The sequence below is a fragment of the Glutamicibacter sp. NPDC087583 genome, assembly GCF_044743685.1.
Taxonomy (GTDB): Bacteria; Actinomycetota; Actinomycetes; order Actinomycetales; family Micrococcaceae; genus Glutamicibacter.
Window position 1 is genome coordinate 220692 of sequence record NZ_JBIUWY010000001.1, and the last position, 225013, is coordinate 445704.

The 225013-nt window shown below is 60.0% G+C and carries 226 protein-coding genes, 5 tRNA genes, 1 pseudogene and 1 riboswitch (2 of these 233 only partly in view); of the genes and pseudogenes, 150 read left to right on the plus strand and 82 right to left on the minus strand.

The window, feature by feature from the left end; genetic code table 11:
• From ACIOU9_RS01040 to ACIOU9_RS01055, 4 genes are all read right to left on the minus strand, one after another.
• Nucleotides 1-69, minus strand: the start of a protein-coding gene (locus tag ACIOU9_RS01040) for a phenylacetate--CoA ligase family protein (RefSeq protein ID WP_105656932.1). It extends 1251 nt beyond the left edge of the window; only the first 69 of its 1320 coding nucleotides appear in the window; the start codon lies at nucleotides 67-69; its stop codon lies off the left edge, out of view.
• Between the two features lie 32 nt (nucleotides 70-101).
• A complete protein-coding gene (locus ACIOU9_RS01045) occupies nucleotides 102-548 on the minus strand; it encodes a hotdog fold thioesterase (protein ID WP_105656931.1) in 447 nt (148 codons plus the stop codon).
• A gap of 116 nt (nucleotides 549-664) precedes the next feature.
• Complete coding sequence (locus ACIOU9_RS01050; RefSeq protein ID WP_402695870.1) at nucleotides 665-1678, minus strand: GNAT family N-acetyltransferase; 1014 nt, start codon at nucleotides 1676-1678, stop codon at nucleotides 665-667.
• A gap of 20 nt (nucleotides 1679-1698) precedes the next feature.
• Nucleotides 1699-3852, minus strand: coding sequence for a S9 family peptidase (locus ACIOU9_RS01055; RefSeq protein ID WP_402695871.1), 2154 nt, complete (start codon nucleotides 3850-3852; stop codon nucleotides 1699-1701).
• A gap of 202 nt (nucleotides 3853-4054) precedes the next feature.
• On the opposite strand from ACIOU9_RS01055, the gene ACIOU9_RS01060 reads away from it, so the two are divergent.
• The 9 genes from ACIOU9_RS01060 (at nucleotide 4055) to ACIOU9_RS01100 (ending at nucleotide 11691) form a co-directional block, all read left to right on the plus strand.
• A complete protein-coding gene (locus tag ACIOU9_RS01060; protein WP_105656928.1) occupies nucleotides 4055-5521 on the plus strand; it encodes an amino acid ABC transporter substrate-binding protein/permease in 1467 nt (488 codons plus the stop codon).
• The gene (locus ACIOU9_RS01065) at nucleotides 5518-6273 is read left to right on the plus strand and encodes an amino acid ABC transporter ATP-binding protein (protein WP_105656927.1); all 756 of its coding nucleotides are present in this window, start codon (nucleotides 5518-5520) and stop codon (nucleotides 6271-6273) included. The genes ACIOU9_RS01060 and ACIOU9_RS01065 overlap by 4 nt, the downstream gene beginning before the upstream one ends.
• Nucleotides 6274-6468: 195 nt before the next feature.
• A complete protein-coding gene (locus ACIOU9_RS01070) occupies nucleotides 6469-6918 on the plus strand; it encodes a DoxX family protein (RefSeq protein ID WP_332489071.1) in 450 nt (149 codons plus the stop codon).
• 141 nt (nucleotides 6919-7059) lie between these two features.
• Nucleotides 7060-8046, plus strand: coding sequence for a 1,2-phenylacetyl-CoA epoxidase subunit PaaA (paaA, locus tag ACIOU9_RS01075; RefSeq protein ID WP_105656925.1), 987 nt, complete (start codon nucleotides 7060-7062; stop codon nucleotides 8044-8046).
• A gap of 1 nt (nucleotide 8047) precedes the next feature.
• On the plus strand, nucleotides 8048-8338 hold the full coding sequence (paaB, locus tag ACIOU9_RS01080; protein WP_105656924.1) for a 1,2-phenylacetyl-CoA epoxidase subunit PaaB: 291 nt from the start codon (nucleotides 8048-8050) through the stop codon (nucleotides 8336-8338).
• The gene (gene paaC / locus ACIOU9_RS01085) at nucleotides 8335-9195 is read left to right on the plus strand and encodes a 1,2-phenylacetyl-CoA epoxidase subunit PaaC (protein ID WP_332489070.1); all 861 of its coding nucleotides are present in this window, start codon (nucleotides 8335-8337) and stop codon (nucleotides 9193-9195) included. Before paaB ends, paaC begins: the two co-directional genes overlap by 4 nt.
• A 37-nt stretch (nucleotides 9196-9232) precedes the next feature.
• Nucleotides 9233-9730 (plus strand): 1,2-phenylacetyl-CoA epoxidase subunit PaaD, encoded by a 498-nt coding sequence (gene paaD, locus ACIOU9_RS01090; protein WP_402470429.1) that lies wholly within the window; start codon nucleotides 9233-9235, stop codon nucleotides 9728-9730.
• Nucleotides 9727-10887, plus strand: a complete 1161-nt coding sequence (gene paaE / locus ACIOU9_RS01095) for a 1,2-phenylacetyl-CoA epoxidase subunit PaaE (protein WP_332498867.1) — start codon at nucleotides 9727-9729, stop codon at nucleotides 10885-10887. The genes paaD and paaE overlap by 4 nt, the downstream gene beginning before the upstream one ends.
• An 18-nt stretch (nucleotides 10888-10905) precedes the next feature.
• Nucleotides 10906-11691, plus strand: a complete 786-nt coding sequence (locus tag ACIOU9_RS01100) for an enoyl-CoA hydratase/isomerase family protein (protein ID WP_332489067.1) — start codon at nucleotides 10906-10908, stop codon at nucleotides 11689-11691.
• Between the two features lie 76 nt (nucleotides 11692-11767).
• Here ACIOU9_RS01100 and ACIOU9_RS01105 read toward each other — a convergent pair whose 3' ends face one another.
• The gene (locus ACIOU9_RS01105) at nucleotides 11768-12220 is read right to left on the minus strand and encodes an Lrp/AsnC family transcriptional regulator (protein WP_402695873.1); all 453 of its coding nucleotides are present in this window, start codon (nucleotides 12218-12220) and stop codon (nucleotides 11768-11770) included.
• 226 nt (nucleotides 12221-12446) lie between these two features.
• On the opposite strand from ACIOU9_RS01105, the gene pdhA reads away from it, so the two are divergent.
• From pdhA to ACIOU9_RS01125, 4 genes are all read left to right on the plus strand, one after another.
• Nucleotides 12447-13610, plus strand: coding sequence for a pyruvate dehydrogenase (acetyl-transferring) E1 component subunit alpha (pdhA, locus tag ACIOU9_RS01110; RefSeq protein WP_105656919.1), 1164 nt, complete (start codon nucleotides 12447-12449; stop codon nucleotides 13608-13610).
• Nucleotide 13611: 1 nt separating this feature from the next.
• Entirely contained in the window at nucleotides 13612-14694 is a 1083-nt protein-coding gene (locus ACIOU9_RS01115) for an alpha-ketoacid dehydrogenase subunit beta (RefSeq protein WP_105656918.1), read from the plus strand.
• Nucleotides 14695-16104: a dihydrolipoamide acetyltransferase family protein gene (locus tag ACIOU9_RS01120; RefSeq protein WP_400342014.1), complete on the plus strand. Its 1410-nt coding sequence runs from the start codon at nucleotides 14695-14697 to the stop codon at nucleotides 16102-16104.
• A 234-nt stretch (nucleotides 16105-16338) separates the two neighbouring features.
• Nucleotides 16339-17364 carry a hypothetical protein gene (locus ACIOU9_RS01125; RefSeq protein ID WP_402695874.1) on the plus strand — a complete coding sequence of 342 codons (1026 nt, stop codon included), beginning with the start codon at nucleotides 16339-16341 and terminating at the stop codon, nucleotides 17362-17364.
• A gap of 25 nt (nucleotides 17365-17389) precedes the next feature.
• Here ACIOU9_RS01125 and ACIOU9_RS01130 read toward each other — a convergent pair whose 3' ends face one another.
• Nucleotides 17390-18253, minus strand: a complete 864-nt coding sequence (locus ACIOU9_RS01130) for a phosphatase PAP2 family protein (protein WP_105656915.1) — start codon at nucleotides 18251-18253, stop codon at nucleotides 17390-17392.
• A gap of 80 nt (nucleotides 18254-18333) precedes the next feature.
• Here ACIOU9_RS01130 and ACIOU9_RS01135 point away from each other — a divergent pair, with 80 nt between their 5' ends.
• The 3 genes from ACIOU9_RS01135 to menD all read left to right on the plus strand — a co-directional run bounded on the left by ACIOU9_RS01135 (nucleotide 18334) and on the right by menD (nucleotide 23425).
• Complete coding sequence (locus tag ACIOU9_RS01135) at nucleotides 18334-19329, plus strand: o-succinylbenzoate synthase (RefSeq protein ID WP_400342018.1); 996 nt, start codon at nucleotides 18334-18336, stop codon at nucleotides 19327-19329.
• Nucleotides 19330-19454: 125 nt separating this feature from the next.
• On the plus strand, nucleotides 19455-21578 hold the full coding sequence (locus tag ACIOU9_RS01140) for a PhoX family protein (protein ID WP_402695876.1): 2124 nt from the start codon (nucleotides 19455-19457) through the stop codon (nucleotides 21576-21578).
• 155 nt (nucleotides 21579-21733) lie between these two features.
• Nucleotides 21734-23425 carry a 2-succinyl-5-enolpyruvyl-6-hydroxy-3-cyclohexene-1-carboxylic-acid synthase gene (menD, locus tag ACIOU9_RS01145; RefSeq protein ID WP_402696313.1) on the plus strand — a complete coding sequence of 564 codons (1692 nt, stop codon included), beginning with the start codon at nucleotides 21734-21736 and terminating at the stop codon, nucleotides 23423-23425.
• Nucleotides 23426-23495: 70 nt separating this feature from the next.
• On the opposite strand, the gene ACIOU9_RS01150 is transcribed toward menD, so the two are convergent.
• From ACIOU9_RS01150 to ACIOU9_RS01165, 4 genes are all read right to left on the minus strand, one after another.
• Nucleotides 23496-24278 carry an amino acid ABC transporter ATP-binding protein gene (locus tag ACIOU9_RS01150; protein ID WP_133833593.1) on the minus strand — a complete coding sequence of 261 codons (783 nt, stop codon included), beginning with the start codon at nucleotides 24276-24278 and terminating at the stop codon, nucleotides 23496-23498.
• A gap of 13 nt (nucleotides 24279-24291) precedes the next feature.
• A complete protein-coding gene (locus ACIOU9_RS01155) occupies nucleotides 24292-25083 on the minus strand; it encodes an amino acid ABC transporter permease (protein WP_105656910.1) in 792 nt (263 codons plus the stop codon).
• 98 nt (nucleotides 25084-25181) lie between these two features.
• Nucleotides 25182-25970 carry an ABC transporter substrate-binding protein gene (locus ACIOU9_RS01160; RefSeq protein ID WP_133833594.1) on the minus strand — a complete coding sequence of 263 codons (789 nt, stop codon included), beginning with the start codon at nucleotides 25968-25970 and terminating at the stop codon, nucleotides 25182-25184.
• 166 nt (nucleotides 25971-26136) lie between these two features.
• The gene (locus ACIOU9_RS01165) at nucleotides 26137-27474 is read right to left on the minus strand and encodes an isochorismate synthase MenF (protein WP_402695878.1); all 1338 of its coding nucleotides are present in this window, start codon (nucleotides 27472-27474) and stop codon (nucleotides 26137-26139) included.
• A gap of 290 nt (nucleotides 27475-27764) precedes the next feature.
• On the opposite strand from ACIOU9_RS01165, the gene ACIOU9_RS01170 reads away from it, so the two are divergent.
• Entirely contained in the window at nucleotides 27765-28862 is a 1098-nt protein-coding gene (locus ACIOU9_RS01170; RefSeq protein ID WP_402695880.1) for a polyprenyl synthetase family protein, read from the plus strand.
• Between the two features lie 83 nt (nucleotides 28863-28945).
• Here ACIOU9_RS01170 and ACIOU9_RS01175 read toward each other — a convergent pair whose 3' ends face one another.
• The 4 genes from ACIOU9_RS01175 to ACIOU9_RS01190 all read right to left on the minus strand — a co-directional run bounded on the left by ACIOU9_RS01175 (nucleotide 28946) and on the right by ACIOU9_RS01190 (nucleotide 31668).
• Complete coding sequence (locus ACIOU9_RS01175) at nucleotides 28946-29116, minus strand: hypothetical protein (RefSeq protein WP_166650716.1); 171 nt, start codon at nucleotides 29114-29116, stop codon at nucleotides 28946-28948.
• A gap of 183 nt (nucleotides 29117-29299) precedes the next feature.
• Nucleotides 29300-29812, minus strand: coding sequence for an HIT family protein (locus ACIOU9_RS01180; RefSeq protein ID WP_133833596.1), 513 nt, complete (start codon nucleotides 29810-29812; stop codon nucleotides 29300-29302).
• Nucleotides 29812-30246 carry a hypothetical protein gene (locus tag ACIOU9_RS01185; RefSeq protein ID WP_133833597.1) on the minus strand — a complete coding sequence of 145 codons (435 nt, stop codon included), beginning with the start codon at nucleotides 30244-30246 and terminating at the stop codon, nucleotides 29812-29814. The genes ACIOU9_RS01180 and ACIOU9_RS01185 overlap by 1 nt, the downstream gene beginning before the upstream one ends.
• A gap of 18 nt (nucleotides 30247-30264) precedes the next feature.
• Complete coding sequence (locus ACIOU9_RS01190; protein ID WP_133833598.1) at nucleotides 30265-31668, minus strand: PucR family transcriptional regulator; 1404 nt, start codon at nucleotides 31666-31668, stop codon at nucleotides 30265-30267.
• A gap of 114 nt (nucleotides 31669-31782) precedes the next feature.
• Between ACIOU9_RS01190 and ACIOU9_RS01195 the strand changes: the two genes are divergently transcribed.
• The 3 genes from ACIOU9_RS01195 (at nucleotide 31783) to gabT (ending at nucleotide 35086) form a co-directional block, all read left to right on the plus strand.
• Nucleotides 31783-33390 carry a sodium-dependent transporter gene (locus ACIOU9_RS01195; RefSeq protein ID WP_105656903.1) on the plus strand — a complete coding sequence of 536 codons (1608 nt, stop codon included), beginning with the start codon at nucleotides 31783-31785 and terminating at the stop codon, nucleotides 33388-33390.
• Nucleotides 33391-33392: 2 nt separating this feature from the next.
• A complete protein-coding gene (locus tag ACIOU9_RS01200; RefSeq protein ID WP_105656902.1) occupies nucleotides 33393-33536 on the plus strand; it encodes a methionine/alanine import family NSS transporter small subunit in 144 nt (47 codons plus the stop codon).
• A 206-nt stretch (nucleotides 33537-33742) separates the two neighbouring features.
• Nucleotides 33743-35086, plus strand: a complete 1344-nt coding sequence (gene gabT / locus ACIOU9_RS01205) for a 4-aminobutyrate--2-oxoglutarate transaminase (RefSeq protein WP_133833599.1) — start codon at nucleotides 33743-33745, stop codon at nucleotides 35084-35086.
• Between the two features lie 94 nt (nucleotides 35087-35180).
• Here the strand turns inward: gabT and rarD are convergent, their stop codons facing one another.
• Nucleotides 35181-36119 carry an EamA family transporter RarD gene (gene rarD, locus ACIOU9_RS01210; RefSeq protein WP_105656900.1) on the minus strand — a complete coding sequence of 313 codons (939 nt, stop codon included), beginning with the start codon at nucleotides 36117-36119 and terminating at the stop codon, nucleotides 35181-35183.
• 238 nt (nucleotides 36120-36357) lie between these two features.
• On the opposite strand from rarD, the gene htpX reads away from it, so the two are divergent.
• The gene (htpX, locus tag ACIOU9_RS01215) at nucleotides 36358-37236 is read left to right on the plus strand and encodes a zinc metalloprotease HtpX (protein ID WP_105656899.1); all 879 of its coding nucleotides are present in this window, start codon (nucleotides 36358-36360) and stop codon (nucleotides 37234-37236) included.
• 250 nt (nucleotides 37237-37486) lie between these two features.
• Entirely contained in the window at nucleotides 37487-38083 is a 597-nt protein-coding gene (locus ACIOU9_RS01220; protein WP_133833600.1) for a hypothetical protein, read from the plus strand.
• Between the two features lie 165 nt (nucleotides 38084-38248).
• Here the strand turns inward: ACIOU9_RS01220 and ACIOU9_RS01225 are convergent, their stop codons facing one another.
• A complete protein-coding gene (locus ACIOU9_RS01225; RefSeq protein ID WP_105656897.1) occupies nucleotides 38249-38737 on the minus strand; it encodes a YajQ family cyclic di-GMP-binding protein in 489 nt (162 codons plus the stop codon).
• A 182-nt stretch (nucleotides 38738-38919) separates the two neighbouring features.
• Here ACIOU9_RS01225 and ACIOU9_RS01230 point away from each other — a divergent pair.
• Nucleotides 38920-39001 (plus strand) — tRNA-Tyr (locus ACIOU9_RS01230).
• Between the two features lie 141 nt (nucleotides 39002-39142).
• Nucleotides 39143-39517, plus strand: coding sequence for a thioredoxin (gene trxA / locus ACIOU9_RS01235; protein WP_105656896.1), 375 nt, complete (start codon nucleotides 39143-39145; stop codon nucleotides 39515-39517).
• Between the two features lie 24 nt (nucleotides 39518-39541).
• On the opposite strand, the gene ACIOU9_RS01240 is transcribed toward trxA, so the two are convergent.
• Nucleotides 39542-40504, minus strand: coding sequence for a DNA-3-methyladenine glycosylase (locus ACIOU9_RS01240; RefSeq protein WP_133833601.1), 963 nt, complete (start codon nucleotides 40502-40504; stop codon nucleotides 39542-39544).
• 139 nt (nucleotides 40505-40643) lie between these two features.
• Here ACIOU9_RS01240 and ACIOU9_RS01245 point away from each other — a divergent pair, with 139 nt between their 5' ends.
• Both ACIOU9_RS01245 and ACIOU9_RS01250 read left to right on the plus strand, forming a co-directional pair.
• Nucleotides 40644-42008, plus strand: coding sequence for a pyridoxal-phosphate dependent enzyme (locus tag ACIOU9_RS01245; RefSeq protein ID WP_402695884.1), 1365 nt, complete (start codon nucleotides 40644-40646; stop codon nucleotides 42006-42008).
• A 27-nt stretch (nucleotides 42009-42035) separates the two neighbouring features.
• Nucleotides 42036-43193, plus strand: a complete 1158-nt coding sequence (locus ACIOU9_RS01250) for a cystathionine gamma-synthase (protein ID WP_402695886.1) — start codon at nucleotides 42036-42038, stop codon at nucleotides 43191-43193.
• 88 nt (nucleotides 43194-43281) lie between these two features.
• Here ACIOU9_RS01250 and ACIOU9_RS01255 read toward each other — a convergent pair whose 3' ends face one another.
• Nucleotides 43282-43698: a hypothetical protein gene (locus tag ACIOU9_RS01255; protein ID WP_133833604.1), complete on the minus strand. Its 417-nt coding sequence runs from the start codon at nucleotides 43696-43698 to the stop codon at nucleotides 43282-43284.
• Between the two features lie 308 nt (nucleotides 43699-44006).
• Here ACIOU9_RS01255 and ACIOU9_RS01260 point away from each other — a divergent pair, with 308 nt between their 5' ends.
• Nucleotides 44007-45926, plus strand: a complete 1920-nt coding sequence (locus ACIOU9_RS01260) for a DEAD/DEAH box helicase (protein WP_388022972.1) — start codon at nucleotides 44007-44009, stop codon at nucleotides 45924-45926.
• Nucleotides 45927-46018: 92 nt separating this feature from the next.
• Here the strand turns inward: ACIOU9_RS01260 and thiC are convergent, their stop codons facing one another.
• Together thiC and ACIOU9_RS01270 are read right to left on the minus strand one after the other, a co-directional pair.
• Nucleotides 46019-47761: a phosphomethylpyrimidine synthase ThiC gene (gene thiC, locus ACIOU9_RS01265; protein ID WP_332594905.1), complete on the minus strand. Its 1743-nt coding sequence runs from the start codon at nucleotides 47759-47761 to the stop codon at nucleotides 46019-46021.
• Nucleotides 47758-47865: riboswitch (TPP riboswitch) on the minus strand. It overlaps the preceding gene by 4 nt.
• Nucleotides 47866-48138: 273 nt before the next feature.
• Nucleotides 48139-48210, minus strand: a tRNA-Thr gene (locus tag ACIOU9_RS01270).
• A gap of 533 nt (nucleotides 48211-48743) precedes the next feature.
• Here ACIOU9_RS01270 and ACIOU9_RS01275 point away from each other — a divergent pair.
• Both ACIOU9_RS01275 and ACIOU9_RS01280 read left to right on the plus strand, forming a co-directional pair.
• Nucleotides 48744-48815 (plus strand) — tRNA-Thr (locus ACIOU9_RS01275).
• A gap of 47 nt (nucleotides 48816-48862) precedes the next feature.
• A tRNA-Met gene (locus ACIOU9_RS01280) sits at nucleotides 48863-48939 on the plus strand.
• Between the two features lie 82 nt (nucleotides 48940-49021).
• On the opposite strand, the gene ACIOU9_RS01285 is transcribed toward ACIOU9_RS01280, so the two are convergent.
• Nucleotides 49022-49798: a GTP pyrophosphokinase family protein gene (locus ACIOU9_RS01285; RefSeq protein ID WP_286134123.1), complete on the minus strand. Its 777-nt coding sequence runs from the start codon at nucleotides 49796-49798 to the stop codon at nucleotides 49022-49024.
• 241 nt (nucleotides 49799-50039) lie between these two features.
• On the opposite strand from ACIOU9_RS01285, the gene ACIOU9_RS01290 reads away from it, so the two are divergent.
• The 7 genes from ACIOU9_RS01290 to ACIOU9_RS01320 all read left to right on the plus strand — a co-directional run bounded on the left by ACIOU9_RS01290 (nucleotide 50040) and on the right by ACIOU9_RS01320 (nucleotide 55195).
• The gene (locus ACIOU9_RS01290; protein WP_332727213.1) at nucleotides 50040-50981 is read left to right on the plus strand and encodes a DUF2797 domain-containing protein; all 942 of its coding nucleotides are present in this window, start codon (nucleotides 50040-50042) and stop codon (nucleotides 50979-50981) included.
• Between the two features lie 87 nt (nucleotides 50982-51068).
• Complete coding sequence (locus ACIOU9_RS01295; RefSeq protein WP_105656889.1) at nucleotides 51069-51344, plus strand: hypothetical protein; 276 nt, start codon at nucleotides 51069-51071, stop codon at nucleotides 51342-51344.
• Between the two features lie 101 nt (nucleotides 51345-51445).
• Nucleotides 51446-51892 carry a MaoC family dehydratase N-terminal domain-containing protein gene (locus ACIOU9_RS01300; protein WP_105656888.1) on the plus strand — a complete coding sequence of 149 codons (447 nt, stop codon included), beginning with the start codon at nucleotides 51446-51448 and terminating at the stop codon, nucleotides 51890-51892.
• 2 nt (nucleotides 51893-51894) lie between these two features.
• On the plus strand, nucleotides 51895-52311 hold the full coding sequence (locus ACIOU9_RS01305; protein ID WP_105656887.1) for a MaoC family dehydratase: 417 nt from the start codon (nucleotides 51895-51897) through the stop codon (nucleotides 52309-52311).
• Between the two features lie 2 nt (nucleotides 52312-52313).
• Nucleotides 52314-53513 carry an MFS transporter gene (locus ACIOU9_RS01310; protein WP_105656886.1) on the plus strand — a complete coding sequence of 400 codons (1200 nt, stop codon included), beginning with the start codon at nucleotides 52314-52316 and terminating at the stop codon, nucleotides 53511-53513.
• A 52-nt stretch (nucleotides 53514-53565) separates the two neighbouring features.
• Nucleotides 53566-54627 carry a UDP-N-acetylmuramate dehydrogenase gene (locus ACIOU9_RS01315; protein WP_133833608.1) on the plus strand — a complete coding sequence of 354 codons (1062 nt, stop codon included), beginning with the start codon at nucleotides 53566-53568 and terminating at the stop codon, nucleotides 54625-54627.
• A 46-nt stretch (nucleotides 54628-54673) separates the two neighbouring features.
• Complete coding sequence (locus tag ACIOU9_RS01320; protein WP_133833609.1) at nucleotides 54674-55195, plus strand: GNAT family N-acetyltransferase; 522 nt, start codon at nucleotides 54674-54676, stop codon at nucleotides 55193-55195.
• Nucleotides 55196-55276: 81 nt separating this feature from the next.
• On the opposite strand, the gene asd is transcribed toward ACIOU9_RS01320, so the two are convergent.
• The 9 genes from asd to ACIOU9_RS01365 all read right to left on the minus strand — a co-directional run bounded on the left by asd (nucleotide 55277) and on the right by ACIOU9_RS01365 (nucleotide 63688).
• On the minus strand, nucleotides 55277-56395 hold the full coding sequence (asd, locus tag ACIOU9_RS01325) for an aspartate-semialdehyde dehydrogenase (protein ID WP_402695888.1): 1119 nt from the start codon (nucleotides 56393-56395) through the stop codon (nucleotides 55277-55279).
• 112 nt (nucleotides 56396-56507) lie between these two features.
• Nucleotides 56508-56735, minus strand: coding sequence for an NF038396 family protein (locus tag ACIOU9_RS01330; RefSeq protein ID WP_105656882.1), 228 nt, complete (start codon nucleotides 56733-56735; stop codon nucleotides 56508-56510).
• Nucleotides 56736-56742: 7 nt separating this feature from the next.
• Nucleotides 56743-57318, minus strand: a complete 576-nt coding sequence (locus ACIOU9_RS01335) for a dihydrofolate reductase (protein ID WP_105656881.1) — start codon at nucleotides 57316-57318, stop codon at nucleotides 56743-56745.
• Entirely contained in the window at nucleotides 57315-58124 is an 810-nt protein-coding gene (locus ACIOU9_RS01340; protein ID WP_105657074.1) for a thymidylate synthase, read from the minus strand. Before ACIOU9_RS01340 ends, ACIOU9_RS01335 begins: the two co-directional genes overlap by 4 nt.
• 109 nt (nucleotides 58125-58233) lie before the next feature.
• The gene (locus tag ACIOU9_RS01345) at nucleotides 58234-58563 is read right to left on the minus strand and encodes a GNAT family N-acetyltransferase (RefSeq protein WP_105656880.1); all 330 of its coding nucleotides are present in this window, start codon (nucleotides 58561-58563) and stop codon (nucleotides 58234-58236) included.
• Between the two features lie 139 nt (nucleotides 58564-58702).
• Nucleotides 58703-59710, minus strand: coding sequence for an NUDIX hydrolase (locus tag ACIOU9_RS01350; RefSeq protein ID WP_133833611.1), 1008 nt, complete (start codon nucleotides 59708-59710; stop codon nucleotides 58703-58705).
• Nucleotides 59710-61926, minus strand: coding sequence for an RNA degradosome polyphosphate kinase (locus tag ACIOU9_RS01355; protein ID WP_105656878.1), 2217 nt, complete (start codon nucleotides 61924-61926; stop codon nucleotides 59710-59712). The genes ACIOU9_RS01350 and ACIOU9_RS01355 overlap by 1 nt, the downstream gene beginning before the upstream one ends.
• Before the next feature lie 84 nt (nucleotides 61927-62010).
• A complete protein-coding gene (gene mshD, locus ACIOU9_RS01360) occupies nucleotides 62011-62967 on the minus strand; it encodes a mycothiol synthase (protein ID WP_133833613.1) in 957 nt (318 codons plus the stop codon).
• Nucleotides 62968-63019: 52 nt separating this feature from the next.
• Nucleotides 63020-63688, minus strand: a complete 669-nt coding sequence (locus ACIOU9_RS01365; protein ID WP_105656876.1) for a response regulator transcription factor — start codon at nucleotides 63686-63688, stop codon at nucleotides 63020-63022.
• A gap of 198 nt (nucleotides 63689-63886) precedes the next feature.
• On the opposite strand from ACIOU9_RS01365, the gene ACIOU9_RS01370 reads away from it, so the two are divergent.
• The 3 genes from ACIOU9_RS01370 (at nucleotide 63887) to ACIOU9_RS01380 (ending at nucleotide 66521) form a co-directional block, all read left to right on the plus strand.
• On the plus strand, nucleotides 63887-64555 hold the full coding sequence (locus ACIOU9_RS01370; protein WP_105661542.1) for a hypothetical protein: 669 nt from the start codon (nucleotides 63887-63889) through the stop codon (nucleotides 64553-64555).
• A gap of 266 nt (nucleotides 64556-64821) precedes the next feature.
• Nucleotides 64822-65436, plus strand: coding sequence for an FABP family protein (locus ACIOU9_RS01375; protein ID WP_133833614.1), 615 nt, complete (start codon nucleotides 64822-64824; stop codon nucleotides 65434-65436).
• A gap of 2 nt (nucleotides 65437-65438) precedes the next feature.
• Nucleotides 65439-66521 carry a folate-binding protein YgfZ gene (locus ACIOU9_RS01380; RefSeq protein ID WP_133833615.1) on the plus strand — a complete coding sequence of 361 codons (1083 nt, stop codon included), beginning with the start codon at nucleotides 65439-65441 and terminating at the stop codon, nucleotides 66519-66521.
• A gap of 74 nt (nucleotides 66522-66595) precedes the next feature.
• On the opposite strand, the gene ACIOU9_RS01385 is transcribed toward ACIOU9_RS01380, so the two are convergent.
• The 4 genes from ACIOU9_RS01385 to ACIOU9_RS01400 form a co-directional block, all read right to left on the minus strand.
• Nucleotides 66596-67624: a 6-phosphofructokinase gene (locus ACIOU9_RS01385; RefSeq protein ID WP_402695890.1), complete on the minus strand. Its 1029-nt coding sequence runs from the start codon at nucleotides 67622-67624 to the stop codon at nucleotides 66596-66598.
• 254 nt (nucleotides 67625-67878) lie between these two features.
• Nucleotides 67879-68121, minus strand: a complete 243-nt coding sequence (locus ACIOU9_RS01390; protein WP_105656871.1) for a PspC domain-containing protein — start codon at nucleotides 68119-68121, stop codon at nucleotides 67879-67881.
• 35 nt (nucleotides 68122-68156) lie between these two features.
• Nucleotides 68157-68405, minus strand: a complete 249-nt coding sequence (locus ACIOU9_RS01395) for a hypothetical protein (RefSeq protein WP_133833616.1) — start codon at nucleotides 68403-68405, stop codon at nucleotides 68157-68159.
• A gap of 12 nt (nucleotides 68406-68417) precedes the next feature.
• Nucleotides 68418-69740 carry a PspC domain-containing protein gene (locus ACIOU9_RS01400; protein ID WP_133833617.1) on the minus strand — a complete coding sequence of 441 codons (1323 nt, stop codon included), beginning with the start codon at nucleotides 69738-69740 and terminating at the stop codon, nucleotides 68418-68420.
• A gap of 126 nt (nucleotides 69741-69866) precedes the next feature.
• On the opposite strand from ACIOU9_RS01400, the gene ACIOU9_RS01405 reads away from it, so the two are divergent.
• Entirely contained in the window at nucleotides 69867-71120 is a 1254-nt protein-coding gene (locus ACIOU9_RS01405; RefSeq protein WP_133833618.1) for an ATP-binding protein, read from the plus strand.
• 4 nt (nucleotides 71121-71124) lie between these two features.
• Nucleotides 71125-71793, plus strand: a complete 669-nt coding sequence (locus tag ACIOU9_RS01410; RefSeq protein WP_133833619.1) for a response regulator transcription factor — start codon at nucleotides 71125-71127, stop codon at nucleotides 71791-71793.
• A gap of 74 nt (nucleotides 71794-71867) precedes the next feature.
• On the opposite strand, the gene ACIOU9_RS01415 is transcribed toward ACIOU9_RS01410, so the two are convergent.
• On the minus strand, nucleotides 71868-73067 hold the full coding sequence (locus ACIOU9_RS01415; protein ID WP_105661541.1) for a pyridoxal phosphate-dependent aminotransferase: 1200 nt from the start codon (nucleotides 73065-73067) through the stop codon (nucleotides 71868-71870).
• A 268-nt stretch (nucleotides 73068-73335) separates the two neighbouring features.
• Here ACIOU9_RS01415 and ACIOU9_RS01420 point away from each other — a divergent pair.
• The 8 genes from ACIOU9_RS01420 (at nucleotide 73336) to ACIOU9_RS01455 (ending at nucleotide 78959) form a co-directional block, all read left to right on the plus strand.
• Nucleotides 73336-73408, plus strand: a tRNA-Trp gene (locus ACIOU9_RS01420).
• Nucleotides 73409-73522: 114 nt separating this feature from the next.
• Nucleotides 73523-73771, plus strand: a complete 249-nt coding sequence (secE, locus tag ACIOU9_RS01425; RefSeq protein WP_038992215.1) for a preprotein translocase subunit SecE — start codon at nucleotides 73523-73525, stop codon at nucleotides 73769-73771.
• Nucleotides 73772-73843: 72 nt separating this feature from the next.
• Nucleotides 73844-74713 (plus strand): transcription termination/antitermination protein NusG, encoded by an 870-nt coding sequence (nusG, locus tag ACIOU9_RS01430; RefSeq protein WP_402695892.1) that lies wholly within the window; start codon nucleotides 73844-73846, stop codon nucleotides 74711-74713.
• Nucleotides 74714-74843: 130 nt separating this feature from the next.
• Nucleotides 74844-75275 (plus strand): 50S ribosomal protein L11, encoded by a 432-nt coding sequence (gene rplK / locus ACIOU9_RS01435; RefSeq protein ID WP_105657674.1) that lies wholly within the window; start codon nucleotides 74844-74846, stop codon nucleotides 75273-75275.
• A 135-nt stretch (nucleotides 75276-75410) separates the two neighbouring features.
• Nucleotides 75411-76115 (plus strand): 50S ribosomal protein L1, encoded by a 705-nt coding sequence (rplA, locus tag ACIOU9_RS01440; RefSeq protein WP_105661540.1) that lies wholly within the window; start codon nucleotides 75411-75413, stop codon nucleotides 76113-76115.
• A gap of 557 nt (nucleotides 76116-76672) precedes the next feature.
• The gene (gene rplJ / locus ACIOU9_RS01445; protein WP_105657672.1) at nucleotides 76673-77194 is read left to right on the plus strand and encodes a 50S ribosomal protein L10; all 522 of its coding nucleotides are present in this window, start codon (nucleotides 76673-76675) and stop codon (nucleotides 77192-77194) included.
• Between the two features lie 73 nt (nucleotides 77195-77267).
• Nucleotides 77268-77642 (plus strand): 50S ribosomal protein L7/L12, encoded by a 375-nt coding sequence (rplL, locus tag ACIOU9_RS01450; protein ID WP_133833621.1) that lies wholly within the window; start codon nucleotides 77268-77270, stop codon nucleotides 77640-77642.
• 147 nt (nucleotides 77643-77789) lie between these two features.
• Nucleotides 77790-78959 carry an acyltransferase gene (locus tag ACIOU9_RS01455; protein WP_133833622.1) on the plus strand — a complete coding sequence of 390 codons (1170 nt, stop codon included), beginning with the start codon at nucleotides 77790-77792 and terminating at the stop codon, nucleotides 78957-78959.
• Here ACIOU9_RS01455 and ACIOU9_RS01460 read toward each other — a convergent pair.
• On the minus strand, nucleotides 78913-79410 hold the full coding sequence (locus ACIOU9_RS01460) for an aminoacyl-tRNA deacylase (RefSeq protein ID WP_133833623.1): 498 nt from the start codon (nucleotides 79408-79410) through the stop codon (nucleotides 78913-78915). The genes ACIOU9_RS01455 and ACIOU9_RS01460 overlap by 47 nt on opposite strands.
• A 614-nt stretch (nucleotides 79411-80024) precedes the next feature.
• Between ACIOU9_RS01460 and ACIOU9_RS01465 the strand changes: the two genes are divergently transcribed.
• The 19 genes from ACIOU9_RS01465 to ACIOU9_RS01555 all read left to right on the plus strand — a co-directional run bounded on the left by ACIOU9_RS01465 (nucleotide 80025) and on the right by ACIOU9_RS01555 (nucleotide 102619).
• Nucleotides 80025-83531, plus strand: coding sequence for a DNA-directed RNA polymerase subunit beta (locus ACIOU9_RS01465; protein WP_105657689.1), 3507 nt, complete (start codon nucleotides 80025-80027; stop codon nucleotides 83529-83531).
• Between the two features lie 97 nt (nucleotides 83532-83628).
• Nucleotides 83629-87519, plus strand: a complete 3891-nt coding sequence (locus ACIOU9_RS01470) for a DNA-directed RNA polymerase subunit beta' (protein ID WP_105657668.1) — start codon at nucleotides 83629-83631, stop codon at nucleotides 87517-87519.
• A 592-nt stretch (nucleotides 87520-88111) separates the two neighbouring features.
• Nucleotides 88112-88486 (plus strand): 30S ribosomal protein S12, encoded by a 375-nt coding sequence (rpsL, locus tag ACIOU9_RS01475; RefSeq protein WP_013349694.1) that lies wholly within the window; start codon nucleotides 88112-88114, stop codon nucleotides 88484-88486.
• Complete coding sequence (gene rpsG / locus ACIOU9_RS01480) at nucleotides 88486-88956, plus strand: 30S ribosomal protein S7 (protein ID WP_096256908.1); 471 nt, start codon at nucleotides 88486-88488, stop codon at nucleotides 88954-88956. The genes rpsL and rpsG overlap by 1 nt, the downstream gene beginning before the upstream one ends.
• A 69-nt stretch (nucleotides 88957-89025) precedes the next feature.
• Nucleotides 89026-91140 (plus strand): elongation factor G, encoded by a 2115-nt coding sequence (gene fusA, locus ACIOU9_RS01485; protein ID WP_133833624.1) that lies wholly within the window; start codon nucleotides 89026-89028, stop codon nucleotides 91138-91140.
• 242 nt (nucleotides 91141-91382) lie between these two features.
• Nucleotides 91383-92573 carry an elongation factor Tu gene (tuf, locus tag ACIOU9_RS01490; RefSeq protein ID WP_105657666.1) on the plus strand — a complete coding sequence of 397 codons (1191 nt, stop codon included), beginning with the start codon at nucleotides 91383-91385 and terminating at the stop codon, nucleotides 92571-92573.
• A 153-nt stretch (nucleotides 92574-92726) separates the two neighbouring features.
• Nucleotides 92727-96473 carry a hypothetical protein gene (locus ACIOU9_RS01495; RefSeq protein WP_133833625.1) on the plus strand — a complete coding sequence of 1249 codons (3747 nt, stop codon included), beginning with the start codon at nucleotides 92727-92729 and terminating at the stop codon, nucleotides 96471-96473.
• A 398-nt stretch (nucleotides 96474-96871) separates the two neighbouring features.
• Entirely contained in the window at nucleotides 96872-97180 is a 309-nt protein-coding gene (gene rpsJ / locus ACIOU9_RS01500) for a 30S ribosomal protein S10 (protein WP_013349689.1), read from the plus strand.
• 20 nt (nucleotides 97181-97200) lie between these two features.
• Complete coding sequence (gene rplC, locus ACIOU9_RS01505; RefSeq protein ID WP_013349688.1) at nucleotides 97201-97851, plus strand: 50S ribosomal protein L3; 651 nt, start codon at nucleotides 97201-97203, stop codon at nucleotides 97849-97851.
• A gap of 4 nt (nucleotides 97852-97855) precedes the next feature.
• Nucleotides 97856-98458: a 50S ribosomal protein L4 gene (rplD, locus tag ACIOU9_RS01510; RefSeq protein WP_105657664.1), complete on the plus strand. Its 603-nt coding sequence runs from the start codon at nucleotides 97856-97858 to the stop codon at nucleotides 98456-98458.
• Nucleotides 98455-98757: a 50S ribosomal protein L23 gene (rplW, locus tag ACIOU9_RS01515; protein WP_013349686.1), complete on the plus strand. Its 303-nt coding sequence runs from the start codon at nucleotides 98455-98457 to the stop codon at nucleotides 98755-98757. The genes rplD and rplW overlap by 4 nt, the downstream gene beginning before the upstream one ends.
• A 31-nt stretch (nucleotides 98758-98788) precedes the next feature.
• Complete coding sequence (gene rplB, locus ACIOU9_RS01520; protein WP_105657663.1) at nucleotides 98789-99628, plus strand: 50S ribosomal protein L2; 840 nt, start codon at nucleotides 98789-98791, stop codon at nucleotides 99626-99628.
• A 12-nt stretch (nucleotides 99629-99640) separates the two neighbouring features.
• Nucleotides 99641-99922 carry a 30S ribosomal protein S19 gene (gene rpsS, locus ACIOU9_RS01525; protein ID WP_013349684.1) on the plus strand — a complete coding sequence of 94 codons (282 nt, stop codon included), beginning with the start codon at nucleotides 99641-99643 and terminating at the stop codon, nucleotides 99920-99922.
• Nucleotides 99923-99981: 59 nt separating this feature from the next.
• Nucleotides 99982-100347 carry a 50S ribosomal protein L22 gene (gene rplV, locus ACIOU9_RS01530; RefSeq protein ID WP_013349683.1) on the plus strand — a complete coding sequence of 122 codons (366 nt, stop codon included), beginning with the start codon at nucleotides 99982-99984 and terminating at the stop codon, nucleotides 100345-100347.
• The gene (gene rpsC, locus ACIOU9_RS01535) at nucleotides 100348-101130 is read left to right on the plus strand and encodes a 30S ribosomal protein S3 (protein ID WP_013349682.1); all 783 of its coding nucleotides are present in this window, start codon (nucleotides 100348-100350) and stop codon (nucleotides 101128-101130) included.
• Nucleotides 101131-101547: a 50S ribosomal protein L16 gene (gene rplP, locus ACIOU9_RS01540; protein WP_105657662.1), complete on the plus strand. Its 417-nt coding sequence runs from the start codon at nucleotides 101131-101133 to the stop codon at nucleotides 101545-101547.
• Between the two features lie 2 nt (nucleotides 101548-101549).
• Nucleotides 101550-101813, plus strand: coding sequence for a 50S ribosomal protein L29 (gene rpmC, locus ACIOU9_RS01545; protein WP_105657661.1), 264 nt, complete (start codon nucleotides 101550-101552; stop codon nucleotides 101811-101813).
• Nucleotides 101813-102100 carry a 30S ribosomal protein S17 gene (gene rpsQ, locus ACIOU9_RS01550; protein ID WP_105657660.1) on the plus strand — a complete coding sequence of 96 codons (288 nt, stop codon included), beginning with the start codon at nucleotides 101813-101815 and terminating at the stop codon, nucleotides 102098-102100. The genes rpmC and rpsQ overlap by 1 nt, the downstream gene beginning before the upstream one ends.
• A gap of 99 nt (nucleotides 102101-102199) precedes the next feature.
• A complete protein-coding gene (locus ACIOU9_RS01555) occupies nucleotides 102200-102619 on the plus strand; it encodes a RidA family protein (protein WP_402695896.1) in 420 nt (139 codons plus the stop codon).
• Here the strand turns inward: ACIOU9_RS01555 and ACIOU9_RS01560 are convergent.
• The gene (locus ACIOU9_RS01560) at nucleotides 102616-103404 is read right to left on the minus strand and encodes a helix-turn-helix domain-containing protein (protein ID WP_133833626.1); all 789 of its coding nucleotides are present in this window, start codon (nucleotides 103402-103404) and stop codon (nucleotides 102616-102618) included. The genes ACIOU9_RS01555 and ACIOU9_RS01560 overlap by 4 nt on opposite strands.
• 72 nt (nucleotides 103405-103476) lie before the next feature.
• On the opposite strand from ACIOU9_RS01560, the gene ACIOU9_RS01565 reads away from it, so the two are divergent.
• The 20 genes and pseudogenes from ACIOU9_RS01565 to rplQ all read left to right on the plus strand — a co-directional run.
• Nucleotides 103477-103980 carry a glyoxalase/bleomycin resistance/extradiol dioxygenase family protein gene (locus ACIOU9_RS01565; RefSeq protein WP_133833627.1) on the plus strand — a complete coding sequence of 168 codons (504 nt, stop codon included), beginning with the start codon at nucleotides 103477-103479 and terminating at the stop codon, nucleotides 103978-103980.
• Nucleotides 103981-104125: 145 nt separating this feature from the next.
• Nucleotides 104126-105043, plus strand: coding sequence for an endonuclease/exonuclease/phosphatase family protein (locus ACIOU9_RS01570; protein ID WP_166650717.1), 918 nt, complete (start codon nucleotides 104126-104128; stop codon nucleotides 105041-105043).
• Between the two features lie 512 nt (nucleotides 105044-105555).
• A complete protein-coding gene (gene rplN, locus ACIOU9_RS01575) occupies nucleotides 105556-105927 on the plus strand; it encodes a 50S ribosomal protein L14 (protein ID WP_013349674.1) in 372 nt (123 codons plus the stop codon).
• A gap of 2 nt (nucleotides 105928-105929) precedes the next feature.
• Complete coding sequence (gene rplX / locus ACIOU9_RS01580) at nucleotides 105930-106274, plus strand: 50S ribosomal protein L24 (protein WP_013349673.1); 345 nt, start codon at nucleotides 105930-105932, stop codon at nucleotides 106272-106274.
• On the plus strand, nucleotides 106274-106843 hold the full coding sequence (gene rplE / locus ACIOU9_RS01585) for a 50S ribosomal protein L5 (protein WP_038992189.1): 570 nt from the start codon (nucleotides 106274-106276) through the stop codon (nucleotides 106841-106843). The genes rplX and rplE overlap by 1 nt, the downstream gene beginning before the upstream one ends.
• A gap of 57 nt (nucleotides 106844-106900) precedes the next feature.
• A complete protein-coding gene (gene rpsH / locus ACIOU9_RS01590) occupies nucleotides 106901-107299 on the plus strand; it encodes a 30S ribosomal protein S8 (RefSeq protein WP_013349671.1) in 399 nt (132 codons plus the stop codon).
• Between the two features lie 20 nt (nucleotides 107300-107319).
• Complete coding sequence (gene rplF / locus ACIOU9_RS01595) at nucleotides 107320-107856, plus strand: 50S ribosomal protein L6 (protein WP_105657655.1); 537 nt, start codon at nucleotides 107320-107322, stop codon at nucleotides 107854-107856.
• Nucleotides 107857-107858: 2 nt separating this feature from the next.
• Nucleotides 107859-108230 carry a 50S ribosomal protein L18 gene (rplR, locus tag ACIOU9_RS01600; RefSeq protein WP_105657654.1) on the plus strand — a complete coding sequence of 124 codons (372 nt, stop codon included), beginning with the start codon at nucleotides 107859-107861 and terminating at the stop codon, nucleotides 108228-108230.
• A 29-nt stretch (nucleotides 108231-108259) separates the two neighbouring features.
• Nucleotides 108260-108937: a 30S ribosomal protein S5 gene (gene rpsE / locus ACIOU9_RS01605; RefSeq protein ID WP_181148849.1), complete on the plus strand. Its 678-nt coding sequence runs from the start codon at nucleotides 108260-108262 to the stop codon at nucleotides 108935-108937.
• Nucleotides 108938-108940: 3 nt separating this feature from the next.
• Nucleotides 108941-109147 (plus strand): 50S ribosomal protein L30, encoded by a 207-nt coding sequence (gene rpmD / locus ACIOU9_RS01610; protein WP_073705901.1) that lies wholly within the window; start codon nucleotides 108941-108943, stop codon nucleotides 109145-109147.
• 2 nt (nucleotides 109148-109149) lie between these two features.
• Nucleotides 109150-109602: a 50S ribosomal protein L15 gene (gene rplO / locus ACIOU9_RS01615; RefSeq protein ID WP_105657652.1), complete on the plus strand. Its 453-nt coding sequence runs from the start codon at nucleotides 109150-109152 to the stop codon at nucleotides 109600-109602.
• Between the two features lie 256 nt (nucleotides 109603-109858).
• Nucleotides 109859-111163, plus strand: coding sequence for a preprotein translocase subunit SecY (secY, locus tag ACIOU9_RS01620; RefSeq protein WP_105657651.1), 1305 nt, complete (start codon nucleotides 109859-109861; stop codon nucleotides 111161-111163).
• Nucleotides 111160-111732 (plus strand): adenylate kinase, encoded by a 573-nt coding sequence (locus ACIOU9_RS01625; protein ID WP_105657650.1) that lies wholly within the window; start codon nucleotides 111160-111162, stop codon nucleotides 111730-111732. The genes secY and ACIOU9_RS01625 overlap by 4 nt, the downstream gene beginning before the upstream one ends.
• Nucleotides 111733-111877: 145 nt before the next feature.
• On the plus strand, nucleotides 111878-112711 hold the full coding sequence (gene map / locus ACIOU9_RS01630) for a type I methionyl aminopeptidase (RefSeq protein WP_133833629.1): 834 nt from the start codon (nucleotides 111878-111880) through the stop codon (nucleotides 112709-112711).
• Nucleotides 112712-112941: 230 nt separating this feature from the next.
• Nucleotides 112942-113163 (plus strand): translation initiation factor IF-1, encoded by a 222-nt coding sequence (gene infA / locus ACIOU9_RS01635; RefSeq protein ID WP_013349662.1) that lies wholly within the window; start codon nucleotides 112942-112944, stop codon nucleotides 113161-113163.
• A 125-nt stretch (nucleotides 113164-113288) separates the two neighbouring features.
• Nucleotides 113289-113402: a 50S ribosomal protein L36 gene (rpmJ, locus tag ACIOU9_RS01640; RefSeq protein WP_013349661.1), complete on the plus strand. Its 114-nt coding sequence runs from the start codon at nucleotides 113289-113291 to the stop codon at nucleotides 113400-113402.
• Between the two features lie 148 nt (nucleotides 113403-113550).
• Complete coding sequence (gene rpsM / locus ACIOU9_RS01645; RefSeq protein WP_105657648.1) at nucleotides 113551-113925, plus strand: 30S ribosomal protein S13; 375 nt, start codon at nucleotides 113551-113553, stop codon at nucleotides 113923-113925.
• Between the two features lie 43 nt (nucleotides 113926-113968).
• Nucleotides 113969-114370: a 30S ribosomal protein S11 gene (rpsK, locus tag ACIOU9_RS01650; RefSeq protein WP_038992179.1), complete on the plus strand. Its 402-nt coding sequence runs from the start codon at nucleotides 113969-113971 to the stop codon at nucleotides 114368-114370.
• A 170-nt stretch (nucleotides 114371-114540) separates the two neighbouring features.
• The gene (locus ACIOU9_RS01655; protein ID WP_105657647.1) at nucleotides 114541-115542 is read left to right on the plus strand and encodes a DNA-directed RNA polymerase subunit alpha; all 1002 of its coding nucleotides are present in this window, start codon (nucleotides 114541-114543) and stop codon (nucleotides 115540-115542) included.
• Nucleotides 115543-115624: 82 nt separating this feature from the next.
• Nucleotides 115625-116065: pseudogene (gene rplQ / locus ACIOU9_RS01660) on the plus strand (50S ribosomal protein L17); the annotation flags it as partial.
• Between the two features lie 166 nt (nucleotides 116066-116231).
• On the opposite strand, the gene ACIOU9_RS01665 reads toward rplQ, so the two are convergent.
• The gene (locus ACIOU9_RS01665) at nucleotides 116232-116672 is read right to left on the minus strand and encodes a hypothetical protein (protein ID WP_133833631.1); all 441 of its coding nucleotides are present in this window, start codon (nucleotides 116670-116672) and stop codon (nucleotides 116232-116234) included.
• Between the two features lie 127 nt (nucleotides 116673-116799).
• Nucleotides 116800-117252, minus strand: coding sequence for a hypothetical protein (locus ACIOU9_RS01670; protein ID WP_388022714.1), 453 nt, complete (start codon nucleotides 117250-117252; stop codon nucleotides 116800-116802).
• A gap of 168 nt (nucleotides 117253-117420) precedes the next feature.
• Between ACIOU9_RS01670 and truA the strand changes: the two genes are divergently transcribed.
• From truA to ACIOU9_RS01700, 6 genes are all read left to right on the plus strand, one after another.
• Entirely contained in the window at nucleotides 117421-118356 is a 936-nt protein-coding gene (truA, locus tag ACIOU9_RS01675) for a tRNA pseudouridine(38-40) synthase TruA (protein WP_286172137.1), read from the plus strand.
• Between the two features lie 325 nt (nucleotides 118357-118681).
• Entirely contained in the window at nucleotides 118682-119125 is a 444-nt protein-coding gene (gene rplM / locus ACIOU9_RS01680) for a 50S ribosomal protein L13 (protein ID WP_105657642.1), read from the plus strand.
• A 38-nt stretch (nucleotides 119126-119163) separates the two neighbouring features.
• Nucleotides 119164-119664, plus strand: coding sequence for a 30S ribosomal protein S9 (rpsI, locus tag ACIOU9_RS01685; RefSeq protein WP_060702200.1), 501 nt, complete (start codon nucleotides 119164-119166; stop codon nucleotides 119662-119664).
• A gap of 169 nt (nucleotides 119665-119833) precedes the next feature.
• Nucleotides 119834-121180: a phosphoglucosamine mutase gene (gene glmM / locus ACIOU9_RS01690; RefSeq protein WP_105657641.1), complete on the plus strand. Its 1347-nt coding sequence runs from the start codon at nucleotides 119834-119836 to the stop codon at nucleotides 121178-121180.
• Between the two features lie 148 nt (nucleotides 121181-121328).
• Nucleotides 121329-122702, plus strand: coding sequence for a UDP-glucose dehydrogenase family protein (locus ACIOU9_RS01695; protein WP_400342068.1), 1374 nt, complete (start codon nucleotides 121329-121331; stop codon nucleotides 122700-122702).
• 46 nt (nucleotides 122703-122748) lie between these two features.
• The gene (locus ACIOU9_RS01700) at nucleotides 122749-123468 is read left to right on the plus strand and encodes an SDR family NAD(P)-dependent oxidoreductase (RefSeq protein ID WP_133833634.1); all 720 of its coding nucleotides are present in this window, start codon (nucleotides 122749-122751) and stop codon (nucleotides 123466-123468) included.
• Nucleotides 123469-123481: 13 nt separating this feature from the next.
• On the opposite strand, the gene ACIOU9_RS01705 is transcribed toward ACIOU9_RS01700, so the two are convergent.
• The 3 genes from ACIOU9_RS01705 to glmS all read right to left on the minus strand — a co-directional run bounded on the left by ACIOU9_RS01705 (nucleotide 123482) and on the right by glmS (nucleotide 127401).
• Nucleotides 123482-124930 carry an NAD(P)H-hydrate dehydratase gene (locus ACIOU9_RS01705; RefSeq protein WP_166650718.1) on the minus strand — a complete coding sequence of 483 codons (1449 nt, stop codon included), beginning with the start codon at nucleotides 124928-124930 and terminating at the stop codon, nucleotides 123482-123484.
• Between the two features lie 161 nt (nucleotides 124931-125091).
• On the minus strand, nucleotides 125092-125442 hold the full coding sequence (locus ACIOU9_RS01710) for a holo-ACP synthase (protein WP_105657637.1): 351 nt from the start codon (nucleotides 125440-125442) through the stop codon (nucleotides 125092-125094).
• 87 nt (nucleotides 125443-125529) lie between these two features.
• Nucleotides 125530-127401: a glutamine--fructose-6-phosphate transaminase (isomerizing) gene (glmS, locus tag ACIOU9_RS01715; protein ID WP_133833635.1), complete on the minus strand. Its 1872-nt coding sequence runs from the start codon at nucleotides 127399-127401 to the stop codon at nucleotides 125530-125532.
• A 167-nt stretch (nucleotides 127402-127568) separates the two neighbouring features.
• Here glmS and coaA point away from each other — a divergent pair, with 167 nt between their 5' ends.
• The 7 genes from coaA to tsaD all read left to right on the plus strand — a co-directional run bounded on the left by coaA (nucleotide 127569) and on the right by tsaD (nucleotide 133187).
• The gene (coaA, locus tag ACIOU9_RS01720) at nucleotides 127569-128528 is read left to right on the plus strand and encodes a type I pantothenate kinase (protein ID WP_105657688.1); all 960 of its coding nucleotides are present in this window, start codon (nucleotides 127569-127571) and stop codon (nucleotides 128526-128528) included.
• Nucleotides 128529-128638: 110 nt separating this feature from the next.
• Nucleotides 128639-129037 carry a large conductance mechanosensitive channel protein MscL gene (gene mscL, locus ACIOU9_RS01725; protein ID WP_105657635.1) on the plus strand — a complete coding sequence of 133 codons (399 nt, stop codon included), beginning with the start codon at nucleotides 128639-128641 and terminating at the stop codon, nucleotides 129035-129037.
• A gap of 145 nt (nucleotides 129038-129182) precedes the next feature.
• Nucleotides 129183-130382 carry an alanine racemase gene (gene alr, locus ACIOU9_RS01730; RefSeq protein ID WP_133833636.1) on the plus strand — a complete coding sequence of 400 codons (1200 nt, stop codon included), beginning with the start codon at nucleotides 129183-129185 and terminating at the stop codon, nucleotides 130380-130382.
• On the plus strand, nucleotides 130375-130953 hold the full coding sequence (gene tsaE / locus ACIOU9_RS01735; protein WP_133833637.1) for a tRNA (adenosine(37)-N6)-threonylcarbamoyltransferase complex ATPase subunit type 1 TsaE: 579 nt from the start codon (nucleotides 130375-130377) through the stop codon (nucleotides 130951-130953). The genes alr and tsaE overlap by 8 nt, the downstream gene beginning before the upstream one ends.
• Complete coding sequence (tsaB, locus tag ACIOU9_RS01740) at nucleotides 130946-131623, plus strand: tRNA (adenosine(37)-N6)-threonylcarbamoyltransferase complex dimerization subunit type 1 TsaB (protein WP_133833638.1); 678 nt, start codon at nucleotides 130946-130948, stop codon at nucleotides 131621-131623. Before tsaE ends, tsaB begins: the two co-directional genes overlap by 8 nt.
• Complete coding sequence (rimI, locus tag ACIOU9_RS01745) at nucleotides 131620-132111, plus strand: ribosomal protein S18-alanine N-acetyltransferase (RefSeq protein WP_133833639.1); 492 nt, start codon at nucleotides 131620-131622, stop codon at nucleotides 132109-132111. Before tsaB ends, rimI begins: the two co-directional genes overlap by 4 nt.
• Nucleotides 132108-133187, plus strand: a complete 1080-nt coding sequence (tsaD, locus tag ACIOU9_RS01750) for a tRNA (adenosine(37)-N6)-threonylcarbamoyltransferase complex transferase subunit TsaD (RefSeq protein ID WP_133833640.1) — start codon at nucleotides 132108-132110, stop codon at nucleotides 133185-133187. Before rimI ends, tsaD begins: the two co-directional genes overlap by 4 nt.
• 397 nt (nucleotides 133188-133584) lie before the next feature.
• Here tsaD and ACIOU9_RS01755 read toward each other — a convergent pair whose 3' ends face one another.
• From ACIOU9_RS01755 to ACIOU9_RS01780, 6 genes are all read right to left on the minus strand, one after another.
• Complete coding sequence (locus tag ACIOU9_RS01755) at nucleotides 133585-133779, minus strand: hypothetical protein (protein ID WP_133833641.1); 195 nt, start codon at nucleotides 133777-133779, stop codon at nucleotides 133585-133587.
• A 28-nt stretch (nucleotides 133780-133807) separates the two neighbouring features.
• Entirely contained in the window at nucleotides 133808-134212 is a 405-nt protein-coding gene (locus ACIOU9_RS01760; RefSeq protein ID WP_133833642.1) for a hypothetical protein, read from the minus strand.
• 200 nt (nucleotides 134213-134412) lie between these two features.
• Entirely contained in the window at nucleotides 134413-135585 is a 1173-nt protein-coding gene (locus ACIOU9_RS01765; protein WP_133833643.1) for a metallophosphoesterase family protein, read from the minus strand.
• A gap of 234 nt (nucleotides 135586-135819) precedes the next feature.
• The gene (locus ACIOU9_RS01770; protein WP_332487194.1) at nucleotides 135820-137118 is read right to left on the minus strand and encodes an MFS transporter; all 1299 of its coding nucleotides are present in this window, start codon (nucleotides 137116-137118) and stop codon (nucleotides 135820-135822) included.
• A gap of 39 nt (nucleotides 137119-137157) precedes the next feature.
• Nucleotides 137158-138063 (minus strand): carbohydrate kinase, encoded by a 906-nt coding sequence (locus ACIOU9_RS01775; protein WP_388022690.1) that lies wholly within the window; start codon nucleotides 138061-138063, stop codon nucleotides 137158-137160.
• Nucleotides 138060-139532 (minus strand): GH32 C-terminal domain-containing protein, encoded by a 1473-nt coding sequence (locus tag ACIOU9_RS01780; protein ID WP_388022687.1) that lies wholly within the window; start codon nucleotides 139530-139532, stop codon nucleotides 138060-138062. The genes ACIOU9_RS01775 and ACIOU9_RS01780 overlap by 4 nt, the downstream gene beginning before the upstream one ends.
• A gap of 122 nt (nucleotides 139533-139654) precedes the next feature.
• Between ACIOU9_RS01780 and ACIOU9_RS01785 the strand changes: the two genes are divergently transcribed.
• From ACIOU9_RS01785 to ACIOU9_RS01830, 10 genes are all read left to right on the plus strand, one after another.
• Nucleotides 139655-140683 (plus strand): LacI family DNA-binding transcriptional regulator, encoded by a 1029-nt coding sequence (locus ACIOU9_RS01785; protein ID WP_286134199.1) that lies wholly within the window; start codon nucleotides 139655-139657, stop codon nucleotides 140681-140683.
• 370 nt (nucleotides 140684-141053) lie between these two features.
• The gene (locus ACIOU9_RS01790) at nucleotides 141054-142079 is read left to right on the plus strand and encodes a LacI family DNA-binding transcriptional regulator (protein ID WP_402695904.1); all 1026 of its coding nucleotides are present in this window, start codon (nucleotides 141054-141056) and stop codon (nucleotides 142077-142079) included.
• A gap of 44 nt (nucleotides 142080-142123) precedes the next feature.
• Nucleotides 142124-143800: an ABC transporter substrate-binding protein gene (locus ACIOU9_RS01795; RefSeq protein WP_332487202.1), complete on the plus strand. Its 1677-nt coding sequence runs from the start codon at nucleotides 142124-142126 to the stop codon at nucleotides 143798-143800.
• Nucleotides 143801-143873: 73 nt separating this feature from the next.
• On the plus strand, nucleotides 143874-144851 hold the full coding sequence (locus tag ACIOU9_RS01800; protein WP_134779750.1) for an ABC transporter permease: 978 nt from the start codon (nucleotides 143874-143876) through the stop codon (nucleotides 144849-144851).
• A 5-nt stretch (nucleotides 144852-144856) separates the two neighbouring features.
• A complete protein-coding gene (locus ACIOU9_RS01805; protein ID WP_388022682.1) occupies nucleotides 144857-145831 on the plus strand; it encodes an ABC transporter permease in 975 nt (324 codons plus the stop codon).
• Nucleotides 145828-146745, plus strand: coding sequence for an ABC transporter ATP-binding protein (locus ACIOU9_RS01810; RefSeq protein ID WP_105657620.1), 918 nt, complete (start codon nucleotides 145828-145830; stop codon nucleotides 146743-146745). Before ACIOU9_RS01805 ends, ACIOU9_RS01810 begins: the two co-directional genes overlap by 4 nt.
• Complete coding sequence (locus ACIOU9_RS01815; protein ID WP_332487209.1) at nucleotides 146742-147689, plus strand: ATP-binding cassette domain-containing protein; 948 nt, start codon at nucleotides 146742-146744, stop codon at nucleotides 147687-147689. The genes ACIOU9_RS01810 and ACIOU9_RS01815 overlap by 4 nt, the downstream gene beginning before the upstream one ends.
• A gap of 8 nt (nucleotides 147690-147697) precedes the next feature.
• Nucleotides 147698-149278, plus strand: coding sequence for a glycoside hydrolase family 32 protein (locus tag ACIOU9_RS01820; RefSeq protein WP_332487211.1), 1581 nt, complete (start codon nucleotides 147698-147700; stop codon nucleotides 149276-149278).
• 214 nt (nucleotides 149279-149492) lie between these two features.
• Complete coding sequence (locus ACIOU9_RS01825) at nucleotides 149493-150764, plus strand: CynX/NimT family MFS transporter (protein WP_105657618.1); 1272 nt, start codon at nucleotides 149493-149495, stop codon at nucleotides 150762-150764.
• Entirely contained in the window at nucleotides 150761-151435 is a 675-nt protein-coding gene (locus ACIOU9_RS01830; protein ID WP_133833645.1) for a FadR/GntR family transcriptional regulator, read from the plus strand. Before ACIOU9_RS01825 ends, ACIOU9_RS01830 begins: the two co-directional genes overlap by 4 nt.
• 27 nt (nucleotides 151436-151462) lie before the next feature.
• Here the strand turns inward: ACIOU9_RS01830 and ACIOU9_RS01835 are convergent, their stop codons facing one another.
• Together ACIOU9_RS01835 and ACIOU9_RS01840 are read right to left on the minus strand one after the other, a co-directional pair.
• Nucleotides 151463-152605, minus strand: a complete 1143-nt coding sequence (locus ACIOU9_RS01835; RefSeq protein WP_105657616.1) for a glutamate--cysteine ligase — start codon at nucleotides 152603-152605, stop codon at nucleotides 151463-151465.
• Nucleotides 152606-152760: 155 nt separating this feature from the next.
• Nucleotides 152761-154002: a THUMP-like domain-containing protein gene (locus ACIOU9_RS01840; RefSeq protein ID WP_133833646.1), complete on the minus strand. Its 1242-nt coding sequence runs from the start codon at nucleotides 154000-154002 to the stop codon at nucleotides 152761-152763.
• A gap of 455 nt (nucleotides 154003-154457) precedes the next feature.
• Here ACIOU9_RS01840 and ACIOU9_RS01845 point away from each other — a divergent pair, with 455 nt between their 5' ends.
• From ACIOU9_RS01845 to ACIOU9_RS01860, 4 genes are all read left to right on the plus strand, one after another.
• A complete protein-coding gene (locus ACIOU9_RS01845; protein ID WP_388022673.1) occupies nucleotides 154458-155999 on the plus strand; it encodes an amino acid permease in 1542 nt (513 codons plus the stop codon).
• 204 nt (nucleotides 156000-156203) lie between these two features.
• Entirely contained in the window at nucleotides 156204-156500 is a 297-nt protein-coding gene (gene groES / locus ACIOU9_RS01850; protein ID WP_133833647.1) for a co-chaperone GroES, read from the plus strand.
• A gap of 33 nt (nucleotides 156501-156533) precedes the next feature.
• Complete coding sequence (gene groL / locus ACIOU9_RS01855) at nucleotides 156534-158135, plus strand: chaperonin GroEL (protein ID WP_402695909.1); 1602 nt, start codon at nucleotides 156534-156536, stop codon at nucleotides 158133-158135.
• A 207-nt stretch (nucleotides 158136-158342) separates the two neighbouring features.
• On the plus strand, nucleotides 158343-159344 hold the full coding sequence (locus ACIOU9_RS01860; protein WP_133833648.1) for an NADP-dependent oxidoreductase: 1002 nt from the start codon (nucleotides 158343-158345) through the stop codon (nucleotides 159342-159344).
• A 40-nt stretch (nucleotides 159345-159384) separates the two neighbouring features.
• Here ACIOU9_RS01860 and ACIOU9_RS01865 read toward each other — a convergent pair whose 3' ends face one another.
• A complete protein-coding gene (locus ACIOU9_RS01865) occupies nucleotides 159385-159987 on the minus strand; it encodes a TetR/AcrR family transcriptional regulator (protein WP_286134197.1) in 603 nt (200 codons plus the stop codon).
• A gap of 298 nt (nucleotides 159988-160285) precedes the next feature.
• On the opposite strand from ACIOU9_RS01865, the gene ACIOU9_RS01870 reads away from it, so the two are divergent.
• Complete coding sequence (locus ACIOU9_RS01870) at nucleotides 160286-162439, plus strand: acyltransferase family protein (RefSeq protein ID WP_402695912.1); 2154 nt, start codon at nucleotides 160286-160288, stop codon at nucleotides 162437-162439.
• Between the two features lie 121 nt (nucleotides 162440-162560).
• Nucleotides 162561-164066, plus strand: a complete 1506-nt coding sequence (gene guaB / locus ACIOU9_RS01875) for an IMP dehydrogenase (protein WP_105657608.1) — start codon at nucleotides 162561-162563, stop codon at nucleotides 164064-164066.
• Between the two features lie 81 nt (nucleotides 164067-164147).
• Here guaB and ACIOU9_RS01880 read toward each other — a convergent pair whose 3' ends face one another.
• Both ACIOU9_RS01880 and ACIOU9_RS01885 read right to left on the minus strand, forming a co-directional pair.
• Nucleotides 164148-164915, minus strand: a complete 768-nt coding sequence (locus ACIOU9_RS01880) for an SDR family NAD(P)-dependent oxidoreductase (protein WP_402695914.1) — start codon at nucleotides 164913-164915, stop codon at nucleotides 164148-164150.
• A gap of 24 nt (nucleotides 164916-164939) precedes the next feature.
• Nucleotides 164940-166289 carry a TIGR00366 family protein gene (locus ACIOU9_RS01885; RefSeq protein WP_332727098.1) on the minus strand — a complete coding sequence of 450 codons (1350 nt, stop codon included), beginning with the start codon at nucleotides 166287-166289 and terminating at the stop codon, nucleotides 164940-164942.
• A 277-nt stretch (nucleotides 166290-166566) separates the two neighbouring features.
• Between ACIOU9_RS01885 and ACIOU9_RS01890 the strand changes: the two genes are divergently transcribed.
• From ACIOU9_RS01890 to ACIOU9_RS01940, 11 genes are all read left to right on the plus strand, one after another.
• On the plus strand, nucleotides 166567-167628 hold the full coding sequence (locus tag ACIOU9_RS01890; protein ID WP_402695916.1) for a LacI family DNA-binding transcriptional regulator: 1062 nt from the start codon (nucleotides 166567-166569) through the stop codon (nucleotides 167626-167628).
• A gap of 76 nt (nucleotides 167629-167704) precedes the next feature.
• The gene (locus ACIOU9_RS01895; protein ID WP_402695918.1) at nucleotides 167705-169027 is read left to right on the plus strand and encodes an MFS transporter; all 1323 of its coding nucleotides are present in this window, start codon (nucleotides 167705-167707) and stop codon (nucleotides 169025-169027) included.
• A gap of 28 nt (nucleotides 169028-169055) precedes the next feature.
• On the plus strand, nucleotides 169056-169841 hold the full coding sequence (locus tag ACIOU9_RS01900; RefSeq protein WP_286134194.1) for an SDR family oxidoreductase: 786 nt from the start codon (nucleotides 169056-169058) through the stop codon (nucleotides 169839-169841).
• Nucleotides 169842-169852: 11 nt separating this feature from the next.
• Nucleotides 169853-170785, plus strand: coding sequence for a 3-keto-5-aminohexanoate cleavage protein (locus ACIOU9_RS01905; RefSeq protein ID WP_402695920.1), 933 nt, complete (start codon nucleotides 169853-169855; stop codon nucleotides 170783-170785).
• Nucleotides 170786-171056: 271 nt separating this feature from the next.
• Complete coding sequence (locus ACIOU9_RS01910; RefSeq protein ID WP_332731596.1) at nucleotides 171057-172373, plus strand: BtrH N-terminal domain-containing protein; 1317 nt, start codon at nucleotides 171057-171059, stop codon at nucleotides 172371-172373.
• A gap of 174 nt (nucleotides 172374-172547) precedes the next feature.
• Nucleotides 172548-173699: a GuaB3 family IMP dehydrogenase-related protein gene (locus tag ACIOU9_RS01915; RefSeq protein ID WP_133833652.1), complete on the plus strand. Its 1152-nt coding sequence runs from the start codon at nucleotides 172548-172550 to the stop codon at nucleotides 173697-173699.
• A gap of 174 nt (nucleotides 173700-173873) precedes the next feature.
• Nucleotides 173874-174683: an SURF1 family cytochrome oxidase biogenesis protein gene (locus tag ACIOU9_RS01920; RefSeq protein WP_332594892.1), complete on the plus strand. Its 810-nt coding sequence runs from the start codon at nucleotides 173874-173876 to the stop codon at nucleotides 174681-174683.
• 50 nt (nucleotides 174684-174733) lie between these two features.
• Entirely contained in the window at nucleotides 174734-175198 is a 465-nt protein-coding gene (locus tag ACIOU9_RS01925) for a DUF3817 domain-containing protein (protein WP_105657600.1), read from the plus strand.
• A gap of 146 nt (nucleotides 175199-175344) precedes the next feature.
• Nucleotides 175345-176931, plus strand: coding sequence for a glutamine-hydrolyzing GMP synthase (guaA, locus tag ACIOU9_RS01930; RefSeq protein WP_105657599.1), 1587 nt, complete (start codon nucleotides 175345-175347; stop codon nucleotides 176929-176931).
• 185 nt (nucleotides 176932-177116) lie between these two features.
• Nucleotides 177117-181340 (plus strand): DUF4011 domain-containing protein, encoded by a 4224-nt coding sequence (locus ACIOU9_RS01935; RefSeq protein WP_402695923.1) that lies wholly within the window; start codon nucleotides 177117-177119, stop codon nucleotides 181338-181340.
• Nucleotides 181340-181657, plus strand: coding sequence for a hypothetical protein (locus tag ACIOU9_RS01940; RefSeq protein WP_332489169.1), 318 nt, complete (start codon nucleotides 181340-181342; stop codon nucleotides 181655-181657). The genes ACIOU9_RS01935 and ACIOU9_RS01940 overlap by 1 nt, the downstream gene beginning before the upstream one ends.
• Before the next feature lie 4 nt (nucleotides 181658-181661).
• Here the strand turns inward: ACIOU9_RS01940 and ACIOU9_RS01945 are convergent, their stop codons facing one another.
• Entirely contained in the window at nucleotides 181662-182372 is a 711-nt protein-coding gene (locus ACIOU9_RS01945) for an RcpC/CpaB family pilus assembly protein (RefSeq protein ID WP_105657596.1), read from the minus strand.
• Nucleotides 182373-182433: 61 nt separating this feature from the next.
• Nucleotides 182434-183048 (minus strand): 5-formyltetrahydrofolate cyclo-ligase, encoded by a 615-nt coding sequence (locus tag ACIOU9_RS01950; RefSeq protein ID WP_133833655.1) that lies wholly within the window; start codon nucleotides 183046-183048, stop codon nucleotides 182434-182436.
• Between the two features lie 85 nt (nucleotides 183049-183133).
• On the opposite strand from ACIOU9_RS01950, the gene ACIOU9_RS01955 reads away from it, so the two are divergent.
• Together ACIOU9_RS01955 and ACIOU9_RS01960 are read left to right on the plus strand one after the other, a co-directional pair.
• Nucleotides 183134-183754 carry a GNAT family N-acetyltransferase gene (locus ACIOU9_RS01955; protein ID WP_105657594.1) on the plus strand — a complete coding sequence of 207 codons (621 nt, stop codon included), beginning with the start codon at nucleotides 183134-183136 and terminating at the stop codon, nucleotides 183752-183754.
• 180 nt (nucleotides 183755-183934) lie between these two features.
• Nucleotides 183935-184768 (plus strand): hypothetical protein, encoded by an 834-nt coding sequence (locus tag ACIOU9_RS01960; RefSeq protein WP_133833656.1) that lies wholly within the window; start codon nucleotides 183935-183937, stop codon nucleotides 184766-184768.
• 68 nt (nucleotides 184769-184836) lie between these two features.
• Here the strand turns inward: ACIOU9_RS01960 and ACIOU9_RS01965 are convergent, their stop codons facing one another.
• A complete protein-coding gene (locus ACIOU9_RS01965) occupies nucleotides 184837-185343 on the minus strand; it encodes an Lrp/AsnC family transcriptional regulator (protein ID WP_105657592.1) in 507 nt (168 codons plus the stop codon).
• A gap of 112 nt (nucleotides 185344-185455) precedes the next feature.
• Between ACIOU9_RS01965 and ACIOU9_RS01970 the strand changes: the two genes are divergently transcribed.
• The 4 genes from ACIOU9_RS01970 (at nucleotide 185456) to ACIOU9_RS01985 (ending at nucleotide 189366) form a co-directional block, all read left to right on the plus strand.
• The gene (locus ACIOU9_RS01970) at nucleotides 185456-185926 is read left to right on the plus strand and encodes an NUDIX hydrolase (RefSeq protein WP_105657591.1); all 471 of its coding nucleotides are present in this window, start codon (nucleotides 185456-185458) and stop codon (nucleotides 185924-185926) included.
• A gap of 40 nt (nucleotides 185927-185966) precedes the next feature.
• A complete protein-coding gene (locus tag ACIOU9_RS01975) occupies nucleotides 185967-186872 on the plus strand; it encodes a glycine betaine ABC transporter substrate-binding protein (protein WP_105657590.1) in 906 nt (301 codons plus the stop codon).
• Nucleotides 186873-186964: 92 nt separating this feature from the next.
• Entirely contained in the window at nucleotides 186965-188185 is a 1221-nt protein-coding gene (locus ACIOU9_RS01980) for a pyridoxal phosphate-dependent aminotransferase (RefSeq protein WP_105657589.1), read from the plus strand.
• A 317-nt stretch (nucleotides 188186-188502) separates the two neighbouring features.
• Complete coding sequence (locus ACIOU9_RS01985) at nucleotides 188503-189366, plus strand: PPK2 family polyphosphate kinase (protein WP_105657588.1); 864 nt, start codon at nucleotides 188503-188505, stop codon at nucleotides 189364-189366.
• A 17-nt stretch (nucleotides 189367-189383) separates the two neighbouring features.
• Here ACIOU9_RS01985 and ACIOU9_RS01990 read toward each other — a convergent pair whose 3' ends face one another.
• Together ACIOU9_RS01990 and xseA are read right to left on the minus strand one after the other, a co-directional pair.
• On the minus strand, nucleotides 189384-189614 hold the full coding sequence (locus tag ACIOU9_RS01990) for an exodeoxyribonuclease VII small subunit (protein WP_402695926.1): 231 nt from the start codon (nucleotides 189612-189614) through the stop codon (nucleotides 189384-189386).
• 28 nt (nucleotides 189615-189642) lie between these two features.
• Complete coding sequence (xseA, locus tag ACIOU9_RS01995; RefSeq protein WP_105657586.1) at nucleotides 189643-190905, minus strand: exodeoxyribonuclease VII large subunit; 1263 nt, start codon at nucleotides 190903-190905, stop codon at nucleotides 189643-189645.
• A 276-nt stretch (nucleotides 190906-191181) separates the two neighbouring features.
• Here xseA and ACIOU9_RS02000 point away from each other — a divergent pair, with 276 nt between their 5' ends.
• From ACIOU9_RS02000 to ychF, 3 genes are all read left to right on the plus strand, one after another.
• The gene (locus ACIOU9_RS02000) at nucleotides 191182-192375 is read left to right on the plus strand and encodes an SH3 domain-containing protein (protein WP_166650720.1); all 1194 of its coding nucleotides are present in this window, start codon (nucleotides 191182-191184) and stop codon (nucleotides 192373-192375) included.
• A 100-nt stretch (nucleotides 192376-192475) separates the two neighbouring features.
• Nucleotides 192476-193567 (plus strand): 4-hydroxy-3-methylbut-2-enyl diphosphate reductase, encoded by a 1092-nt coding sequence (locus tag ACIOU9_RS02005; protein ID WP_105657584.1) that lies wholly within the window; start codon nucleotides 192476-192478, stop codon nucleotides 193565-193567.
• A 72-nt stretch (nucleotides 193568-193639) separates the two neighbouring features.
• Nucleotides 193640-194725 (plus strand): redox-regulated ATPase YchF, encoded by a 1086-nt coding sequence (gene ychF, locus ACIOU9_RS02010; protein WP_402695927.1) that lies wholly within the window; start codon nucleotides 193640-193642, stop codon nucleotides 194723-194725.
• A gap of 102 nt (nucleotides 194726-194827) precedes the next feature.
• On the opposite strand, the gene ACIOU9_RS02015 is transcribed toward ychF, so the two are convergent.
• The 6 genes from ACIOU9_RS02015 to ACIOU9_RS02040 form a co-directional block, all read right to left on the minus strand.
• Nucleotides 194828-195817: a Clp protease N-terminal domain-containing protein gene (locus ACIOU9_RS02015; protein ID WP_402695929.1), complete on the minus strand. Its 990-nt coding sequence runs from the start codon at nucleotides 195815-195817 to the stop codon at nucleotides 194828-194830.
• Nucleotides 195814-196059 (minus strand): hypothetical protein, encoded by a 246-nt coding sequence (locus ACIOU9_RS02020; protein ID WP_332594887.1) that lies wholly within the window; start codon nucleotides 196057-196059, stop codon nucleotides 195814-195816. The genes ACIOU9_RS02015 and ACIOU9_RS02020 overlap by 4 nt, the downstream gene beginning before the upstream one ends.
• Nucleotides 196060-196286: 227 nt before the next feature.
• Nucleotides 196287-196889: a GNAT family N-acetyltransferase gene (locus ACIOU9_RS02025; RefSeq protein WP_332594886.1), complete on the minus strand. Its 603-nt coding sequence runs from the start codon at nucleotides 196887-196889 to the stop codon at nucleotides 196287-196289.
• Complete coding sequence (locus ACIOU9_RS02030) at nucleotides 196886-197461, minus strand: helix-turn-helix domain-containing protein (RefSeq protein WP_332594885.1); 576 nt, start codon at nucleotides 197459-197461, stop codon at nucleotides 196886-196888. The genes ACIOU9_RS02025 and ACIOU9_RS02030 overlap by 4 nt, the downstream gene beginning before the upstream one ends.
• Before the next feature lie 594 nt (nucleotides 197462-198055).
• On the minus strand, nucleotides 198056-198292 hold the full coding sequence (locus ACIOU9_RS02035) for a hypothetical protein (protein WP_402695931.1): 237 nt from the start codon (nucleotides 198290-198292) through the stop codon (nucleotides 198056-198058).
• Complete coding sequence (locus ACIOU9_RS02040) at nucleotides 198286-198426, minus strand: MerR family DNA-binding transcriptional regulator (RefSeq protein WP_286172149.1); 141 nt, start codon at nucleotides 198424-198426, stop codon at nucleotides 198286-198288. Before ACIOU9_RS02040 ends, ACIOU9_RS02035 begins: the two co-directional genes overlap by 7 nt.
• 177 nt (nucleotides 198427-198603) lie before the next feature.
• Between ACIOU9_RS02040 and ACIOU9_RS02045 the strand changes: the two genes are divergently transcribed.
• Nucleotides 198604-199935 carry an NtaA/DmoA family FMN-dependent monooxygenase gene (locus ACIOU9_RS02045; RefSeq protein WP_105657682.1) on the plus strand — a complete coding sequence of 444 codons (1332 nt, stop codon included), beginning with the start codon at nucleotides 198604-198606 and terminating at the stop codon, nucleotides 199933-199935.
• A gap of 349 nt (nucleotides 199936-200284) precedes the next feature.
• On the plus strand, nucleotides 200285-200872 hold the full coding sequence (locus tag ACIOU9_RS02050) for a GNAT family N-acetyltransferase (RefSeq protein ID WP_332489175.1): 588 nt from the start codon (nucleotides 200285-200287) through the stop codon (nucleotides 200870-200872).
• Between the two features lie 397 nt (nucleotides 200873-201269).
• On the opposite strand, the gene ACIOU9_RS02055 is transcribed toward ACIOU9_RS02050, so the two are convergent.
• From ACIOU9_RS02055 to ACIOU9_RS02080, 6 genes are all read right to left on the minus strand, one after another.
• Nucleotides 201270-201563 carry a DUF4287 domain-containing protein gene (locus ACIOU9_RS02055; protein WP_332489176.1) on the minus strand — a complete coding sequence of 98 codons (294 nt, stop codon included), beginning with the start codon at nucleotides 201561-201563 and terminating at the stop codon, nucleotides 201270-201272.
• Nucleotides 201564-201843: 280 nt separating this feature from the next.
• Nucleotides 201844-202221 (minus strand): hypothetical protein, encoded by a 378-nt coding sequence (locus ACIOU9_RS02060; protein WP_332489177.1) that lies wholly within the window; start codon nucleotides 202219-202221, stop codon nucleotides 201844-201846.
• A 48-nt stretch (nucleotides 202222-202269) separates the two neighbouring features.
• Nucleotides 202270-203109 carry an alpha/beta hydrolase gene (locus ACIOU9_RS02065; RefSeq protein ID WP_332498461.1) on the minus strand — a complete coding sequence of 280 codons (840 nt, stop codon included), beginning with the start codon at nucleotides 203107-203109 and terminating at the stop codon, nucleotides 202270-202272.
• Between the two features lie 73 nt (nucleotides 203110-203182).
• Nucleotides 203183-203950, minus strand: a complete 768-nt coding sequence (locus ACIOU9_RS02070) for an SCO1664 family protein (protein ID WP_402695933.1) — start codon at nucleotides 203948-203950, stop codon at nucleotides 203183-203185.
• Nucleotides 203947-204486: a DUF3090 domain-containing protein gene (locus ACIOU9_RS02075; protein WP_133833662.1), complete on the minus strand. Its 540-nt coding sequence runs from the start codon at nucleotides 204484-204486 to the stop codon at nucleotides 203947-203949. Before ACIOU9_RS02075 ends, ACIOU9_RS02070 begins: the two co-directional genes overlap by 4 nt.
• Nucleotides 204487-204496: 10 nt before the next feature.
• The gene (locus ACIOU9_RS02080) at nucleotides 204497-205180 is read right to left on the minus strand and encodes an MSMEG_4193 family putative phosphomutase (RefSeq protein ID WP_332727113.1); all 684 of its coding nucleotides are present in this window, start codon (nucleotides 205178-205180) and stop codon (nucleotides 204497-204499) included.
• A 368-nt stretch (nucleotides 205181-205548) separates the two neighbouring features.
• On the opposite strand from ACIOU9_RS02080, the gene ACIOU9_RS02085 reads away from it, so the two are divergent.
• Nucleotides 205549-206514, plus strand: a complete 966-nt coding sequence (locus tag ACIOU9_RS02085; protein ID WP_402695935.1) for an RluA family pseudouridine synthase — start codon at nucleotides 205549-205551, stop codon at nucleotides 206512-206514.
• 29 nt (nucleotides 206515-206543) lie between these two features.
• On the plus strand, nucleotides 206544-207407 hold the full coding sequence (locus tag ACIOU9_RS02090; protein ID WP_402695936.1) for an MBL fold metallo-hydrolase: 864 nt from the start codon (nucleotides 206544-206546) through the stop codon (nucleotides 207405-207407).
• A 66-nt stretch (nucleotides 207408-207473) separates the two neighbouring features.
• On the opposite strand, the gene ACIOU9_RS02095 is transcribed toward ACIOU9_RS02090, so the two are convergent.
• From ACIOU9_RS02095 to ACIOU9_RS02110, 4 genes are all read right to left on the minus strand, one after another.
• Nucleotides 207474-207938, minus strand: a complete 465-nt coding sequence (locus ACIOU9_RS02095; RefSeq protein WP_332728550.1) for a phage tail protein — start codon at nucleotides 207936-207938, stop codon at nucleotides 207474-207476.
• 63 nt (nucleotides 207939-208001) lie between these two features.
• On the minus strand, nucleotides 208002-209201 hold the full coding sequence (locus ACIOU9_RS02100) for an acyl-CoA dehydrogenase family protein (protein WP_105657569.1): 1200 nt from the start codon (nucleotides 209199-209201) through the stop codon (nucleotides 208002-208004).
• Nucleotides 209198-210790, minus strand: coding sequence for a fatty acyl-CoA synthetase (locus tag ACIOU9_RS02105; protein WP_332498456.1), 1593 nt, complete (start codon nucleotides 210788-210790; stop codon nucleotides 209198-209200). The genes ACIOU9_RS02100 and ACIOU9_RS02105 overlap by 4 nt, the downstream gene beginning before the upstream one ends.
• Nucleotides 210791-210820: 30 nt before the next feature.
• Nucleotides 210821-211969, minus strand: coding sequence for an acetyl-CoA C-acetyltransferase (locus ACIOU9_RS02110; RefSeq protein ID WP_402695939.1), 1149 nt, complete (start codon nucleotides 211967-211969; stop codon nucleotides 210821-210823).
• A gap of 647 nt (nucleotides 211970-212616) precedes the next feature.
• Between ACIOU9_RS02110 and ACIOU9_RS02115 the strand changes: the two genes are divergently transcribed.
• From ACIOU9_RS02115 to ACIOU9_RS02125, 3 genes are read left to right on the plus strand one after another with little or no spacing between them, the layout of a single operon-like run.
• Nucleotides 212617-213375 carry a class I SAM-dependent methyltransferase gene (locus tag ACIOU9_RS02115; protein WP_402695940.1) on the plus strand — a complete coding sequence of 253 codons (759 nt, stop codon included), beginning with the start codon at nucleotides 212617-212619 and terminating at the stop codon, nucleotides 213373-213375.
• Nucleotides 213368-213913, plus strand: a complete 546-nt coding sequence (locus ACIOU9_RS02120; RefSeq protein ID WP_332489187.1) for a GNAT family N-acetyltransferase — start codon at nucleotides 213368-213370, stop codon at nucleotides 213911-213913. The genes ACIOU9_RS02115 and ACIOU9_RS02120 overlap by 8 nt, the downstream gene beginning before the upstream one ends.
• Entirely contained in the window at nucleotides 213906-214433 is a 528-nt protein-coding gene (locus ACIOU9_RS02125; protein ID WP_133833671.1) for a 2'-5' RNA ligase family protein, read from the plus strand. Before ACIOU9_RS02120 ends, ACIOU9_RS02125 begins: the two co-directional genes overlap by 8 nt.
• Here the strand turns inward: ACIOU9_RS02125 and ACIOU9_RS02130 are convergent.
• Nucleotides 214430-215008 carry a CDP-alcohol phosphatidyltransferase family protein gene (locus tag ACIOU9_RS02130; protein WP_166650721.1) on the minus strand — a complete coding sequence of 193 codons (579 nt, stop codon included), beginning with the start codon at nucleotides 215006-215008 and terminating at the stop codon, nucleotides 214430-214432. The two genes, ACIOU9_RS02125 and ACIOU9_RS02130, sit on opposite strands and share 4 nt — an antisense overlap.
• A gap of 180 nt (nucleotides 215009-215188) precedes the next feature.
• The gene (locus ACIOU9_RS02135; protein WP_105657563.1) at nucleotides 215189-215482 is read right to left on the minus strand and encodes a Fe-S cluster assembly protein HesB; all 294 of its coding nucleotides are present in this window, start codon (nucleotides 215480-215482) and stop codon (nucleotides 215189-215191) included.
• Between the two features lie 235 nt (nucleotides 215483-215717).
• Between ACIOU9_RS02135 and ACIOU9_RS02140 the strand changes: the two genes are divergently transcribed.
• The 4 genes from ACIOU9_RS02140 to ACIOU9_RS02155 all read left to right on the plus strand — a co-directional run bounded on the left by ACIOU9_RS02140 (nucleotide 215718) and on the right by ACIOU9_RS02155 (nucleotide 218036).
• Nucleotides 215718-216197, plus strand: a complete 480-nt coding sequence (locus tag ACIOU9_RS02140) for a GNAT family N-acetyltransferase (RefSeq protein ID WP_402695942.1) — start codon at nucleotides 215718-215720, stop codon at nucleotides 216195-216197.
• A 56-nt stretch (nucleotides 216198-216253) separates the two neighbouring features.
• Complete coding sequence (locus ACIOU9_RS02145; RefSeq protein ID WP_332498454.1) at nucleotides 216254-216640, plus strand: VOC family protein; 387 nt, start codon at nucleotides 216254-216256, stop codon at nucleotides 216638-216640.
• 67 nt (nucleotides 216641-216707) lie between these two features.
• On the plus strand, nucleotides 216708-217145 hold the full coding sequence (locus ACIOU9_RS02150) for a GNAT family N-acetyltransferase (RefSeq protein ID WP_332489190.1): 438 nt from the start codon (nucleotides 216708-216710) through the stop codon (nucleotides 217143-217145).
• A 129-nt stretch (nucleotides 217146-217274) separates the two neighbouring features.
• The gene (locus ACIOU9_RS02155) at nucleotides 217275-218036 is read left to right on the plus strand and encodes an isocitrate lyase/phosphoenolpyruvate mutase family protein (RefSeq protein ID WP_332595390.1); all 762 of its coding nucleotides are present in this window, start codon (nucleotides 217275-217277) and stop codon (nucleotides 218034-218036) included.
• Nucleotides 218037-218263: 227 nt separating this feature from the next.
• Here the strand turns inward: ACIOU9_RS02155 and ACIOU9_RS02160 are convergent, their stop codons facing one another.
• From ACIOU9_RS02160 to ACIOU9_RS02170, 3 genes are read right to left on the minus strand one after another with little or no spacing between them, the layout of a single operon-like run.
• Complete coding sequence (locus tag ACIOU9_RS02160; RefSeq protein WP_332503777.1) at nucleotides 218264-218881, minus strand: NAD(P)-binding oxidoreductase; 618 nt, start codon at nucleotides 218879-218881, stop codon at nucleotides 218264-218266.
• Between the two features lie 41 nt (nucleotides 218882-218922).
• Nucleotides 218923-219210, minus strand: a complete 288-nt coding sequence (locus tag ACIOU9_RS02165) for a transcriptional regulator (RefSeq protein WP_105657557.1) — start codon at nucleotides 219208-219210, stop codon at nucleotides 218923-218925.
• A gap of 5 nt (nucleotides 219211-219215) precedes the next feature.
• Complete coding sequence (locus ACIOU9_RS02170; RefSeq protein WP_105661531.1) at nucleotides 219216-219647, minus strand: hypothetical protein; 432 nt, start codon at nucleotides 219645-219647, stop codon at nucleotides 219216-219218.
• A 151-nt stretch (nucleotides 219648-219798) separates the two neighbouring features.
• On the opposite strand from ACIOU9_RS02170, the gene ACIOU9_RS02175 reads away from it, so the two are divergent.
• A complete protein-coding gene (locus tag ACIOU9_RS02175) occupies nucleotides 219799-220536 on the plus strand; it encodes a hypothetical protein (protein WP_133833680.1) in 738 nt (245 codons plus the stop codon).
• Here ACIOU9_RS02175 and ACIOU9_RS02180 read toward each other — a convergent pair.
• The 3 genes from ACIOU9_RS02180 to ACIOU9_RS02190 all read right to left on the minus strand — a co-directional run bounded on the left by ACIOU9_RS02180 (nucleotide 220533) and on the right by ACIOU9_RS02190 (nucleotide 224151).
• Entirely contained in the window at nucleotides 220533-221027 is a 495-nt protein-coding gene (locus tag ACIOU9_RS02180; protein WP_402695945.1) for a DinB family protein, read from the minus strand. The two genes, ACIOU9_RS02175 and ACIOU9_RS02180, sit on opposite strands and share 4 nt — an antisense overlap.
• Nucleotides 221024-221923: a GNAT family N-acetyltransferase gene (locus ACIOU9_RS02185; RefSeq protein ID WP_402695947.1), complete on the minus strand. Its 900-nt coding sequence runs from the start codon at nucleotides 221921-221923 to the stop codon at nucleotides 221024-221026. Before ACIOU9_RS02185 ends, ACIOU9_RS02180 begins: the two co-directional genes overlap by 4 nt.
• Before the next feature lie 116 nt (nucleotides 221924-222039).
• Nucleotides 222040-224151 carry an NAD(P)/FAD-dependent oxidoreductase gene (locus ACIOU9_RS02190; protein ID WP_332488599.1) on the minus strand — a complete coding sequence of 704 codons (2112 nt, stop codon included), beginning with the start codon at nucleotides 224149-224151 and terminating at the stop codon, nucleotides 222040-222042.
• Nucleotides 224152-224426: 275 nt separating this feature from the next.
• On the opposite strand from ACIOU9_RS02190, the gene ACIOU9_RS02195 reads away from it, so the two are divergent.
• Nucleotides 224427-225013 carry the 5' portion of a VOC family protein gene (locus ACIOU9_RS02195; RefSeq protein ID WP_400342142.1) on the plus strand. Its footprint extends 100 nt past the window's final position, so only the first 587 of its 687 coding nucleotides appear in the window; the start codon lies at nucleotides 224427-224429; its stop codon lies off the right edge, out of view.

The following is a 225013-nucleotide window of genomic DNA, read 5'->3' on the forward strand; positions in this document are numbered from 1 at the left end:
CTCACGGCTCATGGTTTCTTCTGGATCAAGCGGATTCGGAAGGCTGTCGCGGTCGGTGTTCTGGGACATGCTGAAACTTTCGTGTCGAGTGGGCAGGGTGCTTAGCGGTTCTTCGGTTTCGGGACGGTGCGCGATCGTCCGCGGAACTCTGCGACGGTTTCAATTGAGCCGTCGGCCGCTGGCTGGGTCACCTTGATGTCGTAGATCCCGCTGCGGCCTTGCTGCGAGACACGGTTGCCGGTGGCAGTCAGCACTCGTCCGGGAATGGCTGGCTTGAGGAAGTTGACGTCGGCGCCGGAGGCTACCGTGATGGTCTCGTCGGAGCCTGCCTGCGGATTGCAGCTCAGTGCGAACGCAGTGTCGGCCAGAGCGAAGATCATTCCGCCGTGGCCAATGCCGAAGCCGTTGAGCATTTCCTGCCGGAGCGCCATGGTGATGACTGCGTGGCCGTCGGAGACCTCGACGACTTCGATTCCCATCCACTGGGTGGCGTAGTCATTGCGGAGAATGGCGTGCGGGACCGAATTCTCTAGCTGTGTTTCGCTCATCATCTTCCTTCGCCGAATTATTTACCGAACGATCATTAGGTAATAACATTATGTGAGCTAAGTCAAGTTATGCGGCCGTATCGGCGGTACTGTTTCAGCGATGAAGCGCAGCGGATTCAGGCGGTGAAAATTCGTTGATGGACGTCAAGGATGAAAGGTTCCTTGATCCGGTTGTAGTCCATGACCAGGCCGTTCTCGCCGTCGCTTGCAGCCAATGCGCGGGCGGCTTCCCGCTTTACCGCGGCGTATGCCAAACGGTCGGCTTCATGGTGTTTCAGATGCTCGCGGAAAATCACGAGCCGCAGATACTCGGGGCTTCCTGCGCTGAAGACATGGATATTGGCCTCGGGGAGCCGCGAACCGGCAGCGGGCTTGAGCATGCGGTGGCCATACCAGCCAGGTTCACGATGCCAAAGAAGCATGCCGCTGGATTCCAGCGCCGGAACGTAGGACGCTTCCTGATCCGCGTCGGGGACCAGCAAGACGATGTCGATGATCGGCTTGGCGGGCAGGTCCGGAACGGATGTCGAGCCGGTGTGTTCAATGGCCAACGCGGTGGCCCCCAGGACACTGGCGATTCGATGGTGCAGGCGGTGGAAGTCCCTGGCCCATTGCTTCGATGGCTCGGCAATCTCTATGAGGCCGCGCATCAGCTCTCCACCCACGGCCTCGTATTCCGGATCTTCATCTGGCTGGTCGGTGAGCAGCGGGTAGAAGGGCAAGGTGCACAGGTACCGCCGGGCATCCGGCCAGCGCGGGTCGGCAGAAGACTGCGAAACAACGCAACCCAGCGAGCGGTAAAAACCCACCGCATCCTCTGCAGTGGTGGCCCAAACGTTCTTCTCATGGCAGTCGCGCAGCTCAGCGAGCAGCCTCGAACCCAGCCCCCGGCCCTGGTGGGATGTTTCCACGGCCAGGTATTCAACGCACACCGCGTATTTGCCGCTGTGCCGGTAGGCGGCCAGTGCCGCAATATCGCCCGCGGCAGTGGCGATGGCAAGCACCTCAAGGCCTTCGCATTCATCGAGCAGCACTTCAAGCGCCTGCTCGTTGGCAGGTTCGGCGGCCAGCACCAGCAAGCGGCGAATCGCAGGGTCCTTGCGGTAGTCGCTGATCTTGATGTGGTGCATGGCCGCCGTTCCTTTGCTACTTAGATTTCGTCGGTGCATCCCAGGGCGTCCAAGGCGAAGGCGTAGTCCCACGCGCGGGCCTTCCAGGACTCGTAACGTCCCGAAGCGCCGCCGTGACCGCCATCCATTTCGGTCTTCAGCACAATCGGGGCCTGTCCGGTACCGACTTCCCGCAGCTTGGCCACCCATTTGGCTGGCTCCACATACAGTACACGGGTGTCATTGAGCGAGGTGACCGCAGCGATCTTCGGGTAATCCTGTGCTGTGACGTTTTCGTAGGGAGTGTAGGACTTCATGTAGTCGTAGACCTCCTTGCTCTCGATCGGGTTGCCCCATTCTTCCCATTCCAGTGCCGAGAGCGGAAGCTCTGGATCCAGGATGGAGGTCAAGGCATCGACGAACGGCACCTGGGCGATGATCGCGGTATACAGCTGCGGAGCCATGTTCGCGACAGCGCCCATCAGCAGTCCGCCGGCCGAACCGCCCAGGGCGGCGATGCGCTGCGGATCGGCCCACCCGGAATCGAGCAGGTACTGTGTGGAATCAATGAAGTCGGTGAAGGTGTTCTTCTTGTGCAACTTCTTGCCCTGCAGGTACCAGTTGCGGCCCAGCTCGCCGCCGCCGCGCACGTGGGCAATGACAAAGACCACTCCGCGATCCAGCACGCTCAAGCGAGGGATGCCGAAACCAGGATCCATGGAGGCCTCGTAGGAACCGTAGCCGTAGATCAGCACCGGCTGGGGAACCGAGGTATCCAGGTCGGCACGGCGCATGATGGTCAAGGGGATCTTGGCGCCATCGGCCGCGGTGGCCCACTCGCGGGTGGACAGGTACTTGGCAGGATCGAAGTTGTTCACCGGGGTCTGCTTGCGCAGCACCAGCGACTGGTTCTGGAGCCACAGGTCGTATACGCGGGCCGGGGTGAAGTCTGCGGTGTAGCCGATGCGGATCAACGGAGCATCCAGCTCGGCAAAGGTCGCCGAGGCAGTGAACAGCTCATCATCGAAATCCGGTTCAATGGCCGGCTGCTGGGCTTTGGTGCCCAATCCGTCCAAGGCGATCAGCTGCACGCGCTCGCAGGTATCTCGGCGCACCGAGAGCACCACGTGCGAACCGGTCAGCGCGGTGCCTTCGATCTTGACCGTGTCCTCGTGGGCCACCACGGTCTGCCAGTGCGCCGGGTCGGCGTTTTCGCCCAGCTGGTCCAGGGATGCCAGCGACACCATGTTGTTCGGTGCCTGGTGGTCGTGGGTGATCAAGGCCTGGCCGGCGCCCGGCATCAGGTCGATTCCGTGCAGCAGGCGCAAGGAGCGCGGCACCAGCAAGGTCACGGCAGCCGAAGGATCGGCCAGATCCAGCATGCTGGTTTCGGCGTATTCGGAGTTGCCGCTGGAGATCATCAGGGTGTTGCGGTCCGGGCTCAGATCGAAGCCGAGCCACATGCCAGGATCATTTTCCTCGAAAATGATCTTGTCCTGCGTTGGGAGGGTCCCCAGCAGGTGAGCGCGAATCTGGTGCGGCCGCCAGGTTTCGTCAACCACCGTGTAGTAGACCGTTGAAGAATCGGGGGAGAAGGCCAGGCCGTAGAACACTCCTTCAATGGTGTCGCTCAGCAGCAGGCCGGTGTCCAGGTCCTTGATGAAAAGGGTGAATCGCTCATCGCCCGCATTATCGACACAGTAGGCAAGCAAGTTGCCTGCTTCATTCAACGCCATGCCGCCGAGCGAGAAGAACGGCTGCCCTTCGGCTAAGGCGTTGCCATCAAGCAGCACCTCTTCGGCAGGCAATGCAGTTTCCGCGTCGATGACCGGGGGCGTCCAGTCGGCAACAAGGTCCCCGGTGTCCGATGCCTTGACGCGGCACTGGATGGTGTAGGGCTTGCCTTCGGCCGAACGGGTGAAGTACCACCAGCCGCGGCGTCGCACTGGAACCGACAAGTCGGTTTCAACGGTGCGTGCCTTGATCTCGCTGAACAAGGCATCGCGCAGCGGCTGCTGGCTAGCGGTAATGGTGTCGGTGTACTCGTTTTCTGCGGTCAGATGCGCGATGACATCCGGGTTGGCTTTCTCCCGCAGCCACTCGTAGTTGTCGATGAAGTCATCGCCGTGGAAGCTGCGGGTGGTGGGCAGCTTTGCGGCACGCGGTGCATTGGCGGTCAACGATTCTGGAGTCATACCCCTATTCAATCCCACTGCCGTGCTATGCGGGTGCAGCTATGCTCAGCGCGGACAGAACAGCGGTTTCAAACCGATAACGATGCAAGTGCAGGCGAGTCGCGGGGTACCGGCTAGGCTTTATAAGTCCTAGGCTTGCAGGCAGAACGTATCATCTGCACCTTGGGCCATTCGCCCTTCAGTACGAGAAAGCGATACATCAGTGGAAAAGAAAAGAACAGCTGCCCCCACAGGGCGCCTGGCCCGATGGATAGCCGCGGCTGCCATCGGTTTGATGGCCCTGGTCGTCGGGGCACCCTCGGCCGTGGCCCAAGGCAGTGAAAGCGTCGAGGGCCAGACCTACGTCATCGGCACGGATACGACTTTCGCGCCCTTCGAGTTCCGCCAGAACGGCGAACTGACCGGTATCGACATGGATCTTCTGCGCGCCATTGCCGAAGACCAGGGTTTCGAAGTCGAGATCAGGTCCCTGGGCTTCAATGCGGCTTTGGCCGCCCTTTCCTCCAACCAGGTGGATGGCGTGATCGCCGGCATGTCGATTACCGACGAGCGCAAGGAGATCTACGACTTCTCCGAGCCGTACTTCGAGTCCGGCGTGCAGATGGCTGTCGCTGCCGGCAATGACGAGATCACCGGTTACGAGGACTTGGAAGGCAAGACCGTTGTCGCCAAGACCGGCGCCGAGGGCGAAAGCTATGCAAAGTCCATCGCCGAGGAATACGGCTTCGAGGTCAAGTCCTTGGACCAGTCGGCCACCATGTACGAATCGGTCAAGGCCGGTTCTGCAGTTGCCGTCTTCGACGACTACCCGGTGCTGGCCTACGGCATTGCCCAGGGCAATGGCCTGAAGACCGTCACCGACAAGGTCCCGGGCGGTTCCTATGGCTTCGCCGTGAACAAGGGCGAGAACACCGCGCTGCTGGCAGCGTTCAACGACGGCTTGGCCGAGCTGAAGGCCAACGGCGAGTACCAGCAGATCCTGGACTCCTACCTTGCCGACCCGACCGCAGCGGCGCCAAGCAACTTCTTCGACCTGCTGGTCAAGTCCATTCCCGCATTGATGACCGGTCTGTGGCACACCCTGCTGGTGACCGCGATTTCCTTCGCCATTGCCATGGCATTGGGCCTGGTCTTCGGCTTCATGAAGATCTCCGGGAACATCGTGCTGCGCGGCATCGCCACGACCTTCGTGAACATCTTCCGCGGCACCCCGTTGCTGCTCTGGGCCTTCATGTTCTACTTCGGACTGCCGCAGCTGACCGGCTGGGAGATCAGCGTCTGGACCGCAGGCGTGCTGACGCTGTCGCTGAACGCCGGTGCCTATGTCGCCGAAATCGTTCGCGGCGGTATCCAGTCGGTGGATCCAGGGCAGCTTGAAGCATCCCGTTCGCTGGGCCTGGGCTATGGCAAGTCGATGCAGAAGGTCGTGATCCCGCAGGCTTTCAAGATGATGACCCCGTCACTGATCAACCAGTTGATCATCAGCCTGAAGGACTCCTCGTTGCTGCTGGCTATCGGCTTCACCGAGCTGCTCTACCAGGGCCAGCAGATCTACGCGGCGAACTTCCGTGTCACTGAGACGCTGCTGATCGTGGGCATTATCTACTTCATTGCCATTATGGCGCTGACCAAATTGGCAAATTATGCCGATCGGAGGTTCAACAAGTGAGCACCGTAACCGAGCAAAGCTCCAACGTGAAGATCCAGGTCAAGGACTTGCACAAGTCCTTTGGCTCCAACAATGTACTCAAGGGCATCGACATGGATGTCCGCGAAGGCGAAGTGGTGTGCGTGATCGGCCCTTCCGGGTCCGGCAAGTCCACCTTGCTGCGTTGCCTGAACAAGCTTGAGGACATTACCTCGGGCAAGGTGGTTGTCGATGGCTTTGATGTCACCGACCCCAAGGTGGACATCAATGAGGTGCGCCGCCATGTAGGCATGGTGTTCCAGCACTTCAACCTGTTCCCGCATATGAGCGTGGCAGAGAACATCATGCTGGCGCCAGTCGAGCTCAAGAAGATGAGCAAGGCGGAAGGCCGGGAGCGCGCACTTGAGCTGCTGGAACGCGTGGGCTTGCGCGAGAAGGCCAACGCCCGTCCCGCCTCGCTCTCTGGCGGCCAGAAGCAGCGTGTGGCCATCGCCCGCGCGCTTGCCATGGCCCCGGGCATCATGCTCTTCGACGAGGCTACCAGCGCTCTTGACCCGGAGATGGTCGGCGAGGTGCTGCAGGTTATCAAGGAGCTGGCCGACACCGGCATGACCATGGTTCTGGTGACCCACGAGATGGGCTTTGCGCGCGAAGTCGCTGACCGCGTGGTCTTCATGGCTGATGGTGTTGTCTGCGAGCAGGGTGCGCCCGAACAGCTGTTCGGCAACCCGCAGCAGGCGCGTACCCAGGACTTCTTGTCCAAGGTTCTCTGAGCCGTACCGCCAAGCCAGCGGAAAACCGTGCTGTCCACGACCAGATGAAACTGGTCGCGGGCAGCACGGTTTTTTCGTGACGAAGCTTACGGGACAAAAACCTTCATATGCTTGAAGGTTCAACTTATCCCCTTGTAGGGTTGGAGCAGTAGCCACACGGGATCTTCCCGTGCCCCAATCCCTAGGAGTTAAAATATGTCCGCTCTGGAAAACAACCCGGGTCTGCAGACCGCTGCGCGTACCCTGCTTCGCTTGGCCTTCGGCTTCCTCTTCCTGGCTCATGGCTGGCAGAAGTACTTCCAGTTCACCATCGAGGGCACCACTGCGGCCTTTGGCCAGATGGGCGTTCCTGCTGCCGGTTTGATTGCTCCAGTGGCGGCAACCCTGGAGATCGCCGGCGGCGCCGCGATCATCCTTGGCCTGCTGACCCGCGTCTTCGCTGGCCTGCTGGGCCTGCAGATGATTGCCGCCCTGTTCATGGTTCATGCCTCAGGTGGCGTGTTCGTGGAAAATGGCGGCTTCGAGCTTGTCCTGGCACTGGCTGCCGGCGCGCTGGCACTGCTCTTGACGGGCCCAGGCCGCATCTCGCTTGATGCGCTGATATTCAAGGGCAAGAACTCGGAAAAGGCTCTGGCTAACGCCTAATCCCCAGCTTCAAGGAAACCCCGGGAATTCTTTCCCGGGGTTTTGTTGTGCCTGGAGGGGGTTGGTGTTGACGTGATCGAACGCACTCTGACATACTGAACGAACGGTCAGTATGTAATTTGTTTTCGATGAGGTGAACCCATGGCCCCGACCACACCGCAGGAGCCGGGACTGAGTGCCGTCCCGAGCTACGAAGAAGAGCAGTCCCAAGCGCGTTTCGACGCCTTGATCGATCAGGACTCCCGCGTCGAACCACGCGACTGGATGCCTGAGAAGTACCGCAAGACCCTCAGCCGCCAGATCTCCCAGCACGCGCACTCCGAAATCATCGGCATGCAGCCTGAGGCCAACTGGATCACCCGCGCTCCCTCGCTGAAGCGCAAGTCCATTCTGATGGCCAAGGTGCAGGATGAAGCCGGGCACGGGCTCTACCTCTACTCGGCTGCCGAGACCCTGGGCACCACCCGCGACGAGTACAACGAGCAGCTGCTCTCCGGCAAGGCCAAGTACTCCTCGATCTTCAACTACCCTGCACGCACCTGGGCGGATATGGGTGCTATCGGCTGGCTGGTCGATGGTGCGGCCATCGCCAACCAGGTTCCGCTGTGCCGCGCCTCCTACGGCCCCTACGGCCGTGCGATGGTGCGCGTGTGCAAGGAAGAATCCTTCCACCAGCGCCAGGGCTTCGAAATCCTGCTCTCGCTCTCCCGCGGCACCGAGGCGCAGAAGAAGATGGCCCAGGACGCCATCAACCGCTTCTACGAACCCTCGCTGATGATGTTCGGTCCGCCAGATGACCAGTCGCCGAACTCCCAGCAGTCCATGGCCTGGAAGATCAAGCGTTTCTCCAATGACGAACTGCGCCAGCGCTTCGTTGGCATGATTGCCGAGCAGGTCAAGGTCCTTGGCCTGACCCTGCCGGATCCCCAGCTGCACTTCGATGAAGAAAAGAAGCAGTGGATCCACAAGGATTTGAACTGGGATGAATTCATGGCAGTGATCAAGGGCAACGGCCCGGCCAACGCGCAGCGGCTGGAACGCCGCCGTGAAGCGCACCGCGAAGGTGCCTGGGTCCGAGAAGCAGCCGCAGCATACGCAGCAAAACAAGCACGAAGTGAGGTCGCCTAGCATGAGCCAACAGAGCAATTGGCCCCTGTGGGAAGTATTCGTCCGTTCGTCCCGAGGACTCTCGCACGTCCACGCCGGATCCCTGCATGCACCGGATCAGCAGATGGCACTGCGCAACGCCCGCGATCTGTACACCCGCCGCAATGAAGGCGTCTCGCTATGGGTCGTAAAGTCCTCGGACATCATCAGCTCCGACCCCGGTGAAAAGGATTCCTTCTTCGAATCCCCGCAGGGCAAGGACTACCGCCACGCGACCTATTACAAGGCCAGTGAGGGAGTGAAGCACCTGTGAAGCACGAAGAACTCGACGAAGCGCTCGATAGCTTCGGCGACGCGCTGGCCTCGGCCACCCGCGTCACCCCGGGCAATGCCCTGCGTCCGGAGGACATCGCCGTAGACGGCGTCAAGCCAAGCGAAGAGGTCGCGCGCTACGCGCTGACCCTGGGCGACGATGCCCTGATCCTGGCGCAGCGCATGTCGCACTGGATTTCCCGCGCTCCGGAACTGGAAGAAGATGTTGCCCTGGGCAATATCGCCCTGGATATCCTGGGCCACGCCCGCTCGTTCCTGACCTACGCCGGACTGGCCTGGGGCAAGACCGAAGACGAATTGGCCTACTGGCGCGAGGAAGAAGAATTCACTTCGCTGTGGATTGTCGAACAGCCTAACGGCCACTTCGGCGTGACCATCATCCGCCAGCTGATCGTTTCGATCTTCCAGAACCTGCTCTACAAGCAGCTGGCGCAGTCCAAGGACGAAACCCTGGCCGCCATCTCGGCCAAGGCAGTCAAGGAAGTCGACTACCACCGCGACCACGCCATCCAGTGGACCATCCGCCTGGGCATGGGGACCGAGGAATCAGCGTCCAAGATGCGCCATGCCCTGGAAATCCTCTGGCCGTACGTCGATGAGATGTTCCGCGATGAGGAAGTCCACCAGGACCTTGCGGGCATCGCCGTGCTGCCCTCCACCCTGCGCGGTGCATGGGATGAAGAAATCACTGCGGTACTGGCCGACGCCGGACTGGAGATTCCTGCAACCGGACAGGCCATGGCCTACGGACGCCGCGGCGAGCATTCGGAGCACCTGGGCTACCTGCTGGCAGAGATGCAAGTTCTCGCCCGCAAGCATCCCGGTGCCAGCTGGTAACTACGCAACATTTTTGCCCGAAAAGGGGGAAGCAGTCTTGAGCAAGACGATCGCTGGCGCCAAGGACCTGTTCGCTATCGCCTCCCAGGTGACCGACCCGGAAATTCCGGTGCTATCCATCGCGGACCTGGGAATCCTGCGCGAGGTGGACATGGCCGAGGACGGAACCGTGCAGGTAGTCATCACCCCGACCTATTCAGGTTGCCCGGCGATGGATGCCATCAATGGCGACCTGTACACCGCTTTCGCAGACGCCGGATATGAAAAGGTGGACGTCAAGCTGGTGCTGAGCCCGGCGTGGTCAACGGACTGGATGACCGCGGAAGGCAAGGCCAAGCTCGAACAGTACGGGATTGCCCCACCGACCGGCCAGGGCCACGCAGGCCGCGTCACCCTGGGCATGAGCGTGAAATGCCCGCGGTGCCACTCGCTGAACACCCGGGAGTTGGCCCGCTTCGCCTCGACTTCCTGCAAGGCGCTCTACACCTGCAAAGACTGCTTGGAACCCTTCGACTACTTCAAGGTGCTCTCATGACCGAACAAACCACTCCCACCCGACGCCGGGCATCCTTCCATCGGCTCACCGTCTCGAATGTGCGCCGGTTGACCAAGGACTCAATTGAAGTCAGCTTCGCCATCCCTGGCGACTTGAGCGAGGAATACGACTACGTCGCAGGCCAGTACGTGGCGTTGCGCAAGGAAATCCCCAACGCCGAAGGCGAGCTGGTCGAATTGCGCCGTTCGTACTCGATCTGCGCCGCCCCGACGGGCGACGAGATCAAGGTGGCGATCAAGCGCGACCTGGGCGGCCTGTTCTCCACCTGGGCCAACGAGTCCCTGGCCGCAGGGGACCAGATTGATGTGATGAGCCCTGCCGGCGCTTTCATTTCCAAGCACAAGCTCACCCAGATCAATAACCCGTCGACCATCGACACTAAAGCGCAGGACCGTTTCGTGGCCGTCGCCGCCGGCTCGGGCATTACCCCGGTGCTGGCCATTGCCCGCACGATCCTCGAAGCCAATGACCACACCCGCTTCGACTTGATCTACGCGAACAAGGCCGCCATGGACGTCATGTTCCTGGAGGAACTGGCCGACCTGAAGGACCGCTACACATCCCGGCTGGCACTGCACCACGTGCTCAGCCGCGAACAGCGCATTTCCCCATTGCTTTCGGGCCGCATCGACGCCGAGAAGCTCACCACGCTGCTGACCAGCGTGGTCCAGGCACCGAATGTTGACGAGTGGTTCCTCTGCGGCCCATTCGAGCTCGTCCAGTTGGTCCGCGACCAGCTGGCCAGCTTGGAAGTTCCCGCCGAGAAGGTCCGTTTCGAGCTATTCACCACCGGCGAGCCGACGAAGCCGCAAGGGCATATCGGCCGTCCCGTGGTGGCGGACGAGAATGAGGAAAGCTACGAGATCAGCTTCAACCTCGACGGCCTGAAGGGCGAGGTCAAGTCGCCGGTGCGTGCCAACGAAACCGTGCTGAACGCTGCCTTGCGCGTGCGTCCGGATGTGCCGTTCGCTTGCGCTGGCGGCGTGTGCGGCACCTGCCGTGCCAAGGTCACCTGCGGTACGGTCACCATGGCCGAGAACTACGCGCTGGAACCCGACGAAGTCGAAGCCGGCTACGTACTGACCTGCCAGTCGCACCCAACCAGCGAAAAGCTGAGCGTCGACTTCGACGCCTAGAAAGGCCAGGACGAATCCATGATCGAACTGACGATTGAAGATTCCATCGCGCGGGTGGTGCTCAACGCTCCGCAGAAAATGAACTCGCTGGATGAAGCGGCCTTGGCGCAGCTCTCGGAAGCCTATGACAAAGCGGCTGCCGCAGTGGCTGCGGGCACCGTGCGCGCGCTGGTACTGACCGGCGAGGGACGCGGATTCTGCGCAGGTCGCGACATCTCCGGGGTAGATCCCGCGGACGATGACGTGATCGGCTATCTTGACGGCAAGGTCCAGCCGCTGCTGGAGAAGATGTCCAGCTTCCCTGCGCCAACCTTCGCGCTGGTGCAGGGTGCCTGCTTGGGCGTGGGTTTGGGGCTGGCGATCGCTACCGACGTAGTCTACGTCGCGGAAAACGCCAAGATTGGTTCCCCGTTTGCGAACCTTGGCGCGACCCTCGACTCCGGCGGGCACTGGCTGTTCACCGAGCGTCTCGGGGCACACCGCACGCTGGATCTGATTTACACCGCCGAACTGATCTCCGGTGCTGAAGCGGTGCGTTCCGGGCTTTTCTCCCGGGCATTCCCAGCAGAGGAACTGGCAGAGCGCAGCGAAGAAATCATTGCCAAGGTAGCCCAGGGTGCAACTCAGGCATTCGTCGCTTCCAAGCAGCTGGTCAAGGAAATCCGTGACCAGCGTGCGGGACTGTGGGAATCGATGCGTACCGAGAACCGGGCGCAGGCAGCCCTGTGCGACACCGCTGACTACGCCGAAGGTTTCAAGTCCTTCCAGGAGAAGCGCAAGCCGGTGTTCACCGGCCAGAAGTAGTTTCGCAGCAGACACGAGAAGAGCACCTGGAAATGGTATCCAGGTGCTCTTCTCGTATCTTCTGGTGAACTGCTGCCTATCGGGTGTCGGTGTCTTCGAAGATCAGCAGGGTCTGCGTATCCAGGACCGTTGGCAAAGACTGCAATTGCTCGAAGACCACGCGGCGCAGATCCAGATTGTCCTTGGCTCGCACCAGCAGGATCACATCGAAATTGCCTCCGACCAGGCCCACATGATGCACCTCGCGAATGGACGCCAAGTGATCGCGCAGTTCGCGCCAGGAATGCTGGCGGAGTTTCAAGGTCACGTAGGCGCTGGCCTTGAGTCCTGCCTTCACCGGATCAATCACCGCCGTATAACGAGTGATCACCCCGGCATCTTGGAGCTTTGCGATACGGGAATAGGCGTGGGCACGCGATACATGCACCTTTTGTGCCACGGTGGTGACCGACTGGCGCCCGTCGCTGGTTAGCTCAGCGAGGATCGCATGGTCGACATCATCGAGTTTTAACTCCGCTTCCGCGGCCATTGGTACTCCTTGTTGACGTGTCGGACGTCTCTGTTCCAAACACAATCTATCGAAACTTTTCGTCTACGAGTATAAGGATACCAATCGCAACTTTCCACGATTCCACGCCGGACTGGATACAGAATGCCACGCATACCCATAATTGATTGCAAATGATGTTTAGGTGAAGTGAGTCACAAGCAGTTGTGCTCATGGACCGAGCCAGAACCACGAAAGGTGGGAGAACATGAGCACTGAAGCGCATGCAGATCGCATCTCTGATGTCAGCAAGAAGTTCGGGATTACCCCCGAAGACTACATGCTGCCAGCACGCCACATGATCAACCTGTTGAACCCGGACGGAACCCTGCGCCCAGAGGACCAACAGGGTACTGAACCTGGCCACGAGTACCCGCTGCCAAGCCCGGCCCGGCTACTGGAAGCCTATGCGGCCCTGGTCACCGGCCGCCGCGTCAACGACCAGAACTCCGCACTGGTCCGCCAGGGCCGCATGGCTGTCTACCCCTCCAGCCACGGGCAGGAAGCCTGCCAAATCGCAGCAGCCCTGTGCCTGGGCGAGAACGACTGGCTTTTCCCAACCTACCGCGACACGGTAGCGGTGCTGACCAAGGGCGTAGCCCCGATGGAAGTCATGACCAGCTTCCGCGGCGAATGGCACTGCGGCTACGACCCGAAGGCGTATAACTGCGCACCGATGTCCACCCCGCTCACGACCCAGCTGCTGCACGCAGTGGGTGTCGCCCACGCTGCCAAGCTGCGCGGCGAAGACACCGTAGTGGTGGCCATGTGCGGCGATGGCGCCACCAGCGAGGGCGACTTCCACGAAGCGCTGAACTTCGCCGCGGTCTTCAACCTTCCGGTGATCTTCTTCGTGCAGAACAACAAGTACGCCATCTCGGTTCCGCTCTCGCAGCAAAGTGCCGCCCCGTCCCTGGCCCACAAGGCTGTTGGCTACGGCATGGCCGGCGAGCGCGTGGATGGCAACGACCTGATGGCCTTGATGGCAATCATGACCCGAGCGGTGCGCATGGCCCGCGAAGGCAACGGCCCGCTGCTGATCGAGGCCCACACTTACCGCATGCAGGCGCACACCAACGCAGATGACGACAAGCGCTACCGCGAGGACTCCGAAGTCCAGGAATGGATCGCCAAGGATCCGGTGACCCGCATGAAGGCGTACCTGGACGATGCCGGGCTCTTGACCGATAGCACCGTCGCCAAGATCACCGCAGACGCCGAGTCGGTCGCCAAGACCTTGCGTGATGGCATGAACCAGGAAGCCAACACCGATCCACGTGAGCTGTTCGAGCACGTGTACTCGGCCAAGACCCCGCAGCTGGCTGAACAGCAAGCCATGCTCGTCGACGAACTAGACCGTGAGGAGGCCTAGGATGACTGCCACTACTTCGCGCTTGAACCCGAACGTCAGCGCTGCCACCGCACGAGCCGCAGCCAAGGCCGCCAATGAGCACCAGCCGGTGACCTTCGGCAAGGCGCTGAATACCGCCCTGGCTGATTCGCTGGTTGCCGACAACTCGGTAGTGATTTTCGGCGAGGATGTGGGAACCCTTGGCGGCGTTTTCCGCATCACCGACGGGCTGACCGCACGCTTTGGTTCCGAACGCTGCTTTGACACCCCGCTGGCCGAATCCGGCATTGTCGGCATGGCCGTGGGCATGGCCATCAACGGCATGCGCCCGGTTATCGAGATGCAGTTCGATGCATTCGCCTACCCGGCGTTCGAGCAGATCGCTTCGCATGTCGCCAAGATGCGCAACCGAACCCAGGGCAAGCTGAACCTGCCGATGGTCATCCGCATACCGTACGCCGGCGGCGTGGGCGGCGTGGAGCACCACTGCGATTCCTCGGAAGCCTACTACGCCCACACTCCAGGGCTGAAGGTCTTCACGCCCTCGTGCGTAGAGGATGCCTACCTGATGCTGCGCGAAGCCATCGATTCGGATGATCCGGTGGTCTTCTTCGAGCCGAAGAAGCTGTACTGGTCCAAGGAGCAGGTGGACTTGGCGCAGCTGGCCGAGCAGTACGAGGCCAAGAAGAGCGCTAGGACCGAGGGCCAGGCGCGCATCGCCCGTCCGGGCAGCGATGCCACGCTGATTACCTATGGTCCAAGCGTTTCCACCGCATTGGAAGCTGCCAAGTTGGCAGCCGAGGAAGGCATCAGCCTGGAAGTTCTCGACATCCGGAGCATTGTGCCCTTCGATGACGAGACCGTCTGCGCATCGGTGCGCAAGACCGGACGCGCTATCGTGGTTGCCGAAGCCCAGGGCTTCGCCTCGGTAGCCAGTGAAATCGTGGCCCGGGTGCAGGAGCGCTGCTTCCACTCGTTGGCCGCTCCAGTGCTTCGCGTGACCGGATTCGACATTCCATACCCGGCCCCAACGCTGGAAAAGTTCCATCTTCCAAGCGCCGAACGCATTCTCGACGCGGTTGACCAGCTTCAGTGGGAGGCGTAAATGAGCATCAAGACTTTTCTCTTGCCAGACCTTGGCGAAGGCCTGACCGAAGCCGAGCTGGTGCGCTGGATGGTTGCCGCCGGTGACGTTGTCGCAGTTGACCAGCCCATAGCGGAGGTGGAAACCGCGAAGTCGCTGGTGGAGATCCCTTGCCCGTTTGAAGGCGTAGTCTCGACCCTGCATGGGGACGCCGGCCAGATGATGCTGGTGGATGAGCCTTTCATCTCCGTGAACACCGGCGGCGAAGAAGCTGAAGTGCCTGAAGCCGAACGTGCGCAGTCCTACCGCGAGGAAGAGCGTGCTGGCACCCAGGTACCTGCCGAAGAATCAGCAGAAGCCGATGAGGGTAGCGGCAACGTGCTCATTGGCTACGGCACTTCCTCTGCCCAGCGCAAGACCAGCCGTCGGCGCAAGCCGCGCGGCGGGGTAGCCGCGCCAGCGGCACAGGCACCGGCCGAAGCGGCCCGCGTGATCAACCCGCTGGTACGCAAACTGGCGCGGGATAACGCCTTGGATATCACAACGGTTCGAGGCTCTGGTCCAGAGGGGCTGATTCTGCGCACCGACGTGGAAGCCGCCTTGTCGGCTGATGCGGGGCTGCCTGCAGCTGCGGCGGCCGCTGCCCCGGCAGCACCGACCCCGGCTTCCGCAGCCGCGGTGCCCGCTGCACCAGCCCAGGCTGGCGAGGCGGATTCGAAGACCGGCCTGCCGGTCGCATCTTCCCAGGTGCTCTCGGGCGTGCGCAAGACCATCGCCACCGCGATGAGCACTTCGCGCCGCGAGATCCCCGAGGCTACCGTGTGGGTGGATGTCGATGTCACCAAGCTGCTGAAGCTGCGATCGAAGATCAAGGAAGCCGAAGGCCAAGCTCCAAGCGTCATGGCACTGATCTCCCGTTTCGCGGTGGCCGGCTTGCGGCGCTTCCCTGAACTGAACAGCCGCATTGAGGCTGAAGCTGATGGGGGCTTGCGCCATACCCTCTTCGAGGGCGTGAACCTCGGGTTCGCAGCCCAGACCGATCGCGGCCTGGTTGTGCCAAATGTGCGCAACGCCCACAAGCTGAACGCCAAGGAACTGTCAGCCGAGTTCGCTCGACTGGCTACGGTGGCCCGCGAGGGCAAGGCCGGTGTCGCCGACCTGTCCGGCAGCACCTTCACCATCAATAACTACGGCGTGTTCAATGTTGATGGCTCCGCGGCCATCATCAACTACCCGGAAGCGGCCATTCTGGGGCTGGGGCGCATCATCGAGAAGCCGTGGGTGGTCAATGGCAAGATCAAGGTCCGTTCCATCTGCGAGATGACACTGAGCTTTGACCACCGGGTCTGCGATGGCGGAACCGCTGCCGGCTTCATGCGCTATGTTGCCGACGCGATGACGGATCCAAAGACTGCGCTGGCTTCGCTCTAGCGCCTACTGTGCGCAGTGCTCGCTCTCAAGAGTGATCTTGATGCCCGTCGAACCTCACGAGGATTGACGGGCATCACCCTTTTTGCTGATATTTCATCTATGTTCGATCATTTATCAGCATGTCAAATATAGGTTGCTAGAATTGAACCAATTATTATTTCTATGATGGAAATATGTTGGGTTGCTTTCCAGCCGCTTATGACGCGGGCTAGGCAGCAGGAACAGGGGATTGAGATGTCAACAGCGGGGACCGGAATCAAGAACCGGCCATTCATCTACCTGCTGCTCCTGCTACCGACGGCCATTGTGCTGGGCGCCTACGCCCTGCTCGCCGGCAAACTGCCGGAAATGACCGCCACTCACTGGAGTTCGACCTATCCGGACGAGTTTACCCGCACCGCGGTGTTTGTTCCCGTCTGCATCGGGCTATGCATTCTTGGTGCCATCACCGGAGTGATTTCCTTGGCGCTGCGCCGCAAACCGGCACTGCTCATGGTGCTGCTCTTCGCCGGCGGGTTGCTCTCCTGGAGTGCAGCTGGCGTATTCGTCGGCTCGGCGGTGCCTACAGCGCTCGCCGAGACACCTGAAACCGCAGTGCTGGGCGGCATGATGGTTGTGCTGATTGCCTGCTCGCTGCTGGGCATTGCGCCACTGTGGGTCAGCGGCATCTACCAGCAATACACCAGGCAATCCGTTGAGGCCCGCCAGGCACGAAGTGATGCAGCGCAGGGCATCCAGCGGCCTGTTGCGGCGGGGACACCAGTCATGGCACGGCAAGAATTCAATCAAACGATGGCAGCACCGTGGTGGACGTGGCTGCTATGCCTGGTGGTGTTCGTGGCGCTTTTCATTGCTGTTGCGTTGCCGCTGCTGACCGGTGACAGCCAAGATGGCGACTGGGTGGGCTTCATCGTTGCCATGACCCTGTCGGCCGTGGCGTGCGTATCGATTCTGGGTTTGATCTGGATTCGGGTATCGATCAGCGGTGATCGCTTCCGGGTATCATCAGCGGTCTTGGGGTTCCCGATGCGAACCATCAAAATCGACGAAATTGAATCTGCGACCAGCGAAAAGATCGTTCCCATGATGTGGGGAGGCTGGGGCTGGCGAATCATTCCAGGCGGTTCGGCCATCGTGATGAAAGAACACGAAGGCCTCGTTTTCGAACTCAAGAACAAGAAGCGTTTCGCCGTGACCATCCCGGAATCGCAGCAAGCCGCAGACTTGCTCAATGCCCGTATGGCCTGCGGGAAACAGTAGCGAATAACGTTTCTGGGCCTGCGCCCTACTTATTGAAGGTGCGCATGGGCCCGATAACCACCGAGCGCAGCACCAAGCCGGATACCAGCGAAGCGGCCACGACATGGATGATCCCCAATGCCGCGTAGACCAATTGCAGGAACTCCGGGATCTTCTGGATATGCGGGTGCGGCAGGAGGAACGAGAGCCCGATTACCGCAGCCCAGACAACCAGGCTGCCGGCCCCAACTTTCCTCGACCAGGTGCCCTTTGGCAGTTCATGGCTCAGCGGCTGGATGCGCTGGAGCACGACCGAGGCCAAGACCATCCAGAATCCGGCCACCACGAAACCAGCTGCAATGTCACTTGGACGGTGCCAACCGCAGATCAAAGTGGCCACCCCGGTCACCGTCGCGAACAACCACGCGATCGGCTGGACTACCGGACGCAGTTTCGGTGGTGAAACCAGGTACATCAGTCCCATTGCGGCGGCAGCGGCGGTGGTGTGTCCTGAGGGAAAAGAATTTCCTGTGGTGCCGAAGTTGAAATCCGGGCGGGACAAGATCTCGTGCTTGAGCAATTGCGTGCTGCCCGCTGCGGCTGCGGCCGCGATGACCGCCACGATGGCCCGCAGGAAGCGCCGGTCTCGAATCACGCGATACAGCAGGAAAACTGCCGCAATGATGCCGCAGATTGCCGGCAAGAGATTCAGGAATTCACGGATCGGATTAATCAGGTCCGTCCGGGGCCACCATTGCGACCACGCTATGAATCCAGCCTGATCGGCCCATTGCCCCACACGCTGCTGGACGAAAAATACGTATTCGAGGCAGAACAGCGAAATCAGCAACAGCAGAGCCCACCACCACCTGATATGGTGCGGGCGCGCGGATGCTGGATTGCGAGGCATATCTCTAGGGTGTCATATCCGGCACGGGGAACGGCACAGTTCAGGCATGTAACTATGCCCACCCTCGATAGGCTTAGAGCATGAGTGTTGAACTTCCGCCCCTTGAAGATCTGCTGGCAAATTCCCATGTTGTCCGGTTGCCGATGCGTGTGAAATTCCGTGGTGTCACCCAGCGTGAAGCGCTGCTGATCAACGGGCCGGAAGGTTGGGGCGAGTTCTCCGCATTTACCGAGTACGGACCGGCCGAAGCCTCACTGTGGCTAGCCGCCGGAATCGAGGCCGCTTACCAGCCGTTCCCGGAACCGTTGCGCACCAGCATTCCGGTCAACGCCACCTTGCCTGCAGTTGCGGTAAAAGATGTCGGAGCGGTTCTCGAACGCTATGACGCGCCGCACACCATCAAGATCAAAGTGGCAGAAAAAGGCCAGGGGATCGAGCAGGACCTGGCGCGTGTAGCTGAGGCCCGTCGGCTCTACCCGCAAGCAGCGCTGCGCGTGGACGCGAATATGGGATGGGATATTGCCCAGGCGGTCCCGGCCTTGAAGGCCCTGAGCGAGTACGACCTGCAATACGCGGAGCAACCAGTGCCTGGCATTACCGGGCTGGCAGAAGTCCGCGAGCAACTGCGCAACGCCGGCAACCCCTTGAAGATCGCCGCTGATGAAGCGGTGCGGAAGCACACCGACCCCTTGGAAGTCTCGCGGTTGGGCGCAGCAGATCTGATGGTCATCAAGGCCCAACCGCTGGGCGGCATCGGTGCGGTGCTGCAAATTGCCAAGCAAGCCGAACTGGATGTTGTCGTGTCCAGCGCCCTGGATACTTCGGTAGGGCTGGCCCAAGCCGCCGCCTTAGCCAGCGCGCTGCCAGAACTGCCCTATGCCTGCGGCCTTGCGACGGGCACCTTGTTCGCCGAAGACGTATGTGCCGAGCCGTTGCTGGCCACCGCTGGGTACTTGCCGGTGCGTCGCATTGAGCCGGATCACCAGAAATTGGATGGCTTGCGTCCGCAAGAGGCGCGCGTGCGCTGGTGGCTGCAACGCCTGGAGTCCTGTTATGCCGAGCTGACTAGGGGATAACCCCAGGCAAGAATCTATTTCCCCGGCGTTAACCTTTGCGTTGCATTTAGAACACTTCCAAGTGAAAACCTCAGTTCGAGTCATTCCCCTGACAATGAGCCACATACTGAGGAAGTGAGCGGATCATGAATCCAACCCGTACCCTTTTGCCAATGCTGGGCCACACCCGCGGCGGTCGTTCTGCAGCTACTTGCCACTTCAAGTGCGCCGACGCCTGCACCAAGCCAGATTGCAACACTTCGTCCAACGGCTACTTCAAGGACATTGCCGACAAATCGCTCTCCCGCCGCAGCATGCTGGGCCTGGGAGCCGTCGGTGCTTCAGCGCTGGTCATCGGCCCGCAGCTTTTCGGTGCAGCCGACGCTACCGCGGCACCACTGGTGCCAATGAAGCCGGGTAAGGGCGGGCACCTTTCATTCGATGCCATTGAGCCGGTGTCGCGTTCGGTGGATACTGTTTCCGTTCCAGAAGGCTATGACTGGAATGCCATCATCCGCTGGGGCGACCCGCTCTTCAAGAACACCGCGGAATTCGATGCTTCCAAGCAGTCCGCCCGCAAGCAGGCTGAGCAGTTCGGCTACAACTGCGACTACCTGGACATCATTGTCGACAAGTACTCGGGACGCACCGGCGTGCTGGTTGCCAACCACGAATACACCAATGAAGACATGATGTTCGACTCGGCTTGGTTCGAAGCGAACCAGGAAGAAGCCCGCAAGATCGCGATGAACGCGCATGGCTTCTCAGTGGTCGAGGTCAAGCGCAAGAAGAATGACAAGAAGTGGAGCTACGTGCAGGGCGGCGAACGCAACCGCCGCATCACCGCTAGTACTGAATTCCGGGTCGATGGCCCAGCCGCAGGCAGCGACCTGCTCAAGACCGCCGCAGATCCAACCGGTACCAAGGTTCTTGGCACCTTGAACAACTGCGCCGGAGGCACCACCCCATGGGGCACCGTACTCTCCGGTGAAGAAAACTTCGACCAGTATTTCCGCGGCAAGGGCACCGCCGAGGAATCCCGCTACGGCATTGGCACCGCCGCGACCGACCGCGGCTGGGAAGAAAGCGACCCGCGCTTCGGCCTGCACAACGAAGGCTTCGAAAACGAAGCCAACCGTTTCGGCTGGGTAGTCGAAATCGATCCGCAGGACCCTTCGTCCACCCCGGTCAAGCACACCAGCCTGGGCCGTTTCAAGCACGAGGGCGCCAACGTTCGCATTGCCAAGAACGGCAAGGTTGTTGCCTACTCCGGCGATGACTCGCGCTTCGAGTACCTGTACAAGTTCGTCTCGAAAAACACTTTCTCCAAGCACGATCGCAAGCACAATATGGGCTTGCTCTCCGAAGGCGACCTGTACGTTGCCACGTTCGCCGGCAACTCTCCAGCTAGCGAGATCGACGGCAGCGGCGCAGTTCCGTCTGATGGTGCTTTCGACGGCATGGGAACCTGGCTGCCACTGGTGAAGAACGGCGAATCCAAGGTGGAGGGCATGGGCATCGACGAGGTGCTGGTCTACACCCGCCAAGCAGCTGACAAGGTCGGCGCCACCAAGCTGGACCGTCCCGAAGATGTTGAGCCGAGCCCGGTATCCGGCAAGGTCTATGTGGCACTGACCAACAACACCGACCGCGGCAAGGACGGCAAGGAAGGCGCAACCGAGGTCAGCCCACGGGTACGCAACCGCGACGGCCACGTCCTGGAAATCACCGAAGCCGGCAACGACGCCACCGCCGCGAAGTTCACCTGGAACATCTTGCTGGTTGCCGGCGATCCAAATGTGAACGGATCGACCTACTTCTCCGGCTACCCAACGGACAAGGTCTCGCCGATTTCCTGCCCGGATAACTTGGCATTCGATTCCAAGGGCAACCTGTGGATCTCCACCGACGGCGCCCCTGGCACCATCGGCTACTCCGATGCACTGCACAAGGTAACCCTGACCGGCAAGGATCGCGGCCGTGTCGAGCAGTTCCTGGCCGTGCCAACCGGTGCAGAGACCTGCGGCCCGCTGATCCATGACAGGGACAACTCGGTCTTCGTCGCGGTGCAGCACCCGGGTGAAGGCGGCAGTTTCGCCAGCCCTACCTCGCTGTTCCCGGACTTCGTGAAGAACGCAGGAGGAGCCGGCAAGGGCGAGTTCTACGGCCCGCGCCCATCGGTCGTCCAGGTCTTCAAGCAAGATGCGAAGCCGGGCAAAGGAAACGGCAAGGGCAAGGGACACGACAAGGGCAAGGGTCACGACAAATAAGTCGGACTAGCCTGCAGTGCAAGGGCGTCGGCAGGATCCTCTCCGGGATCCGGCCGGCGCCCTTTGCCGTTCCAAGTCGGTTGACCGGCACGTCAAGGCATAGACTTGGATCATTGCCTTCAGCTTTGGAATCTAAGGAGTCATGCGGCGTGGGAATGCAGCAACCTGGCGAGCAACGCGCCATCACTACAGCTCGCCATGTGCTCTCCGCCCTGATCAGTGCCGGGATCAGGGATCTGGTGATTTCTCCCGGTTCGCGCAGCGCGCCCTTGGCCTATGCTGCAGCCGAGGCAGAAGCCGCCGGGATCCTGGATATCCATGTGCGCATCGACGAACGCTCCGCGGCCTTCATGGCACTGGGCCTCGCCCAAAGCACCATGCGGCCGGTAGCCCTCGCCGCCACCAGCGGCTCGGCCATCGGGCAGATGCTGCCTGCAGTAATGGAAGCCAACCACACCGCGACACCACTTCTGGTCCTTTCTGCCGACCGTCCAGATGAATTGCACGGCACCGGTGCCAGCCAGAGCACGCGCCAGAAAACCCTCTTTGGCGAGCACGTTCGCCTGGCCGCCAATGTCCCCGCTGGGGCAGATCCGCAACACGAGGTCCAACGCGCATTACTGGCCTTGGCCGGTGACCAGCACACTGCCGCAGGTCCGGTCCAATTGAATCTGCAGTTCCGGGATCCGCTCACCCCTGCACAGGACGAGAGGATCGAGAGCCAAAGCTGGACGGCAGTTGAGCCGGGGCAGTGGAAGGCACACGACCAGCTGGACAGAGCGAGCTTGCCGGTCCAGCAGCTGAAGCCACGCCGGAGCATTGTCGTCGCCGGGCATGGCGCCGGGCAGGAAGCGCAACGATTCGCCCATGGCCTGGGGCTGCCATTGTTTGCCGAGCCATCTTCCAACGCACGGTTCTCGGCCAACGCCATTGGCCACTACCGTCCCCTGATCACGGCGGGCATGGACCGCATTGAACGCGTGGTGCTCTTTGGCCGTCCGACGTTGAGCCGCCCGGTGGGCCAGCTTCTGGCCAACCCGGCGATCGAATCGGTGATTTGGCAGCCTCAGCCGGTGGCCTGGTATGAAGCGGGCCGGCGTCGCGAAACCCCGGTCAGCTCTTGGAGCGAATTGCAGGAGTTCGCCGGCACCGGTGCAAAGGGGTGGCTGGAAGCATGGCAGCAGCTCGATGCCCAGGCCTTGGCCGTGCGCCAGGGCCTCAGCCGCGAATCGGCGATTAACGGGGTAGATGTCGCCGACGCCATTTGGGAACACGCACCAGAAGTTCTCCTGCTTGGCTCATCGAATATAGTTCGCGACTTCGACTTGGCGGCCCGCCCCGCGCCCGGACGAACCATGACCGTGCATGCCAACCGCGGCCTTGCCGGAATTGATGGAACCATTGCCACCGCCTTGGGCCTGGCCCAGGGCGGCAAGCGGCGCACACTGGCGGTAATGGGAGATATCACCTTCGCCCATGACGCCAGTTCGCTGTCCTGGACCCCCGGCGAGGAGCAGCCAATGGTGGATATCGTGGTCTACAACGACGGGGGAGGAGCAATCTTCTCCACACTGGAGCACGGAGCCGTGGATGCCTCGGGCCGCTACGCCAATGCGGTGGAACGCCTCTTTGCCACGCCGCAGCAGCTGAGCCTGCCTGCGCTCGCCGAAGCCTATGGTTGGCAGTACGCCATGGCGGCAAGCAAGGAAGAGCTTAGCGCCATCTTGGCTGCAAGGCAGCCGGCGAACCTGCGCCTGATTGAAGTGCCGGCATCACGGAGCAGCCTGCGCGCGGAGAATCTTGAGTTGAACCGGAAGATCGGGCAGCTTTCCTGGCCAACGACCTAGGGCAAAAGAAATTCCCCTGCCTTGCCCGTCGGCAAAGACGGGCAACGCAGGGGAATTTTTGCAGTTGAACTCAGATATCCACGTGCGTGGGATCGAGCACGCGACGCAGGAAGTCCTGGGTACGTGGCTGCTGCGGATTGCCAATGACATCCACGGCCTTGCCTTCTTCCACCACGACGCCACCGTCCATGAAGAACACGCGGTCAGCAACTTCCTTGGCGAAAGCCATCTCGTGGGTGACCACCAGCATGGTCATGCCCGCTTGGGCCAGATTCTTCATAATGGACAGGACCTCGCCCACGGTCTCCGGATCCAATGCACTGGTTGGCTCATCGAAGAGCATCAGCGTTGGTTCCATGGATAGCGCTCGGGCAATGGCCACGCGCTGCTGCTGGCCGCCGGAAAGCTGGTCGGGGTAGCGATCGCCGAAGTCGCCCAGGCCTACACGTTCCAGATTGCGCAACGCGACCTTCTGGGCGTCGGCCTTCTTGCGCTTGAGCACCTTGATAGGGGATATCGTGCAGTTCTCCAGCACGGTCAGGTGCGGGAAGAGGTTGAACTGCTGGAAGACCATGCCTACTTGCTGGCGCATCTTGTCCAGGTTCACATCGGGATCGGTGACATTGAAGCCACCGACCATAATGGTTCCTCCGTTTGGCTGCTCCAGCAAATTCACGCAACGCAGCAGAGTGGACTTGCCTGAACCGGATGGGCCGATCAGGCAGACAACCTCGCCCGGAGCAACATTCAGGTCAATGCCCTTGAGCACTTCGTTGCTACCGTAGGACTTGCGCAGTCCGGTGATTTCCACGCCCGAAGCATGGACTGAAAGTTCATTGGTGTCAGTCGACATTTTCAAGTCCTATCTATCGCTTGGTCTTGGCGGCGCGGGATTCAAACTTGCGGGCCACCAAGCTCAGCGGGATGGTGATCACCAAGTAGAACAGGCCGGCGACGACCAGCGGGGTGATGCCGGCATCGATTTGCGAGATGCCGTCACGGCCAAACTTGGTCATTTCGTACTGGGCCATCGACGCACCGAGGATGAATGCCAACGAGGTGTCCTTGGTCAGCAAGATGATTTCGTTGGTCATGGGCGGCAAGACGATCTTGAACGCCTGCGGAATCACGATGGTGACCATGGCACGCCACGCTGGCATGCCCAACGAACGGGCAGCTTCGGTCTGCCCCTTGGGCACCGCCTGCAGGCCTGCACGCAGGGTCTCAGCGATGTAGGCGGCCGAGACCAGGCCCAAGGCGCACATGACATTGACCGGCTGCGGCCACTGGGTTCCGAACGCCTGAGGCAAGCCGAAGCCGAAGGCCAATAGGACCAGGATGGCTGGAATACCGCGGAAGAATTCGATAAATGCAGTGGCGAACCAGCGATATGGCGCGAAGGACGCCATTTTCATCAGGGCCAGAAGCAGACCCAGGATGAGGCCGAAGGCGAAGGAGATGATCGTGTAGAAGATCGTGTTCTTCAGACCGACCAAGATCATGCCAGGGAACATCGGTCCCAATTTGTCGAAGGAGAAGAAGGCATAAATGGCCTTGTTCCAATCAACGGCCAAGACCAGTGCGATGATCGCGATGATGAAGATGGCGATTTGAATGGTCTTGCTCATGCGGGCGCGCTGACGTGTAGTCATTGCCATGCTTGATTACCTCTCATAAAGGAAGCGGAAGCTGGACTGCCAACCTGTGGGTGCAGTCCATGCCCCCGCTTGCCTTGGAATCAGTTGATGCTCGAGAATTACTTCTCGCCGAACCACTTCACAGTCAGTTCTTCCATGGTTCCTGCATCGGCCAGCCGCTTGAGGGTGCCATTGACCAGTTCCAGGGTCTTGGGCTGGTCCTGCGGAACTGCAATGCCCAGCTGCTCGCCGGTCTTGAAGTCGGCCACGACGCTGAAGCCGTCCTTATCCTTGATCGCGTAGCCCAATACCGACTGGTTGCCCAGCAATGCATCCACTTGGCCAGCCAGAAGTGCCTGGGTTTGCAAACCGGCATCCTCGAAGCCAACGATGTTGCTCAAGCCCTGTTCCTTGGCGTACTTCTCGCCGGTGGTGGCCTGCTGGACGCCGACCTTCTTGTCCTTGGCGGATTCAAGATCCTTGATTTCAGAACCGTCAGCCGAAATCAGCACCAGATCGTCATCCATATAAGGGGTGGAGAAGTCCATCTTGGCCGAACGCTCTTCGGTGATCGATACCGAGGAGATCGCGATATCGCACTGGGTGCTGAACAGGCCGGATTCAATGGAGTCGAAGCTGGCGTCGATGACGTTCAGATCCAGTTCTGCATCCTTGGCAATCTCGGCAGCGATATCCATATCGAAGCCGACGTTCTTGCCGTCCTTGACGAATTCGAATGGTTCGTAAGGAATGTCTGAGCAAATGGTGAGTTTGCCTTCGTTGAGCGGGAAGGAACCAGCTTCGGCTTCACCTTCGGAACTGGAGCCGGAACCGCAGGCGGTGAGAGCCAGCAGTGCAACGGACGTGACGGCAACTGCGGAGGCGAACTTCTTCTTGAGACTACGCATAGGATCAGAACCTACTTTCGGGTTATGCGAGTGGATCAGTGCGTAGCCACAATCATAACCGGGGCAACACTAGGCTGAGATTCACCTCACACATGTCGCGTCGAGGCTAAGTATTATTTATGCTCAGTGCGATCCTAGCGGCCTTGATCCGCTGTGCAGCCTGCGCCTACTCGGCTCCGAGGGCTTGGCGCATGGGGCGCATCTTCGCCCATGATTCGGCTAGTTCATCCTCGGGCACCGAGCCCGGAACAATGCCGCAACCCGCGTACAAGCGCATCAGCTTTTCGTCTTCCAGGATTCCGCCACGCAGCGCGATGCCGAATTCGCCATCGCCACGGCTGTCAACCCAGCCCACGGGGCCGGCATACGGTCCGCGGTCCATGCCTTCCAGCTCGCGCAAGAGCACGCCAGCCTTCTTGGTCGGCGTGCCGCACACGGCAGCGGTCGGATGGAAAATCTCGGCAACATCCAGTGCGGTAGGCAGAACGCCGGCGGCATCGGCGCGCAGCTGGGCGCGTACGTCGCTGGCCAAATGCCAAACATTGGGAAGCTGCAGAATAAAAGGTTCTTCCGGCGCGCTCATGCCGTGCGAAATGGGATTCAGGGAAGCCGTGAGCGAATCTATGGCCAGCTGGTGCTCGTTGCGCTGCTTCGGATCTTCAAAGAGGTTGCGGTGCGCGAAACCGGGGTCCTCAGCGCCAGTGGCCGCGCGGTCCAGCGTGCCAGCTAATACGCGGGCCTCGGCCAAGCCGTCGGTAACGCGCACCAGCATCTCCGGGGTAGCGCCTACCAGGCCGTCCACTGAATAGGTCCAGCAATTGCCATAGTGCTCGGTCAGCGCATCGACCACGCGGGCAAGATTGATCGGGGTGGAACTATGCGCCAACACATCGCGGGCCAGCACCAGCTTGGAAATTCCGCGTTCCTCGAAACGGCCCAGCGCCTGATCCACGGCATCAAGATAGGAACCGGCGGTCAGCTGCCCGCTGGTCAGTTCGATGCTGCCCGGTTCGCCCGCCGGCAACGACGCATCGGCCATCGCGGCTTCGGCGCGGGCCAAGGCCTGCTGGTAGGTCAGCCCGTCGAGTTCCTCTGCGCTGCCGGTGATGGTAATCCAGGACTTTTCCTCATCGCGACCGATCACCAGCTGCGGGATCACCATACGCGATTCGAAGACGCTGGTGAAGGAGAACGCAAAAGAACCGAAGGACACCAGGCCGCTGCCGGGGCGGGCGATCGGGTCAATGATCTGTGCCTGTTCGATGACCTGTGCAAGCCAGGCGCGGGCACGTGCAAAGCGCTCTTCGCCGTGGGTGTGCAAGCGGGCCGCAGTGCCAAAGCCAACCAGACCGTGGCCGTTGCGGGTCCAGACCAAGCTTCGGTGACGCAATGAGTCGGCAACTAGTGTTTCGGGGGCATCAAGGTATTCAAAGGTGATGCTGGTGAGAACAGGAGCCGACGGCTGATGAGCGCTGGCGCTAAGAACGGGCGAATCTGCAGACATGATAAGGCTAAGCCTACCGCGCAATGCCGGGGGAAAAGGCTTGCGGGTGTCCGTGGTCACCCCTGTGAGATCGGCCGGGTCTGGTGAGAAGTGCCGGGGGAACCCGGTAAACTCTAAAACGACCTCCTAGGTCGCTGGTACCAGACCGGTATGCCCGGTCTGGCCATGCCAGCAATGTGCAGTGGAAAGCATCGGCTAGAGTGAAGAGATGTTTGCGTGCATCTTGCAGGCAGATTGCCTTCGCATACCGCGATGGCCAACCCGATGAAAGATAAGTAAGCCGTAGAACAGTGACTGATTCGAAGAGCAACTGGACCGCAGCCGGACACGACGTGTCCGACTCGATTGAGCTGAATCCTGAAACCGCTGCATTAGCTGCGGCCATCAATCTTCCCTCGGGCTTCGCTTTGCTGGCCGAGGACCCGGACTTCGGTCCGGCTATTTCCATCGGCTTGGCAAAGGTGGAGAAGCTGCTGCGCGACGCGCTGGCCAACTCCGACCCCTTGATCGACGCATCCAGCCGCCACCTAGTTGAGGCCGGAGGCAAGCGAGTGCGTCCGCTGCTGGTGCTGCTGACTTCCCTGCTGGGCGACGGCGTGAATGACGATGTCATCAAGGCCGCTGCCGTAGTGGAACTCACCCACCTGGCAACCCTGTACCACGATGACGTCATGGACTCCGCTCCAATGCGCCGCGGTGCACCAACAGCTCACGAGGTGTGGGGCAACTCGGTGGCGATTCTCGCCGGCGACCTGATCTTCGCCCGTGCATCGGTCTTCGGATCCGAGCTGGGCCCAGAAGCAGTCATGTGGCAGTCGCGCACCTTCGAGCGCTTGTGCCTCGGACAGCTGCATGAATCCATCGGCCCGCGCGAGGGCGACGATGCCATCGAGCACCACATCCAGGTAATCAGCGACAAGACCGCGTCGCTGCTCTCCACCTCCGGAGCCTTCGGCGCCCGTTTCGGTGGCGCCCCGCAGTACATTGAGGTACTGCGCGAGTATGGCGAAAAGGTTGGCGTTGCCTTCCAGGTCGCCGATGACGTGATCGACTTGGCATCCACGGAAGCCGACTCGGGCAAGACTCCGGGCACCGATTTGCGTGAAGGCGTGCCGACCTTGCCAATTCTGCTGCTGCGCCAGGCAGCAGCCGAGGGCGACGCGCAAGCGCAGCAGGCTGTCGAACTGGTTGATGCGGACCTGGCCACCGATGAAGCACTGGCGGCCGCTGTGGAAGCTGTCACCTCGCACCAGGCAATCCATGATGCATGGAAGGCCGCACGCCAGTGGGCCGATGACGCGATTGCCGTCTTGGCTCCACTGCCCGAGGGCACCGTGAAGCAGGCGCTGATTTCCTTCGCGGATGCGGTTGTTACCCGCGAAGCCTAGGCAAGCTTGAACAAGCAAAACCCCGGAAGACTGCGAAGGTCTTCCGGGGTTCTGTTTTGCCCGCGGCTGCTGCCAGATCCCTGCTAGAGCTGGTCGTTGCAGTTCTGCCCGTCGTCGGTCGACGCTTTACTCCCAGGACGATTCTTGCTGGCGGTAAAGAATCTGACGGCGAGAATGACCAGGCCAATGGCCACAAGCGCCGGGATGATGTAGAAAATAATCAGTTCGTAGGTATTCGGGACCAGGGGATTCATGTCTTCATCTTATGAAGGTCCTGACAGATGCAGTACCACCTCAGTGATGATATTCCTGTAAACCGGGAGCATGGCCCTAGTGCTGAGCGGAAAATGCCTGAGGTCTCCCATAAGTGGCGAGCGGGCCCCGGCAACGAATTCTCGTTCCCGGGGCCCGCTCGCGCCAGCGTCATGCCCTCGTGCTTATCGGACGATGTTCTCCGGGACCAGCGGCTGCGGATGCTCGGGGGAAAAGAGCGCTTGGCGCAGCTGCTGCGCTTTGCCGGCCCGATCCTGGATCGATACCCGGTGGCGCAGCTGCCGATAGAGCTCGTCATCGGCGTAGCGCGGGAAAACGTGCTGATGGTAATGCCAAACATGCTGATTGCCCGCAGGCTCATTATGCTGCCGAGTGCTCGTGCCCTCGGGATTCCAGGCGAGCTTCATCGCCAAGGCAACGCGCTTGGTCTCCCGCATGATCGCGGCGCCGGTCTGCTCGTCCAGATCGTAGAGCGCTTCCAGATGCGCGGTCGGAATGATCATCACGTGCCCGCCGTAATTGCCGAACCCATCACAAGCCATGATTGCTGCCACCAGATCTGTCTGGTAGATCAGATCCGTGGGCGCGCACAAGTTGTCCAGGCTGAAAGGCTGGTCGTTGACCAGCTCGCAGAAGGGACACTGGTAGTTGGCTGGTTCATGGGAACGGTGGAGCACTAGTCCTCCAATTCGGCGGCCAGCTCTTCAAACACCCAGGTGTACATGTCCAGGGTGAATTCGCTGAAGGTGCCTTCCTCGCTGGTCCATTTTCCCTTGGCATTGCTGCGGCGGTAGACGATTGGATCCGGAACATCGAGCTGGGATGCCTTGAAGCCCCACACGAACTTCTCTTCCTCATCTTCCAGGAACAGGAGGTAGCCGTCTTCGATTTCCAGTTCTTCAGGGTCGAAGAAGTAGTGGTAGGCCTCCATGAAATCCTCATTGTTGCCCAGAGCACGATAGAACTCTTCAAGGACAAATGGAATTGAAACCTTGGACTGCGCCAGCCCTTCGCGCAATTCTTCGGCGCTCAAGCCATCGGCTTCGTTCCACTGGTCTTCCAAGTACTTGGGAACCAGGGAACAGAACTTCTCTAGAAACATGTCTGCCATGTCTTTATCCTATCGAGATTAGCCCAGCTCAAGGGCACTCAACGCGATCCAGAGCTGGACTCGGTCGCTAGTCACATTAGGGTCGTAGCCAGAAAGATCGGAAATCTGCTGGATCCGGTAGCGCACCGTATTGCGGTGCAGGCCCAAGGACTCGGCCACTGCCCCCACCGAGCCATCGCGGTTGAGGTATTCACGCAAGGTCAGCAATAGGTCAGAATCGTGGGAGGCGTCGAATTCCTGCAACGGGCCCAGGGCTTCGATGGCCAAATCCTGCAGCGGAACATCGTGGGCGGCGAGCAAGAGCGAGGTGAGAGAAAGCTTGGTGGGTTCGTTGACCCGCTCTCCGTGGCGCAGGGACTCTAGGGCCTCGAAGTAGCTCCAGCGGATGCCGGTGGTATTCGGGTAGCGCCCGCCGTAGCCCACCCGAGCCGGAAGGCCGGCCGCGAGCAGATACTCATCGAGGTGCTTGATGGACAGCTGCAGCTTGCTGTGCGCGACAATGATCGCCAAGCGGCCATCTATGATGGCTGAGACCTGCGAGGACAGATCTGCGGGCAGTGGCAGAGTTTGCAAACGCTCGACCTGTGATGGAGCCTGCACCAGGATGACCGAGTGCTCACGCTGGGTATTCAAGCCAAGTGCCCCAAGGCGGCCAGCGGCATCGGCGCCAACCAGGGCGCCAGTGGCGAGGTCCTCGAGCACCTGGCCGTTGGCATGGCGCTGCGAGGCGCGCAGGCGGGATTTATTGGCCAGTTCCAGCCCGATCAGCGACTGCGCGTAATCGACTACTGGATGGTGGACATAGGGTTCTGCAATATGCAGGGTGCACTTATCACGCAGGCCCGTGGCCACTGGGCGCTCATTCCAGGAACGTGCAGGGTCATAGTCCCCGCTGATCACTTCGCCGTGCAGGGTCAGCGCTACCTGGGTGCCGAGCATTCGCTCGAGTTCCTCGAGCATGCTGTCCAGATCCGAGGAAAGCAGCGTCTGGGCCAGCTTCTGGTGGGATTTCAACAGACTTTCAACACGCTTGAGATGGTCGGAATTCAGTGCTTCGGCGATCAGCCGGGTAATTGCGGCAAAGGGTATCTGATAGGGCACCTCGAAGACAGGAAGCCCTACTTCGCGGGCGGCTTCAACGGTCGCTTGCGGTACTGAAGCGTGTTCCAGACCTGTACCGAAACCTAAAGCGACGGCATCGTTGGCCGCAAGGACTTTGACGAACTGCCGCTGTGCGGCTTTTGTCTTCTGGCGCACGCCGGTGGTCAACACAATTTCTCGCCCGGTCAGGAACTGCGACGGGTCAAGCAGCTCGGTCACCGCGCCCCAGGTGATGACCATGCCATCGCGGTGGGTGTGTTCAGTCAGCGGTCGAAGATCGAGCTCGTCATGTTCCAGAAGACCGCGTAAACTAATTGCCATATAGCCATTCTAGAGGGATGGCGAAAAGTTCCCGATTTAGCAATATGCTCAAAATGTGGACACGCGACCCCTAGAAATGACCACAATGTGAAAGTTTTGCAGTAGCTTAGACACATGAGCACTCCATCTTCATCACAGGGCGCTCCACTCGCAACCGAGAAGCGTGAGACTTTCAGCTCCCGAAAGTTGTTCATCCTTTCAGCGATTGGTTCGGCCGTTGGTCTGGGAAACATCTGGCGTTTCCCTTACGTCGCCTACGAAAACGGCGGCGGCGCATTCTTGATCCCATACCTGGTCGCAATTCTCTGCGCCGGTATTCCGTTGCTGTTCCTCGACTACTCCATCGGCCACCGCTACCGCGGCTCTGCTCCGCTGGCGTACCGCCGGGCCAACCGCAAGGCCGAGGTCCTGGGCTGGTGGCAGGTACTGATCTGCTTCATCATCGCCATCTACTACGCGGCCATCATTGCGTGGGCGGCCATGTACTGCTGGTTCTCCATCACCAAGGCTTGGGACAAGAACGCCGACGGCGCCGCCGGGTTCTTCATGAACGACTTCCTCAAGGTCTCGGAAAACGTCAACGTCGGCTTCGACTTCGTCGGCAACATCTTCATCCCGATGTTCTTCGTTTGGCTGGTGACCATCGTGATCATGGTCGCCGGTGTGAACAAGGGTATTTCCCGGGCAAACGCCGTCTTCATGCCGCTGCTTATCGTCATGTTCCTGATTCTGGTAGTCCAGTCGGTCTTCCTGCCGGGAGCTATCGATGGCCTGAACGCATTCTTCACCCCTGACTTCGCGGCACTGTCAAACCCTGCGGTGTGGGCTGCGGCCTTCGGGCACATCTTCTTCTCGCTGTCCGTGGCTTTCGGCATCATGGTGACGTACTCGTCGTACATGAAGCGCAAGAGCGATCTGACCGGTTCGGGCTACGTTGTTGCCTTTGCCAACTCAAGCTTCGAACTGCTTGCAGGTATCGGCGTGTTCGCGGCGCTTGGCTTCATGGCCTACAACGCCGGCAGCTCTGTGGACGAAGTTGCCACCTCCGGCATCGGCCTGGCCTTCATTGCCTTCCCGACCATCGTTTCCGAGGCGCCCCTGGGCGCGCTAATCGGTGTGCTGTTCTTCGGTTCGCTGGTCTTCGCTGGCCTGACATCGCTGATTTCCATCCTTGAAGTTATCGTGGCAGCTTTCCAGGACAAGCTGGGCTGGAAGCGTGTTCCGGCGACCCTGGTCGTGGGAATTCCTGTGGCCCTGGTTTCGCTGGTGCTGTTCCCGACCACCACGGGCCTGTATCTGCTGGACACCATGGACGCTTTCGTGAACCAATTCGGCATCCTGGCCTGTGCTTTGGTCATGGTGATCGTCTTCGGTGCAGGCCTGGGCATGCTGCCTAAGCTGGCCAAGCACCTGAACCGCCACAGTTCCATCAAGCTGGGTACCGGTTGGAAGGTCCTGGTTGGCGGCATCGGCCCAGCAGCTTTGGGCTACATGCTGATCAATGAAATCCAGAGCAAGATGGCTGAGTCCTACAGCGGTTACCCGGTTTGGTTCAACGGTGTCTTCGGTTGGGGCATGGCTGGAGCGCTGATTGTTGGCGCAGTCCTGCTGTCGCTGGTTCCATGGAGCAAGAACTCGAAGATCGATGATCCCGAATTCGACCAGCATCGTGCGAATGTCGAGGCGGAAGAAGTTCCTGAAGCTTCCGGAAAGGAATACTAGCCATGAGCGCTATCGCGATTGTCTTCATGATTATTTCCATGCTCACCATCTGGGGCGGCCTGGCGATCTCGTTGATCAGCCTGAACCGCCACCCTGAAAAGCACGACGACGATGTGATCGAGCCAGCTGGCTCGGCAGGCAACTAGAACCTGCAAGCAGCATCTGGATCGAAGGCCTCTTCGTTTCAAGCCCCGGCTTGGAATGAAGAGGCCTTTTCCTGTGCAGATGCACTATGCGACACGAAACGTGTTGTGCCGATCCGCGTAGTGGCCGGGCAGCCGGGAGAATACTCTCTAGTTATAGAGACAACAGGGCCAGTGAGCTCACGAATAAGTTATGGAAGGACAATCACATGGACGTTACCTACCGCATTGACCAGAAGCGCAAGATCAATGGTCCGTTCCCCGGCCCGAAGTCGCAGGAACTGACCGCACGCCGAGCCAAAGCAGTTGCTGCCGGCGTAGCTTCCAGCCTGCCGGTGTACGCGGCAGAGGTTGATGGCGGCATCATTGTCGATGTCGATGGCAACCAGCTGATTGACCTGGGCTCCGGCATCGCCGTAACGACCATTGGCGCCTCGAATCAGGCAGTAGCCAAAGCCGTCGCCGAACAGGCCGCGCGCTTCACCCACACCTGCTTCATGGTCGCTCCGTACGAGAACTACATCGAGCTAGCCGAGAAGCTGGCTGCCATCACTCCGGGCAACTTCGAGAAGCGTGCAGTCTTCTTCAACTCCGGTGCCGAAGCGGTAGAGAACGCCATCAAGGTAGCCCGCATTGCCACCGGCCGCCAGGCAGTAGTCGCCTTCGACCACGCCTACCATGGCCGCACCAACCTCACCATGGGCTTGACCGCCAAGGCCGCCCCATACAAGCGCGGCTTCGGCCCACTGGCACCGGAGATCTACCGCATGCCAATGAGCTACCCATACCGCGAAGAGAACCCGAACATCTCCGGCAAGGAAGCAGCCGAGCGCGCGATCCTGGCCATGGAAAAGCAGATCGGCGGCGACCAGATCGCTGCGATCATCATCGAGCCGATCCAGGGCGAGGGCGGCTTCATCGTTCCGGCCACCGGCTTCCTGCCGCGCATCGCCGAATGGGCCAAGGAAAACGGCATTGTCTTCGTTGCCGACGAAGTCCAGGCAGGCTTCGCACGCTCCGGTGCCTGGTTCGCCTCGGACATCGAAGGCATTGAGCCTGACATCATCACCCTGGCCAAGGGCATCGCCGGCGGCATGCCGCTGTCTGGCATTATCGGCCGTGCCGAACTGCTGGATTCGGTGCACGGTGGCGGCCTGGGCGGCACCTACGGCGGCAACCCGGTTGCTGTGGCCGCGGCTCTGGAATCCATCAAGTTCATGGAAGAGCAGAACTTGGCGGGCCGCGCCCGCGAGATCGAAGAGAAGTTCTTCACCCGCTTCGGTGCGCTGCAGAAGGACATCAAGGAACTGGGCGACATCCGTGGCCGTGGCGGCATGGTCGCAATGGAATTCGTCAAGGCTGGTGGCAAGGAGCCGGACGCCGAGCTGACCAAGGCCATCGCAGCCGAATGCCTGGCCCAGGGCGTCTTGATCCTCACCTGCGGCACCTACGGCAACGTGGTTCGCCTCTTGCCTCCGCTGGTGATCGGCGACGAGCTGCTCGAAGATGCATTCAACGTATTGGAAGATGCGATCCGCAAGGCTGTCGCCTAAGTAGCTCAAAACTGGTCCTAAACGGCGAATGCCTCGAACCTCCCACGGGAGATTCGAGGCATTCGCCGTATCGGCGGTGAGTGCGACCGGGCGTTCAGACCAACTTTTTCGGTTCCGGCATGGAGCCAATGCGTGGAGTTCGCATCATGTCCACGAGCACGAAGAGCACCGCAACCCATACCAAGGCGAAACCAACCCAGCGTTCGAATGGCATGTGCTCGCCAAAGACCAGCAGGCCCAGGATGAACTGCAAGAGCGGGGCGAGGAATTGCAATGAGCCCAAGGTGCTCAAAGGCAGGCGGCGAGCCGCGCCCCCGAAGAGCAAGAGCGGAACGGCGGTGATGATGCCGCTCGCTGCCAAAAGCGAGAGGCCAGGAACATCAGCCGAGAACAGCGCAGACTTCCCGTCAACGGCCAGCCAAACCAGATAGCCGATGGCCAACGGGGTCAGCCAGACGGTTTCAATGGTCAAGGACCCCAGCGCAGTTCCGCTTTGGCCCACTTTGTTCTTCACCAGGCCATAGAAGCCAAAGGAGAAAGCCAAGCCGAGGGAAATCCAAGGGACCTGTCCCAAGCCGATCGTCAAGACAAGTACAGCAACGGTGGCTATGGCAACAGCGATCCATTGCAGCCGACGCAATTTTTCTTTCAGGACGACGACACCCAGAAGGATTGCCACAATTGGGTTGATGAAGTAGCCCAGCGAGGCTTCCAGCACATGTCCGGTCAAGACCGCCAGTGCATAGAGAGTCCAGTTAGCTGCAATCAGAACACTAGCCAGTCCCAACTGCCAGATGGTCTTGGAATCCTTGAACATCGCAAGGAACTGCTTGACCTGGCGCGTGAACGCCAGCAGCAGCAGGCAGAAAACCAATGAGAAGATCACGCGAACGCCAACGAATTCGAAGGCCGAGATGTCAGGCAGCAATAGGAAGTAAGCCGGGAGCATGCCCCAAATCAGGTACGCGGCGGTGCCTTGGATCAGTCCGTAGCTATGTTCTGAACGGATCGGTTTAGCGGTACTTACGGACATGCAGGGCGCACACTTTCAGAAACAAAATGGATCAAGGGAGCGGCCCACCGGGAAACAAGTTGTGGAACCGCATCTTAAAACTACAACGTTCCCGCCGTCTGGATATTCCCCAGGGCCGGCGGTGCCTGCCATTGCACGCGGCACTGTGATATTTTCACCGGAACATAAATAGAATTCCAGTCGTTGACTAGACTAGAGAACACCAACTTGGTTTGCTTCATTGAGGGAGTGCATCGCCGTGCATGGACATAACAACGGACTCAAAACCGCCTTTTTGATGGGCGGAATGTTTGCCCTGCTGCTGGCCATTGGCTCGCTGATATCTGCGGGCACCGGCCGTTCAATGTTCATTTGGATATTTGCCTTGATCGGCCTCGGAACTACTGCCTACAGCTATTGGAATAGCGACAAGCTGGCTCTGCGCTCGATGCACGCCTACCCGGTCAGCGAAGCGGAACAGCCGGGAATGTACCGAATCGTGCGTGAGCTGTCGATGAACGCGCAGCAACCGATGCCGCGACTGTACGTTTCGCCAACCACTTCGCCGAATGCCTTTGCCACCGGCCGCAACCCGCAGAATTCGGCGGTGTGCTGCACCGAAGGCATCCTGCAGTTGCTGAACGAACGCGAATTGCGCGGGGTGCTGGGCCACGAGCTGATGCATGTCTACAACCGGGACATCCTCACTTCTTCGGTCGCCGCCGCGGTTGCGGGTGTCATCACCTCCGTTGCCCAGTTTCTGATGTTCTTCGGCGGCGGCAACAGCAATGACAACCGCGGGGTGAATCCGATCGCCTTGATTGCCCTTTCCCTGCTGGCGCCACTGGCAGCGTCGATCATACAGATGGCCGTGAGCCGCACCCGCGAATATGATGCAGACGAGGACGGAGCCAAGCTGACCAATGATCCGCTGGCTTTGGCGAGCGCGCTTCGGAAACTGGAATCGGGGATTACGCAGGCTCCGCTGGCTTCCAATGACCAGAAGCTTGTCAACAGCTCGCACCTGATGATCGCCAATCCATTCGGCTCGCGCCTCAAGCGCATGTTCTCCACTCACCCGCCAATGGAGGATCGCATCGCACGGCTTGAAGCGATGGCTGGCGGACGCGGATACTAAGTGCAAAGCAGCTCCTGGGCTTAAGGCCGCATCTCATATGGAGATGCGGCCTTTAGCTTGTTTCGGGCCTTTCCCGTTGAACTGTTAGTTATCTACCCTCCTACTAAAGGATGAGGCGAAGATCTTTGTCTGTCCTAGTCAAGCAAAGATAGGCTGATCGTAGCGGCACCGAAGAGAAGACTCTCTGCCGTCTGATGATGGAGCAAGGAGCAAGGAGCAAGGAGCAAGGAGCAAGGAGCAAGGAGCAAGGATGCGAGACGACGACGCGGCACTTCTGCCCAGGCTTGGGGATGCCATAGCCGGTCAACTGGCCACCGGAACGGTCAAAGGATTGGCTTGCCTGCTTGTGGCCTGGATTTGCTCATCATGGATTGCCCTCGACACTGCTTTCGGCACATTCGCTATCGCGCTGGCGATCTCGTATCTCCTCTCGGAAATCCTCGGCGCCATCATCGTTCGACCGATTGTCCTGAAAGAACGCCGTCCCAACCCCGGGGGAGTGCTGTACGTCGTCCTTCCATTCGTGGTGTCCATCATGGTCAGCTTTGCTGCGTCCTATGCGGTTACCAGCTCATTGCGTGACAGCAGTTTTGTGACAGTGCTCGTTGCCGCATGCAACGCCGCTGAGATCCTCTGGATCAAACCATGGGTGCCGGGCCCTTCGCCGGAAGAAATGGCCGCGAAGTTCCATGAATTCAAAGCCATGACCAAGGACCACTTCGCTGATGATGTTGCTGATATCAAGCGGCGGGCCAGGGAAAGGACTCGTGAACAGTACTACGCGAAGAAGGCCCGCGAAGAAGCAAAGTGGCTGAAGAAGCAGAAACGCGACGAGGATGAGCGCTGATCCTTCCCGGGTCCATGCTCCAGTGGTGCGCAGAATAGCAGCGAGGGCTGCTTCCCATGATGAATGGGAAACAGCCCTCGCAGAATAGCAGCGAGGGCTGCTTCCCATGATGAATGGGAAACAGCCCTCGCTGTGTATCACGCGATTTCTAACGCTGGGTCAGTCCTAGCGGAAGTTCACGAACTGCAGATCCGCTTCTTCGAAGTCGCGCAGCAGAGCCATGGTGGCCTGCAGGTCATCGCGGGACTTGGAAGAGACGCGCAGCTCGTCACCCTGAATGGTTGACTTGATGCCCTTAGGCGCCTCATCGCGAATCAGCTTGTTGATCTTCTTGGCGACATCCTGGGCAATGCCCTCCTTGATGCTTGCCTCGATGCGGTATTCCTTGCCGGATGCAAATGGCTCGCCGGCATCCAAAGACTTTAGGGAAATGCCGCGCTTGACCAGCTTGGACTGGAAAACATCCAGTACTGCGTTGACGCGCTCTTCCGAGTTGGCCTTCATCAGGATCTTCTCGCCGCTGAAATCAACTTCAGCGCCAACGCCCTTGAAGTCGTAGCGCTGGGCAATTTCCTTCTGGGCCTGGTTCATCGCGTTGGCGACTTCCTGGCTATCAACCTTGCTTACGACGTCGAATGTGGAATCACTAGCCATGTGAATACTCCTAGTTGAAACGGGTCTGATTCGCTTCATAGCCTACCGGTTTTACCCCCTGGATTTGGGGTGTGATCAGGCTTACAGCAAAAATGCCCCTCTCGATTTCACAACATCGAAAAACTCCTGTAGAGTTATTTCTCGTTCCGACAAGAGCAAATGTTCTTGAAGCGAACGTACTCGGCAGATTACCCGAGTGGCCAAAGGGGGCTGACTGTAAATCAGCTGGCAACGCCTTCACTGGTTCGAATCCAGTATCTGCCACAAAATAACTCCCGGATCCCAGGATCCGGGAGTTTTTTGCATGCGGAAGGAATGCACGGCAACCCGGATCTTTCCTATTCCCGGTTCCGAACAAGATCACCTTTCTACGTATTTCAAATAAGGATCGGCTACCGTATAACCATGGCAACGAAAAATGTGAGCGAAGACGACTTCGCGAAGTTGATTGAAGACAACGACATCGTCCTCGTGGACTTCTGGGCTGACTGGTGCGGGCCGTGCAAGCAGTTTGCACCGGTTTACGACCAGACCTCGGACAAGTTCAGCGACGTCGTTTTTGCCAAGGTGGATACCGAAGCTGAGCAGGGCCTGGCACGTGCAGCTAACGTGACCTCGATTCCTACCATCATGGCGTTCCGCGAACAGGTCCTCGTGTTCTCGCAGGCTGGTGCGTTGAACCAGACCCAGCTCGAAGATCTCGTCACCGCGGTCAAGGGCATTGACATGAGCGAAGTGCACAAGCAGATCGCCGAGGAAGCCGCGCAGGCTGATTCCTAAGAACCATTTGAGGCTTCGGGCTCCTTACCTCCGCCGGTGATCCAGCGGTGCGTAACGGGGCCCGAAGCTTTGTTTTTTCTGCCCCGAAAGCACCAGCAAGCGCACTACGCGTTGACGGTGCGGGGCGTATGGCGCCAATAGCTCCAGCATCTGCCCATCGCTGATTCGGGAACCGGTAAGCACCTGGCCCACGAAATCAGCCAGATGGAAATCTCCCACCGAAATATGGTCACTGGATCCGTGGGAGCGCTGCAGGGTTTCGGCAATTGTCCAGGGACCAATGCCCGGCACCGAACCCAAGGCGGCTTCCAAGGTGCCCGGAGCCTTGGCGGTGGGCCGTGCATGGTCCATTGGCTTCTCTGCCCACCACTGCAAACTGCCGGCAACCTGCAGCAGGCGTGCCATGGTGTTAGCCCGCTGTCCTTCAACGCGCGCCTTTTGCCAGTCCCAGCGCCTCATCGAGGCTACCTTTTGCGGTCCGGGGAAAATCATCAGGCCCTCGGGAGCCGGACCCGGAGCCCGCTGTCCCAGGTGGCGGATCAGCCAGCGCCAGGCATAATTCGCTTCAATACCGGTCACCCGCTGTTCCAAGATCGCCCCGGCGGCGTGCTCAAAGATCCTGCCGGTGCTGGGCAGAACGAAGTCCGGATGCAACGAGCGGGTGCGCGCGATAATTTCGGGGAACTGCCCTTCTTTGATCCTCGCGTCGAAATCGCTCCAGTCATCGAGCGCCCCTAGAAGGTTCGGAGCTGAGCCGATGGCCCAGTGGGCTCCGGGACCCCATGCTCGAAACGTTGCCGGGGCGGTGGGTGCGGGCTTGCTGATTTGCAGCGTGGCATCTCCGAACGGTGTTCCAAAGGCCAGCCATGCTTCGCTCCGGGACAGGCGGATGGTCGGATCTCCCAGTCCCCGGCGCAGGATTCCCAAAGTCTTGAGCAAGGACACGGGGCGGTGCGGATCGTAATCGGCGCTCAACGGCTTCTCCATGAATCGCATCCTATAGCCTCGTGCCTGCAGTAGCTGGCGGCAGGCTTGCCTAGCACTGATGAAAAGTGCCCGTCCACTGCGTGACGTTTCGCTACGTGCCGGAACGACATGTATGACAACCGCCGGTAAAGTTCTTGACATGAAGTATGCGTCCACAGTCCTAGATCTGATCGGCAATACCCCTTTGGTGAAGCTCAATCGAGTCACCGAGGGGATCAAAGCCACTGTATTGGTGAAGCTTGAATACTTGAATCCGGGTGGTTCCATCAAGGACCGCATCGCATTGAAGATTGTCGAGCGCGCCGAAGAATCCGGCCAGCTCAAGCCCGGCGGAACCATCGTGGAACCAACCAGCGGCAACACCGGTGTCGGCTTGGCCATGGTGGGCCAGCTCAAGGGCTACAACACCATCTTCGTCACCCCGGATAAGGTCGGCGAGGAAAAGCGCGACGTACTGCGCGCCTACGGTGCCAAGGTAGTAGTCACCCCAACCGCGGTGGCCCCGGATTCCCCTCAGTCCTACTACGGCGTATCGGACCGCCTGGTTACCGAGATCGACGGCGCCTACAAGCCCGACCAGTTCTCCAACCCGGCAGCACCCGACAGCCACTTCGAAACCACCGGACCGGAACTCTGGAACGACACCGACGGCAAGCTGACCCATGCGGTCATCAGCGCAGGAACCGGCGGCACCATCACCGGCACCGGACGCTACCTCAAGCAGGTTTCCGCCGGCCGCGCCTCGGGCCCGGTCATGATCATTGCCGCTGACCCGGATGGCTCGGTCTACTCCGGTGGCACCGGACGCCCATACTTCGTCGAGGGCGTCGGTGAAGATATGTGGCCAGGGAACTACGACCCATCCGTGCCGGATGCCGTGGAACCAGTCACCGACGCTGAGGCTTTTGAAATGACCCGCCGGTTGGCCAAGGAAGAAGGCCTGCTGCTGGGCGGTTCTTCGGGCATGGCAGTGGTCGCCGCGCTGCGTGCAGCCAAGGACCTGGGCGAAGACGACATAGTTGTCGTGATCGCCCCGGATGGCGGCCGCGGCTACCTGGCCAAGATCTTCAACGACCAGTGGATGCTGGACCAGGGCTTCACCACCGATGAATACTCCGCCTTGGACTTCATCGGCGCGGCACTTGCCAAGCAGGGCACCACCACGGTGGCTTTGGATACCACCCTGGCCGAAGCGGCCAAGGCACTGCGCGAGCAGGGCGATGACGCATTGGTCGTGTCGACCTCGCCGCTGCCAGCGCGTATCGGCGAGATCCGCGGTGTCATTGGCGCGGGGGACATCACCGACGCACTGCTGGCTGGCGCAGAACCAACCAGTACGCTGGCAGACCTGGGCGACTTGGCCAAGCCATTCATCGGCACCGCAGACACCCCGGAACATGCACAGGAACTGCTCAAGAGCCACCCGGCCGTACTGCTGACCAAGGGCGGCGAAGTGATCGCCGCGGCTACCGCAGCCGATCTCTTGGCCTACTCCACCCGCTAGAGACAACACCTCAAAGGATTGATATCGATGACTGAAAACCACCAGGGAGCAAACACCCGCTTTGTCCATGCGGGCCAGGAATTCGAACCGGTCACCGGCGCGGTAGTTCCGCCGCTGCACTTCTCCTCGACCTACGCGCAGGACGGCATTGGCGGCCTGCGCCACGGATACGAGTACGGCCGCGGCACCAACCCGACCCGCGACGCGCTGCAGGCGCAGCTGGCCGGCGCAGAATTCGGCACCCACGCCTTCTCCTTCAGCTCCGGCCTGGCCGCCGAGGATTCGCTGATCCGTGCGATCCTGCGTCCGGGCGATCACATTGTGCTGGGCAACGACGCCTACGGTGGAACCTTCCGCCTGATTGACCGCGTGCTGGGCGACTGGGGCATCGGCAACACCCCGGTGAACATGGCTGATGAAGCAGCGCTGGCTGCCGCTATCGAAAAGAACAAGGCCAAGCTGGTGTGGGTTGAGACCCCTTCGAACCCGATGATGACCATCACCGACATCGCCAAGGTCGCTGAAATCGCCCATGCTGCCGGCGCATTGCTGGTCGTGGACAACACCTTCGCCAGCCCATTCCTGCAGCAGCCGCTGACCCTGGGTGCTGACATCGTGGTCCACTCGACCACCAAGTACATCGGCGGCCACTCCGATGTGGTGGGCGGTGCGGTGATCGTCAAGGATGCGCAGCTGGCAGAAAAGATCGGCTTCATCCAGTTCGCTGTGGGTGCCGTCTCGGGCCCGATGGACGCCTTCTTGACCACCCGCGGCCTGAAGACCCTGGGCGTTCGCATGCGCGCCCACTCGGAGAACGCCGCACAGGTTGCCGGGTGGCTGCGTGAGCGCAGCGAAGTCGAGCGCGTGCTCTACCCGGGCTTCGAAGACCACCCGGGCCACGAGATTGCCAAGAAGCAGATGTCAGGCTTCGGCGGCATGGTGTCCGTCCAGTTCACCGGCGGAGAATCGGCGGCCCGCAAGATTGCCGAGAGCACCAAGCTTTTCACCTTGGCAGAATCCCTGGGCGGCATCGAATCGCTGATGAACTACCCGTCGGAGATGACCCACGCTTCGGTGAAGGGTACCGAGCTGGCGGTTCCGGTGAACCTGTTGCGCCTGTCCGTTGGCATCGAGGACCCTGCGGATTTGATTGAAGATCTGGAGAAGGCCTTCGCCAACCTGTGAGAACCAAGCGCAAAGGACCTGGGTTCCGCTGCCCGCAAAGGGCAACGGAACCCAGGTCCTTGGTGCTTTGAACGAAGTTCCGGGTCGGCTACCGGCGGCGCTTGGCCGGTTTGGGGTCGACGATCTTGAAATACCTGTTGCTCGCTGGCATCCACATCAGGGCCACGCTGAACATGATGATGGCCGCCAACAGCGAATAGCGGCCGAATCGCAGCAACAGCGGCAGCGCGGTAATCAGGCCCAACCAGGACAGCTGGGCGCGCGCGGCCCGATCTCCGGTGAATAAGCGGTAACCCAGCACACAGCAGGCAAGGCCGGCAGCGGCGAAAAAGATCATCAGCGCAATGGCTCCGAAATCCAGCGCGGAATCCTGGATATGCTCGTAAGCCAGGAAGCCTCCGAAGCCGAGAAAAAGCACTCCGGCTAGGAGCCATAGCATTTGGGCGATGAACAATCCGCCTGGGGTGGGCTCATCTGGACGTCGCGGAAAAAGTGGTTTCTTCACGTTCTCAACCCTACGTGCTTCGGTGCGGTGCCCGATCTCACACGCTCTCGACACTGACAATAGTGGCCTGTTCAAGCTAGCATTAAGTGTTCGCGAACATCAGGGTATCCCTCTCGCATCCAGCCCAATTTTTGAGGCCGGAGCCTTCTCGTGTTGTATTTTCCGCAAAGTGTGTGCGGGTCTTTATGTCATAGGGGAGCGCTTGATGAGCGTGACTTGTATCTGACTGTGCAGCCTATACGTCGTTTCTTTGGGGACGGCCAAGGCCTATCCCCTAACGAATGAGGTAATTCTTCGTGTCTTCTGACATGCCCGTAAACACCGACGACAACCAGACCCCGGAAGAGCCAACCGTGCTCTTCTCCGAACTTGGCCTGGATGCCCGCGTGCTTGCATCGCTTGCCGACCTTGGCTACGAAAAGCCATCGCCAATCCAGGCAGCGACCATTCCACTGCTTCTCGAAGGCCGCGACGTTGTCGGCCTGGCCCAGACCGGTACCGGCAAGACCGCTGCTTTCGCGCTTCCTGCCCTGTCCCGCATGGCAGAGCTGGCTGACACCAATGGTCCAGCCAAGACCCCGCAGATCCTGGTTCTGGCTCCAACCCGCGAGCTGGCCCTCCAGGTCGCCGAAGCCTTCACTTCCTACGCCAAGTACCTGCCGAACTTCACCGTTCTGCCAGTGTACGGCGGCTCGCCATACGGCCCGCAGCTCAACGGCTTGCGCCGTGGCGCCCAGGTAGTCGTTGGTACCCCAGGTCGCGTTATCGACCACATCAACAAGGGTTCCTTGGACCTGTCGAACCTGCAGTACGTTGTCCTTGATGAGGCCGACGAAATGCTGCGCATGGGCTTCGCCGAGGAGGTCGACAAGATCTTGGAAGCTACCCCAGAGGACAAGCAGGTTGCCCTGTTCTCGGCAACCATGCCACGCACCATCCGCCGCATCGCTTCGGAATACCTGCGCAACCCGCAGGAAGTTGCCGTGAAGTCCAAGCAGTCCACCGGCACCAACATCACCCAGCGCTACCTGCAGGTCATGGGCGCCCACAAGCTGGACGCCATGACCCGCATCCTGGAATCCGAGTCGTTCGAAGGCGTTATCACCTTCGTCCGCACCAAGATGGCTACCGAGGACCTGGCCGACAAGCTGAAGGCCCGCGGCTTCACCGCGGCTGCCATCAACGGCGACATCCCTCAGCAGCAGCGTGAGCGCACCGTTGAGAACCTGCGCTCGGGCAAGATCGACATCCTGGTTGCTACCGACGTGGCAGCTCGTGGTTTGGACGTTGAGCGCATTTCGCACGTTATCAACTTCGACATCCCGCATGACACCGAGTCCTACGTGCACCGCATTGGCCGTACCGGCCGTGCCGGCCGCTCGGGCGACGCGATCCTGTTCATGACCCCGCGCGAGAAGTACTTGCTGCGTGCCATCGAGAAGGCTACCCGCCAGCCGGTGACCCAGATGCAGCTGCCTTCGCTGGATTCGGTCAACGACCGTCGTATCCAGAAGTTCACTGATCGCATCGATAAGACCATCAGCGGCCAGGACTTGACCACCTTCCGCGAAATCGTGGAGAAGTTCGCTTCCGAGCACGAAGACCTGGACCAGCTGGAAATCGCAGCTGCACTGGCTCTGATGGCCCAGGGCGGCCGCCCGCTGCTGATGACCGAACCAGTCATGTCCCCTTCGAAGAAGGCGCGCATGGATCGCCCAGAGCGCGGCGAGCGTGGCGACCGCGGTGACCGTGGCGATCGCGGTCCACGTGCCCGCAAGACCGCTGCCGAGGGCAACGCCATGTACCGTCTGGCCGTTGGCCGCCGCAACCGCGTGCAGCCGGGCTCGATCGTTGGCGCACTGGCCAACGAGGGTGGCTTCGATTCTTCGGAAATCGGCGGCATCGAGATCCGTTCGGACCACACCCTGGTCGAGTTGCCAGCAGAGCTGAGCAAGGACCAGTGGCGTGCACTGTCCAAGACCCGCATCGGCGGCGAGGCCATCGAGCTTGAGCTCGACAATGGCCGCAGCCCACGTCGCGACGACGAAGGCGACCGCGGTGGCTTCCGTGGCGGCCGTGGTGGCGGCTTCGGCGGCGGACGCAGCGGCGGACGTGGCGGTTTCGGTGGCGGACGCAGTGGCGGACGTGGCGGTTTCGGTGGCGGCGGACGCGGCGGCAAGGATCGCTTCAGCGATTCGGGCCGTAGCGGTGGACGTCGCGACTACTAAGCCAGTCGCACGCAGCTGAACAGCATTGAATAACGCCCTTGGGGCAAGCCGAAAGCTTGCCCCAAGGGCGTTTTTCGTGCGCCGCAGGCTATTTACGGAGCAGGAGTTCCCACCGGGATCCCGTCCCCGAGATAGACCGTGCCGCCGCTTTCAAGGAACTGCCTGCTTTTCTGCGCCATCCCGGCCAATGCGGCCTGCGCCTCGGCCGAGCCGTACTCGTCGCGGATATCCTGGGAGATGCGCATGGAGCAGAACTTCGGCCCGCACATGGAGCAGAAGTGGGCGGTCTTGGCCGGCTCGGCCGGCAAGGTCTCATCATGGAATTCCTGTGCGGTGACCGGGTCAAGGGACAACGCGAACTGGTCATTCCAGCGGAATTCGAAGCGCGCCTTGCTCAGCGCATCATCCCGCGCTGTGGCACCCGGGTGGCCCTTGGCCAGATCGGCGGCGTGCGCAGCGATCTTGTAGGTGATCACCCCGGTCTTCACATCATCCCGGTTGGGCAGTCCCAGATGCTCCTTGGGGGTGACGTAGCAGAGCATCGCGGTCCCGTACCGTGCGATCTCCGTGGCGCCAATGGCGCTGGTGATGTGGTCGTAGCCCGGGGCGATGTCGGTGACCAGCGGGCCCAGGGTATAGAACGGCGCCCCGTCGCACAGCTGCTGCTGGCGTTCCACATTCTCGCGCACCAGATGGAACGGGATATGCCCCGGGCCTTCGACCATCACCTGCACATCGTACTTCCAGGCGCGCTTGGTCAGCTCGGCCAGGGTGTCCAGCTCGGCGAACTGGGCGGCGTCGTTCGCATCTGCGATGGAGCCCGGGCGCAGCCCGTCGCCCAGCGAGAAGGCCACGTCGTACTGCGCGAAGATCTCGCACAGCTGATCGAAGTGGGTGTACAGGAAATTCTCCTGGTGGTGCGCCAAGCACCAGCCGGCCATGATGGACCCGCCACGCGAGACCATGCCGGTGACCCGGTTGGCGGTCAGCGGGATGTAGCGCAGCAGCACCCCGGCGTGGATGGTCATGTAGTCCACGCCCTGCTCGCACTGCTCAATGACGGTGTCGCGGAAGATCTCCCAGGTCAGTTCGTTGGCTTCGCCGTTGACCTTCTCCAACGCCTGGTAGATCGGCACGGTGCCGATGGGGACCGGGGAGTTGCGGATGATCCACTCGCGGGTGGTGTGGATGTCATCTCCGGTGGACAGGTCCATTACCGTGTCCGCGCCCCATTTGGCCGCCCACTGGAGCTTGGAGACTTCTTCTGCGATGGAGCTGGTCACCGCCGAGTTGCCGATATTCGCATTGATCTTGACCAGGAACGCCTTGCCGATGATCATCGGCTCGGATTCCGGGTGGTTGATGTTCGCCGGGATGATGGCTCGCCCGGCCGCGAGCTCGCTGCGCACCAGCTCGACATCGCATTCCTCGCGCAGGGCCACATAGCGCATTTCCGGGGTGATGATCCCGGCACGCGCATAGTGCATCTGCGTCACGCGGGCTCCGCCAACGGCCCGCAGTGGCGGGGCTGAGCGTCCGGCCCATTCCGCGCTGGCCGTGCCGCGGCGGACCGCTGAGCGTCCGTCGTCGTGCAGGTTGCGTTCGCGGCCTGCATAGGTTTCCACGTCCCCGCGTTCCAGGATCCACCGCTCGCGGAAGGGTTGCAGGCCTTGGGTGGGCTCGCTTCCCGGTCCGCTGGTGCGATATACCGCCAGCGGCTCGTTGGGCTGTCCATTGGGGGAGTCTGCCAATTGGATCTGCGTGACGGGAACAGAAATTCCCGCAGATTCACGGTAGGCAAGGGTGTGGGCAGGGTGCTGTTCAATTTGTTCCACTGGGGAAACTCACTTCCTTCGCCGGCATTACCCGGACAGGTTCAACGGTCGCGGACGGCGATAGCCCGATCTCAGCCCTTGCCAGGGCACCCGTGTGGTCGCGAACAACTTAGCACGCTTGCGAGGAGAAAACGCAAACCCAGTGGTCAGGGCCTGACATCAAGGAAGTGGGAAGGGCCGGCTGTGGCGGGCCAGGATGCTTTTCATTGGCCGGAGACTCTTGCCGGGGGCACCTGGAATCCGGGGCGCAAGACGCGGCCGATAGCCGGTGCTGCAGCTTGGGGTGCGCCTTGGGCCATGCTCGCAGTGGCTACACGGCATCTGCGGGATAAACGAAAAGAGAGGCAATCTGGAACCAGATTGCCTCTCTTATTTCGAGCCCCCTGCCGGAATCGATCCGGCGACCTCGTTCTTACCAAGAACGCGCTCTACCACTGAGCTAAGGGGGCAACAGGTAAATACTTTACACAGGTTTTTGAGGTTTGCAAAATCCGTCGGGAATTTGTTGCTGAGGTCACAATATTCCTACTCAAGACCGGAATGGGCGGCAAGGAGCTGTTGCCTTCCTGGCGGTTTCCAGCACCCCGGTTCACGGCCCGGGATCCAGCTGCCGGGCACCGGAGCCGTGCCTGGGCGCCTAGGTGGATCGGGTGTTGCCCAAGTGCCGCTCGGTCAGGGGTTCTGGAGTGGGAAAGGGTGTCAGCGTTCCGAAGTTCCAAGCGGGGTAATTCGATGCTTGGCCACCGGGGATGATCCGCGGGATTCTATCCTGCGCGTCATGGCAAATCCCCGATTGACCGCGAGGAGCACTCTCGTGAGCATCGTCACCAGGGCACTTTTTGTCCCACCCTTCGTCCCCGGGGTAGCGAGTAAGAGGATAAATAGCCATTGACTAGTGGTTTTACAGAATTCTCCTGGTCTTTTCCGGGGTGATCCGCCGATTTTTCTTTGCCGGGAAATCCGTGTAGAGTATTTACTCGTTGCCCCCTTAGCTCAGTGGTAGAGCGCGTTCTTGGTAAGAACGAGGTCGCCGGATCGATTCCGGCAGGGGGCTCTGAGTGAGAAGCATTCTTGGCTTCTACTGGATTGCTTCTCACTTGTGGCGGCGTAGCTCAGCTGGTTAGAGCGCACGACTCATAATCGTGAGGTCCCGGGATCGAGTCCCGGCGCCGCTACCAAATCAAAGATCCTCGGCCTCGGCCGAGGATCTTTTTTGGTTTCCGGCCCCGAAGCAGCATTGTCCTTCGAGGGCATGAACGGCTAGTGATCCAAGTCCTTCTCCTGGTTCCCGTCCTTGGCTTGCTGAGCCAGCGACAGCAGCCCCTGGATCGCTGTCGTATCGAAATCCGCCTCTTGGCTCGGTGCCTGATTGGCATCATGGCCGTGGACTTCGGTATGCAAGCGCTGCATCTGCATGTCGAGTTTCGTCGCCATGGCCGCCGCGTCGGCAAGCTCTTGCACTAGATGTTCTGGAACTTCGCCCTCGTACTTGTAGAAGATCTTATGTTCCAGGCTTGCCCAGAAATCCTGGGCAATGGTACGGATCTGCAGCTCCACCACGACATCGACCGGGCCATCGGATAAGTAGACCGGGATCTGCACGATCGCATGGACACTTTTATAGCCGTTGGGCTTCGGGTTCTTGATGTAGTCCTTGATTTGGAGGACCTTCAGGTCATTCTGCGAGGTTAGCGTGTTCAGAACCTTGTAGATGTCCTTGACGAAACTGCAGGTAATGCGCACGCCGGCAATGTCGCTGATGTTCTCGCGAATGGCAGGCAGGGACGGGGAGATGTTCCGGCGGGAGACCTTGCGCATGATGCTCTCCGGAGTTTTCACCCGGGAAGTGACGTGCTCAATTGGATTGTAATTGTGCAAATACAAGAACTCTTCACGCAAGATCGAGACCTTGGTCAGCACCTCGTCCACCGCAAACTGGTACTCCATCATGAAACGCTGGAAATCATGGCGGAAAGCCTGCGTCAATCGCTGCAGCTCGGCCGGCGAAGGGGCGGTCTCGGCAGCTGCGATGGCCACTGCACGAGTCTTGTCATCAAATGGGACAGAAATCCTGGATCACCTCAGCAGATTATGGCCCGGCCCGCGGTACGGTTCCGGTGCAGTTCCAGCCTAAGGGCTTCTCCTAGGAATTAGGCCAGAACGAATCGGGAATTCGTCCAGCAAACTTTCGGGCTGCAGGCGCCGGCCAACCTGCCTTGCAGGAGCTAGCCATGTCCGGTGAACTATCGTTGAAGAGGTAACTTCGAGGAAGGCATCGATGGAATTCGCCAGCGACCACCGGCAGCTCTGCCACGGCATCAGCTTCTCAGAGCATGAACGCGCCCCCATGCTCCGGCTTAGGCAAGCGGAAAAATGGAGCACCGAATATCTGGAAGCCAACCGTTCCCTAAGCTTGCGCATCGGCGAACTGAAATTCTGCCTGGGCTACATCACGATGAACAGCGATGGCTCTCGCAACACCTTGCCTTGCCCGAAGAACAAAGCGCTGCGTACCGGAACCCAGTGCGAACGCTGCCGCCGGCTGGATCATTCGAAGTTCATGCATCATTTCCACAAGACCGGCGAAGCCCCGGAAGGCATGCGCAAGTACCTGGAGCAGCCGCACTTCTTGTATGTCGCAAGCTTCGCCCATGGGGCGACCAAAGTCGGTACCACCTCAACCCAGAGCAAATGGACTCGCTTGGCGCAGCAGGGAGCGGTCATTGCCCGCTATATTGCCCGCGCCGCTGATGGAGCCGCTATTCGAGTGCTCGAAGACCTTGTCACTGAACACGTGGGCCTGAGCCAGCAAGTCCGGCAGAAGTCCAAGATCAAGGGACTGGCCAGCTGGGAACTGGACTACGCCCAGCTGGACCAGATCAACTCCGAAGCGGCAAGCCGGGCCCGGTCCTTCCTTGGCGCCCAGCGGGGCTTGGAAACCTACGGCGTGCAGCTGCGCGACGAGCTGTGGGAACAACCGGCCTTCGCCCGCCCGGTAGTAGACGCCTGGGATACCCATGCGCTGCATGCCTGGAATACCGCGCTGGGCGGGAACACCGTGAATCTGCGCATCCGCGGCGTGCTGGGGCAAAGCATCCTCGCAGACAGCGGCGAAGGCACCACCGTGCGCCTGCTGGATGCCGCCGAGTTGAAGACCCGCGAGGTCGCCATCGTGGAGAACTGCGCAGATTTCAGGGAAGAGCAATCCGCCCTGTTCTGAATCAGGCCCAGCGTTGTCGGGGGAGTCACGGGGAAATGCCCCGGCCACAATGAGCGGACACAGCCGGAGCTGAACTAGACTTGAACCATGACCAACACTCCTTGGGAATCAGCCTCACCACGCTATAAGAAGCTCGTCTTCGCTGCCATGGGCATCATGGGCGCAGGCATCATCTTGGCCATCATCGGCGCCAACATTCCATCGCTGCCAACGGTCTACACAGCAATCGGCATCATGGTCATCGGCATGCTCTGCCACATCGCCGGACTGGTTGTCCGCGCCAGGGATGCGCGCCAGTGGCGCATTGCCAATGGCCTGGCGGCCCCTCGAGCCAAGAAGCGCCCGGCGGACGGGCAGGACTAGGGCTCCGCAAGAATTCCACCGTGTGACCGCTTGGCTGCGCCCGGGTCCCGTATCCGGCGGCAGCCTCGCCTGGCCACTTCCAACAACGTTCAGGAGAATCCATGGGCATCAACCCCGACCTGGTAGGGCGCATCTACCCTGCCGGCGAGTCCTACCAGGTAGGCCGCGAAAAGATCCGCGAATTCGCCAAGGCCACCAAGGCCGCCAACCAGGCGCACTACGATGTGCAGGCCGCTCGCGAGCTGGGCTATAGCGATGTCGTTGCCCCTCCGACCTTCGCGATCATCATCGCCCAGCGCGCTGACGCGCAGCTGATTGCCGACCCGGCCAGTGGCATCGACTTCTCCCGCGTGGTGCACGCCGACCAGCGCTTCACCCATCACCGTCCAATCGTTGCCGGCGATGAACTGCTTGCCGAGCTCTACGTGGACCAGGTCCGTGAAATGGGTGCCGGTGCCATGATCACCACCCGCGCGGAAATAACCACCGTGGCTGGCGAGAAGATCGCAACCACCGTTTCATCGCTACTGGTACGAGCTGAGGACTAAGCATGATTGAATTCGAAAGCCTCGAAAAGGGCCAGGTCATTGGATCGCACACGGTGCAGGTCAACCGCGCGGACCTCGTCCGCTATGCAGGTGCCTCGGGCGACTTCAACCCGATTCACTGGAATGAGCGCTTCGCCAAGGAAGTGGAACTGCCATCGGTGATTGCCCACGGCATGTTCACCATGGGATCGGTCATCGACCTGGTCTCCCAGTGGGTCGGCAACCCGGGGGCCATCATCGACTACCAGACCCGCTTCACCAAGCCGGTAGTCGTCGAAGATCCCGAAGGTACCACCATTTCGGTGGAGGGCAAGGTCGGTGCCTTGGACTCCGAAGCCCGCACCGCCCGCATCGATCTGGCAGTCTCGGCCCATGACAGCAAGGTACTGCTCAAGTGCCAAGCCGTGGTGCAGCTCTAGGCATGCAACTTCCCGGTGAAGCGCAGAGGCCTGTAACCCAGTGGCGCAACGCGCTGATGGCCGCCTACCTGGCCAGCGGCCTGCTGATCTCGGCCCTGGTTTCGCGCTTGCCCGCAGTGCGTGATGCCCTGCAGCTGGACCACGCCAGCGTTGGACTGCTGCTGCTGTGCATGAGTGCAGGATCCTTCCTGTCCGTCTCGGTCTCAGGACAACTGGTTCTGCGCCTTGGGGCCACCCGCGTCATGCGCATCGCCGCGACAATAGCCGGCTGTTCACTCATTCTTGTAGGCGTGGGCGCAGGAATCTTTGGCAGCGCCCTGATCTGCGGCATCTTCCTCTTCGCCCAGGGCCTGGGGACCGCATCATGGAATGTCGCCTCCAATGTCCAAGGCGCGGCCATGGAACGCGCCTTGGGCAAGAGCATCATGCCCGCCCTGCACGGTTTCTTCTCCATCGGCACCGTGATCGGTGCCGGCGCTGGTGCGCTAGGTGCCCGACTGCAGATCCCGTTGCAGTACCACTACGGCTTCATGGGCCTGGTTATCGTCTTCACCGTGCTCTACAGTGCCCGATTCTACGGAGAAGACTACAGCCGGACCCCGCGCACCAGCAGCGGGACCTCGCTGAAGAAGGCCTGGACCGAACCGCAGACCGTCCTCTTGGGCGTTCTGGTTCTGGGCATGGCCCTGGCTGAAGGCGCAGCCGGCGACTGGGTGGCCATGGCACTGGTGGATGGATACCACACGAAGGAAGGCGTGGGAGCCATCGGCTACGGCGTCTTCGTTACCGCCATGACCCTGACCCGGCTGCTGTCCGGCGATCTGATCTTGCGCCTGGGCCGCGTCGTCATGATCCGGGCCAGCGCCATCAGCGCCCTGGTCGGGGTACTGCTCTTCGCCTTTGGCAACAACCTGCCGCTGGCCTTCGTGGCCTTGGCCATCTGGGGCATGGGAGTGGCCCTGACCTTCCCGCTGGCCATGAGCGCGGCATCGGATGATCCTGTTCATGCCGCGACCCGCGTCTCGGTAGTGTCCACCATCGGCTACGGCGCCTTCCTCGGTGGCCCGCCGCTTTTGGGACTGCTGGCTGAAGTCATCGGCCTGCTCCCTGCTTTGGGTTCCATTTCCATCCTGGTGGTCGTGGCCTTCTGCTTGTCCTCTAATGCCGCCGGAAACCGTACCGGCGGCGCAGGCAAAGCGTAGAACGCCGGCCGGCCGCACCTATTCGTTCCCATACGGAAAGTAAACTGAAGCAATGCTGAAGAATCTGACCACGACCCACGTTGGTGGGCCAGCCCAGCAATTGGTGACCGCTACCAGCGAAGCTGAACTGGCTCAAGCCGTTGCGGCAGCAGACACCGCAGGGCACGACGTTCTGCTCATTGGCGGGGGTTCCAACCTGGTGATCTCCGACGAGGGGTACCCGGGCGTCGCAGTGCAGATCGCCACCCGCGGACTGCACCTGGACGAGCAGCCTAATGGCAAGGTGCTGCTGCGCGCTGCCGCCGGCGAGAACTGGGACACGACCGTTGAATACAGCCTGGCTGAGGGCCTGAGCGGACTGGAAGCGCTCTCGGGCATCCCCGGGTGCACCGGTGCCACTCCGGTGCAGAACGTCGGGGCCTACGGGGCAGACATTTCCCAGACCCTGGCGTGGGTGCGTGCCTACGACCGCCAGAGCAACCAGGTACTCAAGCTGGATAACTCCGAGCTTGGTTTCGCCTACCGCGATTCGGTCATCAAGCGCACGAGCACCAACGGATCCCCACGCTACGTGGTCCTGGAAGTGGCCTTCCTGCTGACCCGTGAAAATGAATCGGCTCCTATCCGCTATGCAGAGCTGGCCCGCCGGCTCGGAGTTGAAGCTGGCGAACGCGCCGACGCGCTCGAAGTGCGCCAGACCGTTCTGGACTTGCGTCGTTCCAAGGGGATGGTCTTTGATGCCAGGGATGCCGACTCGCACTCCACGGGTTCCTTCTTCACCAACCCCATCGTTGAATCCAGCGTCATGGGCAAGCTTCCCGAGAACGCTCCGAGCTACCCGGCGGAACAAGCTGGCTTCCTCAAGCTGTCCGCCGCGTGGCTCATCGACCAGGCCGGTTTCGGCAAGGGCTACGGCTTGGAGGGGACCGAGGGGTTCGCGCTCGCTGGCGGCCGAGCGTCCCTGTCCACCAAGCACACACTGGCCATCACCAACCGCGGGGAAGCCACCGCCCAGGACATTGTGGCCATTGCGCGGGCAGTTCGTGCCGGCGTGCAGCAGCGTTTTGGCATTGAACTGGTCAATGAGCCGCTGCTGATCGGCCTAGCTCTCTAAGCGAGCAGCATGCCAGCCATCGCCGGAACACGGGAGGAAAACAAGGGTGCACTTGTCATTGCGAAAGCTCGCGCTGGAGGATATCGACCTGCTGGAAGCGAACTTCCAATCCGTGCAGGGCGCCGGTGAAGCCCAGTGGTTCGGCTTCTGGGATACGAACAAGCTGCGCGCCCGTGTCGGCCAGGACCAGTTGATCGGCAACGCCGATGGCGCGCTGGCGGTCTGCTTGGGGGAGCAGGTAATCGGCAAAGTCGATTGGTTCACCGTTTCGTCGTGGGGCCGGGCCAACACCTCGGCCTGCTGGGAAGTCGCTATCGGCATCTTTGCCCAGTACCGCGGCCAGGGCCATGGCACGCAGGCGCAGAAGATGCTCGTCGACTACTTGTTCACCCACTACCCCCGTCATCGGATCCAGGCTACGACAGCCGCAGAAAATGCGGCTGAGCAAAAGTGCCTGGAGAAGCTGGGGTTCACCCGCGAGGGTGTCATCCGCCAAGCGCAGTGGCGCGCCGGTGCGTGGCATGACCAGCTGATCTATTCAGTACTCCGGGATGAGTGGGCCCACTAGAGCTCATCCGCAGGGGAAATGGCCAAGCCCAGAACAGAAATTTCTGTTCTGGGCTTGGCCATGGCTTTGCCTCGGAGGTGCCTAGAGGCGGCCCTGGGCGATAGCGAGCATGCGGCGCAGCGGCTCGGCAGCGCCCCACAGCAGCTGGTCTCCAACGGTAAAGGCCGAGATGTACTCAGGACCCATTTCCAGCTTGCGGATACGGCCGACCGGGATATCCAAGGTACCGGACGCCGCGACCGGAGTCAGCTCGTCCATGGTGGCTTCCTTCTCGTTGGGAACGACCTTGGCCCACTGGTTGTCTGCTGAGAGCAGCGACTCGATTTCGGAGACCGGCAGGTCTTCCTTCAGCTTCAGCGTCAGTGCCTGCGAGTGCGAGCGCATGGCACCGATGCGGACGCACAGGCCGTCCATGATGATCTGCTTGTCGCCGGGGGTCTGCAGGATCTTGTTGGTCTCAACGCCTGCCTTCCACTCTTCGCGGGACTGGCCGTTGCCCAAATCAGCGTCGATCCATGGGATCAGCGAGCCGCCCAGTGGTACGCCGAATTGCGCGGCATCCAGGTTTCCGCGCTGGGTTTCCAGGACCTTGCGGTCGATTTCCAGGATGGCGCTGGCTGGATCAGCCAACTCGCTGCCCACCGACGCATTGATGTCGCCGAACTGGGTGAGCAGTTCGCGCATATGGCGTGCGCCGCCGCCGGAAGCGGCCTGGTAGGTCATCGCGGTGCCCCACTCGACTAAGTTGTTCTTGAATAGCCCGCCCAAGCCCATGAGCATGCACGAGACGGTGCAGTTGCCGCCGATGTAGTCCTTGACGCCAGAGGCCAGGGATTCATCGATCACGGCTCGGTTGACCGGGTCCAAAACGATGACCGAATCATCATTCATGCGCAGCGAGGACGCCGCATCGATCCACAGGCCGTCCCAGCCGGACTTGCGAAGCTCGGTGTGGACCTTGGTCGTGTAGTCCCCGCCCTGGGCAGTGACGATGATCGGCAACTTGGACAGCGTTTCAATATCGAACGCGTCCTGCAGCGGCCCAGCACCCTCAGCGAATGCCGGGGCGTTGCCGCCGGCATTGGAAGTCGAGAAAAATACCGGGTCAATCTGGGCGAAATCGCCCTCGTCGAGCATGCGCTGCATCAGCACGGAACCAACCATGCCTCGGTAACCTACAAAACCAACAGATGAAGTCATGTATCCATGGTAGGGGCGTTTATCCGGCAGAGCCCGGTTCGTTACACCAGTTAAAGCAGAATCACACCCAAGCCCCAGCAGGGTTCAGGTGTGACTCGGTGCAGCGAAAGTTTTACTTTTCCTCAAGCAGCAGCTTGCGGTTCTTGATCGCCCACATGGCGGAGAAGATAAAGATCTGCGTCGGGACCAGCAGCATGATCAGGCCGAATACCTTGTGGCCGCCGAGAACCATGAAGAAGCCGAGTACGGCCACCACCAAGGCCAGCAGCGGGAAGAGCATGTATCCGAGAATGAAGAGTGCTTCGGGGTGCTGCTTGAGCTCTCCGATGTATTTTTTCATGGTCGTTCTAATCCTTTTGACGAAGCCAGGTTTCAAAGCGGTAGCGGGTACCGGTGGAGGAAGTGTGCCAGTGGGCAGCTTCCGAATCTAGGGACGGATCGGATGCGCCCAGAGCGAAGCCAGCGGTGAGCTTCGGTGCGGAGGTATCTCCAGCAGGGGAGGCATCGAGCTTGGTAATCACCGCGACGTCCAGCAGCGCCAGTGCCTGGGCATAGACCTTTCCGCCGCCAATGATCCATACTTCTTCGCCGCCGGCGCTGCGCTGTGCCAACGCGATGGCTTCTTCCAAGCTGGAGACGGGGAGTGCGCCATCCTTGCGCAGCTGCGCGTGGGCATCAGCCTGCGTGGTCAGCACGATGTTGGTGCGTCCTGGCAATGGACGGAACTTCGCCGGGAAGGAATTCCATGTGGCACGACCCATGATCACTGGATGGCCAGCGGTCGTGCGCTTGAAATGGGCCAGGTCCTCGGGAACGTGCCATGGCATGGCGCCGTCAGCGCCAATAATGCCGTTCTCGGCTTGGGCCCAAATGGCGCCAACCAGCGGTTCAACGTCGTGTGCGTGGCGAGGCTTGGGAGTCATACCGCTACGGCTCCCTTGATCGTCGGGTGGTGCTGGTAGTCGTTGATGCTGAAATCTTCCAGCGTGTAGTCGAAGATCGACTCGGGCTTGGAATTGAAGCTGAGCGTCGGGTATGGGTAAGGATCGCGGGAGAGCTGCTCCTTGACCTGTTCCAAGTGGTTGGTGTAGATATGCACGTCGCCACCAGTCCAGATGAACTCGCCTGGCTCCAGATCGAGCTGGTGGGCAAGCATGCGCGTGAGCAGTGCGTAGGAAGCGATGTTGAACGGTACGCCCAGGAACATGTCTGCACTGCGCTGGTAGAGCTGGCAGGAGAGCTTGCCCTCGGCCACGTAGAACTGGAAGAACACGTGGCATGGAGGCAACGCCATATTCTGGATCTCTGCGACATTCCACGCCGAGACGATGTGGCGGCGGGAGTCCGGATTGTTCCGCAGCGAGTCAACCAGCTGGGAGATCTGGTCAATGTGGCCGCCATCGGGAGTTGGCCAGCTGCGCCACTGGACACCATAGACCGGTCCGAGTTCGCCGGCTTCGTCAGCCCATTCATTCCAGATGCGCACGCCCTGGTCCTGCAGCCACTTCACATTGGATTCGCCGCGCAGGAACCACAAGAGTTCTGCTGCCACGGATTTGAAGTGCACGCGTTTGGTGGTGACCAGCGGGAAAGAATCCTTCAGATCGAAGCGGATCTGGCGGCCGAATACCGACAGCGTTCCAGTTCCGGTGCGGTCTTCCTTGGAGGCGCCGTTCTCCAGCACGTCTCGAAGCAGATCTTCATAAGGGGTTGCGATTGGAGTCGTCATCTTACCTGTCGTGCTGGTGGTCGGCGCTGGCATATTCACACGTCCCAGTTTAGATCAAACGGAAAGCTCCTGGAACTAAGCGCATTGATGATGCTGCTCGCACTCGTGCCTAGCTCGCAGCCACCATGTCGTTATACTCCGGGTAGCGGCGCAGGTAGTCCTGGACGTAGCTGCACTCCGGAATGATCTTCAGCCCCTTGTCGCGGAACTTGTCCAGAACCAAGGTCACCAGCGCGCGAGCGTATCCGCGACGGCCGAATTCCTCATTGACTATGGTGTGCTGGATGGTGGCGATGCCATCTTCTTCGTAGTAGCCGAGGAAACCGACAAAAGTGGAACCGTGCCACAGCGAATAGCGGCCGCGGCTGGCATCGTGATCCAAACGCAGTCCATGGTGCACAATCTTCTCGACTGGCTGGTTCGGTTGCTGGGCAGTCATGGCATTACCTCATTCTTGGCTGTGACGTGTCTCCTATTCATAGTCTTATCCCTAATCGGAGGCAGATGCAACGGCTGGTGCCACGCCCTGAGAGAACACTGAAGCCCGGCATGCAATGCCGGGCTTCAGCCGCATCAGGCTAATCGTGGTACGGCGTATGAATCTCAAAGGAGACAATTCGCGGGCTGCCGGATTGGACCTGCTGCGCAACGATCAGGGACCCCGGTTCCAAATAGGGATCCTGGTCCGGCAGGGCCATGGCCAGTTCGTCAGTGGAGTTCTGGGCAAGAACCTCCAGCACGAAGGGCAGCACCGGGCGATGGGTGCAAATCACCTGGGAACGGTACTTGTCGAAGAGTTTCTGCACGGCCTTGCGTGCCCGCTCCGGATTGCGTGTCGCCGCATGTTCGGTCAGGGCTTTAATGCTCTTGAGCTTCAAGGCGTGCAAGGCGGCATAGGGAGTGATCGTCTGGACGCACCGCATCCACGGGGAAGAGGCCACGTGCATCGGCTTCCATGCTTCGAGCATCCGGGAAACTGCCTGCGCCTGGCGTCGCCCCGTCGCCGCCAGCGGGCGGTCTCCTTCGGCACGAGTCCAGTTGCCACGAGGCTTGGCCTTGGCATGGCGGACAATGAGCACCGGGTGCGTATCGAGCACGCCGGCTTCATAGGCCAGGAGCAGATCGGACAGCGGCTGGTTGTCCGTGGCAATGGACAGCATTTTGGCAGCCTTCTTGGGACTGGTCCAAAGAGCCTCGTCGCATTCCGCGCCATCAGGCTCAATTACCGTCTGCGCATCGGTCTTGGCTGCCCAATAGTAGACAACCTTGGTTTTCTGGCCCACGGAGTAGGCGGTGGCTGAAAGCGGGATGCCCAAGGTGATGCGCAACCCGATTTCCTCGCGGACCTCGCGCAGCGCACACTCGGCGATGGATTCACCCTGATCCAGTTTGCCCTTGGGCCAGGACCAGTCATCGTACTTTGGGCGGTGGATCAGGAGAACTTGGAGTTTGCCGTCCTTCACGCGCCAGGGGATTGCCCCGGCGGCCACGATGTCGTATTCGCCAAGGCGGATTTCCTCGGCATCTGCAGAACGGATGATGTCACGAGCCCTGGTGCGGGTATCGCGCAGCTCTGGTTCGGTCACTAGCTATTACGTCCACTGTTTCGTCGGCGGGCATGTTCTTCAACTAACCAGAATTGGACGTCCGAGAGCGCCTTGCCATCCTCGTCCTGGTAATGGCGAATCCAGTCGCCATCGGAGTTCAGGTGCCACGAAGCGGTCTTGTCGTCCATGTAGCGGGCCAGCAGGGTGATCATGCGATCAATGTCCTCCTGGTTGCGCAGCGAGACCAGGGCTTCCACGCGACGATCCAGGTTGCGGTGCATCATGTCGGCGGAGCCGATGTACACCAGTGGATCTCCGCCGTTTTCAAACATGAACACGCGGCTGTGCTCAAGGAACCGGCCCAAGATGGAACGTACTTCGATGTTCTCGCTCAGTCCCGGCACTCCCGGGCGCAGGGCGCAGATGCCGCGAACGATGACTTCCACCTTGACCCTTGCCTGGCTGGCCCGGTACAGCGCATCGATGATGGCTTCATCCACGATGGAATTGACCTTGATGACGACCTTTGCCGGCTTGCCGGCCGCGGCGTTGACTATCTCCTTCTCGATATGCGCCAGCAAGCCGGTGCGTACCGAGCGCGGAGCAACCAGCAGGCGGTTGTAGGTCGAGCGCGGGGCGTAGCCCGAAAGCTGATTGAACAGCTTGGAGATATCCTCGCCAACTTCGTCGTCGCAGGTGAGCAGGCCGAAGTCTTCGTAATACCGCGCGGTGCGCGGGTGGTAGTTGCCGGTGCCGATGTGGCAATAGCGGCGCAGCTTGTCGCCTTCGCGGCGAACCACCAAGGAGAGCTTGGAGTGGGTTTTCAGGCCCACGATGCCGTAGACCACGTGCACGCCCGCCTGTTCCAGCTTGCGCGCCCAAGAGATGTTGGCCTGCTCGTCGAAGCGGGCCTTGATTTCTACCAGGGCCAGAACCTGCTTGCCAGCTTCGGCCGCATCAATCAGCGCATCGACGATGGGCGAGTCGCCGCTGGTGCGGTACAGGGTCTGCTTGATGGCCATGACCTTCGGATCAGCTGCGGCCTGTTCCAGGAAGGCCTGCACGCTGGTGGAGAAGGAATCATAGGGATGGTGAAGCAGGATGTCGCGGCGCCGAACGGCCGCGAACACATTGGCGGCTTTGGCAGTTTCTGATTCGTTCAGGTAGTTCGAGGTATGGCCAACATGCTTGGTGTAGTGAAGCTCTGAACGGTCCAGCGACGCGATAACGCCCAAACCGCGCAGGTCCAATGGGGTGGGAAGCTTGAAAACCTCGTCCTCTTCAACACCGAGCTCGCGGGTGAGCAGCTCCATGATTTCAGGGTTGATGTCATTGGCGACTTCCAGGCGAACGGGAGGACCGAAGCGGCGGCGCAGCAATTCCTTCTCCAGCGCCTGCAGCAGGTTCTCTGCATCGTCCTCTTCAACTTCCAGGTCCTCGTTGCGGGTGACACGGAAGAAGTGGTGCTCGACGATTTCCATCCCCGGGAACAACAGCTCCAAGTGCACCGCAATAAGTGCTTCGAGCGGGATGAACCGGGCCGTACGCAACGAAGAGTGCGCCGCGCGGGTGCCGTCGATGCTGATCAGGCGGGCGATGGTGTCTGGCACCTTCAAGCGGGCAAAGAGTTCCTTGCCGGTCAGCGGGTTGCGGACCACCACAGCCAGATTCAGCGACAGCCCGGAGATGTACGGGAATGGGTGAGCAGGGTCAACCGCCAGCGGAGTGAGTACCGGGAATACCTGGGAAACGAACCACTTGGAAAGCAGGTCACGCTCGGATGCCGAGAGGTCTTCCCAGGTGGTGATGCGGATACCCTGCTCGGCCAAATCGGGGTATACCGAGTCGGCGAAGACTTTGGCATGGCGGGTCTGCAGCGCGTGGGCCGAGGATAGCAGCAACTCCAACTGGTCTACCGGGTTCATTCCGTTAGCCGCCGGCACCGCCAGTCCAGCGTGGATGCGGCGCTTCAGCCCGGCAACGCGAACCATGAAGAACTCATCAAGGTTCGAGGCGAAGATGGACAGGAAGTTCACCCGTTCAAGCAAGGGCAGATCGGTGTCTTCGGCCAGCTCCAGAACGCGGGCGTTGAAATGCAGCCAGCTGAGCTCACGGTCAAGGAAACGCTCATTTTTGAATCCGCCATCAGGATGCAGATCCGGTAGCGAATCTGCTGGCTCTATACGATCTTCATTGACCTTCGAGGAAGGAACATCACGTAGCTGAGTACCAGTTTCCTTGGGGTAGCTATTCATCGGCTGAACTCACTTCTTTCCTGCAAGTGGACGCTAAAGACACCGCTGGCGGCAGTCGCGATAAATCAGGGACTGCCGGTACCCCTAGTCTATCTTCTGCGGACCGTACATAATGTCCGCATCCCAAAGTGTGAAGCCCAGCGAGCGGTAGAGCTTAACTGCAGCTTCATTATCGGCATCCACGTACAAGATCACCGCATCGACGCCCAGTTCCAGCAGGTAGTTGATGCCGGTGGTGGTCAAGGACCGGCCCAGGCCTAGTCCCTGCGCTTCGGGAACGACGCCGACAACGTAAACCTCGCCGGTGGGGCGGACCGCGTCTGCGGTAGCAGGATGGATTTTGGTCCAGTGGTAGGCGAGCAGATTCTCCTCCGCGTCAAAGGCCAAGAAGAAGCCGGATGGGTCGAACCAGTCCTCGGACATGCGCGCTTCGAGGTCATTGAGGGTCAGCGAACCTTGCTCGGGATGATGCACGAAGGACTTGGCGTTAGCTTCCAGCCATTGCGGCTCGTCCTCGCCAACACGGAAGGTGCGGACCGTAATCCGGCGATCAATCGCAGGCTCTTCAAGGTAATCGGTGCCTTCGCGGCGCATCCGGAACAGCTCGCGTACGCGGTCCAGGCCCACACCTGCGGCCAGCTTCTTGGCTGCATCGTGGTCGCCGTGCGCCCACGCCTGGATCTTCGAGAGATCCAGCAGCTCACCGAGCTTGCCCAGCAGGGCCCGGCCAATGCCAGCGCGGCGATGCTCGGGGTGGACTACCAGTTCCAGGACCCAAGGCTGATCCGGGGATTCCCGAACCGCGATGGCAACGCCGGCCAACGTCGACTCCGCGCCTTCGCCGGCTTCAGCCAGCAGGGCAAGCAGATTCTGGCTAGGCTCATCGGCTGCCAATGCCACCAGGGTCTGGTCGCTCAACGGCGGGTTGCCATCGGCTTTCTGCGCATCGAGGGCTAGCTGGCGCACGTCGGATAGCGCCCGTTCATCAAGCTCACCGGGGACGTGCTGGATGGAAACAGTGTTCTGTGGCAGTTCGCTCATGCATTTCACGATAGTCGTAAAATGTGCGAAGTGGGTAGGAGTTATCTGAAAGTTATGATTCGGTGTGGAAGCGGTAGCCGACGTTGCGCACCGTTCCGATGAGCTGTTCATGATCGGTGCCGAGTTTCGCGCGCAAACGTCGCACATGCACGTCTACGGTACGGGTGCCTCCGTAGTAGTCGTATCCCCACACTTCATGCAGCAGCTGTTCGCGGGTGAAGACTCGGCCGGGGAACTGTGCGAGGTACTTGAGCAGTTCGAACTCTTTGTATGTCAGGTCCAGCATGCGGTTATCGATACGGGCGGTGTAGCTCAACTCATCGATGCGCAGGCCCGAAGTGCTTTCAGCGGCCACCGGTGCGGGGGCGGGAACCGTGGCTCCGGAGAGCATCAGGCGGATGCGTGCATCAAGCTCGGCAGGGATGGCGGAAGGCAACAGGAAATCAGTCGCAAACCAATCCGAGTTCAAAATGCCCAGTGCGCCTTCGCTGACAACCAGCAGCAAGGGCAGATTCAAATTGGCGTGCAATAACTGCGCCAGGGAGCGCGCCGGAATGAGATCTGTACGGGCATCGAGGATGACCGCGTCGCACTCAGGGATTTGGCTCAGCGACTCCGTTGTTGCAGGGAAGAAAGAAATCTCGTGCAATAACAGTTCGAGTGCCGGAAGAACTTCAGCGGCATTTTCGGCATGATTACTTAATAGCAGTAGGTGAGCCAATCGGTCTTCCTCCTGCCAGATAGTTGCGAAAAAATCACTTTTACGTGTCACAGTATAAGGAATGAATCAGTTGAAGCACGCATGTAAACACGCAAGTGCGGACACATTACCGTCAGGAATCAGAATTTGAGAATCAAGGTTTTATTCAGTGGACTCGTTGCAGCGGCACTGCTTGTCGTTGTTGCAAGTCTGGATTCGATGAGCTGGCTGATGGGTGTGCTCACCGCGGTCTTGCAGCTGATTTTCGCCTATACCTGGCCACGAATGGTCCGCTCTGATGCGCCATGGCCGATCACCATCATCTTGGCGTTGTGCTCTTTGGCGGCTACGGCTTCGACCATGTTCATGCCAGGCGGGTCGGTGATGTCACATAGTGTCGAAGCAATCGCCGTTGGCGTGCTTCTGGTATTTATCAGCCAGGTATTGCGCGGGGCAGAAGCCGAAGGCCGGCTGGCCGGTGTGGTTTCTGGCGTGACCGGCATAGTCCTGGGCGTGCTGGGTTCCGCCTGGGCCGCTAGTGCTTATGTGCCCTACGGCTTTGGGCTGGCCGTCACAACCGTGGTCGCTCTGCTTGGGGCTGGTGCGGTTGCCGTTACCCGCCTGCCAAACCGGATGACCATGATTCTGGCGCCTGTGGTCGCTGCCGCATTGGGCGCGGCCTCCAGCGCGCTGCCAATCGATATGCTCTGGTACCAAGGGGCGACCCTGGGACTGCTGACCGGCTTGCTGGTGGGTTCATTACGGGCATTGGCCTTGGTCAGCCGCAGCGTACGAAACATGAGTGGAATCCTTGGCCTTGCCTGCGCCATCTTGCTGATGAGCGGTGCGGTCAGCTGGTACGCGATGGAAGTGCTGGCTTTCATTTAGCGGTGAGCGGTTCAAATATGATGCTAGCTGCGTCACGCGTGTCGAAGTTCTCCTGCCTCCCGCGCTAAGATGAAGCCATGAATGAAAATTACCTTGCAATCGAAATTTTCTTCCAGGCACTTGTAGTGATCGCCGGTCTCGGAATGGCTGGGTTCGCAGGCTTGGTAGTGAAGCGCCTCTTCCAGGGCCAGAAGTAGAAACAGCGCACACAACAACGTGTGCGCTGTTTTCATTTCATCACTAACTGACTTAGGAGCGAGTAGTCCATGGCTTTTGACCTACCTACGGACCTCACCCCGGAACTTGTACCTTTCGCATGGCTCATCGGCACCTGGGAAGGTGCTGGCCGTCTTGGCGAAGGCGAAGCCGAGGACGAGTTTTTCTGGCAGCAAGTCACCTTCCGTGACGTTGGCGGGCCGTACCTTGAATACCGCAGTGAAGCCTGGCTGACCGAAGCCGATGGCACGAAGCTGCGGATCCTAGCCGTTGAAACCGGCTTCTGGTCCTTGGACCGTGAACAGCAGGAAGCCGATGCCGGTCCTGGCATGGAACCCGGTGACATCTTCCCGGTACTGCGTTCGGCCGACGATGTGCAGAAGCTGCATACCGAAGACGGCTTCAAGATCCAGGCGCAAATTGTCCGACCAGACGGCATCTCAGAGCTGTATTACGGCCTGATTAATGGACCACGCATTCAGCTGGCCACCGAGAGCTTGCTGCGCAGCAAGAACGCCCAAGCTTACGCGTCCTCAACCCGGATCTACGGTCTGGTCAATGGCGAGCTGTTCTGGCGCTGGGATGTTTCCAAGGGCAATATGGATCTTCAAGCGCACGCCTCGGCGGCGCTCAAGCGTGTCACCTCGGAAGGCACGGTGCACTAATCATGGCCACTGAATACCGTTCGGTCCTGCTGGACCGTGCTGCTGCAGTGGAAGCTGGCGGCGTAGATGCCGGCGTCGCAGCCCACTACGGCGCTCCTACCCGCGAAGCTCGCAAACTCGCTGAGGGCCAGGCAATTGCCGATCTGAGCCACTTCGATGTCGTGGAGATCCGCGGCGAAGACCGCCAGAGTTGGCTCGATACGCTCAGCAGCCAGCGCATTTCCAGCCTGAAGCCAGGAGACAGCACCCAGACGCTGCTGCTTTCGGTTCAAGGACGCATTGAGCACGAAATGAAGGTGCTGGCCACCGCAGATCGCTTGCTGCTGATCGTTGAACCTGGTGCCGGAGCAGCGTTGGCGCAGTTCCTGAACTCAATGCGCTTCATGCTGCGCGTTGAGGTCAATGATCTTTCCGAGAGCTACGGCGTATTGGCGGCTACCCGCAAGATTGGCACTGCCGGGAGCCTGGTCTGGGAGAACCCATGGCCCGGAATCACCGACGGTGGTTGGGCCTATTCCCGTGAGGATCACCCGGGCAAGGAACGTCCGTGGTTCTTGCATATCGTGGAGTTGGAGCAGCTTGCCGTCGCAGTAGCTGACGAAGAGCTGTCAGGCATGATGGCTGTCGAGGCCTTGCGTATCGCCGCGTGGGAGCCGCGCTTCGGTGCCGAGATAGACGACAAGACCATTCCCCACGAGTTGGATTGGCTGCGTACCGCGGTGCACATGGACAAGGGCTGCTATAAAGGCCAGGAAACAATTGCCCGGGTGCACAACATCGGCCACCCGCCTCGTCGCATGGTTTTCTTGGACCTCGACGGTTCCATGCACACGCTGCCTGCCACCGGCGCCGAAGTGAAGCTGGGGGAGCGCACGGTTGGCCGGATCACTTCCGCGACTTTGCACTATGAAGCCGGGCCAATCGCCTTGGCCGTGGTCAAGCGCAACGTTGACCCGGAAGCGGTTCTGTCCGTGGTGGACGGCGAAACGAGCTACCCGGCAACGCAGGAAGTCATTGTGGCGACCGACGCCGGCCAGGTCGCTGGGCGCTTTACCGGGTTCCTGAGAACCCCGCCGCAAGGCTAAAGGCCAAAGAGAAGGGCGTGGGTTGGAATGCTGTTCACAGCATTCCAACCCACGCCCTTGGTGTATCTCCAGGCCTAGCCGAAGAGCACGGCGGCCTCTTCGTAGCGTTCCATGGGGACACGCTTGAGGTTGTTCAGTGCGGCACGCAGCGGTACGCGCAGCACCTTGGTGCCGTGCAACGCCACCATGGTGCCCCACGCCTCGGCATGGATGGAATCCACCGCAGCCATTCCCAAACGGGTGGCCAGGACACGGTCAAAAGCGGTGGGGACGCCGCCGCGCTGAATATGTCCCAGCACGGTTGCACGCGTTTCGATGCCGGTACGTTCCTCAATGACCGGGGCGAGCATCTCCCCGATGCCGCCAAGGCGGGCGCGTCCGAAGGAATCGAGACCACGTACCGAGAACGCTTCTTCCATGCCTTCTGGCACAAAGCCTTCGGCCACAACCACCAACGGGGCGCGTCCGCGCTCATGGGCTTCGTTCACCCATTGGCAGATCTGCTCCATGGTGGTGGAAACCTCCGGGATGAGCACCGCGTGCGCACCGGATGCCATCCCCGCGTGCAGTGCAATCCAGCCTACGTGGCGGCCCATTACCTCGGCCACCATGCAGCGGTGGTGGGAATCGCCGGTGGTGCGCAGGCGGTCAATGGCTTCGACCGCAATCTGGTTAGCGGTATCGAAACCGAAGGTGTAATCCGTGGCGTCCAAGTCATTATCGATGGTCTTGGGAACGCCAACGATAGGAAGGCCGGCTTCGCATAGGCGCTGGGCGCCAGCTAAGGTGCCTTCCCCGCCGATGGCAATCAGCGCATCGATGCTATTGGATTTGAGAACCTTGAAAATGTTCTCCGCGCCACCAAGTTCCCCTTCAAACGCATTGGTGCGTGAGGTGCCCAAAATGGTGCCGCCTTGCTTGGCGATGCCACGCACAGCGGTTCGCGGAAGGTCGAAGAAGTCGCCTTCCTTGACGCCGCGCCAGCCGTCGCGGAAACCGACGAATTCGTCGTCGTAGCTTTTGATGCCGTTCAGTACCGCACCGCGGATGACGGCGTTCAGACCGGGGCAGTCGCCGCCTGAGGTCATGATTCCAATGCGCATTGGCCCTCGCTTAGTAATGGGAAAGCCCTGTGCGACAGCTGGAGCGTGCAGGCCCCGTGATAACGCTGTAACAGCAAAGAGTTCCATTCGGATTTCAGTCAATATCCGCGCGCCATTGAGCATCTACTCTGCGTGCCATTGTACGTGCTTAAAGCCACTAGGGCGAGTCTCATGTCACGGAAGTGCACGAGCCTCGCCCTAGCCGGATAGCGATGCCAAGCATCGTTCCCGAGCAGGCCAGCCGGGAACGGTATTTAGAATTTGCGAAGCCAGTTCTGCAAGATGATGGTGTTGTCCTGCGCTGGGATCAGGATCCACGCCAGGATATATGCGGCAACACCCATTACCGGAAGCAAGAACGAAAGCAGTAGGGCGATACGCACCAAGGTGACATCCCACCCGAACTTGTCGGCGATGCCCCCGGCGACGCCACCGGCCAATCGGCCTGGCCCGCGACGAAGCGGCATGGAACGAAGCGAGTTGAAGAATGCGTCCATCAGAGAACTCCTAATTGTTGGAAAAGCTTGGAGGCTTAGAGATTGGGGTCGGTGGGAACCGGTGGTTCGGCTTCGGATTTGCGGGCCTTGCCGGCCGATGCCAATCCGGAGAAGATCATGGCTACGCCGGCCAAGGCGACGATAGCGATGAAGAACAGCGGCATGTCAAAGCTCCACTGCAAGACCAGACGGCTGAGCGATGCCAGGGCGACAACGATCAGAATCAGGCCGAAGACCAAGGTTCCGGTAGGGAATTTCCTAGCGGGAGTAGAAGAAGTATTCATGGGGCTCAGTCCTTAGAAATCCGTGTTGCTGGGGTTCAGGATGCTGGGATCATCCACGGTCGTGGAGAACGAGGAAAAAACTCCGTCTACTTCAATGGTCAGCATTGGTGCATTTCCCGGCAAGGACCGCCGGTCCTGCGGCAGTTCCATATCCATTCCGGAAAGGAATGCGCCGTCGGTCTCGATCTTCACCGGAACATTCTCCGGCAGCAGCAGATCCATTCTGGAGAAGACAGAATCGATCTCCACCGTGGTGGGTTTGGTGATACTGCCCAGATGGGTCAGGTCAACCGTTGAGCTGCTGAAAACAGCGCTGTATTGGCTGTCGCTGCCGGTAGCCGATCGAACGAACCCGCGGGCAGATTCCTCGAAAGACGTAGCAGAGAAGATCACCGTCAGGACCAGCAATGGAATGGCCAAACCCAACAGGCCTCCACTGGTTCGCCCGGAGAGGGCCGCTAGGACAATGGTGATGCCAACAAGCAACAGGCCGCAAGCCAAGGCCACGGTCCAGCCCGAACCAGGCAAGGCCACGATATCCAGGTAGTCGGCCAGCATGACCACGGCGACCACCAGCACGGTAACGCCGAAGACGGTGGTGCCAAGCCAACCCGGAATCGGGCGGCTGATCGGCTTGCGATTCGCCTTGGCACTGTAGGCCTTCGTGTATGCGGGATCCGGCGAATAGCTATTTTCGTACTGGCCCGCTGGGCCAGAATCACCTGAATTCATGGGGTGCTCCTTCATCGGCGCATCCGGGTAGTTCGTCCCGAACCCGCTAGCTACGCTCGCATTGAAACTCTGGGTGCCGTCCTCACGCCAAGGATGCTCCAACGCGGTGCTCTTCTCGGCAGCCCTTGGCGAGGCAGCAGAGCTGTCACCGGTCGCTGCCGGATTGCGGGCTTGGTCCGGACGCGCAAACCGGGTGTTCTTCCTGCTGAAGATAATGAATGCGATAGCCGCAACAATAGCCAGGGGCCACAGGACCGGTGCCAGCGAATCCAAGAACCAGGGAGCAGGGAAGATGCCCAGCGCAAAGATGATCACCGCGCCAGTCATGCCGCTGGTCCAGTTCCGGTTCACGGCACTTTCCAGATGCATTTTGCCTCCCGCATCAGGAAGCAACGCCCAAGCCAGTCCATAGAGCACCATGCCCAAGCCGCCTAGGACACCGAGCACCACGAAGATGCCGCGGATCAGCACTACATCGACCTTGAAATAATCGGCGACACCAGTTGCAACGCCACCGAGCCACTGCGAGTCCTGGCGAGTGATCGGTGATTTGCGCAGCTGGTCGTAAAAGCCGCGACGACGTTGAGAGCCTTCGTTGTTCATAGTCCAATGTTCTCGTGTGGCAGGGGTCCCGCGCTATGAGGGGATACCCTGAACTTCCCCTAGGGGTGCCCCTAGATCCGGTGATCAACCGGGAAGAAACGACAAGAACGTGCTTGACTTAGAACTATGGAAAGTCCTGAACGGCGTTTGATGGTGCGCAGCGAGAACCGGCTAATCGCCGGCGTCTGCGGCGGCCTCGCGGAGCACCTGGGCATCCCGCTGGGGTACGTGCGTATTGGGTTCCTGGGATTGTCCGCACTGGGCGGCATCGGCATTCTGCTCTACGCGTGGCTTTGGGTATTCGTCCCGAGCGCCGAAGAGGCGCACGCTGACGAGCTTCGCTCCTGGGGCACCAGATCACGCAGCCTTGCTGAAGAAATGAACCGGGTGCAGCAAGGCATCTTCCGTCCACGCGAAGGTTGGGAAAGGAACTCCACCTGGCGTGACACGCTGATCGGTGCGGGCCTGCTGGCGCTCGCCGTCCTGGCTTATGGACAGTGGACCGGCTGGAATATCCGCTGGGATCTGATCTGGCCTAGCTTGGGCGTGATTGCCGGTATTGTGCTGGCTTGGATCCAGTTCGATGAAGGTATCACCGAGCACAAGAAGCGCCCGTCACTGCCTTTCTTGCTGCGCCTGGCTTTTGGCCTGGTCCTGGTCATCGGCGGTCTGCTGGCCCTGCTGGGCAATACTGTCGGAGCCGCAGACCTGCTCGGCGGCTTGTGGGCGGCCTTGGCGATCATTGTCGGCGCAGTCGTGGTGTTGCTTCCCTGGGGCACTCGGCTTTGGCGCGATTTCATCGCTGAACGGAGCTCGCGCCAGGCGGCGGCCCAACGTGCAGAGTTCGCGGCCCACCTGCACGACTCGGTCTTGCAGACCTTGGCAGTGATTCAAAAACGCAGTGAAGACCCAGCGGCGGTGAGAACCTTGGCACGCGTCCAAGAGCGTGAACTGCGCCAATGGCTGTACGGCAACCATGACCTTGATGATGAAGATGTAATCGTTGAGATCCAGCACGAGGCAAGCCACATCGAACAGCTGCTACTGCGTGATGTAGAAGTCATATCCGTAGGCAATGCTCAGGGCTTTGCCGGGCAGCAGGCACTGGTGGCCGCTAGCCGCGAGGCGATGATGAACGCAGCGAAGCATGCCGAGGGCAAGATTTCGGTATTCATCGAATGCTCGGCCGAACAAGTAGAAGTGTATGTGCGTGACCGCGGCACCGGTTTCGAAGTAGATGGAATACCGGCGGACCGGCACGGCGTCAGGGAATCAATCATTGGCCGCATGGAACGCGCAGGCGGCATGGCGCATATCCGGAGCGGTGAATCCGGAACCGAGGTGCAGCTGAGCATGCCACTGAACATGGAGGAAGAATAGAAACATGAACGCTGAGAACACCACCGAGAACTACCGTGTAGTGCTGGTGGATGACCACGCCATCTTCCGTTCCGGTTTACGTGCCGATTTGGCCCAGGACATCCAGATTGTCGGGGAAGCTGGCACCGTGGAAGGAGCCATCGAGGTGATCACCGAACAGCAACCGGATGTGGTGCTCCTGGATGTGCATCTGCCCGGTGGCCGCGGCGGGGGCGGGGCCGAAGTGCTCAAGGGGTGCACCGGGCTGCTGGGATCCACGCGTTTCCTGGCATTGAGCGTTTCCGACGCAGCACAGGACGTAGTGACGGTCATCCGTGCCGGTGCTCGCGGGTATGTCACCAAGAGCATTTCCGGGGCCGAAATTTCCGATGCAGTACGTCGCGTGGCCGGGGGAGATGCCGTGTTCTCGCCACGGTTGGCCGGGTTCGTCCTGGACGCCTTTGGCAGCAGCGGTCCGGTGGCAGAAATCGATGAAGAGCTGGATTTGCTCTCTGACCGCGAATTGCAAGTCATGCGTTTGATTGCCCGGGGATATAGCTATAAGGAAGTAGCCAAGGAACTGTTCATCTCGGTAAAGACCGTGGAATCGCATGTGTCCAATGTGCTGCGCAAGCTCCAGCTATCCAACCGCCACGAACTTACCCGTTGGGCTGTGGACCGCAAGATCCTCTAAACGGCGCTGCGGCAAAGCACAGAAGCCGGGCAGTCCATCATGGACTGCCCGGCTTCTTTAGCGGCGCGGTTTTTCTACTTGGCTTCGCCCAGCAGCTTGGCCATCCGTGCGACGCCTTCTTCGAGATCAGCATCACCCAGTGCATATGACATGCGGATATAGCCGGAAGGGCCGAATGCTTCACCTGGAACGACGGCAACTTCTGCCTGTTCCAGGATGAAAGCAGCAAGTTCTGCACTGGTGTTGTTCACAACGCCGCGGATTTCGCGACCCAGCAGGCCTCGAACATCCGAATACGCGTAGAACGCGCCTTCCGGAGTAGGGCAGTGCAGGCCGTCAATCGCGTTCAGTGATTCGACGATGGCCAAGCGGCGACGGTTGAAGGCAACCTTCATGTCGTTCACGGCATCCAGCGGCCCGGCAACAGCAGCCAGGGCGGCTCGCTGCGATACGTTGGAAACGTTCGAGGTGGCGTGGGACTGCAGGTTGGTGGCGGCCTTGATGACATCCAGCGGACCTGCCATCCAACCCACGCGCCAGCCGGTCATTGCGTAGGTCTTTGCCACGCCGTTGAGGATGACAACTCGGTCTTCGAGCTCTGGGACCAAGGTCGCGATGGAGCTGAAAGTTGCATCGCCGTAGGTCAAGTGCTCGTAGATCTCATCGGTAACAACCCACAGCCCCTTGGAAGCAGCCCACTGGCCGATCTCGCGGACCTGCTCCGGGGTGTATACGGCACCGGTGGGGTTCGAAGGAGAAACGAACAGCAGCACCTTGGTGCGTTCGGTCAGTACGGATTCGAGCTGTTCGACGGTAACCTTGTAGCCCTGCTCCGGGCCGGCAAAGACCGATACGGCCTTGCCTCCGGCGAGCTGGATGGCTTCGGGATAGGTGGTCCAGTACGGAGCCGGAACGATGACCTCGTCACCTGGATCAAGCAGGGTTGCGAAGGTGTTGTACACCGCCTGCTTGCCGCCATTGGTGACCAGAACCTGGTTGGCCTTGAGCTCGTAGCCCGAATCGCGCATGGTTTTGGCGGCGATTGCTTCGCGCAGCTCGGGAAGGCCGGCTGCAGGGGAGTAGCGGTGGTTCTTTGGATCCTGGGCCGCCTTGACTGCTGCTTCGACAATGTAGCCAGGGGTTGGGAAGTCGGGTTCACCGGCACCGAAACCGATTACTGGTCGACCTGCTGCTTTAAGAGCCTTCGCCTTGGCATCTACTGCGAGAGTCGCGGATTCGGAAATTGCGCCGATGCGGCGAGAAATGCGAGACATTGGGGATTCGTCCTGAAGTCTATGGGGACAGCTGTTACACCTCAGTTTAGTTCGCAACCTTGCACTTCAGCATCACAATTTTGAAAATGACACAATAAGGTGCGCAACGGGGCGCGGGAATGCGTTCTGCGCCACACCGGAGGTTGTCAGTTCGACATTTCCGATTTCGTTGCGTAAAGTTATTTCTCGTTGCCGAGACATCGCAACGGACGAAGCTGAATGTTTTATCCGCTAAGATGTTCTAGGTGGGAGCGGTAAAAAGCTCCGAAGGGTAGTGGCGCAATTGGTAGCGCAGCGGTCTCCAAAACCGCAGGTTGCAGGTTCGAGTCCTGTCTGCCCTGCGCAATAGCGATTTATCGCTTAGCGAATTATCTCATCACGGTGTGTTGCAGTCGAATAGACTATGGCACACCGTGATTGTTTCAACTGGCCAAATTTTTGAAACGAGGAAGAACATGACCGAATCTGCTCTCAGCTCCGGTAAGGGTGGACAGAAGTTGGGTTTCTTTGCCCGGATCTTCTTGTTTTTCCGCCAGGTAATCGCAGAACTTAAGAAGGTCGTCACCCCGACCCGCAGTGAACTAGTGAATTATTTCCTGGTTGTTGTCGGTTTCGTGGTCGTGGTGATGCTGATCGTGACGGCCCTGGACTTCGTCTTTGGGCAGGGTTCGATCCTCCTGTTCACCAACAAGGTCGAACAGTAATTTTGTTGCCTCGGAGGTATGATTACCCCGAGGCAATTTAGTGTCATTCAGTCAAAGAAAGCAGGAGCTGCAGTGTCCGACAAGGAACTCGAACCGCAGATTAATGACGAGGTCGAAAACGAGTTCGTTGAAGCCGCCGGCGATCAGGTTGAGCCAGCTGTAGAAGCTGACGTCGACCCAACCGAAGCACCAGCACAGGACGCTGAAGACGCTCAGGTAATCGAAGGCGCAGCTGTAGAAGCTGAAGGCGACGACAACGAAGCCGAAGCTGAAGAAGCCGAGGGCGAAGACAACGAAGCCGACGCTGAAGAAGCCGAGGGCGAAGACAACGTAGCCAAGCTCAAGGAAGAATTCCGCGCTAAGCTCCGTCGTCTTCCAGGTGACTGGTTTGTCATTCACACCTACGCTGGTTACGAAAACCGCGTGAAGGTCAATCTTGAGACCCGTATCCAGACCCAGGACATGGATGAGTTCATCTTCGATATCCAGGTTCCAATGGAAGAGGTCGTCGAGGTCAAGAACACTCAGCGCAAGATCGTTCGCCGCGTGCGCATCCCGGGCTATGTCCTGGTCCGCATGGAGCTGACTGACGCTTCGTGGGGTGTTGTTCGACACACTCCAGGTGTCACTGGATTCGTTGGCAACGCCCACGATCCAAACCCACTGAGCCTTGACGAAGTGTTCTCCATGCTTGAGCACACCATCGTTGATCCAGTAGAGCAGCCATCGGCGTCCAAGCCAGGCCGTGCTCCAATTACTGAGGTCACCGTGGACTTCGAAGTCGGCGAATCGGTTATCGTCAATGACGGACCGTTCGAAACGATGCCGGCAACCATCTCGGAGATCAAGCTGGATGCCGCACAGCTGGTCGTACTGGTTTCGATCTTCGAACGTGAAACCCCAGTGACCCTGAACTTCAACCAGGTCACCAAGATCCAGTAGTATTAAGTCTTCGTGCCCCGCATCGGTCGCTTATCGATGCGAGGGTACGCTTGGCTGTCGCGCCACGATAGCCAGATCCCCGTGCCACGCTCCTGTGCCACGGGAAACGCAAGAGTAAGAAGGACCCGACATGGCCCCAAAGAAAAAGGTCACCGGACTCATCAAGCTGCAGATCCAGGCAGGTGCTGCTAACCCAGCTCCTCCAATCGGTCCAGCCCTTGGTCAGCACGGCGTCAACATCATGGAATTCTGCAAGGCTTACAACGCAGCGACCGAGTCGCAGCGCGGTAACGTTGTTCCAGTTGAGATCACCGTATACGAAGACCGTTCGTTCACTTTCATCACCAAGACTCCTCCTGCAGCTGAGCTGATCAAGAAGGCAGCTGGCATTGCAAAGGGTTCGGGTGTTCCGCACACCGACAAGGTTGCTAACCTGACCCAGGCTCAGGTTGAGGAAATCGCCACCACCAAGATGGCTGACCTGAACGCAAATGACCTGGCTGCTGCAGCCAAGATCATCGCCGGCACCGCCCGCTCCATGGGCGTGACCGTAGAAGGCTAATCCCGCCTTCCGCTGTTCACACGCTGGATAGCACCCAAGAATTCAATCTAAGGCGAAACGGTCATCTGATCGATTCGCCCGTGGCAGGACCCCGCGCGGTCCATATGACCACGACTGCATAAGGAGAAAACGCAGATGGCAAAGCGCAGCAAAGCATACGTAGCCGCCGCGGCTAAGATCGATGCCGACAACAACGTCTACGCTCCAGCCGAGGCAATTGCCCTGGCTAAGGAGACCGCAGGCGATAAGACCAACTCGACCGTTGAGGTTGCTTTCCGCCTGGGTGTTGACCCACGTAAGGCTGACCAGATGGTTCGCGGTACCGTAAACCTTCCACACGGCACCGGCAAGACCGCCCGCGTGGTTGTTTTCGCTAACGGTGACAAGGCAGAAGCAGCTCGCGAAGCTGGCGCCGACTTCGTTGGCTCGGACGACCTGATCGAAAAGATCCAGGGCGGCTGGACCGACTTCGACGCAGCAGTTGCAACCCCTGACCTGATGGGCAAGGTTGGCCGCTTGGGTAAGGTACTGGGTCCTCGTAACCTGATGCCAAACCCTAAGACCGGCACCGTGACCATGGATGTGGCCAAGGCTGTAACCGACATCAAGGGCGGCAAGATCGACTTCCGCGTCGACAAGCACTCGAACCTGCACTTCATCATTGGCAAGGTTTCGTTCGACGCAAAGCAGCTGACCGAGAACTACGCAGCAGCTCTGGAAGAGGTTATGCGCCTGAAGCCTTCGGCTTCGAAGGGTCGCTACATCTCGAAGGCAACCATCGCTACCACCTTCGGTCCAGGTATTCCTGTTGACGCGAACGTAACCCGCGTTGAGGCCTAAGTCTAGTAGCTAACTAGCTTGGGGGAGCATGCCGATAATCGGCATGCTCCCTTCCTTTTTAAACGAGGAATCTGCGCGATGGCCACGGCTGCTGGCAAGCGTATTCATGTTTCGTACCAGCCGGTAGCCGATGATAAGCTTTGACTACCGAGTATCTCGGTCATCCGCGTATGGATCCCCCAAGGCCCTACGCGGATGAGATACGAAAGTTTCCCCAAAACTTTTGTATCGGCGGGACTTACTACTAGCGTTCCCCAAGCGTTGGTAAGTGAGTCCCGCCATTCTAATTTAATTCCCCTAGTGACCAGGATCATGAGATTGGCTCCGGCTTCGATTTGCTGTGGGCTGGAATGCTCATATAAACTAGAAATACCGAAGACCGTCGGTCGAGCATTTGGTTTCCAACTGCTCCTAATGATCCGCAAGGATGACCAACGCAGGTTACATAGATTTTTTGACTTTGAATAAGTTGAAACGCCCTGTGCTCCTGCGCGGGGCTATTTTTATGGCCTCGCCGGTTTTGAAACGGTACCGAACAAATCCCCGGAAGGAGTGTTATGGCAACCCCAAGCAAGACTGCAGCGATTGAAGAAATCACCGCGGAATTCAATGATTCGTCGGCGGCTGTCTTGACCGAATACCGTGGGCTTACCGTTGCACAGCTCAAGGATCTGCGCCGCTCGCTTGGTCAGGAGACCAAGTACGCAGTCGTAAAGAACACCTTGACCGCAATCGCAGCGAAGAACGCTGGCATCGATGCTTTCGATGAACAGCTTTCTGGTCCAACCGCAATCGCCTTCATTAAGGGCGATGCAGTTGCTGCCGCTAAGAGCCTCACGGAATTCGCCAAGACTAACGAAAAGCTGGTCATCAAGACCGGTTGGTTCGAAGGTAAGGCACTGGACCAGAGCGGCATCGCTGCTTTGGCTGCGCTGGAATCCCGCGAAACTCAGCTCGCCCGCGTTGCAGCAGTGCTGCTGGCTCCAGCTTCCGCTGCTGCCCGCGCTGTCGAAGCTCTGCGTGCAAAGCTCGACGAGAACGGTGGCGAAGCTGCCGAGGAAGCTCCGGCAGAAGCCTAAGCTTTCGAGTTCTCTCGCAACGTAAACCCAAATTCATCGGCCCTCAAGGCCAAAAACCGAAAGGACGCCCACCATGGCGAAGCTCAGCAACGAAGAGCTGCTTTCCGCATTCAAGGAAATGACCATCATCGAACTGTCCGAGTTCGTTAAGGAATTCGAAGAGACCTTCGACGTAACCGCTGCTGCTGTTGCAGTTGCTGGTCCAGCTGCAGGCGGCGAAGCTGCTGCTGAAGAGAAGACCGAATTCGACGTAGTCCTCGAGTCGGCTGGCGACAAGAAGATCGCAGTTATCAAGGAAGTTCGCGCACTGACTTCCCTGGGCCTGAAGGAAGCTAAGGAGCTCGTTGACGCTGCTCCAAAGGCTCTGCTTGAGGGTGTTGCAAAGGACGCTGCCGAGAAGGCTAAGGAAGCTCTGGAAGCTGCCGGCGCTACCGTCACCGTTAAGTAAGTACAGCGGTCACTCGCAACTTATTGCCAAAGGTCCACAGACGAAAGTCTGTGGGCCTTTGGTCGTTAAGCTGGGAAGTCCATAGCAATTGTTTTATAACGTTTCTATTAACAGCGTTTATTCAAGTTCATTGTTTACAGTGAAAATGTGTCAAAAACCGTAGCTACCCAGAACCAGAAACCAGCACCGCGGCTAGGGCTCCTAGACGCATTGAGGATTACAGCTGCGCTAATTGTCGTCCTGTACCACTACACCGCATGGGGACATGATCACTGGGGGAGGCAGGCCGCAGAGTTCTGGCCAGTACTCTCCGAATTCACCCGTTACGGACAGCTGGGTGTACAGCTATTCTTCCTCATCTCGGGCTTCGTTATCCTGATGTCCCTCCAGGGAAAGAACGTCATTGGTTTCATCGGCTCGCGTGTGGGCCGCCTCTACCCGGCCTACTGGCTCGCGGTACTCGCAGCAACAGTACTCTCGCTTGGGATCTGGCCCTCCGGCAATGAGGGACGCTCGGCCAGTGATATTCTGCCCAATCTGAGCATGATGCAGGCTGGATTCGGCGTCACCGATATGGACGGTGTCTATTGGACACTTTGGGTCGAGTTGCGTTTCTATGTGTTGCTCGCAGTGCTCTTGTCCATGGGCTTCGTGAAGAACAAGCACATCCTCTTGCTCTCTGCCATTTGGCCCGCTCTGGGCCTGTATCTGCATTTCACAAGCTTGGACAAGCTGCAGGAATGGATTGCCGGGCAGTATGCGGCCCTGTTCGCAGCCGGCATGGTGCTCTTCTTGATCTATCAAAGCGGCCACAGCATTCTGCGGTGGTCCATGCTCGCAGGCAATACTGCCATCGCCGCATTTTTCACCGGCATCAAGGGGCGCAGTGACGCGGACTTGCTCTCCGGGATGGATATCCCCGCCTGGCATTTCCAGCTGCTGACCGTCCTGTGCGTAGTTCTGCTGGCGGTGTGCACCCTGACTCCGCTCAAGAACGTCCAGGGCAAATGGCTGGCTGTGGCCGGTTCATTGACTTACCCGCTGTACCTGGTGCACCAGTTGTGGGGTTGGTGGCTAATCAACCAGCTGCACGGTTTCGTGAACAAGTACGTGCTGCTGGCCGGTTTGCTGGTGCTGATGCTAGGAATTGCCTACCTGGTGGCACGCTTCGTCGAGCAGCCGCTGGGTCTGCCGCTGCGCAACGCGACGATCAAGGGATTGACCAAGTCGCAGGCCTGGGCCAAGAAGGCATTGGCTAAGCCAGGGCTGTTTATTCCGGAGTCGAAATATCAGCAATCGTGGCATCAAATCCGCTAACCAAATCCTTGGCGCGAACCAGCAGTCCATGGGCTCGGTCCCCGCTGCCCAGTCCTATCTGTTCCGATACGGGCTCTTCGAAGACGCTGGCATCGATGTAGACAGGCAGTACCGTGTGCGAGCCAAAAGGCGTAATGGTTCCGGTCTCGTAGTGCGTGACATCCCAAGCGATATCTGAAGATGGCAGGGAGAGCTTATTGACGCCCATGACTCCGCGCAGCTTCGCCCAGTCAAGTTTCCGCCCGCCGGGGATCAGCGCGAAGACGAAGGTGCCGTCTGTGCGTTTGATAACCAGCGTCTTGAGCAAGGCCGAGGCCGAGATTCCCAAGGCGTCCGCAGCCTCTTCCAGCGAGCGGACCTTGTCGCGCGGCACAATCTCGATTGGGATGTTCCGGCGCGAGGCGTCCAGGGTAACTCGGGTCAGTGCTTCATCTGACTGCAGCTTATTCACTTCGTCTCCTAACCGTGGATGTTTGCTCGATCATAGCTAGTGGCGAAAGAAGAAGCCACCGGACACACGAGGTCGCAAAGGCTTATATCTGCTGGGCGAGCGTGTAGCTTCAAGCCTCCCGGATACCCGGAAAAAAATCTCCAAGAACGTTCGCCATGCGGCTGAAGCGGAGAAAAATTGGGGTTTCTGATGCCTGCTGAGGAGAATGTGACAGAAAGCATAACGTTGCCTGATGCCCGGAATCCGGAGTCTGCGTTCAGCGGGCCAAGACCTTTGGCAATTCGCAAGAATCCGCGAAAACAAGGGTATCAGTTGGGAAAATGCATGCACTTTTCGGTGCGCGGTACGACCGGGTTGCGCGCTGGCGCGGTGCTTGGAAACCTGAGTGGCAGCCCGCGCGAAAGTGGGGGCGAAAACTATAGCACGAATTTCTGCACCGAGTATCGACAACCGGATTTTCCTCCGGTAGAGTAGAAATTTGCGCCTTGCTGTTTGCGCGCGCGGCCTTCATATAGCGGTGGGTTCGTGCGGACGAAAAAAGAGGAACTGTCCTATGGCAGGAACCTTAGCACGGTAAGCGTTCGGAAACCTGACGGTCTTTGGAAGGATCCATCTTGGTCGCCTCGAGCAACCCTAACAACCAAACCGCTAGTTCGGCTCGCGATGCTGCATACGCTGGCCGACTTTCTTTTGCAAAGATTCACGAACCCCTTGAAGTGCCTAACCTGCTGGCATTGCAGACCGAGAGCTTTGACCGCCTCGTCGGCAACCAGAACTGGGTAGAGCGCCTGGCCAAGGCAGAAGCCGCTGGTGACTTCAGCGTGCCCAACACCTCGGGCCTGGCAGAAATCTTCGAGGAAATCTCCCCAATCGAGGACTTCCAGGACACCATGTCCTTGAGCTTCTCGGATCCGGAGTTCGCTGATCCTAAGTACTCGATCGCAGAGTGCAAGGACCGCGACGCCACCTACGCGGCACCGCTGTATGTCAAGGCCGAATTCATGAACAATGAAACCGGCGAAATCAAGCAGCAGACCGTGTTCATGGGCGATTTCCCGCTGATGAGCGAAAAGGGCACCTTCATCATCAACGGCACCGAGCGTGTCGTTGTGTCCCAGCTGGTTCGCTCCCCAGGTGCGTACTTCGAGTCCACGCCGGACAAGACCAGTGACAAGACGATCTTCTCGGCACGTATCATCCCATCGCGTGGTGCATGGTTCGAGCTGGAAATCGACAAGCGCGACCAGATCGGCGTACGCCTTGATCGCAAGCGCAAGCAGTCGGTCACCGTCTTGCTCAAGGCCCTTGGCTGGAGCGAAGAGCAGATCCTGTCCGAGTTCGGCCAGTACGATTCGATGCGCGCAACCTTGGAAAAGGACAGCATCAAGGATCAGAACGAAGCCTTGCTGGACATCTACCGCAAGCTGCGTCCAGGCGAGCCTCCTACGGTTGAGGCCGCCCAGGCACTGCTGAAGAACATGTACTTCGAGCCTAAGCGCTACGACCTGGCAAAGGTTGGCCGCTACAAGATCAACCGCAAGCTGGGCGTGGAGACTCCGGTCAACGCCGAGAACGCTTCGGTGCTCTCGCTGGACGACCTGGTAGCGATGATCCGCTACCTCGTTGCGCTGCACGCAGGCGAGAAGACTGTTCAGGGCACCCGCAAGGGCGAGATCGTTGACGTTCCTGTCAACGTCGACGACATCGACCACTTCGGCAACCGCCGCATCCGCGCCGTGGGCGAACTGATCGAGAACCAGGTCCGCACCGGCCTGTCCCGCATGGAGCGTGTTGTGCGCGAGCGCATGACCACCCAGGACGTCGAGGCGATCACCCCGCAGACCCTGATCAACATCCGCCCTGTTGTGGCTGCCATCAAGGAGTTCTTCGGAACCTCGCAGCTTTCGCAGTTCATGGACCAGAACAACCCGCTGGCCGGCCTGACCCACAAGCGCCGCTTGTCGGCTCTGGGCCCGGGCGGCCTGTCCCGTGACCGCGCAGGCATGGAAGTACGAGACGTCCACCCGTCCCACTACGGACGCATGTGCCCAATTGAAACCCCGGAAGGCCCGAACATCGGCCTGATCGGTTCGTTGGCTACCTACGGACGCATCAACTCCTTCGGCTTCATCGAAACCCCGTACCGCCGCGTCGCCAATGGCGTCGTGTCCAACGAGGTCGACTACCTGACCGCCGATGACGAGCTGCAGCACTACATCGCACAGGCCAACGCGCCTCTGGATGAGAACGGCCGCTTCGTTGAAGAGACCGTTCTGGTTCGCGAAAAGGGCGGTGGCGGCGAGCCTGTCATCGTCGATTCCGCTGAAGTGACCTTCATGGACGTTTCGCCGCGCCAGATGGTTTCGGTGGCAACCGCGCTGATTCCATTCCTCGAGCACGACGATGCCAACCGCGCACTGATGGGCGCCAACATGCAGCGCCAGGCTGTGCCGCTGCTGAAGTCCGAGCGTCCGCTGGTGGGTACCGGCATGGAGAAGTTCGCCGCGGTTGACGCCGGCGACTCCGTTGTCGCCGCCAAGCCAGGCGTGGTCACCGAGGTATCTGCTGACCTGGTTGTCGTCATGAACGATGACGGCACCGAGTCGATGTACCCGATCATGAAGTTCGCCCGCTCGAACCAGGGCAACGCCTACAACCAGCGCGTTCGCGTGTCCGAAGGCGACCGCCTGGAATACCAGTCGATCATCGCTGACGGTCCTTCGACCGACTCCGGCGAGCTCTCGCTGGGCAAGAACCTGCTCGTGGCATTCATGTCCTGGGAAGGCTACAACTACGAGGATGCGATCATCCTCTCCCAGCGCATGATCTTCGACGACGTACTCACCTCGATTCACATCGAAGAGCACGAAGTCGATGCCCGCGACACCAAGCTCGGTGCCGAGGAAATCACCCGCGACATCCCGAATGTCTCGGAAGACATCCTCTCCCAGCTCGATGACCGCGGCATCGTCTACATCGGTGCCGAGGTCGAGGCCGGCGACGTGCTGGTAGGCCGTGTCACCCCTAAGGGCGAGACCGAACTGACCCCGGAAGAGCGCCTGCTGCGTGCCATCTTCGGTGAGAAGTCGCGCGAAGTGCGCGACACCTCGCTGAAGGTTCCGCACGGCGAGTCCGGCACCGTCATTGGTGTTCGCATCTTCGACCGCGACAACGACGATGACCTTTCCCCTGGTGTCAACCAGCTGGTCCGCGTCTACGTTGCCCAGAAGCGCAAGATCTCGATCGGCGACAAGCTCGCAGGTCGCCACGGTAACAAGGGTGTCATCTCGCGCATCATGCCGCTGGAAGACATGCCATTCCTGGAAGACGGCACCCCGCTGGATGTCATCCTGAACCCGCTAGGTGTGCCAGGTCGTATGAACGTCGGCCAGGTTATGGAAATCCACCTGGGTTGGGCTGCCAAGCAGGGCTGGAAGATCGAAGGCGAGCCTGAATGGGTCCGCGATCTGCCGAACCTGCCACGCGAGTCCGGTTCCACCACCGTGGCAACCCCGGTCTTCGATGGCGCTTCCGAAGAGGAAATCCGCGGCATCCTGGATTCGACCAGCAAGACCCGTGACGGTGTGCGCCTGATTGGCAACTCCGGCAAGGCGAAGCTGTTCGACGGCCGCTCCGGCGACCCGCTGCCGGATCCGGTTTCCGTGGGCTACATGTACATCTTGAAGCTCCACCACCTGGTGGACGACAAGATCCACGCCCGTTCCACCGGTCCATACTCCATGATCACCCAGCAGCCACTGGGCGGTAAGGCCCAGTTCGGTGGCCAGCGCTTCGGCGAGATGGAAGTTTGGGCACTGGAAGCATACGGTGCCGCTTACACACTGCAGGAAATCCTGACCATCAAGTCGGATGATATCCACGGCCGCGTGAAGGTCTACGAAGCTATCGTCAAGGGCGAGAACGTTCCAGAGCCTGGTGTTCCAGAATCGTTCAAGGTGCTCATCAAGGAAATGCAGTCGCTGTGCTTGAACGTCGAGGTACTCGGTACCGACGGCAACACTATCGAAATGCGTGAGTCGGACGAGGAATCGTTCCGCGCCGCTGAAGAGCTGGGCATCGACCTTTCACGGTCGGAGCCGAACTCCGTAGAGGAAGTGTAATCTGGCGCCCTGCCTGCAGGACCTGCAGGCAGCGGCGGCAAATTCCCACCCTCATTCGTATCGACTTCAGACACCACAGAAGAGAGAAAAGGACCATATGTCCAGCGATTCCTCATTCGGCCTCATGCGAATCAACCTTGCCACCGCGGATGAAATCCGTGGATGGAGCTACGGCGAGGTCAAGAAGCCGGAAACCATTAACTACCGCACCCTGAAGCCGGAGAAGGACGGTCTTTTCTGCGAAAAGATCTTCGGCCCTTCCCGCGACTGGGAATGCTACTGCGGCAAGTACAAGCGCGTGCGCTTCAAGGGCATCATCTGCGAGCGTTGCGGCGTCGAGGTGACCCGCGCGAACGTACGCCGTGAGCGCATGGGCCACATCGAGCTGGCAGCTCCTGTGACCCACATCTGGTACTTCAAGGGCGTTCCATCGCGCTTGGGCTACCTGCTCGATCTGGCTCCGAAGGACCTCGAAAAGGTCATCTACTTCGCTGCCTACATGATCACCGGTGTCGACGAAGCACGCCGCCACGCCGAAATGCCTAACCTGCAGGCCCAGCACGACCTGGAACTGCGAAACCTTGCGAACAACTCGGAAGCTGACAAGAAGGCTGTTGCAGCCGACCTGGAAGCCGAGCTGGAGCGCATGGAAGCTGACGGCGCCAAGAATGCCGAGCTGAACAAGGCCCGCACCTTGGCCGAGAAGACTGTTCTGCAGATCGACAAGCGCGCCAAGGCCGAAGCCGAGCGCCTGCGTGCGGTCTGGGAGCGCTTCAAGAACCTGAAGGTCGCCGACCTCGAAGGCGACGAAGGCCTGTACCGCACCATGCGTGAGAAGTACGGACTGTTCTTCGAAGGCTCCATGGGTGCAGAAGCTATCCAGAAGCGCCTTGAGAACTTCGATCTGGCGGCTGAAGCTGAAGAGCTGAAGACCATCATCGAAAACGGCAAGGGCCAGAAGAAGGCTCGTGCGCTCAAGCGCCTGAAGGTCGTCAACGCGTTCCTTGTCAACGGCAACTCGCCTAAGGGCATGGTCCTTGACGCCGTTCCGGTGATCCCGCCAGAACTGCGCCCGATGGTCCAGCTCGACGGTGGCCGTTTCGCTACCTCGGATCTGAACGACCTGTACCGCCGCGTGATCAACCGCAACAACCGCCTCAAGCGCCTGCTTGATCTCGGTGCGCCAGAGATCATCGTGAACAACGAAAAGCGCATGATGCAGGAAGCTGTTGACTCGCTGTTCGATAACGGCCGTCGTGGCCGTCCGGTGACCGGTCCAGGCAACCGCCCGCTGAAGTCCCTGAGCGACATGCTCAAGGGCAAGCAGGGTCGTTTCCGCCAGAACCTGCTGGGCAAGCGCGTTGACTACTCGGGCCGTTCGGTCATCGTTGTCGGCCCGCAGCTGAAGCTGCACCAGTGCGGTCTGCCAAAGCAGATGGCCCTGGAGCTGTTCAAGCCTTTCGTGATGAAGCGCCTGGTTGACCTCAACCACGCACAGAACATCAAGTCGGCTAAGCGCATGGTCGAGCGTTACCGCCCGCAGGTTTGGGATGTTCTCGAAGAGATCATCACCGAGCACCCGGTACTGCTCAACCGTGCACCTACCCTGCACCGCTTGGGTATCCAGGCCTTCGAACCACAGCTGATCGAAGGCAAGGCCCTGCAGCTGCACCCATTGGTTTGCGGCGCGTTCAACGCTGACTTCGACGGTGACCAGATGGCAGTCCACCTGCCGCTGAGCCCAGAAGCACAGGCTGAAGCCCGTATCTTGATGCTGTCCTCGCACAACATCTTGAAGCCTTCCGATGGCCGCCCAGTGGCACAGCCTTCGCAGGATATGATCATCGGCTTGCACCACTTGACCACCAAGCGTGCAACCGAAAAGGGCGCCGGCCGCGTGTTCGCTACCGTATCCGAGGCCATCATGGCCAAGGATCTGGGCGAACTGCACCTGAACGCACCGATCAAGGTCCGCGTGGAGAACTTCGTTCCTTCCGCAGACCAGCCAGCCCCTGAGGGCTGGGAGCCAGGTACCCCGGCATTGCTGGATACCTCGCTTGGCCAGGTGCTGTTCAACGACACCCTGCCTGCGGACTACCCATGGGTAGCCACCGTAGCGGGCAAGGATGCGCTCTCGGAGATCGTCAACGATCTGGCAGAGCGCTACCCGAAGATCATTGCCGCAGCTACCCTGGATAACCTGAAGGACGCCGGTTTCTACTGGTCGACCCGCTCGGGTGTCACCGTGGCGATCTCGGACATTACCTCGAACATGGATAAGGCAGCCATCTTGGCTCCTTACGAGGTGAAGGCCGCCAAGGTCCAGGCTTCCTACGACAAGGGCCTGATTGCAGATACCGAGCGCCGCCAGGACCTGATCGACATCTGGACCAAGGCTACCGACGAGGTTGCCGAGGCGATGAAGAACGGCATGGAAGAGCTGAACACCATTAACCGAATGGTGACTTCCAAGGCTCGTGGTAACTACCTGCAATTGCGTCAGATCGCGGGTATCCGTGGTCTGGTGTCCAACCCTAAGGGTGAAATTATTCCTCGCCCGATCAAGTCTTCCTACCGTGAAGGCCTGTCGGTTCTGGAGTACTTCATCGCGACCCACGGTGCCCGTAAGGGCCTGGCGGATACCGCGCTGAAGACCGCTAACTCGGGTTACCTGACCCGTCGTCTGGTGGACGTTTCGCAGGATGTTATCGTTCGCGAAGAGGACTGCGGCACCAAGCGCGGCTTGACCGTTGCCATTGCAGATAACTCTGCCGGCATCCGCGTCAAGCACGAGACCGTGGAGAACTCGGCATACACCCGTACGCTGGCTACCGACGTCAAGAACGCTGAAGGCACCGTGCTGGCTACCGCCGGTTCGGATGTCGGCGACGTGCTGATCGACGAGCTGTACGCTGCAGGCGTGGATGAAATCCGCGTTCGCTCCGTGCTGACCTGCGACTCGGCTGTTGGAACCTGTGCTCTGTGCTACGGGCGTTCGCTGGCCAGCGGCAAGACCGTGGACATCGGCGAGGCTGTTGGCATTATCGCCGCGCAGTCCATCGGCGAGCCTGGTACCCAGCTGACCATGCGTACCTTCCACACCGGTGGTGTAGCGTCTGCTGACGATATCACCCAGGGTCTGCCTCGTATCCAGGAACTGTTCGAAGCCCGTACCCCTAAGGGTGTGGCTCCGATGTCCGAGGTTGCCGGTCGCGTGTCGATTGAAGACGACGAGAAGCAGCTGCGTGTTGTAGTTACTCCAGACAACGGCGACGAGAAGCAGGCCTACCCGGTTCTGCGCCGTGCTCGCCTGTTGGTTGAAGAGGGCGAAAGCATCGTTGCCGGCACCCAGCTCACCAGCGGTACCTTGGATCCGAAGCAGGTTCTTCGAGTCCTCGGCCCACGTGAGGCACAGAAGTTCCTGGTCCGCGAGGTCCAGGATGTGTACCAGTCCCAGGGTGTAGGCATCCACGATAAGCACGTGGAAGTCATCGTCCGCCAGATGCTGCGCCGCGTCACCGTCATCGAGTCCGGCGAGACCGACTTGCTGCCAGGCGAGTTGGCCGATCGTTCGCGCTTCACCGCGGCGAACCGCAAGGCCGTTTCGGAAGGCCAGCGTCCAGCTGCCGGCCGTGACGAGCTGATGGGCATCACCAAGGCATCGCTGGCCACCGATTCGTGGCTGTCGGCTGCTTCCTTCCAGGAAACCACTCGCGTCCTGACCCAGGCTGCGATGGAAGGCAAGGAAGATCCACTGCGCGGTCTGAAGGAAAACGTGATCATCGGTAAGCTGATCCCGGCCGGTACCGGTCTGGATCGCTACACCCAGGTCAACGTCGAGCCAACCGATGAAGCAAAGGCAACTTTGTTCACCGGCACCTCGGCCTTCTCTTCGGGCCTGTACGACGATGCGCTGGAAGGCGGGCTGTCGCCTGAATTCCGTGCCATCTCGATGGACGACTACGACCACGGCTCGGACTTCCGCTAAACCGGGAGCACTGTCACCGTAAGGTAGTTTGACCCAATGCCTGCCCGCACACTGTGCGGGCAGGCATTGGGCGTTTAACCGCCACAGTTCCCAGTGGTCTGCGTTCCGGGGCCTGCGCGCAACACGGGGTGGAAATAGTAGTCGATGAATCCACTGGGAGATTTAGGAACTAGTATTCGCCTTGATGCGGATCCGCTGGCAAGCCGGCAGCGGACATCCGCGGATTCGGGTGGTTTTCATCTGGCGGTCCCGTGGCGTTCAGCTGGGGTCGATATCGTAGTCACTACCCAAACCGTCTCGATGGCGGCGGGGGCCAAGAGTGGCCTGGTCGGTGAGATAGCTTACTGTACATGGTGGCTCGGTGGATTAATGCTAGACTGAGGTCAATTGTTTTATGTGTGGCAAAATGGACTCCGTCCGGGTTGCGGGTAGGTTGCGCAACGAATGCCACACTTTCGCACGCCTAGGGACTTTTGATTCTGAGTGCGCGGTAAAGCAAGCAGCTAGCTACATTGCGAAGCGCTAAAACTTTTCTAGGCTTAGGCGTTTTCGTCGTGTTGCCGAAGAACTTAGACAATGGAAGGACACGAAAGTGCCTACTATTCAGCAGCTGGTCCGCAAGGGCCGCTCGCCTAAGGTCGTCAAGACCAAGGCCCCTGCCCTTAAGGGCAACCCAATGCGCCGTGGCGTGTGCACCCGTGTGTACACCACCACCCCGAAGAAGCCAAACTCGGCTCTGCGTAAGGTCGCACGTGTGCGCCTTGCCGGTGGCGTCGAAGTGACCGCTTACATTCCAGGTGTCGGACACAACCTGCAGGAACACTCCATCGTGCTCGTTCGCGGTGGTCGTGTAAAGGACCTTCCAGGTGTTCGCTACAAGATTGTTCGTGGTGCTCTGGATACCCAGGGTGTGAAGGATCGTAAGCAGGCTCGTTCCCGCTACGGTGCAAAGAAGGATGGTAAGTAATGCCTCGTAAGGGTCCGGCGCCAAAGCGCCCACTAGTTTCTGATCCAGTCTTCGAATCCCCATTGGTCACCCAGCTGATCAACAAGGTTCTCGTAGACGGCAAGAAGTCCACTGCAGAGCGCATTGTTTACGGTGCACTCGAAGGTGCCGCAGCAAAGTCCGGCGCCGACGCTGTTTCGACCCTCAAGAAGGCTATGGACAACATCCGTCCAGCCCTCGAGGTTCGTTCCCGCCGCGTCGGTGGCGCTACCTACCAGGTTCCTGTTGAGGTCAAGCCAGGCCGTGCAACCGCACTGGCTCTGCGCTGGCTGGTTGGCTACTCGAAGGCTCGCCGCGAGAAGACCATGATCGAGCGTTTGATGAACGAGATCCTGGACGCATCGAACGGTCTGGGTGCCGCTGTGAAGCGTCGCGAAGACACTCACAAGATGGCCGAGTCCAACAAGGCCTTCGCACACTACCGCTGGTAAGAACCGCTCGGAAAAGCTGGGCATCAACCGATGCCCAGCAATTCCGGCCTCACCTTATAGGGAGACAACGTGGCACAGGACGTGCTTACTGACCTTAACAAGGTCCGCAATATCGGCATCATGGCTCACATCGATGCCGGTAAGACCACTACTACTGAGCGCATCCTTTTCTACACGGGTGTGAACCACAAGCTCGGTGAAACCCACGACGGTGCTTCGACCACCGACTGGATGGAACAGGAAAAAGAGCGCGGTATCACCATTACCTCCGCTGCTGTTACCTGCTTCTGGAACAAGAACCAGATCAACATCATCGACACCCCGGGCCACGTTGACTTCACCGTTGAGGTGGAGCGCTCGCTGCGCGTGCTCGATGGCGCCGTTGCCGTCTTCGATGGCAAGGAAGGCGTTGAGCCTCAGTCCGAGACCGTTTGGCGCCAGGCTGACAAGTACGACGTTCCACGTATCTGCTTCGTCAACAAGATGGACAAGCTGGGCGCTGACTTCTACTTCACCGTAGATACCATCATCCAGCGCCTTGGTGCCAAGCCGCTGGTTATGCAGCTGCCAATCGGCTCCGAGTCCGAGTTCACCGGTGTCGTTGACCTGCTGTCCATGAAGGCATTCGTTTGGGAAGGCGACTCCAAGGGTGACGTCACCATGGGCGCTGCTTACGAAACCCGCGAAATCCCTGCCGACTTGGTTGAGCGTGCTGAAGAGTACCGCGCCAAGCTGGTTGAAGATGTCGCTGAGGCATCCGAAGAGCTCATGGAGAAGTACCTCGAAGGTGAAGAAATCTCCCTTGAGGAACTCAAGGCTGGCATCCGCAAGCTGACCGTGAACTCGGAAGCTTACCCAGTATTCTGTGGTTCGGCCTTCAAGAACCGCGGCGTTCAGCCAATGCTGGATGCAGTCATCGACTTCCTGCCGAACCCACTGGACGTTGGCGCCACCATCGGTCACGATCCGAAGGACGAAGAAGTTGAGCTGACCCGCGAGCCTTCGGAGGACGCACCGTTCTCGGCACTTGCGTTCAAGATCGCCGCTCACCCGTTCTTCGGCCAGTTGAACTTCATCCGCGTTTACTCCGGCAAGGCAGAGTCCGGCGCACAGCTGCTGAACTCCACCAAGGGCAAGAAGGAACGCGTAGGCAAGCTCTTCCAGATGCACTCCAACAAGGAGAATCCGGTAGACGAGATCCACGCAGGTCACATCTACGCTGTGATCGGCCTGAAGGCCACCACCACCGGTGACACCCTATGTGATCCAGCCCACCCAATCGTTCTCGAATCGATGAGCTTCCCGGATCCAGTGATCTCTGTGGCCATCGAACCAAAGACCAAGGGTGACCAGGAAAAGCTGTCGACCGCTATCCAGAAGCTGTCGGCGGAAGATCCAACCTTCACCGTGTCCCTGAATGAAGACACCGGCCAGACCGTCATTGGCGGTATGGGTGAGCTTCACCTGGACATTCTGGTTGACCGCATGAAGCGCGAATTCCGTGTGGAAGCAAACGTTGGCAAGCCACAGGTTGCATACCGCGAAACCATCAAGAAGGCTGTGGAGAAGGTTGACTTCACCCACAAGAAGCAGACCGGTGGTTCGGGTCAGTTCGCAAAGGTCCAGGTCTCGTTCGAGCCTCTGGAAGTTGTTGACGGCGTCACCTACGAGTTCAAGAACGCCGTGACCGGTGGTCGTGTTCCTCGTGAGTACATCCCATCCGTTGACGCTGGTATCCAGGACGCAATGCAGTACGGTATCCTCGCAGGCTACCCACTGGTCGGTGTCAAGGCTACCCTCATCGATGGTGCTTACCACGATGTCGACTCCTCGGAAATGGCCTTCAAGATCGCTGGTTCGCAGGTATTCAAGGAAGGCGCACGCCGCGCTAACCCTGTTTTGCTTGAACCGCTGATGGCTGTTGAAGTCCGTACCCCGGAAGAGTACATGGGCGACGTTATCGGCGACCTGAACTCCCGTCGTGGTTCGATCAGCGAGATGTCCGACGCTGCTGGCGTCAAGGTCATCCGCGCTGGTGTGCCACTGTCGGAAATGTTCGGTTACATTGGTGACCTGCGTTCGAAGACCCAGGGTCGCGCAGTTTACTCGATGACCTTCGACAGCTACTCTGAGGTCCCGAAGGCAGTTGCCGACGAGATCATCCAGAAGTCCCGCGGCGAGTAATCGTCTCGGTATAAAAACCTGGCCGTGACCCCCTTAGCGGGGAAGTGGCCGATCGCGGGCCGGTTCCGTTGAAAAACGGAGCCGGCACCGCAAACGGCCAACGAGGGATTTGCATCACAATGCAGGCCCCGCAGAGGACCGGAATTTCCTAAATTATCCAAGCCCCCAGTAGACTATTTCTAGTTCGTTTGCGAACCGCGCAGACGAAGAATGTCTTCTGTAAATGTTTCTAGGAGGAACTTGTGGCAAAGGCAAAGTTCGAGCGCAACAAGCCGCACGTCAACATTGGTACCATCGGTCACGTTGACCACGGTAAGACCACTCTGACCGCGGCAATCTCCAAGGTTCTGGCTGACAAGTACCCAGACCTGAACGAACAGCGCGACTTCGCTAACATCGACTCGGCACCGGAAGAGCGCCAGCGCGGTATTACCATCAACATCTCGCACATCGAGTACCAGACCGAGAAGCGCCACTACGCACACGTAGACGCTCCAGGTCACGCTGACTATGTCAAGAACATGATCACCGGTGCTGCTCAGATGGACGGCGCAATCCTCGTTGTTGCCGCTACCGATGGCCCGATGGCTCAGACCCGCGAGCACGTTCTGCTGGCCCGCCAGGTTGGTGTTCCAACCCTGATGGTTGCACTGAACAAGTCGGACATGGTTGATGACGAAGAGCTGCTCGAGCTCGTGGAGATGGAAGTTCGCGAACTTCTGTCCTCGCAGGGCTTCGATGGCGATGACGCTCCAGTGATCCGCGTTTCGGGCCTGAAGGCTCTGGAAGGCGACGCAAAGTGGGTTGCAGCTATCGAGGAACTGATGGATGCAGCTGACAGCTTCATTCCAGACCCAGTTCGCGACCGCGACAAGCCATTCCTGATGCCAATTGAAGACGTCTTCACCATCACCGGCCGCGGTACCGTTGTTACCGGTCGCGCCGAGCGTGGCACCCTGGCTATCAACTCGGAAGTTGAGATTGTTGGCATCCGCCCAATCCAGAAGACTACCGTTACCGGTATCGAGATGTTCCACAAGCAGCTCGACGAAGCATGGGCTGGCGAGAACTGTGGTCTGCTGCTTCGCGGTCTGAAGCGCGACGATGTTGAGCGTGGCCAGGTTATCGTAGCCCCAGGCTCGATCACCCCACACACCAACTTCGAAGCTAACGTCTACATCCTGTCGAAGGACGAAGGCGGACGTCACAACCCGTTCTACTCGAACTACCGTCCGCAGTTCTACTTCCGCACCACCGACGTAACCGGCGTTATCACCCTCCCAGAGGGCACCGAAATGGTTATGCCTGGCGACAACACCGAAATGTCGGTTGAGCTGATCCAGCCAATCGCCATGGAAGAGGGCCTCGGCTTCGCAATTCGCGAAGGCGGCCGCACCGTTGGTTCGGGCAAGGTAACCACCATCACCAAGTAGTCTCTACTTGATGAGGTAGTTCCCTAGTGAACTGAAAAGAATCCCCCAGCACTTTTGTGCTGGGGGATTTTTTCGTTAAATACGAGCCCCAGCTAGTGAATATATCTAGAAGGTGGTCTAATTGGAGGGCGCGACAATTCGCTAAGTGGGGGAGTGGCATCAATGATGGGCTGGATCATCGTTTCTATCATCTTGGTTCTGTTGGCTTTCGGCCTCGGCCGGCGCCAGGGGAGTCGGGATAAATCGCAAAGCCAGCAGCAGCTTGATGCGCTGGGCGAAGCGTGGCAGCAAGGCTACGACGAGGCAGTGAAGTACCTGGGGCAACCCGGGCCGCCGGGTGCCTCGGCACCGGCTGCTGCCCAAGCGCCGGGGGTCCCCGCACAGCCGCTCGAAGCGCAGCCTGCAAGCCGCAAAGATGCAGCGCCGGCCGCATCGATGGCACCTTCCAGCCAGCCATACCTCCAGCCAGCGGCGGCCGGTGCTGCCCCCGCGTACCGCGCGCCGCTCCCCACGGCCACCCTCCAGCCTGCTGCACCGGTTAAGCCAATCAAGGTGCTCACCAAACGCGAGCGCGAACTGCGCAACATCAACATCACGCTGTACGTCGCGGCCCTGATGATCGTTGCCGCCGGCGCACTCTTCCTGAGCTTCGCGCTTCCGCCACTGTCAAAGCTCATCGCCTTATTCCTGCTGTCTGCCGCTTTCTACGGCGGAGGCCTGGTCACCTTCGCAGTGAAACCGTCCTTGCGTCCGGCAGGAGCCGCCTTTGCCGGCACCGGGCTGGCTTTGTTGCCGCTGTGCGCCATCGCTACCTACAGCACGGTGAACATATCCGGCCCGGCGACCTGGCTGGTTTTCTCAGCCATCGGCACATTAGCCGTGGGCTACGCAACACTGACGTTCAAGTCCCGTGTTCTGGCGTGGGTTGCCGTGCTGATTCTGGTCAGCACCGCCATGGCCGGCGCGGCCGCGATGCAGCGTGGCGTCCTGTACTACATGCTGATCCTGCTGGTGCTCTCTATTGCGCTGATGCTCTTGGCGGTACGCAGCGAAAGGATCCGCCACTCAATCTTCTTCCGGGCCCTGCACGGCACCGCGCAGCTGCTGCCTGCGTTTGTCTTTGCGTTGTCGGTGATCCTCTTGGAGATGCTCGCCAGCCGGGATTTGTTCTGGATCTTCGCGTTGCTCACCGTCCAGTTGCTGCTCAGCGTCAGGCTGTTGCCCAACCTGCGGCTGCTGCGCACCTACGCTGCCCGCGCTGCTTTCATGGCGATGCTCGTGGCCGGCTGCAACTACCTCGGTTTCTCCGCAACGAGCAGCTGGCTGGTGCTCGCCTTCGCCTTCGGGCTCCAAGCCGTAGCGGTATTGCTCTGCTCCACCGGCTACCAGCAGAGGCTGGGATTGGCGCGCAGGCACCTGCAAAGTGAACGTGCGGTGCTGTGGTGCTTAGCGGTGGCTTCGGTGATCGGCGCGTTTCTCTACGCGCAGGGCTTCGAGGCCTTCGTGCTCAGCTACATCGCGGTTCCGATCTTCATGGCGCTGGGCATTCCCGGCTTGCTGCGCAGCGCCAAGCTGGAAGTTGGAGTCATCGCGGTTCTTCCCCTGGTGACGCTGGTAGATATGCAGAACCACAGTTGGCGCCCGCTGGTGGTATTCGCCCTGGCCCTGCTCGGGCTTTCGCTGGCTCAGCGCAACGCCCGGAACCTGCGCAGGGAAATGACGCTCCATTCGCACTGGCTCCTTACCCTGGTTGGCGCAGGCGTGCTTGGTGCTGCGCTTGATGAGCTCACGGCTGGGGACTATGGAAATCCTGACGGCTCAGCCCCGTTGATTGCGGTGCTCTTCGTGCTGTTCATCTTGTGGGCGGCGAATCTGGCGAGCCGTGCCGTGCTGGATTCCGGCATGGCGCAGGGGCACCGGCTGGGACGGGTGGGCGCTTCGGCTTTGCTTGGCGTGGTGCTGCTCTTCAGCCTGCGCCTGCTGACAACCGCTGGCGACTATTCCTACGCCAGCGAAAGCACCGTGGTGTTCCTGGGTATCGGCGGGCTGGCGTGGTTCATCACTGGCCTTGTGCTCGCAGTTGGCCTGGTCATTGCCTCGGGTTGGCGGCTTCGCGATATTCCTGCACAGCGCCCCGAGCTGGAACAGCCGATCAATGTCGTTGCGGCCTGCCTGCTGATGGGGCTTTATGCGCTCAGCTTCGGCAAGGAGATCTGGCCGCTGGCAATCCTCATCGGGGCGGCAACCTTGGGCTATTTCATCTGGAGCTTGCGCCGCAGCACAAATACGCGGTGGAAGATCCTCTATGCAGCGTTGGCCCAAGTGCTCTTCAGTTCCATGGTGTGGTGGATTGCCTACAGCATGGAATTCGACATCCACGGCCGGTTCTGCCTGCTGCTGGTTTCGATAGCCGTCCCGCAGCTGCTCCGCTTGCTGGCTAGCATCCGCGACGGCAAAGCACTGCGCCGGGAATTGCGCTGGATGGCAGTGGGACTGCTGGCTGGCATTCCACTGGCGACGCTGGCCTACGGGCAGTTCGCGGGCGGCATGGATCGGGGAACGATCCTCTTGGCCTGCTTATTTTTCGGGCTGCACGGGCTGGCCGCGTTCAAGGCCGAGACCAGCTTGACGGTGGCCAAGCGACAGCTCTATCTATTTGCCCCGATCCTGGCACTGATCCTGCTGATCAGCATTCCGGCACTGGCCATGGAAGATGCGACCGGATGGGTCCGCTCTACGTGGTGGAGTTCCCAGGTTGCTTGCGCCATGCTGCTGGCCCTGAGCCTGGCGGCACTCGTGCTTGAATGGCGGTTGCGCGCCAACAAGTCGTACTCGATAGCCCTGGGCCTGGCCATCTTCCTTCCGGCGGCGTGGGCCGCCGCGTGGCAGGCGGGGTCGTGGTGGGCAGTGGGTGCGCACCTGCTGCTGGCCCTCGGCTTCATCCTGCTGGTACACACGCGAAAGAGCGCCTGGTACGCGGCCGGAGCCGCCATCATGCTGTGCGTCGCTATCCTGCGTGCAGTCTTCGAGGTGCGGCAAGCCGGTGGGGCAGTGGTGCTAGCACCGATGGATGCCGCATGGGCGCTGGTTGGCGCGGGCCTCGCGCTGTACCTGCTCGCAATCTTCCACGGGCGAATGAAGGACCCAAATCCCGGCTATCCGGAATTCGGCTACCTCCATGCCGATCCGCCCGGCAGCGCCTCGCGCTTGTACTTCGCGGCAATGCTCCTGGCCCTGTTGCTGGCCGGTGGCATCGCCCATCTGGATGGCGGTGCGATTTGGCAGGTGGCCGGCGGAGCGCTGCTGGTCTTCGGCGTTACGGTGCTGGTGCGGCTCTTTGAACTTCCGCGGCGGCTGGTGCCCTACGCGGTGGACGGCTTCATCCTCGTGGGAGCGCTGCTGGCGCTGGGCAGCTATGCCCAGATCCTTGGCACACCGCGGGCCAGCAACCTGGCGGCCTACGCCTGCATTGTTGCAGTAGTGCTGGTCGCGTGGCGCAACATCAGGGCCAACGCGCGATTGGAGAGGACATACCTGCTGGCCGCCTCGGTGGCCGGCAGCCTGGCCTTGCTCGCCGCACTGGTCCAATCCAATGGTGTTGCGCAGGCGATCGGCCTGGTCTTCTTCGGTGGATTGGTGGCCTGGGGCTTGAAGCTGGGGGAGCGGCTGTTCATTTGGTGGGGTGCGGCGGCTATCACCTTGGCAGTCTTGTGGTTCCTGCGCGATTTGGCATTCCTCTGGCTGGTGGTCATTGGCTTGGGGCTGATTGCGGCCGCGGTCTTCAAGCTGGTGAAGGTCGACAAGCAGAATTCGCTGCCGGTGAGGCCGCAAAACCCTGTTGATCCACCGATCCCCGCGGGGCAGGAGCCGTCCGGGCAGGACGGGCCGCGCCAGGTGTGAGGGCAAGATCACGGGCGCGGATAGGCATAAAAGATTTGCGCGATCGTTGCCGACCTGTCAGACTAGATAAGTTGCTTCAATGCAACCCGGTCCCCATTTATGGGGTAACCGGTCTGGTTTGAACGACCGGGATCGACTCTCACGCAGGATAATGCCTGGGGTTCGGGATCGATACGACTGCTTCAAACTATAAGGCCCTTCGATAAAGTGAAAACTTTGTGGGAGTGTTGTGACTGAAAATTTCACGACACGCCCGAACGCGGGGGTCGGAGCCTCCTGCGGGTGAGGAACCCGGATCTGATCCGGATTCAGCCGCAGAGCAAGGCGTGCCGGTCTGCAAGGACCCGTATATAGGCACAGAAACTTTAGATAGTGCTAACAGAAAGAGGCATGACGCCATGGCGGGACAGAAAATCCGCATCCGGCTGAAGTCGTATGACCACGAGGTCATTGACGTTTCGGCCCGGAAGATCGTTGAGACGGTCACGCGCGCAGGCGCAACCGTAGTCGGCCCAGTGCCGCTGCCAACGGAGAAGAACGTGTACTGCGTTATCCGTTCGCCACACAAGTACAAGGACAGCCGTGAGCACTTCGAAATGCGCACGCACAAGCGTCTGATCGACATCGTTGATCCGACCCCGAAGGCTGTTGATTCGCTGATGCGTCTCGACCTGCCAGCGGATGTCAACATCGAAATCAAGCTTTAAGGGGAGGTGGCGAGAAAACTATGACCGCAACCCGTAATTTCAAGGGCCTGCTGGGCACGAAGCTCGGCATGACCCAGGTTTGGGATTCGAACAACAACCTGATCCCTGTCACCGTCGTGCAGGCTGATAGCAACGTTGTCACCAAGCTCATCAACGAAGAGCGCGATGGCTACACCGCAGTTCAGATCGGCTACGGCCAGATCGATCCTCGCAAGGTCACCAAGCCACTGGCTGGTCACTTCGAGGCTGCTGGCGTCACCCCACGTCGCCACTTGGTAGAACTGCGCACTGCAGACGCTGCCGAGTACACCGCAGGCCAGGAACTTTCCGTAGAGGTCTTCGAAGCCGGCCAGAAGGTCGACGTCGTAGGCACCTCGAAGGGTAAGGGCTTCGCCGGCGTTATGAAGCGTCACAACTTCCACGGTGTTGGCGCATCGCACGGTGCTCACAAGAACCACCGTAAGCCAGGTTCCATCGGCGGCGCATCGACCCCAGGTCGCGTTTTCCGTGGACAGAAGATGGCTGGTCGCATGGGTGCTGAGCGTGTTACCACTCAGAACCTGACCATTCACGCTATCGACGCTGAGAAGAACCTCCTGCTGATCAAGGGTGCCGTTCCAGGCGCCCGCGGCCGCGTCGTTCTCGTACGCAACGCCGTGAAGGGAGCATAAGTAAATGACTAAGGCACTTAACGTCGAACTGCCTGCAGAGATCTTCGACGTACAGACCAACGTCCCGCTGCTGCACCAGGTTGTCGTTGCACAGCTTGCTGCTGCCCGCCAGGGTACCCACAAGACCAAGGACCGCTCCGAGGTTTCGGGTGCAGGTCGCAAGCCGTTCAAGCAGAAGGGTACCGGCCGCGCCCGTCAGGGTTCGATCCGTGCTCCGCACATGACCGGCGGTGGCATTGTCCACGGTCCAACCCCACGTGATTACTCGCAGCGTACCCCGAAGAAGATGAAGGCTGCTGCACTGCGCGGCGCCCTGTCTGATCGCGCACGCTTCGATCGCGTTCACGTGATTGAGAACTTGGTTGCTGGCGAAACGCCTTCGACCAAGGATGCTCTGGCTACCTTGCGTTCGCTCACCGAGCGCAAGAACCTGCTTGTCGTCATCGATCGCGCCAACGATGTTGCAGCCCTTTCGGTTCGCAACCTCGTCAATGTGCACGTTCTGTACGTCGACCAGCTGAACACCTACGATGTTCTGGTTTCGGATGACGTAGTCTTCACCAAGGCTGCCTTCGATGCCCTGGTCCAGAAGGAGGAAGCCAAATGAGCGCGTTCTCAAAGGCTCCACACGACGTGGTCATCGCACCTGTCGTATCGGAAAAGAGCTACGGTCTGATCGATCAAGGTCAGTACACCTTCGAGGTGGCACCAAGCTCCAACAAGTCGGAAATCAAGTACGCCGTTGAAGCGATCTTCAACGTCAAGGTTGACTCCGTAAACACCATCAACCGAGCTGGTAAGCGCAAGCGCACCCGCTTCGGGTGGGGATCGCGCAAGAGCACCAAGCGCGCCATCATCACCTTGAAGGACGGCTCGATTGACATCTTCGGCGGTCCGCTTTCCTAAGCGGAGACCACTTTAACGAGGAATATTAATAATGGGAATTCGTAAGTACAAGCCGACTACCCCGGGCCTTCGCGGCTCGTCGGTAGCCGACTTCGCAGAAATCACCCGATCGACTCCGGAAAAGTCGTTGGTTCGTCCCCTGACCAAGTCAGGCGGCCGTAACAACACCGGTAAGATCACCACCCGTCACAAGGGTGGCGGACACAAGCGCGCCTACCGTGTTATCGACTTCCGTCGTCACGACAAGGACGGCGTTCCGGCAAAGGTCGCTCACATCGAGTACGACCCGAACCGTACCGCTCGTATCGCACTGCTCCACTACGTGGACGGCACCAAGCGCTACATCATCGCACCGAACAACCTCAAGCAGGGTGACCCAATTGAGGCCGGCGCAAGCGCCGACATCAAGCCAGGCAACAACCTGCCACTGCGTAACATCCCGGTTGGTACCGTGATTCACGCTGTTGAGCTTCGCCCAGGCGGCGGCGCTAAGATGGCTCGTTCCGCTGGTGCATCGATCCAGCTGGTAGCCCGTGAGGGCCGCTACGCCCAGCTGCGTTTGCCTTCGGGTGAAATCCGCAACGTTGATGTGCGCTGCCGCGCAACCATCGGCGAAGTTGGCAACGCTGAGCAGATCAACATCAACTGGGGCAAGGCCGGCCGTATGCGCTGGAAGGGCGTACGCCCAACCGTTCGCGGTGTTGTCATGAACCCAGTTGACCACCCACATGGTGGCGGTGAGGGCAAGACCTCCGGTGGTCGTCACCCGGTCAACCCTAACGGTAAGCGTGAGGGACGCACCCGTCGTCCAAACAAGGAAAGCGACAAGCTCATTGTGCGTCGCCGCAAGACCGGCAAGAACAAGCGATAGGAGCCTGGAAACATGCCACGCAGCCTGAAGAAAGGCCCCTTCGTCGATCAGCACCTGTTCCTAAAGGTCGTTGCTGAAAACGATAAGGGCACCAAGAACGTCATCAAGACGTGGTCCCGCCGTTCGATGATCATCCCGGACATGCTGGGACACACCATCGCCGTACACGACGGTCGCAAGCACATTCCTGTGTTCGTAACCGAATCGATGGTTGGACACAAGCTCGGAGAGTTTGCCCCAACCCGTACGTTCCGTGGCCACGTGAAGGACGACAAGAAGGGCAAGCGCCGCTAGGCCCCGCAAGGGTACTAGTATCGCTTAGCACTTCTTCGATAGACGAGAGAAGGATAGCAATGGAAGCCAAGGCAATTGCGCGTCACATCCGCGTAACGCCTATGAAGGCCCGGCGCGTCGTCAACCTTGTTCGTGGTCTGCAGACCAACGAAGCACTGGCCATCTTGAAGTTTGCCCCACAGGCAGCTTCGGAGCCGGTATACAAGGTTGTCGCATCGGCAGTGGCTAACGCCCGTGCCGCCGCGGACCGCGCAGGTGAAGCATTCAATGAGGACGAGCTGTTTATCAGCGAAGCGTTTGTTGACGAAGGTCCGACCATGAAGCGGTTCCAGCCGCGTGCACAGGGTCGCGCATTCCAGATCAAGAAGCGCACCAGCCACGTGACTGTGGTTGTTTCAACCACGCAGAAGGGTGGGGAGAACTAAATGGGACAGAAGATTAACCCGAACGGTTTCCGTCTCGGCATCACCACCGATCACGTTTCCCACTGGTTCGCTGATTCCAGCAAGCCAGGCCAGCGTTACGCTGACTACGTGAAGGAAGATGTCCAGATCCGCGCCCTGCTGTCTAACGGCATGGATCGCGCTGGCATCGCCCGCGTCGAGATCGAGCGTACCCGTGACCGCGTACGTGTGGATATCCACACTGCACGTCCAGGTATCGTCATTGGTCGTCGCGGTGCAGAAGCTGACCGTATTCGTGGCGAGCTGGAAAAGCTCACCAAGAAGCAGGTTCAGCTGAACATCCTCGAGGTCAAGAACCCTGACATGGAGGCCATGCTGGTCGCCCAGGGCATCGCCGAGCAGCTTGCTTCCCGCGTGGCTTTCCGCCGTGCGATGAAGAAGGCAATGCAGTCGGCAATGCGCGCTGGTGCCAAGGGCATCCGCGTTCAGTGCTCCGGTCGACTTGGCGGCGCAGAAATGTCCCGCAAGGAGTTCTACCGCGAAGGCCGTGTGCCACTGCACACCCTGCGCGCGAACATCGACTTCGGCAAGTTCGAAGCCAAGACCACCTTCGGCCGTATCGGCGTGAAGGTCTGGATCTACAAGGGTGACGTAACCGCCAAGGAACTGGCTGCACAGCAAGCTGCTGCTCCAGCTCGTGGCGGCCGCGGTGGCGGCAACGACCGTCCACGTGGCGGCGAACGCCGTCGTCGTAACGATCGCAAGGGCGCTGCAGCTCCGGCTGCGGAAGGAGGACAGGCTTAAATGCTTATCCCACGTCGTGTGAAGTTCCGCAAGCAGCACCACCCAAAGCGTTCGGGTGCTGCCAAGGGCGGTACCACCGTTGCTTTCGGTGAGTACGGCATCCAGGCGTTGACCCCGGCTTACGTGACTAACCGTCAGATCGAAGCCGCTCGTATCGCCATGACCCGTTACATCAAGCGTGGCGGTAAGGTCTGGATCAACATCTACCCAGACCGTCCGCTTACCAAGAAGCCTGCCGAAACCCGCATGGGTTCCGGTAAGGGTTCGCCGGAGTGGTGGGTCGCCAACGTAAAGCCAGGACGAGTCATGTTTGAACTCGGTGGCGTCAGTGAAGAGGTAGCTAAAGAGGCATTGCGTCTTGCAATCCACAAGCTGCCAATGAAGGCACGCATCGTGCGTCGTGAAGGTGGTGAATAGGGATGTCTATCGGCTCGAAAGACCTTAGCATTGAGTCCCTGGACGGCTTCGATACCGCTCGTTTGAACGAGGAATTGAAGAAGGCCAAGGCAGAACTGTTCAACCTGCGTTTCCAGTCGGCTACCGGCCAGCTGGATTCCCACGGGAACCTGAAGACCATCAAGCGCGATATTGCACGCATTTACACTGTGCTGCGCGAGCGCGAGCTGGGCATTCGTCAGGATGTCGTTGTTCCGGTTGAAGAAACCAAGAAGGATTCCAAGTAATGAGCGAGAAGGAGAACGGTGTGGATAACGCTACCGAGCGTAACGACCGCAAGACCCTCCGTGGTTACGTGGTATCTGACAAGATGCAGAAGACCATCGTCGTAGACGTTGAGGACCGTGTTAAGCACGCCCTTTACGGCAAGGTCATGCGTCGCAACAAGAACGTGAAGGCTCACGACGAGAACAACGACGCCGGCATCGGCGACTTGGTTGTCATCGCTGAGACCCGCCCGCTGTCTGCTGACAAGCGCTGGCGTCTCGTTGAGATCGTGGAGAAGGCTAAGTAAGCTTTCGCTCCGATTTCACGGATCTCGTGATTGGAGAATGCCCCGAACACTTCGCAAGAAGAGTTCGGGGCATTTCTGTCTTAAAAAGCAGTGAATAAAATGCCACACTGGACTATGGAACAGATCAGGAAACTGCGTCCCGCTGGCCTTGTCAACTCTCCAGCTTTCAGCCACGTAGCCATCGTCCCGCCGGGTGCCACGACTATCTATGTTGGCGGGCAGAACGCCGTAGACGGCACAGGGCAGCTGATCGGAGCCGGGGATGCCGCAACGCAGGCGACCAAGGCACTGGGAAACTCCAAGCTCGCACTGGCGGCGGCCAGCGCGGGATTCCAGGATGTAGTGCAGTGGAACGTGCTGCTGGTGGAAGGAACCGACGTCAACAGCGTCTATGGAGCCATAGGTGAACAGTTGGCAGCCACTGAACCACCCCTGGTGTCTGCAGCCTTCGTCGCGAAGCTCGGTGTGCCAGGTGCGCTGGTTGAAATCAGTGCCGTGGCGGCAGTACTGCCAGACTAGGCTCTGCCCTTTCGATAGGTAACAGGGGAGTAGCCCAAGACTTTGCGGAAGTCTGCCGCTAGATGGGCTTGATCCGCATACCCCATTTCCGCTGCGATGCCAGCGATAGAAACTGCAGTGTCTGCGCGCAGCCGATGAGCAGCCTCTTGCAAACGGTACCGCCGAATCACCGCCAGCGGAGCCAGTCCCAAATACCTTTCCGAAATCCGTTGCAGACTGCGTGTACTGAGCGACAAGCGATGGGCCAGTTGGGAGACCCTTACGATTCCGCGCTCCGCTGCGACGGTGTCGAGCAGCTTATTAGCTTGGAGGCCAGAACTTGTGGCTGCTGGAAGGTGAGCGGTGAGCCACGAATCGAAGAGCTCGGCACAGGCCGAACCGGAGTTCCCGTGGCCTGGTTGAGTCTTCATCCTTGTTATCGAGGCCAGCAGCCCAGGTGCGCTGAACTGGATTTCCTGGTCCAGCAACTCTGCGGGGGACACATTGAGAGCCTGCGCAGCCGCTGGGCGCAACAAGGCGGAGACTGCCCAACTGCTCCCGGACAGGTCGCGGTGCGAAGCGCCGCTGGCCGGGCCGGATAGCGTAATGCCTTCTGGCTCAATGACCAGATTCATTTGCGGAAAGGGCAGGAGTTGTTGCCGTGAGGTACGTCCGGGCGCGATGTTCCAATCCACCAGCCAAAACCAGGAGACCAATTCCTGCAGTCCTGGACCGGGGGAGAATCGCTCGATTGCCGATAGCCGGGCAGGATAGAGAACGCCTCGCGGATCCGGTGCTGATTCCATGGCCTCTACCACCCGTGCGGGTTGTCGCATATCTACAAGAACCAGCGTGCCACACAGGCTTAGCCTAGGGACATGGAAAATCAAGATGAAGTCACGCAAGGTGTGACGGGAATGCATACAACTGCCGGTGTCCCTCATGGATTCACCAGTCTGACGCCATTCTTGACTGTGCCCAACACAAGGGCAGCGCTGGGATTCTATGAAGAAGTATTCGGTGCGACAGTGGTAGATTCCACCGAAATGGGAGGCGTTGTCGTGCATGCAGAAATTGCATTCGGCAATGGCCGTTTGCAGATCGGGGAACCTTCGCCGGCCTACGGACTAGTCAGCCCGCCAGCTGCGCCGAATGCCTGCTATTCCTTGGGTTTCTACTGCGAAAACGCAGATGAGGTGGTGGCCAGGGCCGAGGCTGCCGGTTCCAGTATCCGAGAACCACTGGGCAACTTCGTCTCGGGTGACCGCTTCGCTTCGATTCTGGATCCCTTCGGTGTGCGCTGGTCCATCATGTCCAGGGTGGAAGACCTGTCGCTGGAAGAGAGCGCCCAGCGCGTCGCGCAGTGGGCCTCGCAGCAGTGATGAAGAAGCCAAGGGCAGTCGCAATCGCATCGAGCCGCTATCGTACCTAGGCGGAAGTGTCCTTGCCGGAATTGTCGTCTGCTTCGAATAGGCTCGGATGATGATGACGATGACGCGTGCCCGAAAACCATCCCTGGGATGGCCTATGGGTACGCTTCTTGTTGCTTCCCTAGCTATTGGCATTCTCCCGTATCTGGGTTTCCCCGGTGCAGGATTGATTCCCAAGGTTCAGGCATTCCAACCATATCTGTTGTTCTTCCCGGCAGTGGTTCTGGTTATCGGGCTACTGCGCAAGCAATGGCTCATCAGCGGGTTCGTGCTGGTGTTCCTGCTCTGCGGTGCACTGCCCAACGTGCAATGGAGCTCTCCCGCTGGCCAGACCGGAAACGGCAGCTCCGAGCTGGTTCTCCTATCGTTCAATGCCTTGAAGGCAGGAGCGAACCCGGCGCAGCTAGCTGAACTGATCAGGGACACGGATCCGCAGATTCTCGTCCTTGTTGAAACCAGCGAACCAATGCACCAGCAGCTCGCAGCGCTGGACGCGCTGGATGGATTTGGCTATCGGAGCCAAGAGGCACCCGCCGGGGGAGAACGGGATACCGTGATTTTCTCAAAGTACCCATTGCAGGAACGCTCCACCGATCTGGATTCAGCGGACACCGGTTGGTACTCCTTGCCGGTTGCCGATGTGCAGGCACCCGGTGGGGTCGTGCGAGTGGCCGGCATCCATGTCTATCCGCCGGTTGGCGATGCGCAACGATGGAGCCAGGGCTTGGAAGCAGTCATCGACTGGTCGAATCAGCAGCGGGATCATCCCGTTATCCTTGCTGGCGACTTCAACTCCGTTCGCTCCCATCCAGGATTCCGTGCCCTGGGGGACGGGTATGCGCAGGCTGATGGAGTCTGGCCCCGCGCGACCTGGCCAGCCGGCCGAAGCTTCCCGCCATTGATCGGCATTGACCATATCGTGGCGAAGGGCCTGTCCATCACGGGCTCTTCTTCTCACATCATCGACGGCTCGGATCATCTTGCGGTGAGCGCCACGGTCGAATTCCGTCGCTGAGCAATGATTCCTGCCGGTGACGGCCGGATGCTGGAGCTGCCCAGGGCTGACCGAAAAATAATTTCACTTTTGGCGATTCAGCCGCTTTTCATCCACGGCGGCGCATGGGCGACCTCGAATGGCACCCTGATGCCGCCGCAAGCGACCAGTTGCCCAACTGGATGGCAGCACCAAAACCCCGAAATTCAGCGAATCTGCGGTGTCCAAGGTGTGACGAACGACGCTCGCTTTTCTCTTACCACACCATTTCGGATTCGCGCCACTCTAGGCTAGACTTAAGAATCTGTGCGCATCATGCCCGGGGACTATCCACCTTCGACATAATGCAGTGCGGTCCAAATCCGTTTGGCCGCGCAAGTGCAGCCTCGATATTTTACGCCTCGGCCCTGCCGGCATTTGGGATCAGCATTCGGTGCGCCCGCGCCAGTGGGGGTAAGCGATACGTATCGTGGAGACCATATCCGTTCCGCAAGGCTCATTCATGAGAACCAGCGAGACGACAGGAGTAAGAAGTGATTCAGCAGGAGTCGCGACTTAAGGTTGCCGATAACACTGGTGCTAAGGAAATCCTTACCATTCGTGTTCTTGGTGGCTCGAAGCGTCGCTACGCAAGCATTGGCGACACCATTGTCGCTACCGTCAAGGATGCAATTCCTGGCGGCAACGTAAAGAAGGGCGACGTCGTAAAGGCAGTCGTCGTTCGCACCAAGAAGGAAATCCGTCGTGCAGACGGTTCCTACATCAAGTTCGACGAGAACGCTGCAGTTATCCTCAAGGGTGACGCTGCCGATCCTCGTGGTACTCGTATTTTCGGCCCAGTGGGCCGCGAGCTTCGTGACAAGAAGTTCATGAAGATCGTTTCGCTGGCTCCGGAGGTGCTGTAACCATGGGCGCAAAGATCAAGAAGGGTGACCTGGTTCAGGTCATCGCTGGCAAGGAACGTGGCTTGCAGGGCAAGGTCCTGAAGGTCATTACCGAGTCCAACCGCGTGCTGGTCGAAGGCGTTAACCGCGTCACCAAGCACACCAAGGCAGGTCAGACCGAATCCGGTTCGACCACCGGCGGCATCGAGGTTGTCGAGGCTCCAGTGCACGTTTCCAACGTTGCAGTGGTTGACCCAGAGACCAAGAAGCCAACCCGCGTCGGCTTCCGCGAGGAAACCGTAGAAAAGAACGGCGTGTCCAAGACTGTACGCGTTCGTTACGCCAAGGCTTCCGGAAAGGATCTGTAATGACTGAAGCAGCCACCAAGATCCAGCCACGTCTGAAGGCTAAGTACGCAGCTGACATCCGCCCTGCCCTGCAGGAGCAGTTCAACTACGCCAACCCAATGCAGGTACCATCCCTGACCAAGGTTGTCGTGAACATGGGTGTTGGCGAAGCAGCCAAGGACTCGAAGCTCATTGAAGGCGCCGTACGCGACCTGACCGCAATTACCGGTCAGAAGCCAGTGGTTACCAAGGCCCGCAAGTCGATCGCACAGTTCAAGCTGCGCGAAGGCATGCCAATCGGTACCCACACCACCCTGCGTAACGATCGCATGTGGGAATTCGTCGACCGCCTGATCACCCTGGCACTGCCTCGTATCCGCGACTTCCGCGGCTTGAGCGACCGCCAGTTCGATGGCAATGGCAACTACACTTTCGGTCTGACCGAACAGTCGATGTTCCATGAAATCGATGTGGACAAGGTTGACCGCGTACGTGGTATGGACATCACTGTCGTTACCACCGCCAAGACTGATGACGAAGGCCGTGCCTTGCTTAAGGCTCTGGGCTTCCCATTCAAGACCAACAACTAATCTCACTACGTTACAGGTCCGCTAAGGAAACCGTAACGAGGAAGGGCTGAAGCCCACATGTCTATGACAGATCCAGTCGCAGATATGCTGACTCGTCTGCGCAACGCCAACTCGGCTTACCACGACACTGTGTCGATGCCGTCGAGCAAGCTGAAAGTGCGCATTGCTAACATCCTCAAGGAACAGGGCTACATCGCCTCGTTCGAGGAAGTTGCAGCAGAAGTCGGCAAGACTCTGACTATCACTTTGAAGTACGGCCCATCGCGCGAGCGTTCGATCGCTGGCGTACGCCGTATCTCCAAGCCAGGTCTTCGCGTTTACGCAAAGTCCACCAACCTGCCTCACGTGCTCGGTGGTCTTGGTATCGCTATCCTGTCCACCTCCTCCGGTCTGCTTACTGACCGTCAGGCTGCAAAGAAGGGCGTGGGTGGGGAAGTCCTCGCCTACGTCTGGTAACGGGAAAGGGGAAACATACAATGTCACGTATTGGACGTCTTCCGATTTCCGTACCTGCCAACGTTGAGTTGAACGTCGACGGCCAGCTGGTCGCCGTCAAGGGTCCTAAGGGTGAACTTTCGATCACCGTTAAGGCTCCAATCACCGTTGCCAAGGACGAGAACACTGTTACCGTCAGCCGCCCGAACGACTCCCGCGAGGCTCGTTCGCTGCACGGTCTGACCCGTACCTTGATCAGCAACATGATCACTGGTGTAACCGATGGTTACGAGAAGAAGCTCGAAATCCACGGTACCGGTTACCGCGTACAGGCTAAGGGTGCCGAGCTGGAGCTTGCTCTGGGCTACTCGCACCCAGTGAAGGTTGCTGCCGTTGAAGGCATCACCTTCTCGGTCGAGGGCAACAACAAGATCACCGTTGCCGGTATCGACAAGCAGCACGTCGGTGAAGTTGCCGCTAACATCCGCAAGCTGCGCAAGACCGAGCCTTACAAGGGCAAGGGCATTCGCTACGCTGGCGAGATCATCCGCCGCAAGGTCGGAAAGGCTGGTAAGTAATCATGGCTATCGGAATCAAGGGCAAGAGCAAGTCCGCTCAGCGCGGTCGTCGTCATCAGCGTTTGCGCAAGCACATCGTTGGTACCTCCGTTCGTCCACGCCTGGTTGTCAACCGCTCGGCTCGTCACATCTTCGTACAGATCGTAGACGACTCGCAGGGTATCACCCTGGCCAGCGCATCGACCATGGAAGCAGATCTTCGCGCAAGCGATGCCGACAAGACCGCAAAGTCCAAGCGCATTGGTGAGCTCGTTGCAGAGCGCGCCAAGGCTGCTGGCATCGAAGCAGTTGTCTTCGACCGCGGTGGCAACAAGTACCACGGTCGCGTGGCTGCTGTTGCTGACGGCGCACGTGAAGGTGGGCTGGCACTGTGAGCGAAGCAACTAACAAGAAGGAAACTCAGGTGTCTGAAGCTACTGAAGCAGTCGAGACTGCATCGGCTCCCGCTACCGAGAACGCAGGATCCCGTCGCGGCGAAGGCCGCGGTCGTGGTGAAGGCCGTGGACGTGGCGAAGGCCGCGGTCGTGGTCGTGACCAGAAGGATAGCCGCAACGAAGACAAGGACAAGTTCCTTGAGCGCGTTGTAGCTATCAACCGCGTCTCCAAGGTCGTCAAGGGTGGTCGTCGCTTCAGCTTCACCGCACTTGTGGTCGTTGGCGACGGCAACGGTATGGTCGGCGTTGGCTACGGTAAGGCCAAGGAAGTTCCTGCTGCTATCGCAAAGGGCGTAGAAGAGGCCAAGAAGTCCTTCTTCCGCGTTCCACGCGTTGGCACCACCATTCCACACCTGGTCAAGGGTGAGGCCGCCGCTGGCGTTGTCTTGCTCCGTCCAGCAGCTCCTGGTACCGGTGTTATCGCCGGTGGCCCAGTGCGCGCCGTGTTGGAGTGCGCAGGCATCCACGACATCCTGTCGAAGTCGATGGGTTCGCAGAACCAGATCAACATCGTTCAGGGCACCATTGCTGCACTGAAGGCTCTGGAAGAGCCTGAAGCTGTTGCAGCTCGCCGCGGTCTTCCGCTGGACGAGGTTGCACCAGCAGCAATGCTGCGTCACATCCAGGCCCAGAAGGCAGGTGCTTAATCAATGGCTAAGAACATTGTTCCAAGCGATGCCAAGCTGGCAATCACCCAGGTCAAGTCCATCATTGGTGGAAACCAGAGCCAGCGCGACGTTGTTCGCTCGCTGGGTCTGAAGCGCATCGGTCACACCGTTGTTCGCACCGCCGATCCTGTGACTGTTGGCATGGTCAACAAGGTCCCACACCTGCTGAAGGTCGAGGAGGCGAAGTAGAGATGGCTGAAGAAAAAGCACTTAAGGTTCACCACCTGCGCCCAGCTGAGGGTGCCAAGACCGCTAAGACCCGCGTGGGTCGCGGTGAGGGCTCCAAGGGTAAGACCGCAGGTCGCGGTACCAAGGGTACCAAGGCTCGTTACCAGGTGAAGGCAGGCTTCGCAGGTGGTCAGCTTCCGCTGCACATGCGTCTGCCAAAGCTGCGCGGCTTCAAGAACCCATTCCGCGTCGAGTTCCAGGTTGTAAACCTGGACAAGATCTCGGAACTGTTCCCAGAAGGTGGCGAAGTCACCGTCGAGGCACTGGTTGCCAAGGGCGCCGTTCGCAAGAACCAGCCTGTCAAGGTGCTGGGCACCGGCGACATCACGGTTAAGGTTGACGTGAAGGTTAACGCCTTCTCGACTTCCGCTTCCGAGAAGATCGCTGCTGCTGGCGGCTCGGCAAACACCCTCTAATACAGGGTCAAGCCTTTGAATGGTCCCGGTTCGCGTTGAGCAATCAACGTGAACCGGGACTTTCTTTTTCTCTCGGCGAAACATTCTAAGATTTCTTATAATTGCTTGGCTGATTAGTCGGTTTAGGATCATTCCTGCAAACATTTGTGTGCATTTCGTGTGGCGCATTTGGCAGGATTGCCTAACAGACCGCTAGAATCGTTAGGTCTGGGAAGAATCTCTTCCTCAGGCTCAAGCACTTACTTCAGGAGGACGCTTGTTCAGCGCCATAGCCCGAGTTTTTCGGACGCCTGATCTGCGCAACAAGTTGCTGTTCACGCTTGGGATCATTGCGATCTATCGTGTCGGTGTATTCATTCCCGCTCCGGGCATTGATTACAGCAACGTTCAGCAGTGTCTGGCAATGGGTGAAACCACCGGTGGACTTTATTCATTCGTGAACCTGTTCAGCGGCGGCGCCCTGTTGCAGGTCTCGGTTTTCGCAATGGGAATCATGCCGTACATTACTGCGGCAATTATCGTCCAGTTGCTGCGTGTGGTGATCCCGCACTTCGAGGCCCTGCACAAGGAAGGCCAGGCCGGCCAGGCCAAGATGACGCAATACACGCGTTACCTGACCATCGCCTTGGCACTGCTTCAGGGAACCACCTTGGTCACCCTGGCCCGTACCGGCAGCCTGTTCCCAAGCTGCACCCTTCCGCTGGTCCCGGATGACTCGTTGATTGTCATCCTGCTGATGATCATCACCCTTACCGCAGGCACCGGCCTGATCATGTGGATGGGCGAGTTGATCACCGAGCGCGGCATCGGCAACGGCATGTCCATCCTGATCTTCATCTCCATCGCTTCGGGCTTCCCATCCTCGATGGGCGCCATCTTCCAGGCGCAGGGCATCATGACCTTCATTGGCGTGCTGCTGGTGGGCTTGTTGATTGTAGCCCTGGTGGTCTTCGTCGAGCAGTCCCAGCGACGTGTTCCGGTGCAGTACGCCAAGCGCACCGTGGGACGCCGCACCGTGGGCGGCACCTCCACCTATATTCCATTGAAGCTGAATATGGCGAACGTGATCCCAGTGATCTTCGCCAGCTCCATCCTGGCTTTGCCGCAGATGATCGTTCAGTTCAACCAGAACGATGACGGCACCTTGCCCCAGTGGGCGATGTGGCTGCAGGAGCACTCGGCAACTTCATCGCCGTGGTACATGCTGGTGTACACCTTGATGATCATCGGCTTCACCTACTTCTATGTTGCGATTACCTTCAACCCTGAAGAGGTCGCCGACAACATGAAGAAGTACGGCGGATTCATTCCGGGCATTCGTGCTGGTCGTCCGACCGCCGATTACCTGCAGTACGTGATTTCCCGTATTACCTTCCCGGGCGCGTTGTACCTTGCGTTCGTTGCGTTGATCCCGCTGATTGCCTTCGTGCTGTTCAACGCTGACCAAAGCTTCCCATTTGGCGGTACATCGATCCTGATTATGGTTGGTGTGGGTTTGGAAACCGTCAAGCAAATCAATGCTCAAATGCAGCAACGGAACTATGAAGGGCTTCTGCGATGAGTCGACTGCTTATTATTGGACCACCCGGTGCCGGCAAAGGCACCCAGGCCGTAAAGATCTCCGAGCGCTTGGACATTGTCGCCATCTCGACCGGCGACATCTTCCGTGCCAACGTCAAGGGCGGAACCCCGCTGGGTCTCGAAGCCAGCAAGTACATTGACAACGGAGACTTTGTCCCTGATTCGGTCACCAACAACATGGTTGAAGACCGCCTGAACCAGGACGACGTCGCCAAGGGCTTCCTGCTCGATGGCTACCCGCGCACCAGTGCGCAGGTGGACGCGCTGGATGCGATGCTGGCCAACAAGGGCATCGCCCTGGACGCAGTGCTGCAGCTGACCGCTGATGACGACGAGCTGGTAGCCCGTCTGCTGAAGCGTGCGCAGATCGAAGGCCGCGCCGATGACACCGAAGAGGTCATCCGCCACCGCCTGGGCCTGTACAACGACGAGACCCGCGTCGTTGTGGAGCGCTACGAGGAACGCGGCATCGTGCGCAAGGTCGACGGCCTGGGCGCTATCGACGAAGTCACCGAGCGTGTTCTTGCAGCGTTGAACGTCAACGCCTAGACACAAGCGTTACAACGCGCAGGGACCGTGCAGCAACAATGGATGTTGCAGCCCGGTCCCTGCGCACTTTTTGCATTGATGGACCTTGCGGTTGCCGGCAGCGGCACACGGCAAGGACATCACACTTTGAGGCAGGGGAATCACATTGGCTTTAGGACAGCCGAAAATCGAGTACAAATCCAACTCCGAGATCCTGAAGATGCGCCAGGCCGGATTGGTGCTGGCTGAAGCGCTGGACGAAGCCGTTGCGATGGCTCGGCCCGGGGTGCGGACCGAAGAGATCAACCAGGCCTTTGGCAAGGTGCTCGAACGCCACAACGCGACCAGCAACTTCCTTGGCTACCATGGCTTCCCAGCGAACATCTGCGCTTCGGTCAATCACGAGGTAGTCCACGGCTTCCCATCGGACTACGAGCTGAGGGACGGCGACGTGCTGAAGATCGATGGCGGCGCCATCATCGACGGCTGGCACTCCGACTCGGCACGCACCGTGCTGGTGGGCGAGAACATCGACCCAGCTGACCAGCGCCTGAGCGACATCACCGAGCAGGCCATGTGGGCCGGCATCGCCGCGGCGGCCAACGCACGCTTCATCGGCCAGATCGGCCAGGCCATCGATGACTTCGTCACCAGCCAGCCAGGCGACGAGCTGGGCATCCTCGAGGATTACTGCGGCCATGGCATCGGTTCGCAGATGCACATGGCACCGGATGTGCTGAACTACAACTCGGGGCACCGCGGCCCACGCATCAAGCCGGGCATGTGCTTGGCCATCGAGCCAATGCTGGTTCGCGGTGGCATCGAAACCTCCGTGCTGGAAGACGACTGGACTGTTGTCACCAACGACAAGTCCAACGCCTCGCAGTGGGAGCACACCGTGGCATTCCACATGGGCGGCATCTGGGTATTGACCGCGCACGATGGGGGAGCGGCCGGACTGGCCCCATTCGGCGTGACCCCATCGCCGATCCAGGGCTAGCACCAGCCTGGAAATCATCGGATCCAGTACGCCACATGGCTGTGGCGTGCTGGATCTAACATTTTAAATGTCAATGAACGATTGGCACTGTGTGGACTAATGCCGTATCGTTGTTTGTTGGTTCCTGATTTAATTGCGCCTAAAACCCTCGGGTTTTCGGTACAGGGATCAAGGACCAGAACCAATTACTTGTTGGTGGAAATTGCCAACAAAAAAAGTTAGCGGGGAAAATGGGCAAGAAGGAAGGCGTCATCCAGGTAGAGGGCACCGTCTCGGAAGCACTGCCGAACGCGATGTTCCGCGTGGAGCTGCCGAATGGACACGTAGTGCTCGCCACTATCTCGGGTAAGATGCGTCAGCACTACATTCGAATCCTCCCAGAGGACCGAGTGCAGGTTGAAATGAGCCCATACGACCTCAACCGAGGTCGCATCGTTTACCGCTACAAGTAAATCTGCAGAATCCAAGACTTTCCCAGCGTGCGCAGCGCAATCTTGTGCTACGGCCGCTGAATGATGTTCTTGGGCAAAGCTTTTTACTGCTCCACATTTAACTGCAACCGCAAAAGGACAAAGCCTTGAAGGTTAACCCTAGCGTGAAGCCGATCTGCGACAAGTGCAAGGTGATCCGTCGTAACGGCGTGGTCATGGTGATCTGCGAGAACCCACGCCACAAGCAGCGTCAGGGCTAATTCCGTTTTTACGGGATTCCCACGCGTAGTCAATTAGGCAGTATCAGCTAGGACGAAAGTCCTGGTGTACCCCCGGATTCGGAGGCCGGGGCCGTGAGCAATCACGGAAGGTACTGCTCCAGACCTCCGTTCGTTGAAAGGTAGCCACTTGGCTCGTTTAGCAGGCGTGGACATTCCACGCGAGAAGCGCGTAATTATCGCGCTGACTTACATCTACGGCGTGGGCAAGACCCGTGCAGAAGAGACCATCGCAGCGACCGGCATCAGCCCGGACACTCGCGTCAAGGATCTCACCGATGACCAGCTCGTGCAGCTGCGCGACTTCGTCGAAGGCACCTACAAGGTTGAAGGTGACCTGCGCCGTGAGGTTCAGGCTGACATTCGCCGCAAGGTTGAGATCGGATCCTACGAAGGTATTCGTCACCGTAAGGGCCTGCCGGTCCGCGGTCAGCGCACCAAGACCAACGCACGTACCCGTAAGGGCCCGAAGCGTACCGTCGCAGGTAAGAAGAAGACTCGCTAAATCTTAGCGATCTAGTTCAAATACTTTTTTCGTAGGAGAAGAAATGCCCCCAAAGACTCGTGGAGCGGTACGTAAGCCGCGTCGCAAGGACAAAAAGAATATTGCGCAGGGACAGGCGCATATCAAGAGCACCTTCAACAACACCATCGTATCGATCACCGATCCGACTGGCGCTGTTATCTCGTGGGCTTCGGCCGGCGAGGTAGGCATGAAGGGTTCGCGCAAGTCGACCCCATACGCTGCCCAGATGGCTGCTGAGTCCGCTGCAAAGCGCGCTCAGGAGCACGGCATGCGCAAGGTTGACGTTTTCGTCAAGGGCCCAGGCTCGGGACGCGAAACCGCGATCCGTTCGCTGCAGGCTGCTGGCCTTGAGGTTGGATCCATCCAGGATGTTTCCCCAAGCGCTCACAACGGTTGCCGCCCATCGAAGCGTCGCCGCGTCTAATTGATTCGCTAGGCTTAGCCTAAGAAGTCACCGAAGCATTCACTCGTGGGTGCTCCGGTGACTGTCTTGGACTTATTAGCCTGCAAAAAGACGAACGGCCACCTCAGGCTACCGTCGTTTCCACCCCCGTGAGGCGTCATATAGCGGACGCTCGCTGAAAGGAAATGTAAGTGCTCATTACGCAGCGCCCAACCCTGACCGAAGAAGTAGTTGCCGAAAACCGCTCCCGGTTCGTTATCGAACCACTGGAGCCAGGCTTTGGCTACACCCTTGGTAACTCGCTCCGCCGTACCCTGCTCTCTTCGATTCCTGGTGCTTCTGTCACCAGTGTTCGAATTGACGGTGTACTGCATGAGTTCACCACCGTAGCCGGTGTCAAGGAAGATGTCACCGAACTGGTCTTGAACATCAAGAACCTGTCAGTATCTTCCGAGCACGACGAGCCAGTCGTTGCCTACCTGCGCAAGCAGGGCCCGGGCATCGTTACTGCAGCGGACATCACCCCTCCAGCAGGTGTGGAGTTCCACAACCCTGATCTGCACATCGCCACCCTCAACGCCAATGGCAAGTTCGACATGGAACTGACCATTGAGCGCGGCCGTGGCTATGTGTCTGCCGCTCAGAACAAGAACATTGATGGCGAGATCGGTCGAATCCCAGTTGATTCGATCTACTCCCCAGTGTTGAAGGTGACCTTCCGCGTGGAAGCAACCCGTGTCGAGCAGCGCACCGACTTCGATCGTTTGATCGTTGACGTGGAGACCAAGGAATCGATCACCCCGCGCGATGCAGTTGCATCCGCAGGTACCACCCTGGTTGAGCTGTTCGGTTTGTTCCGCGAACTGAACACTCAGGCTGAAGGTATCGAAATCGGTCCATCGCCAACCGATGCAGCTATGGCTGCTGACATGGCGCTGCCGATCGAGGATCTGGAACTCACCGTTCGTTCGTACAACTGCTTGAAGCGTGAGGGCATCCACTCTGTGGGTGAACTCGTAACCCGCTCCGAGGCCGACTTGATGGACATCCGCAACTTCGGTGCGAAGTCCATTGACGAAGTCAAGGCCAAGCTGGTTGAACTGGGTCTGGCCCTGAAGGATTCCCCTCCAGGCTTCGATCTGGCCGCTCGTAGCGCCATCGACGATGGCGACGAATACGACGAAGGTCTGTAAGACCCGCGTCTAGCGACACACTACTTCATCCGACTGAACGAAATATTCGTCCAGTACGGGTTATTCATCTAGGAGAACCACAATGCCTACCCCTACCAAGGGTCCGCGTCTCGGCGGCAGTGCAGCACATGAGCGATTGATTTTCGCTAACATGTCGGCACAGCTCTTCGAGAACAAGAAGATCACCACCACCCTGACCCGTGCCAAGCGTCTGCGTCCACACGCAGAGCGCCTGATCACCTTCGCTAAGCGCGGAGACCTGGCTTCGCGTCGCCGCGTCCAGGCCGTCATCGCTTCGCGTTCGCGCACCAACAAGTCGATCGTTCACGAACTGTTCGAGAACATCGCACCAGCAATGGCAAACCGCGAGGGTGGCTACACCCGCATCACCAAGATCGGTAACCGCAAGGGCGACAACGCTCCTATGGCTGTTATCGAGCTCGTGATGGAGCCAGTTTCGCCAAAGCAGGCTGTCGTCAAGGAAGCCACCAAGGCTACCGAGAAGGCTGCTGAGACCGAAGAGGCCTAAGCCCCTTCGAGCTAATGCTCTCTCGCCTGCAAAGGCGAAAAAGATTCCCGTTGGATCCGCAAGGAACCAACGGGAATCTTTTTTTATGCCTGTTTGCGTGAAGACGCGGGTGATCTTGCCCGTCAGTTGGAGGGCAGGGGCATCCGCATCTTGGAATTGCCTAGCTGAACGAATCCATGTCCGGGCAAGCCGTATTCAGGTATTCGGTAGCCTCGGAAGCCTCAGCCGTATCCAGTTCGGCGATCTTCTGCGAAATTTCCATCATGTTGCTGCTGTTGCCCTCAGCCATCAGGCCAGCCATTTTCTTGGTCTGCTCCGATGCCGCATTCAAGGACGTGGCAAGCTTGTTGTCCTTCGTGTTCTCAGCGGCTTCGCCCAGGATGGAATCAAACTCGTTCATGATCTCGGCATAAGCCGATGTATCGCCAGCCAAGAGCTCAGCGCTGGAGTCCTCCGCCTTCTTCTGCAGTCCGCGTTCAGCCACCTGGTCGTTGATGTAAACGCAGGTTTCCTCGGTGGACAGTTTGCCTGCACTGCAACCAGTGAGCATGACAGATGCAAGGGTGAGCGCAGCGGCAGATGCCGCGAACTTTTTCAACATGGAGATCCTTAGACGATGATGATCCGATGGCCCAGCACGTGAGGCACCGATAAGTACCTGTTTATTCTATAATCAGGAGTTATTGCAGGCAGTGTATGACATGAGCGGATCGGCAAGCAGCGGTTTCCTAAGAAGCGGACGGATCAGGTTCAGAAGCGGAAGCTGGGCACGTTTCACGCACATAGTCGGTGTATCGATCTTGCAGTCCGCCCTCGGCTGCCTCAACGTCTGACGCGAGCGTTGGATCGTCAAAGGAGCGATTGGCAATGAGGTCAATGAAGTCTTGGTAGTTTTCGATTTCGGACCGCAATGCAGTGCGCAAGTGCCTATTGCCAGTTTGCTCGGAGACTTCCCGGTAGATGCCGATGGCTGTTTCCAAAGCCTCAATCGCAGGTTGTGAATTCTGCGCAAGAATTCCCATATATGCCAGCGCCCACTTTTCCTCGATGAAATGCTCTACGGCCAGTTCATTAATGAGGGCGCATGATTGCTTTGTGCTCAGCTGTCCCGAACTGCAACCACTTAAGCAGAGCGGGACAGCAGCGGATATCGCGATAAAGCTAACTGCATTCCTGAACATGGCGAGACCTTAGAACGTTGCTAGTGAACCAGCCGCCTGCGCGGCAGGTCCGTGGAATGCACATAGGCTACTCCCGGCAGCAGCTCTCGTTTTGGCGCCTGTGGATAACGGCGTGAAGGCGGGCACTTGATTCGACGGTTGCACGTCTGCTTACGCATAATTGAATACATGAGTACTCAGCCAGAAAGCATCGATCCAATGGGCACCACCGCATTGGGGGCCACTGCAGCACCAGCATGGATCCGCATGCGCATGGTGCTCGGATACGACGGTGCCGCCTATAGCGGTTGGGCTCGCCAGCCCAATGTCTTGGGCGTGCAGCAGCTGGTTGAAGAGGCCCTGGAAATGATGATCCGGCGCCGCGTGCGCGTGGTTGTTGCCGGACGCACCGATGCAGGTGTGCATGCCCGCCACCAGGTGGTGCACTTCGATTTGACCGAGGAAGAATACGCGGGACTGCCACGCAAGGCGCCCTTGGCTCCCGGTCCTGCGCTCGTACGCCGCATCAACGGCATCCTTGGCCGTCAAGATGGTGCCGTTTGGGTGCATGAAGCCGAACGCGCACCAGAAGGCTTCGATGCCCGCTTCTCCGCGCTGGCCCGCCGCTACTCCTACCGGATTGCCGATGGGCAGCAGCGCTGGGATCCACTGACCCGGCACCTGACCACGTGGCACCGTGAAGAGCTGGATGTCGAGGCGATGAATCGCGAGGCGCAAAGCGTGCTGGGCCGCCACGACTTCTTGACCTACTGCAAGCCCCGTCCGCATGCCACGACCATTCGTACCCTGCAGGAATTCACCTTCACCCGTGGAGCCGACGGCTTGGTACTGGCCCATTTGAAGGCCGATGCCTTCTGCCACAACATGGTCCGTGCGCTAATCGGTGCCGCGATGATGGTGGGGGACGGGCGTGAGCAACCGGGGTTCCTGGCCCAGCGGCTGGAACAGATGGTCCGCGACTCCAAGACCAAGCTTTCGCACCCGCGGGCCCTGGTCCTCGAAGAGGTCTACTACCCAGAGGTTGAAGAACTGGCGGAACGAGCACTCCTGACCCGCGCACGGCGAACCGAAGCTGAGGTTGACGAAGCCTGCATGGAAAGCTGATTAGCCGATAATCCCCGGGATCTTAAGGGTGTTGTTGCTCACGACGTACATGCTTTTTTGGCCGGAAACACTTTAATCCGCTAAACTTTTATGAGTTGTGTATGTCCACGTTCGACACTACACGCCCAAGCGTGACGGCTTAGTTGCATAGTCGCTGGTCTGCTGGGTGTGCGAACAATATATGGACGGCCGGTTATCATCAGTCCTCACCTGGCGTACTGGTCTAAACACAAGAACAACACGACAGTGCCTGTCACTGGGGGATCTCACCGCCTTCAGCCAAGCGACTGTTTGACCAGAAACGAATCAACGTAAGGCAATTACTGTGCGTACGTACACCCCAAAGCCGGCTGACCAGACTCGTCAGTGGTTTGTCATTGACGCCACCGACGTAGTACTCGGCCGTCTCGCCGTCCAGGCCGCAACCCTGCTGCGCGGCAAGCACAAGCCAACCTATGCTGCACACATGGACATGGGCGACCATGTCATCATCATCAATGCAGACAAGGTTGCACTGACCGGTAAGAAGCTGCTGAACAAGCGCGCTTACCGCCACTCCGGTTTCCCAGGTGGCCTGAAGAGCATCAACTACGCAGACCTGCTGGAAAAGAACCCAGTACTGGCTGTTGAGAAGGCCATCAAGGGCATGCTGCCTAAGAACAAGCTTTCCGATGCCCAGCTGTCGAAGCTGAAGGTCTACCGCGGCGCCGAGCACCCACACGCTGCTCAGTCGCCAAAGGCACTGGAAATCACCCAGGTCGCTCAGTAGTCCTGGCCCCGAGAAGAAATACTTAATAGGAGATTATCGTGGCTCAGAACGCTGAAGAAACCACTGAATTCGAAGGCGAGACCCCTTCGACTTACACCACCGAGACCTCTGCTTCGGCTGTAGTTGCCGAAACCGAGCGCGCTCCGCTTACCGTTCCAGGTGCAGCAGTTGGCCGTCGCAAGCAGGCTATCGCCCGCGTTCGCCTGGTACCAGGCACCGGCAAGTGGACCGTTAACGGTCGCACCCTGGAGAACTTCTTCCCTAACAAGCTGCACCAGCAGGACGTCAACGAGCCTTTCAAGATCCTTGGTCTTGAGGGTGCTTACGACGTTATCGCTCGTATCAACGGTGGCGGCATTTCCGGCCAGGCCGGTGCACTGCGTTTGGGTATCGCTCGCTCGCTGAACGAGATCGATCGCGATGCAAACCGCGCCACCCTGAAGAAGGCTGGCTACTTGACTCGTGACGCACGCGTCATCGAGCGCAAGAAGGCTGGTCTGAAGAAGGCACGTAAGGCTTCGCAGTTCTCGAAGCGCTAAACCTTGCTTCAAGGTCTTTCCAAAGGCCCTGGCATCCTGCAAAGGACGCCGGGGCCTTTGGCCTTTTAACGCCGAAGACTGCAAGATCCCAGTAATCTTTTCTCATCTCACTGCCAATGCGGGACTTTAAGCCGTATAAATCAATGCAGAGGGCATATGATTGAAGGCGATGGCAAGGTTATTTGGGACCGATGGGGTCCGAGGAAAAGCAAACGAACTGTTAACTCCCGAGCTCGCGCTGGAACTGGCGCAGGCGGCATCGGTGGTGCTGGGCTTGAGCCAGCCAGAGGACGGCTACAAGCCGGTCGCTGTGGTTGCCAAGGACCCGCGCATCAGTGGTGACTTCCTGTCTGCCGCAATTGAGGCCGGCCTGGCCGCCTCCGGCGTAGACGTCATGGATGCCGGCACGCTGCCGACTCCTGCGGCGGCATTCCTGGTAGGGGACCTGAACGCCGATTTCGGTGTCATGATCTCCGCCTCGCACAACGCGGCTCCGGATAACGGTATTAAGTTCTTAGCCCGTGGCGGCAAGAAGCTGGACGATGCGCTGGAAGATGCCATCGAAGCCTGCTTGAAGATGCCAAAGCCACGCCCAACCGGCGGTGAGGTAGGTCGAGTCTCGCGTTTCGCCGACGCTGAGGACCGCTACATCATGCACCTGCTGCAGGCCCTGCCCAACCGGCTGGATGGCATGAAGGTAGTTCTGGACTGCGCCCACGGCGCTGCTTCGGGCTGCTCCCCAGAGGTGTTCAAGGCTGCCGGCGCCGAGATCGTCGTGATTGGCGCAGATCCAGACGGCATCAACATCAATGACGGCTACGGCTCCACCCACCTGGAGAAGCTGCAGGCCGCTGTGCTGGAGCACGGCGCGGACCTGGGCATCGCGCACGACGGCGACGCTGACCGCTGTCTTGCAGTAGACCATGAAGGCACCGTCGTCGACGGTGACCAGATCATGGCCGTCATGGCACTGGACATGAAGGACCGCGGCGAACTCAAGGACAACACCCTGGTTGCCACCGTGATGAGCAACCTCGGCCTGACCCTGGCCATGGAAGCAGCAGGCATCACTGTTAAGCAGACCGGCGTGGGTGACCGCTACGTGCTCGAAGGCATGCGCGAAGGCGATTACTCCCTGGGTGGCGAGCAATCCGGCCACGTGATCTTCTCCAAGCACGCCACCACCGGCGACGGCGTGCTGACCGGCCTGATGATTGCGGCCCGCGTGAAGGCTACCGGCAAGACCCTGAAGGAACTTGCTGCCGTGCTGACCGTCCTGCCACAGGTCCTGATCAACGTACGCGGCGTAGACAAGGCCAGCGTTCCAGAATGCGAACCGCTGCAGCGGGCAATTGCCGCTGCTGAGGCACGCTTGGGCACCACCGGCCGTGTGCTGCTGCGTCCATCGGGGACCGAGCCAGTAGTTCGCGTCATGGTCGAGGCAGCTACCCACGAGCAGGCCCAGGCCGAAGCCGAAGCCCTGGCAGGATCGGTCAAGGAGCATCTGGCCCTCTAGGCCCAGTGGCTTCCCAGCAACCAACACGTAAATATCAAGAAAACTCACACCCCCGCAGCGCGTTCCACGCCGGAACACGCTGCGGGGGTGTGGCATGCTAACTAATAGAAACTGATATCGGTTCGCGTTCTCGGAGAGAAGGACTTTCGTGACTTTACGCATCAGCGTGATCGGCACCGGCTACCTCGGTGCAACCCATGCCGCCTGCATGGCTGAACTGGGCTATGAAGTCATTGGACTGGACGTAGACAAAGCCAAGCTGGAAGCACTGGCCGCTGGCGTTCTGCCCTTCCACGAGCCAGGCCTGCCAGAACTGCTGCGCAAGCATGTGGCCTCCGGACGCCTGCGCTTCACCGACAGCTACGCAGAAGTCGCTGCCGGCGCGGATATCCACTTCATCACCGTGGGCACCCCGCAGCGCGCCGACTCGCAATCCGCAGACATGTCCTACGTAGACGGTGCCGTGGATTCGCTGCTGGAGCACATCACCGGCGAAGCGCTGATTGTCGGCAAGTCCACCGTGCCGGTAGGCACCGCACGCCGGCTGAGCGAGAAAATTGCCCAAGACGCCAAGAACGGAAGCAGCATCGCGCTGGCATGGAATCCGGAGTTCCTTCGAGAAGGCTTCGCCGTCCAGGATACCCTGCGCCCCGATCGCCTGGTCTACGGCCTGGAGCATGAACGCGGACTGGAACTGCTGCGCAAAGTCTATGCACCGATCCTTGCCTTGGATACTCCGGAGATCGCCACGGACCTGGAGACTGCAGAACTGGTCAAGGTTGCAGCCAACGCCTTCCTGGCTACCAAGATTTCTTTCATCAACGCCTTTGCCGAGGTGACTGAAACCGTAGGCGGCGACATCAAGGTCCTTGCCGACGCCATTGGCCACGATAAGCGCATTGGACGCCGCTTCCTGAACGCTGGAGTGGGCTTCGGCGGCGGTTGCCTGCCCAAGGACATTCGAGCCCTCCAAGCACGCGTCAGCGAACTTGGCCTGAGCCAGACCATGGGCTTCTTGGCTGAAGTCGACCAGATCAATTTGCGCCGCCGTGACCGCGTGGTCTCGCTGGCCTCGCACATGCTGGGCAATGAGCTGGCAGGCAAGCATGTTTGCGTACTTGGCGTGACCTTCAAGCCGAACAGCGATGATGTGCGGGACTCGCCAGCACTGGATATCGCCGTCCGCCTGTACAACGAGGGCGCTGAAGTCTCGGTCTACGACCCAGAAGGCAACGCCAACGCTGCCGGCCGCTTCCCGCGCTTGAACTACGTTGATTCCTTCAAGGAAGCGGCGAAGGATGCGGACCTGACCTTGGTGCTGACCGAATGGAATGAATTCCGCGAACTGAATCCGTCGGATCTGGAAGACGTAGTGGCCAACAAGCAGCTGATTGACGGGCGCAACGTCCTGGACCGCCCTGAATGGCGGAATCAGGGCTGGACTGTTACCGGTCCGGGTGAATACTTCGAGCTGGGCAACATGGCTCCGGCAACTACCTCGATTCCGGTACAGGCTTCCTGAAGCTAGCTGCGGTACGCGACCGCAACTGCAAGAGAGGGGGAGCCGCATGGCATACACTGTGGTCACCGGCGGTGGTCGTGGCTTAGGAGCCGCGATTGCGGTGCGTCTAGCCACCGACCGCAACTTGATCATCGGCTACAGGCAGGATGAGAAATCGGCGCAGGCAGTGGCAGATAAAGTCCGTGAGCTCGGCGCTATTTGCCATGTCCTGCAGATCGACTGCGCCAATGAAGAATCAGTGGCAAGGTTCTTCGCCCGAGTGAAGGACATTGGTGAACTTGAAGGACTGGTAAACAACGCGGGATCAGCGACGGCCATCGGAAATCTGGCAGACAACGAGTTGACCGATATCGCCGCGGATCTGAACGTGAATCTTCTGGGCCCAATTACCTGCATTAAATATGCGCTGCCCCTGCTCCAGTCACATGGCGGTGGTGCAATCGTGAACATTTCATCGGTGGCGGCTGAATCCGGAAGCCCCTTCACGTACGTGCATTACGCTGCAGCCAAGGCCGGAGTAGAAGCCTTGACAGTGGGACTGTCCAAGGAACTGGCTAAGGACGGCATCCGAGTGAATGCGGTTAGCCCGGGAACGCTTTGGACTGAATTCCATAAGGATCCACAGCGCCCTGCGCAAATCGCCGAGACGATCCCGATGGGACGCGCAGGCAAGCCGACAGAAGTAGCCGGTGCGGTGGCTTGGCTATTGTCTAGCGAAGCCGCCTACACCACCGGCAGCGTTCTCAAAGTTTCTGGCGGCCTCTAGAGGGACCCAGAGCCTAGAAGCCGAACTGCTTCATGACCTTAGGCAGGTTCTCGATCAGGCGCGAAGCATTGACAGTTCCCTCTGAAGCGGTCACCCGGCCCAGGTGGCCATGAATGTAAGCGGCACACGCGGTCAGTTCCATCATGCGGCGGTTAGGCACGGTTCGCAGGCCTTCGGTGCCCGTGAGCGAGCTGTCGGAGAGCATGTAGCCCAGGATGCCGGTCAGGACATCGCCGCTGCCTGCAGTGGCCAATTCTGGTGCCGAGTGGCTCACCATCAGGCTGTCGCCATTGGGGGCCACAATGTAGCTGGTTGGTCCCTTGAGCAGGACCACGGCGTTGTATGCCAGGGCGGCCCACCGGGTCCAGCGAATCGGGTCTTGGGAAATCTCATCGGGAGTGATCTTCACTCCAGCGCGGCTGAGCAGCATGCGCAGTTCCTTGGCATGAGGCGTCAGCACGCGAGGCTGCTCGCTTGGGCCGGCAGGAACGACTTCCAATCCGGACGCGTCAATTACGGCCGGCTGCGGGCTGGCAAAGACATCAGCGATGGCGCCAGTCGGGGGAGTGCGTCCATCCAAGCCCGGGCCAATGGCCCAAGCCTTGATCTTGGCGCCCTTGCCGTGAATCTGACGGCGGGAGGAAGACAGCGCTTCCTTGATCTGCTCATCATCCAGTGGCACGGACTCCGGCACGGCGACGGCCATGAGCGGCTGAATGGATTCTGGCACGTGGGTGCGAAGCAATCCGACGCCGCAGGCTACAGCGGCCTTGGCGGTCAGCTGAGCAGCTCCGGGATAAAGGCCGGAACCGGCGATGAGTCCCAGGACTCCACGCTGGTACTTGTGCCGTCCGGCATCCCTCCAAGAGCGGTGCTGGTCCAGCAGCTCGCGAGTGGCCACCTCGTCCACAAGCTGCGTTCCAGCTTGGACGGAAGAAAAGTCGAATTCGAGATCTGCCACGGTAATGTCACCGGTAACCAGCGGTCCGTCTACAGACAGAAGACCGGATTTCATGGCACCGAAAGTTACCGTGCGTTCTGCGCGAAGAACAGAGTCCTGCGCAACGCCCGTTTCAGGATCCAGGCCTGAAGGAATATCGCATGCCAGCACCCGTGCGCCAGCAGGAAGCTTCGGCAAATCAGAGCCGGCACGGTATCCAAGGCCGTAGATGGCGTCAATAATGAGCGAGGCATTAGCTAATTCGCCTTGACCGTCGGAGAGGTCCAGCACGGTACCGCCGGCAGCTTGATATGCTGCAGCACCTTCGGCATGGATCTGTTCGTGGCACTGCAGAGCCAGAGTGGAAATCTTCTGCAGTTGGAGCTCTGCCAGTGCATACAAGCCATCTCCACCGTTGTTGCCCGGGCCGATAAGCGCCACCACGAAAGCCGGATCGGCGCTGGAATTCTCGGTCAGCATGGCGACTGCCGTTGAAGCCAAATGGGCGGCTGCTTGCTTCATTAAGCTGGTCTCGCCCCGCTTGGAGTTCTCCTGGGCTTCAACCGCACGAATTTGCGCAACACTGTAGACAGGAATCATAAGACAAACAATACTCAAGGCACCTGTGCGATGCCCTATTTAATGAGATGCGTGTCGTTATTCTTTCGTCGTGGCGTTGGTGCCTAGCGTTCTGCAACCACCATTGCGATAGCCATATCTCCATCGTGGGACATGGTCAGATGCCATGATTTGATGCCACGCAGCTCGCTGGCAGCGGCCACTGAACCAGTGTTGTGAACCTGGGGATCACCGGCTTCATCTTTGCGGATAGTGCAGTCCTGCCAGTTCATGCCCGCAGGAGCTCCCAGTGCCTTGGCGATGGCTTCCTTGGCCGCGAAGCGGGCCGCCAGGGATCGCAGGGGCAGGCCCCGCTCTTCTTCGGTGAAGAGCCGTTCACGCAAGCGTGGAGTCTTCTCGAGCTGGCGGCCAAAACGCGGCACATCAACGATGTCCACTCCAATTCCTGCAATCATGCCTATCAGTTTATCCAGTGCTTGCAGGGCATAAAAATTGCGGGCATTCTCGGAAAGGGAATGCCCGCAATTCTGGTGCTCGGTGGATTACTCCACGGTCACCGACTTGGCCAAGTTGCGTGGCTGGTCGACATCGAAGCCCTTGGCGGATGCCAGTTCGCAAGCGAAGATTTGCAGTGGCACGGTGGCCAGCAGAGGCATCAGCAGGGTTGGGGTTTCTGGCACGTAGAAGACCCACTCGGAGAAGTCCTTGACCGCAGCATCGCCATCTTCGGCAATAACCAGGGTCTTAGCGCCACGGGCGCGCACTTCCTGGATATTGGAGACAACCTTGGAGTGCAGCGAGTCGCGACCACGAGGGGAAGGAACTACGACGAACACTGGCTGGCCATCGTCGATCAGGGCGATAGGGCCGTGCTTCAGCTCGCCAGCGGCGAAGCCTTCAGCATGGATGTAGGCGATTTCCTTGAGCTTCAAGGCGCCTTCCATTGCTACCGGGTAGCCTACGTGGCGGCCCAGGAACAGCACGGAGTTGGCATCTGACATGTTGCGTGCCAGATCCTTGATCTCTTCCGCGCGGTCCAGGACGTCCTGGATCTTGGAAGGGATCTTGCCCAGGTCGGCAAGGATGTCCTTGATCTGGCCCTGGAACAGGTTGCCGCGCAGCTGCGCCAGGTACAGGCCCAGCAGGTAGGTTGCGGTGATCTGTGCCAGGAATGCCTTGGTGGAAGCCACAGCAATTTCCGGACCAGCGTGGGTGTACAGCACCGCATCCGATTCGCGTGGGATGGTCGATCCGTTGGTGTTGCAGATCGACATGGTCTTGGCGCCCTGCTCCTTGGCGTAACGCACAGCCATCAAGGTGTCCATGGTTTCGCCGGACTGGGAGATCGAAACGATCAGGGTCTTTTCGTCCACGATTGGCTCGCGGTAGCGGAACTCGTGGGAGAGCTCAACTTCTACCGGGATACGGCACCAGGACTCGATAGCGTACTTGGCCACGGAGCCGGCATATGCCGAGGTGCCGCAAGCAAGAACAACAATCTTGGAGATTTCGGCCAGTTCCTCTGGAGCGATACGCAGTTCGTCCAGGGTCAGTCGGCCATCAGCGTCCGAGCGGCCCAGCAGGGTGTCGGCAACAGCTGCAGGCTGGTCGAAGATTTCCTTCTCCATGAAGGATGGGAAGCCGCCCTTTTCAGCGCTGGCTGCATCCCAGTCAACGGTGAATTCATTGCCTTCGGCCGGGTTGCCGTCGAAGTCGGTGATGGAATGGTTATCCGGGGTGATGGTTACGATCTGGTCCTGGCCCAGCTCTACGGCACGACGGGTGAAGTCGATGAAGCCGGAGACATCCGAACCCAGGAAGTTTTCGCCATCGCCCAGACCGAGAACCAGAGGGGAGTTGCGGCGAGCCGCAACGACAACACCTGGGTGGTCCTGGTGAACTGCCAAGAGGGTGAAAGCACCTTCGAGCTGCTGAACAGCAAGCTGCATGGCGCGGGTCAAATCGCCTTCGGCCTCGGAGCTGTAGAGCTTACCCAGCAGAGCTGCGGCAACCTCGGTATCGGTATCCGAGAGGAATTCAACGCCCTCGGCTGCCAAGCCGGCCTTGATGCCGGCGAAGTTTTCAATAATTCCGTTGTGGATCATGGCAAGCTTGCCACCATCGGCCAGGTGTGGGTGAGCGTTCTGATCGCTCGGACCACCGTGGGTTGCCCAACGGGTATGCCCAATGCCGGTCATCGACTTAGGCAATGGGGACTCGGCAATTTCATTTTCCAGATTGACCAGCTTGCCGGCCTTCTTACGAGAATGAATGGCGCCATCGGCAACAACAGCGACACCAGCCGAGTCGTAGCCGCGGTATTCCAACCGACGCAAACCTTCAATTAGAACGTCGAGGGCGCCATGATCGGCGACCTGGCTCGAGGTTCCTGCATATCCAACAATTCCGCACATGGGAAAAATCCTACCGGTTCAATGCCTATCGATGGGAATAATCGTGTCGGAGCACTCAAAATTACCTATGTCTTAGATCACCAGTCGGCTGTTTTTTGACTAATCCAATTGCCTTGTTGATGTTGTTAATTGGGATGTGGAGCATATTCTTGGCAGAATTTACCCTCGTGGAACCACACGGAACACTTGAAACGCCTATCTCGCCTTTCGTTGAACTGGAGCGCGAGACATGGGCGCGCCTGTCCAATCAAATGGAACAGCCGCTGAATTATTCGGACATTGAGCGGCTACGCGGCCTCGGCGACCAGCTGGACTTGCAAGAGGTCCGGGACGTCTACCTGCCACTGAGCCGCCTGCTGTCGCTTTATGTCGAGGGTGCCGGCGCGACGCATCAGGCAACCACTACCTTCTTGGGCGAGCAGACCAGCCGCACGCCTTTTGTCATCGGCGTCGCCGGCTCGGTTGCCGTGGGAAAGTCCACAACTGCTCGTGTACTGCAGGAAATGCTGCGCCGCTGGCCGCATACGCCTGATGTCCAGCTCATAACCACTGATGGCTTCTTGTACCCGAATGCCGAGCTTGAGCGCCGCGGGATCATGCACCGCAAAGGGTTCCCCGAATCCTATGACCGGCGGGCGCTGCTGCGCTTTGTCTCGGCGGTAAAGTCTGGTGCCCCAGAAGTAAGTGCTCCGGTCTACTCGCACCTGACCTACGACATCATCCCGGGGGAGCGCAACGTAATCCGCTCACCGCAGGTATTGATTGTCGAGGGACTGAACGTATTGCAGCCTGCTCGAACCCGTTCCGATGGGACCGTGGGCCTGGCCCTGAGCGACTTCTTCGACTTCTCCGTCTACGTGGATGCGCGTACCGCGGATATCGAAGAGTGGTACATCAAGCGGTTCATGCGTCTGCGCTCCGGTGCCTTCTCCGACCCTGCCAGCTATTTCCACCGCTATGCCCAGCTCACTGATGTCGAGGCACGGGAAACTGCTCACGGTATCTGGAAGCGCATTAACGAGCCGAACCTCAGGGAAAACGTCTTGCCTACGCGTGGGCGGGCGCAATTAGTACTGCGCAAGGCGGCGGATCACTCGGTGCGCAGGATGCTATTGAGGAAAATCTAGGCTTCTTCAGCTGATATTTAAGCAAACGATTTCTGTGAGTTTGCCGAACTATTGCAGATCGGAGCCCAAATTCGTAGTCGTGCTGTGATTTTCCTGTGTATGCTCTAACCATGCTAAAAGGTTTCCGCGATTTTATTATGAAGGGCAACGTTGTCGATCTGGCCGTTGCTGTTGTTATCGGCGCTGCCTTCGGCGCCGTAGTCACCGCCTTGGTCGATAATGTGCTGATGCCATTGATCGCCGCCCTGGTTGGATCTCCAAACTTCGACAGCTTCTTGTTGCTAACCATTGACGGCGTTGACATCAAGTTCGGTGTCTTCCTGACTGCACTGGTCAACTTCCTGTTGATTGCTGCAGCTGTCTACTTCGCGCTGGTTCTGCCAATGACCAAGCTCAACGAGCGACTGGCTGCACGCCGCGCTGCCGGTGCAGAAGAGCCAGAGGAAGAAGTAGATCCACAGCTGGAGCTGCTCGCCCAGATCCGCGACGAGCTGAAGACTCTGCGCTAAGCCCTGACAAATATCCGTCTCCAAGGGGCGGACCCAAGCAACACAGTTGCTTGGGTCCGCCCCTTCCGACTTTAACTCGCGCTATGTGCCGAACTGCGCACGGGTGGACAAGGCAAGCGGAACCGAAAAGTGCGAAGATGATTAGGTGAACTCTGAAGCGCTTGAAGAAAGCAACCTGACAAACAGCACCAGCGGTGCACAGGCTATCGGATTTGAACGTCGTGCAGTCATTGACTTGTCGGCCATCCGCAACAACGTCAAGCAGATTTCTGATGTTGTAGCCCCAGCTGCAGTTATGGCCGTCGTCAAAGCAGACGCCTACGGCCATGGAGCTATCCCCGTAGCCAAGGCCGCCTTGGAGGGCGGCGCCCGCTGGATCGGGTGCGCCCATGCCACGGAAGCTCTCGCCCTGCGTGAAGCGGGCATCGATGCTCCCATGATGGCCTGGCTGCACACCGAGGACACCCCATTCGAGGCCGCCATTGATGCCGGTCTTGATCTGGGAGTCTCAGGCTGGGAGCTGGAATACGTTGCCGCCGCAGCACGTGCCGTGCAGACACCGGCACGTATCCACATCAAGGTGGACACAGGACTTGGCCGCAATGGCTCCACTATGGATGCCCTGCCTGATCTGTTGAACCGCGCCAGCGACTTCCAAGAAGAAGGACTGCTGCGCGTAGTTGGCATCTTCTCCCACCTCGCGGTCGCAGATGAGCCAGAGCGGCCCGAAACGGACGAGCAGCTGGAAATCTTCAACAAGGCCATAGAACTGGTAGAAGCAGCCGGCTTCGATCTTGAAGTGCGCCATATCGCCAATACGCCGGGTATCCTTTCGCGACCTGATTCGCACCACGACATGGTGCGCTTGGGGTTGGGCCTGTATGGCCTGAGCCCCTTTGAAACCGACTCGCCAGAAAGTTTCGGCCTGCGTCCAGCCATGACAGTGAAGACCCGCGTGGCTAACGTCAAGAAGGTCCATCCGGGGCAGGGCGTGTCCTACGGCCTGAATTACAAGACTGAAGCGGAGACCTACCTCGGGCTGATCCCCATGGGCTATGCAGACGGTTTGCCGCGCATCGCAACAGGTGCGCCGGTAACAGTTAACGGACGCACCTACCCGGTACGCGGACGCATCGCCATGGACCAGTGCGTCATTGATCTGGGCGCGGACATCAAGCCTGAGGACTTCCTCGGCGCCGAGGCGATTATCTTCGGTAAAGGCGGGCAGTCGGTGAACACTTGGGCCTATGCGGCGAACACCATCAACTACGAAGTGGTAACCCGCATTTCTCCGCGCGTGCCCCGCTACTACATCGAAGGCAGCTGGGGTGAAGCCGGTGAGTAACCCGGTGCGGGAATTCTCCTGCCAACTAGATGACCTCACTGTTACCGAAGCGCTGGGGGAAGCTCTTGGTACCCAGCTCAAAGCCGGAGACTTGGTGATTCTTACAGGGGCCTTGGGCGCTGGTAAGACGACTCTGACTCAGTCGCTGGGCGTGGGACTGAATGTACGCGAGGGAATCATCTCGCCTACATTCGTTTTGGCCCGCCAGCACCCGGCGCTAGGCGATGGCCCCGGACTGATCCACGTGGATGCCTACCGCTTGAAGGGCCACGACGACGTGGACACCCTGGATCTCGAATCAACGCTGGCTGATTCAGTCACCGTTGTGGAGTGGGGGCTGGGCAAGGTGGAACATCTCACGGACTCGCGTCTGGAAATCCAGCTGGACCGCGAAGCCCTGGCCGCACCGAGTGCCAACCCGTGGGAAGAATCGGAGGAAGAGCTGGACGAGCCGCGGTTGTTCAGCCTGAAGGGGATCGGCCCGCGCTGGGACGAGGACACCTTTGCCCAGTTGAAAGACACTTTGCTGTCTGCAGTAACTGCGCAGCACACGGAAGAGAAGCATGCCTAACTACTTAGCTATCGACACCTCCGCCAACGCATCGGTGGCACTGGTTGACAAAGCCACCTGTTCAGTTGTCGACCAGCGGGTTTCATCCAAGGGGAACGACCAGACCGAAACCCTGTCGGCATACGTCAAGGAACTCTTGGACGCTCATGGACAGAAAGGCCAAGACCTCGCCGGCATTATTGTCGGCGTAGGCCCAGGCCCATTCACTGGCCTGCGCGTGGGACTGGTTGCCGCACGAACCTTCGGCTTCGTATGGCAAATCCCCGTGTACGGTGTGATGTCATTGCACGCGCTCGCCGAACAGGCGCTTGACTCAAGTCAGGTTCCGGCTGAATTCGTTGTGGCTTCCGATGCACGTCGCAAGGAAGTGTACTGGGCTCGATATGACCAAGACGGCACCATGGTGGATGGCCCGCACGTTTCCGCAGCTTCAGCGCTTCCGGCATTGCCGGTCTACGGCGTTGGTGCCGGGATCTACGCTGAACAACTTGAAGAGGCAGGCTCCCAGCCAATGCCTGAGTCCTTTGAATGGATTGCAAACGCCGGCCATCTTGCCCGCCGTGGCATGAATGAACTGGCAGCGGGCAAGGATCTTTCTGATACTTCGCCACAGTACCTGCGTGAATCCGACGCGCAGGTTCCGGCATTCATGAAGCAGACCAAATCATGAGTGAAGCAAATCAGATCACTTTGCGCCGCATGGCCGCAGAAGATCTGCCGGCTGTCCACGAGCTGGAACAGCAGCTGTTTCCAGAAGACGCGTGGCCGCTGGCAGGTTTTGAATCCGAGCTAGCTCAGAGTGATACCCGCACCTACTGGGTCTATGCGGACGCTGGTCGAGTTGTCGGCTATGCCGGCCTCTGCGTGGTCTTGCCGATTGCCGATGTGCAAACTATTGCCATGCACCCGGACTACCAAGGGCGAGGCTTGGGACGCAAGCTTTTGGCATTGCTCATCCAGACCGCAGGCGAGAAGAATGCATTGGATGTGATGCTCGAAGTTCGCTTTGATAACCCCGGTGCCATTGGTCTGTATGAATCCATGGGATTCACTACCATTCACCGTCGCAAGGGCTACTACAAGGGCGGGGTAGACGCGCTTATTATGAGACTGCCGCTGGATGTCCAGCAAGGACAAGAGGAAGAACGCAACGCATGAGCAACACAGAACCCGTAGTACTGGGCATCGAGTCTTCCTGCGATGAAACCGGCGTGGGCATCGTGCGCGGCAATAGGCTGCTTGCTAACGCTGTCTCCAGTTCCATGGATGAGCACGTACGCTTTGGAGGAGTGATTCCAGAGATCGCAGCGCGTGCACACCTGGAAGCCTTTGTGCCCACCCTGCAGTCAGCTCTGGACACCGCGGAACTGACTCTTGATGACATTGACGCCATTGCCGTGACCAGCGGTCCAGGCCTGGCCGGTGCTCTGATGGTTGGAGTTTCGGCAGCCAAGGCTCTGGCGTTGGCTACAGGGAAGCCGTTGTACGGGATCAACCACTTGGTTGCTCACGTAGGTGTTGGCGTTCTCGAAGGAACCGTATTGCCGCCAACTTTCGGGGCACTGCTGGTCTCAGGGGGGCACACCGAAATCTTGAAGGTCACTTCGCTGACTAACGACGTGCAGCTGTTGGGCTCCACGATTGATGATGCAGCCGGTGAAGCCTATGACAAGACTGCTCGTTTGCTGGGTCTCGGGTATCCAGGTGGTCCGGCTATCGACAAGGCGGCTAAGGATGGAGACCGAAAGGCATTCCGATTCCCTCGCGGCTTGTCGCTGCCGAAGTTCGTGGGCAGTGCCGAGAATCCTGGCAAGCACCGCAACAACTTCTCGTTCTCAGGACTGAAGACTGCTGTAGCCCGCTGCGTCGAGCACTTCGAGGCCAACGGAGAAGAAATTCCTGTCGCTGATATTGCTGCGTCATTCCAGGAAGCAGTCGTTGACGTGATCACGTCGAAGGCAGTCCGGGCGATGCAGGAACAGGGACTGAAGACTCTGCTTCTGGGCGGGGGAGTGGCGGCGAATACTCGACTGCGTGAACTTCTGGCGGCCCGATGTGCTTCTGCGGGCATAGCCTTGGTGGTTCCTCCGTTTAGCTTGTGCACGGACAACGGCGGAATGGTTGCAGCTCTCGGCGCGCAGCTGGTTGCTGATGGCGTTTCTCCGTCTGGGCTGGAATTCGCAACCGACTCTTCGCAGCCGGTAACGAACATCGTTTTGAATTCTCGAAGCTAGACACCTGGGCAACCTCAGTTTGGGGCCACCACGTACAGGCGGTGGACCCCAAACTAATTTCTAGGGTTGTCCATCCTAATCGGCATTCGTAGTCAAGATCTGTCGGTCCAAGACTAAACAAAACTCCTAACGGGGTCATGAGCCACTGAGTGGAAAAGCGAACAGCAAGACCTCTTGCACCTATGTACGTCTATGTGTCTCAGGGTAATGATTCGTCATAGCATCACGTTGCGAAGGCTTCCTAGCCCGATCTTGCAAACCAGTCGCAAGAAGAAAATGAACTATCTCGTCCGGGGCATCCACCTCTAGCTAGGCATTGATTGCCTTTTGCGTCCTTCTCCCGAGGTGTAGGTGATCTTGTCAATAGTCTCGGGAAGACTTGGCGATGAACTGAAATCTATCGGTCCATTTGCAATCGCTTCACGTTGTAACTGCTCGTGTGGTTCGGCGTGCACATGATCGATTCGACGGCATTGATTTGGTCGTCGTCGCTGATTCCGGTGTCTTCGAATAGCTCGTTGATCTGCTTAATCTGTCCGTCGAAAGTGCGTAGGGTCGTCTCCCGCACAACGCCCGAATCGGCTGCAGTCACCTCTCGATTCCCTTGCCTTGCCCACCCACTAGCTCCAGGTCCTGTGCTTCTTGCACCTCAGGGCATAGTGGGTGAGCGCCGCATCGGAAAGGTCCAAGCTGTTGCCGGTGGCTGTGGTCTGCAGTGCCTTGGCCAGTAGCTTCAGGTAGATCGCGAATTTCTCGATTCGGGTGCTGCCGTAGTCGATGACCTGCGAGAAGAAGTCGTAGGACTTGTTGAAGGCGCCCGCGGTTTTGCGGAATTCGACTGGTTGTTCCGGTTCCAGAGTGTTGTTATCCTGCGTGGCATTCCTGCGGCGGTCGTGGAATACGTCGATGGGAGGTTGCAGGTGTGAGTCCGAGCCCTTGTGGTTGTGTTGGGCTACCCACTTCATGGCGACCTGGTCCACGTCCTTGTCGCTGTAGCTCCCCATCGAGTCCGGTTTCATGATCATGTCGAAGATGATGCCGGGTTGGATTCCTCGTGGATGGAGGCGTCTTCGTAGAAGGTCTGGAACGCTTTACAAATACGCCAGCCATGGTTTCCAGCTGTTCGATAATTTGCCGTTACCAGTTTCGCTGCGGTAAAAAAGTCTGGGCAAGACGAAATCGCTCATTCGTCGGTCGGTTTCGTCTTGCTCAGAACTTGTCTTGGCTATGGAAGCGGCAGTGGCCCTTCGATCGGTTGTCCCTGAGTACCCATGTCGATACCCAGATCCTTGGCGAACACGGTGCGGGTTCCGGCGTAAACGCTGTTCTTGTTCTCGTCGAGTTCGAAGACCCGGGCGCCGCGTAGGTGATGGTTCTCGGTCCCACCGAGGCCGTAGGTGCCGAAACCGGTACCTGGACCGTAGCCGAGCTCGATGCCGTAGTAGTCACCCATGTAGGTGTTGATGTGGTCGTGGCCGCAGTACACGCCCCGGACATCTCCGCGTTCCTGCAGCGCGGCGAACATGCCGGAATTGAATGCGCCGGTGTAGACGCCCTCGTTCTTCACTCCGACGATAGAGTGCTTCTTGATGGCCTTCTCGTGGTCAGCGTCGTTCGAGGTGAACTGGGCGCCGTACCACATGTGGTTGTGCTCCCACAGTGGTATGTGGAAGAACATTAGCGACTGAACCTTGCCGTAGCGGTTTTCGGTGGCTATGGAAGCCTCGCGATACCAAGCGATCTGCTCGGGACGGATCCAGTCGTAGGACATGAGGCCCTCGAAGTCCTGGCCGCCAACAGTCTTTGGAGCGTAGCGGTTCGAATCAAGCAGCCAGATGCCAAAGACAGGTTTGGCGCTCTTCGAGGAAGCGATCAGCAACTGGGAATTCGATTCGCCAACAATCTTGTCATTCTTCGAGTTGGCATTGAACTCATAGCCTCGGATGAAGTTCAGGATCTTTGCCTCGTCCATGCCTGTGCCATTGGGCATTGAATCTTCATCGTGATTGCCGAAGGTAAGTGCCCAAGGGATACCGCGGGACTCCATCGGCTGCACGACGTTGTTGATAGCCTGCTTGACTTCGGTAACTGTTTGAGAGGAGCCATTGATTACATCGCCGTTGATCAGGGCGAAGCCGGGCTTCTCGGCATCCAGAACCTTCTCCATCAGCTCAATGGTGCGACGATCGGTGCGCGGTCCATCCTGGGTGTCATTGAACTGAACGATCTTGAACTTGCCATCTGCCGCGAATTTCAGTTTTGGCCTGGGAGCCGTTCCCGGATTCTCAGCCGGTGCTGGGGATGCAGTGGCGCTGTTGGCGGCGAAGAGTCCGGTGATAGCGGCTGCGGTGCCGGCAACCAATATCCCGCGACGTGGAACAGAAGACGATGTTTTCATGGAGACCTTTCAAAATGATTCTGTGATTCGCCGTGTAATTATCGTGGCGACAATGTTTAGATCGTAGGAATCCAGAGTGACGAAATGATGAAATTAAGTCATCGACAATAGGTGTGCAACATAAATAAACCCAATGCAGAAGTTGCGCATTTTTGACATTCCTTACTCAAACGAGAGCGGGGTGGGATGTCGTCGAATTCGACAACATCCCACCCCGCTTCGCCTAATAGTCAGCTATGAGTTCATGGCAGCTTTTGAATGACGCATGAACGGGTCACCATCTACCTGCTGATCATCTTTTTTGAGAGCGAAGAATCCGTAGATCCCAGCTAATAGCACAACTAGAGAAATCACGATGAAGGTCTGCTGGTAGCCCATACGGTCATGGAGCGCACCGAGGGGAGTGGACAGAATGACGTTGCCAATCTGTGCCGATACTTGGAACCCAACCATGTATAGGGTTGCCGACAGTGCCGGATTGAAGTGCAGCGTGAAGTAACGGAAGATCGGCAAGATGAATAGCGGTGTCTCAATGGCATGCAACATCTTGATTGCCGAGACCAGCACCGGATCGTCAACCAGAGCGCAGCCGATGATGCGGACAAACATGATGGCCACTCCCAGTAGCAATGCTGAACGAATGCCTATCCGGCGCATGACCAGGGGGATGATGCCAAGCATGGCCGCTTCAACGAACACCTGAACTGAGTTCAAGATTCCGTATACCCGCTGTCCGGTCTCGGGTGATTCAAATAGGCCGGTGTAGAACTCGGGGAACATCTGCTGGTCGAAGACGGTATAGAACGTCCAAGAGAGCATGACGAACAAGATGATCAGCCAGAGACTCGGCAGACGGAATAGCCTGAACATCTCACGAATTGTCGGTGTAGTTGCGGGGGAAAGAATTTTCCTGCCGGAACCGGCGGCGATCACTGGCTGACTATTGGTACGGCCCAGCACCAGCAGCAGGAGATGGGCCAGGCCCAGAACGGACCCGATCCAGAAGTTCAGCATGGGGTTGATAGTGAACAGGAAGCCGGCCGCCAATGCGACCAGAGCGTAGCCAAAGGACCCCCACATGCGGGCCTGCCCGTATTCAAAGTTGAAACGGCGGCTGTAGCGTTCGGTCAAGGCTTCAAATAGCCCAACTCCGGCTAGGAAACCAGTTGACAAGACAATGGCGCCAATGAGCACGCCGGCCATGAACTGGGACTGCAATAGTGGCTGGTAGACCCACGTGCAGAATGGCCCGATCAGGGCGGTCACCGAGGCAAGAATGGTGGCCAGATGCTTTCTGTCGCCAAGCCGATCCTGAATGGCCCCGTAGGCAAACATCAGGATCAGCGTTGCCAGGGAGTTTACCGAGTAGAGCGTGCCGACCTGTGCCCCGGTGAGTCCTAGACCTGCTGATTCGCTGGTGAGCCAGATCTGGAAGAAGGACCACCAGATGCCCCACGATGCGAAGAACAGGAGCATCGAGAAGGAACTCTGGAGGTAAATAGGATTTTTGTAAGTAGTCGTAATGCCAGCCATCTTTGTCCTGGATTCTTTCGTGAACGCTGCGAAGCGTAGTTACTGAGCGATTGCGAGGGAGAAGTCTTTAATCCACGGGGGATTGGCTCCGGCTTGTGCCACTGTCAGTGCAGCTGACGTTAAGGCCTGACGAAGTGCCTCTTCAACATCTTGAGACTTAGCCGTTGCGCCGTGACGAAGAGCTTGAGCGAATTCTGGATTAGCCAGCACTCCAAAGAGCAGCCCGGACATGAAGGCGTCCCCGGCACCTATGGTGTCCACAAGATTGGTGGGAGAGGCAGCGACATCAAATTGCCGTCCCGAGGAAAGCGCCACGCAACCATCGCCGCCCTGAGTCATCACTGCCAAGGCTGGGCCGAGGCTGGCTACGTGCTTCAGAACCTCCCATGGCTCTAGGCCTGGGTATAGCCACTGACCATCAACGTCGCTGAGCTTCACGATGTGGCTCAGGCCCATCAGCAGCTCAATGCGTTGCAAAGCCGAGTCCCTGTCCTTGACAAGATCCGGACGGAGGTTAGGGTCATAGCTTCGAAGTGAATCGTCTGATGCATTCTTGAAAGCATCGACAATGATTTGACCCGAGGGTTCAATCCAAGCAGCGATGGAACCGGTGTGCAGTAATTCGCTGGAATCATCAGCGGGGACAGCAGGAATCTGCTGGTGGATGTCGAAGGTGTAACGAGCATTGAAGTGCTCATCCATCACTACCTGGGCTACGGACGTGGGATGCCCAGTTACTGAGCCGGCGGCAACATGCACTCCCGCCTGATCCAGGTGCTCCGCAATTTGAATGCCGTAGGAATCCTGACCGAATTCCGTATAGAACTGAACATCATGTCCCAGCCGGGCAAGCCCGACGGCGACATTCAGCGGTGATCCGCCAGGATGCGCAGTTTCTTCAACAACGTCGACGAGGGATTCGCCCATTACGCTAATGCGGCTCATGCCTTGGGCTCCAGTGCGTTATCAGAGAGTTCTTGAACTTTGAAAGACGCATTCGCACCAGTTGCGACGCGCAAGGTCGCGTAGGCCAGCGCTGCCTCACCGGTGAGCTGATCCGTAAGGGAACGTCGACCACCAGCAGCTAGGATTTCGATAGATCCGTGATCCACGAGAACTTTCACATCTAGTTCATCCGAACCAGCGGGCAGAGGCATGCGCTGGTTGGAGGCGTAGAGCTCGTGGTCTACCTTGCCTGCTTCGCGGCGGTGCTGAATCAATTCGGATTCAACGGTGAGTTCGCTGATAAGAGTGTCATCGGCGCGGAATAAGGAAAGGACTGCTGGTTCGGTTGGGCTGGTAGCAAACGTCAGTTCAACCAGAGCGGGGGAGCCCAGCTCAATACGATTTTCGCCAGCGTTGGCCTTGCTTGATGCAACGTCGGCTTTTGGCAATCCGAGAATGCGCTGGCGAATGTCAAACTTGCCGTTGGAGTCTTTCACCAAATCCAGCCGGCGTGCGGCGCTCATGGATCCGCGCCATCCGTCGTGGGGGAGCTCGCGGGCGTAGTCCCAGTTGCTCATCCAGGCAATGAGAGTTTGCTCGTCTAGTGGCAAGCCGTGGAAGCTGACACCTGCATAGAAGTCGCGTCCCCAGTCCAGCCAGTCGCCCTGCTTCAAGGATTCGTATCCGAAGCTATCCCAAGTTTCCTGAGTCTCATCAGGAGTGAAGGTGGTGCCGTTGAATTCACCAATGAAGTACTGGGTACCTGAGCCGCCGGCCACGCCGCCTGGGTTCAGCGAAACAATTAGAACCCACTTCAGCTGGTCTGTGCCGGCAACTGGTAGCTGGAATAGATCTGGGCATTCCCAGATTCCGGCAACAGCAGCCTGGGGTCCGAAGCTGGAGAGCTCGGTCCAGTCCTTGAGGTTCTCAGAACGGTAGATCATCACTCGGCGATCAATGGCTTCAACAGCAACCATGACCCAGAAGGAACCCTGCTCGGATTCGTATCGGATGACCTTTGGGTCGCGGAAGTCCTTGGACCCTCGATCCAGAACTGGATTCTGCCCGTATTTGGTGAAAGTGATTCCACCATCCAGCGAGTAGGCGATGGCTTGGGACTGGTTGGTCTCATCCTTGGCTGCCGCGGTGTAGATGGCAACGACCGGCGCAACCGTGCCGTCGCCGAAGCCGCTGGTATTTTCGTGGTCCACCACGATGGAGCCGGAGAAGATATCAGCCATGTCGCCGTGCAGAATCGCGATAGGAAGTTCTTCCCAGTTCACCAGATCGGTGCTGACCGCGTGGCCCCAAGACATAAATCCGTGGCCTACGCCGTGAGGATTGTGCTGGAAGTACAGGTGGTATTGCTTTCCGTCAAAGAACAATCCATTGGGGTCATTGATCCAGTTTTTCTTCGCAGTGAAATGTAGCTGTGGTCGCTTCACCGCGACCTGTTGAGTTTCGGGCAACGCTGCCATCCTTCGATATGAGTTGGCTAAATGGATTTAGCACAAGACTCTAACAGCGTGGCCGAATCACTGCAATAGGCTAGGGTCGAATAATTGCATTCGAACTGTCTCAAGAGGGAAATGTGGAATCGCCTAAAGCCAAGCGGATAACAATTGCTGACGTTTCAGAAGCTTCGGGGATGTCCAAGGCTGCCGTCAGCATGATCCTGAACAATAAGCCGGGCACGCGACTGTCCGCCGAAGCCACGGAACGAGTGCGCGCGGCCGCCAAGAAACTGGGTTACCGGCCAAATGCGGCAGCCCAATCCTTGCGAAGCGGGAAGACGCGCACCCTGGGGTTCATCTCTGATCAAGTTACCGTGACTCGTTTTGCTTCCGAAATGATCACCGGCATCCTGCGCGCAGCGGAAGAGCGAGACCATACGGTGCTCATTGCTGAGACCTTCGGCAAGCCAGAGCAAATGGCTGAAGCAATAACGCAGATGACCCACCGGGACGTTGACGGGCTGATTCTTGGGTTCATGGATTCTCGCCAACGTGATTTGAAGATCCCGAAAACTGGATTGCCCACCGTGCTGGTCAACGGCATTGACGACAGCCCTTGCGTCGCAGTGCTTCCCAATGAGATGGATTCGGGGGCTAAAGCCGTGCAGAGGGTTATCGAATCCGGGGCGAAGAGTGTTGCGGTCATCGGTGAACTTGAAAACGCCGAAAAGGATCCGCGAACCTATCCAAGTATCTCTCGCCGCTTCGGCTCCCTGCGCAGAGCCTTGGCGGAATCAAACCTCGAAGTACTGGGCCACTGGGTGCTCGACGACTGGAACCCCACCGACGGATATGAAGCAACAATCCGGATGCTAGCCGACGGGTACAACCCTGACGCCATCATTTGCGCCAATGACCGCGTGGCCATGGGTGTCTTCCAAGCGCTCGCCGAAAATGGCCTGAAGCCAGGAACGGACCTGTCCGTGCTGTCTTTCGATGACGAGATCATTGCCAGCTACCTTCGCCCGCAATTGACCTCTATTCGACTTCCATATGAGGGGATGGGTGCTCTGGCCGTTGAGCTTCTGCTCGATGGAAAGCTGGAGCCCGGGGAGCATCAGATCGACATGCCGCTCATCGAGCGCGAGTCCATGAAATCCCGCTGACTCGCGGGCACAACCGAGCTGGCCGGTTCCGCGAACCTGATTTCCACGATTTCCTTTGTGTCCACCAGTGCCATTTCGGGGAATGGCTGCCATGCTTCGGGGTGCTGATTACGCCTCTGCCCTGTGGCATCGTGTCCCATTTGCCCTACTCAGCTGAATGAAGCAAGGGATTCCCATGTCTTGGATCCATGGCCTTGACGGTCAGGAGTCGATCCTGTCAATGATTTTCACTGCCGCAAAACTTCTTCCTTGACAGCCGTAAGTGATGTAGGTTACCTTATTTCACAGCGTAGTAACGCGCGTTACTGAATCGTGTTAGCAAACCCTTGGCACGACGCGAAACGCACTGATCTCGAAGGGGAGGAGGGGCATGTCTCAGCAGTCAGTGACCATGGCCGACGTTGCCAAAGTAGCCGGGGTGAGCCGAACAACCGTCTCATTCGTACTCAACGGCCGGATGGAATCAAGCATCCCCGAAACCACAAGAGAACGAATCAACCAAACGGCGCGCGAACTGGGCTACCGCCCCAACGCAGCCGCACGAACCTTGGCCAGCAAACGCAGCTCCTGGTTCGGGCTGGTGACCGAAATTGCCACCTCGCCCTTTGCCACTGACGTGATCAAGGGAGCGCAGCAGGCAGCATGGAAAGACGGCAACTTCCTCCTTATCGCACCCAGCGACGATGATCCAGGCATGGATAACCTCGCCGTTGAGAAGTTGCTTGAACAGCAGGTTGGCGGATTGATCATCGCGACTTCCTGGCACCGCCAAATCACGGTGCCGGAAAATGCAAAATCAGTTCCCTGCGTACTGGTCAACTGCTTCGATGCCGGCGGCCAATTGCCATCAATTGTTCCGGATGAATTCGGAGGCGGATACGCTGCCGCTGAAATCCTGGCCAAGGCCGGGCACACCAGCATCGGGCACATCACTCTCAAAACAGGAATTCCTGCGCAAATCGGACGCCAAGCCGGTATGAAGCAGGCCCTGCGCGATCACGGAATTGAATTCGATGATTCCCGGATCGTGCCTGGTGATGGAACTGCCGACAGCGGGTACCACGGTACGCAAACGCTGCTAAGCCAACTGGATCCGCCTACCGCAATTTTTTGCGGAAATGACCGGATCGCCATGGGCGCCTATGACGCAATCAAGGAACGCGGATTGCAGGTGGGAAAAGACATTTCAATCGTCGGATTCGATGATCAGGAAATTCTGGCACCGCATATGCGGCCAAAGCTGACAACCATTGCCTTGCCCTTCGAAGAACTGGGCATGGCGGGGGTGTCCCTATTGAATCAAATGGTAGAGGGCTCGCCGATCGAGAATCGCCAAATTACCATCGGCTGCCCCCCACGCATTCGTTCGTCTGTGGCCATGCACGGCCGCAGATGAACTTCCCCTCCGCTACACATCACATGAATGGATGAGGAACTTCAATGATAATCAAATACTTACGTCGCGCGCACCTTGCCGTGGCCGCGACCGCTGTGGCCGGCACCCTCGCCTTGAGCGGATGCGTCGCATCGAATCCAGGCGGAACTGAAGGGGGCGACGGATCAGCCAACGCCGCGTTCCTGACCATTCCGCGCGAGGACATGGGAACCTTCTCAAAAAACTTCAACCCCTTCTCGCCCAATGCTGCGCCAATGACCGGGCAGTCCATTTACGAATCCATGCTGGTCTACAACCCGGCAGGCGGCGACACCGTGCCTTGGCTGGCCACGGAGTGGAGTGCAGGCAAAGACGGAAAGTCGCTGGCCTTCAATCTGCGTCCGGGCGTTAAATTCTCCGATGGCACCCCGCTGACGTCCAAGGACGTCAAGCTCTCAGTTGAACTGCAAAAGGAACTGCTCGGCGGCTATGACTACCTGAAGTCCATCAAGACTCTCGATGACTCGACCATCGAGTTCCACTTCAAGCAGGCATTCACCCCGGCCCTCTACGAACTGGGCCAGCAGGTGATTGTTCCGGCCCACATCTGGTCCAAGTTCGACAAGCCCGGAAATGAAGAGAACCCGAAACCGGTAGGCACCGGACCATACACCGAAGTAGCCAATTTCCAGGCGCAGTCCTTCGAATTGGGCAAGAACCCATACTATTGGCAACCCGAGAAGCAGAATATCGGCGGCATCCGCATGCTCGCTTTCGCCGGCAACGACGGAGCCAACCTCGCCGCCATCTCCGGCGATGTTGACTGGACGCAAACCTACATGCCGGATATCCAATCGACCTACGTGGACAAGGATCCGGAGCACCGTCATTTCTGGTTCCCGACCACTGGCGCCGAAATCAACTGGCAGCTGAACACTACCAAGAAAGAATTCTCGGATGTTCGCGTACGCAAGGCGTTGAGCATGGCCGTAGACCGCGAACAGGTTGTCAAGGTCGGCATGTCCGACTACGCCAAACCAGCGGACTGCACCGGACTGTCCGGCAACTATGACAAGTGGCGCGACGCTGCGGTCGTCGAACAGTGCGACTGGACCACGCGGGATGTGGAAGGCGCAAAGAAGCTTCTTGATGAAGCAGGCTTCAAGGAGAATGCACAGGGGCAGCGCACCACCGCCGCTGGCAAGCCATTCACCTTCGATATCTCCGTGGGTTCAACCTCCTCGGATTGGCTTTCGGTAGCGAATATCATCGCCCAAAACCTCCAGGACGTGGGCATCAAGGCCACTGTTGATTCGCCGGATTGGGCCGCGGTGACCGCAAGCTACGAAACCGGTGAATTCGACACCGGAATCGTTTGGACCGCTAACGCTCCGACTCCTTACCAGTACTACCTCAACCTCATGGGCAGCCAGAACGTCAAGCCCGTGGGCAAGCAGACCTTTGACAACTACCACCGGTTCAGCGATAAAAAAGCAGATGAGCTGTTGAACAAGTTCGTGGCTGCCGGCGATGAGGGAGAACAGAAGCAGATCGTTAACGACCTGCAGGCTCGCTACAGCGAACTGGCACCGGTAGTACCGCTATTCGCCGGCCCGGAATGGGGTGCCTACACCACTGAGAACTTCGTGGGTTGGCCAACCGAAGATAACCCGTATGCCACGTTGAGCAACCGGGCCCCGACCACCGTTCTGGTGCTCACCAGCCTGGAACCAGCGAACTAGCAACATTTTCCCTTCGCAGCGGGCGGATACCGTCCGCCCGCTGCGTTGCGATCCTTAGCCAAGGACACACAACATGAGTTTCCTCCTACGGCGCTTGGGCTTTTATCTCCTAGCCTTCTGGGCGTCAATCACCCTGAATTTCCTTCTACCGCGGCTGATGCCAGGCGATCCCGTCACCCGCATGCTGTCCCGCTCGCAGCAACGGCTTGAGCCACAACAAGTCGAAGCACTTCGAACCCTGATGGGAGTGGACGGCGGCCCCATCATCCCCGAATACTTTGGCTATCTTGGCCGTGTCTTGACCGGCGACTTTGGGATGTCGATTTCCCGTTTCCCCACTCCAGTCTCCGAGGTCATCGCCTCGCAGCTGCCGTGGACCTTGCTGCTGGGACTGACTTCATTGATTTTCGCCGTGATCCTCGGAAACCTCCTGGGCATCCTTGCCGCCTGGCGCCGTGGCGGCTTCTTGGACTCGGTTGCTCCACCGCTGCTGGTGTTCATCGGTTCTTTCCCGTATTTCTGGCTAGCCATGGGGGCCTTGTACATCTTCGGCATCAACATGGGCGTCGCCCCGATGCGCCATGCCTTCTCCGTAGGCCTGGTTCCCGGATTCAATCTCGAATTCATCCTGGACGTTGCAGCGCACCTGGTCCTGCCCGCGCTGACCATCGTGCTGGTTTCCCTGGGCGGCTGGATGCTGGGCATGCGCAACACCATGATTGCCACCAACTCCGAAGACTACATTTTGATGGCCGAGGCCAAGGGGCTGCGACCGCACCGCATCATGCTGAACTACGCGGCACGCAACGCGATGCTGCCATCGGTCACCAGCATGGGCATGAGCATCGGCTTCATCGTCGGCGGCGCACTGCTGACCGAAGTGGTATTCGCCTACCCAGGCGTCGGCTACCAGCTGCTCGGCGCTGTCCAAGGCCTTGACTACCCGCTGATGCAGGGCATGTTCCTGACCATTACTGCCGCGGTGCTGATAGCCAACTTCCTCGTAGACCTTGTCTACGTCCGACTCGACCCTCGCGTGCGGAAAGGCTGATCGCCATGACCCAGAATGCTACAGATCCACAGACTCTGGCTGCCTCGCAACCAGCGGAGGAAAGCGGCTCCGCGCGTGCCAGAGTCAGTGCTACCCGGTTGCTGCGGACTTTGCTCCGCAACGGCAAGGCCGTGGCTGGGCTCAGCATCCTGCTTGCCTTTATCATCCTGGCCTTGCTTGCCCCGGCGCTCTTCCCCGGGGATCCGTCGCGGATTACCTCGGCCGGTGCCAGCGCACCAAGCATGGAGCATTGGCTGGGTACCACCAGCAAGGGCCAAGACGTTTTGGGGCTGACCCTGTGGGGTGCCCGCTCGTCGCTCTTCGTCGGCTTCGCCGCCGGCATCCTCTCCACCATTGTCGGCGTGCTGGTCGGGTTGAGCGGGGCCTACTTCGGCCGCGGCCTGGACGAGGTGCTCTCCCTGGTTACCAACGTCTTCCTGCTGGTGCCCGGCCTGCCGTTGCTGGTGATCCTGGCGGCATTCATGCCGCCTGGTCTTGGCACGGTGATCGTGGTGCTGATGATTACCGGATGGGCAGGCAGCGCACGCGTCATGCGTTCCCAGGCCATGTCCATCCGCGGAAAAGACTATGTTGCCGCGGCTTTGGTATCGGGCGAGCGCCCGCTGCGCATCATGGTCCGCGAAATGCTCCCCAATATGGCCTCGGTCGTCATGACCACGCTGCTTGGCTGCATCATCGGCTCCATCGGCGCACAGGCTGGGCTTGAATTCCTGGGCTTGGGCGACGTGAACACCATCTCCTGGGGTACCAACCTGTTCTGGGCGACCAGCGACGGATCGCTGATGCTGGGCCAATGGTGGATTTTCGTGCCATCGGGCCTGGCCATCGCCTTGGTCGCCTTCGCCTTGGCCCTGTGCAACTACGCGGTGGATGAAATCACCAATCCGCGCCTGCGCCGCCCGAAGCATGCAACGAGAAGCACCGCGGCGACTACCGTGGTGCGAAAGGAAGAAAAATGAGCGTCCCGGTATTGGAAGTCCAGGACCTGACCGTCGAGTACGTCAGCGACGAGAGAGCTGTGCGCGGCGCTGACCGGGTCAGCTTCGCCATCCACTCCGGTGAAATCTTCGGTTTGGCGGGGGAGTCCGGCTGCGGCAAGTCCACCATTGCCAACTCGATCATGCGCTTGCTGAAAGATCCTGCGCGGATCACCCACGGCAAGATCCTCTTTGAAGGCCAAGATGTGCTGGGCATGGACGAAGCGGAACTGCGCGCCTGGCGCTGGAACAACGTCGCCATGGTATTCCAGTCGGCGATGAACTCATTGAACCCGGTCACTCGAATTGGCGAGCAGTTTGTCGACGTGATCCGCACGCACCGTGGCGGCACCCGTGCTGCCGCGGTGCAGCGCGCCGAAGAGCTGCTCACCATGGTGCGCATCGATCCGGCGCGATTGCGGGCCTATCCGCACCAGCTTTCAGGCGGACAGCGCCAGCGCATTGTCATTGCCATGGCCTGTGCGCTGAACCCGCGGTTGCTGATCCTGGATGAGCCCACCACGGCGCTGGACGTAGTGGTTCAGCAAGAAATCCTGGAGCAGATCAGGGAACTGCAAAGCGAACTCGGATTCGCCATCCTGTTCATCACCCATGACATGTCGCTGATGCTTGAGCTCTCCGATCGCATTGGCATCATGTACGGCGGGCGCATCGTGGAGCTGGCACCGGCGCCGTCGTTGCGCCATGGTTCGAAGCACCCCTATACGCAGGCGCTGCTCGGAGCGTTCCCGCCCCTGCACGGACCGAAAGTCAAGCTCACCGGCTTGGCCGAAGGCACCAGATTCACCAACATCAAGGACCTTAGGCAGGTAGGCGAAGGCCATTGGGTCGCCCCGACCCAAGCCCCGGTCCTCACTCAAGGAGAACTGCCATGACCTCGACAGCTGCCAAGCACGCCTCTATGGTGCCAGTGGTGCGTATCCGTTCGCTGAGCAAATCTTTCACCAGCACCGCACTGTTCCGTCGCACGAAGGTTCCGGCCCTGAGGGGTATCGACCTGGAGCTGCACCGCGGTGAAATCGTGGCGCTGGTGGGCGAATCAGGTTCCGGTAAATCGACGTTGGCCCGCTGCTTGGCATTGCTTGAGGTACCGGATTCCGGGGAAATGCTGGTCAATGGAAAGGACATATCCGGGCTCAAGGGATCAGCGGCCCGGAACTACCGCAGCGAAGTGCAAATGGTGTTCCAAGACCCTTTCGGTTCGTTGAACCCGGCCTTCCGAGTGGAGCACATCCTGGAACGCGCCTTGGCGCTGCACCAGCCAAGCATCAAGTCCAAGCGCGCAGAAATGGCCAAGCTGGTGTCCACCGTCGGGCTGAGCCCGGATGTGTTGTCCTCATTCCCGCACGAGCTCTCCGGCGGACAGCGCCAGCGCATTGCAATCGCCCGCGTGCTGGCAGCCAAGCCGAAAGTCATCCTGGCCGATGAGCCGACCTCCATGCTGGATGTCTCGGTGCGGATCGGCGTGCTGAATCTGCTGCACAAGCTGCGCGATGAGCATGGGATCTGCATCCTCTATGTCACCCACGACTTGGCATCCGCCCGCTATCTCTCGGACCGGATCGCGGTACTTAACGAGGGGCGAATAGTCGAGTCGGGCGAGTCCGTGCAGCTGCTGGACAATCCCCGGCATCCATACACCCGGCTGCTGGTGGGCGCGGTACCCGACCCGGACCGCGACAGCAGCCAGGATGCGTCGAAGCGCGCGGCCCTGCGTGAACAGATCCACCGCTGGTCGGCCAGCACCACCCTGAAAAAGCACATGATCGATGAATCACGCCAGCACTGGGTGCTGGCCGGCGAAAGCGAAATGAATTGAATCTGGATATGAATGCCGCCTACGGCAGCGCCTCCCGGAGAAATGTTGTCAAAACCCTGGCTGCAGCCACCGCTTTGGGGCTGGCCGGGGTTGGCCCAGATGCAGCCCATGCCGCTCCCGCAGGCAGCTCCAAGACCAAGAGGGGCGTTTCCCCGGCCATGAGCTACCGTCCCACCTACCACTTCAGCGTCCCCGACAATTGGAAGAACGACCCGCAGCGTCCGGTGTATCTTGATGGCGAATACCTGTACTACTACCTCTACAACGAGGACTACATTCTCGGCGGCAATGGGACCAGCTGGCGCATGGCGAGCACCACTGACCACGTCAATTTCACTGACCGCGGCGTAGCTATCAGCAAGCATGAGAGCCCCAACGGGGACTGCTGGTCCGGATCAATTGTCATCGACCAGCAAAACACCGCAGGATACGGGAAGGGCACGCTGATTGCTTTGGTCACCCAAGCCCCCAATGGCGTGCAGGCCCAGTACCTCTGGTACTCCACCGACAAGGGACGCAGCTTCAAACCCGGAGGGACCGAACCGGTTCTGGCCAACCCGGGCACCGATGCCTTCCGAGACCCGAAGGTGATCTGGCATGAGCAGAGCTCTCAGTGGGTCCTGCTCAATGCCGAGGGAGACCGCATCGGAATCTATGCTTCGGCGGATCTGAAGCAGTGGACGAGAACCAGCGAATTCGTGCGCACCACTCTGGGCATTCTTGAATGCCCAGATCTCTTCCAGATCCAGGCTTCGGATGGTTCCAGGCATTGGGTGCTGGGAACCAGCGCTAACGGCAAGCCCCGCGATTTGCCCGCTACCTACGCCTACTGGATTGGCGACTTCGACGGAAAGGCCTTCACTGCTTCTCAGGCCGAGCCGCAATGGCTGGATTGGGGCTTCGACTTCTACGGCGCGGTGACCTATCCGGACCACCACGCCGATGGCAGCGAAAATCCCGGAATGCGCCGCGCCATTGGCTGGAACAACTTCTGGGATTATCCGCATAATGCTCCGAGCATGGCCACCGATGGCTACAACGGAGACGACATGATTGTGCGCGAGGTGCGGATGGTTGCCGGACCGAATGGCAATTACCTCGCTTCTGTTCCGGTGGCGCAGCTGGACAGGCTAGCCCGTGCAACCACCAAGTTCGGCAGCCCTGTGGTTTCGGGGGAGAAGATTCTCCCGTTCTCCAGCAGTGCTTATGTGCTGCAGTGCGAATTGCAGTGGGACCCGGCCAACCCGCCGGAAAACATCGGTTTCGAGCTGTGCCGGGCCGTATCCGGAACGCGCCATGTGGCAACCGGGCTCTATTTGGCCGGCGGGTTCGCCTATGTGAATCGCAAGCCGGGCTTCCATCCGGGGGATAAGGGCGAATCCAAGAGCCCATTGGAGGTACCGAGCGGGAAACTCGACGTGCGCATCCTGGTGGATCGCTCTAGCGTCGAGGTGTTCTTCGGCGACGGGCGGCTCGTCCACTCTCATCGCGTGTTCCCGCTGTCCACTGATGCCGGGATCAAGCTCTTTGTCTCCGGCGGGAAAGCGTCATACAAGAATCTCACGGCGCGCGAGCTGGGCTTCGCATAGGAGGCTGGCTGCTGCCAGGATCCAGGAAGCCCGAGGGTGGCTTGGGGTAAATCGGGTCGCGGGCCATCCTGCGGTGCTTGCCAAGTGCACGACGTAGCCGGAGTTCGGCCCCGAGCAGCAGTACTTGGCGGACAGAAGCGGGCACGCCGCGAGGTTCTGGTGCGCTGGATCACAGGATTCGCCGCGTGAAACATCAAACGTCTAATGTTTAAACGTGATCGACAACGCATCAGAATCCGCGGCCCCGCCTCCTGCCAGCAAAGCCGCCAAGCATCCCTGGCGGGCAAGCGCACTGGCAGTTGCGGCGGTGATCCTCGTCGGGCTGAACCTGCGCATGGGTATTGCCTCGGCATCTCCGCTCTTCCATGACCTGCAGGAGATGATGGGGTACGGCACGTTCATCGCTTCGCTGCTGCCGACGATCCCAGTTTTGTGCTTTGCCGTGGCTGGCGCGGCAACGAGCTTGGTGATCGGCAGGACCGGACTGGAACTGGGCATCGCCCTGTCCTTGCTGCTGCTCACCGCTGGGCTGGCCTTGCGCATTGTCGATTCAACTTGGGCCTTGCTGGCCGGCACCGTGGTAGGCATGTGCGGCTTGGCCATCTGCAATGTGGCCATGCCCTCATTTATTCGAGAGCACCACGGGAACCGCGCCGCGTCGATGACCGCGGCCTACACGACCACCATGTCCATCGGCGCGACGCTGGCCTCCGCAATCAGCGTCCCGCTGGCGGTGAAGGCGGGTTCGCCGACGACGGCATTGGCTTTGTGGGCGATTCCCGCCGGCCTGGCTTTGCTGGTCTTTGTGCCGCTGTCCATCTCCGGGAAGCGTTCCGCTGTTCAGAAGGGCACGCATGTTTCTCCATGGCCGCTACTGGCCACGCGCAAGGGCTTGCTGTTCACCACTGTTTTCGGCATCCAGTCGCTGCTGGTCTATACCGTGGTCAGCTGGTTGCCGCATATCCTCATTTCGCGCGGGCTGGAGCCAGTTGATGCCGGCTTGATGCTGGGCATCGTGCAGGGAGTCAGCATCCCGGCAGTCATGATCATGCTCTGGATGGCTTCGAAGCCGGCCCTGCTGCGCAGTGCCTTCGTGCTGACTACCAGCTGCTCGGTACTCGGTTTTATCGCTCTGCTGCTCTTGCCGGTAGAACTGTCCTTGATCAGCTCGGTCTTCATTGGCCTGGGCTTCGGGGTGTTCCCGCTGGTGATGCTCATGCTCAGCCGCAGTGGCGGCAGCGCAGAAGAAACGACAGCAATGTCCACGGTGGCCCAATCTGTCGGCTACCTGATTGCAGCCATTGGACCCTTCGCCCTGGGGCTCATGCAGGGCGCATTGGGATCTTGGACGGTTGGCTTGGTGATCATCCTCGCCTTCGCTGTGGTGCAGCTTCTGTTCTGCTACAAGCTGGGCGGCCTGCGTACCGAAGCCGATTCGCATCCGTTGATCGAAGTGGACGGCTCGGCTGAAGCGGAGCGGCCATGAGCAAGACCCCATTGCGTCCGCCCTTGTCCGAAGAGGTTGTGGCGAAGCTGCAGAGCGCCGTAGCGAAGGGCCGCTGGAAGGTGGGGGACCGCGTTCCGGCTGAACCCGAGCTGATGGCGGAAATGGGCGTCTCCCGCGGGACCTTGCGCGAAGCCATCAAGGCGCTGGCCAGCACGGGGATCTTCGAGGTCCGCCGTGGAGATGGCACCTACGTGCGCGCGACCAGCGAGATCAGCGGCACCGCCCAACGGGTGTACCGAGACCACTCCGACCAGGACGTGCTCCAGGTGCGATTCGCCCTGGATACCCAGTCGGCCCGGCTCGCTGCCAAAGCCGCTGATGCAAAAGTAGTCGAACAGTTGCGCGCGTTGCTGGGCCAGCGAAGCGAAGCATGGGGAAACCGGGATTATCCTGCGTGGGCGAAAGCCGACTGGAAATTCCATCTGGAAGTGGCGCGGGCTTCCCGTGTTCCGCTGATGCATGAGATCTATGAGAGCTTCGGGGATGTTTTCCACGGAACCAAGATGGTCCAGAGGCTTTCCGACGGATTCGATGGCTGCCTGCACGAGGGCCACGAATCACTGGTAGACGCAATCGAAGCAGGCGATCCCGAAGCAGCAGCTCGAACTGTTATCAAGAATCTTGATTACTGCATGAGCTGGATGCCTTAATTCCTGACTTCGAGGGCGCTGCCCGGACTAAACAGCCTTCATGCGCCGGACGTTTTCCTGCACCACTGCCTTGAAGTCCCCGCCCGAAGCCGCAAAGGTATTGCGCTGCAACTGGTATTCCGCCCCGCGTTCGATCAAACGGATTATGCCCTGCAGTTCCTCGGCGCATCCCAGCTGCTCGGCAATCGGTGCCAGGCGCTTGACCTCTGAGCGCAGGTGGTCGGTCACCAGCATCTCGTCGCCTTGGGCGTTGAGGATGATGATGGCATCCAGCCCGTAGCGGGCGGCGCGCCACTTGTTCTCCACTCGGAACCAGGCCGGCATAACAGGAATCTTGTAGCCGGCTTCGATGGATAGCGACATGTCGTGCACCAGGCACTGGGTCAGTGCGGTAAAAGCGGCAATGTCATCCAGAGAGCTCACGCCATCGCAGATGCGCATTTCCACGGTGCCCAAACGAGGTACCGGACGCACATCCCAGCGGATCTCGGAGACATCATCAATAACCCCGGTATGCAGCATGTCTGCAACGTGGGATTCGTATTCGGACCATGAATCGAAGTGGAAGGGGATCCCGGCAGCTGGCAGCTGCTGGAACATCAGCGAACGCTGCGAAGCGTAGCCGGTGTCTTCCCCGCCCCAGTACGGGGAGGAGGCGCTGAGTGCTTGGAAATGCGGCTGGTAGTTGATCAAACCGTCAGTGATTGGAAGCGCTTTTTCGCGATCGTCCAAGCCCACGTGCACGTGCACGCCGTAGATCACCATCTGGCGGCCCCACCACTGGGTGCGGTCAATCAGCTTGGCATAGCGGTCCTTGTCCGTCACCGGCTGCAAGGTCGGAGCGGCAAAAGGATGGGAGCCCGCGGAATACAGGTCCACGCCGTGGTTTCCGGCGACCTCGTTGAGCATGCGCACGTTGGTGCGCAGTTCCTCAGCCGCGTCTGCCACGTTGGTATGGACACCGGTGACCACCTCCACGGTATTCATCAACAATTCCGGCTTCACTGTCGGATGCTCATCTTCGCGGTCAAGACCGGCCTCATCCTTGAGCTGGTCAAGGATACTCTCGGCAACCGAGCACAAGTCCGCACTTTCGCGATTGACCAAGGCGATTTCCCATTCGACACCGATAGTGGATTGGGAAGAGTGGGCGAACTCGATTTTCTGCACGGCGCTCCTATTGATGACGTCTCGGACGGAATGCTCCGGAGCCGAACAAAGTGGATGGAGCGTCCACCGATTCCTCGATGTTTCTCCATACTCATTGTATGTATTGCGCCGCTCCTGCCGGGACAATGCTCCGGTGGGACCTGCGTCACCCCAGACTAGTGCGGGATGACCTCGAAAGCTACGCGTTTGTCGCCGAGGCGAGCCAGGATCAGCGTTGCCTTGTTCTTGGCGCTCTTGGGGGAGCCTGCCAGCAAAATGCGGCGCAATTCTTCGGGCGTGACGTCGACTCCGCGCTTCTTGATATCCAATGTGCCGATGCCGTTGGATTTCACCCAGCTGCGCAGCTTCTTCACGTTGTAGTCATGCACTGCCATGACTTTGTATCCGCGGGCAAACGGCGTGGAAATCTGCTGGTTATGGGTGAAGTAGGCGATGTGCTCATCGAGCAGGTGGCCGCCAGTGCGCTCCAGCAAGGTCGAGATCAGGTGGGAACGGATCACTGCGCCATCGGGTTCGTAGATGTGCGCTTCCAATTCGCCTACCGGGGCTGGCTGATCATTTGCCGCGGCAGCTGCACTGGCCAACTCGTGGGCGCCGTCCTTGTCGATGACCAGCGCGGCACGGGCGATGTCCTTGCGCTTGAGCTTGCCGAACCAGAGGCAGGCCTCGATGACCGAGCCGTGGTCCGAAATCCAGACAGCCTCGGCGTTCGCCGGAATCGCTTCATGGGGCAGGCCCGGACCGAGTTTCACTCCGACGTCCAGCCCGGAGTCCACCAGCTTCTCCACGAAAGACAGGGGCGGGGAAAACGCCTCGGGGTCGAAGAGTCGGCGGGTGCTTCCCTTCACGTCGGTACGCCGGGCTGGATCCAGCCAGACGCCGTCAATCCCGGTCAGATCGGTGTCCTCGGCGCTGCCGTGGATCACGGTGGCATTGTCGAAGGGCATCAGGTTCAAGGTTGTGGCTGCCGCGGTGGTTTCATCCAGCTCTACTGCGGTGACCTGCAGGCCAGCGCTGGCCAGCGCAATGGAGTCGGTGCCGATGCCGCATCCGAGGTCTGCGACGTGGGTGGAACCGGCATTGGTGTAGCGGCGGGCATGCAGCCCGGCGATGGTCAGGCGCGTGGCCTGCTCCAGTCCGGCCGGGGTCAAGATCAACGAGTCTGCAAAGGGGCCGAATTTCACCCTCGCCCGGAAACGCAGCTCGGCCTGCGCCATGACGGCGCGAACCACCTGGGCGTCGTGGCCTTCCTTGCGCAGCTTCTCATTCAGCGACCAAGCAGCATCCTTGGTGGCCACCATGGACGGGTCGATGGTGGAAAGCAGCTTCCAGCCGTCTTCCGAAAGCAGGGCGGCGAATTGTTCATTGAGCGTAGAGTCATTTGAAGCCTGGGCCATGATCCAAGACTATCGTTGATGCGTCTTGGAACAGACTGGCCCTCTCGGTGTGCCCAGCCCGCAGGGCCAGTGATCTATGTGACAAAAACGCGTCACATTCAGAATTCACAGAATCGCCAAGCGGGCTTCGCCAAGCTCCGGGATCCGGCCGCCCAGCAGTTGCGCCAAGAGCAGTTCGAAGCCGGGAGATGTGAAGCCCTGAAACGAAAAGACTAAGTATCGCTATCTCATAGGCATTGATTTCGTTAGAGAGAGTAATGCTTGTTGCTAATTGGATCATCTGGCTAACGAGTAGCCCTATCGCTGTTTTACAGTTCTCCGCCACTAGGAAGCGGTTCGCTGGACCAAGTCGCCCCGCTTGCTGCGAGCGGCTGCATGTCCTCCGCAAGACCTGAAGTGATCCACGTCGCATTCCCCTGTGGAACTGGTGTTGTATGGCACCTGTGATGAAACCTATGCAGCGAACGACAGTGACGTCGACAACCGGTCCAAAGGCCGTGGATCCCGCACCCCTGGTGCAGAACCAGCTCAAGCGCGGCATGAGCAGCCGCCACCTGCAGATGATCGCCATTGGCGGTTCCATCGGCACCGGGCTGTTCGTGGCCTCCGGCGGCACTATTGCCCAGGCGGGTCCCGGCGGCGCGCTGCTGGCCTACGCCGCGGTGGGTCTCATGGTGTACCTGCTCATGCAGTCCCTGGGCGAGATGACCGCGAAGATCCCGGTGGCCGGATCCTTCCAGACCTTCGCTACCCGCTTCGTTTCCCCCTCCTTCGGCTTCGCCATCGGCTGGAACTACTGGTTCAACTGGGCCATCACTGTTGCAGCGGAACTGGTGGCCGCTGGCATCGTGATGAGCTTCTGGTTGCCTGATGTCCCCGGTTGGGTCTGGGCCGGCTCTTTCCTGGTGGCCTTGACCGCCTTGAATGCTTTGTCCGCCAAGGCCTTCGGCGAAGGCGAGTTCTGGCTGGCCATGATCAAGGTGGTCACCGTCATCGCCTTCCTGGCCGCCGGCGTTCTGATGATCTTCGGGGTGCTCGGCGCGCACACCGATCCGCTGGCCAACTGGCGCGAAGGCAAGGATGTCTTCCATGGCGGCTGGCTGTCCATCGTCTCGGTCTTCATGATTGCCGGATTCTCCTTCCAGGGCACCGAGCTGGTGGGTGTCGCCGCAGGCGAAGCCAAGGATCCGCGCCGCGAAGTGCCCAAGGCCATCCGCCGGGTGTTCTGGCGCATCATGCTCTTCTACATCGGTGCCATCTTCATCATCGGCTGCCTGATTCCGTTCACCGACCCGAGCCTGCTGGCCAGCGGCGAAGCCGACGTGGCTTCCTCGCCCTTCACCCTGGTCTTCGAGCGGGCCGGCATCGCTTTTGCCGCTGCTGCCATGAACGCGGTCATTCTCACCGCCATCCTCTCGGCTGGCAACTCGGGGCTCTACGCCTCAACCCGCATGCTCTACTCCATGGCCCACGATGGCAAGGCTCCGAAGATCTTCGGGCGCACCAACTCCAGCGGCGTGCCGATCATGGCTCTGCTGGCCACCGCTGCGGTAGGCCTCTTCGGGTTCCTCACCGCCCTGGTGGGCCAGGGTGCGGCCTATACCTGGCTGCTGAATGTCTCGGGGCTGTGCGGGTTCATCGTCTGGGTGGGTATTGCCGTATCCCACTACCGCTTCCGCCGCGGTTATCTCGCCCAGGGCTACAGCGTGAAGGACCTGCCCTACTTGGCCCCGCTCTTCCCGCTAGGACCCATCGTGGCCTTCCTGATGCTGATTGCCGTGATCGTCGGTCAGAACTACCAAGCGGTGCTGGCCGGCCACGGGCTGGAAGTGCTCTCGGCCTATATCGGGCTGCCGCTGTTCCTCGGACTGTGGCTGGTGCACCGCATGGTGACCAAGTCCAAGATGGTCAAGCTCACCGAGATGGATCTGGACGCTCCGGAGGATATCGAAGAGTCCGCGGCTGTGCGCTCTGCGCGAACCGGTGTGAAGAAGTAGGGCAATGATTAGCACTCGCCTTGACCGAGTGCTAAAGCTCGTCCTAAAGTCATGTGTGGGTGTCACGATGGAAGTTGCATCTGCAGCTTGCAGCGTTACACACCGCCTGACTGGATACCACCAACTGGCACCGCGACGACGGTTGGTCCAATGCCATAGGGCGCACCCCTACAACCATTGGTTCATACACGAAAAGGAGAGACCATGTCTGTCTCCATCAAGCCGCTCGAAGACCGCATTGTCATCAAGCAGGTCGAAGCCGTAACCACCACCGCTTCGGGCCTGGTCATCCCAGACTCCGCTAAGGAAAAACCACAGGAAGGCGCCGTAGTCGCCGTAGGCCCAGGCCGCATCGATGACAACGGCAACCGCATTCCCCTGGACGTTGCAGAAGGCGACGTAGTCCTGTACTCGAAGTACGGCGGAACCGAGGTCAAGGTCGGCAACGAAGAGTACCTGGTGCTCTCGGCTCGCGACGTACTGGCAGTCGTCGTAAAGTAACGCCAACCTCTCTAAAGTTTCAGGAGAAAATGCATGGCTAAGCAGCTAGCATTCAACGAGGAAGCGCGACGCGCCCTCGAAGCGGGCATTGATAAGCTCGCAAACACGGTGAAGGTCACCCTCGGCCCACTCGGCCGCAATGTGGTGCTTGCCAAGACCTGGGGCGCCCCGACCATCACCAATGACGGTGTCACCATTGCGCGTGAGATCGATCTGGAAGATCCATACGAGAACCTTGGCGCGCAGCTGGCCAAGGAAGTAGCCACCAAGACCAATGACGTAGCAGGCGACGGCACCACCACCGCCACCGTGCTCGCTCAGGCCCTGGTCAAGGAAGGCCTGAAGAACGTCGCCGCAGGCGCCGCTCCGGGCGATGTCCGCAAGGGCATTGAACTGGCTGTGGAGATCGTTTCGGACGCCTTGGCCGCTAACGCCGTTGCCGTAGAGAACAAGGTTGCTAACGTAGCCGCGATCTCCGCGCAGTCGGATGAAATCGGCGAATTGCTGGCCAAGGCCTTCAAGACCGTGGGCACCGATGGCGTGATCACCATCGAGGAGTCCTCGACTACCGCTACCGAGCTGGTCCTGACCGAAGGCATGCAGTTCGACAAGGGCTACCTCTCGCCACAGTTCATCACCGACCAGGAGCGCCAGGAAGTTGTCCTGGAAGACGCACTGATCCTGATCAACCCAGCCAAGATCTCCACCGTGGCAGAATTCCTGCCACTGCTGGAAAAGGTCCTGGAAGCGAAGAAGCCGCTGCTGATCATCGCCGAGGATGTCGAGGGCGAAGCCCTTTCCACCCTGGTGGTCAACAAGCTGCGCGGCCTGCTGAACGTGGTAGCCGTCAAGGCTCCAGGCTTCGGCGACCGCCGCAAGGCAATGATGCAGGATCTGGCTATCCTCACCGGTGCCCAGGTTGTCTCCCCGGAACTGGGCCTGTCCCTGGACCAGGTTGGCACCGAGGTACTCGGCTCGGCACGCCGCGTGACCATCACCAAGGATTCCACCACCATCGTTGATGGCGCTGGCACCGAGGAAGATGTCGCAGAGCGCGTAGCCCAGCTGAAGGCTGAGCTGAACCGCACCGATTCGGAGTGGGACCGCGAGAAGCTGTCCGAGCGCCTGGCCAAGCTGTCCGGCGGCATCGGCGTGATCAAGGTGGGCGCTTCCACCGAGGTCGAGCTGAAGGAACGCAAGCACCGCATCGAGGATGCTGTGTCCTCCACCCGTGCTGCCCTGGAAGAGGGCATCGTTGCCGGCGGCGGTACCGCCCTGGTCGACGCGCTGGCTTCGCTGGATACCGATGCCCGCATCGCAGCCACCGAAGGCGACGTAGCAGCAGGCGTTGCGATTGTCCGCCGCGCGCTGGTGCAGCCGCTCTTCTGGATCGCTACCAACGCCGGCTTCGACGGTGCGGTAGTTGCTTCCAAGGTGGCGGAGTCCCCAGCCAACGAAGGCTTCAACGCCAAGACCGGTGTCTACGAGAACCTGCTGCACGCAGGCGTCATCGACCCAGTCAAGGTAACCCGCTCGGCACTGCGCAACGCAGCATCGATCGCGGCCTTGGTTCTGACCACCGAGACCTTGGTGGCAGAGAAGGCTGAAGAAGCTGAAGAGGCGCACGGCCACTAGGGTTTAGCCCGTCACCGAAGCATTGCTTCGTGAGCGAAAGCCGCCGTTGGATCCAGGATTTATCTCCTGGATCCAGCGGCGGCTTTTTGTTCTCAGAAAACGATCCACCCGGGGTGACCCAGCTCATTGACACGATAAATGAGTGCGCTCATAATTGAACTCAGTCAAAGATTGATGCCCATTTCATATCCGTACAGGAGATCTTCCATGCACGCGTTCGTTCTCGAAAACTACAAGGGTGCCCTGGTGCAGGCCGAGGTCGCTGAACCTGAGTTGGGGGAGCGGGAGGTACTCATCGAGATTGCGGCCGCTGGCGTCAACCAGCTTGACGAGAAGATCCGCGCAGGCGAATTCAAGGCAATCCTGCCCTACAAGATGCCGCTGGTTCTCGGCCACGACGTCGCAGGGACCGTGATCGGGCTCGGCTCAGGAGTCCGCGGCTTTACGGTAGGGGACCAGATTTTTGCCCGCCCTCGAGATCATCGGATCGGAGCTTTCGCCCAGCGCATGGCCGTGAATGAAATGGATATTGCGAAGGCACCTGTCTCCATCGACCTGGTGCAAGCGGCCTCGCTGCCCCTGGTTGCACTGACTGCGTGGCAGGCACTAGTTGAGCGGGGAAATCTGCAGCCGGGGCAGCGAGTACTCATCCACGCTGGCGCTGGCGGCGTCGGAACCATCGCCATCCAGCTGGCCAAGCACCTGGGCGCTTACGTCGCGACAACAGCGTCGGCGACGAACGCCGAATTCTTGCAGGATCTCGGAGCCGATGAAGTCATCGACTACAAGACCGAGGATTTCCAGGTAAGTATCTCGGGCTATGACCTGGTGCTTGACAGCCTGGGCGGCGAAACGCTTGCCAAGTCGCTGGGAGTTCTGCGCCCTGGAGGGAAGGTCATCGGCATCTCGGGTCCGCCGACTCCGGCATTCGCCAAGGAAGCAGGGCTGAATCCGGTGATGGGCTTGGCGGTCCGCGCGCTAAGCCGGTCAGTTCTCAAGAAGGCCAAGAAGCTGGGTGTCGGGTACGAGTTCCTCTTCATGAAGCCCAGCGGCCAGCAGCTGCGAGGCATTGCCGAACTGGTGGACTCCGGGGTCCTGACGCCCGTGGTGGGCCAGGTCTTCGGTTTTGCGCAAACTGCAGAGGCCCTTGAATCGATGGAGGCTGGTGGCCGGCGCGGCAAGACCGTCATCACCATGCAGCAGAAGTAAAGCGAGCGCGTTCGCCTGGGCGGTGGGCGCGCTTTGCTCGTCAGTGGGGGAGGATTGCAGCAATCTGAGCGCGGATGCCCCGGGCGACTTCAGCTGTGGCCAGTGCCGGGTCCGCAGCAGTAGCCATCGCCAGGAACTGGATGGAAGTGATGGCCCGCGCAATCGTGGCTGCCTCCGGCGCCTCCAGATTCCTATGCGTGCCCAGGAGCTCGGCAATCGCCTGTTCGGTCAACGCCGCTATGCGCAGGGCTTCGGCATGATGCGGTTCCGCCGAATCGCCAAAAACCATTTCGCGCAGATAAAAGCGCCCGTTGTCGACATGCTTCCGATTGCAGTCGATGATCGGTACCAAAAGGGCCATCGTTGCCTCCAGCGCGGTCTTTGCTGATTTAGAGGCCTCGATGCCTTGCTCCAAGGAGCGTTCGTAGCGGTGGTTCTGCACCATGAGCAGCAGCTCGGATTTGGACTTGGCGTAGAGGAAAAGGGTTCCGGTTCCGATATCCGCCGCGTCGGCGATCTGCTGCGTGGTGACCTCATCGACACCGTGTGCCGCGAAGAGTTCGCTGGCCGCGGAGATGATCCGTTCAAGCTTCGCCTGCTTGTTGCGTTCGCGTCGTCCTGGCATAGGAGTTGAAGACGTCACCCGGGAGCCCCTCGGCTAGAACTGATCAGAGTTATTCATGAGTCTAATCAAGAAAGCTGTTGTTTCAGAATGCGCGGATTGACTTCGCTCACCTGGCCAAGCAACAATTTGCCGCCGTGCCGACGATGGCTGGGCGGCAAACCGCCGTGGAACTTTGCGCCAGTTCTCGAATTTCGACAGCTAATCCTGAGCAGGTCAGGCCAATACGGTCAATCTATATACGCTGCTTTACAGCGGCAGCAGCGTCAACTCGCACGGTGTGGCCATGGCGAATTGATAAGATGGTTGGTTGTCTGACGTGAATCAAGTAGAAAACGCCGAGGACAATTACCTGTCCCCGAAGAAAGCGCAGCCAGTGAGCCATACCTTGGATCAGTCTCGGACAAGCACCCAGCGTGCCGGTTTCCGAGTTGATTTGCAGGGACTTCGCGCCCTCGCAGTCCTGCTGGTGATGTGCTATCACATCTGGTTCTCCCGGGTCTCCGGCGGTGTGGACATCTTCTTGATGCTCTCCGCCTTCTTCCTCACTTCTTCCACCGCACGGCGCATCGCCCGCGGGCAGCGCCCGCCTCTGCTCGACGGCTGGCTGCATCGATTCTCGCGCCTGATACCGCAAGCGGCGGTAGTCATCATTGGCGTGGTCATCGCGGCATGGATCATCCTGCCTAGTACGCGCTGGCTGGAGCTGATCGACCAGTCCAATGCCGCGCTGTTCTACTGGCAGAACTGGTACCTCTCGGATCACCAGGTGGACTACTACGCCTTCAACACAGCCGCCGCCTCGCCGCTGCAGCACTTCTGGTCCCTGTCTGTCCAGGGACAGATCTTCATCATCTGGCCGCTGGTTCTTGCCGGCAGCGCACTGCTCTGGAAGAAGCTCTTCTCCCGGCACAGCTTCGCCGCCGTAGCAGGCGGCGCCTTCGGAGCCATCTTCCTCGGCTCGCTCGCGTATTCCATTCACATCACCGCCACCAACCAGCAGGTGGCCTACTTCCACACGGGCGCGCGCCTATGGGAATTCGCCCTCGGTTCGCTGCTCGCCTTGGCATTGCCGTGGCTCTCCAGCCTGCCCGAGAAGATCCGCCGCATCGGAGGCTGGGCCGGCCTGGCTACCGTCATAGGCAGTGGCGCCGTACTGGATGTGCAGGGGCAGTTCCCGGGCTTCATGGCTTTGGTGCCCACGGTCGCCGCCGCCTTGGTGATCTCGGCTCCGGCACCGCGCAGCTGGGCCAACCCGTCGGGCCTGCTTTCCTTGCCCCCGCTGGTAAAGCTGGGCGACCTGTCCTACGGCATGTACCTGTGGCACTGGCCGTTGCTGGTCTTCTACCTTGAGGTCTCCGGGAACGAGAAGGCCTCCTTCGCTGCCGGCAGTGTCTTGATTCTTGCCTCGATCCTCGCTTCATGGGCCACCACCAAGTTCGTCGAGAAACCGGCCATCGCCTGGCAAGCCAGTGCCAGCTTCTCGCGCCTGATTCCGCAAACCGGGTTCAAGCTCATTGCCCAGTTTGCCGTGGTCGCTGTGGGGCTTGGCGTAGCCAGCCTTCCGGTGATGGCCTGGGAGAACAACGTCGAGCACCGCAGGGCCATGGCCGCGGCGCAGACCGCCACCGACAACCCCGGGGCCAACGCCGAAGATGACTGGGATCCGTCACCTGCGGCTTTGACCCTGCCGCTGGCGACCGAACTGGATAGCGAATGGCAGACTCCCGGCGATGTCTGCGAAGGGGCGAACGCTCCAGACGACGAGCGCATCCACTTCTGCGAGCAGGGCGGTACTTTCGACGGGGGAGCGCCGGACCTGGTACTGCTGGGCGATTCGCACATGCAGCACTGGTCCGCGGCGGCTTCGGCAATGATCGAGGAAGCTGGCGGCAGCTGGATCCTGGTGTACGAACCGGGTTGCCGCTACGGCTCCGATGCGGACCGCGTGGAAGAAGCCTGCTCCGGCTTCCAGGACGCGGCGCAGGAATATGTAGCGGACCTGGCTCCGCAGATGGTGCTGACCACGGCCAGCAAGACCGTAGCGGACCCTGATGACATGCTTCGCAGCCCGGGGGAGCAGGAGATCCTGGTGGACAACTACGCCGAGATGATCCAGCCGCTGCTCGATGCCGGAAGCCGGGTCATCGCGATGCGCGATACCCCGCGCTATACCTACTCCATTCCGGAATGCGTGGATTCGAACAAGGGACTTCCTGCCAACTGCGATGGTTCGGCCGGCTACGCATTGAACAGCGTGAATCCAGTGGAGCAATTCCTGGATTCCAATGATTATGGCGACCAGGTTGTTTCCCTGGACATGACGGGGTTGCTCTGCCCCGAGGGGGTCTGCAAAGCTGTCATTGGCAACGTCTTGACGTACCTGGATGATTCGCACCTGTCCAAGACCTTCGTGCTCAGTGCCAAGCGCCAGTTCGCTTCTTCTTTCAAGGAAGCAACAAACTGGGAATAAGTCACCCCTGATGCGGGATGGGGCATGAGGTTGAACACAGTGCGCCACGAAGGAATAACCGGAACGCCAAAAGAGCTCTACCATTTAATCAACCTCCGCTGTCGCCCCGAAAGGTTCCCCCGTGACTGAGTTCAACCCCTTTGCCTTTGAAGGACTCACCTACGACGACGTTCTGCTGTTGCCCGGCCCGACGGATGTGATTCCTTCGGAGGCGGACACCACCACCCGCTTCACCAAGCGCATCAACATCCAGGTGCCCATCAGCTCCGCTGCAATGGACACGGTGACCGAAGCACCCATGGCAATCGCGCTGGCACGCCAGGGCGGTATCGGCGTGATCCACCGCAACCTTTCCATTGAGTCCCAGGCCAAGCAGGTTGACCAGGTTAAGCGCAGCGAGTCGGGCATGATCACCGACCCAGTCACTGTGCACCCGGGTGCCACCTTGGCTGAATGGGATGAGCTGTGCGCTCAGTACCGCGTCTCCGGTCTGCCAGTGGTAGATGAGAACCGCAAGCTGTTGGGCATCATCACCAACCGCGACACCCGCTTTGTTCCTCGCGAACGCTACATGACCACCAAGGTCTACGAAGTGATGACCGGCATGCCGCTGGTGACCGCTCATGACGGTGTAGCTCCAGAGAAGGTAATCGAGCTCCTGTCCAAGAACCGCATCGAGAAGCTTCCACTCATCGATAACGACGGCAAGCTCACCGGCTTGATCACCGTCAAGGACTTCGACAAGGCCGAGCAGTACCCGCTGGCGACCAAGGACGACGAAGGCCGTCTGCGTGTTGCAGCTGCTGTTGGCTTCTTCGGCGAAGGCTACGAGCGTGCCATGACCCTGATCGACGCCGGAGTTGACGCACTGGTTGTCGACACCGCCAATGGCCACTCGCAGGGCGTGCTGGAGATGATTGCACGCCTGAAGAAGGATCCAGCGGCCGCGCACGTGGACATCATCGGCGGCCAGGCAGCCACCTATGACGGTGCCAAGGCACTGATCGATGCTGGCGCTGACGCCATCAAGGTCGGCGTTGGCCCGGGCTCCATCTGCACCACCCGCATCGTTGCCGGCGTGGGCGTTCCCCAGGTTACCGCTATCTACGAAGCAGCCAAGGCCGCTATTCCAGCTGGCGTTCCATTGATCGCTGACGGCGGCCTGCAGCACTCGGGCGATATCGGCAAGGCCCTGGTGGCCGGCGCCGACTCGGTCATGCTCGGCTCCCTGCTGGCAGGTACCGCTGAGTCCCCAGGCGATCTGGTCTTCATGGGCGGCAAGCAGTTCAAGGCCTACCGCGGCATGGGCTCGCTGGGCGCAATGGAAACCCGTGGCAAGAACACCTCGTACTCCAAGGACCGCTACTTCCAGGCTGACGCGCCATCGAACGAGAAGCTGATCCCTGAAGGCATCGAAGGCCAGGTCCCTTACCGCGGCCCGCTGTCGGCTGTCACCCACCAGCTCGTGGGCGGCCTGCGCCAGACCATGTTCTACGTGGGCGGACGCACCGTTCCCGAGCTGAAGGCACGCGGCAAGTTCGTCCGCATCACCGCAGCAGGCCTGAAGGAATCGCACCCGCACGACATCATGATGACCGTTGAGGCACCGAACTACCGTTCGCGCTAAGGCTCATCTGATGCGGAAAACCCCATCACCACTGGCGCATTGCCAGAGGCGATGGGGTTTTTCGCATCTCTGCTAGCCGATTCAGGAGGCCAGCCAGCCACCGTCGACGTTGAGCATCTGTCCAGTGATGTACCGGGATGCTTCCGAAAGCAAGAAAACCACCGGTCCGGCAAAGTCATCAGTGTGCCCCAGCCTATTCATCGGGATCCGTGAGAGGATTCGTTCTCTGTCTGCCGGTTTGGCCAGGAGATCTGAAGTGAGCTGCGTTTGGACGTATCCGGGAGCAATGCCGTTCACGCGGATGCCTTGTTGCGACCATTCCCGGGACAGCGCGCGGACAGCTCCGAGTACGGCTGACTTCGACATGACGTATGGTGCGACATTGGGCAGCCCAATGGTGCTTGCCAGGGAGCAGAGGAAGACGTGGCTTCCGACCGCGCTGCCGCGGGAGATCTCCCGCCGCGCGATCTCGGTGCTGAGGAACAGAGGGGCTTCGGCATTGACCTTCTGTACCCATCGCCATTCCTCAGGATCCAAATCGATGGCCTGCTTGCGCAGCTGCACACCCGCAGCATGGATCACGGAATCAACCAGACCGTTGCCTTCGGCAAGGTCTACAAGTTCATTGGCTTTGCCGGTTTGCGCTACATCCCAGGTATAGGTGTGCAGGCGTTGCCCATCGAGTCCGGCAAGCTGCCGTGTTTGCTCCAGCTGGGACTCCGTGCGGGACACTGCGCTGACACGTGCGCCGGCTTTGACGGCTGCCAGTGCCATAGCCTGCCCGATGCCGCGGCCAGCTCCGGTCACCAAAACGTGACGGTTGGCCAGTGAAAACTGTTCAAGACTCATGGGAATTCCTTGTTTGCGTGCTCGTTAGAAAATGTAGGTGGGCAACAGCAAGATGAAGAGGAATACCGCACCGCTGATGACCAATGAAACAAAGGTGTACTTCAAGATGGATCTCACTCCGAGCCCCGCGATCGCCAAGATCGGCAATGCGAAGAACGGCTGGATCATGTTGGTCCAGGTGTCGCCGTAACCGATTGCCATGATGATCAAGGCGGGATCCGTGCCCAAGGCGTTGGCCGCTTCGATGAAAATCGGTCCCTGAATGGCGAATTGGCCGCCACCACTGGGCACGAAGATGTTTACCAAGCCGGCGGCGAGGAAGGCGACAATCGGCAATGAGTTCGCGTTGGACATCGAGATGAACGCATCGCTGAGCACGGTGATCAGTCCCGTCGTTGTCACGATCCCCAGGATGCCGGCGTACAGCGGATACTGCAGCAGCACTTCGCCGGTGACTGTCGAAGCGTTCTTGATCAGCCCGGCCAACGCTACAGGGGAGTCAACCAGCAAGAGGATGATCGCGAGCATCGACCAGTTCACGATGTCGAAGGTCAAAACGAAGCCCAGGCGCATGAAGTGCCCGACGATGAAGACGCTGAGCAGTAGTCCCAGTCCGGTCGTGACGTAGCGCTTGGATTCAATCCAATCTGCCGGGCTTTCCGGTTTCCCAGCTTGACGGGCCTCCGTCTGGGAATCCGGGTTGCTGAGCGGGATCTCCAGGATCTCCTCGTCGGTCTTAGGCCGGGACATCACCATGCCGATGACCAGCGCGGGAATCATGATGAGCAGGCCAGTCATATTCCACCAGCTGAAGACCGTTTCCGTGACCGGGACCGGAGCACCCAGGAATTCCTCGATGAAGCTGCCAGGAGTGGCCGAAGTCAGCGGGGCTGCCCCTGAATATCCCATATGGTAGGGAATAAAGCCGGTGTAGGCAGCAGCGACCAACAAAGGGAAGTGGACTTTGATGCCGCGTTCGCGGCAGCTGGTGGCGATACCCTTGGCCAGAATCGCTCCGACGATTAGTCCCAGGCTCCACTGGGCCCAGGACACCAAGCAGGTCAGCAGGGTGACCCAGGCGTAGGCCTGCACCGCGTTCTTTGGAATGCTTGATACTTTCGACAGCACCCCCTGGACCTGGCGGGTATGGGCCAGTGCATGCCCGAAGAGCAGGGCCAGGCACATCTGCGTGATGAAGGCCAGTAGCCCTGTCAATCCTTCGCCCCAAGCATTCACCACGGCGACCGGAGACGAGTCGGTCATCGTCAAGGCCATGAGCATCACGATCAACGTCAGCAGGACGGCGAATACCATTGCTGAGGGCATCCATCGTTCGACAAGACGAGTCACAGGCTTCATTGCGGTTGTGAGCATCGTGCACCTCCAAGAGTAGGCCGATCAATTTGCTGGAGAGGAATATGACTGCCGTCACATCCTTTCGAGGACGCTACTAGTGCGGTTCGGCATTAAGCAATCGTAAGTGGCTAGGCGTCCTATCTCCGGTTGCACCCGGTGCTTCAGGTGCATGAATAAGGTGATTCAGAAGATTTAGCTTTTGAAGCTTAATGTTGCTTAACGTATTTCCATGCCATGTAATGGTGATCACAAGCATTCGCAGGTTCTTATCCGATTTCACCAATGGAGGTGCGCGTTGACCACGCAGTCGCATTTATCGCTTCGACCAGCGCGTGTCTCCGCTGCTGCTGTTGCCCGAGCTGCAGGGGTCTCTTCTGCAACGGTCAGCTACATCATGAACGGTCGACCCGGTGCCTCGCCTGAGACCCGGCGCCATGTGCTGAAGGTGGCGAACGAACTTGGCTACCGTCCCGCCAACCATGGGCAGCAGCAGGACCCGCTTCTGACCCGCGTGGTCGGCCTAGTGCTGCCGAACATCGTGAACCAGATGTATACGATCTGGGCACAGCACATCATCAATGCCACCGCCGCGGCCGGGTTCGATGTCTTTGTCGCAACAACGGGGGACGACCCCGAGGCGCTGGATCAAGTTGCTCGTACCCTGGCTGCCCGGAATGTTGATGGCGTCATTATCGCCGCTGCAATCAAGGAAGATTCGCGTTCTCTGAGGACCTTTCGCCAGAAACGAATTCCCTATGTCTGCCTGTCGCGCAATTCCGAGCATCTGCCTGGTGATTTCGTCGGGATCGATGACGACGCGGCTGCGGGGGAACTCATGTCCCACGTTCTGGATCACGGCTATTCGGAGGTGGCCACTGTCATCGGGCCGCGTTCCTCTACTGCGTCTTTGTTGCGCGAACAGGCTTTTGTCCGGGTTGCCCAGCAAAGGGGTATCCGGGTTGCGGGAGAACGCCTGATCAGTACCAAGCTCAGTTCGGAAGGCGGGCAGCTGGCCGCCAAAAGATTGTTCAGCTCGGCGCATCCGCCACGGGCTGTGGTCTGCGGATCGGATGAAATTGCCATTGGTGTCATGGAGCATGCGCTGTCGCTGGGCCTGCGCATTCCACAGGATGTCGCGATCGTCGGCTGTGACGGACTCAGGCACAGCCGCTCGAAAATCATCGGGCTGACAACAATTGTCCAGCCGGTGAAAGACATGGCGGAAAGGTCCTTCGAGCTACTCCTGGAACAGATCGTCGAGCCGCGGAACACCTACAAGCACACGATCTGCGAGCACAGCCTCCATATCGGTAGGACTTGCGGGTGCCCTGCTACAGGGCGAATGCCTGCCCTCTAGCTCACCACTAGACATTCTCAAAGCCAAGGGCCTGGTGCCCTCTACTCGTCATGCCTGCATGCGGAAGGAACTGACCGTGCAAACTACCAACGCGACACGTCGGATGCGCTCACCGGAAATACTCAACAAGCTGATTTTCCGGCGCATCATGCCGCTGCTGATCGCAGCCTATGTCATGGCTTTCATTGATCGCACGAATATCGGCATGGCCAAAGACCGGTTGGAAATCGATCTGGGTATCTCGGCTACAGCGTACGGCGTGGGTGCCGGGCTGTTCTTCTTGACCTACGCGCTTTCGGAGATTCCCTCAAACCTGATCATGCACAAGGTCGGCGCACGGTTCTGGATCATGAGGATCATGATCACTTGGGGAATCCTGTCTGCCTGCATGGCACTGGTCCAGGGGGAATGGTCCTTCTATATCCTGCGCATGCTGCTGGGCATCGCTGAGGCGGGCCTATTCCCGGGAGTCATCTACTTCATCACCCAGTGGTTTGTCGTCAAAGACCGCGCCCGGGCCAACGGACTCTTCTTGCTCGGCGTAGCCCTGGCGAACGTCATCGGGGCGCCGCTGAGCGGCCTGCTGCTGACTATGGACGGCGTTGGCGGGTTGCACGGATGGCAGTGGATGTTCATCATCGAGGGGTTGCCAGCGTGCTTCTTGGCTATCGCAGTTTGGAAAATCCTGCCCAACAAGCCCACCGAAGCTAAATTCCTCACCCAGGCCGAGGCCGAGGACTTGGAAGCGCGAATCGCGGCTGAGGAAATCGCTGGCGCGCAGGCTGCTGGAAATTCCAAGCTGCTCCATGTTCTCAAGGACAAGCAGATCCTGTTGGTCGTTGCGATCTACTTCTCCCACCAGATCGCAGTCTACGCATTGAGCTTCTTCTTGCCTTCGATCATCGGTACATACGGAGAGCTATCCACCATCCAGATCGGCTTGCTCACCTCGATACCGTGGGTCTTCTCTGCCGCAGGCGCCTTGCTGATCCCCAAGCTGGCCACCAATGGCTCGCGATCGCGGATCGTTGCCAGCGCAACCATGACCGGCATCGTTGCCGGGTTCACCCTCGGTGCGCTTGGCGGACCGGTGCTCGGACTGATCGGCTTCTCGCTAGCCGCGTTCAACTTCTTCGCGTTGCAGCCGATCCTGTTCACCTACCCGGCAACCCGCCTTTCCGGTGCGACTCTGGCTGGCGGCATTGCTTTCGTGAACACCGTCGGGCTGTTCGGCGGATTCCTTGGTCCCTACATCATGGGGCTGATGGAAGAAGCTACTGGAAGCAAGATGTCGGGCCTCTGGTTCATTGTCGCGATCTGCGCCGTTGGCGCACTGCTCACTCTCAAGCTCAAGCAAGGCACCGAGGATCCCGCTAAAGCCGCTGTGTCCGGCCACTAGGCATCTAACTAAGGAGCAACGAACTCTAATGAATACCCATAACATGAAAATGGACTTTGACGGACTCCGGGTTCTCGTCACGGCTGGAGCTGCGGGCATCGGCCTGGCGATCGCTCAAGAGTTCAGGAACCATGGCGCACAAGTCTTCGTTACGGATATCAATCCTGAAGCAGTGCGTGCCGCCGCGTCGGCGGGTTTTGCCGCCTCCGTGAGCGACGTGTCGGATGAAGATCAGGTACGTGGATTGCCCGATCAGATCCAGCAGTCTCTAGGGGGACTGGACGTCCTGGTGAACAATGCCGGAATCGCCGGTCCTACCGGGCCTATCGAGACTCTTGAATCCGAAGATTGGATGACGACTTTCGATATTAATGTCCACGGACAATTCTTCTGCATCAAGCACTTGCTCCCGTTGCTGCGCCAGTCCACCCGGGGATCCATCATCAACTTGTCCTCGGCCGCTGGCCGTCTGGGCATGGCAGGTCGCAGTCCGTACTCGGCATCGAAATGGGCAGTGATCGGGCTGACCAAGACGCTTGCCATCGAGCTCGGCGGTGAAGGAATCAGGGTCAATGCCATCTGCCCGGGGGCAGTCAATGGCCCGCGCATCCAATCCGTAATCGAGGCGAAGGCGCGAATGCTCCAGCGTCCGGTGGACGAAGTCTCCGATCTGTACCACGCGCAGTCATCGCTCAACAAGCTGGTCGAGGCCGAGGACATCGCCAATATGGCGGTGTTCCTGGCCAGCCCGATGGCACTTCGGATCAACGGCCAGGCCATGGCAGTCGATGGCAACACCGAGAAACTGTACTAGGAAGGCGTATTGTGAAAAACAAGCGAAAAGTCATCATTACCAGCGCTGTCACCGGCGCTATCCATACCCCCAGCATGTCGCCGCACCTGCCGGTGAGCGCCGATGAGATTGCCGAAGCTGCGCTTGGCGCCGCCAAGGCTGGCGCGGCCATAGTCCACATGCACGCGCGTGATCCCAAGGACGGCCGCCCATCTCAGGATCCCAAGCATTTCGAACCGATCTTGGAGAAGCTCAAGAACGGCACCGACGCCATCGTCAACATCACCACCGGTGGCTCCCCGCATATGACCGTCGAAGAACGCATGCTTCCGGTGGCAACCTTCGAACCTGAACTCGCTTCGCTCAATATGGGATCAATGAATTTCGGACTGTATCCCATGCTGGACCGGTTCACGGAGTTCGAACACGATTGGGAACGAGAAGGCCTGGAAAATTCACGGGATCTGGTCTTCAAGAACACCTTTGCCGATATCCAGAGGATCCTGGAAATCGGTAACGCCAATGACACCCGGTTCGAATTCGAATGCTACGACATTTCCCACCTAAATAACCTGAGTCACTTCCACCAGCGCGGCCTGGCCCGTGGCCCGCTTTTCGTGCAGTCGGTTTTCGGTCTGCTCGGCGGCATCGGGGCGCATCCGGAAGACTTGATGCATATGCGCCGCACGGCTGACCGCCTGCTGGGAGAGAACTACGAATGGTCCATCCTCGGTGCAGGCAAGAACCAGATGCCGTTAGCTACCATTGGAGCGGCCATGGGATCGCATGTACGTGTTGGGCTGGAAGATTCCTTGTGGATCGGACCGGGGCAGCTCGCCGCTTCCAATGCCGAGCAAGTGACCCGTATCCGGACCATACTGGAAGCACTGAATTTCGAGGTCGCGACTCCCGAGGAAGCCCGGGAGATGCTGGCGCTCAAGGGGCGCGACAAAGTCGGTTTCTAGGCGCCAAATGCCTTCGGCCTGAATAGCAGCACAAAATCAAACAGACTCGAGGCTCCATCTGTCCTGCCCCATGCAGGCATAGATGGAGCCTTGTTTTGTCCTAGTCCCAGTTTGACGCCGCGCATTGGCGCGCGCCGTGGCGTATCCAATCCCACTAGAACATCGCGGGACTCGCTCGCCGCGGACACGTAGACTTGTTCGATGGCGGCGCTTCCCTGCGCGTGCGGGAAACCTCGCGCCAATGCGCCGGTGACGGAAGGACAATCAGTACATGGGCCAGCCAGCCAACCTGAAGAAGCAAACCCGCCAGCGTATGGAGCGCACGGGGGAGAGCTACACCACCGCGCGCAAGAACATCTTGGCCGGCAAGCCTGAAAGTCCTCGGGCCGCTCGCGCTGCCGCCGCCCGCGACTACGCCAAGGAAGCACGCGAAAAGGCCAAGGCGCAGGAGCAGAAAGGCAAGAACGCTCCGGCTGCTTCGCCAGCTGACGAACTGCCTGAGTACCCAGCGCCAAAAGATGTCATCCAGTACGATGCTGCGCTCTGGCACCGAGTCCTAGTCCAAGCTGGCGTCACCAACAAGCACACCGGCGAACCGCTGAGCCAGGCATTGCTCGCTGGCCTTGCCGGCGGTATCGGCTTCATGGCTTTCACCCATGAAGGAGGCGAAGAGACTGCAGTAACGCTGGTGACCCGCCACAACCCGGAACCCTATACCCAGAACCTGCTGGCCCGTTGCGGTGCTACGGTGACCGAACGTACCACCGGCTCAGCCGAACGCGCCGTCGAATACATGGACGCAGCCCTGGACGCAGGCCGCACTGTGGTGGTTCGCGTGGCAATCAGCGCGCTGCCATGGATTGACGGCAACACGGTTGATGAGGCCGAGACCCTGGATCTCGTCGTCGTTGGCGAGCACAAGAAGGACCTGATGGTAGATGACGGTTCAGGTGCGTTGAACCTCATCAGCCCCAAGGAACTGGCCATCGCCCGTGCGATGCGCAAGAAGGAAAAGCACTGGCAGGCATGGATCCCGTCCTCGCGCTCGCCGAATGCCGAGACTTTGGCCGCCAATGCCGTCGAGGCGATTGGGGAAACCACCGCTCGCCTGCTGGGCACCAGCGAGCTTTCCGGGGTTCCAGTGCACTTTGCCAAGAACTTCGGCATTACCGGCATGCGCACCTTGGCCACGCGACTGCGCGATAACGAGTCCAAGACCGGTTGGTCCCAGATCTTCGCAAGCCAGCAAGCGCTGGCCAACGGCTTGGACCAGCTCGCAGGTTTCTTCTCCGACACGCGTTTCAGCGGCGAGGGCGCGTTGCGCGGCCTGTACGCGGAGTTCCTTTCGGAAGCGGCGGAACTTCCAGGCCTGGCGCCGCTGGCAGCTCACGTAGATGCTTACCGGCAGCTCTCCACGCAGTGGGATGCGTTCGCGGACCTGATTGATCCAGAGACCGAGTTCGCCAAGCGTGCTGAGCACTTCGCCGTATTGGCTGACGCGATTGAGCGCATTGCCGATTCTGAAGAGCAAGCCGCCACCTCCTTGGCCGTGACCGCCAAGAAGCTTGCATCCAAGGCAGCCAGGTAAACCTGGCTCAACATAGGCCCTGCCATCCGGTGATCTTACTCACCGGCCGGCAGGGCATTGTTGTCCCGGTGTGCCACTTGCGGCCCCATGCACCAGAGCCAGCGCAGAAACATCGCCTAAAGCCAATGCGCTATCAAAAGCGGGATTATCCGGGAATCTTGATAACCTAGTTAGGTGAGTAACGAGATTGAGATCGGCCGCGGCAAGCGGGCAACTAAGGCATATTCCCTGGACGACGTAGCGATCGTACCGAATCGCCGTACCCGTGATCCGAAGGACGTATCGGTGTCCTGGCAGATCGACGCCTTCCAGTTCGACACCCCTATCCTGGGCGCACCAATGGATTCGGTGACCTCCCCGTCTACCGCAATCGCCTTGGGCAAGCTCGGCGGCCTAGGCGTGCTGAACCTCGAGGGCCTGTGGACCCGCTACGAGGACCCGGAAGCAGTGCTGGCCGAAATTGCCGGCCTGAAGTCCGAGGCGGCAACCCGCAACGACCCGAAGACCACCGCAAAGCTGCAGGAACTGTACTCGGCTCCCATCCAGCCTGAGCTGATCACCTCGCGCATCTCCGAGATCCGCGACTCCGGAGTTGTCGTTGCCGGCTCGCTGACCCCGCAGCGCACCCAGGAGCACTACAAGACCGTTGTCGCTGCCGGCGTGGACATCTTCGTCATCCGCGGCACCACTGTTTCGGCCGAGCACGTCTCGAAGACCACCGAACCGCTGAACCTCAAGCAGTTCATCTACGAACTCGATGTCCCAGTGATCGTGGGCGGCGCAGCCGGATACACCCCGGCCATGCACCTGATGCGCACCGGTGCAGCCGGCGTGCTCGTTGGCTTCGGTGGCGGCGCATCCTCCACCACCCGCCGCACTCTGGGTATCCACGCGCCGATGGCTACCGCCATTGCCGACGTTGCAGCCGCACGCCGCGACTACATCGAAGAGTCCGGCGGACGCTATGTCCACGTCATCGCCGATGGCGGCATGGGGAACTCCGGCGACATCGTCAAGGCCATCGCCATGGGCGCCGACGCAGTGATGCTCGGTACCGCACTGGCCCGCGCCGATGAAGCACCAGGCGCCGGCTACCACTGGGGCATGGAAGCAGTTCACGAGGCCAGCCCACGTGGCGACCGCGCCAAGGTCGGCACCGTCGGCTCGCTGGAGAAGGTCCTGCACGGCCCATCGCACGAGACCAACGGCACCTCGAACCTGGTTGGCGCACTGCGCCGCTCGATGGCCACCACCGGCTACTCGACCCTCAAGGAATTCCAGCGCGTCGACGTCGTGCTGTCCCCGTACGAATCCGATCGCTTCTAGCTGATCCTGATCTGGCCCTGCTCTTCTTTCGAAGGGTGGGGCCAGTGTCGTTTAACCGCTTGGTCTCAACGAATGAATAAGCAAGTTGGTTCCACCAGCGGAAAATAAGGCAACAGGGCTAATCTCACGCCATCGCATTTCGAGTTCTACGCCAAATAGAAGTACCGTTAGAGTGTGCTTAAAACCGCTCTGAAGCCCAAATGGATCGGCGCCCTTTTTGCCGCGCTAGCTCTCGCCACCGGATTCGTTCTCTTGTCCGGATGGCAGTTCGGCGCCTCCGAAACCGAGCCGCCGGTCAAGATCGACAAGACCGAGAAGCCGGTCGCGCTGATCGAGCATCAGGAAGTCGGCAAGGAACTGCTGGGCATCAAGGCAGACCAGATCGTCACCATGGAGGGCGAATTCGTCCCCGGCACCGATCAGCTGATTGCGCCTCGGCTGAATGGCGATCAGCGCGGTGTCTGGGTCATCACCCAATTCAAGGTCGAGGGTGCGACCCAGGACGCCGGTATTGCGGTGGTACGCGGCTGGCAGCCTGAAGCAACCAAGCCAGCTCCGGCACCTGAAGGTGAACTGGAGATCACCGGGCGCCTGCTGCCTAGCGAAGGCCCGGAATTCCGCGAGGACCTGCGCAGCTCAACGCTGCCAACTCTCGCCTCGGCACAGCTGGCGAACATCTGGGATTCGGTCCTCTTTGAAGGATTCGTCACGGCCCACGAAATCACCACGGCCAAGGGCGAAACCGTAGCGCAGCCGGGCCTGGATATCGTCGACGTCGGTCCGCAGCCCCAGGAAGCGCAGATCAACTGGCTGAACGTTTTCTACGGCCTGGAATGGGTCCTCTTCGCAGGGTTCGCCATCTTCCTCTGGTACCGCATGGTGCGCGATGATTACCAGCGGGATCTTGACGAGATTGCTGAGCTCGCTGCCGAAACACATATCAAGGGCGGCAACGCCACCCAAGCTGGAAACAGCAACGAATAGCATTTCACGCACACCGCACTTCTTACCGAAATCGGAAGGAATCACTAACGATGTCCAGCACCACCCCGGCACCGAAGCCCCGGAAATTCGGCGGCACCCCTAAGCAGATCCGTGCAGCCGCAACCTTCTACAAGGTCTTCGCCTACATCACCGGCGTGATGCTGCTGCTGCTCGTGCTGGAAATGATTTTCAAGTACTTCTGGTCCCTGGAACTCTTCGTGGGTGGCACCTTGGTAGATGGCACCTCCAACGCCGTCGGCATGTACAACCGCGCCGAGGTGGCCGGGGGACTGAACCTCTCGCTGGGCATCCTGATCGCCCACGGCTGGCTATACGTGGTGTACCTCTTTGCCGACTTCCGCCTGTGGACCTTGATGCGCTGGCCATTCATGCGCTTCATTACGATCGCGCTCGGCGGCGTCGTTCCGTTCCTTTCCTTCTGGACCGAAGCCAAGGTGCACGCAGAAGTAGACCGCGAGCTGGCCGCGCATCCAAAGGCCGCCAAGCGCTACTGACACGTGGCCGCATTCATTGCCAAAGGGCAGATCCGTTCATCGAAAATGAACAGATCTGCCCTTTGCCTTTGCCAAAAATCCACTAGGTGACGCTGATGACATCACCTTGGCTGTTTCGCGCGCAGTGAACCGCGTAGACTGTAACGGTGACTACTGCTCCCCTCAATCCAGAACATAAGCCGGTTCTGGTCGTCGACTACGGGGCCCAATACGCGCAGCTTATCGCTCGCCGCGTACGTGAGGCCCGTGTGTACTCGGAGATCGTTCCGCACACCCTGTCCACCGAAGCCATCCTGGCCAAGAACCCTGCAGCGATCATCCTCTCCGGTGGTCCTTCCAGCGTTTATGCCGATGGCGCCCCTTCCGTCGGGGCTGACCTGTTTGAAGCCGGCGTGCCGGTCTTGGGCATCTGCTACGGCTTCCAGGCCATGGCTAACGCCTTGGGCGGTACCGTGGCCGAAACCGGCCTGCGCGAGTACGGCCGCACCGCAACCAACTTTGAGGGCGATGCCCGCTCCATCCTGGCAGGCGCCGCTCAGGCCCCTACCGTCTGGATGAGCCACGGCGACTCCGTCTCCAAGGCCCCAGAAGGCTTCGAAGTGCTGGCCACCACCGCTGGTGCTCCGGTTGCCGCTTTCGCAAATGAAGCAAAGCGCCTGTACGGCGTGCAGTGGCACCCAGAGGTGAAGCACTGCGAGTTCGGCCAGGATGTCCTGGAGAACTTCCTGTACAACGGTGCTGGCCTGAAGGGCGACTGGACCGCTGACAACATTGCTGACGAGCAGATCGAGCGCATCCGCGCCCAGGTCGGCACCGGCAAGGCCATCTGCGGCCTGTCCGGCGGCGTGGACTCCGCTGTTGCAGCTGCCCTGGTGCAGCGCGCCATCGGCGACCAGCTCACCTGCGTGTTCGTCAACCACGGCCTGCTGCGCGAAGGCGAAGCCGAGCAGGTTGAGAAGGACTTCGTAGCTTCCACCGGCGCCAAGCTGTACATTGCCGACGAGCGCGAGCGCTTCCTGACTGCTTTGGACGGTGTCACCGACCCGGAGACCAAGCGCAAGATCATTGGCCGCGAATTCATTCGCGCCTTCGAAGCAGCAGAAGCGGCGATCATCGCCGAGGCCGCTTCCGAGGGCGAGCCAGTGAAGTTCCTGGTCCAGGGCACCTTGTACCCGGACATCGTCGAATCCGGCGGTGGCGAAGGCACCTCGAACATCAAGAGCCACCACAACGTGGGCGGCTTGCCAGAGGACCTGGACTTCGAGCTGGTGGAACCACTGCGCACCCTATTCAAGGACGAGGTCCGTGCAGTGGGCCGCGAGCTCGGCTTGCCTGAGGAAATCGTTGGCCGCCAGCCATTCCCTGGCCCAGGCCTGGGCATCCGCATCATCGGTGCCGTCAACGAAGAGCGCCTGTCCATCCTGCGCAAGGCTGACGCGATCGCTCGCGCCGAGCTGACTGCTGCAGGACTGGATGACGAAGTTTGGCAGATGCCAGTAGTGCTGCTCGCTGACGTACGCTCGGTAGGCGTACAGGGCGATCACCGCACCTACGGCCACCCAATCGTGCTGCGTCCGGTTTCCTCCGAGGATGCCATGACCGCCGACTGGTCGCACCTGCCATACGATCTGCTCTCGAAGATCTCCAACCGCATCACCAACGAGGTAGATGGGGTGAACCGCGTGGTGCTGGACGTTACGTCCAAGCCACCTGGAACCATCGAGTGGGAGTAAATCCCCAAGACTGCTAATTCACTGCGCTTTGGCGGGTGAATGGGAAGCGGATCCGGTACGCCGGTTCCGCTTCCCGCAGTTAAAACGTGTTTCGCGCACCGGTTCTGCACGGTGCGTGCACTACGTTAGAAAGAGGCGTATCTGCACCTGTGGTGCGCCCGAATGTGGTCGGTTCAGTGAAGGGAATGACTGTCGTGACTAGTGGACAGAATGCTGCCGCCGAGCGTGTAGCTGCCTGGGTGAAATCCCTGGGACAGAGTGCCGGGGCGGATACCACCCTGCGATTTGCTCCGTCGACCTCCAATAGCATCGACATAACCCATGCCAATCCATCGGGATTGGCCCAGTTCCTTGCCGGACGGCGTACCCGCCTGTCCACGCTGCTGCACGATGCGGACCAGTACGCCACCGCGCGCCGCACCGCCCGTGCGCTCTCGGCCAAGATTAATGAACTGTGGGAAGAACGCGGCATCGACGTCGGCTACCTGGCCGCCGGTGTCGCCAACTGGCGTGCGGTCCACGATGGCAAGAGCGAGCCTGTCTCGGCTCCCATCATGCTCGGCCGCATCACACTGACCAAGCACGTTGATGCTGACGACTACGACCTGCAGCTGGTCGGCCGCGCCACCGTATCCCCGGCCTTCGTGCGCCAATTCGAAGCCGACCACAACGCCAAGGTCGATGTCGCCGCGGTGGACGCCGAAGCGTACTCCATCGCCCGTTTCGACCCGGTCCGCGGAATGGATGCCCTGCGCCACCAGATGTCCGAGGTTCCCGGCGTAGTGGTAGGCCACCGCCTGCTGCTCTCCACCTTCTCCGAGCTGATGGACCCAGCCGACCCGGCCAAGCTCAACGGATCCCACCCGGTCATCGAGGCGCTAATTCGTCACGACTCCGCGGAAAAGCAGGCTGGGAACAGCCAAAGCAGCAAGACCTCCGAAGCGCTGGCCAACCTGGTCGCTTCCAAGCCGGGCGCTTCCAAAACCGAGGGCTCAAAGCCTGAAGAAGCCAAGGACGAGTCTGCCGCTGAAAAGAAGCAGGACGAAGAGCAGCCTGAAGCGCAGGCCGCCGATGCCAAGGGCCATGAAGCTGCCGGCTCCCGCCTGAGCCGCGTGAAGAACATTCTCAAGGAAACCGCGCGCTCGCGTAAGCAGAGCCTTGCCTCCGAAGAATCTTCTGCCCGCAAGGTCCACACCGGAACCACCACCATTGCCAAGTCTTCTGATGACCGTGATCCTGAAGATGAACTGTTCTTGCTGGACGCGGACGAGTCCCAGTCCAAGATGCTTGACTACATCGCTGCCGGCGAATCGGTGGCCATCAACGCCGCTGCCGGTACCGGTGCTACCCAGACCGCGCTGAACGCAGCCGCGCTGCTGGCCGCCCAGGGCAAGCGCGTACTGGTGGTTGCGGAACAGCGTTCTGCCGCCGAAGAATTCGTGACCCGCTTCAACGAGCACCTGGATGCAGGCAGCATGCTGCTGGAACCCAACGAGGATCCAGAAGCGCTGCGCGCGATGATGACCAAGGCGATTCTGCGCAACGAACGCGCTGCCGAACCGCAGCTGGGCTCCATGTTCAAGCGCCTGCGCGAATCCCGCCACGCACTGCACGAGCACGTGAAGTCGCTGCACTCGGTGCGCAGCCGTTGGGGTTGCTCGCCATACCAGGCAATGCAGGAGCTGGCACGTCTCTCCGCACTGGAACCAGCGCCATCCACCACCGTGCGCCTGAAGCGTTCGGTGCTGGACTCCATGGGCCAGCGCGGACATGTTGCCGCGCAGCTCAAGCGCGCAGCACAGCTTGGCGCTTTCTCCAAGATGCACACCACCAGCCCATGGCATGGTGCACCGCTGCGTAACACCGAGGCCACCGAAAAGGCCTTGAACCTGGCCAGCGGGCTGGGCCGCGACCTGCCCATCCTGCATGAGCACATGCTGCAGATCGCCGAGCGTTCGCAGATCCGCCTGGAAGAAAGCTACGACAAGTGGGGAGACCAGCTGCAGTTGCTGGTCTCCGTCCGCGGATCGCTGGACAAGTTCGAGGCCGACATCTTCGAGGGCGACATCGATGATTTGATCGCCGCTACCGCAACCAGCGCATGGCGCCGCGAGCACGGCGTGGAGATGGGCTCCATTGTCCGTTCCCGGCTGCGCAAGATTGCCAAGGAATACGTCCGCCCGGGCATGCACGTAGCTGACCTGCAGTCCGCTCTGCAGGCGGTGGCGGTCCAGCGCGATGCCTGGCGAGCCATTGCCACCAGCCAGCGCAACCCGCAGGTCCCAGGCGGCCTGCTGGATGTTGAAGCCGGATACCACGACGCCGGTGCCCGCATCGACAAGCTGGCCGAAATGCTGCCGTCCTCCCTGGGCTCGCGCCTGCGCGAAATGCCCATCAAGGAGCTGCTCTCGGTGATTGCAGCGCTGGTCGAGCGCCGCGAGGACCTGGGCGAGCTGCCCGAGCGCACGTTGATCTCCGAGCAGCTGGCCGAAGCCGGGCTGGGCGACCTGCTTGATGACTTCGCCGAACGCGAGATCGACGCCGACCAGGTAGACAGCGAATTGGAGCTTGCCTGGTGGCAGTCCGTGCTGGATGCCATGATCTCCGGTGACGACTTCCTGGCCATGAATGATGGCTCCAAGCTGGAGAAGATCGAGGCTGACTACCGTCTGGCTGACGGCGCGCACATCGCTGCCGGCCCGCAGCGCATCCGCTGGGCGCTGACTCGCAACTGGAAGGCAGCGCTGGCTGACCACCGAGCCGGTTCCCGCGCGCTGCGCGAGATGCTCAAGGGCGGAACCCCGAGCATTGCCGGGCTGCTGGATCTTGGAGCACCGCTGGCCAATTCTCTGACCCCGGTCATCGTCTCGGCTCCGCTGCTGCTGGGCAGCGCCCTGCCGGAGGACACGAAGTTCGATGCGGTCATCCTGCTGGAAGCCAACTACCTCACCCTGCGTGAAGTCCTGGATGCGATCCGCCGCTCCGGCCAGGTCATTGCCATTGGCGATGAAATGCTGGGCGGTCCGAAGCGCTTCGAGGTCTCCGTAGACCCGACCGCACGAGTTCGCGAGCAGAGCGTGGAACGTTCCGCGCTGGAAGCCCTGAACAAGGTCCTGGTGACCGGTTCGCTGTCCACCGTGTACCGCGGCATTGACGAAGGCCTGGTGGAACAGCTGTCCGCCACCTACTACGATTCGGCGCTCTCGCGCCTGCCAATGGCGGTGAACCTCACCGGCGACTCCTCGCTGCTGCGCGGCGAATACGTGCCAGATGCCACCGGCTCGCTGTCCAGCAGCGAAGACGGTGTGCAGACCACCGCAGCAGAAGTGGCGCGCGTGGTAGATCTGGTCTTCGCCCACTTCAAGAACCACGGGGGCGAATCGCTGGCAGTCATTGCCTCGAACCGCAGCCATGCCTCGGCCATCGCCGAAGCGATCCGTGTCCAGCTGCCAAACCACAAGTACGCGATGGAGCACCTGCGCTCCAAGCGCGAACCATTCGTGGTGACCACCATGGACCGACTGATCGGCCTGCGCCGGGACTCGGTCATCTTCGCCTGGGGCTACGGACGTACTCCGCACGGCAAGACCCTGCACGAATTCGGTGCACTGTCCCGCGAGGGCGGCGAACAGCTGTTCGTCGCCGCCATGACCCGATCGCGGACCCGCATGACCTTGGTGTCCAGCCTGTTGCCCGAAGACGTGGACCTGAACCGCGTCTACCGTGGTGCCCGCCAGTTCTTCGAACTGTTCGGACGCGTGCAGGCAGGGGATTCCGGAGTCAGCTCGATGCGCAATCCGCGCTTCGATCCATTGGTCTCCGATCTGGCCCGCCGCCTGCGCGAAAGCGGTGCCATCGTTTCCGAGGACTACCGCGGTGTGCTGGACCTGTCGGCTCACGCCTACGACTCTGCGCACAGCGGCATCCGCCCATTGGCTGTGGTCTACGACGGCACCGAGCACTATGCCGGACTGACCGTGCGTGAACGCAGCCGACTGCGCCCGGAATTCTTCGAGAAGCACGGCTGGCGCTATGTTCCGCTGTGGACCATTGACGTCTTCACCGATCCGGGTGCTGTCACCGATCGCCTGGCCCATGCACTGGGATTGAAAAAGCCTGCGGCCCCAGCCCAGGCTTCGACCCGTACCGGTGTGGCCGCCGCTCGGCCGGTGTCGGCCCGTGAAGTCACCACCGAGGCGGAAACGCCGAAGGAAAAGTCCAATCTGCTCAAGTCGGCCAAGGCACGACTGGAACCAAAGGCCGAGACCAAGCAGGAAGCGCCAGCTGCTGAAAGCGGTGCCAAAGCTGAAGCTGCCCAAGCTCCTGCAAAGGACAGCGCGGATAAGCCACTGACTCCAGCCCCTGTCCCGGCTACCAGCAAGAACGAGGATCCGGAGCCAAAGAAGTAATGACTTCTGAGCAAGAACCAACGCGCGGCCGCCGCAAGCGGCCGCGCGTTGTCGCACCCCCACAGCATCTGACTGCTCGCGTTGAACTCACCGGCAGCTACGCGCCAGTGCCGCATTCAGACTCCGTGAACCGGGCACTAGCCGGCCACCAGCCCGCCGAGACTTCTGCTGCGGCGACGGCGTCCCGCACCAAACAGCCGGCCGCCGATCCGCTGTCCGAGTTGCTGGCCAAAGACCAGGACCCGAGAAACTGGGGCGACGCCAAGGAAGACCTGGCTGAAATGATGAAGCGCGAGAAGCCGCCGCACTGGGGCTGATTTCCTAATTCACCAAGACGGCTGAAACCTTGCCGCGCGATACTGCCCCGGCCAGATCATCCGAGAGGCTGCTGGCCGCCGCGACCACCACAATTCCTTCACCGGTCGGAGCCGCGCCGCTGAGCATGCCGAATTCGGAGCTGCTGGCATTATCCGGAACCCAGAGCACCGGCACCGCCTTGGCGATGGTCTGCGAGCTGATGTCCTTTTCAAAGCCATCTCCGGTGGTCAATACGATATCCACCAGTTGCCCTGGATGGAGCAGCGTCACGGTGGCAGGATCGCTCAAGCGCAAGGGAACGGCCACGGTGCCTTCCGGCGAACCGGTCAAAAGTTGCGGCCCCACCAAGGAATAGTTGCGCAGCACCGTTCCGGCAGTCAGTGCCACGGCTGCCCGTTGCCCCGAGATGGCATCGATGCTTTCAAAGACTTCGGCATCTTCCGGGGCAAGCCGCACCGTTTGCACCGTCAGCTGGTTGGCGGATATGCGGGACCCGGCAGGAATGTCGCTCAGCGCCACCACGACCTCGCGCTGCGCTAATTGCCCGGAGGAAAACACATTGAGCACGCCCGCCAAGGCTAGCAGCGCGCAGGCGATGGCCAAAGGCTTCCGGTAGCGGCGCAACAACTCATTGCGGTTGCGCACGGGACGGATCTTCGGCTTGGGAATCACCGGGGGCCGGGAGGCAGCATGCGGTCTGGAGAAGAAGCTCATAACCCCATGCAACCTTCAGGTCCAGCGGCCCACTGCGAGCTGCCCGCGAGCTGTGGGTAAATCAGATGATTTGATGCACCTGCTGCGGAGTGAACACCAAGTCCACGGGTTGGTCATGCTCATCGATCTGGAAGGAACCGGCCGGAACATACTCGTGCTCATAAATCACGGCCGCCACACGGACCGGCGCATCGTCGATCAAGGGCAGGAAGCGATCGTAGTAGCCACCGCCTTGGCCTAAACGCAGCCCGTTCGAATCGATGGACAGCGCAGGCATGATCAGCGTATTGATCTCGTCAAAGAGCTCTGTGCCCATCCGCTTGCCCACCGGCTCCATCACCGGGGCCAAGGTACTTGGCTGGAATTCCATGCCGGGGGAGTACTCAACCCACGAGAGCGCGTACTCCGGTTCGCACACCGGCAGGTAGACTTCAATGCCTTCCTTGGCCAAAGCATCCAAGAGCGCCTCGGTGGACGGTTCATCCGGACCCGAGCAATAGGCCGCGACCTTCTGGACGACACCGGTGCTCTGGCTCAGATAGCCAATCACCGTGTGAGCCAGATCCAGGCCGAATTGCTCACGCTTGCTCGGATCAAGTGCCCTGCGCCAAGTGCGCACAGCGGCACGCGCGGCCTTCTTGCCGGCGCCAGAATTCAGATCAGCGGTGGGATTCATGCCTACAGCTTACGTGCAAGAAACGAAACGCTGCCTGTTAGCGCTGTTGCCAGCTGCAAGCATGACGAAGTAATACGATGTGCACATGTTCTTCTCTCGTCGAGCAAAGCGCCTGGTTCCGGATCTGGCCTCGGAACGGCTGTTGTTGCGCCAACTGACTGCCAGTGACGAAGCCGAGTGGATCAATCTGCGCTACGCCAATTCCAAATGGCTCAAGCCATGGGATCCCACCAGTCCCTTGGGCCCGCCAGAAGCCATGACTTTTCGCGAGATGCTCAGGGCCAAGGATGAATCAGCAGTTGACGGCAGCGGATTCACCTGGGCCTTGGCTCTTCCCCAGCTGCACAAGGGGCGCCCGCCATTAATCGGGCAGGTTTCCGTGGCGTCGGTGCAATATGGTGCCGCGCGCACAGCGTCCATCGGCTACTGGCTGGATCGCAACCATGCCGGCTTCGGCCTGATGCCCGAAGCCTGCGCCTTGGTCATAGACCATTGCTTCGAGCAACTGCAGCTGCACCGCCTGGAAATCAACATCCGTCCGGAGAATTCGGCCAGCCTGCGGGTGGTGGACAAGCTCGGGTTCCGCGATGAAGGGCTGCGCAAAGGCTATCTGCACATCGATGGGCAGTGGCGGGATCACCGCACCTTTGCGTTGACCCGTGAAGAGGTGGAAACGACGCTGCTCGAACGCATCTACGAATACTGAGGCGGATTTCGTGCTATTTCGTTCAATCGAGCTCTGATATGAGAGAACTGCATTGAAAACATGCAGACACGCCAAGGGATGTGCATGAGCGCGCACCCAAGGTTGCATAGTGTTGATTCGAAGGAACCATATTTAGTTCCACGAGGATTTGACCGACTCAATCGGTGATGGAGGACCCACATGGCTGGCACGTCACAGAGCGCTTCGCAGGAAAGTGCTGCGACCAAACTCAAGATTCGTGTGCGCTATGGCCGGTTGTCCGTCGCGCTCGTCGGTGCCTTGGCAGTCCTCGCGACCGTCTTCGGTCTCATTCTGGCTCCTTTCACTGCTCTGACCTTCGGCACCGTAGGCCTGTTCGCGCTGATTGCTGTAGCATCCTTCGCCACCCTGCGCGGGCTGGCTGTCCGCGACCGCAACCGCAAGCTGCTCGAGCACCTCGAAGCCACCCGGCAGCAGGCGCTGCGGACTCCCGCTTTTGACGACGCGGCTAACCAGGTCATCTCGCGCAAGCATGATGATGACGAGGTCTTCGACGCTCGCCCGGGTTCGTCCCGCCGCGCTCCAGCGATTACCGCTGAAGAGCTGCGCGCCGAAGCGCTGCGAGTGGCCCACGGCTATGGCGGTGTAAAGCAGCCAGGTACTTGGGAACCAACGCACGTGCCCAAGCCAACTTACGTGGAAGCCAGCGAGCGCATCGCCAAGACCGCGGAGCTGGCAGCTGAACAGGGTGCCAAGCGGACCCACAAGGCAGCACTGCCGGTGGAAGAACCGCTGCGTCCGAGCAAACAGATCAGCCTGAAGGCATCGGAAGATGCAAAGCGCCTGGCCATCGAAGTTTCGGCCGAAGAGCGCGCAGCGGTCGCTTCGGTAGTTGCCAAGCGTACCGAGAGCGCACCAGCTGCCAAGGAAACCGTTGCAGCGCCATCCCCCGCACCGGAAGCCGCACCCGTGGCTGCCGCGGGTACCAAGCCTCGCCTGAACCTGGACGCGGTCATGCAGCGCCGCCGCGCATAAGCATTCCAAGCACAAAGACTTGTGGCCCGGACCTCGCGAGGTCCGGGCCACAAGTCGCTTAAGCGCTGCTAGCTGATCATGTCGTCGAATGGCAGCGGGCCGCGGTTGCCGCGGTGGTGCGCGAAGACCAAGGTGGTTTCGGTATGGCCCACCGACTCGTCGGTGGCGAGGTTGTCCAGCACCCAGTCACGCAGTGCATCGGTGGAACCGACCGCGATATGCAGCAGGTAATCGGTGCCGCCGGAAACATGGAACATGGACAGCACCTCGGGCAGCTGCGGGATGCGTGCCACGAAAGCGTCAATCTTCTCGCGGTCGTGGGCGCGCAGCTTGACCGAGATCAGTGCCTGCACGGTACGGCCTACAGCGCCCAGCGATACCTCGGCGTGGTAGCCGGTGAGGATGCCGCGCTCGACCAGCGAACGGGTGCGCAACAGTGCGGTGGATGGAGCGATGCCCGCACGCTGTGCGAGGGTCGCATTGGAGATACGTGCATTAGCGACCAATTCGTCGATGATGATTCGATCGATTTCGTCCAGATCGACGTTTGATGAAAGCTCTGATTGCTGGGCCATAAGAATATTTCATCATATTCGCGAGATATCAGTGGGATCTTTGGCAGAAAAATCAGTGTATGCCGTCCGCGTACGAGTAAATAATCGGTGAACAAACGGATATATTGGGGATATGACACGTCGTTCTGAGCACACCGGTGAATCCTTTGATACCAGGCTGGCGGCCTATTGCTTGGTGGAACACGAAGGAAAGGTACTGCTTACGCTCTGGGATATGCGTCATCGCGATCCACGCTTCACCCCGCGCTGGTCCCTTCCCGGCGGCGGCATCGACTTGGGGGAGCCTATCGAAGAAGGCGCGCGCCGTGAAGTCTATGAAGAGACCGGCTACGCGGTGGGCGAGCTGGGGCTCCTGGATGTCAGCACGGGAGTTATTCCCGGTTCCAAGCGCTACTCGGGCGAAGGCCATGCCATGCAAACGGTGGCGGTCACCTATCGGGCCAAACTGACCGGTGGAGAACTGCGCCACGAAGTCAACGGTTCTACCAGCCAGGCCGCCTGGTTTACCCGCGAGGAGATTGCCAAGCTGAACTGCATTGAACGCGTTGAGAGCATCTTGCGACTGACCGCACCCGGCAAGTAGCGACGGATCGCCGCTGGCCTGCCCTAGAATCAATAGGGACATGAACTTGCGAAATACCATCACCGTTGGCGCACTCAGCGCAACCCTGCTGCTAACCCTGTCTGCTTGCACCGAAGAGGCAACGCCGACGGCCGAGCCAAGCAAGGCCATCACCTTGCAGATTGCTGCCGGTTCTCAACCTGCAGACCAGGCCTTGGTCCATGTCTATGCCAATGCGCTGAAAGCCGAAGGCTATAAGGTGTCGTTGAACAAGCCCAGTGCTGATCCTTACCAGCAGGTGGTCGACGGAAAAGCCGATTTGGCGGTGGACCAAGCGGCCAAGGCGCTGCCCCTGGTTGCTGACCCGGCGGCCATCACTGGTGAAGATCAATTGCTGAGCGTCGAGGAATCCAAGAACCTGCGCAGCGCCATCAATGACGCTGAGGGGGAGCTCTCTGCCTTGGAACTCAGCCCAGCTGATGCGGGAAAGGTCTTGGTCATGAGCCAGGCCCAGGCAACCTTGCACAAGGTCGATTCGGTGGAAACCCTGATTGCGGCTTGCACAGATCTGACGATCATTAGCGATGAAGCCAACGCCGCATCCTTGAAGGCATCATTGGAGGACGCTGGCTGCGGGAAGCCGAAGGTCGTGGCTGAGGAGCCGGCGAAACTGGCCAGCAAGCTGCGTGCCTCGGTGGACAGCGCAGTGGCGCTCGGGTCGGGAGATGCCGTCATGTCAGATGAAGGCTTCTACAGTATTCCGGGAAGCGCCGCCTTCTTCAACGCCGAGCAGTACATGGTGCTGGCCAACGGCGACGTGGATGACAAGGCCCGGGCAGAACTGGACAAGGTCACCGGCGAATTCTCGCAGCAGTCCCTCGTGGACCTGAACCGGATGGTCAGCCAGGCCGACGGACTGAGCCCAGAGCAAGCGGCCACCCGTTGGGAATGGATCATCGAAGAGTAGGCCCCAGCCAGCTCTCCCAGGATTTCGACCGCTGACCATAGCGGTCGAGTAACAAGGTGTGTCGATCGCACCTGACGTGAGAAAGTGTAACCATGGCAGAATTCAAACAATCAACGAAACTGCACAACGTCCTCTACGACATCCGCGGCCCGCTGCTTGAGCACGCCACGCGCATGGAGTCCGAAGGACATCGCATCCTGAAGCTGAACATCGGCAATCCCGCGCCGTTCGGCTTCGAGGCGCCCGACGCGGTGCTCGTTGACATGATTCGCAACCTGCCTAACGCCCAAGGATACTCCGACTCCCGCGGCATTCTCTCGGCACGTACCGCCGTCTCGCAGTACTACCAGACCCGTGGCATCCAGACCATTGGCGTGGATGACGTCTACCTGGGCAACGGTGTCTCCGAGCTGATTACCCTCTCGTTGAATGCGCTGCTGAATAACGGCGACGAGATCCTGATTCCCGCCCCTGACTACCCGCTGTGGACCGCTTCGGTTTCGCTGGCTGGCGGCACCCCGGTGCATTACATGAATACCGAGGAAGAGGGCTGGCTTCCTGATCTTCAGGACATGGAAGCGAAGATCACCGATCGCACCAAGGGCATCGTGATCATCAACCCCAATAACCCGACCGGTGCGGTGTACCCCAAGGAAACCCTGGAGGGAATCCTCGAGCTGGCGCGCAAGCACAACCTGATTGTGTTCTCGGACGAGATCTACGAAAAGATCCTCTACGAAGACGCCGTGCATATCAACACCGCTTCGTTGGCAGATGACGTGCTGATACTGACCTTCTCCGGCCTGTCCAAGGCCTACCGCGTGTGCGGCTTCCGTGCTGGGTGGATGGCCATTTCCGGTCCCAAGCACCAGGCCGGCGACTACATCGAGGGCATCAACCTGCTGACCAACATGCGCCTGTGCGCCAATGTGCCGGCGCAGCACGCAATCCAGACCGCCTTGGGCGGGTACCAGTCGATCAATGACTTGATCCTGCCTGGCGGACGGCTGCTTGAACAGCGCGATGCGGCCTACAACCTGCTCAGCGCGATTCCTGGCGTGAGCGTCCAGAAGGCCAAGGGCGCGCTCTACATGTTCCCGAAGCTGGATCCCGAGGTCTACCCGATCCACAACGATGAGACCTTCGCCCTTGAGCTGCTCAAGGCGCAGAAGATCCTGATCTCCCAGGGCACTGCCTTCAACTGGATCCGTCCGGACCACTTCCGTTTGGTCACCTTGCCCAACGTGCGCGACCTGACTGATGCGGTTGGACGCATCGGACAGTTCCTGGAGGACTGGCGCGCTCGCGCATAGGCTGCCCGGATGCGGAACCGGCCCAGAATCACCCACGTGATTCTGGGCCGGTTGTGCGTTAACGCGGCCACCGGGGAATGCGGTCCCGGGAACTTCAGGGGTATCGCCTGCCAGCGACTGCGACCGGAGAATTTGGTATCCTGAGGATTTGGCGTATCGGCCCGTTGCCGGCGCTTTCGCGAGGCTTAGCGATCCTGTGCATCGAGCCGTGATGGGTGCTTCGCCGTTGACGAATACCGCTTCTCACGGCGCCTGCAGTGGCAGTAGGCTGGCAACAACGAATCGCATCACTTCGACACACGCGTGAGGACTTAATGATGAGCGCCTATCCTGCCAACCTGTTAGAAGCGCTACGTGCAGAACCGGGCGTGAAGCTTTCAGAGCGCGCAACCAAGGATGCTGATTGGTGGCCCGGGGACGCCCCGCAGGATAAGAAGGCCGCCGAGAAGCGCATGGTGCAGCTGGCTGAACTGCTCTCGGATCTGCAAGAGAGGCTCTTCGCCGCCTCGGTAGCTGGCGGACAAGGCCCAGCAGTCCTGCTCATTTTGCAGGGAATGGATACGTCCGGCAAGGGAGGGACTGTTCGCCACGTCCTTGGCATGCTGGATCCGCAGGGCGTCAAGCACCATGCCTTCAAGGCGCCAACCGAGGAAGAAGCAGCCCATGACTTCCTCTGGCGCATCACCAGGCAATTGCCCGCCGGGGGACTAGTGGGAGTCTTTGACCGTTCCCACTATGAAGACGTTCTGGTGGCCAAAGTGAAGGGCTTCGCCACCCCGGATGCGGTCGAGTCCCGCTACGGGAAAATAGTCGACTTCGAGAAGCAGCTGATCGAGCAGGGCATCCACCCGATCAAGGTGATGCTGCATATCAGCCGAGAAGAACAATTCGAGCGCCTCTCGGCACGCCTGGAACGTGCCGACAAGCATTGGAAGTATTCGCCGGGCGATGTCGATGATCGCCTGCTGTGGGATGACTTCCAGTCCGCCTACGAGGTGGCGATTAACCGCACCGATAACCAGGGCGCACCATGGCATATCGTTCCCGCTGACCAGAAGTGGAAGGCCCGCTTGTGCGTCGCTGAGCTGCTGCTGGCTACCCTGGAGCGTGTCGCTCCGGACTGGCCCGTTGCCACCTTCGATGTGGAGCAGGAGAAGGCCCGGCTGGCGGCCGCGAAGTAGGTCCGGGTGAGGACAGGCTATTCGCCGGCGGCCTGCTCGTGCTTGGCGCGAGCCTGCTCCAGACGCTGAGAGACACCGTTGAGCCAGTTCTCGCAGTGGGCTGCCAGTGCTTCGCCACGCTCCCACAATGCCAGCGAGGCTTCCAGCGCAACTCCGCCGGTCTCGAGCTGGTTGACCACGGTCAGCAGTTCTTCGCGAGCCTGCTCGTAGGAAAGCTTGGCAATGTCTTCAGGGATTTGTGCAGTCATGATTACTCCAAATTGGTATTCGTGGTGATTAGCTTGCGTTGTCGCCGGCAGGGAGGGATTCAAGGGTTCGTGCAACCAGCTGCCCGGAAGCCACCCGGATGAGCACCTTGCTGTCTGCTGGCGCCTGGGCTGCCTCGCGCACGATGCTTCCGTCCTCCAGCTGGGTGACCGAATAACCGCGGTCCAGGGTCTGCTGCGGGGACAGGGCACGCATCTGGTTCTTCAGATGGTTGATCTCGTCGTTGGCGCGCATCACGCGGTGGCGCAGCAGATCCGTCGAGCGCTGCTTCCAGCGCTCCAGGTCTTCGGCACGGGAGGTGACCATCACCTGCGGGTTGGCCAGCACCGGGCGTTCGCGCACCGAGGCCAGCAGCTGGGCTTCGCGCTGGAGAAGATTGTTGATGGAACGGTCCAAGCGATTGCGGGCGATTTCCAAGCCGGCGAATTCTTCTTGCAGATCCGGGACAATGCGCTTGGCTGCATCGGTGGGGGTCGACGCGCGAAGATCGGCCACATCGTCCAGGATCGGGCGGTCCGCTTCGTGGCCGATGGCCGAAACCACCGGCGTCTGGGCGGCGAAGACCGCACGCACCAGATCCTCATTGGAGAAGGGCAAGAGGTCTTCCAGGGCCCCGCCGCCACGGGCGATGACGATGACATCGATGTCCGGGTCCGCATCCAGCTGCTGCAGGGCTGCGATGACCTGGTTGGCGGCATCCATTCCCTGCACGGCGGTATTGATGACCTTGAACTGCACCGATGGCCAGCGCAGGCTGGCATTGCGCAGCACGTCCTTCTCCGCATCCGAATCACGCCCGGTAATCAGGCCGATGCGGTGGGGAAGAACCGGCAGCGGGCGCTTGTGCTCAGGGGAGAAGAGGCCTTCTGCTCCCAGCGCCTGGCGCAATCGTTCCAGGCGCACCAGCAGCTCGCCCAAGCCAACTGGGCGCAGGTCCGTGGCATTCAAGGAAAGCCGGCCGGTCTTGGCGTAGAAGCTCGGTTTCACCTGGGCCACCACGCGGGAGCCCACCTGCGGGGTGGCATCCAGCTTGCGCATCGTCGAGGCCCAAATGGTCACCGAGAAAGAGAAGTCCGCATCGACATCGCGCAGGGTGAGGTAGGCGTGGCCGTTGCGCACATTGGCTTCCAGCAACTGGCCTTCAACCCAAACCACCGGAGAGTTCTCGATATGGATTTTCAGCTTCTCCGAGAGCAGCCGCAGCGGCCAAGGATTGTCCGCGGTGGTCTGCCCGGCGGTCGCCGGCAAACTGGCGGGGGCTTGGGGATCCATCGGTGCCGCTCCTTGGAAAGTCGAATCTCTGGTGCATCTGTGAGACTACCGCATGGCACCGACGGCTGGCCGGATCCCCGGGGGCTGGGGCTAGGCCGCGGCAGGTGGAGCGCAGGTATCGCAATGGGCGATTTTCATACCCGATTGGCCCCGCAAGACCCGGGGAAACGGGGTTTTCCAACGATTGGGACAAGCCTGCCTGCGGGCATTGCGAGGGGCAATGTGCGGGTGGACACTATTGAGCATTGGGGAAGCACTCGAGAAGGATGCAGGGCCATGCGTGGGGCATTGGGGAATAAGAATATTGCGCGTTCGGGGTGGACTTGGGTGGCAGCGCTCAGCTTGCTGGCCGGTTCCATTCCGCTCTCCGCCGCGGCCTCGATGCCCGCGCTGGCGGCTGCGGCAGTGCCGGCCGCAACGGTGCACGTTGCCAGTGCCATATCCATCGACTTGCCGGTCCGGGTGCGCACCACGGCGGATCTGAATATGCGCACCGGCGCCTCGACCAGTTACCGGATCCTGGTGCAGATACCCACGGGGACCTCGGTTCCGGTATCCGGGCGTGCCTCCAACGGCTGGTACAAGGTCAGCTACAACGGGTACACCGGGTACGTCAGCGGCTACTACGTGGTCGCCGCTTCGGTGCGCACGCTCGATGACCTGAATCTGCGCACCGGCACATCCACCAGCTACCGGGTCCTGCTGAGCATCCCGAAAGGGAAGACGGTGCCCGCCTACGCCCGCGCCTCCAACGGATGGTACAAGGCCAGTTACGGAGGGTACACCGGCTGGGTCAGCGGCAGCTACGTGACCACCTATCCGAAGCCGCCCTCCGCACCGCAGTCCACCGGTCCCAACCGGACATCGAGGGTGGTGCTCACCTTCGATGACTGCCCGCGCACGCTGAGCGCCTTCACCTCGGTGATGGATTACGCCGCCAGCAGCAACATCGGCCTGGTGATCGCTCCCACCGGCGATTGCCTCGGCTCGTTCAAGTCGCGCTACGGCGTGGACCTGGCCGCGCTGGCCCGGGCCAAGGGCCAATGGGTGATCAACCATTCGATCAGCCACCCGGATCTGCGCCCGCTGTCCTGCCAGCAGGCCGGTGCGCAACTGGGCGGCTCCGGAGTGCACACGAATTTCGGGCGCCCGCCTTTCGGAGCCATCGACGCTTCGGTGCGTTGCGGCTACGACAGCCGCGGGATGGCCATCTGGACCTGGTCCCGCGACACCCGCGACTGGGACGTGAAATCCAAGTCGATCACCATCTCGCGGGCCTCGGCCGCGGTGCCCGGGGACACCGTGCTGATGCACATGCAGTGGTATGGCTTCTCGCCCGATGCGCTGCGCCAGATCAAGGCGAACCTCGGCGCCCGCTCGGTGGGCGTGTGCCGGGCCTACCGCGGGTCCGATGGCACCGGCGCGGTGGTGCGCACCCCGGTGCTGCTGCCCAGTTCGCTGCCCTGCTGAACCGGCATGCGCCCTTCGGAGGCAGATCTCACAGTCCCCGGAGGGTGGCGCGCATCATATGAGCATGGGCTAACTTGCATGCACTTCGTAGACTAGAGGTATGGCTACTTCCACTTCCACTACGGTCTCGCTGTCAATGCCTCGGATCCCGCGGGTGCGCCGCACCCCGGCCGAGATTGCAGCTGCCTCCCCAACGGTCACCGAGCGCAAGGTCCTGCTGGCCGCTCCTCGCGGCTACTGCGCAGGCGTGGACCGGGCAGTGGTTGCCGTTGAAAAGGCGCTGGAGCACTACGGCCCGCCGGTGTACGTGCGCAAGCAGATCGTGCACAACCTGCACGTGGTCTCCGAGCTGGAATCCCGCGGCGCGATTTTCGTCGAGGAGAACGAGGAAGTGCCCGAGGGCGCCCTGGTGGTCTTCTCCGCCCACGGCGTCTCCCCGGCCGTGGTGCAGTCCGCGGCGGACCGCAACCTGCAGACCATCGATGCCACCTGCCCGCTGGTCACCAAGGTGCACCGCGAAGCCGTGCGCTTCGCCAAGAACGACTACGAGATCCTGCTGATCGGCCACGAAGGCCATGAAGAGGTCGAGGGCACCTACGGCGAGGCTCCGGAAGTCACCACCATCGTGAACAACCCCGAGGAAGCCGACACCGTCCAGGTGAAGAACCCGGACAAGCTGATCTGGCTCTCGCAGACCACCCTGAGCGTGGACGAGACCATGGAAACCGTGCGCCGGCTGCGCGAGCGCTTCCCGAACCTGCAGGATCCGCCCAGCGACGACATCTGCTACGCAACCACCAACCGCCAGGCCGCGATCAAGAACATTGCGCCGCAGTCGGATCTGGTGATCGTGGTCGGTTCGGCGAACTCCTCGAACTCGGTCCGCCTGGTCGAGGTCGCACTGGACCACGGGGCAAAGGCTTCCTACCGCGTGGACTTCGCCAACGAAGTGGACGAGGCCTGGTTCGAGGGCGTCTCCACCGTCGGCGTGACCTCCGGTGCCTCGGTGCCAGAGGTGCTGGTCCGCGAAGTCGTGGCGCTGCTGGCAGAGTACGGCTTCACCGACGTTTCCGAGGTCACCACCGCGCAGGAAGACATCATCTTCTCGCTGCCCAAGGAAATCCGCGGAAAGCTCAAGGAAGCCGGGGACGAGGAGCGTGCCCTGGGCGGACACGCCCGCCCGCAGGCCTGATTTCTCCATAAGAATTCAAGCGCCAGTACACCATTGCGCGCTCATCACTAGTAAAAGGTAGAATTTCCTCCCGTGGCTCTTACTATCGGAATCGTCGGACTGCCCAACGTCGGCAAGTCCACCATGTTCAACGCGCTGACCCGTGCCCAGGTGCTGGCAGCCAACTACCCGTTCGCAACCATCGAACCCAATGTGGGTGTCGTGCCGTTGCCTGACTCGCGGCTGAAGGTGCTCGCCGGAATCTTCAATTCCGAGCGCATCCTCCCAGCGACCGTCTCCTTCGTGGATATCGCCGGCATCGTCAAGGGCGCTTCGGAAGGCGAAGGCCTGGGCAATAAGTTCCTGGCCACCATCCGCGAAGCAGACGCGATCTGCCAGGTCACCCGCGCATTCGTGAACGACGACGTGATCCATGTGAACGGCAAGGTGGACCCGGCCTCGGATATCGAGACCATCGCTACCGAGCTGATCCTCGCGGACCTGCAGACCATCGAGAACCAGCTGCCTCGCCTGGAAAAGGAACTGCGCACCAAGAAGATCGAGAAGTCGTTCCTGGACGCAGTGCTCAACGCGCAGAAGGTGCTCGAAGAAGGCATCACCTTGTTCGCCGCCGCGAAGACCAAGGGCGTGGACCTTGAAGAGCTCGCGCCGATGCAGCTGATGACCACCAAGCCATTCATCTACGTGTTCAACACCGATGAGGCTGGCCTGGCCGATACCGAGATGCAGGCCAAGCTCTCCGAGCTGGTTGCCCCTGCCGAGGCGATCTTCCTGGACGCACAGTTCGAATCCGAGCTCGCCGAGCTGGAAGAGGACGAAGCCGAGGAAATGATGGAAGATGCCGGCATCGTCGAGTCCGGCCTGGGCAAGCTGGCCCGCGTCGGCTTCGACACCCTGGGCCTGCAGACCTACCTGACCGCCGGTCCGAAGGAAACCCGCGCCTGGACTATCGCCAAGGGCGCCACCGCACCTGAGGCTGCCGGAGTGATCCACACCGACTTCCAGCGTGGCTTCATCAAGGCCGAGGTCATCGGCTTCGACGACCTCATTGCCGCCGGTTCCGTGGCTAATGCCAAGTCTGCGGGCAAGGCCCGCATCGAAGGCAAGGAATACATCATGAAGGACGGCGACGTCGTGGAGTTCCGCTTCAACGTGTAGTCGCGTTCCGCTTCAATGTCCCGCTCGAGTGCCCGGATCTCCCTGTGGAGATCCGGGCACTTGATCTATGTGCGACCAGCAGGCGAGTCGCCGTGCCTGGGACTACCGAAATGTTCGGCTGATCGCGCTGCCGGTCTGGAACAGGGTGATCCACACCAGGAACTTCTGGACTGGACGCAGCGGCCATGCGACAAGTCCTCGCCACCCTTGGCGTCGCGACCAGCACCTGCTGATCCGCAGCTGTGTGCCACTGGTCGCGTTCGCCAAGGTGAATTCAGTCAGAATCGAATTACCCTGCGCGACGTCGGGATAGCCAAAGCTCCATGCGATCCTGTCCGGTTGGTGAATTGCGATGAGCTCAACACTGCGTCGACGAAACTGAGGCTTGATCTTCACAGGTTTGCCGTCTGGATAGATTGCGGGTGCCGTGCCCTCCCAGACCGTACCCGGCGTCGCTTCTTGACCGGTCTGGTCGAGGGTGCCGATGCTCGGTTCCCACTCGGGGATACGTGCGGGATCTGTGAGGAACGCCCACACTTCGTCCAGTGGTGCGGATACGAAAGTCTCAATCGTTCCCGTGGTCCGCCCCTTCACTTTCGCTGCGAGGGGCATGGACTTCATGGATGGCGAGTCGGCCCAATCGAGGCGTTCGATGAGCGCTTCGGATGTCGTGCCAAGGCGGCCGAGGATATCCGTGATCAGGCCGCTGGGCTCTGCGACGAGTTCCCGGAGAACGGCGGCAGCGTCGCCCGACTTGCCTTTGCTGCTGGATTTCGCGATGAGGTCCCGAGCGCGACGAGTCCACTCGTACCCATCCGTCTCATGGAACACGATGCGCCCGGCCTCGGGGAACGACGCCTCGATGCCGAGTGAAGTCAGCTGTGCATCACGTTGGTCCTCGACGGCGAGACGGGCGCTGTCAATGTCGATACCCAGCTCGCGCAGTGCGCGGCCGGCAGACTGGTCGTTGATGACCAATGCGAGGAACAGGTGGTCGATGTCGGCTTCGCGGAGCCCGAGCCGGGATGCTTCCTCCATGGCGGCCAGGGAAAGCGATTGGCTGGTCTGAGCGGCGCGGACGAGTTTGTTCATCTGTTCCTCCTGGGTGTCGAGATCGCGGGGTCAATTCTTTTGGAGTGCTTCTTGTGGGCAGCTTGTCGCGTCACTCCGAGCGCGTCGGCGATCTCCTGCCAACTCATGCCCGAACGCAACGCGGCCTCGACCTGCCGGAGTTCCAAGGTGTCAGCGAGCACGCGCAAGGACGCTACGGCCCGCAATCCTGCTTTCGGGTCGCTGGTATCGGCTGCTACTGCTGTGATCCGCGGAGACTCCATGTCGTCAACCTATGTTGCTAAGTGGCCGGATGTCAACCTGGGTTGCCTAATTGCTCGGCGAGTTTGGTGTTCGCTGGGCCAGGAGAGGGTCGACGCTTCGGGGATTCGCCGGGTACTGAGAGGTTGGTAAGTGCGGCGACGTGGTGGAGTTTAGATTTTCGAACTAGAGTGCGGACTTGAGGACAGCCCAGAAGCGCGCTTCCGGGCCTGTCGAGCCCGGACGCTCTTCAAGCATCAGCCTGAGCGCGGTTGAGCCCCATGGAGACATACGCGGAGAACCCCGCTCGCTTCGCGAACTTGATGCGTCGCCGCTGTGTTTCGGTGAAGCCGAGCTTGGCGTACAGCCCGAGGGCGGGGGTGTTGGTGTCCTTGATGTCGCGCAGCACGAACTCGTCGGAGGGCAGTTCCAGGAGTCGGCGCATCAGCGCAGTGGCTACGCCTTTGCCCTGATGCTGCGGCGCTGTCGTGACGAACGCAATCTCCGTCAGACCGGTGCGGGCACCGCCATAGGCCCCCATGAATTGACTGCGGATGATCCGATAGCTGATCATGCCGTGTATTGGACCGAGCACGCGCTGGAGCTCGCGCCGATCCGGCTCGAAGCACTCCTGCTCGCCTTCGGTGACGACCGCGACCGCGGCGGGCTCGCCGTCGACGAGCGCGACGTGGAAGCGCTCCAGGATGAGCATCGGGGCGAACGCGTCGGCAAGCACACTGGGGTCCTTGGAGAAGAACGCGAAATCCTCGGCGAACCCTTGCGTGAGAACTTCAGCGATCCTGTGCCGATACCCCTCACCCAGTTCGTCTGCGCGCGCGACTTCGATCTTCATCGGGGTCCTCCTGTGAACATTCGTAGGATCAGCTCGACATCGGGCTCCGCAAATCCCTCCCGAAGAGCAACGTGCATCGTCGTTATACCGGCAAGCATGGCGAAGTAGTGAGAAGTCATTCGGGTTGGGTCTCCCGCGGTGATTTGGCCTGCGGCCTGGCCTCGACCGATGAGCAAGGCGAAGGCCCGCCAGAGCGTCCCCTGCGTTGCGGCCAGTCGCGCCGCAGTCCCCTCAGGAGTGTCCGTCGAGAAGCCCTGGTTGATCACCATGTAGAACTCGGCCGCGCCGTTGTTCGCTGCGAGGTCTGCCACGTATACCTCGGTGAAGGATCGGATCATGGAGAGCGGATCCCCTTCGGTCGAGAGCTGAACGGCGACAGCCTCGAGCCCGCGTGAGGCCTGATCGATTAGTTCATCGAACAGTTCTTCCTTGCTCGCATAGTGCCGGTAGATCGACCCAGTGCTGATCCCCGCCTCGACGGCGATCTGACGCATGTTCGTGGCCGCGAAACCACGGTGCGCGAAGACCCGGACGGCGGCCGTCTCCACAGCAGCGCGTGTGGCTGAACGCAACGCTTCATTCTGTTCCGTCGTCCGCGGCACGAAGATCCTTTCAATGAATTTCTGTTCATTTTATGCTTCGATCGCAGACGGCACAACTCTGTGCTCGACCTGGGCTGGTGCCCGCGAGGTGCCAGGTGGTCGGTGGATTGATTCGTGGCACCGGTTCGGCACCCAGCGGTTGGTAGTGCCGGAACTCGGTGGAGTTCCGCTTCAACGTGCAATTCTCATGTCTCAATCGCCCTCGGATTCTCTTGGAGCCGGGGGCGATTTTTTGCATCGTGCCCTTGATTCATCACGAAGTAGCGCCGGAAGGAAAGCTCCTCCACATTAGCGATGCCGTTCAAGGTGCATGGGCCATTTCCCTTATGGGGCAACGCCGCAAGCAGGCTAAGGCACCAGGCCCCGCGTTACGGCGATCTAACCGACTGTCTGGGAGCCGGATCCGCGAGGCATTCCGGTCGGACTCCGCCGTGCGCTCTAGAGCTCTTACTTGGGTGGAGCCCCGAAGCGCGATTAGGGACCTGTTGAGTTCATGGGCACTCAAGTATCGGTCTGAGCTCCCTGCGGCCACTGCCCGCGGCGCGCAAGGAGCTGACCTGCCGATCATGCCCCGCAGAGGACGCGATCCATCGCGTCGATGTATCGCGTCAGCGCGTCGCGGTTCTGCTGGAGCAGGACGATGCGCTCGGCCAGCTTGTCGCGCTGTTCGACGAGCATCGCGCGCAGTTCGGGATCGGGATCGGCAACGATCGTGCTGCCAATGTCGTTCAGGCACGGCAGCATGTCGCGGATGATCCGGGTGGGGACCCCTGAGTCGAGCAGCCTGCGGATCTTCAGCACGCGCTCCACGAGATACTCGTCGTAGTCGCGGTACCCGTTCTCCAGCGCAGCGGCGTGATGAGTCCCTGCTCCTCGTAGTACCGGAGCATGCGCGTGGGCACCCCAGTTCGATTGGCCAGCTCGCCGATCCGCATTCCCGTTCTCCTTCACATCCATGTCAAGGATACGGGTCGGAACCGCCTCCCGGCCACGGCAGCCCTCATCGAATCCGCCCGCAGGCTGCGCGCAATCGGCCTTGACGCCAGAGTCCGCGGACCTGCAGGCAAGGTAATTTGACCTTTACATGGATGTCAATGTTCGATGATGGTTCCATGGACAAGGAACAACGCAAGATGATTCTCGGCTTGGCGCTGACTGACGGCTACGGCACCCTGCCCGGTGCCTGGCGGGCACCGCACGTCGACCCCGGAAACTACTCGAAGGTCGAGGCGAACATTCGCTACGCCCAAGCCGCCGAGCGCGGTGGCTTCTCGTTCGTATTCACGCCCGACTTCCCGGCCGTGCGGGGCAGCCTGGAGCATTCGACCGTCAGCAACATCATGGATCCGCTCATGGAGGCGGCCGCGATCTCGCAAGCGACGAACAACATCGGTTTCGTGCTCACGGGGTCCACAACGTTCCAGGAACCGTTCAACACGGCCCGGCAGTTCAAGACGCTGGACATCATGAGCCGTGGCCGCGCCGGCTGGAACGCCGTCACGACGAGCGACCAGCTCGTCGCGTCGAACTACGGCAAGCCCGTCGCGGACCGGGCCGAGCGATACCAGCGCGCCCATGAATCGATCCAGATCGTGCAGTCGCTCTGGGGCAGCTGGGAGATGGATGCCTGGATCAAGGACCAGGAATCGGGCCGCTTCATCGACCCCGCGAAGCTGCAGCCGATCAACCTCAGCGGCGAGTACGTCGCATCCCGCGGGCCGCTCGCGTTGCCGCCGTCGGAGCAAGGGCAGCCCGTCGTCTTCACCTCGGGAGGACCGAGCCCGCATCTGCTCGAGCTGGCGGGGCGCTATGCGAGCGGCTTCATCACGGAGGTGTGGACGATCGACGAGGCTCGCGCTGCGCGCAGGGCGCTGCGCCGGGCCGCCGAGGAAGCTGGCCGCAACCCCGACGACGTGAAGTTCATCGTCGGCATCATGACCACAGTGTCCCCAACGGTGCGCGAAGGGCTCGACCGGCGCCTGTCGATGTCAGGCGAGGTCATGGAGGCGCGCCTGCCGCACCTCAGCGCGATGATCGGTGTGCCGATCCTGTCCGAGCGCATCGACAAGCCGCTCACGCCCGAACAGCTGGCCAGCGCTCACGCCTCGCCGCAGGACCCGCGCTCCGGGATCGCGCTCAAGGTGGCGCGCGAGGGGTGGTCGCCGCGCGACATCCTCGCGCACGGCGTGATCGACTACCATCCCGTGACCGTGGGGCCGGGAACGGTGCACGCCGATCACCTGCAGGAATGGTTCGAGGCCGGTGCTGCCGACGGCTTCTGGCTGTCGCCCGATGTCTATGAGGACGGCGTTGACGCGTTCGTCGACGAGGTCGTGCCGATCCTGCGCGAACGCGGCCTCTATCCCGAGGACTACGTGGGCTCCACGTTGCGCGAGAACCTCGGCGTCCCCGGCCAGTACGGACTCGGCGACTGGCTGAAGTGATCACGCCTGATCGGATGCCTGCGAACTCGCTCGTGCGGGTGCCGCTGGTCGCGCCGCTCGTCTGATTGCAGGTCGCGAGAGCAGAGGCTGGCCTGTGCCGGAACCTCGTGGAGTCCAGGGATAATGCATAGTCGCGTTCCACGCTGATTACTGGATGAGCTGCGCCAGACAGAGGGCAGGATCCGCACGTTGGTGCGGGTCCGGCTCTTTTTCGTTGGACTCAGCCATCCCGGAAGCTCGGAAGGTGCGGGATACTGGCAAGGGAAATATGGCAGGAGACAGTAATCCATATCCCACGCATACCCCTGATACTTGAAGCAGTTACCGGAATCCAAAAGGAGGCCTGTCGTTGACGCGAGCAGACGATTCGAGCGAAGCCACGATACTTGAAACTGCGCTGGAGATTGTTGCGCACGCAGAACTGGCAGAGCAAGATGCCGCGGAGCTTCGCAGACTGTTCGATGCCGAGTACCTGCGGGATGCCGGCATCTGGGATCCGGATCTGCCATATGGCTATGCCCCGCATGATTTCCACATCATGGCCCGGTGCAAAGGCGAGGTTGTCGGCCATGTCGGGTGGGCGCGACGCACGATCGGTGTGGGAGGCCGCGACCTTGTCGTTGCAGGTGTGGGTGGAGTGTTGGTTTCCGAGCGCGCGCGGGGCCGCGGCCTAGGCGGGATCCTGATGAATCTCGTGGCTTCATCGATGGTTGATGCCGGCGGTATTGCGTTCGGCTATCTCGGTTGTCGCGAGGAGGTGGCCGCTTTCTACAGCTCGTGCGGATGGACTCGGATTTCCGCTGCCGAGCGTTCGATTAGCCGTGGAGGCCACGCAATTTACGACCCGCCGGGCCAACCTCTGCTTATTTTGCCCATCGAGTCCCAGCTTGCTTCCTGGCCAGAAGGTGAAGTCGACCTTCGCGGGCGGGCGTGGTGACGCCCAAGCGATATCCTACGCAGGCTATGACCGGGCTTGGCGATAGCCCGGGCTATTTTTCACGGTCGATGTTGTATATCCCCACAGCTCAACATACCGTTGGAAGAAAAAGGATCGAGCGCTAGGGAAGTGGAGGCAGATCGAATGAGGAAACTTCCCAAGGTAGCCTGGCTACGAGTCTCGGTGTACCTTGGCATCTCGATTTTGGGGCTGGCCTTGTTCCTTGCGTGCTATTGCATGATTTCCGGCCGGTCGCTCGCCGAGGCTCTTGGCAGCTTCTGGATCGCGATAGCAATTGCTCTTGCTACATCCGCTATCACTGCGGTACGCGACCAACGGCAAGACACTGGAACCGAGTATTCCGAGCCGGAACTATAGCCCCTGCCTTTCGGCTGGTTCAGTTGGAAGGCTTAGTTGCGATGCCGTCGAGCCACAGAACATCTGATTCGTCATTGTGCTTGCCTCCGGATCCAACGTGCTTGCTAGCGATAGTCGGTCCCTTTTGAATGACATGGACCATCGCCATGCCGTGGCCCCGGCCCAGCTGGTAGTCCTCCTTGAGCCATGCCAGAATCTCTGCTGCTTTGACCCCTTCTTGGCTAAGGCCTTTCTCACGGGCGATCTCGATCAACTGGCGAGCAGTGAGCCCGGTCTTCATTTCTATGGTGTCCAGATAGGCTTGAAATGACATGGAGAAACCTCTCGAAGGCATGAATAGGTGCCTCGAATACTAGACCTAATCCCACGCCGCGCATAGAAGTAGTAGCCGGAGGATGCCACGCGGCTAGCGCACGAGAACCACGGTGTGCTCCACGACTGGCATCCTTGCGGCCTTCCGCGTCTAATCGCCACCAGTGATGGCGCCCTGATCAGCAGCAACCAGGCTGGTTGAAATGACCCGCAGGCAAGTAAAGACGCATGCCTCGGGACAGTGGAGAACGGCTGCCCGCAAGTGCTGAAGCCTAGTTCCGTCAGCTGAATTCCAACGTGTAATTCTCCGCCGTTGGCAGGTGCCCGGGATCGTCTTCAAACGGCATGTAATCGACTGAATGCAGGTATCCGGCAACAACCCAGAGATCCAGATGCCCCAGCTCCTTGCCATCTTTTGAAACGAGAACAGTGGAGAATGGGCCACCACCATGCCGGACGCTTTGGCAATCGAGTTTGCTTGTGAAGGAAATCGAGAAGCACTCGCATTCTTTGAACTGGTAGCCGCCCCAACGCGCAAACTTCAGTTGCTGTCGAGCCTTTGCTGATTCAGCATCTGTGCCGCTGCAGAGCAAGGCCAGCAGCTCTAGTTCAGCAGGTCGAAGTTCTCCGCCTGGGACTCGCTTAGGTCGGTTATCCATGGGGACAGCCTATATTGCCCTGTGACTAGGAATTGCATCGCTACGTTCCTAGAGCAGCAGCATCGAAGAAGCTACCTCGGAGATCGCCGAAGACGGAATGGCAGTTGAAGCGTTTTCAAGGACGAGCAAGGAAGCGTTCGGGATTTCTTCGGCTAGCACTATGCCGTTGCCGACGGGGAAAAACGGATCCTTTGCACCGTGAACCACCAAGGTGGGGATATCGAGCTCGGACAGCCGCTCGCGCCAGCGCGGAGTGCAGTCCAGCTTGGAAAAGACGATCCCGATCTGGTTTGCCAGATGGGCTTCGGGCTCTGCGCTGGCCGTACGGTCCCAGATGCGGGAGGCCAAGTCCATGGCAACTTCTGGATCATTGCCTAGAATTTGCGAACCCTCGGCGGAGAATTGGGCAACGGCCGCGCGGTCTGCCCAATCCGGCATAGGGCGGGACAACAGCTTGCCCATGGTTGCCTGGTCATGATCTGGCAAATCTTTGTCTACCGGACCGGGAGCTACTGGTCGTGTGCCTATCAGCGTCAGGGCGCCAAATGATTTGGGATGATCCAGCGCCGCAATCTGCGCGATCATGCCGCTGACTCCGATACCGGCTACATGCGCTGGACGGTTATCCAGTAATCTGGCCAGCGCTGCGGCATCCGAGGCCAGATCGCGCAGGTTGTAATCGGGTTTCATCGGGTTCCCGGCCGTTGATTCACCGCAATCCCGCAGGTCGTAGCGAACCACATGGCGCCCGCCAGCGGCCAGAGCCTGGCACAGGGCATCTGGCCAAGCAAGCATGGTGGTTCCGCCGATGAGGAGAACCAATGGATCACTTTTGCTGCCGAAGGATTCGGCACCGAGCTCCACACCGTTGGCTTCAACCGTTCCCATGCGCGACCTGCCTTTGCTATCAGAATCCAAGGATGGCTTGCCTGCCGTCCTGGGGTCAATAGGAATCGGAGTTCTAGAAGAGCGGCCAGGGCACGGCGGGCATCTGCCCCCTATGAGCAGGGAAGTGCCCTTCGCTGCACAGGGTAGCGCAGCGCTCGGCGAGCGCCGCGATTTCTTCATCGTCTAGCAGGTTGGTCAGTTCTTGGCCAAGTTCTGCGTGCAGGGCTTCGCTGACCGTCCGGAGGCCGGCCAGTTCTTCTTCACCCAGCGGTTGGCCAACCCAACCCCAAAGCACGGTGCGCAGCTTGTGCTCTGCGTTGAAGCAGAGCCCATGATCGACTCCGTAGCGGTGGCCACCGGGCATGGCTAGAACGTGGTCGCCCTTGCGGTCTGCGTTGTTGACCAGTGCATCGAAGACCGCCATGCGCCGCAGCGCAGGTGTATCCTCGTGGATCAAGGTCATCTGCCGCCCCGATTCATCCTGCCCATGCAGAATGGTCTTCCAACCGCCAGCTGGCACCATGTCCGCGGCTACGATGTCTACTGGGTGCTGTCCTCGATCAACTTCTTGCCATAGCTGCACCATGCCTTTGCCAAACTGCCCTTCGCGCAGCCAAGTGCGCGGGACGAGGTTCCAGCCTAGGGCTTCAGATACGAGGAAGGCGGCAACTTCGCGGTATGCGAGGGTGCCATGGGGAAAATCCCAGAGGGGTTTCTCGCCAGCAATGGGCTTGTAGACCACGCTGTTCTCGCCGATGCTGCCCAGGAAAGTTGCATTGGAGGCGGTGGTAATGCGGCCGGTGAGTTCCAGCCGCGCGGTCAGCAGATCGGGCGAGCTCATTCGCCATTCTCATCTTTGCAAGTATGCCCATCCGGATCAATCGGATAACCGCAGTTGGCGCACATAGGCCGCCCAGCAGCCACGATCTCATGGGTGCGCATGGCGAAAGCGCGTGCAGTGCCTACGGGCATGCGCACGCGCAGCAGCGCGCCCGGTCCATCTGGATCAAAGTCGGCTTCATCTTCTTCGTTCAAGGAGAAGGCTTCCAGAACTACCTGCGCTACGGTGGCATCCCAGCCGAGATTCATGGAACCCACCCGGAAGGACTCGTTGACTTCTTCCAGCGGATCGTTGTCAACCAGTTCCACCGGAGTATGTTCGGGAACACTGAAGGGATTGCCCTTGACAGTGGAGAGCTGATCGAGAATCTCGTCAATCATCTCGGCAACCACCGCGGCCTGCTGTTTTTCCAAGGCGATGCTGGACAGTTCCTTGCCTGCTCTTGCCTGGAGGTAGAAGGTGCGGGACCCGGGCTCGCCGATGGTGCCAATGACAATGCGGTCTGGCCAATTGAATTCGTTGACTGTTGCCGTCATTTCGCTCTCCTTAGTGTCCTGCTCCGCCGCCGACTGGGGCATCGGTTGTCTTGATTCCTGGGGCTAGCCAGGAGAGGTCTCCGGCGTCGGTGTTGATGGAATACACGCGAGGCGCACCGGTCCCGTAGTGCACAATTGATGCGGAAGCCGGGCCCACATTCAGTCGCTGGAACAGATCCAAATGCATTCCCAGCGCGTCAGCCAGTACCGACTTGATGATATCGCCATGGCTGAAGGCCGCCCATACCGCTCCGGCACCATGCTCGGCCTCGATGGCCGCGTCATGGCGCCTGATGGCTGCTACTGCCCGGGATTGCATCCCGGCCATGGATTCGCCATCCGGGAAGGTCACCGAGGACGGAGCTGACTGCACTGCTTTCCATAGGTCTTCGGCGGCCAAGTCCTGCAGCGTGCGGCCTTGCCACTGGCCGTAGTCGCATTCCGAGAGTTCGGGTTCAATCAGCAATTGCGCCGCTGGGCTTTGCCGTTGCATGGCGAACTCCGCCGTCTGCACACAGCGTTCCAGCGGGCTTGAGACAACGCCAGCCAAGGGGAGCGCTGCTAGGCGTTCGGCGGTACGAATCGCCTGTTCTTCGCCGGTTTGGTCGAGGAATACTGAGGGGGTGCGTCCGGCCAGTACGCCGGTGGCGTTGGCGGTAGTGCGTCCGTGCCGCACAAGGATTACTGTGGCCATGAACCCAGCCTAGTCATGGAGATGGTGGCAAGCGACTCCTGGGCTGAAAACAGGTCCGGGGCTTCGAAGAGCCCGGCAGGTTCTGGAGGTGCGGTACCTTCACCCGTTGCACCCTTGCTGCAACGCGAGGGCCAGGGCTGTTCATTGGTTCGCCGAGCGAACGCTATGGCTCGATGAGCGCCGGGCGAGGTGTGAGTTCAGTCCTCATAACAGCGCCTTTGCTCGTACCGGCTCACGGCATCGGGGTACCATGAAAGTTGGCCAATTCGGGGGCGGCAGCTCCCGGAAGTCCCTTGCAAATGACTCGTCGAAAGCGGCGACGCCATGATCCACCACTGGATGTGGCCTTATAAACGGAGTGATAATTCTTGTCTGGAGTCCTCCAGCAGCCAGCGTCAGAACAGCAGTCTGATTCCAAGACACGCACCATCCTTGTCGACGGCGGGCATGCTGGCCGGCGGATCGAGAAGTTCCTCCGGGTCCAGCTCAAGACGGTGCCCGCCGGGCAGCTTTTCCGGCTGATGCGCAAAGGGCAACTGCGTGTCAACGGCAGGAAAGTCCAGGAAGGGTACCGGCTAGCCGTAAACGACCAGATCACGCTGCCGGCGCTATATGCAGAACAGGGCGTGGCACCAGCCTTCGATGTCCCGGCACCCTTGCTCAAGCGGCTACGCAACTGCGTCCTGCACGAAGACCAAGACGTCCTGGTGATTGACAAACCTGCCGGCGTCGCCGTGCACCGGGGAACCGATATTCCTGCGGGGGTTATCGAAGCTTTCCGCCAGTTGCGCCCCGAGCTGCCGGACCTGGAATTGAGCCACCGGCTGGATCGCGATACTTCCGGGCTGCTGGTGTTGGCGAAGACCCCGAGCATGCTGCGCTACCTGCATGAGATGCTTCGGGAGAGCGAAGAGGAGATAGAACGCCACTACCTTGCGCTCGTTGCAGGGCATTGGAGCGAAAAGACCGAATCGATCCACTCGCCGCTGCTGCGCCGTGCCGACAAGGTCGTGGTTGATCCGAACGGGCAGCGAGCCGAAACACATGTCACCGTGAAGCAGCGCGTAGGCCAGCGCGCCACCATTCTGGATGTGCAACTGATGACCGGGCGCAAGCACCAGATCCGGGTCCACCTGCAAAGCGAAGGCCATCCGATTGCAGGAGACGACCGGTATGGCTTCGCGAAGTTCAACCGCCGCGTCGAACAGCTTGGGGGTCGCGGGCTGTTCCTGCATGCGACTAAGCTGGTGATTCCCAAGCCCGATGGCCAGGAACTGGTGATCGAGGCACCCATGCCGCAGCGCTGGAAGCAGTTGCTGAAGGCGGGGCTATAGCCCAAGCAAGGCTGGCACGAGGGGAAAAGATGGCTGAAGGACCCTGGAAGCACGTTGCCGAGGGAGTATTCCAGCGCAGATATGAACCGTTGGATATTACCGTGGGCGCGGTGCTCGGCGGGCAAGGCGTGGCGATCATCGATACCCGCAACAACGCACCCGAAGCACAAGAAATCCTTGACGAAGCCACAACGCAATTCGGACTGCCAATCGTTGCCGTGATCAACACCCACGCGCATTATGACCACACCTTCGGCAACCAGCTCTTTGCCCAGCGGGGAATCCCGATTTACGGCCATCACCGGATACCCGCGCACTTCGAGCAGTTCGAGAAGCCCCGGCTTGAAATGGTGCAGCGCTCGCCGGAACTCGAACCTGAAATGAATTGGAGCGGTGTAACGCTGACGCCGCCTAGCCACTTGCTGGCCGAACCCTGCACGGCAAATCTAGGCGGACGGGAAGTTGAACTGATCCCGCTGGGTGCCGGGCATACCGACACCGACCTTGCGATCCATATTCCTGATGCCAAGGCGTGGTTCCTTGGCGACGTCATCGAGCAGTCTGGTCCACCGATGTTCGGCTCGGGCGCCTATCCGATGAAGTGGCCTGCGGTGCTCCAATCCCTGCTAGCGCGCATCCAGCCGGGAGACGTGATTGTTCCAGGCCATGGAGAGCCCGTCGACCGGGAATTCGTCGTTCGGCAAATGCACTGCTTCGAGCTGCTCGCCACGACCCTGGGTTCGGCTCATGAGAAGGGTGCGGCAATCAAGGACATTGCGTTCCCTGCAGAGCTGCAAGAACTGTGGCCTGCCGATTTCCTTCTCGAAGCTGCCAAAGATGCCTACGCGCAGCTGCCGGGTAACGCGAAGGAACCAGGAAAGCGCGGCGCATGAAGCCAGAGCACGAAATGACCTCATGGCCGGCACTCGACTGAGGGCAGCGGCGGAATGGGCGAAATGTCAGTATTCGTTCTTGATCACGAAGTACGAGCCGCGGATGGTCCCTGCAAGCTTGGACTTCTGGCGAGCGAACTTGAACTTCCCTTCCAGCTCGCTGGGCACAGCCATGCCATCGGAAAGCTTGAAGCCCACGGCGCGCTTCTCGCCGGGATCCAGGCCGTAGAGAACATTGATGGACAAGCCGGACGCGTAGAAGACGTAGGCGCGCTTGGCGCCAACCGCCTCGAACACAGCTGCCTGCAATGGCTTCGATGCGATGTGCAAGTCGCGTTCCTGCGCCAGAATCGTGTGCACCCAAGCTATGGCTTCCCTTGCGTCGTCTGCTTGCTCCACGGCAAAGTCGTGGTTGAACTTGTTCTTCAGATAGCGCGCTTCGTTGGCGCGCAAGCCTGCCAGCGCGTCAGCAACAGGCGAAGTCTCAAGACCCTGGGTGGATACGTCTTTGAAATCAACAAGGTATGGCATGGGCATCCCTTCGGGCGTTGGCCCCGTGGATTCGGTAATTCGTTGTTATCGTACTCCGCGAAACTAGCCGAAGGCACTGAATCCGGTCAGGTCCCTGCCGAGGATCAATGCCTGCACAGACTCGGTTCCCTCATAGGTATGCAAGGCTTCGATATCGCCGAAATGGCGAATCACGTGATTTTCCAGCAAGATTCCATTGCCGCCGAGCAGGTCGCGGGCGGTGGCTGCCACCCGGCGGGCAGCCCGGGTGTTGTGGTACTTCAGCAGCGAAGCTTGCGTGTCTTTCAACCGGCCGGCAGCCTGGGCGCCGGCCACGGCCACGCACTGCAACTGCATATTGGTGATTTCGGCGAGCATTTGCGCCAGCCGTTCCTGCACCATCTGGTGCGCGCCCAGGGGTTTGCCGAACTGCGTGCGCTGCTTGGCGTACTGCAGGGCCGCTTCGAAGACGAACTGGGCATGGCCTAGCGCCGACCAACCAACATTCACCCGGGTTTCAACCAGTGCCCGCGAGACATCCTTGAATGCGCCGGCCCCGGTGAGCCTGGCGGATTCAGGAACGCGAACGTCCGTGAGCCGGATCTCTGCCTGTTCGATCGCGCGAAGCACGCCCTTGCCGCGCACCGGGGAAGCCTCGTAGCCAGGGGCCTGCTGGTCGAGAATGAACCCCTTGACCCGGGAGTCGGCGACGTCGCGTGCCCACACAATGGTGATGCCTCCGGCGGCTCCATTGCCGATCCATTTCTTATGGCCATTGATGATCCAGTGATCCCCGTCGCGCCGGGCACTGGAATCCAGGCCAACAGAGTCCGAGCCATGATGCGGCTCGCTGAGGGCGAAACCACCGAGCAGCTCACCGGAGGCCACGGGTTCCAGATACTTCTCCTGCTGTTCGGGGCTGCCGAAGAATTTCAGGCTGCGCAGCACCAGGCCGCCCTGCACCGCGGCGGCCGCGGCCATCGAACCGTCTGCGCGCGAAAGCTCCATGGCCACTAGGCCCGCGGCCAGCGGGGAGAAGTGGGCGTGGCCTGGAATCCGAAGACCGTCGGTGAACAAATCGAGTTCGCCCATGCGGCGAACCAGATCCAGCGGATAATGCGCGTTCTCCCAATGCTGGTTGATGCTGGGCAGGATCTCTACTCCGTAGTGCCGGGCGCGGGCCCAATGCTTGCGATCCTCGTCGGTGGCAGCATCGAAAGCGGATAGATAATCGATGTCCAAAGCCGAGGCCAGGTCGTAGGGTGCCCATGGGTCCCGGGTCAATGGGTGCCGCCCGAAGTCTTGTTGCGTTCGGCACGCAGCTGGCGCTTGAGCAATTTGCCCGATTGGTTGCGGGGCAGCTGTGCGGCAAAGTCCACCCGCTTGGGAACCTTGTAGTGCGCCAGCTTGGACTTGACGTGCTCGCGCACCTCTTCGGCGGTGAGCGTGGCGCCGGCCTTGAGCACAATGACCGCGGTCACCGCCTCGATCCAGCGTTCATCATCGATGCCCACCACCGCGACTTCCGCAATTTCGGGCAATTCGTAGATGCAGTCCTCCACTTCGCGCGGGGCTACCAGCACCCCACCGGTATTGATGACGTCCTTGATGCGATCCACCACCTGGATGTAGCCGCCCTGGTCCTTGACCACTTGGTCCCCGGAGCGGAACCAGCCGTCGGCAAATGCCTGCTCGGTTTCCGCCGGCTTGTTCCAGTAGCCGCTCATGACCTGTGCAGAACGGTATTGGATCTCTCCGGGCTCACCGGCATCGGCGAGCTTCCCCTCGGCGGTCATCACGCGCGCTTCGATGAAGAACACCGGGCGGCCGCAGGACGCGGGGCGTGCATCGTGCTCCTCGGGGCGCAGCACCGTGCACAACGGGCCGAGCTCGGACTGGCCAAAGCAGTTGTAGAACCCGATCTGCGGATAGCGGTCGCGCAAGCGGGCCAGCACGGTTACCGGCATGATCGAGGCACCGTACTGCGCCTTGGCCAGCGAGCCCAGGTCGCGGGTGTCCAGATCCGGGTGATTGCTCAGAGGCACCCAGACGGTGGGGGCCAAGAACAGCGAGCCGATGCGTTCGGATTCGACGCGTTCCAGGATTTCGCCGATATCGGGTTTGGCGAGCAAGCGGATGCTGGCACCCAATGACAGATAGGGAAGCAGGAACACGTGCATGGCCGCCGAGTGGTAGAGCGGCATCGCGATCAGGGGCCGGTCCGTGCCCTCCAGATCCAGGGCGATAATGGCTGAGACGTACTGGGCCACCAGCGCCGAATGGGTCATCATTGCGCCCTTGGGTGCCGAGGTGGTTCCGGAGGTATAGAGCAGCTGGGCCAGATCCGTGCCGGCCACCGCAGCTCCAGGCGGCGCGGCCTCCACGCTTTCATCCATCGCCGTTTCCAGCACGCTGGTGCTGTTTCCGGTTCCGGGCAGCAGCGGCCAAACATCCTTGACTGCCTGCAGGCCGCCGGCATCGCGCAGTTCCTGGACCAGTTCGAGGCGTGACTCATCGGCGATGACCAGTGCGGCCCCGGAATCGTGCAGCAGGTAGCGCAACTCGTCGCCCCTGAGCGCGAAGTTCACCGGCACGTGGACCAACCCGGCACTGGCGCAGGCGAGGAACAAGATGGCATAGGCGTCGCTGTTCGCTGCATAGGCAGCAACTCGCGAACCGGCCGGCAGGCCTGCCTGCCGCAACCGGGCAGTCACCCGATTCACCCCGTCGGCCAGCTGGCTGTAGGTCCAGTTCCGTTCCCCGAAGGCCAGAGCATTGTCCGCGGGGCAGCGGGCCACCGAGCGGCGCAGCAGCGCGCCAATGGTGTTCTGGTCATCGGAATTCATCGCCGAGGTGGCTCGCAATGCACTCATGGTAGTTTCCTTTGCGGCGGGTGCGGGTAGCTAGAGGCGTTCGATGATGGTGACGTTGGCTTGGCCGCCGCCCTCGCACATGGTCTGCAGGCCGAAGCGGGTATCGCTGCGTTCCAGCTCATGGAGCAAGGAGGTCATCAGCCGTGCACCGGTGGCACCGATGGGGTGGCCCAGGGCGATGGCGCCGCCATTGACGTTGACCTTGGACATGTCGGCGCCGGTTTCCTGCTGCCAGGCAAGCACTACCGCGGCGAAGGCCTCATTGATTTCAATGCGGTCCATGTCTTCGATGCCCATCCCGGCGCGTGCCAGGGCATGCTTGGTGGCGCGGATCGGGGCCGAAAGCATCATGACCGGGTCATCGCCTCGGGCCGAGATGTGGTGGATGCGGGCGCGGGGTTTCAGCCCATAGCGTTTGACCGCGGCCTCGGAAGCAATGAGCAGCATCGCGGCGCCGTCAGACATCTGCGATGCTGTGGCTGCCGTATGCGCACCGCCTTCGGCAATCGGTGCCAATGACTGCATCTTGGCGCGGTCCACGGGGCGTGGCCCCTCATCTGCAGCCAGGGAATCCAAAGCGAGGATCTCGCGGTCGAAGTAGCCTTGCGCCTGGGCGTTCAATGCCCGCTGATGGGAGGCCACAGCAAAATCCTCCAGCTGGGTGCGGGTGAGGCTCCAGCGTTCTGCCATCATCTCTGCGCCGCGAAACTGCGAGATTTCCTGCTTGCCGTAGCGGGACGCCCACAGCGTGGAGCCGGTGTAGGGATCGGGGAAGCCGAAGTCCTTGGCGGCGGAGTTGGAATAGGACAGCGGAATGCTCGACATGGACTGGACGCCACCGGCAACCACGAGGTCGCTGCTTCCGCTCATGACCGCTTGGGCCGCGTAGGAGATCGCCTGCTGCCCGGAGCCGCACTGGCGTTCTACCGTTGTCCCGGGGACATGTTCGGAAAGGCCGGCGGCCAACCATGCGTTGCGGGCGATGTCCATTGCCTGGGGTCCCAGCTGGTCGATGCAACCGAGGATGACCTCATCGTATTGCTCGGAATCAATGTTGTTGCGGTTCACCAGTTCGGCCAGCGGCGCGGCGGCGAGGTCCAGCGGATGCATATGCGCCAGAGACTTTCCCCGGCGTCCGACAGGTGTACGCAGCGCATCGATGATGTAGGCCTCGGGCATGGGCTCCTCCAGGAAGTTTTTGACAGGAAACGTCTGCTGAACCAACAATGCCCAATTCATCAACGGTTGTCTAGGTCACAATTGCCACGCTTGGCTTGGGAAAATGCCACTAGCTCCAAATTCGCTACCGATAGGCGCGGCTTGGCTGGGGAATATGCTCCAGAACGGAAAACGGATGCGCGGGCGAAGCGAGCCGGGAAATTGCCTGCGACCGGAATAGCGCCCAGTCCAGGTTCAGCGACCCCAACCCGGACCTGCTAAACGTCGCCGAGTCACGGGCACAAGACCGTCTGATCGTTTTTGCTTCGGGAAGCCTGCAACCATTGCCGGGACTCATCCGGCCTCCGCTGGACCTGCGGTGCCCAAGGCCGCGGTCAACTCGTGGCGTGATTCCGGGTGCTGCCAGGTGGAGACAGGGCATGGAAGGCAGCCAATTCGGTTCCGCGCTTTGCCAAGGCTGGAGTCCTGGAAGGTCAAAGCAGGAGCGCGGTGCCCTCGGTGTTGGCGCGAGTACTCGGCGTGGTGTCCGGCGAATTGAACACGCCTGATGGAAGTACTTGCCAATGGGCGGGCTGCATCTAGGCAATGCAAGAATTGATGGAGCACACTGCACCTCGACGGAAATTTTGAGAACGGAATAGGCCCAAGTGAGCTTCGCTGACTACGATCCACGAATCATTGCGCTCTACGATACGGATAATCCCGACGGACCGGATCATGACTATTACCGTGCCTTAGCGGCTGAAACCAAAGCGCACCGGATTCTGGATCTAGGCTGCGGCACCGGCCTTTTGACGGTTACGCTTGCCATTGCGCAAAGAACTGTCGTTGGAGTTGACCGCTCACCGGTAATGATGGACTACGCCAGGCAACGGCCCAACGCTGAGCGAGTCACATGGATTGACGGCGACGCTTCGGCAATTGACGGCGGGCCCTTTGACCTGATGGTGATGACCGGCAACGTAGCCCAGCACATCCCGGATCCGCAGTGGGCGCAAACCCTGAAACAACTCCGCGCTGCCGCGGCGACCGGGGCCGTGCTGGCCTTTGAAAGCAGGAACCCATCGACTCGCGCCTGGGAGACATGGAATGACGAAGAAGCAGTAACCCGGGACACGCAATTCGGTCCGCTGACCGAATGGTGCGATGCGGAAGAAACCAGCGTGGGACTCGTGCGCTTGACGTCCTATGTCAAGATTGAGCACTCGCAGGAAGTACTGGTCGAAAAGCTGGACCTGGCTTTCCGCAGCGCCGAGCAGATCAGTGCAGATCTAGTTGCCGCAGGGTTCAATATTCGCGCAATTTGGGGTGACTGGCAGAAGAACCGCTTCAACGGAGAGCAACCACTGATGATCTTCGAAGCTGAAGCGATCAGGGGAGTGGACGGGGAAACTGCTCATGGATAGGCAACCTTCCAAGTTGCCGGTTACCCTGCTTTCCATCAAGCATTCAGCGTGCCTGCAACGGCTGATGGAAAGCAACCCGGGATATTCCCAACGTGTCACCGGCGCCGGCCCCGCATCCGACGCCGCAGTTCAGGCATTGAGCGCCCTGCCACCGAAGGCGCAATCCGAGCAGAAAATTGATCTTGGCCTATGGGAAGGCGAAGAACTGGCCGGATTCGCGGATCTGATCGTCGGCTGGCCCAGACCAGATACGGTCCACATCGGATTGCTCATGGTCGATGGTGCCAGGCACGGACGGGGCCTGGGGAAGCAGATCCATGAAGCGGTGCTCGATGTGATCCAGGATCATCCGTTGATCACCGCCTGCCGGATTTCGATAGTCGATGCAAATGCTGCTGAAGTTGAACCGTTCTGGAAGAGCCTTGGTTATGCGCCGACCGGAGAAATCAGCACCTACGCGGTGGGGGACAAGCAGTCATGGGCGCGCACGTGGTCGCGCCAGATCACCAGCATGAGGAAGGAGAACCTTGATGAGTAGGTCCCCGGACAACATTTTGCTGCACCTTCCAGCAGAGCAGGAGCAGCAAGTGCAGGAGGTCTTTGCCCAGTTGGAGATGCGCGGCTTCCCCGCGCAACACCAGACTCCGCATATCACCATTACCTTTTCGCCCAGCATGAGCGAGGTCGTGACGCAGCGGGCGGCAGAATTACTGCCTGCGCTCATCCCCGCGAGCTTCCAACGGGTGGGCACTATTGTCTTTGGCACAAAGCGCAAGCAGACGGTTGCGTGGCTGCTGGAAACCACGGATGCCTTGGAAATGGCAGCCCGGGAAATCAGCGCGCTGAATCCCGATGGGCGGGGACCGCGGTGGACCCCGCACCTGACCATGGGGTTGCGGCTGCCACGCGAAATTGTTCCCGACTATATCCGGGCACTTGAAGAGCTGGCCTCAACGCAGCTCAGGGAACTGACTGCCTGCCGGGCAGCCTTGTGGAAGCCGCGAATACCCGAACTGACGCTCCTGGCCGGAGCAATGCAGCAGGAAAACCGCGACTAGCTGGCCGATGCAGCTTGCTCTTTGGCAGAAGCACGCATGATGCGCAGATAGCCGAACCCGACAAATAAATGCAGCACCGTACCGGCAGTCAAAATGGCTACGCCCGGTGTTGCCAGCACCGAAAAATCGGGGATCCTGCCACACGCCACGCAGGCCAGCCCCAGCATCATGATGGCGGTGCGGATCTTTCCCAGCCACGTGGAAGCTGGCGGGGAGCCCAGGCGCAAGAAGAAATAGGTGCACAGCAGGATCAGGTCGGTGATGAAAATGGCCAGGCCAACCCATAAGGGGATCGCCCCATTGGCCACCAGGGCGATCGCGATAGCCACGATGCCCAAACGATCAGCTATGGGATCCAGCAGGACGCCCAGATGCGAAACCTGATTGAACTTGCGGGCAATAAACCCGTCAACCCAGTCGCTCAGGCCGAAGGCGAGAAGCAGAACCGCTGTCAGTGCCGGTTCGGTATCGGCCAGCAAATAGCCGACGATGGGAACCACCAGGAGAAAGCGAATAATCGTGATGGCGTTCGGAATCGTCGCCCACTCATGCTTGCGTACCGCGCGCGTTTCCACTGCTTTCCCCTTTCCCTTAGTTGAACGATGACGCACTGCGTCGCAATATACAAGGGTGCGGGGCATCTGGCCTGCAAATATGATCCGTCCAGCGTACCGGTGCAGGGAGATTGTTAACGAACTGCGGGGCCGTCCCGAAGGACGACCCCCGCAGCCAAAGCTAAAGGGCAGGGTGCAGAATTAGCCCTGCTCAAGGAGCTGGAAGCTTACGCCACCCTGCTCATCCACCGCCGCGTCGAGTACTTTGCCCTCCAAAGCGTCGGCAATCGCTTCATCCACGTAGACTGGGCTGCCTTCGGAAGCCACGACGCCGTCGGTGCTTTCGGGAGCGGGGACAATCTGCAGGCCGAAAGCGGCATCTTCCGGGTGGGTGCTGTCTGCCTGCATGATGCGCAGACCAGCGGTTTCTTCCTCGGCCTGGTTGGTGACGATCGCGGTCACGATCGATGCTGCTTGGTCGGTCAGTGCGAGCACGAGGCTCTCCTTCCGGTTGAGGACATACCAAGTTCAGGGCATGTGGGTGCCACGATTCCAAAAAACGCAACGAATCTCAACACCGCTTAACAGCTGCGCAACATGCTTGGACTTGAACCCCGCCAGCCCGATAGGGTCCGCCCCAACACATAGACTGGCGTTGCCCTGCAAAGGAGAAATAATGCGCGATGCTCAGGCAGCCAGCGGCAGGAGTACCGCTGGGCACGGAATACGCTTGGCTGATTTTCAACCGCAGGACTTGCCTGCAATCCATGCCTTTGCCGCTGACCCAGTGGTGTGCCAGTACTCGATATGGGGACCCAACCAACTGGCCGACACCCGGGAATTTCTCGCCGATGCACTGCTCGAGCAACCGCATAGGGTCCTGCAGGCGGTCATGCTCGGTGATGTTCTCATCGGTTCGGCTTCGGTGTGGGTCACCGACCGGAAAGCCAAGGCAGGGGAGATCGGCTACACCCTGAATCGAGAATACTGGGGAAACGGATACGCCACCGAAACTGCTGGACTCCTGCTCCGTCGGGGATTCGAGGATCTTGGTTTGGAACGGATCAGTGCAACCTGCGATGCGAGAAACGCAGCTTCCATCCGAGTCCTTGAAAAGACCGGATTCAAGCCGGAAGGACGCCGGGTTGAAGATCCAGACAGCGACGCCGCACGGGCTGAAACCCTGATCTTCAATATTGGCCGAACCTAGCCCTGGGCAGTCTCCTTGCAGGTATATTGGCAGCAACAGCGACGAGGAGGGACCAGATGAGACTCCATCACGTTCAGTTGCCGATGCCACGCGGCCAGGAAGCTGAAGCCCGCCGGTTCTACGGTGAAGCCCTGGGGCTAATCGAAGTCCCCAAGCCGCCTTCCCTTGCCGGCAGGGGAGGTTGCTGGTTCCGCGCTTTCAAAGCAGATGCCGTTGTGGCGGAAATCCATCTGGGCATAGACGATCCATTCATTCCAGCCAAGAAAGCGCATCCTGGAATGGTCTGCGACTCGGTAGAGGAGTGGGAAACCCTCGCTGGCCGTATCGATTCCATGGGCTATGAACTGTCTTGGGCAGAGCGCGAAACCTTTGAAGGATATCTGCGGTTCCATGCCCGCGACGGGTTCGGGAATCGTCTGGAAATCATGACCCCATCTAGCTAGCGCAAGTACTATCCGGTCAGGAGCCATCGTGGAACAATCCAGCTTTGCAGCAACCAGGGACCATCCCGTGCCAGACGACGTTGCGCGGTTGCTTGCCACCGTTCCTGAATGGTTTGGCCAACCTGAATCAAACGCAGAGTACATCCAGTCCGCGCGGACCAAGGAAACCTGGACCGTTCGCAATGCCCAAGGCGCAGTGCTCGGTGTGCTCTTGGCAGAACGGCACTACCACCACTCCGTTGAGATCCATCTGATGGTGGTCGACCGTGGATACCACGGCGGTGGAATCGGTTCGGCTTTGTGCGCAGCCATTGAAGCCGAGGCGCTCGCCGGCGGAGTGCAGCTCTTGCAGGTCAAGACCCTGGGTCCTTCGCACCCGGATGCCGGCTACGCGAAAACTCGGCGATTCTATGAAAAGCAGGGCTTCCTTCCCCTGGAGGAAACTAGCCTCTGGGGAGCTGGGACGCCCTGCTTGACCATGGTTAAACCGCTACCTGGCAAGTAGCAATAGGATTGAAATGATGCCTGGTTCCAGCGCTCATGCCGAATCCTGGGAGTTCATCTTCCAGTTGTTTCCATCGTGGACTCCGAGCCGTAGACTGGGTGGATTCCGTCACGACTCTAGGAGATATCCTTGACTGAAATTTCAGCTCTCGCCCAGAACCTCGCCAAGCAGCACGCCTCAGGTGAACTGCTGGTCATGCCAACCGTGTGGGATGCCTTCAGCGCCAACATCGCGGCATCCGCTGGCTTCGCCTCGCTGACTGTCGGAAGCCACCCCGTCGCCGATGCCTTGGGCAGTGAAGATGGCGAGAAGATGGACTTCGCAGACTATCTGGCCGCGGTTCAGCGAATCACCAGCAGTGTCGATGTGCCGGTCAGCGCTGACGTTGAATCCGGCTACGGCCTGGATCCGAAGGAACTCTTCGAACGCGTTGCGGCAGCGGGCGCTGTCGGCGTGAATATCGAAGATGTTCTCCACAGTGAAGGCGGCCGTGTCCGTGAACGCCATGAGCATGCGGACTACATTAACGGCGTCCGCCAAGCAGCAGATGCAGCAGGCATCGAATTCGTGATCAACGGACGCACCGATGCAGTGAAGCTGGCCGATAAGTTCGCAGACCCGCTGGGCGAGGCAATCGAGCGCATCAAGCTGATGGAGCAGGCTGGTGCGCGTAGCGTGTATCCGGTGGCCCTGGCCAATGCCGATCAGGTTGCTCAGGTCGTGCAAGCAGTCAGCATTCCGGTGAACGTGACGGCCCACCCAGTCAACGCGCACCCGGCCGGTGACCTCGCAGCCTTGCGTGAGCTAGGGGTTCGTCGCGTGAGCTTCGGACCGCTGTGGCAAATGTGGTTGGCGGAGATGTCCGGCAAGCAGCTCGGAGCTTGGCTCTAGGCCTTCCCCGGATCAGGCAGTGCGCGCCAGGCGGGCGACGGCCGCACGCTGGTTGCAACGAGGAACGGCAACCCGGGCACAGTCCGGCACCTCCCAGGACATTTCAGTTCTGTGAATACTTGGAAAATCTGCCGTCAGGGTATTTCGCCTTGGCGGCAGGCTCCGGCATTGCCGGGACTGGCCCGCACCAAACGGGCGTCAGGGGCCCCTGGCTTTCCGCAGCCGAATTAGTTGCTGATGCCGTAGGCCTTGCTGATGCTCTGGTTGCTTTGAAGTGTTTCGAGCATGAACGCGGCAAGATCATCACGCGTGATGCTTCCACCCAGCCGGCCTGGTTCACCAACTTGCAGTGCGGTCCACTTGCCGAGGGCAGGCTTGCTGCCCAATCCGGTGGGGCGCACAATGCTCCAATCCAAGCCAGAATCTTCCACTAGCTTTTCCTGCTCGGTGTGGTCGGCCAAAGGCTTGGCCAATAGCATTTTGGAGATGAGACCGATGACGCCGGGAAGTTGCGAACCGGAGTTTCCGGCGCCCAGGGAAGACTGGATCAGCAGGCGCTGGGGACCGTTCGCCTGCATCGCGTGGATAACACTGCGTGTCACGCTGGTGCGGGCATTTTTCTTTCCCTTGCTGCCACCCACGGTGATAGCTACGGCGTCGGCGCCGGCAATCGCCTGCACCGCGAATTCAGGATCAGAGGCATCGCCGTTGAGCTGATTTATTTGCCCATGCGCGGTGCGGGAACCGCTTCGCGAGACGACGGTAACTTCATGGGATGCCTGGCGAGCGAGTTTAGCCAGCGCAGCGCCGGTTCCGCTGTTGCCACCGATAATAACGAGTTTCATGAGTTCTTTCCTTGAAGCGTGAAGGCATCAGGTGCCCCGCACTATTCTCCCGCAATACGGTTGAGAGTTTTCATCAGTTTCTTGAAGGTGCGCTGGCCACTCTCCGACAGGCACACGAGGGTGATGCCGTAGCGGTCTTTGCGTTCCTTTGACAGGTGGATTAGTTCACGATTTTCCAGATCCTTGAGGATCTTTGAAAGGTCGGCGGTGGACAGCCCCGTGGCTGCTTGGAGTCCAGCGAAATCCGCCTGTTCTACTTGGCTCAGATGCGCCAGCGTAACGAATCTTTTGGGCGCCAGAAGCAAGGGATCAAGTTCTTGGTAATTCATGGAGCTCAGCGCCGAATTAACAGGAAGAGATAGTAGCCAAGCCACAGCATCGGTGCGAAGCCTCCCAGCAGCAGCGCTTCAGGCCAAGGTGCGGTTTCATGATGGACGATGCTTCGCCAAATAGGCAGGAGCAACCAGGTGGCAAAAATGGCCAGGATCGTGCGGGCACCGGGATAACGCGGTTCATTGATGCGGCGCTGCCGCGCAGCGAACCAGTGATTCGCTGACAATAAGGCAATGATTGCTGGCGCTACGGCGATCCATCCGTATCCGGACAGCGCCAGCAGTCCTGCCGCCAATGATGCGGCAACGACCAAGATCGCTATCGCATGATCGACGGCCTTGAGTTCTCGGCGGGGGCGGTGGGGGACCGAGCCCAGCAGTTGCTGCGCCTTGCCGGGCGATAGCGGGGTGGATGAACTGGAATCTTGGCTCATGCCTCAATCTTTGCAACTAGTTGCAATATTTGCAAGTAGTATTTTGTTTCAATTCCGTATCTGTTCATGCTTTTTATGATCGGACGGTTGAGGAACTGCTATTCTCGGACGGAGCCAGCTAAACCAACCCACGGCACCGAGGCACGTCAACATGAATGCTTTTTCTGCTCGATCTGAAACAGCCATGGGCCACCGTCGGAGTGCATTCGCGTGGCGACCTGAAGCCGATACGCTCATTGCCTTGGCCACGTTGCTGGCGTTTTCCCTGTGCTACTACGCGGGGACCGCGATTAATAGCCTTTTTCTCTGGCTCGGCATCTTGGTCTTCGGAACCTTTGTCCCTCTCTGGACGGTGCTGCACCGGCGCCGAGAGACTCTTGCAGGGGTGGGGATCACGAGAAAACTCCTGCTGGCATCCCTCGCTATTTCCCTGGTGCTGGGTGCCGGGTCCGCCTACCAGCTGGTCACCTTGGCCAACGCCAGTGGCGCCGATATCGCAAGCCATCTGGCGGCGAACTTCTTGGCCTTGTGGGAACCGTTCTTTGTCTTTGGATGGTTGTATCTGCGGTGGGAACGCGCTTTCGGATGGTTGCCAGCTATTGCGCTGACTGGCCTCGGCTTTATGGTTCAGCACCTCGGTTCGGTTCCGGCGGCAGCTGCAGCAGGATTCGGTGCTTTCGCGATCTTGTTCGCGATTGCCTTTGCCATGATGCGCAACCTCGCGGTGTTGTGGCCGCTGTTCTACCCAGTAGCCAGTGGAATCGGGACCTTGCAGGCTGGGTATTCCATGGGATGGGGCGATGCCGGCATCTCGGCTATCGTACTGGTGCTCCAGCTGGTGATCTTCTGGTGGATCGCCAAGAGGGCCAAAAGCCTGCCTGCAGCCTAGCCCAAGGCGCCAGCGGCATAGGCAGCCTGCCCGACATGGACCGAGGCGTCGTCAATGATCGATACCAAGCGCACCCCACGGGTAACCGCCGGGTCCCAGCTTCGATCAATGATTTCGTCGAGTTCTTCCTCGCGCAGTCTGGAGGCGTAGCCGCCGAGCGCGGAAAGGCACGCCTCCAAATAGTCCAGGAGCAGCTGCTGGTCGTTGACGATGATCGAGCGAGCCTGCTCGGCACTGTGCCCGAAGCCCATCGAATCGCCGAGCTCGCCCAAATTGAAGCGGTCCCGGAACTGGTCCCAGAGTTCAGGCTGACCGCTCAGCGCCGAGAGCTGGATATCTGCTTCGCGCCCTGAATGCCATAGAAGCCATGCAATGGAGTTGGGGTGGTTGCCCGGGTGCGCGTTGAGCTGTTCACTGCCCAGCTGCGGAAGCGCGCGTACCGCGTCAATTGTCCGCTGGGCCAAGTCTGACAGGAGCTCGGAGACTTTCATGATTCCTCGTTCTTCCCGCGATGCCAGTCGCAGGATTCGTTATCGGCAATGAATTCGGCGGCGAGATAGGTGGCAACGGCGGCAGTGTTGTCGCTGGCAGTGCATACCAAGGCGCTGGATGCTCCCATGGATCGCAGTTCTGCAGCGGCCGCCAGGCTGATCGCCGTGCCGTACCCTTGGCCGCGGGATGCCGGATGCACCGCTACGGGCTCCAACAGCCCTGGCCGTCCGGGACCAGCAGACCAGACCGCTGCGACAGCCAGCGGGTTCATGTCGCTGTCATAGGCGGTCAGGCATTGCCCCTGGGCATAGATGGGAGTACTGGCCATGGTATGCCAGCGCTGCACCGCACGCGCCAAGTCTTCTGCTGAGAAATCGGCGCCGCGAAAGGCATTGAGGTGGACTTCCATCCATTGGCTGGCTTGGGCGGAATCCACCCGTCGAAAGGTAAGCTCCGGCAGATGCACCGGAGTGTCCAGCGAACGGCGCAAGGGAGTCCATGCTTCGCCCGGAGCCCACCCGTTGGCCTGCAGGACCTGGCCCAAGGCCGTCGCGCCGCGGGCTTCGATGCTGGCGGATGAGGAAGGGAAGATCCGCTGTTGCGGCGAGAGGAGGTCGGTGTGGATCTGCTCGGCCAGCGGCTGGATGCCGACGTAGTCCGGATGCAGGGCCATTCGCATGAGATCCGGGCCATCGAGCAGGCCAATGGCATAAATCGATTCGCGATCCGCCCAGACCCGCAGGCTTTGCGCAGTGATTTCCAGACCCCGCATTGCGTACCAGCCCACATCCCCGGGATGCAGCTGCAGGGGCAGGCCATCGCGTTGCCAACTGGCGAGCTCATCGACGAGGTCGGCAACCTGCGCCGCGGCGGGGGTAAGCATTCTAAGGCCCATTGCCCCATTCAATCACTGGGCCTGCCATGGGACAAGAGTTCGCGACAGGCAGCGGGCCAGCAGCATCCGCCGGATGCTGCTGGCCCGCTGCCTATGGGCGTGCAAGTTGCATCGGACTACAGGTTGGCGGTGGCCTTCCACGCAGAATGCACGGCACCGTGGATGTAGTTGACCGCACTGGCATCGCCGATGACATCGACGCTGAATCCGGCACCGCGCAGCTGATCGGCTACCGGCGCGGCACTGGTGGTGCCATCGGCGTAGATGACCATGTCGGCCGGGGCGCTGAACTGCTCTTCGCCTTCGGTCCATTCCACGGTCTTCTCGGTGATGCGGGTGACCGAGACATTGCGGTGGATCTTGACGCCATGCGCGAGATTCTCCTTGACGGCGGTCCAGCGGCGCGGCATGGCCAGCGGCAAGCCCAGCTGCTGGCTCTCATGGACCAGAGTGACGTTGCGGCCGCGCTCGGCCAGGAACTCGGCCAGTTCCAGTCCCACCAGCGAGCCGCCGATGACTACAACGTCCTTGCCCATCGGCAGCCAGAACTTGGTGAACTGGCGGACGAATTCCGGGGACTTGGTCAAGCCCGAGAGCCGTCCGAGCTTGCCCATGGTGCTCAGCACCAGTCCGGCTTCCTCGGCTGTAGCGGTACCCAGCATCATGGCGCGCAGGGTGTCGCCGGTCTGCACGTTGGGCAGGTCGCCGCCTGGCATGTCCGGCTTCGGGCGCACGGCGCCGGTAGCTACAATGACGTGGTCGGGGTTCAGCCCGCGGATGGTTTCCGCGGTGGCTGGGGTATTGAGCTTCACCGCAACCCGCAGGCGCTTGAGCTCGGATTTCAACCAGCGCAGCAGACGCTCGTTATCCGGGGTGGTCATGGTGGAGAACCACATGGTTCCGCCCAAGCGGTCGGCCTTGTCGACGATGGTCACCCGGTGCCCGCGCTCGGTGAGCACGCGTGCGCTCTCCATGCCCGCAGGGCCCGCGCCAACGACAACCACATGCTTCGAGGCGCTTGCCGGCTTCAACGGCAGCAGCTTCTCGTTACCCAGTGCCGGGTTCACTGCGCAGAACGGGGTGTCATCGAAGAAGTTCTCCGCCACGCACAGGTAGCAATTGATGCATGGGCGCACCTGGTCAAGCTTTCCGTCGCGCAGCTTGTTGGGAAGCTCCGGGTCGGCCAGCAGCTGGCGTCCCATGGCAGCGAAGTCCACCTTGTTCTGGGCGATCGCCTTCTCGGAAATGTCCGGGAGCATGCGGCCCACGGCGATCACCGGAATGGAAACATGCTTCTTGATCTCTGCGGCATTCTCCAGGTAGGCCCCGACCTTGTTCGGCAGCGGCCCGTCGGTGAAGTTGTCGAAGGGGTTGCGTCCCCAACCGGTCACGTGGATGCCGTCAGCGCCTGCGGCTTCGAACATCTTGGACGCCTCGATGGATTCGGCAAGGCTCAACGCGCCTTCCTGGCCGTATTCCTCTCCGGCTACGCGCACCAGGATCGCCAAGGAATCTCCCACACGTTCCTTGACGGCGGCGATGACCTGGCAGGCCAGGCGGGCACGGTTCTCCAGCGAGCCGCCGTACTGGTCGGTGCGCAGATTATCGCGCTGGTTCAAGAAGACGCCAAGGATGTATCCGTGCGCCGCGTGGATCTCGATGGCGTCTGCTCCGCCCTTGGCTACGCGTTCTGCCGCGTCGGCCCATGCGGCGATCAGCCAGTCGATGTCCTCTTGGGCCATCTCGTGGTAGCTGGCTTGCTTGCCCTTGGTGGCAGCACCCATCTTCGCGAGTTCCTCGGGGGTGCAGTCGGCCAGCGCGCTCATGGAGTAGCTGTAGTCCGGCTTGTTCGGCGCCATGACTGGACGTCCGTTGGCGGTGTCTACGCGCGCTACCTTGCCATGGTGGGTGGACTGGATGCACAGCTTGGAGCCTGCAGCGTGGATGGCGTCGGCCAGTGCCTTGATGCCCGGGATGTATTTGTCCTCTGACAGTCCCGGTTCTTTCATCGAGGCCGCTCCGTAAGGGAAGGCGATAGCGCATGCGCCGGTGATGACAAGTCCGGCTCCGCCGGCGGCACGCGCGACATAGTGGTCGATTTCCGACTGCTCGATTTCACCGCCTTCGGAAACGTTCATGTCCATAGCGGGAAGGACAATGCGGTTGGCGGTGCTCATAGGCCCGATCCGGCCTTCTGACATCAGGTGGGGAAAATCCGTGTTGCTCATGGCAACATAATACCGGCGGAAAATGCTCCAATTTCCGCCAGGAGAATCTTGGAATTGGAATTAATGGCACTAAGATAAACAACTTGCTCAAATTCAAGCATGTCATCATGGTGTTAGAAATTAGCATTGCAACTAATTCTTATGGAAATCCTGCGAAAAGAATTCTTGTTTCCATTGCCTAAGTCAACGATAATCAATTTCCATATGTGGATATTATTGGCCGGTTCAACGAATGCGCGAAGTGACCGGAATCACCCCAGCGGTAAGCTGGAAGCATGTACTGGGAAAATATCGTCTTCGATGCCGAAAGCCCGAAACAGCAAGGGGAATTCTGGGAGGTCCTGCTCAAGTGCCAGATGCTGACCGATAACGCCGACGGCTATGAAACCCGACTGCAGCTGGCGGGACCGAGATACCTGGATTTGTGCTTCCCCGCTGTCCGGAACCCGGACCGTGCTCAACAGCGCGTGCACCTGATCCTCGGATCCGGCACCCATTTCAGCGAACGCCTTGGCGATCGGCACCGGCATGCCATGGAGTCCAGGCTCGATGCCGCAGGCAACGAATTTCTGCTCCGTGCCCACGACCAGGACGCAAGCGGCTTGGTGCTTGAAGCCCTGCAACTGGCCTGCGTTGACCCGGCCGGAGATGCAGAATTCTGGAAGCAGCTGCTGGGATGGGACATCGTTGCGCGGTCTCCAGTGGTTCTGGCTCATCCATCAGGCGCGGGCCCGCGGCTGGTCCTTGTCCGGGAAGCTTCACCCAAGACTGCGGGGAAGAATGCGATCCATCTGGACCTGCGTCTCGAACAGGCCGAGAGCATGGAGGACGCGTTGGGAATCATCTGCGCATTGGGCGGCAA

Coding starts and splice junctions, on each gene's coding strand:
- ACIOU9_RS01045 (WP_105656931.1), bottom strand. CDS start 548: ATGAGCGAAACACAGCTAGAGAATTCGGTCCCGCACGCCATTCTCCGC.
- ACIOU9_RS01050 (WP_402695870.1), bottom strand. CDS start 1,678: ATGCACCACATCAAGATCAGCGACTACCGCAAGGACCCTGCGATTCGC.
- ACIOU9_RS01055 (WP_402695871.1), bottom strand. CDS start 3,852: ATGACTCCAGAATCGTTGACCGCCAATGCACCGCGTGCCGCAAAGCTG.
- ACIOU9_RS01070 (WP_332489071.1), top strand. CDS start 6,469: ATGTCCGCTCTGGAAAACAACCCGGGTCTGCAGACCGCTGCGCGTACC.
- paaA (WP_105656925.1), top strand. CDS start 7,060: ATGGCCCCGACCACACCGCAGGAGCCGGGACTGAGTGCCGTCCCGAGC.
- paaB (WP_105656924.1), top strand. CDS start 8,048: ATGAGCCAACAGAGCAATTGGCCCCTGTGGGAAGTATTCGTCCGTTCG.
- paaE (WP_332498867.1), top strand. CDS start 9,727: ATGACCGAACAAACCACTCCCACCCGACGCCGGGCATCCTTCCATCGG.
- ACIOU9_RS01100 (WP_332489067.1), top strand. CDS start 10,906: ATGATCGAACTGACGATTGAAGATTCCATCGCGCGGGTGGTGCTCAAC.
- ACIOU9_RS01105 (WP_402695873.1), bottom strand. CDS start 12,220: ATGGCCGCGGAAGCGGAGTTAAAACTCGATGATGTCGACCATGCGATC.
- pdhA (WP_105656919.1), top strand. CDS start 12,447: ATGAGCACTGAAGCGCATGCAGATCGCATCTCTGATGTCAGCAAGAAG.
- ACIOU9_RS01115 (WP_105656918.1), top strand. CDS start 13,612: ATGACTGCCACTACTTCGCGCTTGAACCCGAACGTCAGCGCTGCCACC.
- ACIOU9_RS01120 (WP_400342014.1), top strand. CDS start 14,695: ATGAGCATCAAGACTTTTCTCTTGCCAGACCTTGGCGAAGGCCTGACC.
- ACIOU9_RS01125 (WP_402695874.1), top strand. CDS start 16,339: ATGTCAACAGCGGGGACCGGAATCAAGAACCGGCCATTCATCTACCTG.
- ACIOU9_RS01130 (WP_105656915.1), bottom strand. CDS start 18,253: ATGCCTCGCAATCCAGCATCCGCGCGCCCGCACCATATCAGGTGGTGG.
- ACIOU9_RS01135 (WP_400342018.1), top strand. CDS start 18,334: ATGAGTGTTGAACTTCCGCCCCTTGAAGATCTGCTGGCAAATTCCCAT.
- ACIOU9_RS01140 (WP_402695876.1), top strand. CDS start 19,455: ATGAATCCAACCCGTACCCTTTTGCCAATGCTGGGCCACACCCGCGGC.
- menD (WP_402696313.1), top strand. CDS start 21,734: ATGCAGCAACCTGGCGAGCAACGCGCCATCACTACAGCTCGCCATGTG.
- ACIOU9_RS01150 (WP_133833593.1), bottom strand. CDS start 24,278: ATGTCGACTGACACCAATGAACTTTCAGTCCATGCTTCGGGCGTGGAA.
- ACIOU9_RS01155 (WP_105656910.1), bottom strand. CDS start 25,083: ATGGCAATGACTACACGTCAGCGCGCCCGCATGAGCAAGACCATTCAA.
- ACIOU9_RS01160 (WP_133833594.1), bottom strand. CDS start 25,970: ATGCGTAGTCTCAAGAAGAAGTTCGCCTCCGCAGTTGCCGTCACGTCC.
- ACIOU9_RS01165 (WP_402695878.1), bottom strand. CDS start 27,474: ATGTCTGCAGATTCGCCCGTTCTTAGCGCCAGCGCTCATCAGCCGTCG.
- ACIOU9_RS01175 (WP_166650716.1), bottom strand. CDS start 29,116: ATGAATCCCCTGGTCCCGAATACCTACGAACTGATTATTTTCTACATC.
- ACIOU9_RS01185 (WP_133833597.1), bottom strand. CDS start 30,246: ATGGCAGACATGTTTCTAGAGAAGTTCTGTTCCCTGGTTCCCAAGTAC.
- ACIOU9_RS01190 (WP_133833598.1), bottom strand. CDS start 31,668: ATGGCAATTAGTTTACGCGGTCTTCTGGAACATGACGAGCTCGATCTT.
- ACIOU9_RS01195 (WP_105656903.1), top strand. CDS start 31,783: ATGAGCACTCCATCTTCATCACAGGGCGCTCCACTCGCAACCGAGAAG.
- ACIOU9_RS01200 (WP_105656902.1), top strand. CDS start 33,393: ATGAGCGCTATCGCGATTGTCTTCATGATTATTTCCATGCTCACCATC.
- gabT (WP_133833599.1), top strand. CDS start 33,743: ATGGACGTTACCTACCGCATTGACCAGAAGCGCAAGATCAATGGTCCG.
- rarD (WP_105656900.1), bottom strand. CDS start 36,119: ATGTCCGTAAGTACCGCTAAACCGATCCGTTCAGAACATAGCTACGGA.
- ACIOU9_RS01220 (WP_133833600.1), top strand. CDS start 37,487: ATGCGAGACGACGACGCGGCACTTCTGCCCAGGCTTGGGGATGCCATA.
- ACIOU9_RS01225 (WP_105656897.1), bottom strand. CDS start 38,737: ATGGCTAGTGATTCCACATTCGACGTCGTAAGCAAGGTTGATAGCCAG.
- trxA (WP_105656896.1), top strand. CDS start 39,143: ATGGCAACGAAAAATGTGAGCGAAGACGACTTCGCGAAGTTGATTGAA.
- ACIOU9_RS01240 (WP_133833601.1), bottom strand. CDS start 40,504: ATGGAGAAGCCGTTGAGCGCCGATTACGATCCGCACCGCCCCGTGTCC.
- ACIOU9_RS01245 (WP_402695884.1), top strand. CDS start 40,644: ATGAAGTATGCGTCCACAGTCCTAGATCTGATCGGCAATACCCCTTTG.
- ACIOU9_RS01250 (WP_402695886.1), top strand. CDS start 42,036: ATGACTGAAAACCACCAGGGAGCAAACACCCGCTTTGTCCATGCGGGC.
- ACIOU9_RS01260 (WP_388022972.1), top strand. CDS start 44,007: ATGCCCGTAAACACCGACGACAACCAGACCCCGGAAGAGCCAACCGTG.
- ACIOU9_RS01290 (WP_332727213.1), top strand. CDS start 50,040: ATGGAATTCGCCAGCGACCACCGGCAGCTCTGCCACGGCATCAGCTTC.
- ACIOU9_RS01295 (WP_105656889.1), top strand. CDS start 51,069: ATGACCAACACTCCTTGGGAATCAGCCTCACCACGCTATAAGAAGCTC.
- ACIOU9_RS01300 (WP_105656888.1), top strand. CDS start 51,446: ATGGGCATCAACCCCGACCTGGTAGGGCGCATCTACCCTGCCGGCGAG.
- ACIOU9_RS01305 (WP_105656887.1), top strand. CDS start 51,895: ATGATTGAATTCGAAAGCCTCGAAAAGGGCCAGGTCATTGGATCGCAC.
- ACIOU9_RS01310 (WP_105656886.1), top strand. CDS start 52,314: ATGCAACTTCCCGGTGAAGCGCAGAGGCCTGTAACCCAGTGGCGCAAC.
- ACIOU9_RS01315 (WP_133833608.1), top strand. CDS start 53,566: ATGCTGAAGAATCTGACCACGACCCACGTTGGTGGGCCAGCCCAGCAA.
- asd (WP_402695888.1), bottom strand. CDS start 56,395: ATGACTTCATCTGTTGGTTTTGTAGGTTACCGAGGCATGGTTGGTTCC.
- ACIOU9_RS01330 (WP_105656882.1), bottom strand. CDS start 56,735: ATGAAAAAATACATCGGAGAGCTCAAGCAGCACCCCGAAGCACTCTTC.
- ACIOU9_RS01335 (WP_105656881.1), bottom strand. CDS start 57,318: ATGACTCCCAAGCCTCGCCACGCACACGACGTTGAACCGCTGGTTGGC.
- ACIOU9_RS01340 (WP_105657074.1), bottom strand. CDS start 58,124: ATGACGACTCCAATCGCAACCCCTTATGAAGATCTGCTTCGAGACGTG.
- ACIOU9_RS01345 (WP_105656880.1), bottom strand. CDS start 58,563: ATGACTGCCCAGCAACCGAACCAGCCAGTCGAGAAGATTGTGCACCAT.
- ACIOU9_RS01355 (WP_105656878.1), bottom strand. CDS start 61,926: ATGAATAGCTACCCCAAGGAAACTGGTACTCAGCTACGTGATGTTCCT.
- mshD (WP_133833613.1), bottom strand. CDS start 62,967: ATGAGCGAACTGCCACAGAACACTGTTTCCATCCAGCACGTCCCCGGT.
- ACIOU9_RS01370 (WP_105661542.1), top strand. CDS start 63,887: ATGAGCTGGCTGATGGGTGTGCTCACCGCGGTCTTGCAGCTGATTTTC.
- ACIOU9_RS01375 (WP_133833614.1), top strand. CDS start 64,822: ATGGCTTTTGACCTACCTACGGACCTCACCCCGGAACTTGTACCTTTC.
- ACIOU9_RS01380 (WP_133833615.1), top strand. CDS start 65,439: ATGGCCACTGAATACCGTTCGGTCCTGCTGGACCGTGCTGCTGCAGTG.
- ACIOU9_RS01385 (WP_402695890.1), bottom strand. CDS start 67,624: ATGCGCATTGGAATCATGACCTCAGGCGGCGACTGCCCCGGTCTGAAC.
- ACIOU9_RS01390 (WP_105656871.1), bottom strand. CDS start 68,121: ATGGACGCATTCTTCAACTCGCTTCGTTCCATGCCGCTTCGTCGCGGG.
- ACIOU9_RS01395 (WP_133833616.1), bottom strand. CDS start 68,405: ATGAATACTTCTTCTACTCCCGCTAGGAAATTCCCTACCGGAACCTTG.
- ACIOU9_RS01400 (WP_133833617.1), bottom strand. CDS start 69,740: ATGAACAACGAAGGCTCTCAACGTCGTCGCGGCTTTTACGACCAGCTG.
- ACIOU9_RS01405 (WP_133833618.1), top strand. CDS start 69,867: ATGGAAAGTCCTGAACGGCGTTTGATGGTGCGCAGCGAGAACCGGCTA.
- ACIOU9_RS01410 (WP_133833619.1), top strand. CDS start 71,125: ATGAACGCTGAGAACACCACCGAGAACTACCGTGTAGTGCTGGTGGAT.
- ACIOU9_RS01415 (WP_105661541.1), bottom strand. CDS start 73,067: ATGTCTCGCATTTCTCGCCGCATCGGCGCAATTTCCGAATCCGCGACT.
- secE (WP_038992215.1), top strand. CDS start 73,523: ATGACCGAATCTGCTCTCAGCTCCGGTAAGGGTGGACAGAAGTTGGGT.
- rplK (WP_105657674.1), top strand. CDS start 74,844: ATGGCCCCAAAGAAAAAGGTCACCGGACTCATCAAGCTGCAGATCCAG.
- rplA (WP_105661540.1), top strand. CDS start 75,411: ATGGCAAAGCGCAGCAAAGCATACGTAGCCGCCGCGGCTAAGATCGAT.
- rplJ (WP_105657672.1), top strand. CDS start 76,673: ATGGCAACCCCAAGCAAGACTGCAGCGATTGAAGAAATCACCGCGGAA.
- rplL (WP_133833621.1), top strand. CDS start 77,268: ATGGCGAAGCTCAGCAACGAAGAGCTGCTTTCCGCATTCAAGGAAATG.
- ACIOU9_RS01470 (WP_105657668.1), top strand. CDS start 83,629: ATGTCCAGCGATTCCTCATTCGGCCTCATGCGAATCAACCTTGCCACC.
- rpsG (WP_096256908.1), top strand. CDS start 88,486: ATGCCTCGTAAGGGTCCGGCGCCAAAGCGCCCACTAGTTTCTGATCCA.
- rpsJ (WP_013349689.1), top strand. CDS start 96,872: ATGGCGGGACAGAAAATCCGCATCCGGCTGAAGTCGTATGACCACGAG.
- rplC (WP_013349688.1), top strand. CDS start 97,201: ATGACCGCAACCCGTAATTTCAAGGGCCTGCTGGGCACGAAGCTCGGC.
- rplD (WP_105657664.1), top strand. CDS start 97,856: ATGACTAAGGCACTTAACGTCGAACTGCCTGCAGAGATCTTCGACGTA.
- rplW (WP_013349686.1), top strand. CDS start 98,455: ATGAGCGCGTTCTCAAAGGCTCCACACGACGTGGTCATCGCACCTGTC.
- rplB (WP_105657663.1), top strand. CDS start 98,789: ATGGGAATTCGTAAGTACAAGCCGACTACCCCGGGCCTTCGCGGCTCG.
- rpsS (WP_013349684.1), top strand. CDS start 99,641: ATGCCACGCAGCCTGAAGAAAGGCCCCTTCGTCGATCAGCACCTGTTC.
- rplV (WP_013349683.1), top strand. CDS start 99,982: ATGGAAGCCAAGGCAATTGCGCGTCACATCCGCGTAACGCCTATGAAG.
- rpsC (WP_013349682.1), top strand. CDS start 100,348: ATGGGACAGAAGATTAACCCGAACGGTTTCCGTCTCGGCATCACCACC.
- rplP (WP_105657662.1), top strand. CDS start 101,131: ATGCTTATCCCACGTCGTGTGAAGTTCCGCAAGCAGCACCACCCAAAG.
- rpmC (WP_105657661.1), top strand. CDS start 101,550: ATGTCTATCGGCTCGAAAGACCTTAGCATTGAGTCCCTGGACGGCTTC.
- rpsQ (WP_105657660.1), top strand. CDS start 101,813: ATGAGCGAGAAGGAGAACGGTGTGGATAACGCTACCGAGCGTAACGAC.
- ACIOU9_RS01555 (WP_402695896.1), top strand. CDS start 102,200: ATGCCACACTGGACTATGGAACAGATCAGGAAACTGCGTCCCGCTGGC.
- ACIOU9_RS01560 (WP_133833626.1), bottom strand. CDS start 103,404: ATGGAATCAGCACCGGATCCGCGAGGCGTTCTCTATCCTGCCCGGCTA.
- ACIOU9_RS01565 (WP_133833627.1), top strand. CDS start 103,477: ATGGAAAATCAAGATGAAGTCACGCAAGGTGTGACGGGAATGCATACA.
- ACIOU9_RS01570 (WP_166650717.1), top strand. CDS start 104,126: ATGGGTACGCTTCTTGTTGCTTCCCTAGCTATTGGCATTCTCCCGTAT.
- rplX (WP_013349673.1), top strand. CDS start 105,930: ATGGGCGCAAAGATCAAGAAGGGTGACCTGGTTCAGGTCATCGCTGGC.
- rplE (WP_038992189.1), top strand. CDS start 106,274: ATGACTGAAGCAGCCACCAAGATCCAGCCACGTCTGAAGGCTAAGTAC.
- rpsH (WP_013349671.1), top strand. CDS start 106,901: ATGTCTATGACAGATCCAGTCGCAGATATGCTGACTCGTCTGCGCAAC.
- rplF (WP_105657655.1), top strand. CDS start 107,320: ATGTCACGTATTGGACGTCTTCCGATTTCCGTACCTGCCAACGTTGAG.
- rplR (WP_105657654.1), top strand. CDS start 107,859: ATGGCTATCGGAATCAAGGGCAAGAGCAAGTCCGCTCAGCGCGGTCGT.
- rpmD (WP_073705901.1), top strand. CDS start 108,941: ATGGCTAAGAACATTGTTCCAAGCGATGCCAAGCTGGCAATCACCCAG.
- rplO (WP_105657652.1), top strand. CDS start 109,150: ATGGCTGAAGAAAAAGCACTTAAGGTTCACCACCTGCGCCCAGCTGAG.
- ACIOU9_RS01625 (WP_105657650.1), top strand. CDS start 111,160: ATGAGTCGACTGCTTATTATTGGACCACCCGGTGCCGGCAAAGGCACC.
- infA (WP_013349662.1), top strand. CDS start 112,942: ATGGGCAAGAAGGAAGGCGTCATCCAGGTAGAGGGCACCGTCTCGGAA.
- rpsK (WP_038992179.1), top strand. CDS start 113,969: ATGCCCCCAAAGACTCGTGGAGCGGTACGTAAGCCGCGTCGCAAGGAC.
- ACIOU9_RS01665 (WP_133833631.1), bottom strand. CDS start 116,672: ATGTTGAAAAAGTTCGCGGCATCTGCCGCTGCGCTCACCCTTGCATCT.
- ACIOU9_RS01670 (WP_388022714.1), bottom strand. CDS start 117,252: ATGTTCAGGAATGCAGTTAGCTTTATCGCGATATCCGCTGCTGTCCCG.
- truA (WP_286172137.1), top strand. CDS start 117,421: ATGAGTACTCAGCCAGAAAGCATCGATCCAATGGGCACCACCGCATTG.
- glmM (WP_105657641.1), top strand. CDS start 119,834: ATGGCAAGGTTATTTGGGACCGATGGGGTCCGAGGAAAAGCAAACGAA.
- ACIOU9_RS01700 (WP_133833634.1), top strand. CDS start 122,749: ATGGCATACACTGTGGTCACCGGCGGTGGTCGTGGCTTAGGAGCCGCG.
- ACIOU9_RS01705 (WP_166650718.1), bottom strand. CDS start 124,930: ATGAAGCAAGCAGCCGCCCATTTGGCTTCAACGGCAGTCGCCATGCTG.
- ACIOU9_RS01710 (WP_105657637.1), bottom strand. CDS start 125,442: ATGATTGCAGGAATTGGAGTGGACATCGTTGATGTGCCGCGTTTTGGC.
- glmS (WP_133833635.1), bottom strand. CDS start 127,401: ATGTGCGGAATTGTTGGATATGCAGGAACCTCGAGCCAGGTCGCCGAT.
- mscL (WP_105657635.1), top strand. CDS start 128,639: ATGCTAAAAGGTTTCCGCGATTTTATTATGAAGGGCAACGTTGTCGAT.
- tsaB (WP_133833638.1), top strand. CDS start 130,946: ATGCCTAACTACTTAGCTATCGACACCTCCGCCAACGCATCGGTGGCA.
- rimI (WP_133833639.1), top strand. CDS start 131,620: ATGAGTGAAGCAAATCAGATCACTTTGCGCCGCATGGCCGCAGAAGAT.
- tsaD (WP_133833640.1), top strand. CDS start 132,108: ATGAGCAACACAGAACCCGTAGTACTGGGCATCGAGTCTTCCTGCGAT.
- ACIOU9_RS01760 (WP_133833642.1), bottom strand. CDS start 134,212: ATGATCATGAAACCGGACTCGATGGGGAGCTACAGCGACAAGGACGTG.
- ACIOU9_RS01765 (WP_133833643.1), bottom strand. CDS start 135,585: ATGAAAACATCGTCTTCTGTTCCACGTCGCGGGATATTGGTTGCCGGC.
- ACIOU9_RS01770 (WP_332487194.1), bottom strand. CDS start 137,118: ATGGCTGGCATTACGACTACTTACAAAAATCCTATTTACCTCCAGAGT.
- ACIOU9_RS01775 (WP_388022690.1), bottom strand. CDS start 138,063: ATGAGCCGCATTAGCGTAATGGGCGAATCCCTCGTCGACGTTGTTGAA.
- ACIOU9_RS01790 (WP_402695904.1), top strand. CDS start 141,054: ATGTCTCAGCAGTCAGTGACCATGGCCGACGTTGCCAAAGTAGCCGGG.
- ACIOU9_RS01795 (WP_332487202.1), top strand. CDS start 142,124: ATGATAATCAAATACTTACGTCGCGCGCACCTTGCCGTGGCCGCGACC.
- ACIOU9_RS01800 (WP_134779750.1), top strand. CDS start 143,874: ATGAGTTTCCTCCTACGGCGCTTGGGCTTTTATCTCCTAGCCTTCTGG.
- ACIOU9_RS01805 (WP_388022682.1), top strand. CDS start 144,857: ATGACCCAGAATGCTACAGATCCACAGACTCTGGCTGCCTCGCAACCA.
- ACIOU9_RS01810 (WP_105657620.1), top strand. CDS start 145,828: ATGAGCGTCCCGGTATTGGAAGTCCAGGACCTGACCGTCGAGTACGTC.
- ACIOU9_RS01815 (WP_332487209.1), top strand. CDS start 146,742: ATGACCTCGACAGCTGCCAAGCACGCCTCTATGGTGCCAGTGGTGCGT.
- ACIOU9_RS01820 (WP_332487211.1), top strand. CDS start 147,698: ATGAATGCCGCCTACGGCAGCGCCTCCCGGAGAAATGTTGTCAAAACC.
- ACIOU9_RS01830 (WP_133833645.1), top strand. CDS start 150,761: ATGAGCAAGACCCCATTGCGTCCGCCCTTGTCCGAAGAGGTTGTGGCG.
- ACIOU9_RS01840 (WP_133833646.1), bottom strand. CDS start 154,002: ATGGCCCAGGCTTCAAATGACTCTACGCTCAATGAACAATTCGCCGCC.
- ACIOU9_RS01845 (WP_388022673.1), top strand. CDS start 154,458: ATGCAGCGAACGACAGTGACGTCGACAACCGGTCCAAAGGCCGTGGAT.
- groES (WP_133833647.1), top strand. CDS start 156,204: ATGTCTGTCTCCATCAAGCCGCTCGAAGACCGCATTGTCATCAAGCAG.
- groL (WP_402695909.1), top strand. CDS start 156,534: ATGGCTAAGCAGCTAGCATTCAACGAGGAAGCGCGACGCGCCCTCGAA.
- ACIOU9_RS01860 (WP_133833648.1), top strand. CDS start 158,343: ATGCACGCGTTCGTTCTCGAAAACTACAAGGGTGCCCTGGTGCAGGCC.
- ACIOU9_RS01880 (WP_402695914.1), bottom strand. CDS start 164,915: ATGAGTCTTGAACAGTTTTCACTGGCCAACCGTCACGTTTTGGTGACC.
- ACIOU9_RS01885 (WP_332727098.1), bottom strand. CDS start 166,289: ATGCTCACAACCGCAATGAAGCCTGTGACTCGTCTTGTCGAACGATGG.
- ACIOU9_RS01900 (WP_286134194.1), top strand. CDS start 169,056: ATGAATACCCATAACATGAAAATGGACTTTGACGGACTCCGGGTTCTC.
- ACIOU9_RS01910 (WP_332731596.1), top strand. CDS start 171,057: ATGGGCCAGCCAGCCAACCTGAAGAAGCAAACCCGCCAGCGTATGGAG.
- ACIOU9_RS01925 (WP_105657600.1), top strand. CDS start 174,734: ATGTCCAGCACCACCCCGGCACCGAAGCCCCGGAAATTCGGCGGCACC.
- ACIOU9_RS01935 (WP_402695923.1), top strand. CDS start 177,117: ATGACTGTCGTGACTAGTGGACAGAATGCTGCCGCCGAGCGTGTAGCT.
- ACIOU9_RS01940 (WP_332489169.1), top strand. CDS start 181,340: ATGACTTCTGAGCAAGAACCAACGCGCGGCCGCCGCAAGCGGCCGCGC.
- ACIOU9_RS01945 (WP_105657596.1), bottom strand. CDS start 182,372: ATGAGCTTCTTCTCCAGACCGCATGCTGCCTCCCGGCCCCCGGTGATT.
- ACIOU9_RS01950 (WP_133833655.1), bottom strand. CDS start 183,048: ATGAATCCCACCGCTGATCTGAATTCTGGCGCCGGCAAGAAGGCCGCG.
- ACIOU9_RS01955 (WP_105657594.1), top strand. CDS start 183,134: ATGTTCTTCTCTCGTCGAGCAAAGCGCCTGGTTCCGGATCTGGCCTCG.
- ACIOU9_RS01960 (WP_133833656.1), top strand. CDS start 183,935: ATGGCTGGCACGTCACAGAGCGCTTCGCAGGAAAGTGCTGCGACCAAA.
- ACIOU9_RS01965 (WP_105657592.1), bottom strand. CDS start 185,343: ATGGCCCAGCAATCAGAGCTTTCATCAAACGTCGATCTGGACGAAATC.
- ACIOU9_RS01970 (WP_105657591.1), top strand. CDS start 185,456: ATGACACGTCGTTCTGAGCACACCGGTGAATCCTTTGATACCAGGCTG.
- ACIOU9_RS01975 (WP_105657590.1), top strand. CDS start 185,967: ATGAACTTGCGAAATACCATCACCGTTGGCGCACTCAGCGCAACCCTG.
- ACIOU9_RS01980 (WP_105657589.1), top strand. CDS start 186,965: ATGGCAGAATTCAAACAATCAACGAAACTGCACAACGTCCTCTACGAC.
- ACIOU9_RS01985 (WP_105657588.1), top strand. CDS start 188,503: ATGAGCGCCTATCCTGCCAACCTGTTAGAAGCGCTACGTGCAGAACCG.
- ACIOU9_RS01990 (WP_402695926.1), bottom strand. CDS start 189,614: ATGACTGCACAAATCCCTGAAGACATTGCCAAGCTTTCCTACGAGCAG.
- xseA (WP_105657586.1), bottom strand. CDS start 190,905: ATGGATCCCCAAGCCCCCGCCAGTTTGCCGGCGACCGCCGGGCAGACC.
- ACIOU9_RS02000 (WP_166650720.1), top strand. CDS start 191,182: ATGCGTGGGGCATTGGGGAATAAGAATATTGCGCGTTCGGGGTGGACT.
- ACIOU9_RS02005 (WP_105657584.1), top strand. CDS start 192,476: ATGGCTACTTCCACTTCCACTACGGTCTCGCTGTCAATGCCTCGGATC.
- ACIOU9_RS02015 (WP_402695929.1), bottom strand. CDS start 195,817: ATGAACAAACTCGTCCGCGCCGCTCAGACCAGCCAATCGCTTTCCCTG.
- ACIOU9_RS02020 (WP_332594887.1), bottom strand. CDS start 196,059: ATGGAGTCTCCGCGGATCACAGCAGTAGCAGCCGATACCAGCGACCCG.
- ACIOU9_RS02025 (WP_332594886.1), bottom strand. CDS start 196,889: ATGAAGATCGAAGTCGCGCGCGCAGACGAACTGGGTGAGGGGTATCGG.
- ACIOU9_RS02040 (WP_286172149.1), bottom strand. CDS start 198,426: ATGCGGATCGGCGAGCTGGCCAATCGAACTGGGGTGCCCACGCGCATG.
- ACIOU9_RS02045 (WP_105657682.1), top strand. CDS start 198,604: ATGGACAAGGAACAACGCAAGATGATTCTCGGCTTGGCGCTGACTGAC.
- ACIOU9_RS02055 (WP_332489176.1), bottom strand. CDS start 201,563: ATGTCATTTCAAGCCTATCTGGACACCATAGAAATGAAGACCGGGCTC.
- ACIOU9_RS02060 (WP_332489177.1), bottom strand. CDS start 202,221: ATGGATAACCGACCTAAGCGAGTCCCAGGCGGAGAACTTCGACCTGCT.
- ACIOU9_RS02065 (WP_332498461.1), bottom strand. CDS start 203,109: ATGGGAACGGTTGAAGCCAACGGTGTGGAGCTCGGTGCCGAATCCTTC.
- ACIOU9_RS02070 (WP_402695933.1), bottom strand. CDS start 203,950: ATGAGCTCGCCCGATCTGCTGACCGCGCGGCTGGAACTCACCGGCCGC.
- ACIOU9_RS02075 (WP_133833662.1), bottom strand. CDS start 204,486: ATGACGGCAACAGTCAACGAATTCAATTGGCCAGACCGCATTGTCATT.
- ACIOU9_RS02080 (WP_332727113.1), bottom strand. CDS start 205,180: ATGGCCACAGTAATCCTTGTGCGGCACGGACGCACTACCGCCAACGCC.
- ACIOU9_RS02090 (WP_402695936.1), top strand. CDS start 206,544: ATGGCTGAAGGACCCTGGAAGCACGTTGCCGAGGGAGTATTCCAGCGC.
- ACIOU9_RS02095 (WP_332728550.1), bottom strand. CDS start 207,938: ATGCCATACCTTGTTGATTTCAAAGACGTATCCACCCAGGGTCTTGAG.
- ACIOU9_RS02105 (WP_332498456.1), bottom strand. CDS start 210,790: ATGAGTGCATTGCGAGCCACCTCGGCGATGAATTCCGATGACCAGAAC.
- ACIOU9_RS02110 (WP_402695939.1), bottom strand. CDS start 211,969: ATGCCCGAGGCCTACATCATCGATGCGCTGCGTACACCTGTCGGACGC.
- ACIOU9_RS02120 (WP_332489187.1), top strand. CDS start 213,368: ATGGATAGGCAACCTTCCAAGTTGCCGGTTACCCTGCTTTCCATCAAG.
- ACIOU9_RS02125 (WP_133833671.1), top strand. CDS start 213,906: ATGAGTAGGTCCCCGGACAACATTTTGCTGCACCTTCCAGCAGAGCAG.
- ACIOU9_RS02145 (WP_332498454.1), top strand. CDS start 216,254: ATGAGACTCCATCACGTTCAGTTGCCGATGCCACGCGGCCAGGAAGCT.
- ACIOU9_RS02160 (WP_332503777.1), bottom strand. CDS start 218,881: ATGAAACTCGTTATTATCGGTGGCAACAGCGGAACCGGCGCTGCGCTG.
- ACIOU9_RS02165 (WP_105657557.1), bottom strand. CDS start 219,210: ATGAATTACCAAGAACTTGATCCCTTGCTTCTGGCGCCCAAAAGATTC.
- ACIOU9_RS02170 (WP_105661531.1), bottom strand. CDS start 219,647: ATGAGCCAAGATTCCAGTTCATCCACCCCGCTATCGCCCGGCAAGGCG.
- ACIOU9_RS02175 (WP_133833680.1), top strand. CDS start 219,799: ATGAATGCTTTTTCTGCTCGATCTGAAACAGCCATGGGCCACCGTCGG.
- ACIOU9_RS02180 (WP_402695945.1), bottom strand. CDS start 221,027: ATGAAAGTCTCCGAGCTCCTGTCAGACTTGGCCCAGCGGACAATTGAC.
- ACIOU9_RS02185 (WP_402695947.1), bottom strand. CDS start 221,923: ATGGGCCTTAGAATGCTTACCCCCGCCGCGGCGCAGGTTGCCGACCTC.
- ACIOU9_RS02190 (WP_332488599.1), bottom strand. CDS start 224,151: ATGAGCAACACGGATTTTCCCCACCTGATGTCAGAAGGCCGGATCGGG.